Below are 230686 nucleotides of genomic sequence, written 5' to 3'. Positions count from 1 at the left end.
CTTGCAGTTTTGGCCACAGGTATTATACTGACATGGTATATAACTCTTCAGGCAGATATCACTGCCAGTGTAAAATCTGTTTGCTCACTTGAAGCTCAGCTTAATACACTGAAGCAGGATAATGATGAAGCGTATAACAAGGCAATAAGCAGCCTTGATTTGGAGGAGATTAAACGTATAGCAATAGGTGAGTATGGAATGACCTATGCTACGGAGGGGCAGATTATCACATATTCCGACGGCGGCGGAAATGATTATGTAAGACAGATAGCCCCGATACCGAGCGGAAATTAATGATATGAGAAAAAGAAGTAATGCACAAAAATTTACAATAGGAATGAAAAAGAAGCTGGCAGTGCTGTTCTTAGTGGTACTGACAGCTTTTGTTGGTTTGAGTATAAGACTCATACTTATAAACAGGGATAACGGTGAAGCATATGAAAAACAGGTTCTGTCCCAGCAAAAGTATGATTCGAGCATCATACCGTACAGAAGAGGAGAAATCCTTGATGCAAACGGGACTGTTCTTGCTTACAGCGAGAAGGTGTACAATGTGATTCTTGATGCGAAGCTTGTTTTGTCCGGAAAAGACAACAAGTACTTGGAACCCACAATAGCTGCTCTTGTCAGATGCTTTGGATTTGATGAAAATGAAATCCGAAACTATATAACGGAAAATCCCGATTCTCAGTATTACACACTTGCAAAGCAGTTAAGCTATGATGAAATCAGCGAATTTCAGGGACTTATTACCATAGGCGGTGAGAATTATGATGAAACTGTTCAGGGTGTCTGGTTTGAAGAAAACTATGTAAGAAAATACCCTAACGGTTCTATGGCATGTGATGTTGTGGGCTTTACAACAAGCGATAACAACGGTCTTTTCGGACTTGAAGAATACTACAATGATGTTTTAAGCGGTAGCAACGGAAGAATATACGGTTATCTTGATGAGGACTCAAACCTTGAGAGAACAACAATCCCTGCAACTGACGGAAACAGCATTGTTACCACAATAGACGGCAATCTCCAGTCCATAGTTGAAAAGTACCTTCAGGAGTTCAACGATACTTATAAGGATGCCTTTCGTGAGGGTAACGGAGCCAATAATATAGGCTGCGTGATAATGGATGTCAACAATGGCGATGTGCTTGCTATGGGGAGTTACCCCAAATTTGATCTTAACGATACTAAAAATCCCGAAAATCTCATCGGTATGCCAAGAGTGGATGAGAGGGGATTGAAAATAGCGGGTGAGAGCATCTATGACTCGGGCGTATATATTAATCAGGCGATGCTTGATGAGATGACAGATGAGGAAAAGCTTTGGAATTTCAACGCTCTATGGAGGAATTTTTGTATTTCCGATACATATGAGCCCGGTTCTGTTGCGAAGCCCTTTACGGTTGCGACAGGTATAGAATCAGGTTCTATAACCGGTAATGAGGTATATGACTGCGGCGGTTATCTTGAAATAGGTGGACACAGAATTTATTGCCATAACAGATACGGTGACGGAGCGGTTTCGGTTCAGAGAGGTATAGAGATATCCTGTAACGTAGCCATGATGAAAATAGGACAGGTTATAGGATCGGATACTTTTGCTCAGTTCCAGAAAAATTTCGGATTTGGACTTAAGACCAATATAGATCTTGCAGGTGAAGCCAGAACAGAGGGACTTACCTATAAAGCAGAGGATATGGGTTCTGCGGAGCTGGCAACAGGAACCTTCGGACAGGGCTTTAACGTGGATATGATAGAGATGATCACAGCTTTCAGTTCACTTGTTAACGGTGGAAAACTCTATGAGCCCCATGTTGTAAAAAAGATTCTTAACTCATCAGGCGCGACTGTCAAAAGTATTGAGCCCAGAGTACTCAGACAGACCATTTCCGAATCGACTTCGCAAAAGGTTATAGAATGCTGTAACCTGGTTGTCGCAGGAGAGGAAGGAACAGGTAAAACAGCAAGACCCGCCGGCTATATGATTGGCGGAAAAACAGGAACCGCTGAGACTGTTCCGCGTAAAAACCGTCAGTATGTGGTATCATTTATGGGATATGCTCCGGCAAATGATCCTCAGATAGCTATTTACGTTGTTGTAGACAGACCGAATGCTATGGATCAGGCAGATGCCAAGTTTGCTACAAGAGTTGTAAGAAAGGTACTTACAGAGGCTCTTCCTTATCTCAATGTACCAATGACGGAGCCTGTAACAGAAGAGGAACAGGCAGAGCTTGATGAACTGAGAGAAAAAGAGATCATGATGGCTGCAGCACAGAAGGCAGAGGTTGTGGTTGATGAAAACGGGGATCCCGTACTTGATGAAAACGGAAATCTTGTTTTGGCAGATGGTACTGCAGGGGAGGTATCCGGAGGCGATGCCGAAGGATCTTCTGAAGATACGGAAGAATCCGAAAACGGTGAAGAAGGGGATAGTATCTGGGAGAAAATCCCCGAGAACGAGAATAAGGAACCTGTATGGAAGTCATTTGAAATAGATGAGGAAACGGGGTATTATATTGACCCGGAGACGGGTGATCTTATCAGCCCCGAAGACGGACATACAATAGGCGGCGAAGGACTTCCTGATTACGAGCCTGATGAAGGAAGCGCCTACGAAAGTAACTGATATAAAAGAAGGAATAAAATGACAGCAAAAGAATTGATAGGAAAAAAAGTACTGATAATAGGAACCGGAATATCCGGTATCGGAAGCGCTAAGCTTCTGGGAAAGGCTGGGGCATTTCCGATAATTTTTGATGAAAATACAAAAATAACCGAAGAAACAGTAAAAGAAAAGCTTTCTGGCTACGAAGGAGAAGAACCACAGATTATAATAGGTGAGCTTGCGGATGATGTGATAAAAGAACTGGTACTGGTCGTGCCAAGCCCTGCAGTTCCTCTTGATTCTCCGCTTATTTTAAGACTTAAGGAGACGGGACTTCCTATATGGAGCGAAATTGAGCTTGCGTATAATTTTGCAAAAGGACAGATGGTTGCCATAACCGGAACAAACGGAAAGACAACTACTACCACGCTTGTCGGTGAGATAATGAAGGCGCATTTTGCGTCAACATATGTTGTTGGAAATATCGGCTATTCATACGCTGAGAGAGCTCTTGAAATGACTGATGATACGGTATCCATAGGTGAGATAAGCAGCTTCCAGCTTGAGGCTGTGGAGAATTTTCATGCAAAGGTATCGGCAATTCTGAATATTACACCCGATCACCTGAACAGGCACCACACCATGGAATGTTATGCTTCCATGAAGGAAAATATCACAAACAACCAGACAAAGAGTGATGTTTGTGTACTGAACTATGATAATGAATATACAAGGGATTTTGGTAGCAGATGTCCCGCAACGGTTGTTTTCTTCTCATCAAAGGAAAAACTTATCGACGGTTTTTATCTTGATGGAGAGGATATATGCCTTGCCAAAAACGGAGTTTCCGAAAAGATAATGAATGTTCACGAGATGAGTCTTGTAGGAACCTGCAATTATGAAAATGTGATGGCTGCAATTGCAATGGGGCTTGCAATGGAAGTTCCTATGGAGACGATCCTGAAGGTTGTGCGGGCGTTTAAAGCTGTTGAGCATCGCATAGAATTTGTAGCAACCAAAAACGGTGTTGATTATTATAATGATTCCAAGGGTACAAATCCCGATGCGGCTATACAGGGAATAAAAGCAATGTCCAAGCCCACATACCTCATTGGCGGAGGCTATGATAAGGGCAGTGAGTATGATGAATGGATTGAAGCATTTGACGGAAAAGTTAAAAAGCTTGTTCTTATAGGAGTAACAAAGCAGAAAATAGCTGATTGTGCCGAAAAACACGGCTTTCATGATTATATTTTCATGGACACCTACATGGATGCGCTTAAATATTGCAGCGATAATGCTGTATCGGGTGAGGCGGTTCTTCTTTCGCCTGCCTGCGCAAGCTGGGATATGTTCCCGAGCTATGAGGTAAGAGGAGAGCAGTTCAAGGATTACGTAAACAGTCTGTAAGGGGGAATTTTTATGGAGACTGCAAGAACCGTGAGAACAGCTGGACTGGTGAGGACATCAGGAACAGCAAGGACAACCGGTCGGGGGAGACCGGCTGACAGATCACGAACAGCCGGACGTGTTCGACCACCGGAAATGGCAAGTAGGGTACGGGAGTCATTTAGTGCTTCGACTGAGAGAATGGGACAGGCTGCAAGAAGCGGCGCTTTGACTCGAATGGGTGGTGCAAGGAATGGCGCTGTTGATGCTCGCAGAATGGATAATAACAAAACGAAATACCATGCAAAAAAAGAGACCTATGTCGATTACAGCATGGTATTTGTAGTGTTGTTTTTGCTCGTATTCGGACTTGTTATGCTTTATTCAACAAGTTCATATGACGGAAGATTAAAGTATGATGATTCGGCATATTACCTGAAACATCAGCTGCTACCGACAGGACTCGGTATCGGGCTTATGATGGTTGTTTCAAGAATTCCGTATCATTTTTACAAAAAGGTTTCGACGCTTGCATATGTATTTGCCATTACTATGATCCTTCTTGTAAAATCGCCTCTTGGAATGGAAATCAATAACGCAAGAAGATGGATAAAAATATTTGGTGTTTCGATACAGCCTGCAGAAGCCGCAAAGCTTGCAATGATAGTTGTTCTGGCATCATTTATAAGTAAACTGGGTAAAGGTATCCTTAATCCCAGGGCATTCTGGGTTGTTATGGGAATTCCTATTCCGGTGTGCCTGCTTGTATGGCGCGTTACAAAGAATCTGAGTACGGCAATTATTATCTTCGGTATTGCTTTTCTTATGCTTTTTGTTGCAACACCGGGCTACAGAAAATTTATCGCAATAGTTGCTGCCGGATTTGCTGCGGCTGCGGGAGTGGTTGCGCTGGTCGTAAGGGCGGGCTATCACAGTGAGATGAACTTCAGATTCGGACGTATTCTGGCCTGGCTCGATCCTGAGGCTTACGTTAATGATAAAGGATATCAGACACTTCAGTCCCTTTATGCGATAGGCTCCGGAGGCCTTTTTGGCAAGGGACTCGGAGAAAGTATGCAGAAGCTTGGATTTATTCCCGAAGCTCAAAATGACATGATCTTTTCAATTATCTGCGAAGAGCTTGGCATTGTTGGTGCTATAGCAGTTATGATCATGTTTATAATACTTATCTACAGAATGATGGTAATTGCGCAGAATGCTCCGGATATGTATGGTGCACTTCTTGTAATAGGAGTACTTGCACACATTTCACTCCAGGTTATTCTGAACATAGCCGTTGTTACAAATACTATTCCGAATACGGGAATCACGCTTCCTTTCATAAGTTATGGCGGTACAGCGGTACTGTTCCTTTTGACTGAGATAGGAATTGTGTTTAATGTTGCCAGACATATAGAAATGTAAAGGGCCGGTTTGATGGCGAAAAAAAGGAAAAGAATACAAAGAGAGAGAACACATGCTCCTCGAATGAGCTTTGGGGAGCTGTTTTTTCTGCATAAGAGTCTTTTTATAATCGGTGCGATACTACTGATATTATTTATAGGGATCATGTCAGCTTTAGCATATGTTTCGCATAATTATTCGATAACCAATGTTTATGTTGACGGAAACATACATTACACCGATGAAGAGATCATGAATATGGTAATGACGGATAAACTTGACAAGAATTCGCTCTACCTGTCCATGAAATACCGGAATAAAGAAATTACAGGTATTCCTTTTATTGAGAAAATGGACGTTGAGATCATGGCTCCCGACACAGTAAGGATTAATGTCTATGAAAAGGCTATAGCCGGATATGTTAAATATCTGGACAGATACATATATTTTGACAGGGATGGTATCGTTGTTGAGACTTCAACTGAACCATCGGATGATGTTCCTCTTGTGCTCGGCTTAAATTTTGAGTATATTGTTCTTCATGAGAAACTTCCTGTTGAAAATGAAAATGTTTTTTCAGAGATTCTTGATATTACTCAATTACTCAGAAAATATGACCTGAATGCAGATAAAATCTTTTTTGACAGCGATTATCACTTGTATGTTTATTTCGAAAATGTAGAAGTTAGTCTTGGAACTAATGACAACATAGATGAAAAAGTGATACAATTACAATATATTTTACCGAATCTCCAAGGCAAAACAGGCATCCTGGAAATGTCAGAATATGACGCAAATACTCAGAACATTACATTTGAAGAGAAAAATTAAAATTCTAGGTTGTAAATTATATAAAATAATTATAAAATGGCTTGTAGGAGTTTTAGGTTATGAAGGAGGAGCACTATCTTGCTTGAACTAAAGTCAAATGAGGCTGAATCCGGCGCCAAAATCATAGTTGTTGGGGTAGGTGGCGCAGGAAATAATGCTGTAAATAGAATGGTAGAAGAAAGTATTTCCGGTGTAGAGTTCATCGGAATTAATACGGATAAACAGGCTCTACAGCTCTGTAAAGCACCCAAGCTTTTACAGATCGGTGAGAAGCTGACAAAGGGACTTGGCGCTGGAGCTAAGCCTGAAATCGGTCAGAAGGCAGCCGAGGAGAGCCAGGAAGAGATCACAAACGCACTTAAGGGTGCCGATATGGTCTTTGTTACTTGCGGAATGGGTGGTGGTACCGGAACCGGTGCAGCTCCCGTTGTTGCCAAGATTGCCAAGGATATGGGTATTCTTACTGTAGGTGTTGTAACAAAGCCTTTTGCTTTTGAGGCTCGTGTTCGTATGCAGAATGCACTTGCAGGTATTAATACGATTAAAAATAACGTTGATACACTTATCGTTATTCCTAATGATAAGCTTCTTCAGATTGTCGACAGACGTACAACAATGCCTGATGCGCTTAAGAAGGCAGATGAAGTACTTCAGCAGGCTGTACAGGGTATTACTGATCTTATCAATGTTCCTGCAGTTATCAATCTTGACTTTGCTGATGTACAGACAGTCATGAAGGAAAAAGGTATCGCTCACATCGGTATCGGATCCGGTAAGGGTGATGATAAGGCAGCAGATGCTGTTAAGATGGCTGTTGAGTCTCCTCTTCTTGAGACTAAGATTGACGGTGCATCCAATGTTATCATCAATGTATCCGGTGATATTTCTCTTATGGATGCTTCAACTGCTTCTGACTACATCAGAAATCTTGCAGGTGATGATGTTAATATCATCTTCGGTGCTATGTATGATGAGTCCATGGCAGATACCTGTAACATCACAGTTATCGCTACAGGTATTGATGATAAGAATAATGTTATGCCGGCAGCTAAGCCTGTTGCTCAGCCTGTACGTCAGCCTCAGCCGCAGCCTACTGCAGCTCAGGTAACACCTCAGATTCAGGTACAGCCTCAGAACCAGATTTCTCCTGAGCCTACGATTGATACACTCACATCACGTGGTGCACAGCCTGTTCAGCCTGCAAGACCGGTAGCTCCTCAGCCTGCACCCAGACCGCAGTCAGGTCTTAATCGTGCTCCCGAAGTTAGAAGTTCTGTAGAAGCTAAGAGTCTTAAGATTCCGGATTTCTTACAGAAGAAATAATTGGATTTATGAAATGATATTTTAGAGAGTAGTCACTAGATGGCTACTCTTTTTTATCGTATAAGAAATTACTTCATAATTCTTATAAAAAAACGATCCGCTATGGATATAAAGAATCCTTTCAGGTTGCGAGATTTGGCATTTTTTTGTAGAAAATTTCGTTTAGTGATGTTACAATAATTTGTGTGGGCCTATATTTTTGACCCTAAATGTTGATTTTGGATGTGCATGATGCACAGAAAGGTTAATGTTATGAAGTGTCCTTTTTGCGGTAAAGACAACACTCGTGTAATTGATTCAAGACCTGCTGATGACAACACATCAATAAGACGCAGACGTGTTTGCGACTCCTGCGGTAAGAGGTTTACAACCTATGAGAAGGTTGAGACTATTCCTCTCATTGTGATCAAGAAGGATAATAATCGCGAACCGTATAACCGTGCAAAGATTGAGGCTGGGGTTCTGAGAGCATGTCACAAGAGACCTGTCAGTGCGCAGCAGATTACAAGTATTGTTGATGCTGTTGAGACTGAGGTGTTCAATCTTGAACAGAAGGAAATACCTAGCCGCATTATCGGTGAATTGTGTATGGAGAAGATGAAAAATCTTGATCCTGTAGCATATGTCAGATTTGCTTCTGTATACCGTGAATTTAAGGACGTTAATACATTCATGGATGAACTGAAGATTGTTCTTGAAAAAGAAGAAGAGGGTGTAATTACCGATTCAACCGATAAAACAACTCCTCTTTTGAAAAGAGAGTAAACATTTTCTGTTGACATAGGTTACTTCATTCCTTATAGTTTTTTAAGTAGTATGACTTCCTGAACGCCAAAGTGAAAATGCGTTCAGGAATCTATAACAACTTAATAACGGAAGGAAGGATTGTAACATGATAAAGAGAAGTATTGGAAGGAAAAGCCTTTCTACACTTTTGGTTGTGTTAACAACACTGACTCTTACATTGAGCGGCTGCTCAAGTAAAAAGGCAGAGGAATCTACGACAGATACCACAAATGTGACCGAAAATGCTAGTCAGGATAAGGACGGCAAAGCGGAAAATGCGGAGAGTACTGTCTCGGCAGATGATCTTTCTGAGATTACTATCGGTATTCCGCAAGATATTGATGGTATGGACCCGCACATGACTCAGGCGGCGGGAACCAGAGAGGTATTGTTCAATATTTATGAGGGACTCGTAAAACCTGATCAGGATGGTAATCTTCAGCCTGCTTTAGCCAGTGACTACACAATTTCTGATGATGGAAAGGTTTATACTTTCACTTTGAGACAGGGTGTTAAGTTCCATGATGGACAGACAGTTACGGCAGAGGATGTTAAGTATTCTATAGAACGTAATGCCGGTACTGATGGAACTGATCCGTTGATATCGGCTTTTTCTAATATAGAAAGTGTTGAGATTAAGGACGAGTCAACGGTCGTTATGACTCTCAAGGATGCTAATACAGAGTTTTTGGCATATATGACAGTTGCTATTATACCTGCAGCCAATGAGAATCCGGAGGGGAATCCTGTAGGTACAGGCCCTTACAAGTTTGTATCACGTTCACCACAGGAAAACATTATTCTCACCAGATTTGATGAATATTGGGGCGAGCCTGCATTCATTAAGGATATAACTCTTAAGATTGAGGCTAATGCAGATTCAATAGTTATGGATCTTGAAGGCGGTTCAATCGATATGATTGCACGCGTACCGTCAGCACAGGTAGCACAGCTTTCTGATAAATTTGATGTCTATGAAGGCACAATGAATCTTGTTCAGGCTTTGTATTTAAACAATGCCAAGGCTCCTTTTGACAATGAACAGGTTCGTCAGGCACTTTGCTATGCCGTTGACCCTCAGACAATAATGGATTTTGTTTCAGATGGTAAGGGTACTGAGGTTGGTAGTAGTATGTATCCTTCATTCGGTAAGTATTTTGACGCAAGTCTGAATGATACCTACAATCAGGATATCGATAAGGCTAAGGAACTACTCGCTGAAGCAGGATATCCAAATGGTTTTGATTTTACCATTACAGTTCCATCTAACTATGCCCAGCATGTAGATACTGCTCAGGTTCTTGTAGAGGAATTTAAAGAGATCGGTGTAAATGCTACAATACAGGAAGTTGAATGGAATTCATGGCTTGAGGATGTTTATACAAATCGTAACTTTGAGTCAACTGTTGTAGGTGTTGATGCATCAACTCTTACAGCATACGCACTCCTTAGCAGATTTAAGTCAGATGCGAAAAACAACTTCATTAACTACAGTAATGCTGATTACGATGCTGCATTGACAGCAGCAGTTGAAGCTGTTGATGACGCAGAAAAGACCAAGTATTATAAAGAATGTGAGAAGATTCTTTCAGAGACAGCAGCAAATGTATATATTCAGGATCTTCCGGAATTTGTGGTACTTAATAAAAACTATACAGGATACGTATTCTATCCACTTTATGCGCAGGACTTTGCAAAGATAAAGCCTGCAAAATAATACCTGATCAAGACGTTTTTTGAACTTCGTCAGTATTATTTATCTGTTCGGTAAAACTGATACAGAACTATATTATTTTATAAAGAGGAACACGCATATGAGATATATATTGAAAAAAGTTTTGAGCATGGCGCTTACTTTATTCGTTGTATCTTTGTGCGTGTTCCTTGCTTTTAGCTTGATCCCCGGAGATCCGGTCACAAGAATGTTCGGAACGGAGGCTACCCCCGAACTGATTGCACAGTACAGAGAAAAGATGGGGCTAAACGACCCTGTTCTTGTAAGATTTTTCCGCTGGTTCACAGCATTCTGGCAGGGGGATATGGGAACCTCCTATCACTACAAGATTCCTGTAGCAGGTATGCTTGCTGAAAAAATCCCAATCACTTTTACCCTTGCGGTAATGTCTTTTGTCATTATGGTTGTTGTATCGATTCCACTTGGGATTTATACGGCAAAATATGAAAATGGCCTGATTGACCACATTATTTCGGCAATCAATCAGATCATCATGGCGATACCGCCATTTTTCTCAGGAATATTATTGACTTTCTTTTTCGGAGTTATTTTGAAAATTTTTACTCCGGGAGGTTTTGTATCATATACGAAGGATGTACATGCATTTTTGAAATATTTGATCTTACCGGCATTTGCAATAGCACTTCCTAAGGCTGCAATGGCTACGAAGCTTCTTCGAGGCTCGGTCATTGAGGAAGCGGGAAAGGATTATACCAGAACGGCTTATAGCAGAGGTAATACTACAAATGCGGTATTGTATCTTCACGTTCTTAAAAATGCCATGATCCCTGTTATTACATTTATGGGAATGGCACTTGCCGATATGGTGGCAGGAAGTATTGTTATTGAGCAGGTTTTCGGTATACCCGGAATTAGCCGCATACTTCTGACTTCCATAAATAACCGGGATTATCCGGTTGTAGAAGCGATAATTATGGGTATTGCCATTATGGTTTTGGTGATCAATCTTCTTGTTGATATAGTCTACAGAATCATTGACCCCAGAATTGAGGTGAATGAATGATGAGCAGGTTTTTATCACTTTTCAAAAAAAATAAGGCCACCGGAAGAAGAAATACCTTTCTTATTATGGGAATAATACTGACCGGTTTTGTTCTGCTGATGGTGTTTGTAGGGATTTTTTATACTCCCTACAGCCCGACAAAGATGGATTCTTCTGCGAAACTCCAGGGCTTTTCTTTGAAACATCTTATGGGCACAGACAATATGGGTCGGGATGTATTTAGCAGAGTTCTGTATGGTAGCAGGATTACTCTGGCTATTGCCACGTTTACTATTCTTATCGGGGCAGGAGCTGGAACTGTAATCGGCGCATTGACAGGCTACTTTGGCGGACTTGCCGATGAAATTACCATGAGAATTATTGATGCTATGCTTGCATTTCCGAGTATTTTACTTTCGCTTGTATTTGTAAGTCTTTTTGGAACAGGAACCTATCAGGTTGCTGTGGCTCTCGGAATTTCCTTTATTCCCAGCTTTGCAAGAATAGTTAGAAGTGAATTTTTAAGATGCAGAAACATGGATTATGTCGAAGTTGCCAGATTGCAGGGAGTGTCTCCCTTCAGAATCATCTTTGTGCATATTATGCCAAATACGGTGGGAGTGCTGCTATCGTCAGTAATGATAGGCTTTAATAATGCGGTTCTTGCAGAGGCAGGACTTAGCTTCCTTGGCATAGGCGCACAGCCTCCCTATGCAAGTCTCGGAAATATGCTTTCAGATGCGCAGGGATATCTTTTCAACAGCCCGGGTTATGTAATGAGCATTGGACTTGTGATAGTAGTTATGGTACTGGGTTTTTCATTTCTTGGCGAAGGGATAAAGAGAATCTGATGGAAAACAACGTAATCTTGGATGTAACAGATCTTCATATAGAATTTCATGATCATGATCAGCCCGAAACAGTAGTTGAGGATTTTGATCTGATGCTGGAGGCCGGAGAAATTGTGGGTATTGTAGGAGAGTCAGGCTCCGGCAAAAGCATGAGTGCTCTTGCTATTGCAGGTCTTTTAAAGAGACATGCGCTTACAAAGAAGGGCAGGATCATGTTTGACGGAACGGATCTTCTTACCTGTGACAGAGATATTTTGCGCTCTTATCAGGGAGATGAGATATCAATGATTTTTCAGGAACCCATGACATCACTTAATCCTGTGAAGAAGATAGGATGGCAGGTTGAAGAATCACTGAGAATCCATCACAAGGAGATTGACAGAAAGGAAAGAAAAAGGCGCGCTATAGCGATGCTTGATGCGGTTGGGATGAATGAACCCGAAAAAGTGTACAATAAATATCCCCATGAGCTTTCAGGCGGAATGCGGCAGAGAGTCATGATTGCAGCAGCAATGATAGGAGAACCGAGAATCCTTATAGCAGATGAACCGACAACAGCACTTGATGTGACAATACAGGCGCAGATAGTTGAGCTTCTGCGCAAATTGAACAGAGAAAAGGGAACAGCTATTATTTTTATATCCCATGATCTGTCACTAATAAGGCAGCTTTGCTCAAGGGTCATTGTTATGCAGAAGGGGAATATTGTGGAGACGGGAAACGTTGAAGATATTTTCAAGAGACCCGCCATGACATATACGAGAAAACTGATAGCAGCGATTCCTCAGATTGATCTTAATTGATGGGATATTTATATGGGACAGGAAAAGGTAATTCAGATTAAAAATCTGCAAGTATACTATAAAAAACATAATAAAACACCTTTTGGTAAAAAGCGCAAACAACATGTAATAAAGGGAATCGACCTTGATGTGTTTGAAGGTGAGATACTTGGTCTGGCAGGTGAGTCGGGATGCGGTAAATCAACACTTGCCAAAGCTATAGTGGGAATGAACAAAGATATCGAGGGTGAACTGATACAAAAATATTCAGATGCCCAGATGGTATTTCAGGACCCATATTCATCGCTCAACCCTAAAAAGAAAATCGGATGGCTTTTGGAAGAGCCACTTAGGGCTGATAAAACCAAGAAGTGGACAAGCGAAGAACGTAAGAAGAGAGCAGAGCAGATAATGAAGGCTATTGGTCTTCCTACGGAAATGATGGAAAGATACCCATCCCAGCTTTCCGGAGGACAAAGACAGCGTGTCAGCATAGGTGTAGCACTGATGAGATCCCCCAAAGTGCTTATAGCCGATGAGCCTGTTTCCGCACTTGATGTGACAATTCAGGCGCAGATCCTGGAACTTCTTCAGGACCTTCACAGAGAAATGGGGATAACCATTCTTTTTATATCACATGATCTTAGAGTTATATATCAGATATGTGATCATGTGGCTGTAATGCATGGGGGCATTATTGAGGAATATGGTGTTCCGCGGGAGGTTTATAAAAATCCGAAGAGCGAATATACGATGGAACTGCTAAAAAGTGCAGGGATTAGATAAAAAATTTCAAATAAGCTCTAAAGCTTTTGGAATAATATGCCGATATAATGCATTGAATGGTGCGCAGGAATTGATTTAACGGGTATTTTCGTGTAAGATATCAATGTATGAAAAAGGAGGGGGCATATGAGAATCGATGGCTTTGATGATTCTTATTTGAACAGATTATATCCGAATAGCTTTCTTTCTACTGATAATGTTCAGACGGTGCTTACTGATAAAGGCAGCACACATGATTCTGACAGCAAAACAGGAAAAGAGTCCGCTTGGGATGCAGTTGTAAAAACACCCAGGAAGAATGCAGATATTGGAAATGTGAAAGTCTCATTGGGGAATAGAGATGATTCACTTGTAGGTCTTTCCAATCTCGGAGGGATCCAGTCCAGTGTAATGCGCAAGGCAGTATCAGATATGCAGAAGGATTCAATACTGCATGAGTATCAGTATTTTGTAGGAAGCGGAGCAATAAATAATCGTTCGGAATCTGATTCTACAAGAATAGTAATGAATGATGAGGATGGACTTGTTATTCAAAGATGACAAATAATAGGGCAGAGGCTTTTTGATGGAGCTTCTGCTCTTTTTTTTGCTTTTAGTATGTACCACAGACAGCAGATTTGTGGTATAGTTTCATCTATGAAACATTTACTTTATCCGAGTGAGACCTCGGAATCAACTTATTTAATTCCGTTTGAAAAATTATATGATAAAGGTTACAGAGGCATTATCTTTGATATAGACAATACCCTGGTTCCTCATGGGGCGCCTGCGGATAACAGAGCAGTAGAGCTTTTTGACAGACTTCATGAGATTGGCTATGATACTGTTCTTTTATCGAATAATAAAGAGCCGAGAGTCAGTCCTTTTGCCAACGCTGTAGAGTCAAAGTATATTTATAAAGCGGACAAGCCTTTTCTGAAGGGCTATATCAAAGCAATGGAGCTTATGGGGACGGGACCGGATGATACACTTTTTGTTGGCGATCAGATTTTTACTGATGTCTGGGGAGCTAACAGGGCAGGAATTCACACAATTCTTGTAGATCAGATAGACAAAAAGGAAGAGATACAGATTATTTTAAAGAGAAGACTTGAGGCTGTTGTTCTGTTTTTTTATAGAAGACATGTAAATAAGGAAAGCAGAAAGAACAACTGATTTTGGTCGGAGGCTTGTATGAAAAAAGAGATTAAGGGAACAACAAGGGTCTGCGGACTCATAGGCAATCCTGTTCATCACACACTTTCACCAGCTATTCATAACACTTTGAACGATGTAACAGGTACAGATATGGTTTATGTTCCTTTTGAAGTTCGTGAGAATGATGTTGAGAGTGCGGTAAAGGGCGCTGCTGCACTGGATATTCTCGGACTTAACGTTACAGTTCCTCACAAAAGTGCCGTAATGCCATTTCTTGAGGATATAGATCCTGTTGCGGAGCGGATAGGCGCTGTTAATACGCTTGTGAGAACCAAGGATGGAACAGGTTTTAAGGGCTATAATACAGACTATCTCGGTATTCTGAGATCCCTCAAAGATGCAAAGGTGAGTCTTAAGGGAGAGTCGGTAATAATCCTCGGCGCAGGAGGCGCCGGAAGACCGGCGGCATTTCTTGCTGCAAAGGAAGACGCAAAAGAAGTGCTGATTTTAAACAGGACCTTTGAAAAGGCAGAAAAGCTCTGCAAGGAAGTAAATTCATTTGCGGGCTTTGATATAGCAACACCCATGGAACTTAAGGAGTATAAAAAGCTTCCTTCCGACAGAAAGTATATCTGTTTTCAGATGACAAAAGTGGGACTTTTTCCCGAAACAGAGAAAGCGGTTATAGAGGATCCTGATTTTTATAAAAAGTTGAAGATAGGATTTGATGCAGTATACAGACCGCTTAATACAAAGTTTTTAAAACTGTGTGCCGAGGCGGGTGCGAAGTGCATTTCAGGATTGAAAATGCTTTTGTACCAGGGAGTAGAAGCCTATGAGATGTGGAACGATATTAAGGCCGACGACTCTGCCTGTGCTATGCTGTACGGGAAGCTTTTTAGGGAACTTTTGGAGGATAGAAACATTATCCTTACAGGTTTTATGGGGAGCGGGAAAAGCTCTGTTGCCAAGGCTCTTTGTGAGCTTCTTGGCTATGAACTTGTGGATACCGATCTTGAGATTGAGAGAGAACAGAAAAAAGAGGTAAAGGATATTTTTGCTGAATCCGGAGAACAGGCTTTTCGTGATATGGAAACAGAATATCTTGAAAGGTTGTCTGAAAGTGACAGAACCGGAATTGTACTTTCGGTTGGCGGAGGACTTCCCATAAGAGAAAAAAACAGGGAACTGTTAAGAAAAACCGGTACTGTTGTTTTTTTGAAGGCAAGACCGGAAACTGTTTACGAAAGAGTAAAGGATGACGATTCCAGACCTCTGCTTAAGGCTGATAATGTTCTGGAGAAGATAAAAAGCCTTCAGGATGAGAGAAGAGATATTTACAAAGCTGCGTGTGATTTAGAAATAGATACGGACGGCAAGAGTGTTGACAGAATTTCTACTGAGATAATAGAAGCTATGCTGTGATCTTTTATCATTAAACGATACGAAGCATGATCCGAAAGCGGTAATTACAATCTGCCTACATGAATCATGTGAAAATATGTATTTACAATTGAGGGTATGATTATGAAGATACTGGTTATAAACGGACCAAACCTTAATTTTCTCGGAATAAGGGAAAAAAACATTTATGGAAATGAGGATTATAACTATCTTTTAAAGATAATAGAAGAAAAGGCTAAGGCCGATAACATCGATGTTACAGTATGGCAATCGAATCACGAGGGTGCCATTATAGACAAGCTGCAGGAAACATACAGTGACGGCACAGAGGGAATCGTGATCAATCCCGGGGCATATACCCATTACAGTTATGCGATACATGATGCCTTAAAAAGTCTGGAAAATATCCTGAAAGTTGAGGTCCATATTTCCAATATAAAGGAGCGCGAGAGCTTCAGAGCCAATTCGGTTACTGCACCTGCCTGTGACAAGCAGATATACGGACACGGACTTCAGGGTTATCTTGAGGCAATTGATTATTGTGTTCAGAACATAAAAGTAAATAAATGATTAAAAAAATTAAGTATTGAAAAAAAACAGACCTTAGTATATTATAATGTAGTTGTTTGATTTGTATATATTAGGAGGATTTTTATGATTTCTGCAAGTGATTTCAGAAACGGTATGACCATCGAAATTGATGGTAATGTATGTCAGATAATAGAATTCCAGCATGTTAAGCCCGGTAAAGGCGCAGCATTTGTAAGAACAAAGCTTAAGGATATCATCAACGGTGGTGTTAAGGAAACAACCTTCCGTCCTACTGAGAAGTTCCCTGCAGCTCGTATCGATCGTAAGGATATGCAGTATCTTTATGCTGATGGAGATCTTTTCAACTTCATGGATAATGAATCATATGAGCAGATCTCTCTTACAAAGGAGCAGGTTGGCGATGCTATGAAATATGTTAAGGAGAATGAGACCGTTCAGGTTAACTCATACAATGGCAACGTATTTGCTATTGAGCCTCCGCTTTTCGTAGAACTTGCTATTTCTGAGACAGAGCCCGGCTTCAAGGGTGATACAGCTACAGGTGCTACAAAGCCTGCTACTGTTGAGACAGGTGCTGTTGTGCAGGTTCCGCTTTTCGTTAACGAAGGCGATGTTATCAAGATTGACACCAGATCAGGAGAATACCTCTCCAGAGTTTAATTACCGTTTTTTCTGAAAATTGTATTTATAGACTTGTAAGGCAATGAAAGTATTATTATCTTTCATTGCCTTTTTTGCGTTTTTGGAAAAGGAGATTAAATTTGGAAAAAGAATTATTTTATAACGAAGTAGTGAAGAAAGTTGAAGCATATTACGGAGACAGTGCAATTGTTACAACACATGAGATTGTGAAGAATAACGGACTTGTAAAAAGAGGACTGTGTGTGAAGAACACAAAGAGCAATTGTGCGCCTACACTTTATCTTGATGATTTCTATGTGAAATATAAGGAGGGCAGGGACTTTAATGATATTTCCGAAGAAGTCATTGAAACTTTTGATAAATATATTGTAAACAGACAGGTTGATATGTCATTTTTTAAAGATTATGGTTCCATATCTGATAAGATTTGTTTTAAAATAGTAAATAAGGAAAGAAATGAAGAAAAACTGAAAAACGTTCCTCACAGATTGGTGGAAGATCTGGCGGTAATATATTTTGTAGCACTTAATGCTATGGGAATTGACGGAAGTGTTCAGATACGTAATGAATTCCTTGAATTATGGGATGCTACCGAGGAGGATCTGTTTGAGGCGGCACTTGATAATACACCGAGGATTTTTCCTGCAAATATAATTCCAATGGGCGATTTCTTAAGTGCAAAGTCCGGAGATGATATTTTCAGGGATGTTTTTTCTTCAAATAATCTGCTTATAGCGACAAATGACAAGTATTTGGGTGGTGCCTCGGTAATGCTGTATCCCGGACTTTTGAAGGAAGTAGGAGATAAGTTCGGAGCTAATTTTTACATACTTCCATCATCTGTGCATGAGCTGATCCTCCTTAGTGAGACTTTTGAAGGCAATGAAGCAGATAATCTTATAGAAATGGTAAAATGTGTAAATTCCACATGTGTTCCGTCTGAGGATGTATTGGCTGACAGTCTGTACTATTTTGACCGAAGTGGTGAAAATAATGTGAAAAAGGTTGAACAGGTCAAAGATACTATGTTATGATAGTCGGGTACGTAATAAATCTGTAACAATTTGCACCCGTAGTCTAATGGATAGAACGGAGGCCTCCGACGCCTTTAATGCAGGTTCGATTCCTGTCGGGTGCATCTTTTGTCACAGAAAGGAAATAGAATAATGAATTTTAAAGGAATGAATTTCAATAAAAAGAATAATGAACCGGAGAATCCGTTCGCGGCTCAGGATAAAAGAACTTTTTGGGAATTTATAACCGATAATAAAAAGATTGTGATGCCGATTATCCTTGTTGTTGCAGTTGCACTGACTGTGGTGATCGCACTTAATGCCAATAACAGAACAATTTCTACAGATACGCAGGACGGTCAGGTTACTGTTGATGAAAACGGAAGCTATATAGTTCCTGAGGTCGATCTTGAGAAAAATGCATATGAAGCTATAAATGACCTGATGAGTAAGTATTTTACAGCATATGCTTCAGGGGATATGGAAACTATAAAGTCCATTTATACCGGACTTGAATCAACAGAAGAACTTAGACTTAAGGAAGTATCCAAGTATATCAATCAGATTCCTACAGTTGATGTTTACACAAAACCCGGCCCTGTTGACGGAAGCTATGTTGCATATGCATACACTGAAGTGCTCTTTCAGGGCTATGACACACCTCTTCCCGGAATGCAGACTATGTATGTTTGCACTGATGAAAATGGAAATCTTTACATTAACGGGGATGTTGTGGATGACAAGATAACCGAATATATCAGCAATATTTCCCTTCAGGCAGATGTGGTTGATCTGAATAATTCGGTTGCTGCAAATTATAACGATATTATTGCAGGAAATGAGGGACTGGCTCAGTTTCTGTCTGATATGAGCGCTAGTATCCAGGTTTCGGTAGGTGAAGCACTTGCGGCTATTGAGTCCGGTGAAACTGTGGTTCCGGATGCGACTGCTGAAAATCCGGAAGCTGCAGAGGGTGAGAATGGAGAACAGCCTGCCGAGGGCGAAGTTACCGAGCAGCCCGCTGAGGGTGAAGCTACCGAGCAATCTGCAGAGGGTGAAAATGGAGAACAGCCTGCAGAAGAAGCTCAGACAGCTGTTGTTACCAAGATTAAGGCAACGGATGTTGTAAATATCAGAAGCTCAGATTCCGAAACTGCCGATAAGATTGGTAAGACAGAGATAGATCAGGTATTTACCAGAATTGCAGCTCTGGAAAATGGTTGGAGTAAGATTGAATATAATGGTGGTGAAGCATTTGTAAAGAGTGAATATTTCACCGAGGTTACTGAGGATCAGGCAGCTGCAGGCGATACTGAGAATGCTGAACAGCCTGCAACAGAAGAGACTACAGAGCAAAAGGCTGAAGAGAAGACCGAAGAGAAAAAGGAAGAGACTACAGAGAATGAGTCTAATTCAGGAAAAGTCAGTGTTTATGACACCGGTAAGATGCAGGTATCTGATGCTGTCAGACTTCGTAAGGGACAGAGCACTGATTCAGAGATTGTTGATAACATCTACAAAGGCGATTTTGTAAATGTTAAGGAGCAATATGCCAGCGGATGGGCTAAGGTCGAATATAACGGTAAGACAGGATACATTAAATCTGAGTTCCTTACAAAAGAATGAGATTTCTAATAAACGCGCAGCTGTGAAAATGCTGCGCGTTTTTAGCACTAGTACAACATGATTGAAACTAAAGAAAGAAGGAATTATATATGTTTGATAAGAGAAAAGTCGGAATAATGGGAACCGGGGAAATTGCAGGAACGATGGCAAGGACTATTCAGGGAATGCGGGGTGTGGTATGTCATGCGGTTGCTTCAAGAACGATAGAGAAGGCTGAAAATTTTGCTAAGGAATTCAAGATAAAGAATTACTATGGATCATATGAGGAACTCTGTAAGGACCCCAAGGTGGAACTGATTTATGTCGCAACTCCTCATTCTGCTCATTTTGAAAATGTTAAACTTGCTCTTGAGAACGGAAAAAATGTCCTTTGCGAGAAATCATTTACACTTAATGAAGCTCAGGCTAAGGAATTGTTTGCAATAGCTGAAAAGAATAATGTTTTTCTTACTGAAGCTATGTGGACAAGATTTCTTCCTCTTGCAGCTAAGCTAAAGGAAGTGGTTGCCGGTAACATTATCGGAGATATATCCATGGTCATGGCTGATTTAAGCTACAATATAGCATGGAAACAGAGAATACAGGATCCTTCACTCGGAGGAGGAGCACTTCTTGATCTGGGTGTTTACGGACTGAATTTTGCATCTCTTGTTCTTGGAGATGATGTTACGGATATTCAGACTCAGGCGGTTCTAAATGACAAAGGAATTGATTTACAGGACACGGTATGCCTTAAATACCGAAGCGGGCAGATGGCAGTAGTAACATGCTCAGCTACGGCATTTGGGCCCTGTAAGGGTATAATTTACGGTGCTAACGGTCATATAGAGGTTCAGGATATCAACAATTTTGCAGATATATGTGTTTATAACAATGCGGGTGAGAAGATAGCATATTATAAGCAGGAAAAGCAGATTACGGGATACGAATATGAGGTTACTGCTGCGTTTAAGGCAATAGGTGAAGGTTGGAAGGAAAGCCCTGAAATGACCCATATTCAGACGTTGAAAATATTGGATATTATGGATTTTGTAAGGAAACAGACAGGCGTTAAATTCCCGCAGGAAGAAAGCGAAAATGCAGAACCGGAGCAGGCTGAAAACGCAGAGGAATGATTTTTAATAGTTTAAAGCAATAAAGTGCTTGACGTTTTAATGTCATTGTGAAATAATACTTTTCGGACAGTGGTGTCTGCGCAATGGAGCGTAAAGACCTATGAAGCTTTACGCTCTTTTTTTGTACACTTTTTCAGAGCAGAGCCTAAGGTTTGATACGCCAGATTTTTAAATCATAGGAGGATATTAAAATGTCATACGTTGATGAAGTCTACAATTATGTTGTTGAGAAGAATCCCGCTCAGCCGGAATTCCATCAGGCTGTAAAGGAAGTACTTGATTCTCTCAGAGTTGTTATTGATGCACATGAGGATGAGTACAGAAAGGATGCACTTCTTGAGAGACTGTGCACTCCTGAGAGACAGATTCTTTTCAGAGTACCGTGGGTAGACGATAAGGGTCAGGTTCAGGTTAACAATGGTTTCCGTATTCAGTTCAATTCTGCTATCGGACCTTACAAGGGAGGACTTCGTTTCCATCCTTCAGTAAATCTTGGTATTATCAAGTTCCTTGGTTTTGAGCAGATCTTCAAGAACTCACTTACAGGTCTTCCGATCGGCGGCGGTAAGGGTGGTTCAGACTTTGATCCTAAGGGCAAGTCAGACAGAGAAATCATGGCATTCTGCCAGAGCTTCATGACAGAGCTTTTCAGACACATCGGTGCTGATACAGACGTTCCTGCAGGTGATATCGGTGTTGGCGGACGTGAGATCGGATATATGTATGGTCAGTATAAGAGAATCCGTGACACTTACGAAGGTGTTCTTACAGGAAAAGGCCTTACATATGGTGGATCACTTGCTCGTACACAGGCTACAGGTTATGGTCTTCTCTACCTTACAGAGGAGCTCTTAAAGTGCAACGGTTCTGATATTAAGGGCAAGACAGTAGTTGTTTCAGGTGCAGGTAACGTTGCTATCTATGCAATCGAGAAGGCTCAGCAGCTTGGCGCTAAGGTTGTTACATGTTCTGATTCTACAGGTTGGATTTATGATGCAGAGGGCATCGATGTAGAGCTTCTTAAGGAGGTTAAGGAAGTTAAGAGAGCACGTCTTACTGAGTATGCAGCTGCAAGAAAGTCAGCTGAGTATCACGAAGGCAGAGGCGTATGGAGCATCAAGTGTGATGTTGCACTTCCTTGCGCAACTCAGAACGAGCTTCATCTTGAGGATGCTAAGCAGCTTGTTGCTAATGGCTGTATCGCTGTATGTGAGGGTGCTAACATGCCTACAACAATCGAGGCTACAGAGTACTTACAGCAGAACAAGGTTATGTTCGTAGGTGGTAAGGCTGCAAACGCAGGTGGTGTTGCTACATCAGCTCTTGAGATGAGCCAGAACTCTGAGAGACTTAGCTGGTCATTTGAAGAAGTAGATGCTAAGCTTAAGAACATCATGGTTAACATCTATCACAACATTGACGATGCTGCTAAGAAGTATGGCCAGGAAGGCAACTACGTAGCAGGTGCTAATATCGCAGGCTTCCTTAAGGTTGCTGAAGCTATGAAGGCTCAGGGTATTGTCTGATCTGAAATATAAATAGACTGATAGAGCTTCCGAAGACAAAATGTTTTCGGAAGCTCTTTTACCTTACAGAAAACTACACTGTAATTCATATAATACAAAAAAACCACCGCAAAAGTGCGGTGGTTTAATAATATCTTTATTATGCTTTTTGTAAGCCTTGCAACATCTCAATTGCAGTCCTGCGCTCCTCTGATACCGGAGAATTAACAGGATGATCATATTTTCCGAGAAGCCTGCATCTCATTTCTTCCGGGTGATTATACAACTGGTCCATGATACGATCAAAAGCTTTTTTCCATTCCATACTCTTTCTCCTTGCTAATCTGAAGGTCCCCACCATCCAGATTCTGAATCCATCTCACGTCTTTCTCCCCCCAGATTAAGACATCAATATTTTCAGATGCAAGGTTAATATTAAAGCATAGAAGCAGGCTATTCAAGAAACAAAACCTTAAGAAAATCTTAAAATTTAATTACGTTATTTATGATAAATATTGAAATTATTTATTTTTTTCGCCTAATATAAAGCGGATAACAAAAACTGTCGCTATCATCAATATTACTGATATAGGCAGACAAATGAGCCAATTACGTACACGACCGGCAATGATGTACGAAATACAGGACACTACTGCAACAGTAAATGCGTAAGGAAGCTGCGTGGATACATGGTAGATGTGTTTACATTCAGCACCTGCACTTGCCATGATCGTAGTATCTGAAATCGGAGAGCAGTGGTCACCGCAAACTGCTCCGGCCATACATGCTGAAACCGAAATGATAAGAAGCTCATTATTAATGTTGGAGCTGAATACGTTGGCAACTATCGGGATGAGTATTCCAAATGTTCCCCAGGAAGTACCTGTTGCAAATGCAAGGAAAGCACCAATGATGAAAACAATAGCAGGAAGAAGACTCATGAATGTGTGGTTATCGGCAATCAGTTCAACAAGACCTGCAACATATGTAGCTGCTCCAAGAGAGTCAGTCATGGATTTAAGTGTCCATGCAAAGGTGAGAATAAGGATTGCGGGAACCATGCTCTTAAATCCTTCAGGAATAGCATTCATACACTCGCTAAAGGAAAGTACTCTTGTGGCCAGCATGAATATAATAGTGATAATAAGTGCAGCTACAGATCCGTAGACAAGACCTACAGATGCATCAGAACCAGCGAAAGCATCTACAAAATTTGTTCCATCAAAGAACCCACCGGTATAGATCATTCCGATAACACAGCATATTATCAAGGCTGCAATGGGAAGAACAAGATGGATAACCTTACCTTTAATGGAAACGGGAGGAGCAGGCTGATCTTCTGCACCGGTCATGCTGGCATGCTGAGATGAGTCATTGCCTTTTTTTGTTGAAAAACTGTTTAACTCTGCATTTCTCATGGGACCAAAATCAACCTTTGCAAAGGTGATTGTAAGCATCATCACAATAGTAAGTATTGCATAGAAATTATAAGGAATAGCCTTTACAAAAAGCGTAAGACCGTTTGCTCCGTCTACAAAGCCTGTAACAGCTGCTGCCCAGGAAGAAATAGGTGCTATGATACAAACAGGAGCAGCAGTTGCATCTATAAGGTATGCAAGTTTCTCTCTGGAAATTTTGTGCTTATCAGTTACGGGTCTCATTACTGAGCCTACTGTAAGGCAGTTGAAATAGTCATCAATGAAAATGAGACAGCCAAGTGCTATGGTAGCAAGCTGAGCACCGGTTTTTGTCTTAACATGTTTAATTGCCCATTTACCAAAAGCTGCAGATCCTCCTGCACGATTCATGAGCATGACCATACTGCCAAGTACAACGAGGAATATCAAAATACCAACATTCCAACTGTTGGAAAGTTGTCCTATCATGCCGTCAACAAATACATGCTGTATGGTGGCTGTAAAGCTGAAATTGGTGTATAGGAGACCTCCTACAAGAATTCCGATGAAAAGAGATGAATAGACTTCTTTGGTTATCAGTGCCAGAGCAATGGCTATGATAGCCGGGATTAGTGCCCAAAAACTATTTGTGAACATAAACTCCCCTCCTACTAATTTAGTATGTTTTTTAATATTATTTTGTTTGTTTTATTATAATATTTTCGCTATAAACCTGGCAACAATAGATTGGCGTTAAATAATTTAATCTGATAAAATTAGATTCAAAATATAACATGACCTGAATATATAATTGTAAAAATGCCCTCATAAACCTATAGTTTAAGTGGAATTATTTGAGTTAATATATATAATGTATATGTAGGGGGAGTTCTTTTTAATTTTCCAAAAACGAATTTATAACTAAACGATAGCACAGCAAAGTTCAAAGTGAGAGGATTATTTGTAAGGTGAGAGAAATGAGAGGGGTAAAATGTCTCATCGTAGCATTAGCATCTGCAAGCTTGTGTGCCTGTGGGCTTTCTACGAGTTCTGACAATAATGCATTTAGGCAGGAAGCATACTTGGATAATAATGCTGCTTTAGACAAAATAGCATCACTGGAACCGAAGTTGTCCCCGAATGTCGGTGAAGAGGTTGCGGACAGGTTGTTTTATAAGACACCTGTACTGGGGACAGAGGATAAGACGTTTGTTTCCTTGGATGGTACAGAAACTGATAAGTCTGATGACTCAAAAGAAATCGATGGCAATAGTGCAAAAAATGGTGATTTTGAGGTGGCTTCAACAAATGATAGTAATAAAGCAGAGGCTCCTGAAAATATTGAAGGAAAAGCTTCAAAAGACGAAATCACAGACGATACGGGTAGTGCTGTAGCCGAAGACTCTAAAGGAGAAATAGCAGAAGATACAAACAATGCTGTGGTCGAAACCTCTGATGGAGAAATAGGTGAAGACACAGACAGAGATATATCTGTAACCACTGACAAAGACATGGTTGAAATCACAGATACAGACGAAGTAGCAGAGCAGACTTTGAGTGATGACATAACCGAAACGACAGCAACCGATAACGGAATGCTCATTGTTTCATATGATCTTCAAATGCTGGAGAACATGAGCTATACCGAGGAGCAGATGCAGCAGATAAGTGCTTTTTATGAAGGTTCGGTATTCGCAGGAGATTCCGTCCTTTTGGGATTTAGGAATTACTCCGGAAAAAGTACTGATCCCATGCTAAAACAGCTACAATTTCTTGCAGCGGGATCGCTGTCCCTGCATAATTCCTTCTGGCCTGTAAGTGATAAAAGTGTGCACCCTTTATATCAGGGAGTACAGAGGCCTGTATGGGAATCAATTCAGCTTATGGGTGCAAGGAAAGCTTTTCTGTTCTTTGGGATAAATGATGTGAGCTCAAATATGGATGACTCTGTAGCTCTTTATCCACAGCTTGTAGATAAGATAAAAGAATTGTCTCCGGGCGTTGAAATCAATATATTAAGTGCAACCTACACACTTAAGGATAAAGGAAAAGGAAAACTAAACAACACCAATATAGCTACATTTAATTCAAGAGTCCGTGAGCTTGCCGCACAAAATGGCTGGGGATATCTGGATATAGCAAATGTACTTTCAGACGGAGAAGGTAATCTTAAAGAAGAGTTCTGTAGTGATGGTTTTTTACATGAATCTTATAAAGCCTATGACGTCTGGAAATTGGTTCTTATACGTTATGCGGCAGAACGACTGGGGATCGGTTAAAATAAAATATCTGGTGACATTAGCACTAACATAATCAGAGGGGAGGAATATTTCGGTATATCGAAATGAGATTGGAAGTATGAAAAAAAACAAGATTATATTATTTGGGGCACTAATAACAGCAATGATGCTCGGAATAGCCGGCTGTGGAAGCAGTGCGCAGAAGGGTGACGCCATACAGACATCCGGCAATGAGCAGAATGACAACGGACAAGGAACAGAACAGGCCGGACAAACTGATGCAGGTGAACAGAAGGCAGCTTTGAGTCCGGATGAAATTTATGCAAAGATAAAAGCTGCATATACTCTGCCTGATATGTATGAAGCTGATGCTGACTGGCTCATGAATTATTACGGAATAGATGCCGGAATGCTTTCGGGGTATGTCTTTGCAGAAGCAGATGAAGTCCATGCGGACAGAGTGATCATTTTAAATGTGGCAGATGAAAGTAATGTGGCAGAAGTTGAAGGGAAACTCAGTGCTGTTTTGGAGCAGCTGTCTTCTCCTGAAATGCTTGATTATCTGCCTGATCAGGCTGATATTATCACGAGTGCTTCCATTAAGAAGGATGGCAATACCCTTTATCTTGTGATTTCACCTGATGCTGAGGGAATAGAGGAAATAATTAAGAAGGGTCTTTTGGGGGAATAAACAGTAGTGGTATTCAGTAGTCTTACTTTTTTGTTCTTTTTTTTACCGGCATTTTTGATCTTATATTTTGCATTTCCCGGCAGGACGAAAAATTTCGTCCTGCTTGCTTTTAGTCTTTTGTTTTACGCATGGGGAGAGCCTATATACATTCTGCTTATGCTATTGTCATCCTTTGTGGATTATACTGACGGCATTCTTCAGGAAAAATATGGGACATCTGTTTTTAGGAAAAGAGTTTTTCTTGTGACAGCACTTTTGATAAATTTTTCTCTCCTGGGATTTTTTAAATATGCTGATTTTGTTGTGGGCATCTGGAATTACCTTACTCCGTTTGACCGTGGACTTCCGGGGATTGCTCTTCCGGTTGGAATTAGCTTTTATACTTTCCAGACTGCAAGCTATTCCATAGATGTCTATAAAGGCAGGGTAAAAGTTGAGCATAATTACCTTGACTATCTTACGTATGTCTCTATGTTCCCACAACTGATCGCGGGACCTATCGTACGCTTTAGTACAGTTCAGGACGAACTTCATAAAAGAGAAATAAAAGAAGACAAATTTATATCAGGTATGAAAAGGTTTATTCTGGGTCTTCTTCGAAAGGTATTGATAGCAAATCAGATAGGGGCTCTTTGGGATACCATTAGGGTAGCTGAAGATATTTCAATTGTAACAGCCTGGCTTGGCCTTTTGTGCTTTACCCTTCAGTTATACTATGATTTTAGCGCATATAGTGATATGGCTATAGGACTTGGGCGTATGCTTGGTTTTCATTTTCCTGAAAACTTTGTGTATCCTTTAAGTGCCACATCCATTACTGATTTTTGGCACAGATGGCATATTTCACTTTCTACCTGGTTCAAGGATTATGTATATATTCCTCTTGGCGGAAATCGCGTAGGGACTGTAAAGCATCTAAGAAACATCTTTGTTGTATGGTTCCTTACAGGATTGTGGCACGGAGCGTCATGGAATTTTGTACTATGGGGACTTTATCACGGGACTCTTCTTACTCTTGAAAAATATATTTGGGGAAAGTGGCTTTCTAAAATTCCCCAAATTTTACAGCACCTGTATGCGGTTATAATTGTAGTTTTTGGTTTTGGAATATTCACTTTTGACGATCTTTACGAAATGGGGCGCTATTTTGTAAAGCTTGTGGGAATTCCGGGTAATGCTTTTTATGGTCAGGAATTTTTGTGGTATACAGGTAATTATCTTATTGTGCTTATTGTAGCGATAGTATTCGCATTTCCTGTTTATCCACGCCTTAGAAAACAACTTTCAGGTGAAAGCATTGCCTGTCAGGCAGTAAGGGTTGCTTTCGGGGCTGTGATGACAGGCCTGTTTTTGCTTGCGGTATCGAGCCTTGTCAGAGATACCTATAATCCATTTCTGTACTTTAGATTCTGATATCGATTGATGAAAATAAGTATAAATACAGACTAAAAAACATGGCTGAGATTATTGATACAGTTCCAAATAGGAAATAAGGACGAATGAATTATTATGGGAAATAAAGAATTGAAAAGTAAGAGACAGGATGATGAAGAAAAAATAAGGCTTACTGACAGGATTCTCGTATATATTATATGCGGGATTATGTTTTTATTCATTATTGCTTTTTTTGCGTTTGAGAAAAAGGACTTTTCGGTAAATGAAAACAGAACACTGGCAAAGCTGCCGGTATTAAAATTTGAGAACGTCAAAAGCGGAAGCTTCACGGAAGGGCTTGAAAACTATGCGGCAGATCATTTTCCGCTTAGGGATACGCTTATGACGCTTATGGCTGAAGCTCAAAGATTAAGTGGTAGAAAAGAGATAAACGGTGTATATCTTGCGAAGGATGGTTCACTTATAGAAGAGTATGATACTCCGAAAAATACACAAAAACAGATCGAGCAGTTTTCAAAGCTTGCAGAGAATGTACAAAATGCAAAATGCAGACTGATGCTTGTACCGACTGCCATAGAAATAAATTACGATACTTTACCGGATCATGTTCCTGCTGATAAGAGAAATGCTCAACATAGGACAATTGAAGAAATATATACATCTATGCCGGATTCACTTTTAACAATCGATGCAGAAACGGCTTTGAAGATGGTTAATTTTGACAAAAGGCTATATTATAGGACAGATCATCATTGGACAACCTATGGCGCGTATGTGGGATATGAGGCATATTGTAAGGCTGCAGGACTTGATACCATACCGCTTTCGGATTACACACTTACGGATGTATCAACAGATTTTAAAGGAACTATTTTTTCAAAACTGAATGATGAATATTTTGGTACTGATACTATAACCTCAGCAGCACATCCTGATTGGAAAATTTCAGTTGAATATTCGGATACGGGAGAAGTAACGGATACCCCATATAATGAGGAATATCTTGCGCAGAAGGATAAGTACTCGTATTTCCTGAATAATATACATCCAATGGTGACAATAACAAATGAAGCGGTGGAAAGCGGAGGACTTGCTATTGTAAAGGACAGTTATGCAAACAGTATGGTGCCTTTCCTGATCGGCCATTACCACACAATATATATTTTTGATACGAGGTACTACAAAGGTGGTCCTTCAAAATTTATAAATGAGCATTCGGAAATCACGGATGTCCTGATTCTCTACAACATGAATACAATAGACAACGATACGGGAATTGGCGGGATTTTTTAACGGTATGGCATTTGTGAAATATTAAGTGAAAATAGTGGGAAACATTCGGAAATATGTCTAAAAAACCGGGCGAGTATGATTGATACTCGTCCGGAGTTTTTTTAAAAAATGATTATTATTCCTTTGCAGCTTCCTTAAGAGCAGCTACGATTTCGGATTCTGTGGACATGGACATTATCTTTTCTGTAAGGGCATCAGCCTCAGCCTTTGACCACTTGGAGATGATGCAGCGGGCAGTGAGAACAAGAACCGGATTAACGCTGTACTCATCAAGTCCGAAGGACATAAGTAGCGGGATCATGAGAGGATCTGCAGCAGCTTCGCCGCACATGCCTACAGGAATACCGGCTTTTTTGCCGCATTCGATAATATATCTTATTGAGCGCAGAACTGACGGCTGGAAGGAGGAATAAAGGTAAGCAACCTTGGGATTTCCTCTGTCAACACTCATGGTGTACTGAGTAAGATCGTTTGTTCCTATTGAGAAGAAATCAGCTTCCTTCGCAAGCAGATCGGCAATAAGAGAAGCGGATGCTGTCTCTATCATGCAGCCAACTTCAATATCCTTATCAAAATCAATGCCTTCTGCCAAAAGCGCATCTTTGATTTCATTAACAAGTTTTTTGACACTTCTTACTTCATCGACAGTGGTTACGAGAGGAACCATTATCTTTACCTTACCGAAAGCACTTGCTCTGACAATTGCACGAAGCTGTGTCTTGTAAATCTCTTCGTTACCAAGACAATAGCGGACAGCTCTGTAGCCAAGGAAGGGATTTTCCTCTTTCTCAAGTCCGAGATAAGGGATATCCTTGTCACCGCCAATATCCAGGGTACGGATGATCACACAGCGTTCATCCATAGTCTGAACCGCTTCTTTGTAAGCTTCGAACTGTTCATCTTCGGAAGGAAGATGAGTATTATCCATAAAAAGAAATTCGGAGCGGAAAAGACCTATGCCTTCGCCGTCACATTCCATAGCTTTTTTTGCATCCTTAGGAGTTCCGATATTGCAGAAAAGCTCAAGCTTTGTGCCGTCTGCATTGACGGTTTCTTTTCCGATAAAGGTTTTTAACTCTGACTGCTTGCGTATAAACTCTTCACGCTTAAGCATGTACTTTGAGAGAATTTCACCATCGGGATTGATGAAAACATCGCCCTCTGTTCCGTCGATTATAGCAGTATCCTTATCCTTTACTTCATCAACAATTCCGGGAACGGAGAGGACAGCGGGGATTTCCAGGGCTCTAGCAAGGATAGCAGAGTGAGAGGTCTTTCCGCCTATTTCGGTGATGATGCCGGTTACGTTTTCTTTGACTATCTGAGAAGTCATTGAAGGCGTAAGGTCTTTGCAGACAAGGACTGTACCCGGAGCAACCTTGCTGATATCAACATCCTCGATTCCGAGAAGCTTTTTAAGAACACTTACCTTAACGTCAGCAATATCGGATGCTCTTTGACGCATCATATCATCATCCATTTTGGAAAACATGCCTATGAACATATCACATACAGCAGTGAGTGCAGCCTCTGCGCACTGACCGGAATCAATCATCTTGTCCATTTCACCTGACATGGCTGGATCGGAAATCATTACAGCGTGACCCTGAAGTATTTCGGCTTCTTTGGGGCCTATACGCTTTCTTACATCCTCTGCCATAGCGTTTGTCTCTTCAACAAAATCGGAAATTGCCTTATGAAAACGATCTTTTTCAGCAGCGGAATCCGTAATCTGTCTGGCCTCAAAAGAAAGGTCCTGTTCGACGATTCTGCAGATGCTTCCGATTCCGATTCCTCTTGATGCAGCTATTCCTTTGTACATTTAAAATCCTCCGTTTATATAGAAACAGCTCCCCGGCAAAAAATGCCGGAGAGCATACTTTTAATAAATAATAATCAATCACCCATACCGGACTCGATAAATTCAGAGAGCTCAGCAAGTGCTTTCTCTTCGTCAGGACCTTCGCACTGAAGCACTATGTCAGAACCGCATTTGATGCATGCACTCATAAGGAACATAACGCTCTTGCAGTCATAACTGTTTCCGTTGAACAGGATTTTTACATCGCTGTCAAAAGGAGTTGCCTTCTGTGAAAGGAGACTTGCGGGACGCATATGCATGCCCTGTTCGTTCTTTACTGTAATATTTTTAGATACCATTTTTTATTACCTCTTCTTTCTGAGCTTAACCCTGCATCCGTTTTTTTACCGGATGCAACCCTTTATACTTTATGTGTAGGAAGGGTTGCATGCTATGGGTTAAATTTATTTGTTTCTGTATTAAATTATTCGTTTACATTCTTTTTGAGAATGCCAAGCATTATTGCACCTGCAACAGATCCAACAAGAAGTGCTACGAGATACATTGCTACGTTACCAACAACAGGGAATACGAAGATTCCGCCGTGAGGAGCCATAAGTGTGCATTTAAATGCCATTGAAAGTGCACCTGCAAGTCCTGAGCCAATCATAAGTGAAGGAATTACGTGAAGCGGATCGGCTGCTGCGAAAGGAATAGCACCTTCTGTAATGAAGCAAAGACCCATGATGAAGTTAACGGGACCTGACTTTCTTTCACCTTCTGTGAACTTGTTCTTGAAGAATATGGTAGCAAGTGCGATAGCAATAGGAGGAACCATACCACCAACCATAACTGCTGCCATGATCATGTAGCCTGTTTCATTCTGGTTAGCAAGTGCTGCAGTACCGAATACATAAGCTGCCTTATTGAGAGGACCACCCATGTCGGTTGCCATCATTGCGCCAAGAAGGATTCCGAGAACGATGATTGAACCGCTGCTCATTCCTGTAAGAACTCCTGAAATCCATGCATTAAGTGCTCCAACAAGAGGGTTGATCGCACACATTACAAGACCTATTATCATGATACCGCAAAGAGGGTAGATGAGTACGGGTTTGATTCCTTCAAGAGCTGCCGGAAGACCGTCAGTGATCTTTCTGATAGCAAGTACGATATAACCCGCTGCGAAACCTGCAACAAGAGCTCCGAGGAAAGCGGAAGGAATACCACCGCCGGGAGATGCAAATGTAGCACCTGTAGAAGCAAGAGCACCACCTACGAAACCAACTGCAAGACCGGGACGATCTGCAATACTCTGAGCTATAAAGCCTGCCAAGATAGGAAGCATGAATCCGAATGCTGTTCCGCCGATTGTCTTGAACCATGCAGCAACAGGAGTATTGGTACCAAAGTTGCTGGGATCAATTGAATAGTCGTCAAGAAGGAAAGCAATCGCAATCAGGATACCACCGCCAATAACGAATGGAAGCATGTGTGATACACCGTTCATAAGGTGTTTATATGCTTTTCTTCCGGCACTTTCGTTATCCATTGAAGAACTGCTCTTGGAAATAGCGCCTGTGTGCTGATAAACAGGAACATCTCCCGATGCGGCACGTGCCAAAAGATCACTTGAATGATGGATTGCATCGGCTGTGGAAGCCTTGATGACCTTCTTGCCATTGAAACGGCCCATTTCAACGTTTTTATCAGCTGCGATAATGATGACGTCAGCAGCTGCGATTTCAGCATCTGTAAGAACGTTCTTGGCACCGCCGGAACCATCTGTCTCAACCTTGATTGAGTGACCCTGTTCCTTAGCACACTGCTCAAGAGCTTCAGCTGCCATATATGTATGAGCAATACCTGTAGGGCAGGCTGTTACACCGAGAATCTTAAGACCTGCTTTTGCCGGAGCAGGAGCGGAGCTTTCTTTTTCTGCTGACTTCTTGTCGCGAGCATCCTCCTGTTTGTCGATGAGGTCAATGAATTCCTCGGGAGTCTTGGCTTCGATAAGTGACTTTGTGAAAGCCTGATCCATGAGCATTGTCATAAGCTTTGACAATACTTCGAGATGAGTGTCGGCTGCGCCGTCAGGAGCGGCTATCATAAACAGAAGCTTACTGGGCTGATTGTCGAGTGACTTGTAATCAACACCGGAAGGAACGGTGATGGCAACAAGACCGGCCTTCTTAACGGCTGCTGTCTTTGCGTGCGGAACGGCTATCCCCATACCTACCGCTGTAGAGCCTTTTGCTTCTCTTGCCTCAATAGCTGCTTTGAAATCAGCCTTGTTATTAAGGTTACCAACTTTGTCATGAAGTGCTACCATCAAATCAATTGCAGCACCCTGATCTGCTGCGGTCTGATTTAAGCTAACCCCTTCTTTGCTTAAAAGATCTTTGATTTTCATGTTTCTCCCTTTCTATGCATACATGCATGATACTGGGTCTTCCCCAATACATTGTGTATATATTAACGAAACAACTAAAAGCGATTACTTGAGTGTTTCGTAAATACTGTTTATAAGCTCGCCTGTTGCGAGATCATCGGAAAATGCAGTAGCACTTCCTGCTGCGGTTCCCATATTTAATGCAACCTGGTAATCACCGGTTTTCATATAGCCTGCAACGAAGCCGGCTACCATTGAGTCTCCCGCACCTACAGAGTTTTTGACTGTTCCCTTGGGAACACCTACACGGAAACGGTTACCGTCTTCGGTTATGAGCATTGCACCGTCGCCCGCCATGGAAATAAGAACATTACGTGCGCCCATTTCCTGAAGCTTTTTCGCATGTGCTTCAATTTCGTCATCAGTCTTTAGCACGATATTGAACATCTCTCCAAGCTCATGGTTATTGGGTTTTATAAGGAAAGGATGATATTTAAGGACATTCATGAGAAGATCCTTGGTTGCATCGACAACAAAGGTAATGCCTTTGTCCTTAAGTCTGTCGAGGATGATCTCATATACATCACTCGGAAGAGTACTTGGTATGCTGCCTGCAAGAATGAGCATATCACCCTCTTTAAGTGAATCAAGCTTGGTTAAAAGGCTATTGTAGGCTTCATCGCTGATACTCGGACCTTGTGCATTGATTTCGGTTTCCTGCTCAGCTTTGATTTTTACGTTGATTCTTGAAATGCCCTCATCAAGCATTATAAAATCAGCAAGGATTCCTTTTCTCTTAACATCAGCGACAATTGCTTCACCCGTAAAGCCTGCTGCAAATCCGAGAGCGGTGTTCTCGATTCCGAGATTTTTAAGTATTGTTGAAACGTTGATGCCTTTTCCACCGAAGAAGCAGTCCTCGGAAACAGAGCGGTTTGTCATACCGGGATCAAGAGGTTTATCCATGCGGACTATGTAGTCGATTGCCGGATTAAATGTAACTGTGTAAATCATGTTTACCTCCTACAATATTGATTTTATTATTGTCTGATCTTTATATTTTTTATCAGGTTCCTCATCCGTGATGATGCAGCAGCTTCTCAGCTCTGAAAAAGTAACTGAGCTTACAACTCCGAATTTTGTATGATCTGCCAGGATGTAGGACAAATAGGTGTGCTTGATTGCCTCAGCTTTTACGAGTGCCTCATCCACATCGGGGGTAGTAAAGCCTGCCTGGACGGAAACACCGTTTGTTCCCATAAAGGCCTTGGTGAAATGAAATTTACTGAGCGCTTCCACACAATCGGGACCGATTACGGCTTCGGTTACCGGTTTAATTCTTCCGCCTATGATCATGGTGGAAAGATCTCTCTCAAGGAGTCTTTTTGCATGGACTATACCGTTTGTGATATATTTTGCCTTCTTATTGGTAATGTGATCTATCAGGTGAAGTGTAGTAGTTCCTGAATCGATGTAAACGAAATCATTATCCTGAATCAGTGAAGCTGCGTATTCGGAAATGATGTCTTTTTCCTCAGTGTTGCGCTGTGATTTCTCTGCAACGGAGGGCTCTGTTGTATTGACATCTCTGGAGCTTAAGGAAGTTGCACCACCAAAAACCTTGAGTATTCTGTGATCTGCGTGAAGAGCATTTAAATCTCTTCTGATGGTCGCAGCAGAAGTATTAAGAGCTTCAACCAGCTCCTGGACAGTAACCGCATTATGTTCTTCTATATAAGAAACGATAGCTGATCGTCTTTCTTCCGTTAACATATGATTTCTCCCCAAATGTAGTGATGATGAATTCGCTGATTATACGCACGCAAGTAATGCAAATGATCACCATCTGAGAAAAGAATATCATCATAAATAATCAAAGTCAATCACAGGTAATCAAATTAAGAAAAGAATAATAAACAAAAATAATCAAAATAAATTGTAAAAAATCACTTCACTTGTATTATGATGATGAAAGAGTCAAAAAAGTATATGAAGATGAGGTGAATTATAATGGAAATAAAAGCTGTTCTATTCGATCTTGACGGAACACTAATAGATACCGAAAAGTATTACCAGATTGTCTGGCCCAAAGCGGTTGAGCATTTTGGGTTTTCGATGACAAGGGAACAGGCGCTGCAGTTAAGAAGCCTTGGAAGACCTTTTGCACCGCAAAGATTCAGGGAATGGTATGGTGATGATTTCAATTATAGCGAAGTCCGGGAATACAGAAAAAAGCTGTTTGAAGAGATTGTGGCAAAAGAAGGAATAGAATTAAAGCCCGGCACAAAAGAAATACTTACATATCTTAGGGAACGCGGGATACTTATCTCTACCGCAACAGCAACCGATGAAGAGAGAACGGAGAGGTACTTAAAGAAAGTCGGGATTTTTGATTATTTCGATAAAATCTGCTGTGCAACAATGGTAAAGGAAGGAAAACCAAAGCCGGATATTTACATTTATGCAAGCAAGCAGGTGGGAGTACCTAAGGAGAGCTGCATAGCTGTCGAGGATGCGCCAAACGGAGTAAGAGCAGCCGCCGATTCCGGAATAAAGACTATCTATATTCCTGATCAAAACGATGACGAGGAGGAAGTAAAGGGGCTCTACTATAAAAAATTCAATTCTTTGTTTGAGCTTAAGGAATTTATCTGATCGCGATTTTTAAAAAGAATGATTTTGCATACGCATACATGGCGGAGTGCTTTTGGTTTACAAGAATTACAGAGTAATTCTTATAAATAAAAATATTATAGAAAATTAAGAAATCACAGCCCTAAACTTCCTTTACACCACAAAGCTAATGACATAAAATAGTAGTATATCCGTGATATCTGGCGATGGATTGCTCAAACAGTTCCACGATATTTAGTGGACGGAGTGATAAAAAACTGATTATACAAGGAGCGAGGGGTTCTTATGGATCAGGTACTTACAAATGAACAGATTGACATTTTAGGAGAAATTGCCAACATAAGTATGGGTAATTCTGCAACGACACTCAGTATGATGGTAAATAAGAAGGTTGATATTACAACGCCTAATGTGTCGGTAATCAAGAGGAGTGAATCACTGGATGACTATGAGAAAACCTGTATTTTTGTGCAGATACATTATGTAAAAGGACTTACAGGGAATAACGTTCTGATTCTTAAAGAAAATGACGTTAAGGTTATGACAGATCTTATGATGGGTGGCGACGGAACCAATACGAATTGCGAGATTTCGGATCTCCATTTATCTGCTGTTTCCGAAGCTATGAACCAGATGATGGGTGCAGCTGCCACATCTCTTTCGATGATGCTTGGAATACCTACAGATATCAGTACACCCGTTGTAAACAGGATCGATGTCGATAGCGTTAAGATTTTTGAGAAGAGTTTTGAAACGGGATATGATAATTTCGTAAAAATTGCTTTTAAAATGACTATTGCCGATCTCATAGATTCTATTATGGTGCAGCTCTATCCTGTTCAGTTTGCTCGCGAGATGTGCGATAAATTTATGGCAAAGGAATAATGATAAGCTCACATGAATAAAGCAGAAGTATTAGAAATCAGAAAACAATTCACACCCGACAGATGCACGATAGATCGCATTTGCGGGTGTTATGTTGATGGGGAGAAAAACAAAAAGCTTGTTTTTAAAAAGGCATTTGGAAGTATCCCCGAAGAAGAGATGTTCAAATATCTTGACATCTTTAAGCACACACTTTCAGGTGTTTTTGGAAAAAGTCTTATAAATCTGGAATTTCCCATCGATCAGGAACAAGAAGGCGGAACACAGGAATTTCTCCTTCGCCTTAGAGATTCTCATTTAGAGGATGATGCTCTTATTGATGAATTCTATGATAAGGTAATACCAAACTATTTTGCTGAAGAGAACTATTTAATAATCCTTGTTCATGCAATTTATGACATACCCGGAATGACACGTGACGGAATAGAGATGGAGGATGCATCAGAGAATATTTACGATTACATGCTCTGCAGTATTTGCCCCGTCAAGCTGTCAAAGGCAGGTCTTGGCTATAATGAAAAAACTAATGAAATAGAAGACAGATATCGCGACTGGGTTGTTGACGGACCCGCCAAAGGATTCCTGTTCCCTGCATTTATAGAGAGAAATGCCGATATTCATAATATGCTATATTTCACCAAGAAACAGGAAGATCTTCAGCCTGAATTCATAGAAGCACTTTTTGGCGGAAGAGCACCCATGTCAGCCCCCGATCAGAAAAATCTTTTCCAGGCACTTGTGGAGAATACTATCGGTGAGGAAGCAGACTATGATGTTATGAGGAATATTCATGAAAATCTGAACACCATGCTTGAGGATCACGAAGAGGATGAGGTTCACTTTGAACTTTCAAAAGAAGATGTAAAGCATCTGCTTAGTGACAGTGGTGTTCCGGAAGATAGAATGGATTATTTTGATCATAACTATCAGGAGATAGTGGGAGAAGTTGATCAGCCCCTTCTTGTCACAAACATAGCAAATACCAGAAAATTTGATATTGAGGCACCGAATGTGGTCATAAAGGTTAAACCCGACAGAGCAGATCTTGTGGAATCAAGGATCATAGACGGTCGTCAGTGCCTCGTTATAGAAGTGGATGACCATATAGAAGTAAACGGAGTAAATGTTCGTACATTTATTAAATAAGAACTTATACCGATAAACAGCTTTTGCTTTTATATCTAAAAAGACAGAAAAAAGCCGTATACGGCTTTAAAAGTTAACAAAATGTACATATAATGGAAAAACAGAACCGCTTCCCGGTTCTGTTTTTCCGTAAAAATATATTAAGGAAGGTGAATAAATGGTAAAGAAAATACTTGGGGAGTTGCATGAATTTAAACTTCCAAGCGTACTTACACCTGTTTGTATGGTCGGTGAGGTTATTGCAGAAATGATAATCCCGATTCTTATGGGCCGATTAGTCGATCTTGGAATAAACGGAGCTGATATGAATTACATAATCAGAACAGGCATGCTGATGATAGTGGTGGCCCTGTTTGGACTTGCTGCCGGTGTCGGAGGTGCTGTATACGGCTCAAGGGCTTCGACAGGTCTTGCAAGGAATCTTAGAAAGAAGATGTTTGATAATATACAGACATTTTCCTTTGCAAACATTGATAAGTTTTCATCTTCTGGACTTGTAACAAGACTGACAACTGATGTTACAAATATCCAGAACTCTTATCAGATGATCCTGAGAATGGCAATGAGAGCACCTGCTTCAATGATAATTGCGATGATAATGTCATTTGTGATCAGTCCGAAACTGGCAAGCATATATCTTATTGCGGTAATCTGCCTTGGAATAATAATCATAATTATTATGAACAATGCTACAAAGTATTTCCGCGAAGTTTTTGAGAAGTATGACAAGCTAAATGAGAGTGTTCAGGAAAATGTATCAGCAATAAGAGTTGTAAAAGCCTATGTTCGTGAGGAGTATGAGAACCACAAATTTAAAACAGCTGCTTTGAACATATATGAAATGTTCGTCAGAGCTGAGAAGGTCGTGACACTTAACGGACCTATCATGACAGGTACGGTTTATACCTGCATCCTTCTTATCAGCTGGATCGGTGCTCACATGATCGTGGCAGGAGAGCTTTCCACAGGTGCAATGATGAGTCTTCTCACATACTGCATGAATATCCTGATGAGTCTTATGATGCTTTCCATGATATTTGTTATGATCACAATGTCACAGGCAAGCGCAAAGCGTATCGTTGAAGTTATGGATGAAAAGACAAGCATCGGCAATCCCGTGAATCCTGTAATGGATGTTAAGGATGGAAGCATTTCTTTTGAGCATGTTATTTTTTCATATAATACAGACAGTGAAGAGCCTGTGCTTAAGGACATCAACCTTGAGATTAAATCAGGAGAGACTGTCGGAATTATCGGAGGAACCGGTTCAGCAAAGTCATCACTTGTTAATCTTATAAGCAGACTTTACGATGTAAACGAAGGCAGCGTTAAGGTAGGCGGAGTTGATGTTAGACAGTATGATCTGGATGCTCTTAGAAATCAGGTTTCAGTAGTACTTCAGAAGAATGTTCTTTTCAGTGGAACAATTTATGAAAACCTCAGATGGGGCGATAAGAATGCAACCGATGAGGAAGTAAGAAGGGCGTGTACACTTGCCTGCGCAGATGAATTCATTGAAAAAATGCCTGATGGCTACGATACATATATAGAGCAGGGCGGAACAAACGTATCCGGCGGACAAAGGCAGAGACTTTGTATCGCAAGAGCACTTCTTAAAAAGCCCAGAATTCTTATACTTGATGACTCTACAAGCGCTGTTGACACAGCTACCGATGCAAAGATCAGAAAAGCTTTTGCTGAAGAGATACCAAATACCACAAAGATTATTATTGCACAGAGAATATCGAGTGTTCAGGACTGTGACCGCATTATCGTAATGGACGATGGACGTGTTGACGGCTTTGATACACATGAAAATCTCATTAAGACCAATACGATTTACAGAGAGGTTTACGAATCTCAGGTAGGCAGCAGTGGTGATGCAGACTTTGATGAACTTAAGTAATTACTGAGGTTTTATAATAAGCAAAAAGTAGAAGAATTAATTCGATTAACAATATTTAGTCAGATATAAACATGAGTTTATAGATGTGGAGGATATTATAAATGGCAGAAGAAAAGGTTAAAGAGGTACGAGGCCCCGGAAACCGACATATGAGAGGCGGCCCAAAACCAAAGATAAAAAATCCCGGAAAACTTTTTACAAGACTAATGTCGTATGTTTTGAAAAACTACGCAATACATCTTTTTATCGTAGTGATCAGTATAATTCTTGCGGTTGTGGCAAGCGTTCAGGGAACATTGTTTACAAAGACGCTGATTGACAGTTACATCACACCTCTTATGGGGCAGGCAAATCCTGACTATGGTCCGTTGGCAAAAGCAATCGGTAATGTGATCATATTTTATGCAATAGGCGTTGTTGCTTCCTTTGTCCAGGCAAGACTTATGATCTATGTTGGTCAGGGAACACTCAGAAATCTCAGAATAGAGCTTTTTGAGCACATGGAGTCACTTCCGATAAAATACTTTGATACACATGCACATGGCGATATCATGTCAATCTACACAAACGATATTGATACCTTGAGACAGATGATCAGCATGAGCTTGCCACAGCTGTTAAACAGTGCCATCACTATCGTAAGCGTATTTGTATCCATGCTGGTGCTCAGTATACCGCTTACGATCGTGACTATAGCAATGGTAGGAGTTACACTTCTTGTTACTGCAAAGGCTACCAAGGCATCAGGTAAGAACTTCGTTGATCAGCAGAGAAACATCGGAACGCTGAACGGTTACATTGAGGAAATAATGACAGGACAGAAGGTAGTAAAAGTGTTCTGCCATGAAGATGAAGCTATTGCAAAATTCAATGAACTGAATGAGGAGCTTTATCAGAGTGCTTACAAGGCTAATGCAATTTCAAATACCCTGGCACCTATTAACGCACAGATCGGTAACCTCAGCTATGTTATCTGCGCTATCGTAGGTGGTGCCATAGCGCTTAACCAGTACTTTGGTTTTACGGTCGGCGGACTTGCAAGCTTCCTTACCTTTAACAAGAGCTTTTCAATGCCAATAAACCAGGTTTCCATGCAGTTTAACAGTATTATCATGGCGCTTGCGGGAGCTGAGAGAATTTTTGCTCTTCTCGATGAAAAGCCGGAGACTGATGACGGTTACGTTATGCTTGTAAATGCAAAAGAAGAGAACGGAGAGATTGTAGAATCCAAGGAGTTCACAGGTCACTGGGCATGGAAGCATTATCATAAGGCAGAGGGAACAACCACATATCAGCCTATGGAGGGTGATGTTACCTTTAATGATGTTGACTTTGGATATACGGATGAAAAGATTGTTCTTCACAATATTCTTCTTCATGCAAAACCGGGTCAGAAGATTGCACTTGTAGGATCAACAGGTGCAGGAAAGACAACTATCACAAACCTGATCAACCGATTCTATGATATTCAGGACGGTAAGATCAGATATGATAACATCAATGTAAACAAGATTAAAAAGGCTGACCTTAGAAGATCCCTCGGTATGGTGCTGCAGGACACTCATCTGTTTACAGGAACTGTTGCCGAGAATATCCGATATGGTAAGCTTGATGCAACAGATGAAGAGGTTAAGGCAGCAGCTAAGCTTGCAAATGCGCACAGCTTTATAAAGCGTCTACCTGAAGGCTATAACACCATGCTCACAGGAGACGGTGCAAACCTGTCACAGGGACAGCGTCAGCTCCTTGCAATTGCCCGAGCAGCAATAGCAAATCCGCCGGTTCTTATTCTTGATGAGGCTACAAGCTCGATTGATACCAGAACAGAGAAGATTGTTCAGGATGGTATGGACAAGCTGATGCATGGACGTACGACCTTTGTTATTGCTCACCGTCTTTCAACTGTTAAGAATTCGGATTGTATAGTAGTTTTAGAGCAGGGCAGAATAGTAGAGATGGGAACTCACGAAGAACTTCTTGAACTTAAACAGCGTTATTATCAGTTATATACAGGCAATAAGCCTGAGATGGTTTCGGCATAATGCTAAATCCAAATTTATAAATATTGATCATAAAACGAATCATGGCCACAAAGCTATGGTTCGTTTTTTTGCCCTAAGTGTGGAATTATGAAAAAATATTTTACAATTTTGTTAAAAACATGTAAAATTATTTCTTTGAGGGGAAAAGTTTTAAGAAAAGGGGAAATCATTATGAATCATTATTGTCACAGGTTGTTACTGTATGTAACAGCTATCTTTAGTCTGTGCATCTTTTTGTCTCCGCTTAGAGCAAAAGCATATGACAACACAATGTTTGTAGTTAATGCTACAGACACCACTCTTACCATTGACTGGAGTCAGGCAGCAAAGGATGAAAAGGACGAAACTATTGCAAATGGAGCCACATCCTTTAGCTACGAGTATTTCAAACTCAGCTATGGTGAAAATCCATGCGATATGAACTATGTAAGAAACGATGCACCGAAAACCGATATTCCGACATCACAGACACAGTACACAATCAAAAATCTTAAGCCGGGTACGGATTATTTTATTTCCGTGAGCTGGAAGAGTAAGTATTCAGGTCCCAATTACGGGGGAAATGGTTGGCACAATTTCCAGTTAAACAATGCCTACACAACAAAGACTGAGGATAAGACCGCAAAGCTTCTCGGAACAACAGGAACTACTGCTTCTGTGGATTTCAGGGAACTGCTTAGAGAGGTTGAAATCAATAGTCTTGCTGAGGGAAAATCTCCCAGCTCTTTTGATGTAACTGTAGGCTATGCCGATCAGGGAAGCGGTAAAGACGCTGCGATGAAAAAGGCAAAAGAAATTGCAGGAAAAAAATACTACAGACTTACAACAAATCAGGGAAGCTATACAATGAGAGGCTTAACGCCCGGACATTCCTATACATTTGTTGCTGCAGTCAGATTTAGCTACAGTGAAAAGAATGGTCAAAGCTATAAGTATAAAAACGATTTCAGATATTTTACCTTATCTGATATAAAAACAAAGAGTACGGATGATTCTCAAATTTATCCGAATGTACCGGCAAAAACCACTCTTGATAAGCGTAAGGATCCCGTTGTCGGAAACAAATATCTGTCAAATATTACCAGCTTCGGTGATTCGGTTGCTTTTGTAACCAAATCCGGAAAAGACTCGATCACAGTAGATTGGTCAGACCAGAAGGATGCATCTATGGTTATAAGAGCGGGACAGGGTGAATCTAAGATATGTCTGGTATGCGTGGAAGAAGCGCAGTATGATCCCTATAAGGACAGGGAGGATAACGGTCCAAACAAAAACTTTGGTCCAAATGCCAGAGAGGCAGTTAAAAGGATAGATTCAAAGAACAAGATAACCGTAGATCCCTCTCAGAAAAGCTATACCTTTACAGGTCTTAAGCCTGCTACACGTTACCTGGTTATGATGAAGTGTAGCTATAAGAAGACAAATTCAAGATGCGACCTGATATATCCTTTCAAGACCGGCATCATGACAGAAGGTGGGTTAACTGACAGTCAGGTACGTACTCAGGTTGAAAAGAATTTAGTAAAAGCATACATGTATGACGGAACAGTTACGAGAGATGGTAGTGAAGCATACCTTGACTGGTCAGGAGCTCTTGCAGGCTTCTATGGTCAGACTGCCTTTAACAACCATTATGCTCAGCTTACTCAGTCAGGTACCTATGGTCAGGGAGCAAAAATAGGTTATGCAGAACTTCCGAAAAACTACTCTGCAAACGATGTAAAGGCAAGCTATACAAAGGCTCTTGCTATGGCAGGAAACAGTGATTACACAGCACTCGTAGTAAATTATCCTTATACCAATACCAGAATATATGGTCTTAAGGCTGATTCTAAGTATGTATTTGCTATTAAATTTGATTCAATATGGTACAACTACGGAAACAGCAGTACCTACAAAGACGTTATTTATATAGACGAGACTGGTACCAATTTCCAGAAAGCTATAGCAACAAAGACAACATATGACGGACATAGTGTGAGCGGCAGTACAGGAAATAACTCCGGAAAATCAGGTGGATCTGGCAGCAATGGTAATAATTCAGGATATAACTATTCCGGAAACAATAATTCAGATAAAAACAGTCAGAAGGAACAGTCAAATGAAGGAGCAGGTAATAAGCAGGGTAGCACTAATAACGGCTCCGCAGCTCCTGCAATAGGTACACCCGGTAATACGACAGGGGACCCTGGCAAAGCTGATAAAAACTGGAAACTTGCCAATAAGAAAAAGAGCAATAAAGCCTGGATTTATTACGATAAGAACAAACTGTCTGCAAGAGCATTAAAGAAAAAGGCTCAGACAGTAACCTTCAGAATCGAAAACTCTAAGGGTAAGATAAAAGTGAAGGATCTTTCCGCAGACAATGGCAACACTTCAATTAAGATTAAGGGAAGAAATGTGACTGTTAAGTTTAAGAAGGGTGCACCGAAGGGAACCTACAAATTTAGCGTAACAGTAGGAGCTAAGGGCAAGATCAAAAAAACAACAGACACGATTAAAATAAAAGTAAAATAAAACAAAACTCCGGTCATCAGGAATTTCCAGATGACCGGAGTTACTTTATATACGCAAAGCATTTACTTTTTTAATAATTCTTTTGCAAAGTCCTGATAGTCAAGACAGGTGTTACACTTTGGTGCATATTCGATAAGGAGCTTTCTGGCTTCCTGAGCCTCCTTGGTCTTAACACATTCACGGATAACAGTTTTGAAAAGTTTTGTATCCATCTGCTTTGCAATCTGTTCTATATTTTCCCTGGTTTCACGCTCCAAATTGGATCTTCCGGAATATCTGACGAGAAGAAGACCTGCTATGGAGAGCTCTCTGTTCTGCCTGCGCTTTACGGACATTATGGTATCGTAGAGCTGCTGAATACCCTGCATTGCGTAAGAATCTGCAGTAACCGGGATGATTACCTTATCTGCAGCGATTAGGCAGTTATATAAAATAATGTTAAGTGACGGAGCAGTGTCTATCACAACATATTCATATCCTTCAAGATTATCAAGAGCATCCTTAAGTCTGTAGAATCCCTCGAGATCACCGTCAAGCATCTTCTCGGCTTTAACAAGGAGAGGGTCGGATGCGACAATATCTCCGTTTTCGGTATGCTGAATTGCTTCGGAAATCGGAAGCTTATCTGAATCGATAATAACATCGTAAAGTGTTGCTACATCTTCTATTTTTGCATCGTATGTGCTGCTGCTGTTTCCCTGAGGATCAGCATCGATCAGAAGTGTTTTTTTCTTTTTCCCCAGAATTCCGGCAAGATTGGTTGCCGTTGTACTTTTTCCAATACCGCCTTTTTGGTTGGCGACTACAAAAATTGTTGCCATTTATCCTCCTCCATAACTATATTAGAAATCAATACTGCCGTTGATCTCATCGTTAACAACATAGAAAACCTTGTGATCTTCAGGCTTAACATACACATCAACCTTGGAAATATCTGATTCGCTGATATTCTTTGAAAGGACATCAGCTCTTATCTGCTCCAAAATATCATCCATTCTGTGATCGGTGTTATTGTACTGAACAACAATGTTTTTCTGTGCTGTTGAAAAGCCTCCTGTAGCCTTAACAGCCCTCTCAACGCTACTTTTTCTTGCCATTTTAATTCCCCCTTTAGGATTATACTATTCATTATATAGATGTATTGTTTAAAAATATACTATATATTGTACCAAATTGTACGGGGGATTACTATTTTTTTATTTGTTCATAAAGAATCCTTGTTTGCGGAAGAAGTGTTAATAAGTGTGTTAATAGCAGATATAAATATAGTGGGATTGTCATTTGAGAAGAATACTCTGTCAGCCCCCGCACCACGAGCTTCAATAAAAGAGGTCTCATCAGATGCAACGGCGATGACGGGTATATGATTAAAGCCTGCACGATCCTTGATATAGTGTACGACCTGTTCGCCTGAGATTCTTTCAATATCAAGGTCAACAATTACCAGACGGATAATGTCATGGTACTGGCTAAGATATGTTAATGCAGTATCACCGCTATGTGTCATTATGATGGAATAATACTCACTTTGCATTTTTACAAAATAGGGAGCTCTTTGACTTGCTTCGGGACATGCAAGAAGAATGAGAGGCTTGTCATAGGTTTCTGTTTGTGGAACTACCCATGCGCTCACGCAGTTTTTTCCCATTAGCTTTGATTGATACAATGCATCGTCGGCCATTCTGAATACTTCACTCATGGGATGATCGCCGGTGTCAATAATGGCACCAATACTTAAAGAAAAGGTGGTGCCTGTTCCGAGATTAAGATCAGTGAGCATCATCTGCAAACTTCTGCATCGCATTTCTACTAAGTCGAGTCTTGCAAGTCCGGGCATGAAAACTATAAATTCATCACCGCCAAAACGACCGATAAAATCTGAATTGCGAAAGCTTTTTCTAAGTAGATCACCTATGTTTGAAAGGAGCTGATCCCCGATATTGTGTCCGAAATTATCATTAACCTGTTTGAAATTATCTACATCAATAATACACATACCGCAGGGTTCACCCGGGCGTCTTCTTTCAAAATAGGTGCTGATTGAGGACAAAAGAGCACCTTTGTTCATAAGATAAGTAAGTTTATCAATTGTACTTATTTTTGTCAGTTCCTCAAATGCAAGCCCCTCCTGAGAGCGCACTTCCAGAATGATATGAGCGCCAAGCATTGATAAAACGTAAGAAGCAAGTGCCAAGTAAATGCCTCTTTCGAAAATCTCCGGCGATTTATAAAAATACGAGCATATACAAAAAATTGTGACCAGTACAAATTCAAAAATGCCATATCTGTACATTCTTGCGATGTATACCGTCGGGAAAACAACAAGATACAGCGGAAACCACATGGCTGGCCAGCCGGGTTCTGATGTCATATCTCTGAAGATAAAGAGAATGAACAGAATGAAATAAAACGTAAGACACAAAACATTAGTCATGACTGAAGGCATGATTTTCTTTTTTTTTGTATAAAGATTGATCAGGAAGAAAACTCCAAGCAGAGGCAAAAGTAAATAATGCGCGAGGCTTATTTTAAAGCCGGGCACAAGAAGCTTTGCCACAACAATCATGACAATAAGGACCATTGAAATATACATACAGGATTTACGGAGCATATACCTGTTGTTTTCTTCGATGGCAGGTTTGCATTTTTGAAAATATTCGATAATCATTTTATTTTCTTTTCTCAGACTTCGAATATCAAAATTTGCTTTATTTGGCATATTTATTCCTCTAAGCCGTGTTTATTACTTCATAAGATTTCTGAGTGTTTGTATTTTTGCGTGCAAGAAGTAATAAATTATTTAAGTACGGGAAGTGATTCATCAATGAAAATATTTTCATCGTGTGTTACAACCTTCCACTCTGTTATTACAAAAGAAAGAGCATCGCTGCCTTCGTTTCCCGAAGGCTTTATTTTTACGTCAAGCGTCTGAATATCACTGAGGGGAATGCTTTTTCCAAGTTCCGAATCAGGTACTTTTTCAAAATCATTTTCAAAAAAGACGGGATCGTTTGCCGCAATAAATCCGTTTGCCTCATGGCATGCGCCATAATAGGCAAGGGACCTTTCGCTCATTTTTTTACTGAGGATATAATCAGCCCTTGAATTTACAAGGGTTAGTGCTGCGAAGGATATAAGACTGAGCACCAGAAATATCAACAGTATGGATGCAGCTCCTATATGGGTGCTGTAGACCGGTTTACGTTTCATATCTGGGATCCTCCATGGTTCCTATATAAAAATCAACAAATCTGTCCGAGATGATACGAGGATCATTCTTCGGTGGCAACTGATCGATTATTTCTCCGTTTTCCATCTTGAGTATTGTGATCTCACCAAGCAGGGCATTGCCCTTCATGCGACTTTTGTCCGCAGCAGTATCCGCGTAAACTTCCGAAGCGGGAAGCTCTGAGATACAGAGAAGAAGCTCGTATTTTGCATCATCAAGGGCACCTTCCTCGGTTGGGAAAGTGATGATTTCGAAATCCTCATCAAAAAACATAACCAGTGTTCCGACCTCGGGATTGTCTTCATAAGATACCAGTATTATTGAGTCATCATGGAAAAAATCGGATATCTCATGAAGGCTTCCGTAGTACCCGTAAAAGACTTCGGAAATATTCTGGGTCCAAAGAACAGAGTTGTTCATTTCAATTGATGCTTCGGAAAGGGTGTGAGCACGCACAAAAAGCTGGACGCAGATTGCCCCCGAAATTGAAAAGAACATGATCGCTATGATGAGCTCCATCAGGAAGAGACTCGTTTTGTTATGCATTGCTCTGTCCATGGATTAGTTTTGTCTCCTCAATAAATGTATGTTGATTCCTGACATAGTAAAGTTGGTTGCCTGTATCGTTACCTAACGCGGAACGAATTCCGATCGCTTTGCTGCTATAAAAACAAGGTCCTGCTCATCCGGCAGAGTGATGGTTATCTGTAGTAAATTCTTGCCTTTCGTAGAAATCTCCATATCCTGGATATCCATGATCTTCTGTCCGGATTCCGGAGGGAGATTTCCGGCATCAGCTCTTGCAAAAAGCTCCATCAGTGCACCTTCATATTCATAGAGATATGTGACATAGGCTACATCGCCTTCTATGGTATCAATTCTAAGTGCACCTGATTTATTAAAAATGTCTGTGCTGATATTTCCCTGCTTATCACATTGTCTTAATTTTTCTGTTATGTATGCATATGCTGTTCTTCTGTCATAATTCCCGGAGAGTGTGTCAACGCCTCTCCTGTAGATGCTTGAGCCGAGCGCAATAAGCATAAGCGCTCCCATTGCGAACAGAAAAAGGAGTGCTATGACAAAAAGCATATCCACAGTATGTCTTCCTTTGTAATCTCTTTTCATGGACTAAGTCTCGCTCTCTTTTTGCCAATGTAAAGAATGGTTAAATCCGGGTATATATTTGATGCAATAGGTCTGTAGTCAACAAAAAACATATTTTTGTCATAAATAAGACCATAATGCTCCTCCAAGTACTCCAGACTGGGAGGATATATTCCCTCTATGGAATAGCACTGTACAATGTCACGCTCAATTGCCGTATGGAGACTGCTTTCCTGTTTTTCTATAGTACTTTCACCTATCTGTGACACTCCTGTGTAAAAAATCACGAGAATAAAAACAATCACAGCGGTAGGTATGATAAAACCAAGCAGCCCTAATATGAAATTGTCTTTTTTCTTCAAAGATATTTCTTCCATATAGTTATCCTATTGATGACATTATTCCCATTAAAGGAAGTATTACTGACAACAGTATCAGCCCTACAATAAGTGAGAGTATGATAACAAGTGTCGGCTCAAGAATGGATATGAAGTTATACATTTTTCTCTGAGTTTCATCTGCGTATTTTCTGGCTATTTGCTGCATTACGGTATCCATCGAGCCTGATTGAAAACCTATAGCAACCATTCTGGAATAGAACCTGTTAAATATTCCGGATTCAAGGAGTGCTTCCGGAAAACTGTCCCCGGAAGCTATTAGTGAGCGGCAGGTATCAATTTTGGCCGCCATTTCATTATATTCAACAAGTTTGCTCACAAGACGCAGACCTTCGTAGGTGTCCATACCGCTGGACAGAGTCAGGACCATTCCGTTGGCGAATCTGGCAGTTGATATTTCATTGTAGATTTTTTTTATGGGCGGAATGTGCATTCCGATTGAACGGAAAGCTGTTCGGCCATTTTTTGTTTTTACAAAGAAAACGCATGCGCCGGCAAACAAAACCATCAGGAAAACAAAGAAGATGGAATAATTGTTAAGTGCATTTCCTATGGACATAAGCGATCTTGAAAAAGTGTTCATGCTTGTACCAAGCTGCGCAAATACCTGGCTGAAAATGGGGAGCACCTGAGTTATGAGCACCAGGATGACCACGATCATCATTCCGATCATGATGAGAGGATAGGAGATTGCACTGCTGATATTATTACGTATCGTATCCTCCTGCTCGTAGTAATCGGCAAGGGATTCCATTACCAAATCAAGATTTCCGGATTCTTCACCGATTGTGACCATATGTATTACGTAGCCCGGGAAAACTCCGGTCATTTGAAGAGCAATATGGAATTTTTCTCCTGAACTCAGAATCTGTGAAATGGTTCTGAGCGTTGAATCATCGCCTTCAAAAGTAAAATCCTGAAGCATGATCTCAATACCTTCAAGCGGTGCTATTCCTGCCTTAATAAGCAGAGCCATCTGTCTGCAAAAAACGGAAATCTCATAATCGGATAAAAGCTTTGCTGGCTTTTGCTTCATTTTCCCTTCTCCTTTGGTCAGTAAATGTATTTGGTCTGATAATTTTTGCCATCTCCGATAAAGCTGGCAAGCTTTTCGTTATCTGTGGTTGAGGCAAAGGTGGGATCCATCAGTGACCATTCTTTTCCGTCAAAGTGAATCATACCGTTGACCCATCCTATATCGGTTATATAGGTACTGATCCATGCGTGGTAGGCTGTGCCTGCATATCCGACCTCCATTCTGGTCGGGATTTTTTGTGAACGCAGCATTGCTGTCATGAGTACGGCGTAATCCAGGCATATTCCCTTACCTGTGGTCAGCACCTCATCTACATCCGGAATGTATCCGCTTTGTACGGTCTCTGCCTCCTCATAGTCGTAGGTGAGGCTGCTTATGAGTGCGTTGTAGATATTGGAAACAACCTCCAGATCGTCATTTGCTGTATAAGCCAGATATTCACTGTAGGCTATTGCCTGATTACCTTCATTGAAATCAACATATTGATTTGGATAAAGGAAGGGTAAAAATTTATCGTTTAGTGTAACATCGATTTTTTCTGAAAAAGCTGTTACATACTGAGTTGCGGCCAGGTTTTCGTACACACATACAAGATAAGTTCCGTCGCCTGCCTGAAGTGGGAAAACCTCATCCTTACCGCCGCCTGTTGCCAGGTTGTATGTGTAAACAATTTCATCCGGTCCTGTAATTCGAAGCTTTACCTTGCCGGAATCGCCAATGTAACGGATTACGAGATAACCGTCCGAAGCGTTTGTGGCATCCACTATGGCAAGATCGTTTTTGTGAATATCTTTTCCTCCGGCAAAAGGTCTAAGGCACATCGGAGTGTTATCGCGAAGTCCTTTTGGCAAAACCGTGGTATCGTAATTTTCTCTGTTGGCCATTGCTTTTGCTGCAAGCTCACGGTCAGGGTCAATGACAGGACCGCTTGGGAGCATGAAGAGAAGTATTGGCGTGGAAATAACAATCACCAGCATTGCAAGGATTAAGAGTATGTTTACCGTATAATAATCAGGTACTGTTTTTTCCGGTTTGTCATCCTTCTTGTTTTCGGTATCCTCTGTAAGAAAATCCGAATTCCTTCCTGTTCGTTTAAGGACTTCAAGAAGTACTCCTGTAGCATTGTCTTCACTTATATGAAATTGATTCTTCTTGTTATTAATGTATTCCATATTCAGACTCTTTGCAGGTTTCTAAGTTCCATCATGTGGCTTCTGGCAAGGGTAAGAATTTTTTCAACATGCTTTTTACTTATGTGAAGTGCATTTGAGATTTCTTTTTCCGAAAGACCGCTAAAATCATGGAGAAAGAAAATCTGTCTCTCTGAAAACGATAATGACAAAAGCTCTGCCGGATGTAGCAGAGTATAAAGGTCTGCTCTTGAATCCTGTACTGTCTTTTCATAACATACATCAAAGGCTATACGTCTTAGCCATGCGCTAAAAAGAGCAGGGTCCTTCAGCTTTATGATATTTTTTAGTGCTACTGAATAAATCTCAGTTACCGCTTCCAAAGCATCCCTGTCGTTATCAAGTATGTGTCTGCAATAGTTATAGGTATCATCAACCGTGAGGTTATAAAGCTGCGCAAAACATTCGGAATCATCGTTCCAAAGCCCAATGACGAGTTTTCGAATTTTTGCGGATTTTCTGTTTATAAACATCTGATCACCTGCCTCGTTTTTTATGTGCTTCATGAGAGCGTTGACGGAGCGGTTTCAAATTGTTTGTAGGCTCCCGTTATCAAAGTGTAGAAATGATCGGCGGATAAATCTTTACTTAAAACTGCGGAGTATGAGAGAACAATCGGAAGCTCCGGCGAGATAGTGTTATGATTTCTGACTCGTCTTTCCAGTTCACCGGTAAAAAGCTCCAATGTGTTGTCATCACATTCTTCTATTATGACCAGAAATTCGTTGCCGCTGTTTCTTCCTATCAGTCCGTACTGAGTTCCAACGGATTCAAGAATGGCGCAAAAATCCGAGATAATTCTGTCTCCGCCTGCTCGTCCGTTCTCTTTGTTTATTTCCTTGAGATTACTGATTACTAGAAGAACACATCCAAGGTCTGAGAGCTTTTCGGGCGAGTCATATTTTTGTGAGATTCTGTCAATACTGTATCTGTTTGGCAGGCCTGTAAGTCTGTCAAGATAGGAGAGATCATTTAATTCTCTTACAATATCCGAACTTTTTTTAAGTATGATAAAATCTGTCAAAATTGACGAAAAACCGATAATGAGACAGAGCCAGGTTACTATGAATGAAATAGTAAAAAAGACATTCTTTAAAATCTGACTCCGGAAATCCTGATTTATGATAAGGATAAAAAGATATATAAAAGTGAGCACAATAAGAACAGCCAAAAATATGGCCTTTGCCCTGCGTAGTTTTTGTACAAGCCTTGGTCTGTAGGTCATTAAAATCCCCCTTCAATGGCATAAAATGCACATTTTCTTACTTAATAATTATAAGGAGTGGTTATTTAAAAACTATGCATTAACCATAAACTTAAAATAAAGTTAGGGTAAATTATTCGGGAAATCAAACATATGAAAAATGTAATTTAGTATAATCTTATTGAGGTGATTACTATGATGATTTTATACATATTTATGCTGATTTTTATGATATTGACAACTCTTGGAATATATCTGTATCTTGATGAGTGCAGCCAGCTGAGAAGAAGACTTATTAAGCTTGGAGCACCCAAAAGAGAGGTAATGTCATTCCCCGGAAGATTCCATATCTTTTATTTAAAAGAGCTTTTGTATGAAAAAGAAACCGAACTTGCGGAAGAATGTTTTCTTACAGTTGAAAGAGATATATGAATAAAATCCCGAACAGTGCATGTTCAATGTCATTGAGTGCATGTTGTCCGGGATTTTTTATGGATTTTTACAATTTGATAAATTTTGCTTCTCTTTTTTCAAAGCGTGTGTAATATCTAAAACCGCAGGATTTTACCATATGAACTGCTGTGTCAAAACCCAGGGCTACATGCTCGGGTTTATGAGCATCGGACCCAAAGGTCAGAATTTGTCCACCGAGCTCATGGTATCGCAGGATGACAGCCTTTGAAGGATTGGGTTCCCCAAGAGACGGCTCTGAGTAGATGGACTTAGTATTTATATCAAGTCCTTTTCCTTTAGCTATAAGGGTTTTTAGTATCTCGTCAATGATGTCGGCATAATCTTCATATTTGTAATTCTTATTAAGATTCGGGGCATAACGGACAAGATAATCCAAATGCCCGAGTACATCAAAATCATCAAAAAGCTGTATGTTTTCAAGCGTTGACTCAAAGAACTCGGTAAAGGCTTCTTTTTCGGAACGTCCTTCATAAAAGGAAGAATAATAGGGGTCCTTACCATGACAGACGTGATTTGATCCGATCACGAAATCAAAGGGATACTTTTTTATATAGTCCAGATTTTGTGGAACAATCTGAGGCTGGAGTCCTACCTCAATGCCGAAAAATATATCGATAAGTCCTGTGTATTTGGCTTTATATTGCAGAAGTTCACTCATGTATTCATCGGTATTGACTTCAAAAATCCCCGGAGCAAGATCGGGAGTAGAAGGATAATCCATGTCCATGTGTTCCGTAATACAAATGGCAGGGAGCTTTTTTTGAAGTGCTTTTTCTATCATCATCTCCATGGGAGCTTCTGAGTCACCGGAGTGATGCGTGTGCATATGAAAATCCGCAGGTAATATTTTTGACATAAATAAATTCTCCATGATGTTAAGCTATATGTAATTTTGACCATTACATAATAGTATAAAAAACTAAAATATGCATTAAAAAGGTGGCAGCCGATGTTGTATCGACTGCCACCAAATTATTTATTATTATGTGAGTGCGAATTTTTATGATTTGAAGAAGGCCATTTCCTGATTGAGCTTTTCGGCGATTTCCTTCAGGGAATCTGCGGAAGATGCAAGAGTAGTAACCGTAGCGGAGAGCTCCTGCATTGATGCTCCCGTTTCTTCTGAGGAAGCGGCATTTTCTTCGGAAATAGCGGATAGTGCGCTCATAGTATCAACAACAGCATTCTTGGAGGAATCACAGGTATTTGCACCCTGAGAGATGAGACTTACACCACCTACTGTGCTTCCGATATCTTCAAGCATGCCGTTTACAGCATCGAGAGTCTCACCAAGTGCAACCTGCTGGTCTATGTTCCCCTGTTTTACATCGGCTGCCGCAGAAACGGCTGCGCTACTCTGCTCGAGTAGTATATCCATTTCTCTTCTGATATCATCTGCCATCTTCTTGGAATCATCTGCAAGCTTTCCGATTTCCTCGGCAACAACTGCAAAGCCTTTTCCTGCTTCGCCGGCTCTTGCTGCTTCAATAGAAGCATTGAGAGAAAGGAGGTTTGTCTGGGATGCAATGGATGAGATTCCTTCAACCTTGTCGTTGATACTTGCAACTGCCTCCTGAGTAGCGGAGATGGTATTTGAAATATCATCAATCTTATTGGTCATGTCAGCAGAGGATGCCTGAAGTGAAGCAAGGGATTTGCTTGAAATCTCCGATGCTTCCTTCATCTTCTGAGTTATATTTGAAAGGTTATCTGTAGAACTTTGTACATCCATAACAGCATCACCGATTCTTCCGACATTTTCGGAAGCACTCTGGATTTCATCTGCCTGCTGGGTAGCGCCGGAAGCGATTTCCTGTACTGCATTAGATACGTCTTCGGCTGTCTGAGAAATCTGGTTGGCAGTATCGGAGAGTTCTTCTGAGCTCATACCGACTGTAGCTGCAGATTCCTTTATATTTGTAACGATATGATCGAGTTTTTCGATAACATCATTGGTGCTGCGGACCATCTCACCGAATTCATCTTTTCTGTCTGCAAATTTATTAACCTTATGGAATCTTCCGTCAGACAGTTGAGAAAGTGATTCGTTTACTGCCTCAACGGGATTTGTGAATGAAAATGCCATCTTTATTGAAATAATGCAAGCTATGATAAGCATTACAACGCCTACAGCAATAACTATAAGGGCTGAGGATCTTGCTGCCGCATTAACCTTCTGTGTGTTTGTTGCAGCACAGATTGTCCAATCGGAAGCATCGTTCTTTACATAAGTAACGATAGCTCTGTACCCTTTTCCTGTATCGGCTTCATAATTACCGCTCCTTTGACCTGAAGTCATGAATACCGAATTTGCGCGGCTTTCTTCGTTTTCCTCAGTGATCTCATATTGTGAATGAGCTGCAACCTGACCTGTTCTGTCAACAATAAATGCATCCTCACTTTCTTTTGCAAGAATATCATGGAAGTCATTTAAATCATAATTTCTCTGAACAATACCAAGAACAGAACCGCTGTCAGTATCCTTTATGGGACAGGAAAAAGTGACCTGACGTACACCTGTGGCACTTGAAACAATTACATCTGAAATGTCGGTTTTTCCTGCCATTGCATTTTTAAAATAATCTCTTGAAGCAACATCAACAAGATTACCTTCTGTTCTAAGAACCTGCATGCCGTCTGCGCCTGTAAGAACAGTAAGCGAATTGTCGGCCATCATTGTATCCACATTTAACAGATATTGAAGCTCAACTTCCCTAAGACCTTCATCATCCTGTGCTTTCATAAAGGCAACTGTCGAAGGAGCCATTGCAACCGCCTGTATTGCTTTCAGATTATTATCAATAACTCCCTGCCACTCTGATTCAAGATATGAGGATTCCCAGCTCATGGAAGAGAGAGCATCAGTCATTGCCTTGTCGGTTGAAGTCTTGTAGCTTACCGCCGATGAGATAATAAGGGGAACTGCGCAAACAAGAAGCATAACAACAATCAGCTTTGTTTTAATACTGTTTCCCACATAGATATTACTTTTTGAAGCTTTAGAATTAGTGCCCATAACTACCTCCAATTATGAAAACTGAGAATTGCGATGTATTGAAAGATTTCATCACAAAATAACATTAAGATGTTACTTAAAATATAGTATATTATTGATTGTGCGTGTATTAAATAAGTATGAAAAAATTGTATAAAGTACATTAAGAGATGCTATGAAGTGATTATTTTATGTTTTTGGGCAAAGATTACTTGAAAAAAAGTGAGAAGTCAGATAAAATGTATTTGCTGTCAAATTTTTGACAATCATGTTGTAAAGAATTAGTAACAGCAAATAAATTATTTTTAATCATTTTAGGAGGACTTAAAATGGCAGTAAAGGTAGCAATTAATGGTTTTGGCCGTATCGGTCGTCTTGCATTCAGACAGATGTTTGAGCATGAGGGAACAGAGATCGTAGCAATCAACGATCTTACAGATCCTAAGATGCTTGCACACCTTCTTAAGTATGACTCTTCACAGGGTAAGTACAAATATGCTGATTCAGTTTCTTACGGTGATGATTCCATCACAGTTAACGGTAAGAAGATCACAATCTATAAGGAAGCTGATGCTAAGAATCTTCCTTGGGGTGAGATCGGTGTAGACGTTGTTCTTGAGTGCACAGGTTTCTACACATCAAAGGCTAAGGCACAGGCTCACATTGATGCCGGCGCTAAGAAGGTTGTTATTTCTGCACCTGCTGGAAATGATCTTCCTACAATCGTATATAACGTTAACCACGAGACACTTACAGCTGATGACAACATCATCTCAGCTGCATCTTGCACAACAAACTGCCTTGCACCTATGGCTAAGGCTCTTAACGATTTCGCACCTATCCAGTCCGGTATCATGGCAACAATCCATGCTTACACAGGTGATCAGATGATCCTTGACGGACCTCAGAGAAAGGGTGACCTTAGAAGAGCTCGTGCAGGCGCTGTTAACATCGTTCCTAACAGCACAGGTGCTGCAAAGGCTATCGGCCTTGTTATTCCTGAACTCAATGGCAAGCTCATCGGCGCTGCTCAGAGAGTACCGGTTCCGACAGGTTCAACAACACTTCTTTTCGCTGTAGTTAAGAGCAGCTCAGAAGTTACTGTAGATGCAATCAACGCAGCTATGAAGAATGCTTCAGATCCTGAGACATTTGGTTACAACGAAGATGAGATCGTATCTTCTGATATCGTTGGAATGACATTTGGTTCACTCTTCGATGCAACTCAGACAATGGTTAACAAGATTGGTGACGATCTTTATGAAGTTCAGGTTGTTTCATGGTATGACAACGAGAACTCATACACATCTCAGATGGTTCGTACAATCAAGTACTTCGAGAAGTTCGTTAAGTAATTATCGTTCGAGGTTATCTCGATTGCATGATGCGAACTTTCTTATGAATCATTTTCAAAGAGATCTATAGAGAGGTCCGGTCCTAATGGACCGGACCTTTTTCATTATTTTATTTATCCAGGAGGAAAAACAAATGGCACTTAATAAGAAATCTGTAGACGATTTCAACGCAAAGGGCAGAAGAGTACTTGTTCGTTGTGATTTCAACGTACCTCTTAAGAATGGCGAGATCACAGATGAAACACGTATCAACGCAGCTCTTCCTACAATCAAGAAGCTTATCGAGGATGGTGGTAAGGTTATCCTTTGCTCACACCTTGGTAAAGTAAAGAATGGCCCTAATGAAGGCGAGTCTCTTGCACCTGTTGCTAAGAGCCTTTCAGCTAAGCTTGGTAAGGATGTAAAGTTCGTTGCTGACTACAATGTAACAGGCGCTGATGCAACTGCTGCTGTAGCGGCTATGAACGAAGGTGATGTAGTACTTCTTCAGAATACACGTTTCCGTGGTAAGGAAGAGACAAAGCCTTCAGACGCCGGCGAAGCTTTCGCTAAGGAACTTGCAGATCTTTGCGACGATTATGTATGTGACGCTTTTGGTTCTGCACACAGAGCACACGCTTCTGTAGCTGTAGTTACAAAGTTTGTTCGTGAGAAGGGCGGAAACTGCGCAGTTGGTTATCTTATGCAGAAGGAAATCGACTTCCTCGGCAATGCTGTTGAGAACCCTGTTCGTCCTTTCGTAGCAATCCTTGGTGGTGCTAAGGTTGCTGATAAACTTAATGTTATCAATAACCTTCTTGAGAAGTGCGATACACTTATCATCGGTGGTGGTATGGCTTATACATTCCTTAAGGCTAAGGGATATGAAGTGGGTCTTTCACTCGTTGATAACGAGAAGATTGATTACTGTAAGGAAATGATGGAGAAGGCTGAGAAGAACGGCAAGAAGCTCCTTCTTCCCATTGATACTGTTGTATCAGCAGGTTTCCCGGATCCTATCGACAATCCTGATATTGAGACAGCTATCGTTGAGTCAAACGCAATCCCTTCTGATAAGGAAGGCCTTGATATCGGCGTTAAGACAAGAGAACTCTTCGCAGATGCTGTAAAGAGCGCAAAGACTGTTGTTTGGAACGGACCTATGGGCGTATTCGAGAACCCTGTACTTGCTGAAGGTACAAAGGCTGTTGCTAAGGCTCTTGCTGAGACAGATGCTACAACAATCATCGGTGGTGGTGATAGTGCAGCTGCTGTTAACCAGCTTGGCTTTGCTGATAAGATGAGCCACATTTCAACAGGTGGCGGTGCTTCCCTCGAGTTCCTTGAAGGTAAGGAGCTTCCCGGCGTAGTAGCTGCTGACGATAAAGATTGAACACTTAGCGATAAGTAATCACCTGGCGAGGTTTCTTCGAGCCAGGTGTACTACTTAGTTCGACCTGGCGATAGCGAGAGTCGAACTTCCTTATGAAAAAACCTAAAAGGAGACTTTTTTAAATGGCACGTAGAAGAATTATTGCCGGCAACTGGAAGATGAACATGACACCTTCTGAAGCTGTAAAGCTTGTTGCTGAGCTTAAAGATTTAGTTAAAAATGATGATGTAGACGTAGTATACTGCGTTCCTGCAATTGATATTGTTCCTGTAGTAGAGGCTGTTAAGGACACAAACGTTAATGTTGGTGCTGAAAACTTCTACATTGAGGACAAGGGTGCTTTCACAGGTGAGATTTCTGCACCCATGCTTGTAGATGCAGGTGTTAAGTATGTTATCATGGGACATTCTGAGAGAAGAGATATCTTCGGTGAGAATGATATCCTTATCAATGCTAAGGTTAAGAAGGCATTCGCTGCCGGCCTTACACCTATCCTTTGCTGCGGTGAGTCTCTTGCACTTCGTAAGGCAGGCACTTACAAGGAGTGGATTGAGAGACAGATCACATGGGATCTTAGTGGTGTAACAGCTGATCAGGTTAAAAAGCTTGTTATCGCTTACGAGCCTATCTGGGCTATCGGAACAGGCGAGACAGCTACAGCTGATCAGGCTGAAGAAGTTTGTGCTTTCATCCGTGAGCTTATTGCTAAGCTTTACGATCAGGCTACAGCAGATGAAGTTCGTATCCAGTACGGCGGATCAATGAATGCAGGTAATGCTGCTGAACTTCTTTCAAAGCCTAACATTGATGGCGGTCTTATCGGTGGCGCATCACTTAAGCCTGATTTTGGTAAGATTGTTAACGCATGATGCCAAGGAAGAAAATCGTAGCCGGAAACTGGAAGATGAATATGACTCCTGCAGAGACAGTTGCTTTTGTAAGTAAGCTTAGGCCTCTGGTCGACGATGCTGATGCAGACGTTGTTTTATGCGTACCTGCGATTGATATTGTTCCTGCTTTAACCTCAACCAGGGGAACATGTATCGAAATCGGTGCTCAGAATATGCATTATGAAGAAAATGGTGCATATACAGGAGAAATCTCAGCCGGAATGCTTTCTGAAGCGGGTGTTAAGTACGTTATCCTTGGTCACTCAGAACGCCGTGAGTATTTCCATGAAACAGATGAGGAGCTGAATAAGAAGCTCAAGAAGGCATTTGAACATGGTCTTACACCAATCCTTTGCTGTGGGGAAACACTTGAGCAAAGGAATAAGGGAATTACACTTGATTGGATAAGAATGCAGATAAAATCCGATCTTTTCGGAATTTCAGATGCGGATGTTGCGGAAATGATCATTGCATATGAACCTATTTGGGCTATCGGAACCGGAATGACCGCAACTTCCGATCAGGCTGAAGAGGTTTGTAAGGCTATCCGTGAGTGTATTGCAGAGATTTATGACGATTACACAGCTGAATGTGTTCGCATTCTGTATGGTGGATCGGTAAATGCAGGTAATGCTGCAGAATTATTTGCTCAGCCTGATATAGACGGTGGTCTGGTAGGAGGCGCATCACTTAAACCGGAATTTGGAAAGATTGTGCGCTACAAGTAAGAAAGTTTAAATAGTTTTTTTAGATCGAGTAGGCGGTTATTTTGCCTACTCGATTTTTGGGAGTGGAGAAAAGGGAAATGAAAAAAGATAGAATAGGTGGAATCATTAAAGGGATGCTTTTTGCGTTTGCTGCTGTAGCAGTATTTGCAGAAGGTTCTATGGATGCAAAGGCAGGAAACCTTGCTAATGCAGGGGATATTTCCAATGGTCAGGCTGTGCAGGGAACAATAACAGAGTCTGACAAAGAGATGTACTATAAATATACAGCTTCAGGTTCGGGGTATGTTAATTTTTCAGTAAGCCCGTCTGCACTTACTACAGACGAGCCCAGGTGGGAGATTGATCTGTATGACGCTGATGCTTCTGAAATTACAGATTGTCACGGAACAAAGCCTGTTACCAATAACGTTATGGTACATGCAGGTTCATCATACTTTGTAAAGATAACTAACTGGTCATCAGCGAGAGATGTCGCTTACACGATCAAGGCAAATTATGTACCTTATGAATATGTTGTTACTGAGCCTAATAATGGGGCTTCAAATGCTAAGCAGGTAGCATTTAACAGCGAATATCTTGGTGTGATCGATAACAGCCGTGATGAGGATTTCTTTAAGATAACTGCTCCTAAGGCAGGAGATGTTAACATTGATTTTAAGAGATATCAGATTACATCTACTGAGATGCCTGAATGGGATTTTACTTTATATGATTCATCAATGAACAGACTTTACAGCATCAATTCCAAGTTCCAGGATGATGTTCACAATACTGAAGGCGTTCATTATGTTCTTGATGCCAATAAATCTATTTACGTTAAAATAAACAAAAGTAACAGTAATGCAATAGGCGAGTTATACTCGTTTAAAGCATCTTTTTCACAGAACAAATTTGTAGAAAAAGAGTCAAATAATGACTTTAACAAAGCTACTAATATTCAGTTAAAGAAGTCATACCTTGGAGTTATGGGTGAAGATAATACAGGTGATTATTTCAGACTTAAGACAAAGGGTAGCGGAAAATACAAGGTAAATCTTAAGCTTGATAAAGCCGTAAAATACGGATACTCAATTAAGATATATGATTCTTCAAGAAATCTTGTGGCTTCAACACAGAAAAAAATATATAAAAACGGCTCTTTAAAATTCAGAGCTAAAAAGAAAAAGAAGTACTATGTAGTGGTAGAGCACGCTGACAAGGGCTTCTTAAGCGGTGGTATTTGTGTTGGTACCGTTTACAGATTAAAAGTCGGCAAATAATTACATGAAGAGAAGAGACTTTGCAGTCTCTTCTTTTTTATGATATATTTTAGTTGTTTTTGAAGACATTTTTTTAGGAGGAGATAATATGTTGGAAAAAGTTTTCAAATTAAGGGAACATAATACTACGGTAAAAACAGAAATAATTGCCGGTCTTACAACGTTCCTGTCAATGGCGTATATCCTCGCCGTTAATCCCAGTATTCTTGGAACTGTAATGAATCCCAGTGGTGTATTTGTTGCAACTGCAATAGCTTCAGCTGTTGCTACATTCTGTATGGCGTTCATGGCAAACTATCCGATTGCACTTTCTGCAGGTCTTGGACTCAATGCATATTTTGCTTATACGGTTTGTCTTGGTGAACTTGCATCAGAAGGTGAGAATGCTTTTAAAATCTGCTTAACAGCAGTATTTGTTGAAGGTATTATTTTCCTTCTTATGTCACTTGTAAAAATTCGTGAACAGATCATCAATAGTATTCCTCAGAACCTTAAGTTCGGTATTTCTGCAGGTATTGGTCTTTTCATTGCTTTTATCGGTCTTCGCGGAGCAAATGTTATCGTTCCCAGTGAGTCAACAACAGTAGCACTTGGTAGCTTTGCTGATGCTGACGTTGTTCTTTGCCTGATTGGAATTGTTATCATTGTTGTTCTTGAGCATTTCCATATTACCGGATCTGTACTCATTGGCATTATTTTAACCTGGGTTCTCGGAATGGGTGCTCAGGCATCAGGCTGGTATACAGCAACTAATGCATTCCCTGATTTCTCTGCAGGTCTTCAGCTTGGAGGAATTGCAGACACAGCATTTAAGTTCAACTTTGGATGGGTTGCATCACACTTTGTTCAGTTTATAGCAATCGTATTCAGCTTCTTATATGTTGATATCTTTGATACAGTTGGAACAGTAGTAGGTGTTGCTGATAAAGCAGATCTTCTTGATGAGAATGGAAATCTTCCCAAGGTTGGCAGCGTATTTATGTCAGATGCTATCGGAACAACAGTTGGTGCATGCCTTGGTACATCAACAGTAACAAGCTTTGTTGAGTCAAGTGCCGGTGTTGCTGCAGGCGGTCGTACAGGACTTACAGCTCTTACAACAGGTATTATGTTTGTAATATCACTTGTACTTAGCCCTGTTTTCCTTGCAATTCCTTCATTTGCAACTGCTCCTGCTCTTGTATATGTTGGTATGCTGATGGTTTCAAGTGCCAAGAACATTGAGTTCGATGGTGACATTGCTGATACACTTGGTGCTTATCTTGCACTTGTAATGATGCCTCTTTCATATTCAATCGCAACAGGCATCATGTTTGCAGTACTTGCATGGGTTCTCGTTAAAGTTTTGATTGGCAAGATCAAGGACGTTTCTCCTGTTATGTGGATTGTTTTTGCAATGTTTGCAGTAAGAATTGTTGCACTGATTACAAATTTCCAGTAATAGAATTTCAGATAAAAAACTGACTGTTACACTTGAAAACAAAAAAGGATGCTTACTACCGAAATAACCGGTAATGAGCATCCTTTTTTTATTTATCAGAATAAAATAGTGATTCGTAGGAAGATTGTCATGACAGCTCAGCTGCATTTATTATAGCCATGCGTTGCTCTGCCTGAAGATTCTGATTGGCATCCTCATCAAATGCACGATCAATATTTTCATCGGAGAGTTCTTCACGGTTTTCTTTTTTCATGGCTCTGACAATTCCCTCCTGAAATACCTTTTCATCGTTTGAGACGGAGTTTTTGTCGTTTTCATACAGGTCGCGAAGACCTTTTTCGTGATCATAGGCATACCTGCTGATGTTGCCCTCAATATATAACTCTCTTAGCTGAGAGTCGGTGTAAGTATCTAACTTCAGGTTATCCTTTTCCTTTTTTTCTGCCAGTTTATTAAATGAATTTTCCTTGGACGAAGTTACTTTTTTCTCTTTTTTGCTTTCAGCAGCCTTGATATTTTCCATCATTTTTTCTGCAGCTGAGGGCTTATTTTCCTGGGACTTTTTCATTTCGTCAAAAAGCTTTTTGGCAGCAGAGGAATCATCGGAAACTTTCTTTTCGGGAGCCTTTTTTTCGGGAGCAAGTTCCCGCACTTCACCAAGATCTTTGTTCTCTTTTAGCTTATCTTTAGCTATTCTGCTGGCTTGAGCGGTGTCGCCGTCCTTGGAAACAGCAACAACATCCTTGAAAACCTCTTTGATTTTTTCTTTTCTCGAAGAGTCGTTTTCGTTTTGTTCTTTTAATTTGTCTGTGGCCTTAGCAGAAGTGTCCGGCGAAATCTGTATTCTTTCAACACCACCGCTAATCATAGAAACGCTTAAATCTGCCATGGTATACCTTCTTTCTCCCCAGACCCAACAAATAATATGCATATATTCCTAGAGTCATTATAACACAAAATAAATTATCTGACAACTCATAAAAATATCTGAATATAATATTCGGGATAATTTTATATTGTGTGAAATATTATTTCTTACCAATAATTAGAAATTATATTGATTGCGAGTTATAAGTATCGTTTAGATTTTGTTAATGAATTAGTAATTGACAGAGATTACCCTACACACTAAAATAATAACGCATGATACGATAAATAAAACCAATAAGATTGATGGAGGTCACTTATATGTCCAGGAAAGCCACTATTACTCAGGAAGAGATTGTAAATGCGGCATTTAAGATTACCAAAAAGGAAGGCTTTGATCAGATTACTTCGAGGAGACTCGCAGCTGCTGCAGGGTGCTCGACACAGCCTATTTTCAGAATCTATGACAACATGGATGAACTGAAAAAGGATGTGGTTTTGAAGGCAGTTGAAGCATTTGAGGTGTTTTGCAGAAATATTGAAGCCAAACATGATACACCTTTCGTTGATCTTGGACTTAGTTATATAACCTTTGCTCAGAAAAATCCGAATCTTTTTAAGCTTCTGTTTATTTCAACTGATACCAATGAAGGTGTTAGTATGTATGATATTGTAAACGGAGCAGATGAAAATGTTGTTCGCGAGGTATCTAAGGCAAGGGATCAGGGAGTTCCTGACGCTGAACAGCTTTTCATGAAGATGTGGATATTTATTCATGGTGCCGGCTGTATGGCAGTGACAGGGGATTACGACCTTGAGGAAGCAGATTCTATTGCGATGCTTGAGTCAGCATATGAAGCATTCAGACTTTCCTGATATGCCTGATTTCATCGGAGATTTGTTTTTATAACGGTACTGGCAACCTACCGTACACTGCCGGATATAAACATGCGTTTATAGATGAGGAGCGATATAATTTAATGAAGCAGATTGCTGTAATCGGCTGCGGTGCGGCCGGAATGATGGCGGCTATTTCCGCAGCTAAGAGCGGAGCAGCCGTCACTATTTTTGAAAAAAATGAGAAACCCGGAAAAAAGATTTATATAACCGGTAAGGGCAGATGCAATGTTACAAATGCCTGCGATATATCAGAGTATTTTGACAAGATTCCGCATGGAGCCAAGTTTTTATACAGTGCTCTTTATGGCTATGATAACACTCAGGTAATGCAGCTCTTTGAGGAAAATGGCTGCAAACTGAAAACGGAGCGCGGTGACAGGGTATTTCCCGTGTCAGACCATTCATCTGACATAATCAGTACACTGGTCAGAATACTTAAGAAGAATAATGTAGAGATTAGATACCAGGATGAGGTCAGATGGATACAGGTTACCGAGGACGGACATGTTAAGGCAGTTGTTTCCGAAGACTCCGGAATAAGTGAATTTGATGCTGTTATTGTCTGCACAGGAGGACTTTCCTACGCATCTACAGGTTCTACCGGGGATGGCCTTAAATTTGCAAAGGAATTGGGACACAGAGTGACAAAGACGACCCCTTCCCTTGTGCCCTTCGAGGTAAAAGAGGAATGGTGCAGAGAGCTTCAGGGCTTATCCTTAAAGAATGTCAGTATTAAACTTGAACAGATTCCGGCGGACGGCCCAGGAAAGAAGAAAAAGTATGTATATGATGGCTTTGGAGAGATGCTCTTTACACATTTTGGAGTAAGCGGGCCCCTTATACTTACGTCAAGCTGCTACTATGAAGAGGCAGACAAAAAGGGTAATAAATACTCATACGTGATACATCTTGATCTGAAACCTGCTTTGTCGGAGGAACAGCTCGATAAACGTATCCAGCGTGAATTCGAGAATGGAAAAAACAGACAGTTTAAGAACAGCCTGAATTCGCTTTTTCCTTCAAAGATGGTGCCTGTGATGGTTGAGTTGTCAGGAATTGACCCCGAAAAGCAGATAAATGCAGTTACAAAAAAAGAGAGGCTTGAGTTCGTTTCACTGATAAAGAACATGAAGCTTAATGTTACGGGATTAAGAGGCTTCCCGGAGGCGATTATTACAAGGGGCGGCGTAGCTACCGGTGACATAAATCCTTCCACCATGGAGTCCAAAAAGGTAAAGGGACTGTATTTTGCCGGTGAAGTCATAGATGTAGATGCACAGACAGGAGGCTTTAATCTCCAGATAGCATGGTCTACAGGCCACTTGGCGGGTGAACATGCAGCAACGGATCAGTAAATTAAAGATTTTTATAGAGGAGGTGACAAATAATGGGAAGCAGTATTGCCATAGATGGTCCTGCAGGTGCAGGAAAAAGTACAATTGCAAAGATAGTATCCGCTAAACTTGGATTTATATACATTGACACAGGCGCAATGTATCGTGCGATGGCAGTTCATATGATAAGGAACGGAGTTTCGGGAGACGATAATGCCGAAATTGAGAAAAATATAGATACCGCCGATATTTCAATAGGACATGAGAACGGAGAACAGGTTGTTTACTTAAACGGTGAAAATGTGAATTCACAGCTGAGAACAGAACAGGTAAGTGCCATGGCCTCTGTTACGAGTGCTAATGCAAAGGTTCGCGAAAAGCTTGTGGAGCTTCAGAGAAAGCAGGCAAAGACTACAAATGTTGTTATGGACGGAAGAGATATAGGAACTGTGGTACTTCCCGATTCGGAACTCAAGATCTACCTTACGGCAGGCACCAGAGTACGTGCTGAACGAAGATACAAGGAACTTATAGAAAAAGGTGTGGACTGTAATCTTGACGAGATAGAAGAGGATATTAAAGAGAGAGATCACAGGGATATGACAAGGGAAAACTCACCCTTGAAAAAAGCCGATGATGCTATTGAGATAGACTCTTCATATATGACCATTGAAGAAGTAGCAGATAAAATCATTTCACTTTATAAAGGAAATTAAAAATATGGAAGTAATACTTGCCGAGCATGCAGGGTTCTGCTTTGGAGTTACAAGAGCTGTAGATGAGGTCTATGAGCAGATTAAGAAAAATGTGGGAAAGAAAATTTACACCTATGGCCCCATAATTCACAATGAAACTGTTGTTGCAGACCTTGAAAAGCAGGGAGTAAGCGTTGTTGAAGGCCCTGAGGACTTAAAAAAACTGAAAGAAGGCATATTAATTATAAGATCTCATGGGATTCGCAAGGAAATATATGATATAATTGAAAAGCAGGGGCTGGAAGCCATAGATGCTACCTGTCCGTTTGTAAAGAGGATACACAATATAGTTGCAAAGGAGAGCGCAGAGGGTAAGACAATAGTAGTTGTCGGAAGTGCAAAACACCCTGAAGTCGACGGTATTGTAAGCTATGCCACGGGACCCGTTTTCGTTGTCGAAACGCCTGAGGAAGCGACCAATCTTGATATTCCGGAGGGAACTGAGATCTGTATAGTTTCCCAAACAACATTTAACACAAATAAATTTCAAGAAACCGTTGATAAATTTTCTAATTCGCGCTACAATGTTACTGTTGTGAACACTATTTGTAGTGCAACGGAGGAAAGGCAAACGGAAGCAGACCGAATTGCCGGTCAGGTTGACGCTATGATAGTGATTGGCGGAGCGCACAGTTCTAATTCACGGAAACTGTATGAGATATGCAGTAAGAAATGTGCAAATACATATTTTATTCAAACACTGGATGACTTGCATTTAGAACTTCCTAAAGCGGTTAAACTAGTGGGAATAACCGCCGGGGGGTCCACCCCAAAGAACATTATCGAGGAGGTTCAGAATCATGTCAGAACAATCTTTTGAACAAATGCTCAATGAGTCGTTCAAAACAATTCATACGGGGGAGGTCGTTGAAGGCACTGTTATATCTGTGAAGCCTGATGAGATTATTCTTAACATTGGCTATAAATCAGATGGTGTACTTACAAAGAGCGAGTACAGCAATGATAACAGTATCGATCTGACTCAGGTGGTTAAGGAAGGTGACACAATGGATGTCAAAGTCCTTAAGACCAACGACGCAGACGGTCAGGTTATCCTGTCATACAAGCGCCTTGCCCTCGACAGAGGTAATAAGCGCATTGAAGAAGCTTATAACAACCAGGAAGTACTTACAGCTAAGGTTGTACAGGTACTTGATGGTGGTCTTACAGTAGTTGTAGATGAGGTTCGCATCTTTATCCCTGCAAGCCTTGTTTCCGACACATACGAGAAGGATCTTTCCAAGTACGAAGGACAGGAGATCCAGTTCGTAGTAACAGAATACAATCCGAAGCGCAGAAGATATATCGGTAACCGCAAGATGCTCATCACAGCTGAGAAGGCTGAGCAGGCTAAGAAGCTGTTTGAGACAATCGGTGTTGGAGACATCGTTGAAGGTGTTGTAAAGAATGTAACAGACTTTGGTGCATTCATCGATCTTGGCGGTGCAGACGGACTCCTTCACATCTCAGAGATGTCATGGGGCCGTGTTGAAAATCCTAAGAAGACATTTAAGGTTGGTGATACAGTTAAGGTTCAGATCAAGGGTATTGATGGCAGCAAGATTGCTCTTTCAAGAAAATTTGACGATGAGAACCCTTGGAAGGATGCTGATTCCAAATATGCTGTTGGTAACGAAGTAACCGGTAAGGTTGCAAGAATGACAGATTTTGGTGCATTCATTGAGCTTGAGCCCGGCATTGATGCACTTCTTCATGTATCTCAGATTGCAAGAGAGCACATTGAGAAGCCTTCAGATGTACTTAGCATCGGCCAGGAAGTAACTGCCAGAATCGTTGACTTCAACGAAGCAGATCGTAAGATCAGCCTTAGCATCAAGGCTCTTACTGCTCCTGATAAGGAAGAAGAGGAAGATGGTGATGTTGTATCAGTAGATATCGACAAGGCTATCGCAGAGCAGGAATAATAAAACAAGATATTATGAGCAGCCGTACATTTCATATGTACGGCTGTTTTTTTATTATATAGATAAAAATATATCTCATAATATTTACTTTATTTTGTTTATGTTTATTTTATTTTACATAAAAAGTGGGGTTGGTTATACTTAAATTACGATGATAACTGTATTATTAGGCTCTTTTATGGAGGTGTTTACAAATGGCAGCTGATTACGAGTGGTTTAAGGGCGAAGTATATAAGCTTACAAAAATCGATCTTAATGCATATAAAGAAAAACAGATGAAACGCAGAATAGATACGCTCATTGGTAAGACGGAGTGTAAAGGCTATGATCAGTATATGGATTTGATAAAAAAAGACCAGACTGCACGTGAGACGTTTATTACATATCTGACCATTAATGTATCTGAGTTTTTCAGAAATATCGATCAGTGGAACCTGATGGACAAGCAGATGGTTCCGGAGCTTATTAATAAATTTGGCAAGAACCTGAAGATCTGGAGTGCTGCATGTTCTACAGGTGATGAGCCATATACAATTGTAATGCTTCTGTCCAATCATATTCCGCTTAATCAGATCAGCGTAATGGCGTGGGATATTGACACGGTAGCGCTTGCAAAGGCAAGAGCGGGCGTATATGATGCTAAAGAAGTATCAGGTGTACCTGCTGACCTCAAAAAGAAGTACCTTACACAGGAAGGTGATAAATGGCGTGTTTGCGATGATATCAAAAAACGTGTAAACTTTAAACAGGCCGATCTTTTGAGAGAGCCTTATCCGAAGGACTATCACCTTATTGTTTGCCGTAATGTGCTTATTTACTTTACTGAAGAAGCAAAGGATGAAATCTTCAGAAAGTATTACAACGCACTTGCTCCCGGTGGGGTATTGTTTATTGGAAGCACTGAGCAGATTATAAATTATAAGGAGATAGGCTTTATCAGAAAGAGCTCGTTCTATTACGAGAAGCCTATGTGACAAAATATAATTAACAACCAGGAGAGGAACGTATGAAAAAAGTAAATCAGTTTTGGGGAAAAATAATGGTGGGATTAGTATGTATTATCGGATGCAGTCTGTTTATACCCGTAATGGGTGTAAAGGCTGCATCTTTACATGGAGAGAGTAACGAGGAAAAAATCTTCTATTTTTTCAGAGAAGAGATGAATTTCAACACTGCTGCAGATGCCGGGGTACTGGCAAATATCGAAAAAGAATCATCTTTCAGACCAGGAGCTGTAGGGGATAACGGATCAAGCTATGGTATCTGCCAGTGGCACAACGACAGAGCATCAAGGCTGAGGGGATGGTGTGGAAATAATGGATACAACTGGCAGGATCTGGAAGGTCAGCTGAACTATCTTGCATATGAACTTAAGACTTATTATCCAAATACTCTTGGCATTGTAAGGGGGGTTGATAATTCAGCCGGAGGAGCTTTTAGTGCCGGACATGACTGGTGCTACTATTTTGAAATACCGGCTGATAAAGAAAGAAAATCAAATGAGAGAGGTACACTTGCCAGAGATGTTTACTGGCCAAAGTACAAGGATATAACAAGTAAACTGAAAAAAGGTAAGACTTATGTAACCGAAGAGGGTGTTTTCAAAGCTACCGGTGACTTTGAGGTAATGTTTAAAGGGATGGCTGACAAAGGCGCTTCAGAACTGGAAATACCAAACAAGGTACTTATAGGAGAGGTTTCTGCAAAAGTTACTTCGATAGCACCTAATGCATGTAAGAAAAATAAAAATGTTGAAAATGTCACAATTGGCACAAATGTGACAAAAATAGGTAAAAATGCATTTTATGGATGCTCAAATTTGCAGGAAATATCCATTAAATCAAAAAAGATAAAGACCTTTTCCAAGAACTGCTTCAAAAAAATAGCTGATGATGCTGAGTTCTATGTGAAAGGATCTTCAAAAAAGAAGTATGCAAAAATGTTAAAGAAGGTAGCACCTAAGGATATTAAGGTTAAAAAGCTTTGATGAAAATGTTTTCTTATGAGGGTGGGGGAATATATGCATCATAATAATATTTATCTTATCTATTCACTTGGTATTTTTCTTATTGGAATGGGATTTTTTATAGCGGGGGAATTTAACAGACCTCCGAAGCCTGAACTAAAGGATCCGAGTCTGATCGGGCATGAGGATGAGAATACCGGAGAGGATTCTGAGCCGGGGATAGCTGAGATTTCCGGGGAGGATATACAGATGCCTGTTCCTGAGCCTGAGGAACCTACAATAGAGGATATAGCACTCGTAAATGAGGAAGAAGGTGAAGAAGAGGGAGAGGTCGTAGAAGAAGAAACTGAGGTGACAGAGGAAGAGCTTGAACCTCCGGCTTATGACGGACATGAGGAGGAGAGAATAGAGCTTATTAAGGAAAATTATGTCCTTCAGGAGGCATACGACAGTTCCCGCACCACAACATTCATTGGCTTTGCTTTCTGGGGAATGGCATTTGTATGCGCTATTCTTTACTTTAGAAGCTAAGACTGAAATAAAAGGGCTGACGCATTAGCGTCAGCCTTTCTTTATTATGCTCTTATGGGTTTCCAGGTTATTTCATAGATACTCTCCATAAGCTTTCGAAGTTCTTCCTTCATAGACTGGCAGGCGCTGTTTTCATCGGTATAGCGCATAAGTCCGATTTTCTCCTTGTGATCAAGGAAATAGACTTCCCAGAAATCTTTATTTTTAGTCATGCATACTCTGCCGTCATGTTCCCCACCGATTTTGTAGAGCTTGGATGGAACGAGGTGTTCTTTGAAAAATGTTTTTAACTCTTTTGTTGTCATACTTATCCTCCATTCAACGGCTTGTGCAGAGTATTTCTGTAAAACCATTTTACATAGTATTAAAAACTACATATAGAATAACACAAAACTATATGTATTTCAATTGTAATCAAATTTATACTTTTTTAAGAATGTTCAAAGACGAAATATAGTATGATTATAGTGTATAAGTATGTGAAAAATCGTTTACGAATGAGGAGTAGACGCATGGAAGAACTTGAGATCACCCGTATAACAGATGATGCTGCCGAATTGTTTGAAGGTATGCTTCCTGAATATGTAGTGGATCTTTTGAAAAACAAAAAAATAGTAACTTCCCTGGCGGCAGTGCTGAAAAACAAGGTGATAGGAGCATTGTCGGGCTTTGCGAAGGATGGATATTTCGAAATAATCTCAATATATGTTCATCCGCAGTACAGAAGAAATGGCGTAGGAAGAGCCTTGATAGAAGCAGTTAAGGAAATGCTTGAAGATACAGATCTTTTTATAAGTGCTGAGTACACAGCTATGGATGAAGACACAAATTCGCTTAGTGCATTTTTTGAAGCCTGTGACTTTGCAGAGGATAGGGATGAGTATCCGTTTTATTTGGAGGACCGCCTGAAACATCTAAAAGTAAGAACTAAGAGCCAATCCTGTACACAAACGGATATCAGAATGCTTTCCAAAATTACGGCTGATGATTTAAAAAGAGCAGGAAATGAAGATATTCCCGTTACCTTAAATACGATGACAGCTCAGAATATTTTGGCAGAGGAAAGCTTTATTGCCATTGATAATGGACTGATGGTTGCAGTTTCTCTGGCAGAGGAGCTTGGTGAAAAGCTGATAAGACTATATACCTTTGATGTAAATCCGAATAATATGGACAGACTGACAGAGCTTTTATCATATACAGAGGAAGCTCTTAAGGGAAAATATGAGCCTGACACAAAAGTTATACTGCTTGCATGTAACCCGCGGTATGAAGAACTATTTTATTCGATTCTTAAATATCCAGAGATAATATCGCACAGAATGGTGTACATGTTTTAGTACACCAAGTAATAAATAACCACACAAGCGTCATCAAGATTTTTAGACGAAGCAGATAAAATCATAGACAAACATAAAAGCAACTACACGGGAATCATGTCTTATGGGGGGATAAGCATGAGTGAAATTTTCAAACATAAAGATAAAAATAAAAACATAAATGATCCGTTCGATCAGGAAAATGTTATACAAACCGGCAATCTGCAGGAGAATTATGAGCTGAAAAAAAGACAGAAGAAAAATGTCCTTCAGTTTGAAGAACAGCAGATAAATGATGGGCAGCCTGAAGAATTGCAGTTAACTTATCTGCAACAGGACGGATGGCATTTAAGGGAACAGATATCGTCAAATGACGATGAAACTATGCCCTTTTTTATAACAAATGATAAGGAGTACCTTGAGCAGCTCCTCGAGAGATCCCATGAGGATAATCTGACAGTAAAATTGAAGAAAGAGGAGATGTTTGATGAGGGCAACTGGTCTGAGTATTCGTATGTTCGCGGAAAATTCAGACAGATTCTTTCTGCTGCCAAAAATGACAAAATTGCTCAAAAAGCTGAGGAAAAAGAAAAAGCAAAACTAAAGAAGCGATATGGCTTTGCTGACCTTTGCACCGTCAGGGAATACAATAGCCTAAAACAATATCTTGAAAACAGACAGGGGAATACTCAGGCGATGACAGAAGGGAAGGATGAAAGCAATGATCCTGCTCTTATGGCTTACGTAAATTCCATATTGTCAGTGGAAATTACGGAGAAAACCTTTACCGATGAATACCTGTCAAATCATATAGTGACACTCTGTGAATACTGCCAGAATATTCAAAAATACATGGATATTAAGGCAGCTTATCCCATGTTCTTTAATAATCTTCCCGAAGATAAAAAAATAATTTTGGAGAGCCGCGCCCGGGTAGGGAAAGAGCTTAGTGATTTGATTTTCATGCATATGAAAGCTCACGGCATTGAGATAAGGAAAGAAAAAGATAGGAGGCCGTCCGCTGATATTACAGAAAATGCCGATAAAGAAATGCAAATAGAAGCGGAAAATAAATATACCTACAACAGGGATGAATTCCTTGAAAATAAATACCCCATGGAGCACCTTAATTTATCGGAACTGTTCGTAAATGATAATGCATTCAGTTCTAAAAAAACAATAGCAAAAACTATTGAAAAAATAAGTGCAAAAGAGTGCCTTGGAGAGGAAAAAACCGGATTGGTACAGGGAAGCTTAGGGGAAATGCAAAGAATCCTGAAGGTGAGAGATGAATTTTGCGGAAAACTTCCGGGGCTGCGGGGAATGTACCTTACAGCGAAGACTACCGCAGAAAAAAGCAGGATTGCAGACAAAATAGCAAGAATAAACAGAAGAATAGCTTTTGCTACAGTATGTGCCGATCACTACAGAGAGTACATTGATTATATTCTTGGAGAAGCAAAGCATATTTCAAGAGAGACTGACGAGTTCATCAGAAAACAGACTGACAGGATAAGACATGCCAAGGCAGTAGAGGGAGACCGGATAGCTCTTAAAATGCAAAAGCAAAAAAGTCAGGGCGAGGATAAGCGTTCTGAAAAGACTGATACAGAAAAAGAGAATGAAGTTAATATTCTTGCAGGAATACTCGGAGTAAAAGGAATTTACGACAACGTCGACAAAAATGTTGCGACAGAAGGAAAGGGCATTATAAGAGAAGGCTATGTTCAGAATCTTCCTGATATTGAACAGAGCCAGGTCAGAAGAGGAATAAGGAAAATCAATAATATATTCGGATCAGCGAAAAAGAACGGAATGGATGTCATATATCCCGAAGGTGTTTTAAGAAAATTCAGCACTTTAAGGATAATGGATTTTCTGACAGGTCGTGATAACAGAGGAGATGAGGATCTTACTTACAACACTGAAATTAAGGATTATGAGGGTAAGAAGGCTGTTTACATATCTTCTGTAATATCGATAAATGAAAGATTGGCGTTTAGCAGGAATACGCAAACTGATCCAGTGGCTATGGGAATGGTCGACAAAAGCAGCAGGTTCCTTTTTCCTTATGATGTTGAATTTGCTGACAGAGTTATGAAAATTGATCCGGATACGATGCTTAATAAACTTATTGAGAAGGGCGCGGAACTTGATGAAGCTGAAAGGAAAGCTTTTAAACAGAGATACCGCAAATTACAGGAATTGTTTGTGAAGGATCTCGCAAGCGGATGGCGGTCGCGTTCATCCAAGGAGAACAGAAATAAAACAAGGCAGGAAGACATAAATGATGGTTATGCCGAAGTAGATGAATCCCTCACTAATTGATGAGAAAAAAGGAGGAATATATGGGCGGCAGAAAAGCGGATAATCCACAACCTAAAATATATATTGAAGATGACAATTTATCAACAAGAGCAAGGAGAGGAAGGCACATAAATGACAGGCGCAGTGCGTCCAGGAGCAATCCTCAGCAAATCATAGGTAATCAGAGCATTATAGGAAACCTGGACATTATAGATGAACGGGATCCTTTTAATGATGCCATGGTCGTGGAAGAAGATGATGTAGATAATTTTCTTTCCCAAATTAAAGATAGCTCTGAATCGGAAATGTCTGAAGATGATAAAAGCGAAGACAGTATTGTCATGGACAAAGACGAGGAAGATGAAAGAAAAAGTGATGTTGCGCAGATGGGTGACATTATTAAAGAGGGCGAGGAAGAACTTGATGAAAAAATAAGCAAGTTAAGCGAGGACGGTCTTAACAGTCAGGCAAATGATGCCAGGCAGGTAAAAAATGAAATACAACAGATAAACCAGGGAATGCAGCAGGTAAGAGAATGGAATTTTGCTACTATACCAAAGAAAAGACAAACTGCCAGCGGCTGGAGAAAATTCTGGACAAGGGCAACTACTTTCTTTGGTGCAGTGACCAAGGCTATTGTTAATATTATCTCGGCTCCGGTTGCATGGTATTTTCACTCTTCCTCAAAAAAAAGGCTTAGAAATGCAACTGCGGCTATGCAGCAGGCAAAGGATATTGAAACAATTCCCGGATGGGGTGGTGCGAAGTATTCCAGAAAAGAAAATGAAACCGCAGATGATTTTCTGGGCGATGCAAGAAGAGTTCCTGCAGTCTGGTCTTATTTAACTGGAGATGAGGCTACATATAAAGAAGGGGAAGAAACAAAGGCACGAGATCCCGAAGTATTGATCATGATACATCAGCCAAAAGCAGGCTCCGTAGAGCATCTTGAGAGTGGCAAAATGGGTCATGCCATGCTGGGGATAAATTACACAAGGTACAGTAAGATTACGGGGCGCTATGAGAGATATGGGCTAAAATATGGATTTTATCCTGCAGGAGGTATGATAAAAAATGGTACTGTTGCCATGGCTCTAAGAGGAACTATTCTTCCAGGGCAACTTATGGATGACAAAGAACATGCAGTTTCTGTGAGCAGAAGATATCCTGCAACAATGGAGCAAGTAGGCACGATTTTGAAGGAGTCAGAACGCTATGCAGAAGGAGGGTATGGCTATTATAGTCGTAACTGTACGACATTTGTAAGGGATATGACAGTTAAATTTGCAAAGATAGCTCCCGAAGGAGATTCGATTTTTAAGGAAGCTGAGGTGGGTTTTAGTGCGAGGGACAATATTGGAAAGTGGCTCGGATATGGAGCTGAAACTTATCTTACTGCAGGGCTTAGAAATGATCTTGCAAGGTATAGCACGAATGAGGATCAGACATATCAGAACTATGGAAATAAAAGAGTAACAGCGAATGATATGCAGAGTTTTGACAGGACCGATAAAGGATTAGCTGACAGAATGGCGCTAATCCCTTCCGAAACAGGTGAGAATCTTCGTTTTGAGTCTGGAAATAATGGACAGATAAGTTCATATGAATATACCGGCAAGGAAGGTGAAGACATTACACAGCTGGAAGATAAATTAAATGTAGTTATGCTTGCTGAAAGGATAAATACGGAGGCTAAATCATTAAGAAGAAATATATTTGATGCTGTTACGCATGAATTACTGATTTCAGGTCCTGAAGATTTACAATCTTTTGTATATGGTCTGAAAAACGGAGGGGAGGCTTATCAGGGACTGAACAAGCTTAAATCAACACTTATTGCTCGTCTTATTAAGGACGGTAAAGATATAGAAGTAGACAAGAAGCTCCATGAGGTTGTTGATGAAGATCATATAAAGGAAGCGCGCAGAGCTGTGGCAAAAACACTAAATGAGTTAGCGACGATTTATGATAAGTATCTTGGAAGGGATAAGAGGCTGGAAAATCCGATTATGAATATGATTTCTCTTTGTCAATTAGCAGTGGTCTATCTTGACAATGAGTATGCAAAATATGTCGAGAACAAAAACTTAAATAATAAGGAAGATGATTTACCTGAAAGTGCATATAAACGCCTTAATAAAGAAACAAAAACTGAGTATAAAGATAGTAATAATGAGGAGTTCAATTACAAAAATATGACTCCGTCTCGTTTTGAAGCATTCATGCAGATGAATGGATTTGATGCAGATAAGGCGATGGAGCAGTATCATGAAGGAACGCGACTTTATATAAGGGAAGGAAATAAGGAGAAACTAACATCAGCAGAAAAAAAGAAACTGGAGACGTTTAAAAGAGTTTTATCGGCGGCGGATTCGTTTATGAATTCTCACAGGTACATACTTGAAAAAGATATACTTGATAAACAGGATGTTATGTACATTATAAAGCTTATAAAAGGTGAAGAAGCAGCTAGACGTGTCAGCAGCGATATTGTGGCTTCTGATGTGTCTGCAGGAACTATATACAGAGAGGTTATGATTGGAAATATATTCGGAGGAATAAAAAAGGCATTTTTTGAGGATGCAAGTACAGGCTCACTTGCGGAACATTTAGAGACTATTAATAATGGAGAAGATAAGAATGGCGAAATAAGGAAAAAATGGCTTAAGGATTATGTCGAGAAATGTATCAAAAAAAATGAAGAGGGCTTCAGAAATTTTGCAGAAGTAATGTATGATATGAATAACCATAATGAAGATGTAACGTTAGATGCGGTTGCCCAGTATATTTTCCTGTATATCATAGCAGTAAGAAGGACAATAACTGATGATGAGACTCCTTTAAATCAGGGATTTCTTCAAACGACCGAGTTTTTTCACGACGCATTTACGATAGATATGGCAGATACTATAAAATCATTTTTCCATAAATAGATTCAAAGCAGACCCAAATGGAAGGAAAAAGTATGAAAATTGTTAATGTTTCAAAAGAAAATGCAAGTGAAATAAGTAATCTGATGCTGCCGTATATCTATGAAGAATACATAGGAAACGGTGATGAGACGGATATTGAGTATATTGTACTTGCTGCTGTTCTTGAAGAGTGCGAAGAAGGCTTTGAGGATGCGGTTTCTGCTAACGGTAAGCTGCCTGCAGCATCTGTTCTTGTCATTCAGCCTGAAGCAACGGGAGACCTTAATATTGTAAGCGTTTATACAATACCCTCTGCAAGGAACAGGGGATACGCTTCTATGCTTTTGGATAAGGCACTTGTTATTGCGAGAAGAATGTTTAAGTGGGAAGAAGATGACGACGATGAAGAACTTATTCTGCTTAAGACGCTGTACAGACTTCCTGATGATAAAAAGCTTACGTATGAAGAATATCTTATGAAAAATCACTTTACGGATTTTGTTCTTATTGAGTCGAAGGAAGAAAGTAGTATTGATGATGGGCTTTCTCTTGATGTGTGGAGTGCATCCTGTGAAGTGAAGTTTATAAGAGATAAGGTAGATATGCAAGTCTGAAGCGTTTAATAGAATGCATACCTGTATGGACTAGGAGGAACTGTTTTAGATGTATGAATACGATGAGTATTTTGATGAAGATTTAAAACTAAAACCTTATAACTCATCGGAAGAGGAGCTTTCGGATTATCTTAAGATCGTTGATATGATACTTGAGAATCTCTTGGAGCACAGGGGGATACAAAGTGAAAGCAGACTTTTCTCAAAGGGACTTGTTATAACCGAAGCGGAGCTTAAAGCTTATTATGGGCTCCCGCCGGCGCTGAGAGTATTGGATCAATGCGATCCGCTACTTTCGGTTTCTGTCAGAAAAGCTTTTGATTATATTGATAAAAGGACAGAAAATACGGGAAGGCTACTTCCATATCTTAGGATATCTGCCATAAGGATCAAATTTGAGTTAAATATGACGGAACTACTTGCGGTTTTGCTGTCACTTTATAGCTATACGGACAGAAGAAGTGAGAGAATACTGGGCTTTTTACAGGATGATATCACTAGAAAAGAGCCTACACTCGGACTTCTTCTTACAATAGTGAAGAGGTTAAATACCGGCTTTGATAAAACGAAAAATATATATAATCTTTTAAACGACAGATTTCTGAGATTATTTTTTAAGTCATCTGAAGAAGAGGGGGCAGGTTTTCCCTTTATTCTTAATGAAACAATGGCAGGACAGCTTCTTGGCGACGGTAAAGAGATAAACGGAATATCACCCGAAGCCTTTGTATATGAGGAAGAAACAGATATACCCCTGTTTTTTGAAAAGGAAAGTGATTTGATCAAGGGGATTCTCAGGTCTTATGAAAAAGGGCACTTCTATATTGAAAATGATGATCATGACACGGTAGAGCATATTCTCTTTAACTGCGCTTTTCAGACGGGGAAAAGACTGTTTGTCTTAAATTTAGAAAAAATACTAATGGAAGAGTCCCAAAAAGTGGACAGTATACTTACTTCGCTTGAAATATACATGAAGGTAGAACAGGCAGCTCTTGGAGTTTTGTGCCGTTTCTCAAAGAATGGCCCGGACAGTGAAAAAGAAAAGTCTTTGGAAAAAAATGCAAAGGAAAGACTGCTAAAGAGAATAACCGATGCTTTTTCACAGAACCTGGTATTTTTCTATGGAGAAGAGACAGAACCCTACGAGCTTTCCGTCATGTCTATACCTGCGATAAATATAGAATTTCCTTCAGCTAATAAGAGAATACTTATATGGAATTACTTTGTGGAAAAGGATAAGGAAATACAAATTTCCGAGGATGTATGTATTCCCGATTTTGCCGATTGCCATGAGCTGTCTTACGGAAAAATTAAACGTATATGTGCCCATGCAAAAGAAACAGCAAAGCTCTTGGGAAGCAGGATCATAACAAAGGATCTGCTTCTTGATTCCATGATGAAAATAAATAATGTAGATTTCTCATCCCTCGCCGGCAGGGTAAAGGCAGTTTATACATGGGATGACCTTACGATAGCGGATGATCAGGCAGATATACTTCGTGTTGCATGTAACAGGTATAAGGTGAAAAACCGTGTTTCGGAGAGCCTCGGGCTTAAAAAGAAAAATGCTTACGGGAATGGTGTAAGTATTCTTTTGTACGGGCCTCCAGGCACAGGAAAGACAATGGCTGCACAGGTAATTGCAAACGAACTGTCGCTTCCTCTTTACAGAATCGATATATCAAGGATTTTTTCAAAATATATAGGAGAGACGGAAAAAAATCTCTCGGAAATATTTAACGCCGCAAAGGGTGCAAATGTCATTCTGTTTTTTGACGAGGCTGATGCGCTGTTTTCAAAGAGAACAGAGATCAGGGATTCAAATGACAAATATTCAAATTCCGAAACGGCATACCTTCTGCAGAAAATTGAGGAGTATGATGGCATGTCTATACTAGCCACCAACTACTTCCAGAATTTTGATAATGCCTTCATAAGAAGAATTACATATGTGGCTCATCTTGACAGCCCTGACGAAGAACAGAGGTATCTTCTCTGGACGACGATACTGCCGGCTGAAGCAGAAATAGAAAAGGGAACGGATTTCAGATTTCTTGCAAATCAGTTTGAACTATCGGGCAGTAATATAAAGGCAATCCTGTACAGTGCGGCTTACATGGCAGGTGCCGAGAACAAACCGCTTGGAATGAGGCACATTGCAAGAGCAATGCAATATGAATTTAAAAAACTGGGAAGACTTACGAGCAGCGGTGAGCTGGGAATGCTTATGGGGTATTTATAACTTCAAGCTGATTGCAAAAACTGCAAAATAATCTGAGGGGAGATATATGTTTGAGATAAGAGATATTTTGGATGTTACGGATGATGAATATGAGGAGTTTCTTGGGCCTTGGATGGCTGAAAATATCGACCGGGATTACTTTCGGGCAATTGCCGCCCATAACCCTGACGATGACAGTATCGCCGGCGGCCTTGTATGGCGCTACATAAATCTTGAGAATGATGATGATACGGCTTCATCGTTGGAACTGCTAAAGGCCGATAATGCTGACTGCGTAGAAGAACTACTTTCAAATTATGATGAGAAGGCTGCTGAGAATAATGTAGTAAAAACGAGTTTTGAGTTTGATAATCTGGACAAATCCTTCTCCAAAGTTTTTAAAGACAAGGGATATAAAATCGAAAAGAGAGAGGGAAAAAAGCTAAGAGTCAGCCTTGAAGATATTTCCAAGGTTAAATCCCTCATAAAAGAACCGGGAAAATATAATATTATAGCTTTGCGCGACATAGATATGATGCAGTTTAGAAGAGCTATCACGAACTGCGTATTTTGTGGTGAGACCGGACTTGAAGAAGATCTGGCAATGCTTCCCAAAAAATGGTTTGAGGAGGATTTATCCGGCTGTATTTTTGAGAACGATGCCGTGGCAGGACTTTTTCTTGTAAGGCTTACAGGAAATAATGAATTAGTGCCGGAGCTCTTGTTTGCAGGGGGAGATGAAGCAGATAAGCAGAGGCTTGAAATGCTGCGTTTTACTGTTAATGAGGCTATAAAAAAATATGATATGGATACCAAAATTGTGATAACAAGGCGTGGCGACAACATAAAGAAAATCACAGATTATCTGTTTCCCGATAAAAAGGGCGATGAAATAATAGCCGGTGAAAGGGGAGGCAACTGACATAGATGGTTAATGCTTTAAATTTCAGCAATAATAGTGCTTTATATATCACTAATTTTATAGCATTTATAATTCTTATATGGATATATGTGATTGATGGTAATATGAGACGTAGCAAAAGGCTTGATGACATACGCTTTAAAATGCTTGGTGCTACCGTTTTGCTTATGATAGTCACAGATGTATTAACAAGATGCGGCCTGGATTATTCGGAACATCCGATAATCAGAGGTGTTTCCAGGCTGTTTTTGGATTTTTCCCCTACTATCCATCTGATAAACTGTTATTGCTGGCTTAAGTTTGTTGACGCAGTTGTAAATAACGATCCGAAGAGATTAAAAAAGCGATACAGACTTGCTTTTTTGCCGATTCTTTATGTGGCTGTACTTCTGGCTTTTTTTCATCTCATCATAAAGGATGAGAGTTTGCTTATCAAAGGGTTCTGGACTCTTGTATATTTGTCTGCTTATCTTGGAACGGCCATATTCATGATGAGGGAAGCTTACATTATGGCCCATGGTTACACTAAGGAATTAAAAAATCCGATTTTCTTACGACTTGATATTTTTATTGTTCTTTGGACCATAGGTTTTCTAAGCGGTGTAGGTAATCTTGATTCCATCTGCGAGGCAGTGGGACTTTATCTGACCTATATGTTTATAAAAAGAAGATATAGATATCTTGATAAAGACATGATGTTCTACAATGAGAATTTTGTCGGATATCTGGAAGATTATGAGAAGAAAGTTGGGATTCGCGGAGGATATGTAGTTATTCTGACATCTGATATGACGGATATTCTTAAGGAAGCATTGATCAGACGCGCACCGAAAAAAAGCATTATCGTAAGAACTGAGGATGACAGCTTTATTGTTTACACGGAAATAAAAATAAAATCTGCCATACAGGTTTTTATTATAACACTTCAGGATGAGGCAGTGAGAATGAATCCTGATATAAATATTGATGCACAATATTTGATACAAAAAGAAAATGAGAGCGTTGGTGGTATTACAGAAAGGCTTAAAAAGAGGTTGAAGGCTTATGAGAGGATCAGTCGTATGCAAGAAAATTGCACCGGTCGGGGAGGTGCTTGTTAAGGTTTTTCCGACGGAAATAATAGATTCTGTGGGTGAAGAGGATGCACATTTTTTTGGTGCTATTGATACGGCAACAAGAGCACTGCGAGGAGGTGGGGTGTTTTCTGTTTCTGACGAGATAGAGGGAGCAGCTCTGCTTCACTATATAAATGTTGCTGAATCATACAGAAACGAAGGTGTAGGTTCAAAGCTTCTGGATTATTCTTTAAAGAGTATGAAAAGTGCAGGAACAAAGTATGTCTTATACAGAGAAACAGCGGATAATCCGATAAATCTGATAATATCCTACAATTTTGCAACAGATAACGGTTTTATTCCGATTGTTGAAAACGAGAAAATACTGTCCTATAAAATGGAGACCATTCTTGGCGGGAAATTTGCCATGAAGATGATGGGGAAAAAGGACAGTCTGAATAATATAATCGGAATAGATGATCCGAAGGATAATAGGATTATCAAATTTAATGAAGATAACAGCGATGTTTTTTATAAATTGGAAAAGGGCAATTATGATCCTTGTTATTCAGGTTTCTATGTAAAGGATGACAAAATAGTGGGAGCTTTAAGGGGTGTGCTGCGTGATAAAACTGTGATACTTGGTGATGTATACTTGGAAACAGGATATGAATCGGATGATATATATACGTCCCTCCTGGAATATGTTTTGATCCTTTTGACACAGGATGTGAGAGTGGAAAACATAGTTATACAGGTCACAGGAGAAAAGAGGAGAAGCATTATTAATTCACTTTTAGGCGAACCTGATGCTGAAAGGAATGCAATCGAACTTGTAAGATATCTTTGAGTGTATTTGGTTTATAGATGGGAGTAGCATATGACTATTTCGAAAAATGAATTGATCAATAAAAATATTGAAAAAAAAGAAGAGCTTAAAAGCAATATTGAAAACGGAGAATTACTGACAAGACTCAGTAAAGCTTCCGCTCCTCCGCAGGGTGGTGCAGGTGGAAAAGGTGAAAAGTCAGATGAAAAAATCGCATCACAGATTAAGAAAAATCTCAGTATGCAGGAAGAAGAGACTGAGTTTAATCTTGAAGATAATATAATATTGCTCAAAAAGGAAGAATCGGAATCAGATATCGAGATCGATTCGGAGGATAGTATGTCTATCCACAAGATTCCTGTTAATACATCAAAGTTTTCGAAAAAACCTCCAATTAATCAATCGCAGCTGGTTGCAGGTGAGCAGGCGAATCTGATTAATGAGGCTGTAAAAAATGCGCTTAAAAATATTAGACATCATTTTGTTGATAACGGAACTTTCCGTTTAAGAAACAATGGACTTGTTGTGACAGAAAAATCTTCTGTTACAGCCAAACAGCTCCATGATGCTATTCGCGAGGCGGAAACTTTTTTTAAAAACTTTAACGAAGATCAGATGCCGGCGTATAGCACGATGATGGGGGTCATGCTTAGACTTTCTGAGGCTGCCAATTCTTACAGAGACGCTCATAGGGGGTGGAGAGGTACAAAGTATGGTGACAGGATCAAGGAGCTTTCTGTTTATATCAGGAATTCTATGGATCAATTGTTCTCCGTGATCGATGTTTCCGAAGGCCGTAAAGAAGAAAGACAAAAGCTCGCAAACGTAAATGTGGCAGCAATGAGTAAGGATGAAATAAAAGGTCATCAAAATGCTGTGGAAGAGCTTAATGACTACTATAAAGAGTGGGCACTTAACTATGCAAATAATGAGACATTGACTGACAGAGAAAAGATAAGGGCAAAATATTTGCTGTTCCTTCCCTATGAAAAAGATCTGGAGGTGTACAAGAGAACAGTAAGACGCGACAAATGGCTCGATGTAGTAAAACAGTATGAACACTATAAAATGCTGAATCGCGTATTTGAGAAGGCTGAGAAGAAAAACAGTGAGCTGAAACAGGATGATGTTTCAAAGGAAATAACAAGGCACGCACATGACAACCTTGAGAAGAAGGAAGAAAAAAATATCTCAATCGAAGGCGTGAACGAAGGGCTTTCTGCGGAACAGCTTAAGGGAATAGAAGAAATTGACAAATGGTTCATAAAGAATGCTTTTAATGGCGGACTTATGGGTAAAGCCATGTCATCCAGGAAGAACAACAATTCCGATATAATTACCAAACTTCTTGCTAAAACAAAGAGAGAGAGACTTTTTATTTATTACCTTATAGAGACAGGTGCAAGAAAAAATGCCGGATTTATAGATGTGATCAATTCGCAGACGGGTAGGTATATTCCAAAGCTTTCAAAGTTTACTGATCAGATGTATGCTTCCAAATTAAAGATTCTTACGCATATCAGAGATGGCGGCTACACTTACATGCATAAATTATGTGAGGCTATGCAGGTAAATTCAGTATATAAAGATTTCGTCAAAGATTGTCCAAGAACATTACTCGAGCTGAACAGACCCGTTGAGGAGGAAGAGGATGATAGCATTATTGGTGGAAAAGAGCAGAATTTGGAACCTGAGGAACTCATCAATAAAAATGTAGAAAAACGTAAAAAGCAGTTAGTAAAGACCTTCCAGGCAGTTCAGCAGGCAGAAAATGCTGCCAAGAGATTTAAGGAGGCAAGCGGGAAGACCCAGAAAGCTGCACGTAAGGCTGAATATGACAGCCTTATGAAAAATCTAAAAAAAGAGTTGCGTAAGCTCTCGGAAGCGGATGATGAAGTCGGAGAAGCCTGCGAAAAATATAATATCAAAGAAAAGATTGGCTTTAAGCCTCAGCTTACCGGATTTAATTCAATTGCGGATGCAAATGCATCAGGCGGATTGGGGCTTAAAGTAGCGCAAGTTGTTTCGAAAAACAGTGATTATGCACTCAAATGGTTTATTCCTGAAAAATGGCTTTATCTGGATAAATTCGTAGGTGCTGATGTTGGCGCCAATGTTTTTTCCTATTTTTCTAATCTTTTAGGCGGTCTTGCTGCTTTGTATTCACTCGCAAGCGGAACTGCCAATATGCATGCGGGAGATATTGGTGAGAAGGTTGTTAAGCTTATTAACTCGGTAGTAAGCGGAGGCCTTAGTGTAGGAAAAGCTATTGACACAGGTACGCAGAACCTTCAGTTTTTCAGAGAAGCTACAAAAGGAGCAAAGGCTGTAGGAAGTGAAGCACTGAAAACTGCAGGAATAGTTACTGCTTCTGTTGGTATAGCGCTTGGTACATATACTATGGCATCTGCAGGACTTGATGGCATTAATTCACTTAGAGCTTCATCATATCTTTCGAAAAAGAAAAAGAAAATATCCCTGATCAGAGATGACGAAAGTGAAGATCAGGATGTAATGCTGTTAGATAAAGAGGAACAAAAGAAAAAGGCAGAAGAAAAAGAAAAGGAAAAAGAAAGAGAAAAACAAATAAAATACGAACAGAATATGATAAAGCTTTCCCATAGAATAGCGGGTAAAAAAGCTACAGCAGGATTTATGGCTGCCGGCTCCGCTACAATTGGTCTTGTCAGCATATTTGTTCCGGGTATAGGGGCTGTTATTTGTGCAGTTGCTGGTATTGCAGCAGTAATTGCATCAAGTAGAGTTGAGAAAAATAAACTCGCAAGCCTCAGAACACAAATGTTTGATCTTTTCTTTGGAATGGATGAATTTGCAACACGTATAAAGAATATGCTTGCTGCAAAAGGAAAAAGGGTTTACGACGATGAACATTTTAAAGGAGATCTTCGCGGAAGAATTGCTTCGGCAGCAGGGTTTACAGACATTGGAACAGCCTGCAACAGTATAGCTAAAAAGTATGCTGAAATGGTTTGCTCAAAGCTCTTTGCCGATATTCCGAGATGGGAATCCGAAGATGAGAAAAATGGCTATATACAGCTGGTAAAAAGCTTTGGACTTCCTTACAATAAGGAAAAGAAGATTCCAAGCGTTGATGCATTGGCAAAGAAAATGTCAGGCAGATAAATACTAAGTGGGGATTAACACAAATTTTGGAGGTGAAATTGTGGATATTGAAAAAATAATGAATGAACGACATGAACTTCTTTTGAGAATGAGAGATGAACTTCAGAGTCAGTTTATTGCTGCCGAAATAAGGGAGCCGGAGCAGGAAAATATGCCTGCAATACTGAGCGTATTATTCGATGAACTTGGATTTGATGATGACGAAGCTTTCGGAGAATTCTTTTTTTACAACATCCCTTCCGAAGATGCGGACATTCAGCATTTTGCAGCAGTTATAACTATTGCTGATGATATACCTTCTGACCATCTGCCGGAATTATTTGAGGCTATGAGTTACATTAACAGGGAGCTTCCATGCGGATCATACAGTATTGACTCAGATAAAAAGTTTTTAACGTTCAGATTGACAGTACCGCTTAGCCTGAATATGACGGGGGATGAGCTTTACGAAGAGATGGATATCGTAATCGGAAACGCAATGGCACTTGTAGACACCCATATGGATATTCTTTTAAAAATCCTTTCCGGGGAAAAGGATATAGATTATGTAAAAGAGTCATTAAACAAAACGTTTTGATGAACAAATTCTTTTGATACACCACAATATATGGTACAATAACAAATAGATTTTACATAACAATTTTATGAAAAAAGTTTTGGGGGGATTTTCATAATGGCAAGCAAGCAGGTGTATCCTTTTGAACGTAATCGCTATTATCCGGGGAAGATGCTGACCACTGCTGATTTTCAGGCTGAGCAGAGCTACCACATTAACAAGATGCGGTTTATGAACAGCCTCTTATATGGCGCAGGTATTGTGTGCGGGTGCGGCGTAGTCAATCTTGACAGTGACTTGTCGATACTTGTTGAGAGTGGTGTGGCAATTGACGGCGACGGACGGGAAATAATAATCGATTCCACATTGGTAAAGAAGCTTTCTGCGATTGAGGGGTTTGATGATCTTACATCAAACACTGCTTGTCTTTGCGTCCGTTTCAAGGAAAAAGATATACATTCAGTATATGCTGTATCCCATAAAGAATCCGATCAGGAATATGAATATAACAGAATAAGTGAGGGGTATGAATTATTCCTTGTCGACAAAAATGAATATGATGATTCGGAAGAAGTGGAGTCCGAGTTCCTTCAAAAGGAAAAACTGTTTAAGGAGTCAGATTTTGAAGGATATATTGTGCTGCCCACTATTGCCAGCAAGGGACGTAATGTAAAGGCTCAGCTTGTTATCCGCAAGCTTTCATCTGCAGATGTAAAGTTGTCCTACAGAGGAATCCTTGATATCCCCAACTTTTCAGCGCCAGACGGTTCACAGCAGATTGATATTGCAGTTGATGAGATCAGACTTCCGGAGGGAAAAATATATATTGCTGATTTTTGGATGAAGGTGCAGGATCAGCCCGGTGAAGATGCCAATGTCATACTTCGAAGCGGATCTGCTGCTGCATTTAAAGATGATAAGGCGATTTCGGTTGAAGGTAGTTTCTCATTGAGAGTAAGAATGTCTGATGAAATGCCTGCTTCTATTATAAGAAGAGAGAACGGGAAGCTTTCATTGGAGATGAGGAATGTATCGCATATTTCCTCCATAAAGCTTGCAGAAATAGACCTTTTGAGAAACGACAGTGCTTACGTTATAGATAAGGTTCGTGAGGTAAAAAAGAATCCATATATAGAGCTTCCCTCCCAGGAAAAGCAAAAAAATGATTTTTTGGAATTTTTCCATAAGGATGCGGAAATTTCAGCGTTAGCAAAGGCAGACATAAAGCCTGTACCGACACAGCCTGTTATGGATTATGCAGCTTCCGGGCTTAAGGATATTGCGACAGGTGTTCTTGAAATTCCTCTTGGAAGAGAGGCAAGAACCGGCGATATCAGATATTCCGGAGAGATAACTCATGGACTTGGAGCAGGTAATGTATATGTGTCCATCGGCTATGAGTATCTGTCACAGGATCAGGCTATAGGCGCAAGTGCGAAGAGTACGGTTTACGGTAACCCCGAGCTGTTCTCAAGACAAAACCAGCAGCTTGTAGATGCCGAGACTGCCGTGAGAGTTCTGAATGACAAAGGAAGCTTTGTGGTTGCGGCAAAACTTTTACATGACGTTGATTTCCTTGTTCTGACATACAGATGGGTTGCAATAAAATTCCCTACAGGTGAAGAACTTAAGGCAGCAGATTATTACGGTAAATCAATCACTGCCAAGACACCTACTGTAGTTATGAGGCCCAGAGAAAATTATTACTTCGGAATAGAGTATCACAATATGGAAGCCTGCAGCATCACCTATGAACTGACAGCATCCGGAAGTGGAGAAATCACTACAGACGGTGTATATACAGCACCTGCGAAGGAAGGTGTATATGAGATTCGTATTTACTGCTCAGATATGCCGATGGTATGCACCTATGCGTATGCGATAGTAAAAACAACTGCACAGGATGACGATCCGGGAGTTATAGAGGAGAAGGAAAAGGAACCTTTGGTTAAGCTTCCGAACGTTAATCTTTGAGGGGAACAGGCATGATTTATGAATCCGGTAAAATGCGACTTTTGCCTGTTGCGACTAAGAGCATTGGGCAAGTCAATGACTGCTATATATGCAGGGATCTTGCTTCATCCGGGGGGATTCTGTATACGGTAATCGTGGTGCACGACCATGAGCTTGTTAGAAACATCCTGGAGCTTTTTAAATTCTCCAATAGAAAAGGAGAAGAGGTCCTCATTGATGCTTTTGCTGCTGGGGACAAACATGTTATGGTTTTTCCTTTTCATAATGAAAGACCGTTATTTGATTTTTATGAGGGGGAGAGTCTGACTCTTTCACAGTGTGAGGATATCTGTATAAGTGCAATCCTTGCATGTATCACGTCCGATCTCCCATATCCAATTTTATATTTACTTTTATCAGGGAATATGCTCAATCTGGCCAGTGATGGTTCGGTCTTTTTGGGGTACGAAATGGATCTGTCAAAACTCGATATGAGTATAACAGAGAAGGAGTGTACAAATCTTTGTGCAAAAATCCTGTTAGAACTTTTAGAGCCCAAGTCCGGTCAGAAGGCTACAAGCTATTATCTTCTTGAGAAAAAGGTTGCAAACGGAAGCTATCAGAAATTTCCGGATCTATACAGGGATGTGACAATAGCTGCCGTTACAAAGAAGAAGATTACGCCCTTTTTTGTTTTAAAATTGTGGCTTAAAAGAAATGCTGATACGTTTTTCGGCATATTGTTCTGGATAAGTCTGATACTTGGAATAATCGCAGTAAGCATTATTTTGTCACGCTTTTTCCTTGGCGGGAATTCCTGGTTCAGGCTGCTTTTTAATACCTTTAAGAATATTGGAACAGAGAGTTTGGTACAGTAAGAAAGAGGCTTAATATGAACCAGCCAGGTATGAGAATAAGAATTACCGTAATTCTATATATACTCAGCTTTACCATTTCATTATTTATCTTTTCCGCTATTATGGATGACTTAGCGATAAATTTTGAATACACTTCGTACGCTTCCTGTGCGACTTTGGATAACAATATTTTTTATGCACAAAATACCAGAAACGGTGGAGTTATCCTAAAACTTGATACAAGCGGAAAAGTAAAGAAGATATTCCGCAGCCTTTTGTACGGAGAAGAAAGAGTTCTTGCTGTTTCAGCTTATGATGGCAGGTTATATGCTGTACTCTCCAATTATTCAAATGAGTTTGACCACGATAATACCGATGGATATGTGCCAAAAGCATACTACAGAATTTTGTGTATGGATGAAGATTTTTCAGTTGTAGCCGATACTTCGAAATTCGCCATTGATGAAGGAGTCATATTCAATGATTTAAGCGTTGATAAAACAGGAATGATCATTACCGCAATAACCACTAATGGTAAATCGGTATGGGTATACCATATAGGTAACGATCAGCTTAGAGAGGATTTTAGTAAAGAAGAAAAGCCTACTGTGGTTGAAGCTATATGGACCAAGAATGCCAAAGCAGGCAGATTTTATTCAGATGCACTTTATACGGACAATCAGCTTTATGTAAGAACTGATGCTGATGGGCCTGCAGGTGTTTTGAGCGTAGATTCTTATATAAAGGAAATAGTTGGCAATATAAAGCTTAGCGCAGGTCAGGTATTTACATTGTATTCCGGCTACATAATCAGATATGTGACGTTTCTTCTGATATGGTTTGTGCTTTTGTTTTTTATTATAAAAGTGCTGTTTAGCAGAAACAGAACGTTTTACTTTCTTCTAATAGCGGAAGGTGTTCTTTTTTGTATCACTCTTGTGGGAACAATGGCAATTGTCCGTAACTTTTATGATGCAAGAGTATTGGAACATTCAAGATTTGCGGTAACTTCTCTTTTCGGACTTGCGGATGAAATAGGACTTAATAATGACGAAGACTACACTGATAAAGATATATACGCTACCGAAAGATACCAGGAAATAAAAGACGATATCTGCGAATTTGTACGAAGAGACGGAAACACTGATGTATTTTACGATGTGTTTTTATATAACCTTTCAGACGGAATGGTTTGTGTAAGTTCAAGCGGAAGGAACAGACAGGCTTTTACAGATATATTTGGCTCAGGCCTTTCAGAGCTTTCTGAAGAAATATACAGAGGCAGAAGTTATTCAAAAACCGACATTGTTGTAGAAGGGCAGGATTACAGAGCCGTAGCCATAAAGAGCGGTGACAGTACACCAAGATATGCACTGATGGCTATTATAAATGTTGCTACTTTTGACAAAACTGTTTTCATAAAGAATCAAGGATTTTTCCTTTTGTTTTTGACAATTTTTGCATTGGGAAGTGCCCTTGTTATATTTGTTTGGAGACTATATTTAAGAGACATTACTGTACTTGAGTACGCGCTTTCCAGTGCTGCAGGCGGTGGGAGATTTCCCGAAAGACCTGCAAATGTTGGTATAGATGTCAAGGAAATGTGGGATTCTGTTACAGAAATAAACAAAAAGCTTGAAGAAAACGAGTATATAAAAATCAGAATCCTTGAGGCCTACTACAGATTTGCACCTAAAAATGTGGAGAGAGCACTTTTTAAAAACTCAATTTTAGAGGTACAAAACGGTAGCTCATCTGCAATTAAAGGAACAGTTGCTGTTATAGGAATCGATATAGGAGGCTATGCTCCGGGCAAGCTTGATTCTGTTCTGGAAAGTATAGGTGAATATCAAAAAGAAAATGACTGTATGATAGTAGGAAAATCTCCGGACCTCTCGCTTATAGAGATGTTCTTTATGGAGACTGACAGTAGCATAGTAAAGTTCATGATCGATCTCTACATACAGAATATGAAAAACCGTGATTTGGCTGTTCTTAGTACAGTTCTTTGTTATGACGACTGTAATTTCTGTGTAATGGGAGGTTCAGAGGAAGCAACTATTTACCTTCATTCAGAAAATCAGCAGGTTGAGAAACGGATTGTGGAATTTGTACGTAATTTAAAAATCGGACTTGTAATAACCGAAAAAGTCAGAGATAGGGAAAATGTAGAGAGTCCGATCAGATTTATGGGTTATTCAAAATATGAACAGGACGGATCACCCATGGAGCTGTATGAAGTTCTGGATGCATATCCTGCAAATTTAAGAGCTAAAAGACTTAGTACACTTGAGAGATTTGACGATGCTCTAAAGTGCTACATGGATAAAGATTTCTATATAGCAAGAACAAAGTTTTCGGATATTTTAAAGGAAACACCGGATGATAATCTTGCAAGATGGTACGTATTCGAGAGTGAAAAATATCTGAATGAGGTTGCAGAAGGAGATAAGTATAAGTTTTTACATTTATAAAATCCGACTTAAGGTAAAGTACGGTCAGGTTTTATTATAGAAGAACTAAGGAGGTCTTATGATTGGGGGAGACGGTCTTCTTAACGTACTGATACAGACTATCAGATCCAGGATGACTGGGCTTGTAACAAAGTTCAGACTGTATACTAACTGGAACTTTATAAAGACTAAGATTGTTGCCAGACTGAGGGATTTCTTCGCTGCACTTCTTGGGGTAAAACCGAGAAATAAGCATGACTATTACACCATCGGAAGATGGATGATTTCCAAAAGGCTTGTATATGCATTTGTTATCATCATCGGTGTTATAAGTATCTGGTACATAACCACAGAAAGCACTCTGTTTAAGCGATTTGCAGAGGATGGAATAAAAACCTACAACTATGATTCTTTCAGACTTCGTATGGCTAAGGGACACGTAAAGATAAAGGGAAAGAGTGGATATCTGGCATACGATGGAAATGTACAATCCGGATTTGTTGAAGGGGAAGGTACTCTTTTTAATAAAGAAGGAACGGTTATTTATACCGGTAATTTTTCTGAGAACAAATACGAGGGAGAAGGCACTCAGAACTATAACAGTGGTGTTATGCATTACAGAGGCGGCTTTCATGAGAACATCTATGAAGGAAAAGGAACTCTTTACAGAGAAGACGGGACCACAGAATATGTCGGCGACTTTTCCCAGGGAATGAAAAACGGTACCGGTGTTCTTTATGACAGAGCTGAGAATGAATTATATACTGGAACCTTTTCAAGTGATTCGATAGTTTACAGTGAGCTTTTAGGCAAGACTGCAAGTGAAGTTGCTGAATGCTACAAAGGGAAGGGAGAGCTTTTCACAGCGTCCAATGAATCGGTGTATGTGATGCAGGGAATAAATGCACTTTACCATGCTGAGATGGAAGCTGAAGCTCTTGATGAAAGCGAAGTAATTGATTCGGTATATGTGCTTTCGGATATTTTTAATTACGGAAATATCAAGGCAAAGACCCTGGGAGAACTTGAGGAATTATTCGGGGATCCTGTATATGAAGGCAATACCGGTGTTATTTTTCCGGAAGCTGTAGCAATTAACCGTATCAATTCGGAAAGGTCAATTCTTCAGGGAAATGTCAAAATGGATACAGAACAGCCCTTTACGGATGTGACAGAGGTTAACAGCTTTGATCACGATTATGCTATATATGTTTATTCCTTTAAAAAAGGAGACAATATTTATTCATTTGTAACTAACGGAATAAATGATGGTTTTGAATTTTATTATATAACGGGTACAGAGGGTGAAGGTGCGTGAGCTTCATGAAAAACTGAATATAGGTATACGGATGTGGCTGGCGGTAGTTACAGTGTGTACTTTTATGACATCTATGTGCCCGTCTTCGACAGCACTTGTCGCACATGCGGAAATTCCGACAAAAAAGGTCCTTACACTAAAGGCATGCAGGAATCTTGCGATTCAGAATTCGACAGATTATGAAAGTGCGGAGATGGCGATTGAGTCTAAGAAGGCAGCTTATGAGAGTGCCGTTAAAGCGATAAATCTTAAGAAATTATCCATGGCGCAGTTTAGATGGTCACCGCTTTTAAGCTTTAAATTTCCGACTTCTCCTGATTTTTCAGAGGCTTCGGAATTTACTTATAAGCCTATATCCATTCAGTATGAGATTCAGATAGCAGAGCATAAGCTTCAGGATAAAACCTATGAAATAGCGGAGAAGGTAAATAATCTCTTTGTTGAAATAGTAGTACTTCAGGAGTCGCTTGCTTTTAATGAGAGGAGACTTGAGGTATTAAAGACCGGTCTTGCAAGAAATGAAAAAAAGCTATTGATAGGACAGGCTAACAAAAGTGATGTTGAAAAGCTTCAGAAAAAGGTAGAAACGGTAACAGGAAAGATTGCTGCTGATAAAAGAAACTATGAAGCGAATCTGAAAAAATTATCGAACATGCTCGGTCTTGATGTTACTACAGGCTACAGCTTTGAAAAACCTTTTGTAGAAGCGACCCTGGAGAGATCAAAGCTGGATGCACTCATTGAATATACTGAGGACAGGGATGAGACATATTATGAAGCATGCATAGCTGAGGCAACTGCAAGAGCTGAATTGATGATAAATAAAGGTCTTATGGCCAATAAGTATGGCGGAGATTACAACCTTATAGCGGGTTATGTAAATGCTGCCATCAATGGTGACAAAATAAATAAAAAGACATTCATGGCTTCTTACAAGTCTTTTATAAAAAAGATTGACAGCTACTGGGAAGGTTCGAAAAGGATTATCTTTTTCAAGATTCCAAGGCTCTGGTTTAAGGGAGACATGGATGGCAGCAGATATATTGATGATGATCCATATGTTCTGTATCAGAATACTTTAGATTATGCTACTGCTCTGAATGAAAAGAAAGCAGCAAAAGAGGAACTTGATCAGAGCGTTATTGATACTTTTAACAATTATGTATCGGTTAAAAACTCATATAAGCAATATTTAAAGGATGTTGATAATGCTGAGAAGAATCTTAAGAAGGATGAAATAAAGAACAGAATGGGAGAGCTGACCTTTGATGAATATGATTCTGAGATGGAAAGCTATGAAGAACTGCAAAATAGCATGTTTGACGCTATGAAGCTTTATACCACGACGCTTTACTCTTTTGACAGACTGACCTGCGGCGGAATAAGCGGATTGCTATCCGGAACGGATGCCGACTTAAAAACTGCGGTAGTCGGAGAAAGCTATGTTGAAAAAAATGAGCTTCAGGGTGCCTATTATACCTTAAGGTCAATAATCCAAAAACAGGAATTTGAACTTTCACTGATGATTCCTGAGGACTTTGACATAGATATTACTGACTATGAGCTATGGGTTGATAACATACTTATAGGTGAGAGGACACCTAAGGATAAAAAATTAAGGCATCTTACACTTACGGTAGATAACGTATCGCAGGCAAAGATAAGACTTTATAACGGTGATACATTTGTAGATGACTGTATTATTGATCCGTCGACTGAATCAGGGCCGCTCACTATTACAAGCGGATTTGATATTAAGAAAGTAGAATCGGATCAGCTGGGTACTTATGAAGTTAATATAAGTGAAACAACCGGAATAGTAGAGCTTTCATTTAAAATGATTGATTCGGATATTAAGAGCTTCAAGGTTCTTACGGAAGATGGAAAGCCTCTTGGCGGAGATACACCTGTTGATATTAAGAAATCACTTAAATATATTTCCATCATACAAGAGTCACTTTCAGATCTTACGATAGAGTTTTATGATGCGGGTGGAGCCTTGATCAATAAGGGAAGATTGGTAGAAGCAAGTTCTACGGTTATAAAAAAGGAAGATGAATGATGAAAGGTAAGAATGAATTACCGATTAAGTTCATAAAGAGATTTACGGTATTTGCTGTTTCTATAAGTCTGGTTGCTGCGGCACTTTCGCATACAGCTACCACAAAGGCAGTCTTTGATCCTGAAAAAGGGACTACTTATCAGGAATTTTCTTCAAAGACAAAAGTGGATGATTCAGTACTGTTTATAGGTACATATATCATCCACAAGGATGCCTTAAACGACCAGCTTTATGACAGAGCAAAGGAATCGGGAAGTGCTTCGGGACAAAGCGAAGTGTACTATAAATCAGAACTTTCCGATGGTAAATGGTTTAATGTCGGTGATATAGAGAACGGGGTAAAAGGCATTTCTTCAGAGGGTAAGCCCGAGAGCATTGATACCATAAATCCGTTATACGTTACCTACTATGTGGGGGCTGACGGAATAATGAAGGATGCAAAAACACTTGCGGCAATTAATCCCTTTGATGTTCCAAATCCTTATGACCTGGCATCCCTTGAAGAACTTGATCCCATAAGAAATCAGTTTACTATGTCACAGTCGGCTAAAAGTATTACACAGGATGATTTCCTTGATGGAAAAGGCTCCATGGATTCAGGAAATATCAGAAGTGATGTTTATTACTATCAGATACTCAGTACATTTTTTAATCTGGATTTAAGGGATGAACAGACTAATAAGTGTGATGAACAGCTAAAAGGACTTAATAACAGCTATATTGCTTTAAAGGCAGCAGGAAAAGAGGATGAGGCCAGCCTGGTATTCGGACTTATGGAAAAGGTTGATGCCACAAGAAGAGCACTGATAATGGAGAGACTAGCGGAGCTTGACAGTAACCTCCTCAACACTCTTTATACTCTTGCAAGCGGAAGCTACTATACACCTTACGGAAAATTTAAGGATTCAAGCGTTGAGACCAATGCTGCATCACAGCCTGAATACACAAGAGAATTAGAGGACTCTTTAAAGCATAATTTTACCGGAAATAATAGTGCGTTACCGTTTATCAACATTCTTTTCGAAAGACTGGGGATAATATCTAATCCCAACGGATGGTGGACTGTTCTTGACAAATATGAAAAGGAAAAGAAGAAGAGAGCAGAAGAAGCTAATAAAGGTAATGATGATTATAAATATGATGAATTAACACCCTCAGAGTATCCTTTCAGTGCAGACTCAGCAATACTTGATGCCATAGGAACCGCAATGTCCAACTGCAGTGACAGCTATACCAAGCATCTTTCCAAAGCACTTGTGGATTCTGATGATATTCTTGGACATGCTATTTATGAGTATAGCAGCCAGATTATTGAACAGACTTCGGGAAGCTCAGTGGGCGGTCCCGTAGAATACTTAAAATATGCGACCAATATTCGAGACAACATAATCGGAGATAAAAACGGAGAGCTCTCACTTTTAAAGGGAAGCCTTATAGGTCTTGCTTCTGATAAATATGCGGGATCGGCTACAGCAGGAGTTAACTCTGAATATGCGACGCTTTCCTCAGTAGGATTGAAAAAGAGTTCATTGGAGGATCAGAAATCCGGTGAAGAAGGTGACAGGTCGATGCTTCAATATCTGATAGAGGCAATGAGGCAAAGAGATTCTGCATCAAATGCTCTGGAATTTGTAAATGAAAGAATCAGCTGGTCGGAAAAGCTTCTTTCCGGAATACCGTCTGATGATTACAAGACATATTCAACTTCTTCTGTTCAGGCACATATCGTATGGCTTAAAGATGAGGCGCAGAAGATAAAAAATTCTGATGAATCATTAAAGTCCAAATCAGATGAACTTAAGGAAAAGAAAGCAGAACTGCAGAAAAAGAGAGATGAGTGTCTTGATAACAATGATCTTGCAGGAGCAGCAGCATATGATGCAAAGATTGCTGCGGTAGATAATGATATTGCAGATGAAGCAGAAAAAGTTGCCAAAGAACTGGCTGCAGGAGAAAGCTCTGACAAGGGCAAAGGTACAGGAAGCGGAGCAGGAACAGGTTTGGGAACTGGCCAGGGAGCAGGAAGCGGAGCAGGTACAGGCACAGGAACCGGGGCAGGAAGCGGAGCAGGTACAGGTGCAGGTACAGGTGCAGGTACAGGTGCAGGAAGCGGAGCAGGTACAGGCACAGGAGCCGGAGCAGGAGCAGGAACAGGAAGCGGTGCAGGAACAGGTTCAGGCACTGACGCAGGTAAGAATACGCCTAAGCTTTTGCCTGAGGAAAAACTTGTAAATAAACTTGCTGAAAAGCTTAAGGATAATCCTGACAAAGATATATCGGGAGCTTTGGGCGTACTTGCTGATATAGGTGCTACAGATGTGCTTGATAAGCTTCTTTCAAAATTAAAGGAAGAAGGTGCAGACGCTGATAAGATAAAAGAGATTGAAGATGCTAAAAACAAAGCTGAAGAAACAGTAAGCGGTGCGTCCGGGAATGAAGGTGCCAAAGGTAGCGAAAGCGCCAAAGGCAATGAAAGCACAAAAGATAATGAAAATGGCATAGATCCGAGTGCAACTCTTAATGACAAAATAGAGCAAAGCGCAAAGATTAAGCTTGATAAAGATCACAATGCCGATGTGTCTGCAGAAGTGGATATGCTAAAGGATGCAGGAACAGCAGCTGATCTTAATTCCATTCTTGATAAAGCAAAAGAGGTCGGAGCATCCAAGGATACTATAGATATGATACAAAAGGCCCGTGATGAAATGCTTGAGAAAGAAGCGGAGGAGGATGCCAATAAAGACGCTGCAGACAAGGGGGCCGGATCTTCTGATAAGGCAGATAGCAAACAGGCAGTAGATCCTACGGCTTCGCTTACGGAGGAACTCATAGACAAGGCTCTTGAAAAGCTTGCAGATAATGCTGATGCAGATCTTTCGGGAATAGCTGAGGCCCTTGCGGGACTTGGTGCTGAAGAAGCTCTTGATGCACTTCTTGAGAAGGCAGCAGGTAGCGGCGCATCAACAAGCACTCTCTCAGGTATCAAGGATGCCAAGGAGTCTATGAAAGAGAATATCACCTCCGTGGACGCAGATGCTCTTTTAGCTCAGCTGGAGGAAACTGTCGGAGGAAGTATTGATGATATGAAAGCCGATGATCTTGCTGTTGCCTGTGCTGTGGCATCAACTCTTGCCAGGATGGGAATAAATCCTGCAAAGGACGTAACAAAGACCATAGTGGCAAAGATGATTTCAGACGGCAATAAGAATATGTACAGGCAGTATACAGCTGATAAATCCATCGAATATATAGCAATGGACACTATTTCAAACTGCACAGACTTTAGATATTTCTATGATGACAATAAGTCTACAGCAACAATGACAAAAGGTGCAGTCATATATATTTTTAAACGCGGAAGTGATGAAATGCGCAAGCAGAGTATGTCTGCAGAGCCTGAAAAAATGGCTAATAAGATTGAATATAGTGGTACGGTTTATATATCAGAGGATGACGCACTAAGCTATTTTAAATGCTGTGCCGAATACATTTACGGTACTGATTACGCAATCTGTCTGAATACAACAAAGAAGACAAGGATTGACGGATACGTTGATGAGCTTCAGGAATTCTTTAAGAAATAAAAGAACAGAAAGGAAAATATGGCAGATTACCCTATTATTTCTGACGTAAGTTCATACATAGTAAGGACACTTCGCGAAAAGATGTGTCCTGAGCCCATTCCATCACCTAATAATATAGAGATTTCATCTCCGGCATCTCAGGATGTTGATTATCTTGTAGGGGTGTATCTCTATGACATACGTGAAGAGATGGAGGTGTCTTCTCCAAGATATGTTCAGAGGGGAAAGGCAGAAATATCAAGACCGCCAAGACCATATGCACTATATTATATGGTCTTCATAAACGGATCCGGACAAATGGGTCTTAAAGATCCGGATATGCAAAAAATAGTTGGGAAAATAGCGCAGATCGTGAATGACAACAATTCCGTCAGACCCAACGAACTCCAATCATGGCTCGAAACTCAGGAACCTCCGATAGTACTGTCTCAAGCGAAGATAAGTCTGGAGGAAAAGGTAAGGGTGTGGCAGGCAATCAATAAGCCCTATCAGCTTAGCCTGTTTTATAAGGCGGGCCCGGTATACCTGTCAAGCGCAGAAGTTGTTAATACACCGCGCGTTACTGATGCGAGCTTTGAAATTGGAATTACCGGCGAAGAAAGGGGGTAAAGCTATTAAGTGACTAAGGTGATTACAGCAAAACTTACACTTGCGGTGCGGCTACTCGATACCACAACCGGTAGAGAGATAACCGAGACGGATTTGCACTTTATGATTGATGGGGAAAGAGTTATACCCATGAAAAAAGAGAGTGCAGTGTTTGTTTTCGTAAACCTTTGCAAAGAAGACTTTCTTATGCAGATCAATGTTTACGGATACGACGAAATGACAATGCAGGTGAAAACAAATGAGCTGGATCATAGGTTTCCTATGTTAGATGTTTTCCTGATGCCGTCAGAGAAAAATCGATTAGGTGGCGATGTACTAAAGATTACCGGAAACCTTTCAGGACTGGAATATATCGAGGCGATAAGCTTAAGTCGTCCGATAGGAATCTTCCACAGCGAGGCGAGTAAGAGGGATGTATATAAAATGAACCTTCTTCCCCTTGTGCCGGGAGGAGGTGTAAGGCTCGACCTTATGAAATATGCAATATTTAATGAAGCAGAAGGGCGCTACGACTGCTTTGAGGTCAAAGGGCGTGACACCGAAAACAGTTTCATTTTGACAGAAAAATTGCAAAATGAACACAGACCTAATGACAAAATCTACCGGTTAATTTACGGAAGAGCCGGTCCTGGAGACAGATTTACTCTCAAGGTGAGAGATGAAGGTGAATCTTTACCGTATCTTATTCGTTTTGGGATTGATGGTAAAGAGTATTTCAGGAAACTTGATTTTCATCTTGAAGCAGGGGAGATAAATCTTCTTAAAGGCTCCGACAAAGAAAAATCTTTAGATTGGAAGGATGGAGAAAAAGATGAGTGAGCTTGTAACAATGTCCGGTACATGCGTATGTTCCATGGGAACGGCGCCTGCACCGATTAAAGTAACAAGTCAGGCAAAGGTTCTTGCAGGCGGAAAGCCCTGCGCAACAATTGCCGATTCAGCTCCGCTCTCTAATGTAGGCCCATTCGGTATGTGCACATCACTTGCAAATCCCCAGGTCGCTGCAGCAACTGCAGCAGCATTGGGAGTCCTGACACCGCAGCCATGTGTACCGGCTCCTGCGGGAAGCTTTATTCCCACAAAGCCCAAGATCATTATTGGCGGCAAACCGTGTCTGACAAATGACTGCAAACTGATATGTTCATACGCAGGCCAGATTTCCATCGTTAATCCGGCTCAGGTAAAAGCGACCGCACAGTAAATCAAAAAGAGAGGTAAAGTATATGGCAGAGTATTTTTCACCAGGCGTATACGTTGAAGAATATGATAATTCTCCCCGCAGTATCGAAGGCGTTGGTACATCTACAGCTGGCTTTATCGGACTTGCGGAGAAAGGCCCTATTGTTGGAGCACCTGTTCTCATTACGAACATGAAGAGTTTTAAACAGAACTTTGGTGGCTATCTTACTGAATTTGGTTACGGAGAATATCGTTTTCTTGCTAACAGTGTTGAACAGTTTTTTGAAAACGGCGGAACAAAATGCTTTGTAATGCGTGTTGCTCCAAAGGATGCAAAAGAGGCAACTGCAAAGAAGGGTATCCTTACAGTAACTGCTTCAAGCCCCGGAGCATGGGGAAATAAGGTGCAGATAGCAGTATCAACAAGTAAGAGAAAGAAACTTCAGCTTACTGAGAAAACAGAGACTGCTTACATTGCAAGATCAATCGAAGGTTTCAGAGAAGGAGATATTGTCGAGTTCGAGGGTACATATACCAAGATCAAGACAATCTTCGACAGGGAAGTAACCTTTGAAGACGAGCTTCCGGATACAGTAATAGATCCGGGACTTGTACCAAAATCAGTTTTATATCTTGTTACCATTGATATGACTGTACGTTACTCAGATGAAACGGAAAACTATCAGGATCTTTCACTTAACATTGAATCACCGAGATATATCGGATCAAGACTTGATTCAAGTGAAATAATCAAGATTGAAGTTGCACTCCCGAAGGAAACAGGAAATCCTGTTGAAGCTATTCTGGGAGAAGGCCAGACTGATGGAATCTTCTATCTTGAAGGCGGTGCCGACGGTTCTGTATCGAAGGTTGATGCAGGCACTTTCATCGGAGAGGACAACGGCCCCGGCAAACGTTCAGGACTGCAGTCATTTGTTGATAATAATCTCATCAGTATGCTTGCAATTCCCGGTGTCACAATTCCGGAAGTAATAGTGTCACTGGTCGGACATTGCGAGAAGCTGGGCAGCCGCTTTGCGGTACTTGATATGCCAAGGGACAGCTACAAAGTGCAGGATCTTTTAAACTACAGACAGATAGTGGATTCAACCTATTGTGCTATGTATCATCCCTGGATAAAGGCTTACGACAGATCATCCAACAAGCCGGATTTCTTCCCTCCGTCAGGTGCGGTAATGGGCGTATTCGCAAGAACAGATATAGATCGTGGTGTACACAAGGCACCTGCTAACGAGGTAGTATTCTGCACAGGTCTTTCTGTTAACTACACCAAGGAAGAACAGGATTTCCTTAATCCTGAGGGCGTAAACCTTATCAGATCACTTCCCGGACAGGGTATCCGTATTTGGGGCGCAAGAACTGCTTCCAGCAACAGCTCCTTTAAATATGTCAATGTCAGAAGACTGTTCATCTATGTGGAAGAGAGTATCAAGAAAAATACAAACTGGGTTGTATTTGAGCCTAATGATTCTACTCTTTGGCAGAGAGTCAATCTTACTATTTCCAATTTCCTTGACGGACTTTGGAGAAATGGAATGCTGGCAGGTGAATCAGCTGCAGAGAGCTTTTTCGTAGACATCGGACCATCTACCATGAGTAAGGATGACATCATGAACGGAAGACTTATTTGTAACATTGGTATAGCACCATCCCGTCCTGCTGAATTCGTCATCTTCAGGGTAACACAGCATACCGCTGAAGCCGGTGGTGGCGCAGAAGAATAATAGCAATCGGGAATGATAATTGAAAGGAGTCTTAGATTATGGCTACTGCTTATGAAAATGGTAAAGGATCTGCCTATCCATTAACTAAAATGAATTTCATCGTGACAGTAGATTCTATCTCAGGAACGGCAGCCTTTTCAGAGGTTACGGGAGTTGAGGCATCAGTAGATGTAATTGAGTTTCGTCAGGGAAATTCAGGTTCACTTGCACCCGTAAAACTTCCGGGACTTGTAAAGCATGGTAATGTTACTCTTAAGATGGGTTATATTCTTTCGAGTGCATTTAAAACCTGGGTTATGGATTGTGTAAGTGAGACCAGAGGATTACCTCCGCGTCATAACGTTATTATCGAGCTTATCGATATTAACGGAGGAGCACCTACAGCAACAGTGACATCAGCTACAGGTACGGTTCAGTGGACACTGACCAATGCATGGGTAACAAAGTACAATGCACCTGATCTTGATGCAAAGAACAGTGATGTTGCAATTGAAACTGTTGAGATTGCTTACGAGGAGCTTGTAATACCTAACTAATTAAGGCCTATTTACCTTTAGGGCACAGGAGCCTACGCTCCTGTGTCCAATAAAGCAAATATGCCATATGAAATACCGCAATGGGGATATGCGGATATTTTTCGGATTTTGTTTTACTATTTTTTTTACAGGAGGATGATATGGAAACAGTTTATGATTTTACATTACCGAAAGGGTATATGGATTCACACGGGGAGCTTCATAAAAAGGGCAAAATGAGACTGGCTACTGCAGGCGATGAGATATCCGCCACAAGGGACCCCAGAGTTTTGGCCAATCCGTCATTTCTGACAATTGTAATCCTTAGTAAGGTAATAACAGAGATAGAAGGCCTTGAATCGGTTACGGCAACTACCGTAGAGCAGTTTTTTACTGCCGATCTGGCATTTTTACAGGACATGTATCAGAGAATAAACGATGTTGAAGCGCCCACAATGAAGTGCGTTTGTCCTGACTGCGGCAAAACCTTTGAGGTTCCTCTAAATTTTACACGGGAGGGCTAAGACTTTATCCAAAGGATGAACTCTACAGAGAGATGAGTTTTATTTCCTACTACTTTCACTGGGGACAGGATGAGGTCATGAACCTGGAGCATTCTGAGAGGCGAAGGTGGTGCAGTGAAATATCAGAGATAAATAAGAGTCTTAATCCCTCTAAAAAGAAAAAAGAAAAAAGTATTTTAGACATGAAACCAACGAGGTAAGAATATGCCAGGGACTTACAAAGGTATAATTGATACTGTTGCACCGGCAGTAATGAGTGAAGGTGGAGCAAATGTAAAAAATGATGCTCTTCACAATCCTGTTACAGCATTTAATTTTGTACTTGAGGTGGAGGCAATTTATTATGTTCCGCTCAAGTCTGTGAAGGCTTTTACAAAGGAAAATGAATATGAGTATATACGAGAGGGCGGTGTAAACGATTATGTTCATTTGAAAAGAAAACCGATTTCAAAGCCGTTTACTTTTCAGGTGGAAAGATATGTCGGAACAGATACGGTAAACGACCCGCTTGCAAACGGAACAGAGTTCATTCTGCCGCTTGTACTCTATATCTATAAGCATAAAGCAAAACAGGGATACGCATCGTCGGCACCATCCGATCCTTCAAGAATTTATATCTTTACCGGATGTACGGTTATAAGTAAGGAATACGGAGCGCTGGATGCGGAGAGGAGCGGCCTTCTTACGGAAACCTCTACTATTGCCTATAGAGAGCTTATCGTGGTTCCGAAGTTATAAGGCAATACGAATAAATAATTATCTAAGGGAGCTAGGCTATGCTGAAGATTTTATCACCGATTGAAATCAAGGCAAAAACTTCATATATACGTAATCCTGAAGCATTCTATTACAGAATTATCGGTAGTTATTCTCTTTTGGAGAGCGGTATTTCAAAGGAGGATCTGCTTCACATTTCAACAACACCTCCGGAGATATATGTATCCGAAGGTGAAGGAATGACTAGTATTTTAAACAGATCCGAAAGTAATACGACCAATCTTCAGAAGGTGGAGGTCTTAAATAACGTTCTTAACCGTATAGTTGCATCGGCTGACGTTAATCTTACCTATCAGGACAGAGTTTTTATTACGGACGCCTTATACAAGCTTGGAATAAGAGATGACAGGAAGTTTATGAATGCCTTTTACCGTATGGCAAGAGAAACCAAAAACCTTAACAAGCTTATAAATCTGTATATTGAAGGTGGTCATAATTTAAGAGAACTTGTTGAAAAGTATGAGAGCACTATAGAGAAGGAAAAAAAGTCCGAGTTTGTAAGTTATGAGAAGGAGAGGGAAAACACTCTTTTTTCAAGAATAATGGACAGACTTCATACGGGAGATATTTACAAGGCTGTTTCGAGCTTCAATAAGAGCGTTAATGAAAATGAGATTAACAGAACGGAGTACAGCCTTTCCGATCAGACTTACACCGCGCAGCACATCCTTTTGGGCGGACTTAGACAGAATGCGAAAGTAACGGAAGAAAACCTCGTATTTTTTAACAGTGATATTTATGAGCAAAATGAGAGCTATGATGAATCAGATATTTCAAATGTAAAAAATGACATTACAGCAGCGGTACTTCTTGATGTTTTGAAAAATATCTATCATACGGGCTTTGAAAAAATAAGCAGAAGGCAGGAATCATATTTTGAATTTGAGGATACCTTCTATAAAGCAGCCGATCAGACCTTTGTAAGACTTTTGGATAATACGCAGATAAATTCTTACACAGCTGAAAACAAAGAGGAGCTTGCAATCCTCGGAGACAGACTTGAAACTGCGGAGATTGAAATTCTTGAGAAGGTGGGAAAAGGGACAATAACCACGAGAGAGCTCAAAAAGCTGTCGGATGTGATTAACTCCGTGATTGTTCAAAATGACAGAAGTGTATTGGATTACTCTACATATCTCCAGATACTTGGCAGAGAAATTCTCTCATCACAGGAACGCATGCAGCAAAGTATGACAGGCCCGGGGCAGGGAACAATACTTGAGCTCACACAGAATTTCAACAAGGTATTGGAAGAGGATAATACCAGACAGATAAATGAATTCGTAGATTCGCTTAATATAAAAAATGAAGCGCAGAGAAATGAATATATAAATTATATTGAGAATATAATAAAAATTTATCTGCCGGACGAAGGCGCAAAAACCGGTTCCGAAGGAGAAAACAAAGAGCAGCCTTTTGTATCGGAAAAGGATATATATGAGGGCCTTCGGGAAATAGTATATAAATATGAAAAACCGGGCGAAGAAGAGGAAATGCCGGCAGACCTTGAAATCCTAAAAAGAGAGGAACAGACAGGATTAGAAGCTAAGGCAAAGGAAATAAAAGAGTTTGCGGGCCTGATACAAGATGAAAACGAAAGAAAGAAAGCAGAGTACGACAAATATATTGAGTACATAAAAAAAGCAGGGGAAGCTGACAGGGGCAAGGTATCTCAAAAAAGAGAACATGAGGCCTTTGGTGAAGAACCGATATCCCTTGAAATAGTAAAGTCTTTTACTTCCTCTGAGAAAAGGAAGTATATAGATGAAATAACAAAGAGTTTCATTTCTTTGGATAAGACAAAGAAGTCTACCGAAGAAAAAGAGACACCTCCAAAGAAAAAAGAACTTACAAAGCTTATATTTCCCGATGCGGAAACGACAGAGCTTACTTCAGCAGAACTGACAAATATTGTAAATCAGATTGACGAACTTAATATATCTGAAAACAGAAAGGAAGCCTTTGTCAGGTATATAGTGAGTTTAAAGAACACTAAGACAAAAGAGGCTCTTATTAGCAGAATTGAATTATTAAAAAAGGAACTGGCTTTAGGGCTTCCTTATTCAGAGACGGAGAAATCATATCTTTCCTTTGAGGATAGGATTAGAATAACGGATTATGTAAATGCACTTAACCTTCAAGATGAAAACAGAAAAGAAGAATATATAAGCTATCTTGAGGCCATAAGGAAAAGAGACATTATAAGGCAGGAGCAGGGTACACCTGAAAGCCTGAGCGTCGAAGAAAAGCAGGAAATTCTGCATATCTCTGATTCAGAAATGGAGACACCGGAGGAGGAAAACCGCAGAATTACTGAAGCTGTCAATGCCATATATGCACAGAACGAACAGCGAAGAGTCGAGTACATGAAGGCTCTCGAAAGAGTAAAGAAAGAGACGGCAAAGGCTGAAAAAGAAGACAGGATTGAAAAAACAAAAAAGGATGCCATTCTCGCTCTGAAAAATCCCGAGGAACTAAAAAGAAAGCTGGAGGAAAATACTAAGGCCGAAAAGGAAAGACAAGCTGTTATCATGAACGAGATGCTGAGTCTTTTTCCGAAGGAAACAGCAGAAGTTTACAAGCTTATAAATGAGTATTTTAACGGAAATGAATCTCTTGTCGAAAACAACATTTTAAGACCGGCTTCTCTTGGTGAACTGATCTATGATATAGACGAAGCTACAGGTGAAAGTGAAGTGTCCGAAAATATGGACAGTCAAAAGGCAGGGGAAGAATCAGAGCTTGTTAATACACTAAAGAAAATTAAAAAAGATGAACAGGATAAACTGCAGCAGGAAAGCCAAAAAAAGCAGACACTTATTTATAATGAATTACAGGAGCTTTTCCCAAATCAGGAGGGCACTATAAACAGCATTATAAATGAATACTATGGCGGTGATGTAAATATCCCTGAGGGTGTTCATGCAAGAGCCGCTTCTCAATTAGAACTGATAAGGGATCTGCAGGAGGCTGAAAGTTCGGGTGATGGCGAAGGTCAAATATCGGAAAGCCGTTCCCCGGAGGTTTTGGAGTTTTTGGAAGCAGTAAAAAAGGAAAGGGCAAACGGTGGTCAGAGCACTGCGGCTACAGAAAGCTTCGACAGGCCTGTTGAGAAGGTCTTTAGGCAAACCGAGACACTCTCTGCGGAAGAGATAAATGAGCAGCTTTCCGAACTGAAGAACAATATTTCAAGACAGGTAAAAAGTGAGATCAGAAACGAGACCGTGTCGGAGAATAATGTGACTAACAGGCGACAGGTTGTGACCACGGAGACCTCAAGCAGCAGTATCAGCAGCTCGGATATTCAGAAAATGATAGAAAACGGTGTAAAACGGGAGATGAATACCATTAGCAATCAGGTTATAAATAAGCTTGAGAGACAGATGCGCAACGAGAAGGTTCGCAGAGGATATTTATAGAACAAAATCAGCGCTTTTTCCGAATAAAGCTACATAAGCGGGAAAGGAGGAAACTTTGGCAAGTATTCTAAATACACTCGGTAGCGAAACAATAAGTATGATGTCTACCGGTAGAACAGACAAGGCAGTACTGTATGTTTATCTTGTAGATCTTTTTGATGATAAAGATGATGACAAAGACATCTCACAGGAAATTGAAGATATATCAAGGCTGGAAAAGGGACTTATGAAAAAAGCATCACAAAAGCTTTCGGCGCTGGGTAAGCTTAAAGGCGCAGCAGCAGGAAGAGCATCGGATGCGCTTAACAGTGTTATCCCCGGTAACAACAGCAGTCAGTATATAGGCGATATTGATAAAGATTACACCAATTTTGTCAAGTTCTATGTTCAGTACAATCCTGCTACGATTAGTATGTCGACAATGACAGGAAGACAGGAAAAAAAGGCTAATGACGGTGGAATTGATAATGTCAGGGTTTTTGATTTTGCCGGTAAGACGAAGCTTTCTTTTGATCTTATATTTGATGATTGTGATAACATGGATGCTTTTGGAATGAATGAGATTGCAAATCTAAATGTTACCTCCGGAGTAAATAAACTTGCAAACATCTATGCCAACGGGGCGACGGGATTTAGTGTCAGAAAGAGGATGGATGCCATAATGTCTCTTCTTTCAACGATTTCTACCCAGCAGGTTGTGTTCTTTTGGGGAAAAACGTGCTTTAGAGGATTGCTTACCGATGTAAACAACAAATTCACCATGTTTAACGGGAAGGGCAATCCGATAAGGGGCGAGATGCACATTGAGATTACCCAGGATGCAGGTCAGAGCGAACGGTTCGGTTATGATGAGAAGTACTGGGATGAAGCCTTTCAGAGGTGCTTTAAGAATTCATCGGAAGGCTTTTTGGCTTCATCTGCAGGTTCAACCGTTTCGGATAAACTCAAGAATAACAGTATTATTAATTTGGGGATTTAAGTTATATGTCTATATTTGATTCGATAAAATCAACGGCCGGGGTTACTGAGAAGGCTGTCATAATTATCGGTGATTCTTCCGAGGTAGAAGTTAAGGAAGTTGCTGCACCGAAGCCCTCAGCAGGGATCGGGAGAGGATTTTCACTGGCCTCCCTTACGGATGCAAAATTTGATAGTAGTCTTGTAGCTGGGTTTCTCGCAGATGCCGGGTTAAAGTCAGATGATAAGAAACAGTTTGAGGCCGTAGGCAGTGTTAAAAAGTTTAAATTTGAAGTTCAGTTTAATCCTGCTGAAATAACGATTAGCGGTTATGGTGGTGAGAATATGCCGATGCAGACCTATGGACCATCGAGGAACCAGGATGAACCGCCGCATGAACCGCCGCCGGGGCCTCCTCCAAAGATTGGATCTCGAATGGCTGCAACGGATACCCGCATAACCATGAATTTTAAAGTTGTATTTGATAAAACACCTATAAATAATATGATCAGCAAAAATATGGGTGTAAAAGCGGTTAAAGCTGTTGCAGGACTCGGCCCCGGTTCCGTACAGGACGAGGTTGAGGCACTGCATGCCGTTGCGAGAGATGATAATAAGAGACTCGCCATGTTCGTTTGGGGAGATATGATATATGAAGGGGTTATAAATTCAATTAATTCCGAATATGTCATGTTCAAGGAAAACGGAGAACCTATAAGGGCTAACGTGAACATAGGAATGCTGCTGTATGGCACGCATGATCTGGGAAAGAATATTGAGGTTTGGAAGAAGGAATACAATATAGATTTTTATTCCATAAAAGGAAGTACATCCAAAATGTTTCACATTGATTTATAAAGAAGGATATTTATGGCAGCTGTTGACCTTAAGCAATTATATAAAAAGTACGAGGGCTTTTATTATCCGAAAGCCAGAGTATATTTAGGCGGGGCTAACCCGGAAGAAAACAAAAAATTAAATATCGCGATCATGGATTACAGGGTGGAGCTGACCAGCGATCTTAAGGCGAGCATCGCATCCTTTTCCATTCGCAATTCTTATGATCCCGCCTCAGGAGCATTCAGAACAAAGGATTTAAAAAAGTTCATTGCTCTTGGAACCGACGTAAAAATACTTATGGGACACAGCGCAAGTATTACCGAGGTCTTCAAGGGATATGTGGCAAGAGTTGATTTTATTCATGATTCAGAGATTACCGGAGGCTCCATAATCCGCATAACAGCCATGGATATTAAGGGCATTATGATGGCAAACAACAGCTCTAAGAGACTTAAGGCGAATTATTACTGCGATGCGGTCAAGGAAATTCTTGATATGAAACCTTATATGGCGCTTGTCAATAACGGGATTATAGATAATATTTCCGTATCTGATACTCCTGACAAGCCTCAGGGCGGCGGCATGGGAGAGACACCCGATATCAGGATAGAGATGGTTGCGGAGAGTGATTACGACTTCATTTTGAAAGCCGCAAGAAAATTCAATTACGAGTTTTTCTCAATCGGCGGAAATGTTGTTTTCAGAAAAGCAAAGGCCAATACGCAGGAGCTTGCGGAAATAAGACCTTCAAACATGATCATGTCCTATGAGATCAGCTATGACATTACGGGGATTGTAGGAGAGGTTGCTGTAAGAACACTGGATATCGGGAAGGCTTCGAAGATTGAATCAAAGAAAAAGAATACCGGAAAGATATCTATAGGAAGTAAAGCAAAGCCAATTGTTTCAGGGCAGTCATTTGTCTATATCGATTCATCAATAGAGTCGAAAACAGATGCCGATAACAGGGCATCGTATATTCTGGAGGATATGTCCTACAGGCTGGGGCACCTTAGAATGACTCTGTGCGGAATGCCGGAGCTTGTGCCGGGAAGATTTGTTACTTTGAAGGGATTCGGTGAAGCGGCTTCCAACAAATTTTACATCACAGATGTAATACACGAATACGAATTTGAGGGTAAATATCTTACCACGATAGAGGGAAAAGCCTCGACGTTATAGGAGGAAGTAAATGCCTTTTTTTGATATTGTTGATGATGTTGCCAGACATCAGATGGAAAAGACAGATATGTGGGACAATCGTATAAACGGCGTAATGGTCTGTACGGTTGTAAAGAATTACGACAAAGAAAAACAGGGATTTGTTCAGGTCAATATTACCACAAGGGATTATTCAGAAAACCGGCTCGTATGGGCGAGAATGGCCCTTCAATATGGGGGCGATAAATGGGGCAGCTATTTTATACCCGAAGTCGGAGATCAGGTTATTGTGGCATTTGAACAGGGATGCATAGAGAGAGCTTTTATCATAGGCGCTGTTCCCAAAAACAATTCGGCCTTTATGAAAGGTGCCTTTGATGAGAATAATAAAGTAAAGAGAATAAAGTCAAAAAACGGAAATACCATTGACATTATAGATAACAAAGAGGGTGAAGGTGACAATGACAAGATAACCCTGACAACAGCCAAGGGGCTGCATAAGGTTGAACTTGATAATGAAAAAAAGAAAATACTTGTTTCTGACAAGGACGGAGAAAACAAAATTGAAATAAAAACAGAAAACGGTCAGATGGAGATAGTCGCCAAGCAAAAGCTGACCATAAAGGTCGGAGACAATATAAAAGTCATCATGAACGGATCAAACGGAACAGTATCCGTTGAATCAACAAAGCTTAAGATAGATGCTTCCGACACCGTTGAAATAAAATCAAATAACAGAGTGAATGTTGAAGGCGGTAATGTAGCGGTTTCCGGAAATTCAATGCTAAAGTTAAAGAGTTCGGGACCTGTTTCCGTAGAGGGAACACCTATAAAGCTTGGATAAAAAGGGGGAGAAAATGGAGCAATCCTTTTTAGGAACGGGAGTAGCCTTCCCGCCGGAAATAGATCCGGCAACAGGAAGGTTTAAAATGAGCAGCGGCTCTCAGAGTGTAAAAGAATCAATATATCTTATTCTGATGACACAGGTTACGGAAAGACTTACGAGACCTGATTTCGGAACACAGACAGCCTCTTATGTTTTTATGAATGTAAATCTCACAGAACTTACAATCATGAGAAGAGAGCTTACTGATTCAATACTACGGCAGGAACCGAGAGTCAGAGACGTTGTGGTTGATGCTGACATGAAGGCTCAGCAGGGGTATATCCTGATCAACATTGATTACACACTGGCACAGAATAATCAGCGTGGGAATCTGGTATTTCCTTTTTATCTTAACGCTGAACCGGAGCCTGATACTGATGAAGAGTATTATGAGCCCGATATTATTGATACTTAATCATAAATTTCAAGAGGAACTAAATGGAAAGTGCATTCAGACCTCAGAGTGCTGAGGACATAGAAAACAGAATAGAAGAACTCAGAAAATCATATACACCTGAGTGGAAGTTTGACAGGGATAATCCTGATGCCGGTTCTGTCATAGCCCAGATTTTTGCGAGACAGACAGAAGAGAATAACCGCTTAATGAGTCAGATGCCCGAAAGATATCATATGGAATTCGTAAATCTTCTGGATTCATCACTTAAGCCTGCGCAGCCATCTGCCAGTATTGTAATTTTCAATATGGAAGGAGGGACGGTACCGGGGGCAAGAGTTCCGAAAGGAACAAGATTATCTGCCTCTTCCGACAAAACAGAATCAGGTTCTGTTATCTTTGAGACAGAAAGAAACCTGTACGTCACAAATGCAAAAATAAAAGCGGCATTTATGACGGATGCGGAAAGAGGTACATTTACACCTGTTTTTGGAGATTTCAATATTCCTGAGATAGTCACAGGTACACTTGACAGTATACGCGGTGAAGAGGAAAGAATGGCACTGCTGAATGAGTCTGCAGAAGAACTGGCGGAAGCTGAAGAGGTATCTTCTGCAATCCCTCCGTTTACTCTTTTCGGAGAAAAAGAAGATATCGGAAGAAGCATACTGATAATCTATGAGGAAAGACTATTTGACGGTGCGGGTGAATCCGTATATATCAGATTTACAGATGCGGATGATCTGATACAAAGGGTGCAGTCAGGAGATCTGGTTTTTAAATATTTTGCGGATAACGGCTTTAATACCTTTGATGAGGTTACACTTTTAGAAGATAATTGTACTTTTCTTCTTGTTAAGAGCAGAGAATGCAGAAAGACAAGTATAGGTGAAAGAAAATATTCGGTAGTCATTCTTGAATCGCAAAAGACCATGACGGATTCTCTCGGAGTATCAGATGTGCTTATTTCCGCAGGCGGTGATTCAAGGGCACCTGAATATGTCGGAGACGGAATAAAGGAACTTGAGAAAAGGAAGTTTGCGCCGTTTTCCGATGAACTCGCAGTTTATAATGAGTGTTATATTGGACACTCACCCTGTTTTTCAAAAAAGGGTTCAAAGATAACCATAACCTTTAAGGCTTCATACAAAGAGGCTTTTCACCGTATAACTCCGGAGCAGGAGGAAGCGGAGCTTGCAATTATCAAATTAAAGCCTAAAAAGCTTCCCTTTGATATTCCTACCGAAGCAAAGGTAGAAGAAATCATAATTGAATATTTTAACGGCATAGGCTGGAAGAAACTGGTCTGCGACGCAGAATACGACGGAATGTTTAAGAGCTGTGAGCCCGGGGATTACAAGCTGAGCTTTATCTGCCCCGACGATTGGGAAATATCGGAATCAGGACCTTACAGCGGAAGATGTCTCAGAATGAGAATTGTTAAGGCAACTAACTGTTATATGCGACCTGCGATTCACATGTATCCTGAGATAACTGACCTTAAGATTTCTTATTCCTACGAGGGGAAGTTTGTAAGACCTAAAAGGCTTGAGAGAATTGCAGGTACAAAGAAAACAGATATCACAGCTCACCTTGCTCTGAATAAATCTTTTACAGTACTGTCCGGAAATGATTATCATGAAGACGCACTGTATATAGGTATCGATAAAAAACTGACCGAAGGCCCGATAAGTTTATATTTTCAGCTATCGGACAATAACAATCAGAGCGGAGTAAGATGCAGACTTGAGTATAGCGGACCATCAGGCTTTTCGGAGATGAGAATAACCGACCTTACCGAGGACTTTACGAGATCCGGCGCGGTTATGTTTATGCCTTCCCAGGATATGACCGAAAGTGTTCTGGAAGGTAACAGGTTGTACTGGCTTAAACTTGTAAGATCGGTCAGAGAGGAAAATGAAAAACTTGATGCCTTTCTTCCCAAAATAGTAATGATGTGTATGAATGCGGTCATAGTGTCCAATATACAGACCAGTGATGAGCAGGATTACTATATAGAAGAGGTGCTTCCAAATGCAAGTATTTCGCTTGGTGTGGACAATATTCTGGATGCCTTTGTCTGGGTAAACGAAAAAGGCTATACCAGACGTGAAGAAATGGAAGAACTTCTTAATATGCATCCCGAAAGGGTGAGAGCCGAGTACGATTTCCTTGGAAGAATATCGGCCTTTTACGTACTTTGGGATGAGGTGGACAGCTTTAATGCTGCTCCTCACAAGAGATGCTACCGCATAGACAGAATGTCGGGAAAAATTATTTTCTCTGACGGAACAAAATGTGATATTCCAAGGGTTACGGATGATATAGCCTTCAAGGCAAGGATTCGCTCAACCGACGGATATGAGGGAAATCTTGCTGAAGGTGAGATTTCAACCTTCCTGGGACAGGAAGCTTACATTGATACTGTGTACAATCCTATAAGAGCTCACGGAGGAAGTAACCTTGAAACGATAGACCACGCGCTTTTGCGATGCGCAGGTATTTTACATTCAAGATACAAGCTGGTTTCGGAAACTGACTATTACAGATTCTGCATGGATTATTCTGATAGCATAGATAAGGCAAAAATTGTAGTGGGTCAGACGATAGACGGGCAGGAGCTTCCCGAGGATATTTCGGTTGTTCTTCTTATGAAAGATTATGCGGACGGTGCATTTTCATTTCATAGAGTATCGGCAGCTTTGCAGAGAGAAATGCTCAAATTCTGTGAGGTAACCATATCGGAAAAACATCTCCACATTGTTGAGCCGGTATTTGTGGATGTCTCGGTAAATGTATGGGCTAAAACAATGAATATGGATGATGCCTTCGAAGTCCAAAGCGAAGTAAAGACAGTTTTAAATGACTATCTTGATCCGGTCGGAAATGCAAAGGAAAACGGCTGGGATATCGGAACACTTCCGAAAGAATCCCAGATTTTAATGAGACTTGGAATTCTCAGAAATAAAGCAATTATTCAGAGGATTACCATGATAGGTCATTATATTGATGCGGACGGCGAACATGAGATGGATACAAAAGATATTAAGATAACTCCTTTCATGGTTGTCAGAAGCGGAAAACATACAGTAAATATTACAAATAAGTAAGGATGTATTAAAAATGCTCAGAGTCGAAGAATTAAAAGCCAGAACATATGAAGAGAGAATGGAGGATGTATTACTCGAACTCCCTATAAGATCTTCTGAGTGGACCAATTACAATGCCTCAGACCCCGGAATTACCATTCTTGAGAATCTGACTGCTTTTTCAGCTCTGCAGGGCGCCGAGATTGTGACCCTGAGCTACAGAGCAAAGATGGCGCTTCTTAAGATGGCCGGTTTTTTACCCAAAAGAGGTAAATGCGCAAGAGTTCTCCTTTCAGCCGATGATCTGGAGGAGCCTATGGTAATACCTGCCGGTGAGCGGTTTCACCTTGGCAGTCTTTGCTTTGAAAATCTGAAGGAAGGCGTTATAGGTCAATCAAAGATTGCAGGTATTTTTACGGATGATGGCAAGGAGGTAAAGGATTACAGCTATATTCTGGATAAAGATATATCTGTTCCGGCCAAGCTTTTTGGAGAGACACCCAAAAAAGGAAACAGCATCTATTTTATTGTTGAAGGCGATCCGTCAGATTATAAGGAAATATTACTCTATATTAGTATAATGGCTAATTCTGCAAGAAATATTACTGAAGACAGAACAGAGCACATTTTCGCGGATATAGTATGGGAATGCTTCACTGATGACGGATTTGAGAAATTAAAGGTAAGGGATTTTACCGGAGCATTTATAAACAGTGGTGAGATCAGACTCTCAATGCCAAAGGGAAAACCACGGATTTATGAGAATACTCCCCGAAAAGGGTATTGCATAAGGGCCACACTTGGAAGGGCTGAGTACGATATAGTGCCAAAGATCACAAGTGTTTCAGGCTTTTTGTTCGAGGTATGGCAGAAGGATACAAAGAGCTTTAGCCAGAGCTTTAGCAGAAATGACAACATAACGGTTAAATCCCCTATAGGAGAGGATGTATATTATCTTGTTTTCGGAAAGGAAAACAAAGGACCATCCTACAGAAGATATGAGCTTGTTACAGGCACAGACCTTAAGGGGAGATACTGCCTTTATACACAGAACAAGGATGGAAGTATTACCTTTTCCTTTTCTGAGGAGAATTTCGGATATGCTCCCATTAAAACCAAGGAGAGTGTGAGAGTTATAATTTACAACGAAGAGATTATGCGTCGTTACAATGTGGGTAAGGTTATAGGATATGATGACCAGGAAATAGAAATACCCTGTACAAATATTGTGCATGAAACCTTTTTCCTTATAGCACGCAGAAAAGAGAAAGACGGATATATCTATGATTTTGTAAGACCTGAGAAAAAGGCCGACGGCTCCCTGTATTATCATCTGCTTGAGGGAGAGGGAAGAATTATTATCGAAGACCCGGGTGACTATATAGATGCCGATCTTTTTATGGGAAGTGTGTCCACAACAGACGGCAGTATCGGAAATATCGGAGCCGGAAATGTCATGAAGATGGAAAGTGATACAAAGCTTCCCGGGTTCTATAATCCCGCAGGCGGGACCGGTGGGTGCTTCAGAGAAAACTTCGATGAAGTGAGGGAAAGATTTGTACAGGACATGCTGATCCCCTACAGAGCTGTAACAGCAGAGAACTATGAGTACATTGTAAAGAGCACTCCCGGACTTTGTATAAGAAAAGCAAAAGCCGTGATGGATGAGAGCAGGAATATGGTCAGGGTAACTGTTCTTCCGGATTCGGATGAAAAATTCCCGAAGCTTTCTTCAATTTACATAAAAAAAATAACCGAAAGGCTGGAGGAAAGAAGACTCATAACCAGTCAGTTTGAGATTGTAAAGCCGAGCTTTGTGGCGATTTCCGTGAAGTGCACCGCTTATGTGAAAAGACATTACAAGGATTGTCTTAAACAGATAGAGGATAGGATAAGGACGAAGATTGATTACATAAATTCCGACCACAATTTCGGAGACAAACTTAAGTTTGAGGATGTTTTTTATGCGATAGATAACCTTGACTGTATTGAATATGTATATAACCTATCGCTTCATTCGGAGAACAGCACTCTTGCGCAGATGAAGGAGTATGACATCTATCCGAGATTTGACTGCTTATGTTATCCCGGGGAAATCAATGTTGAGATAGTTACATCAGAAAAATAAAAGAGGAATCGGGAAATTTTTATGGCGAACGATATTTGGTATTCGATTAAAGAAAACAGATTAAAACAGGGGTGCATCGAAGGCTTTACATTTAACGGTGATAATACGCTCTATTTTGATCAGAACAGCATGGACCATTTTGCCTTTCTTAAGCCGATAGACGGAGTGGAACAAGGCTCAAAATGGGGGAGAATGAATTGCAATCTTCTTTCGTCAGAGGAAATTGTATGTTATATTTATATTGTGGCAACTGATGAGCTTAATATAGTTACCGGGGAGGGACAAAGCATTCAGATTGATGAATTTCTCTATGACACCGAGGTTAAGTTCTATAAGAAAATAGCGCTTATGTCAAAGCTTGGTGCAAAGAGATTTATCAATACGGGAGATATATTGTTGTATGATCTTGAAGGCAGATTTTTGTTTATTGCATTTGAGATACTTGGTAATGGAAAGGCATCTATCGGTAACATCAGAGTAGGTGTGAGGGGTGACAATTTCATGGGGGCTTTCCCTGCTGTCTATCAGGACAGAAACAGTTTTTTGCATAGATATCTTTCTATTTTTTCCAGTATTTACAATGATATAAGCGAGCAGAATGACAAATTGTATGAAATACTTGACCTTGATAAATGCTCCGTTGAAATGCTTGAAATGTACGGCTCCTGGTTCGGAATTGACTTAAAGGGTGGTTTTTTACCTGAGGATGTTCTAAGAAACATAGTGAAGGAAGCATATAACCTTAACAGGATGAAGGGAACGAAATGGGTTCTCGAAAGACTTCTGACTATTATGCTCGGAGATGATGCTGTACTTTATGAAAACAGACTTCAGGATGGCGGAATATTTAATGTGACTATTCTAATCAACAGAAAGCTTACTGAAGAATTAAGGCATCAGATTATGTTTATTCTGGATCAGTTCAGACCGATAAGAACCAGAATACGACTACTCCAGATGGAAAGAGAGGCAGTAGTAGATGGCAACAGCTACCTTGATCTGAACGCAGCAATACCTTCCGAGAAGCATCTTGTACTTGATGAAGAAGCCATGTATGACGGGACTATTACTCTGATCTGACATTATTACATGACGGTAGGAAATAAGAACATGACAGTAGATGAGAAAATGACGGGAGATTTGATTACGCTGACAATTCACGGAAGGGTTGAAACGTTGAACTCGGATGAATTTCAGAACGTAATTCTTAAAACCTTTCAAAAGAGTAAAAATATAATACTTAATATGAATGATGTACCCTACATATCAAGTGCGGGACTCAGGGCATTGCTTATTGGTACTAAAACTGCGACCTCAAAAGGTGGGAAGCTTATTATCACGGACTGTTCACCCGGAGTCAAAGAGGTATTCAGGGTTACGGGTTTTGATGGGATATTTAACATACAATGATTTCATTTAACCATGTAAAAAAAGAATATGTTGCAGGCGGGCAGATCACCAATGTCTACGAGAATTTCAATGAAATAATCGAAGACGGTGAGTTTGTTGTGCTTACAGGTGAGAGCGGAAGCGGTAAATCCACTCTTATAAAAATGATCCTTAAGGAGGTTGAACCTCAGAGCGGAACCATATTAGTTGACGGTAAGGATATTTCCAAGATAAGTACAAAGCAGATACCATTTTACCGGAGAGGAATTGGGGTTCTTTTTCAGGACTTCAGACTGATCCAGAGTGAAACGGTTTATGATAATCTGGTAACTGCAATTCTGGCTACCGGTGGCTCCAGAAAAGAAGCCGGTAAAAAAATTGTTAATGTACTTACAATGCTTGGGATTGACAGACTTCACAAGAGATATCCGAAGGAACTCTCGGGGGGAGAGCAACAGAAGGTATGTCTTGCCAGGGCAATCATAAATAATCCGAGACTCCTTCTTGTGGATGAGCCGACAGGCAATCTTGATCCGACTTCTTCGGAAGAGCTGAACAGACTTCTTGAGGTAATTAACAGACAGGGGGTAACGGTGGTCATGGCTACGCATGACATAGACGCCGCTAAAAGGCCCGGGAGGCGAAGAATAAATTTAGATATGAAAAAATAAGGGGGACATCATAAATGACAAACAGGCAAAAAATCTCTTTAATTGCAGCCTGTATTTCTTACGCGTTGACAGTTGCAGGATTTTTCTTTTTTAATACAACTGTTGTGTTACTTATGCTGATTATTTTTGCCATAAGTATGTGTGCGTTTGCTTATTCATGCTTCAAGATACGCAATGACTATACCGGAGCTGAACATCTTCAGCAGGAAATCGGTATTCTTACTGCTGAGAAGACACAGCTTAAAAATGATTATGAGACATTGATCAAGGAAAAAGATGAGGAGCTTGAAAAACGCCAGCTTACGATAGGGAGACTTGGTGATGATCTTGCTCTTGCGCAGATGTCTGTTAAAGAAGCAAAGGATGAGCTTGAAGAGTTTAAAGGAAACTCAGTTAAGGAAGGAGGAGAGTTTGACAGTCTTCTTCCGCCGGATGATGATGATACTGCCAATGTGGATATTATAGAAATTGCTAAAGCGGCGATAAATGAGCTTTCGGAGGCTGCAAAAAAAGTCGGTCTCAGAATAACTATATCAAGTGCATCCGAAAAGCTTATGGTACATGCTTCAAAAAAGAGACTGCTTATTATGTTTAGAAACATAATAGATAATTCCATTAAGTACATGCAGACTCAGGGAAATCTGGTAATAACTATTTCCACTATTGATAACGATATATTTATAGTACTGAAGGATACGGGAAAAGGACTTCCTGAAAATGAGACAAAGCATATATTTGAATTGAATTTCCAGGGGTCAAACAGAATCAGCGGAAACGGACTGGGGCTTACACAGGCAAAGGCCATTGTGGAACATTACGGGGGCACAATATATGCCAGAAGTCCTGAAGGCAACGGTATGGGAATTTATATACAGCTTCCGACAAACTGATTATTACTTAGACTAAAATTTTTTGCGTGAGGGTGGTATGAAAAACAATCAGAGAATTTTTCTTTTTTTATTTGCATTCTTTCTTGTTATAGGATTGGGCTCACTTATTATGCTATCTATGAGAGGTGATCTTAAGAAAAGGAACAGAGATTCCTACGGCGCAACTACCGCAGCTCTTGTTGATACTGTAGTAGGAGAAGATGTTCAGGAAAAAAATATAGAACCTAATATAACCAGGAATGAACAGGTTCTTGATGATGAAGAAGAAACACTTAATGAGGATGCTTCACAAACGGACGAAACGATAGAGGCTGAGGAAACTAAAGAACCTGAAAAAACTGAAGAGCCTGTAGTTGAAGAAACACCTGAAGAGCCAGAGCCAGAGAAGACTAAGACCAAAGCCGGGGTGAGATATTTTATGTATACTGTGGCTACGGAAAAAAATGCCCTGAGACTTAGAGGGGAGCCTTCGGAAAGTGCTCCTATTTTGAAGAAACTTAATAAATCAACCTCCGGCTATGTATTAAAACCCGGAAGTAAATGGTGCAAGATTATTACTGTGAATGGTTTGGAGGGATATCTTTCAACACAGTATTTGTCCCTTGAGGAGGTTCCTGAGAGTTACTTTCCTGCAGGATATGCAGAAAGGGTTGAGGCACCGGATGAAGAACTTCCTTACTGAGGCATCGAGGGGAAAATGCCATGACTTTCAATCTTGATGACAGACTTGGAAAAATGGTCAAAAAGGCCGAAAAGGAAAAAAAGTCTCCTGCCTTAGGCGAAGAAGAGGAAGAGACTTATTTATATGATGTAAGAAAGCCTGCTGAATTTATCAACAAAGGTGAAAACGATGTGTTTGATATTACAAAGCAGACAGGAATAGATACAAAAGAGAGTGTATTTGACAAGGAAGCGGTATTTAGGACTAAATAAATTATGTGGTTACAGATGAGGGGGGCTTTATGGGAAGCTACAAAGATACCACAAACAATAAACCATTTAGCGATTATCGTGAATACATGCAGTACATTTTTGACTGCGTTAACAGCTGCCTCGATGAATATATTTCAGAGATGAAGGTGACATTTGCAAACGGTGAAGGCGGTTATAAGAATGTACTTTACCCTGATATTGAGCTGGCAGGAGAGACCTGTAAGAACAGTCTGACTGCTTCATACAAAGAGCGATTTGAGGGGACTGCTGTAAAGAATGCTACAAAGAAAAGTGCTGACGTATCCGGGGATGAAGAGCATAAGAAGAGGGAACAGACATCATCTGCTGATAATACTGACGAAGATGATGAGGTTCTCTTAAGACTTCTTGCAAATTTGTCTGCTGAAGGTTCCAAAGAAAAGAAGGAAGAACAGGCTCCCGTATCTATATGGGATGAGGTTAAAGAAGACGCAGCACTTCCTGTTTTAAAAAGAATGCAGATCATAGATGAGAGAGCGGAGCTTACCTTGAAGGAAGGAATAGCTCTTCCTTTTTATGAATTATGCAAGAGATTGAATTTTGAACCGTTCACAAAGTTCTGCTTTGCCTGTGGCATACTATCGTCAACACAGACTGATTATGCCGGGGTATTTCACATAGTAAATGAAAATGTATCACTTTCGTCGCCCACGATAGAATCGGCAGCAAAGGTTTTCTTCGGGTCGGAATTTTCCATTACAAGAGCATATGGTGATATGAGTGCATGCCTTGAGCAGCTCCTTCCGGTGCTTCCACTCCAGGTTATGAACAGCATGCCTTTTTCAACGGTTGTATCTCCGGATAAGAGGATTATTGATTATCTGTTTGGAAGAAATCCTCTTCTTCTTGATGAGAATTACAATCGTTTTATTAATATGCTCACCGATGATAAGCCGCTTGATCCCGTATTGGCAAACGAAGGAATACTAAATGCCATGAAAATTTCATATTCCGACGGCATCAGGTTTTTCTATTATTATGGCGATGAAGGAAGCGGAAGAAGATTTTTCGTAAAACAGTTTTGTAATGAAAACGGACTTAAAGCGATTACGATTAACTGTAAAAAGCTGTTTAATTATGATTATTCATTTGTGGACAGGGCACTCTGGTCGGTTACAAGAGAATGCATTCTGGCAAAAGCCTGCTGCTGTCTCACGGAACTGTACTTCAGGGATGAAGCCAGGGAAAAATTTTTCGGGTATATGGATCTTGCTCTGGCAAGACTTACTGAGAGAAACATTCTTGTATTTGCAATGAGTAAGCTGTTTATTGATTTCAGAGAAGTTACAAGAGTGCAGTATACAGATCTTGAGCTGCCAACACCCAGTACGGGTGAGCGGCAGACCTGCTGGGAATACTTTTCAAAGGATTATACGCTTGCTGAGGATATAGATCTTCTGGAGATGGCAACCAAATTTCTCTTTACTCCGGGCAAGATTCATGATGCACTCGTTAAAGCAAAGGCTCTTTCAAACATGGCAAATGAGACTGCTATATCACGTGACTCTTTGTTTAAAGGCTGCTATGCGCAGATGAGCTCCGAGCTTACGCAAAAGGCAACCAAGATTGAAACAAAATTCACCTTCAAAGATATTGTCATGAATGCGACTCAAAAGGAAACTTTGCTTCATGCTATTGATCAGATGAATTTCAGAAAGCAGGTTTACGAGAATTGGAATTATACAACAAAGTATCCGTACGGACGAGGCCTGTCCATACTTTTATTCGGTGCACCGGGAACAGGAAAAACCATGTGTGCCCAGGTTATAGCCCGTGAACTGAATCTGGAATTATATCGTGTGGATCTTTCCAAGGTTATTGATAAATATGTGGGTGAAACCGAGAAATCAATTTCCATGATATTCAGGGAAGCTAAAAAATGTAATGTCGTTCTTTTCTTTGATGAATGTGATACGTTGTTTGCAAAGAGGTCCGATGACGGTGGAAGTAATCAGTCCTCAAATAATAATAAAACAGCCCTTCTTCTGCAGGAGGTTGAGGCCTATGATGGTGTATCGGTACTGGCAACCAACTATAAGCACAACATAGACCCGGCATTTTTCAGAAGAATGAAATATATTGTTGAATTCCAGTTCCCCGATCCTGATACAAGAGAGAGACTATGGAGAACAACAATACCGAAGGATACACCGCTCTCTGAGGATGTGGATATAAGATTCCTCGCTGAAAAGTTTGAGTTTGTAGGCGGTAATATAAAGAACTGTGTACTTAATGCTGCGTTCCTTGCGGCTGCAGATCCGGATTCGGACGGACAGGTGCACATGAAGCATTATCTCAATGCCGTAAAGTATGAATTCGTAAAAGTAGGAAAAGTATTTACAAAATCAGATTTTGAACCCTACGCAGAGGACGTAGGCCTGGCATAAGGACAAATGTTACATCCTTAGGCCAAAGAGGGGGAGTTTTTTTATGATCGGAAAACAATTCAAAAGCCTGAAAAACGGCGCAAAGAGAGTCTTTATCGGGCTTGTGGTTATATGCCTTGTTTCTACAAGTACCGGTATAGGTTCCATGTTTGCTTCTGCAGATGAGTATGAAGAACATTTGCATAATATATCCGCAACCGATAACGGTGACGGTACACATACCATTACCTGTGGGGTTGAGGGCTGCAGGGATTATCCCAAAACCGAAGCACATACGTATAACAGTGAAAATGTATGTCTTGTGTGCGGAAGCGTAATGGATGTTACACAAGCTGATGAATACAGTGACTCTTTATTATCGGATAACAATGAAGAGTTTCAGAATAGAAGAATCAATCCTTTTGACGAAGAAGGAAATGAGGATGCCTTAGATCCCGAAAATGAGGAATTTGAGAGAGGCATGGATCCCCGAAATAATGAAGAGGATCCTTTTGATCCAAATTCGGAGGAAAACACCAATACTGAGGGTCTGATTCCTGATCCTTCTGATACAGAAGAGGAAGCCGATGAGCCAAGTACAGATATCAATTCTCTGTATCCACTCGGTGAAGATGCACCAATAATATCCCTTCCTGATGCTTTGGCAGCTGATTTGCTTAAGTTTACTGCAGCAGAAGGGGTGAGCATTAATTCGTCAGGCGATATAGACTATGCAGAATCCTCATTTGGATTTACGTCAGATCCTTTCAGCATCAGCTTCAACGACACGATGTTGACAGAAGGAACAGATTATACAACAGACGTGGATAAGCTATCCATACCTTCAATACCGGAAGTCGGAAGTGAATATACTATCACTTATACGGGCTCGGGAAACTTCACAGGAACTATTACTAAGAAGATAGTTGTAAGTGATGTGACGATGTACTACAACGGTGTGAAAGAAAAGGAGAGCAGTTATGCGGGTAAGGTAGAGCTTTCTGCTGACGGTTATGAGATTAGCCTTTCAGAGGATGGAAGCTACACAAGTTCTCTTATTTACACTGAAGCCGGAATGACATCTCCTACTGTTTATCTTCAGAATTCCACAACAGGAAAAAAGGTAAAGCTTATCGCCTCTGCGATTGAAATAGGAGACCATGCTTTTACCGAGTTCTTTGACGAACCTCTGGAGGTTGCAACAGGACTTATATATAACACTGAGCCTCAGCTGATCTTGAAAAACATTGCAGACCCGGCTGTCGGAACTACCGGTGTGGATTCTGTTAAGCGAATTACCGATTTGCAGAGCTTTTATTTTACGGATGCCGGAATAGATTTAAATGTTACATACGAAATAGAATATACTTCGGGCACGGATACAAAGAAACTTTCGAAGGATTTTACGACTTCAATAAGCCCCAGAGAATTGAGCGACGAAGATATCACAGTTTCGATTGATGAAAATGTTCTCTACTTAGGCAATATTAACTACGAAAAGGTTACGAACTACAGTGATATTATATCCGTTACTTATAAAAGACCTTCGGGAGATACTTATAAGCTTGAAGAGGGTAAGGACTATGATATCGAGGTCCCGGATATACCAAATCCCGCAGCTGCTTCCACAGATGACAGCTATAAGCTGAGAATAAAAGGTAAGGGAAACTTTACCGGAGTGTTGGAAAAAGATGTTGTGGTTCCGCCGTTGGAAGTTACCTACAACAATGAAGCAGTAAAAAAGGATCTCTACGTTCAATCTGTAGTAATAAATCCTGTTGATCTGAATTATACTATTTCAACAGATCCGGGTGCAGCTTTTAAAAATTTTGTCAACTATGATAAGAAGGGCAAAAACCAGGAAGTAGTACTGTACTTTAAAAACAAAGAGACAGGCAAAACTATCATGCAAAAACTGCAGGATGTTTCCATTATATATCCTGAGCTTTTATATGACGGAAAACCCACTATGAGTTCATACTACGAGGGTAGTGTAAACCTTCGTGCTGATGACTTTAAAGTGACAAGGGTTGAGGAAACAAACGGAACTATTACAAAAGTTCAAGCCGAATACTACATTCGAAAAGTCATAGGAACCAATCAGAGCTTTACAATCTATTTCATGGATGCTTCCGGAATCGACACTGTGACAGAGATTCCGATTAAGGTTACAGGACTTGATATTTACATAGGAACCGATATCGGAGTTCTTTATAACGGCGGAAGCTATAAGGAATGGTTTAATACAGATGTCGAGATAACTGCACCGGGCTACATGCTCAGTATCCATGGCAGAGATGATTACGCTAAATCACTAAAGATAACGAATGAGGGTAAAAACTCATTATCGGTTGATTTTAAAAACTCTACTACGGTAAAGAATTATCAACTAAACATCAACATTGATAAACAGGCGCCTACCGGAAAAATAGTAGTAGATAAATACACAAGTAAGAAATTCAGAAAAAAGGATGAAACAGCATTTTGTACCGCAAAAGAAAAGACAATCAAAATTTCTCTTGAGGATGAGCTTTCGGGAAAAGATTACATTAAGTATTACATAAGTGATAAATTTTATTCATCCTTAGCTGAACTGAAAACTGCCACAGCTAATGATACGACCGCATGGAAGACCTATTCTTCAAAAAACAAACCTGTAATTACGGTTGATAAAAAGAATTATATTTATGCATTACTGTATGATAAGGCAGGAAATGAAACACCTATTTCAACAGGCGCAATAATATATGATACAGAAAAACCTGTTGTGGTATCCGCACTTATTACAAAGGACAAGGAAGGAAAAAGAGTTGCAGCCCTTGGCGGTACCGATGAGCTTAGCGGAATAGATTATTTCATCCTGTTCTACCGTGAAAAGGATAAGGAAGATATTTCCAAGCAGTACGACGTACCTACAAAGGAAGACGTCATGAAAACCGGTATCAGGATCAAGGTAACAGACTCAAAGGACAATGCCTATATTGCTGCATACGTTTTAAATGATCTTGATAAAACAAAGGAGTATGACTTCTTTGTAATGGCTGTCGATAAGGTGGAAAATACAAGTGAAATATTCAAAGCAGAGGTAGATAAGAAAGTTACGGAAGAAATTAAGGAGGAAGCAAAAAAGGCTGAAGGTAAGGATAAATCAGAAGGTCTTACCCCCGCACCAAACGGTATAGCAGGTGGCGGCGGAGGTGATGCGGGAAAGGGCACAGGCGAAGGCGGTGCAGGATCAGGATCGGGCGCAGGTGCAGGTGCAGGTGCAGGAGCAGGATCCGGAGGAGACGGCTCTAAATCATCCGGAGGTCAAGGCAAGGAAAATGGCAAGGGAACAGATGATAAATCCTCATCATCAGGAACATCAGGATCTGCCAAAGATATAATCGCAGAGAAGGAAATAAGCAGAGAGCCATACATTCTCAATGCGACAGGCAGTACCAAAATCGGTCCTATTGAAACAAGCGGTTGGAAAAACATTTCTTCTGAGATTGTTAAAGCCGATATCGGATCAATAATTGAAATTGAGATGAGCGGTATGTCAACAATTCCTCAGACATATCTGCAAAATCTGGCGGGAAGAAAAGATCTTGTAACCAGATATGAGATGGCAGATGATGTGAAGTGGGAAATCAGGGGCGGTGACATCCATACAGATACCTTAAGGGATATGGATATGGGTGTTATACTTGGAAGTAAGAACATTCCGGCTACAGTATTAAGTGAGGTTGTTTCAGTTTACCCACACGTGGAGTTTTCAACGAAGTCATCGGGAGATTTAGGATTTGACGCTACAATTTCAATTCCTGTAGGAGAGTCATACAGTGGAATGAATGCAACCCTGTATTACTATAACGAAGAGACTAAGGAACTTGTGAAAGATGTAGATACTCTGGTTAGTGGAGACGGATATGCCAGATTCCCTCTATCCCATCTTTCAGATTATACCGTGGTTATAAGTCAGGGTAAGATTGTTGATGAGGTGGAAGCGGGAGAAGGAGTAGGAACAGGAACCTCTGACACGATTTCTGCAATCGATGAACCGATGCAGCAGGAAATAGTCGGCAGTAACAACGTCAGACTTAATGATGTGCTTAGTATTTCCGGTTCGGAAACTACCTGGTTATTTATAATCGCATTCATAAGTGCTGTACTTTGTATAGGAATACTGCTTGTTCCGGGCTTTAAGGAAACAAAATACTAAAAACAAGAGAGAGGCTGTCACACTAGTGGCAGCCTTTACGTACAGCCCCAAGATATCCATGCGGAAATGTTTGTTTTCGTCTGCGTTGTGATTTCCATAAATTCAAAAACAGATAAATGCCTCATTTCATGTTATTCAGAGCAATCGGCATTTATCTGTTTTTTTATTTTGGAAATCATCGCCTCGTCCGAGAACTGCACATTTCCCAATGGACACCTTTGGGGCTGTCTATGAAAATTTGGATCCAAATTAACATCCACTTTGAAGTTTTCCGTAACAACAGAATATGACAAAATGCACAAAAAGAGTGTGGCGAATTTGTGATTCATAGCATAAAAATCACAAAAAAATATATTTTGGCAAAAATTTACAATTATTTTATAATATTTTGAAATTTTTGTACGATAATAGATACATAAGAAATTTCTTTACATTAAAGAGATTTTGTTGAGGGGGAAAAACAAATGAATAATGTAAGGACTGTACTTTTTAAGCTGCACTTTATCACTTGTCTGGTAGTAATGGTTTTTATCAGCAAAGGGATTACGGTGCGGGCTCAAACTGTAAACACAGGTGAGGTAGTTGCGTATATGAACGCACTGAGAGGTGAGCTGGGTCTCCCTGCTTTTACCGTGAATGATTCGCTAAACCAGTCGGCAGCGATCAGAGCAGGTGAACTGAAGACGAAATTTGCTCATACAAGACCGGATGGTAGTGCGTGGTATACGGTGGGTTCAGGAATCAACGGAGAGAACCTTGCCAGAGCTGATAAGGAAGAAGAAAAGGGTACGCTCAATATTCTGGCTGCCTGGTATCTTAGTCCTTCTCACAGGGCAAATCTTCTAAGCGGTTCCACCCAAATAGGCATTGCCTGCTACGAGGACGAGAATGGTATCGCCTACATAGCCTGTGAATTCAACTGAATATTGAAGATGAAAAAGGGTTTCTCTCCAGATGATTGATCGATCATCTGAGCGAAACCTTTTTTTCTTGCACATACTTATGAGACTTTATATATGTTCTTATAGTTTTTTTCAACAAAGTCATAATATACGAAGTTCGATTTTTGCTTTTTGCTGATCTTTTTTCATAGACAGCCCAGCCCCAAGTTATCCGTTTGGAAATGCGCAGTTCTCGGACGAGGATGATGATTTTCAAGATGAAGAAATGAATAGCGCTCGACTGTTTCGAACAACGCTGAGAGGAGAGCGCTATTCATTTATGAGTCTTAGAAAATCACACCACAGACGAAAACAAACATTTCCGAATGGATATCTAGGGGCTGGGCGTAATTAAAGACAGCAGCACTTTCTTTAATGAGATATTTATAAAAATATTATAACTAAATAGCGTTTTTTATGACATAATTAACGTATTAACAAATGCTTTAAACAGTATTATTTAGGACGAAGTGGGGAGAAAAAGTATGAAAAAGAATGATTTTGCAAAGCGTCCGCCTATGGGCTGGAACAGCTACGATTACTATGACACGAAGGTTACAGAGGCGGAAATAAAGGCCAATGCTGATTACATGGCCGAGCATCTTAAGGAATTCGGCTATGAATACATAGTAGTGGATATTGAGTGGTATTCTAACGATGCCGGAAGCAGAAGACAGGATTATCAGTACATTCCTTTTGGGGATGATGAGATGGACGAATTCGGAAGGTTTCAACCCTCGCCGAACAGATTTCCCTCATCAGCTGATGGCTCAGGCTTTAAGAATCTTGCTGATTATGTTCATTCCAAGGGACTTAAATTCGGAATTCACATCATGAGAGGAATACCGAGGCAGGCTGCTCATGACAGATGCAAAATACACGGAACGGATTTTACCTGTGACATTGCAGCTGATGCATGGTCAATCTGTGGCTGGAATCCTGATATGTACGGAGTAAGAGCAAATGAAGCAGGACAGGCTTACTATGATGATCTGATTGCAATGTATGCTGACTGGGGTGTTGATTTCATTAAATGTGATGATATCTGCGACAGCTTTTTATATCCTGATCACGGGCGAATTAAGTTCAGTGGTTACGAAGAAACAAAGATGATCCACAGGGCTATAGAGAAGACCGGAAGATCTATAGTACTGTCACTTTCTCCGGGACCTGCTCATGTGGACAGGGCGTTTTTCTATGAAGAAAATGCCAATATGTGGAGAATTACAGACGATTTCTGGGATGATTACAGACTTTTAAAGGAAATGTTCTATAGATGTGAGTCCTGGAACAAGCGTACATCAAGGGGGAATTATCCTGATTGTGATATGCTTCCGATAGGAATGGTCGGTTACGGCTTTGGAGATGAGAGAAGATCTAATTTTACAAATGATGAAATAAAGACCATGATGAGCCTATGGTGCCTGTTCGGTTCACCGCTCATGATAGGCGGCGAATTGACAAAGCTTGAAGAAATCGATGTAAAGCATCTTACCAATAAGGCGCTTTTGAAGGTGATGGACGGACATCACTATGGCGAACAGGTCAGAAGAACAGACAGTGAGGCAGTCTGGAAAAACAAGGATGAAGATAAAACTGAAATTCATGTAGGTTTATTTAATCTCAGTGACGAAGAGAAGGAAATAGAATTAGATTTAAAGGATCTTTATGAGGATGAAATCCTTGAAAATGCTATAGATATGACAGATGTGTGGGAAGGAAAAGTCGAAGCCTTTTCATACAAAAACGGTGATGCAATAAGAAAGACTGTTCCTGCGCATGGTGTAACAGTTTACAGAATAGGTTGATTCCCCCAAAAGGCAATAGACCGGAATACTCCCGGTAAAATCGGCATTTACAGATGAGGTGTTTGATGATAAGAAAGGTACTTACATTTACGCTCAGTTTAATATTGTCAACTTCCCTTATCGGCTGCGGTAACGAAGGAAATCCGGCGTTAGCGGAGGAAAAAAACAAAGGGGAAGGCGGATTTGTTGTATCCGAGGAAATGCAAAGCTTATCGGAAGATTATTTTTCGGAGGAAAAAGAGGATGAGGGCTTTGATTTATCAGGGATAGATACCACGGATCATGTGGTGATCACGTACCTTACGATTGGAGATAAGCCAAAAGGAAAAGCAGAGGAGAGACTTCATCAGACCATCGCAGAGTTAAATGAAATCCTTGATGAAAAGGTTAATGCAGAGCTAAATATAGAATTTATCGAATGGGATAATTTTCTTGAAAACTATAATAATAAGCTTGCGCTTATGGACGGAAGCATTGACCTTGTGGGAACATCCACCGACTGGCTTGAAGGCTGGCAGAATGTTAAAAAGGGGTGCTTTCTTCCGCTTACGGAAAGCATGTTAAGGCGGTATGCCCCCAGAACTTATGAAACCGTCATTCCCGAGCATTGGGACATGTGTAAATTTAACGACACGATATACTTTATGCCGGAGGACAATTATACACAGTGGACCAACCACGGATTTATCTACAGAATGGATTTTGCAAAGGAAGCAGGCTTGAAGGATGGTGTAAAAAGCTGGGATGATCTGACGGATTATTTTAAATATGTAATAGATAACCATAAGGAATTAAAGGTGCCCTGGGATGCGGATGGCACGCAGTACATAACCATGACGGATGGGTGGCTTAGTTCACACACGGATTTTATTCCAATCTATGGGCTGTGCAATTCGAATATGTTTGGCGGAAGCATTGATGATCCGTACACAATTTATGCACCTATCATGAAAGATACCGATGCTTACGTTGAATATGCGGAGCTTATGAAAAAATGGGACAGAATGGGAGTGTGGCCTTCAAATGTACTGACAAACACCGAAAATGATAACCGCTCCGAATACAGAAAAGGAATTGTGGCAGCAGAGCAGCATCATACTCAGACCTTTGCAAATATCTGCTCGGATAATGAGGAAAACCAGCTTTATATTGACAATCCTGATGCGAAGTCCGGCTTTTTCCCGTTTGGAATTGAAAATAACAATCTTATTGCCACCACGATCACGCATGGAGCCATGGCAGTTTCGGCTGCTTCCGATAATCCGGAGAGAGCACTTATGGTATATGATCTTTTACGAAATGACGTTGCCTGCTATAAGCTTCTCTGCTATGGAATAGAGGGAGTATCCTATATCATCAATGAAGAAGGACTAAGGGGAAAACCTGAAGGCTTTGATCCTGAGTGTGATAACATAAATGGCACCACAAATTTCTGGTGGGGCAGAAACGATTCTATTGAAATACGTGATGCAGAGACTAACTGGGATGTTATAGATGAAATATATTCCATATATGAAAAGAAAAAAACGGATTATCCCTATAGTCAGTTTGTTCCGGATGATTCCGAGATTTTGGCCAAGGTTGAAAAATGCAACCAGATATACAATGACTATATGCAAGAGATTAGTTACGGAAAGTACAACGGAACAGCTGAAAGTATTGTTTCCTCAATGCAGGAGGATCTTGCACTTGAGGGGATAGATGATATAATATCCGAACTCCAGATGCAGATTAATTCACTTTACAAATAATGAATACACATACTCTGTTGTTAATTTGCAACAGAAGTATGTGTATTTTTTAACTTTTAGCTTAAAATGTGCTTAAATGCATGTTTTTTTATTGAAAATATTGTGCAAAACGCTTAGAATGTGATTATAAATATTTAATAAATACAGGGGGAAATGATATGGCTCAAACTAATATGTTGGCTATGATCCTTGCCGGAGGCAGGGGAAGCCGTCTTCATGAGCTCACAAATAAGGTTGCAAAACCTGCAGTGGCATATGGCGGAAAATATCGTATAATCGACTTCCCGCTTAGCAATTGCGCTAACAGCGGAATAGATATAGTAGGAGTTCTTACACAGTATGAATCAGTTCTTCTGAACAGCTATGTTGCAGCCGGCGGACGCTGGGGACTTGATACCAAGGACAGTGGCGTATTTGTTCTTACACCTAGAGAAAAGGCTGATTCAGGACTTGATGTCTATCGTGGAACAGCGGATGCTATTTCTCAGAATATCGATTTCATCGATGCTTATGATCCGGAGTATTTGCTTGTTCTTTCCGGAGATCACATTTACAAAATGAATTATGACAAGATGCTCGATTTCCATAAGGCAAACAAAGCTGATGCTACAATTGCCGTAAGAGGCGTGCCTATTAAGGAGGCAAGTCGTTTCGGTATCATGAATACTGATAAGGACAAGCGCATTGTCGAATTTGAAGAAAAACCGGCAAAGCCGAAGAGTAATCTTGCATCAATGGGTATCTATATCTTTAACTGGAAGACTATGCGTAAGATGCTTATCGAGGATATGAAGAATCCTGATTCAAGTCATGACTTTGGTAAGGATTTTATCCCGGTTATGCTTAATGAAGGTAGGGCTCTTTATGCTTATGAGTTCTCAGGCTACTGGAAGGATGTAGGAACAATCGATTCTCTTTGGGAGGCTAATATGGACCTTCTGGAGAACAAGACAGAGCTTGATCTCGACGATACCTCATGGAAGATTTATTCAGAGGATACAGGTATGACACCTGCTTATATTGCAGAGTCTGCAAAGATTGACAGAGCATATATCAATCAGGGTGCGGCAATTGGCGGAGAGGTTAAAAATTCCGTTATCTTTTCAAGTGTTAAGATTGCTCCCGGTGCAAAGGTAATTGATTCCGTTCTTATGCCCGGTGCAACTGTTCTGGAAGGCGCAACAGTGACAAGAGCGCTTGTTGCCGATAATGTTCGTATTGGCAAAAATGCCAAGGTTGGTGATAAGAACAGTGAAGAGATTTTACTTGTTTCCAAAAATGTTAAGGGGGAGGAGAAATAATGGCAGGTAAAGCATTTGGTGTGATCAACTCCGCCGCAAACTATATCAGGGTAGAAGGACTTCACGATTACAGACCTATCGGAGCTTTTGCTTTCCTCGGACGTTTTCGTGTAATCGATTTCCCGATTTCAAATATGTCTAACAGCGGATTTGACAGAATCCATGTATATTTGAACAGCAGACCCCGCTCCATAGTAGAGCATATCAGATCGGGACGTCATTACAACATCAACTCAAAACGAGGCAAGATTCAGCTGATGTTCACACAGAACAACGGCGCAAGCTCAATCTATAATACAGATATCAGTGCTTATCTTGAGAATATCGAGCAGATAGAGCGTATGCCTCAGGACTATGTTGTTATTGCTCCAAGCTATATGGTATATAAACAGAATTATCAGGAGCTTATCGATACACATATCGAGTCGGGCACAGATATTACTGTTCTCTACCACAAGGTAGATAATGCTAAGGAATACTTCAGAGGTTGCAATTGCATCACTCTTAATAAGCAGAAGGGCGTTCAGAGCATTGAGCGCAATATGGGAACTGCAAAGGATAAGAACATCAGCATGGACACCTATGTTATGTCCAAGGAGATGTTTGTTTACCTGATAAACAAAGCTAAGAGAGAGTCATCGGCTTATTCACTTGCGGATATCATAGCTCTTCACTGCAATGATCTGGATGTAAGAGGATATCAGCACAAAGGATATTTTGCAGCAATCACAAGCCTTGATGATTATTACAAGGCAAACATGGAGCTCCTTCAGTATCCTGTGGCAATGGACTTCTTTAAGACTGACTGGCCGTTTTATACCAGAACAACAGATGCTTGTCCTTCCAAGTACTTCAGTGGCTCTAAGGTAACCAATTCACTGGTTTCAAATGCCTGCCTTATTGAAGGTACTGTAGAGAACTCGATCATCGGACGTAATGTTCACATAGGTAAGGGAGCAGTGATCAAGAATTCTATTATTCTTGCATACTCCGATATTGCTGATGGCGTATATGTTGAAAACGCTGTTGTCGACAAGTGGGCAGATATCAAGAATGTGAAGAAGGTAGTATCCACATCCTCCACACCTGCATACGTAAGACGAAACGACATTTTATAAAAAACAAGACTCCTGACAATGGAATTAAGTTTCCGATGTCAGGAGTTTTTTTACACATTCGCCAATCTTTGTGATATGATGTTTTCCGTAATGTTAATAGGACAATCATTTATCCGGAGGTTTTCATGGGCGGTTTTTTTGGTGTTGCTTCGCGTGAAAGCGCAGTTTTTGATCTTTTCTACGGAACAGATTATCATTCTCATCTTGGCACACGTCGTGCCGGTCTCGCAGTGTATGACAGAAAAAGAGGTTTTGATCGTGCTATACACAATATCGAGAGATCATATTTCAGACCAAAATTTGAAGAAGATATGTTAAGAATGGAGGGAAATCTCGGGATAGGTTGTATTTCGGATTTCGAGCCTCAGCCACTTATTGTAAGATCACACCACGGCACATATGCGATCACAACTGTTGGCAAGATCAACAATATTGAGGAGATAACAAATAAGCTTTTTGCTGATAACAGATCCCACTTCCTTGAGATGAGCGGTGGAGACATTAATCCGACAGAGCTTGTAGCATCGATAATCAATCAGAAGGTTACGATTGTCGAGGGAATCAGATATGCACAGGAGATTATAAAGGGATCCTTAACTCTGCTCCTCATGACTACAGAAGGCATCTATGCTGCGAGAGACAGATTCGGAAGGACTCCTGTGGAGATAGGCCACAAGGATGATGGATATTGTGTCTGCTTCGAGAGCTTTTCATATTTAAACCTGGGCTATGATCCTTACAGAGAACTGGGACCCGGAGAGATAGCATATATAACACCGGAGAGTGTTGAGATAGTTGCTCCTGCCTTTGATGAAATGCGAATCTGTACGTTCCTGTGGATATATTACGGATTCCCTGCATCAACCTATGAAGGACTTAGTGTTGAAGATATCAGATATGGCTGTGGTAAAAAGCTTGCACAGCGTGACATGCAAAGGGGCCTGCATCCCGATATTGTAGCAGGCGTACCGGATTCAGGTGTGGCACATGCAATCGGTTACTCAAATGCATCGGGAATACCATATTCAAGACCTTTTGTAAAATATACACCAACCTGGCCAAGATCCTTTATGCCTACAATTCAGTCAAGACGTGATCTTATTGCCAAGATGAAGCTGATTCCGGTAAACAAGCTTATAAATAATAAGAGCCTTCTTCTTATTGATGACTCTATTGTACGAGGAACACAGCTTAGGGAAACCACAGAATTTTTATATAAGAGCGGTGCAAAAGAAGTTCACATAAGACCTGCATGCCCGCCTCTTATCTACGGCTGTAAATATCTCAACTTCTCAAGATCGAACTCTGAAATGGAGCTTATCACAAGAAGAGTTATCGAGAAACTTGAAGGTTATCCAAAGCCCGGTGAAGAAACTGTAAGAAAATATACAGATCCCGATTCTCCTCAGTACGATGCTATGCTTGAAGAAATCAGAAAGGAACTCAATTTCACATCACTTCATTATCACAGACTTGATGACATGGTTGAAGCTATTCCTATAGAACCCTGTAAGCTTTGCACTTATTGTTGGAGTGGTAAGGAGTAAATCTAGAATTAATATAAGTTTCAATATCTGTTTTTCACAAGAATACTTGGAATTTTTTGACTACTTTCACCAAAAAGCGCATAAATAGTGAAAAATCAGACGTTTTTTCTCGGAAAAGGCTTGTTTTATGGCTTTTCGGGTGCTAGTATAGTCAATGTAGTCAAATTTTCTTATATTTGGAGGAAAACATTATGAACAAGACAGAATTAGTAGAAGCAATCGCAAAGGAGACCGGCCTTTCAAAGAAGGATTCTGAGAAGGCTGTTAAGGCTTTTGTTGATGTTGTTTCAAAGCAGCTTAAGAAGAAGGATAAAGTTCAGCTTGTTGGCTTTGGTACATTCGAGACAACAAAGAGAGCAGCTAGAACAGGTAAGAACCCTCAGACAGGCGAAAGCATCAAGATCCCTGCTTCTGTAGCTCCTAAGTTCAAGGCTGGTAAGGCTCTTAAAGATCTTGTTAATAAGAAATAATTAAACATTTTGAAGGACCGGTAGTCATCACAGACTACCGGTTTTTCTGTTTTTTGCAGTAAAAATGACACATAAGCGTGTAACCACAATATATTGTACTATGGGGATTGTGGATGTATAATTGTTGTGATTTGTTGTTTTTACAACTAAAAAAAGTTTTTGGGAATTATTTAGGGGATTGTATGAAAAAAGGTTTTAAAAATGTTGTCTTGTTTTCTTTGATGATTATATTCATCCTGGTTGATGGGTATATGATTTTTCATAATCTGGGGAAGGGATATCTGATACAGACAGATGAAGCATATCATGCGACCAATGCATATGAGATGTTTAAGCAGGGAAACTGGATAATTAATACATATCGATATGCGGCTGATTACTTTAATTCCAAGCCGCCCATCTGTCTTGACGCCATGGTGCTGTCTTTTAAGACCTTCGGAGTGAGTGCCTTTGCAGCAAGATTTCCGTCGGCACTATCAGGAATCCTTACCTGTGTTTTGATCTCATTGTTCCTTTATAAAAATAAAGGTGCTTTTTCAGCAGCGGTTTTCCCGGCTTTATTTGGAGCAAGCGCATCTTTCTTTACATTCCATATGTACAGAGCAGCTGAAATGGATGCTATGTACAATCTGTTCTTTACCGCAGCGATGCTTTCTCTGTACATGATGGCAGAGAGGTATGATTTAATGTATGTCTATGCACTGTTCCTCGGACTTGCATTTATGTGTAAGGGACCGCATGCCGCACTCATTTTTATAATAGGTCTGCTTTATATTCCTAAAATCAGAAAAGCATTCCTGTCTGTTAAAAGAGTTGCTTTATCCGCAGTTCTTGCAGCAGTTATTCCTGTGTTGTGGATGATAAAAAGATTTGCATTTGATGGCTTTGAACTTTTAAATGCGCTCTTTGTGGGAGAGGTAGTAGACAGAGTATCGTCTAAGGACCAGGAATATCTTCTCCCCATAACTGATTTTCTTTCCTCACAAACAGTAATTATTTTTGCGGTACTTCTTGTGGCAGCAATTATTTTTGCCGTTACCAGTGACAGACAAAATGCGGAAAAGAAGAATCTTATCAAAGAGTTTTTCAGTGATAATTATCTCTTCATAATATGGGCTGTGGTACCGGTAACCTTTTTTGCTTTGACACAAAGTTACCTCACCTGGTATACCTACACATCACAGCTTGCAATGTGTATTCTCACATCCAATCTTTTTGCATTCTGTGTAGATAATGCAAAAAAGAGGAAAGTGCTTGTAAACGCGGTGGTTACTGTAGCAGCAGCTGCGCTTTGCCTGTTTTTTATAACCCCAATCGTTAAGGCTGTAAACCTTGCGGGAACGGGCGGACATCCTGTAGATGAATTTGTGGAAGACGTTCAGGAATTTGCAGCTATGTATGGAGATGCATACGCTGGTAAGAATGCGTACCTTATTTCCGATTTCAGAATAAACAAAAAGGTATCGGACCATTGGGAGCCTGAATATGTTGCACCTGCTGAGATGTATCTTGATGTGATTCCGGTAGACGGAACGGTTGATAATTTCTTAAGTGACCCTGATTCCATTTTGATAATTGATAAGGATTTATGGGATGACTATGCGGGGGTACTGACAGGACATGTCATACTACATGATAATTCTTATCTTATTTTCAGCAATGATATGTATTGATCATACTGTTTTACCATGTTTTTGCCAGTATTCTCATTTATAAAAAGAATATTATAAATTTCATACTTTATTGTTTTGCTACTGATTTATCGTTAAAATAGTAATAGATTTTTGTTTGTAATATATGATTTTTTTTAGTCAGAAATAAACTCTTATAGATGAGGAGGATGTGAGAATGGTTAAAGATGGTAAAGTGTACATTGCCAGGGCAGATAATGGGGACGAACTATGTCTTTTACCTAAGATGGCGAACAGACACGGACTGATTGCAGGAGCAACCGGGTCCGGTAAAACAGTTACATTAAAGGTTCTTACGGAATCCTTCTCGGATATGGGAGTACCGGTATTTCTTGCAGACGTAAAAGGCGATCTTGCGGGAATGATCAAGGAAGGCTCAGGAATGGAAGAGAGGATTGAGCGCTTTTCACTGGAAGGGACAGGCTATGAATATAAGAAGTATCCTGTAACCTTCTGGGATCTTTTCGGTGAGAAGGGCATTCAGCTTCGAACCACGGTTTCTGAGATGGGGCCTATTCTTCTTTCACGTATTCTTGGATTAAATGATCTTCAAAGTGACATCCTTACAATTGCATTTAAGATAGCGGATGACAACGGCTGGTTTCTGTTTGATACCAAGGATCTGAAAGCGCTCCTGAATGAGATTTCGAATAATAATAAAGTTTATGCTGAAGACTACGGCAAGATGAGTCCGCAGTCAATAAGCGCAATTTTAAGAAGCGTTGTTTCTCTTGAGACGCAGGGAGGCGAGATCTTTTTCGGAGAGCCTGCGCTTAATCTTAATGACTGGTTTACAACTGACACAAACGGAAGAGGAATGATAAATATCCTGGATTCCGAGAGCCTTATAAATAATGGTGTTCTTTATTCTACATTTCTTCTTTGGATGCTCTCCGAGCTCTTTGAGACGCTTCCCGAGGTAGGAGATATGGAGAAACCCAAGATGGTATTCTTCTTTGATGAAGCGCATCTCTTATTCAAAAATGCATCAAAAGCGCTTCTTGAAAAGATTGAGCAGGTTGTAAAGCTTATCAGGTCTAAAGGCGTCGGAGTTTATTTTGTAACTCAGAATCCCCGCGATATTCCTGACGGAGTTCTTGCGCAGCTTGGAAACAAGATTCAGCACGCGCTTCATGCCTACACACCTGCCGATCAGAAAGCGGTTAAAGCTGCAGCAGATTCTTTCCGTGAAAATCCTGAATTTAAGACCTATGATGCGATCATGGAGCTTGGAACAGGTGAAGCGGTGGTATCGTTCCTTGATGAAAAGGGTACGCCCGGAATTGTTCGCAGAGCTTTCATTCTTCCTCCTATGAGTAAGATTGGCGGAATTGATGATTATGAAAGAGAAAACGCCATTAAGGGAAGTCTTTATTACAGCAAATATGCAAATGCAATTGACTCTGATTCTGCCTATGAGATGCTTCAGAGAAAGGGTGTACTGGATGCCGAGGAAGCAGCAAAAGCCAAGGCTGAGGCAGAAGCTGAGAAGGCAAGGTTAAAGGAACTTGCGGCAGAGGAAAAGGCAAAGGAAAAAGAGGCACTGGCTGAGGCAAGAAGAGAAGAGAGAGAATTAAAGCAGGCTGAGAATGCCAAAAAGCGTGCTGCAAAATCCGTAGCATCAAGTGTCAGCGGAAGTATCGGACGTGAGGTAGGTAAGGCAGCAGGAATGGGCTTTGGGAAATTCGGCAAAACTATTGGTGGAAATCTTGGTGCCAGCCTCGGAAGAGGAATTATCGGAACCTTGTTTAAGCTGTGATCCGTAAAATAGATAACTTAATTGACATAATTTTATTACCGGAGAAGATTCATGTGGTTTTTAATACCGATAGCATTTTTAATTACGGCAACATTATTGTCGGTCAAATACAAAGAAAGCATATGTGATACCATTGCAATCTCAGGTGCGATTCAAATACTTACATTATATGTACTTGCGCTGTTTAGGGCTCTTAAACTTATATATGTAACCTCTGCGCTTATAATAGCGGCTTTCTTTTTCTTTATTCTTGCGGATTACATTTATAAGAAAAGCGGTCCAAAAAACAGGAAGATAATACATATAAACCGGAACAGAAAACTCGTAAAAAGAAGTCTTCGGGCCATATCAAAGCCCGAAGTTTTCATGTTTTTATTTATAATTGCCCTGGTTACATATTTTACAAGGGATCAGATATTTACCTGGTGGGATGACATAAATTTCTGGGCTTCTGATGCTAAACAGATTTTTTATCTTGGAGGTTTTCCGGGAAAATACGGAAATGTCTCACCTGAATTCGGAGACTATCCGCCTGTAACGTCGCTTTTTAAATGGCTTTTTCTTTCAATCAGTGCAGGAAAATATCGTGAGGGATTGCAGTTTGGAGGCTACTATGCTCTTAATGCCGTATTCCTTTTGCCTCTTGTGAAAAACGTCAAGGGCTTTAAGGCTGTACCCGCTACAATTCTGGTTCTTATGATTCCAGGTATTGTTAACGGCATTATTTTTTACGGAACACCTGCGGACATAACTATGGGTATTGTCTATGGTGCGCTTTTATATGCTATCTGGGACAGACAGGGACACAGGTACATTTTCTACTACGGAAGGATTGCTCTTTATACAGCTGTGCTCCTTCTGACAAAATCTGTTGGAATAGAGTGGGCTTTTTTTGCCATGATATTCTACTTTACTGTCAATAATGTAAGAAACTGGAGATATTTTGTAAGAGCGGCTGCATTTGCGGCGCTGTTCTACGGAAGCTGGCTGGTATTCTGCCTTATAAATCGCAGAGTTGCCAAGTCTACAGGCCTTGGGATAAAAATGGCAACAGGTGCATATTCCGTGCCTGCCAACGCCCTTGAAAAAGCAAAATTCTTTTTTCTCGGAATGTGGACCATGCCTATGCATGCAGACCACAACATAACTCTGGATCTTTCAATAGGTGTTATGCTCATAGCTATTTTTGTTGTACTGTTTATTGTACTTAAAAACCGGATGATTGAGGACGAAGAAAGAAAAGGTATAACAATATTTTTTATTTTTACCTGCATCTTAACCTATGCTATCATTTTTATAGCTCATATATCCCTGTTTCAGGCAGAGGACCAGTATCTTGATGCATTCGCTATGACCAATTCTGCATCGAGATACGGAGCGCCTTTTATGCTTGGCAGTATGTATCTTCTTATAGGAATTATACTTATCTGGGCAAACAACAAGATGATAAATACAAAGAACTTTTTTGTTGCGGTTCATAAGCAGGCGATTGTGTACGCTCTGGTAGCGGCATTTATTCTCCTTACTACTGACTATGTAGGAATCTATAAAGCACTTTGGGGATACCGCAAAACTCTTGATGAAAACATATCCTATAATGCGGGTATGCTTGACGATGGAGGACATCGCTTTATGGAAAGCGTCTATGGACACAGGAAGCTATGGGGGCATCGTGTTTTAAACTTTAGAAGCGGGGCTATGAATCATCGTGTTCACGATACTTATATCAGTAAGGAAGTATCTCCGGTTCCTGCAGTCTACGATACACTTACCGGTGGTGAAAGCACCGGGGATATCAAGGACATGATAATGAAAAGTCATGCAGAGTATGTTTTTGCGGAATCTATGCAAAACGGAGAAGAGACTGCCAAAGACATGAGAGCTGAGGATGAAAAGCTTAAGACTTCCTTTGACGGACTTATGTCAGACGGAGCAGAATTTGAATTTTGGAAGGTTTACAAAGTAGATACGGATAACAATGGTATTAAGCTGACACCTGTTTATCTGTACTAATGTATTTAATATGAACATTACTATACCTATAATAATTCCGGCTTACGAACCGGATGAAAAGTTAATCGGTCTTTTGAGAGACTTGAAAAATGCAGAGCTTTATCCGCTGATACTTGTGGATGACGGCTCTGATAGTAGTACTTACGGACATATTTTTAACGAGGCAAAAGCAGAATACGGAGCCATTGTAATACGGCATGCAGTGAACATGGGAAAGGGCCGAGCACTGAAGGATGCCTTTAACTACTGTCTGAACGAATACCCTGATATGACAGGCGTAATTACTGCTGATTCAGACGGGCAGCATACTGCGGTTGATATAAAAAGGGTAAAGGCTGACCTTTTAGAATATCCGGATGCACTTGTTCTTGGCTGCAGGAATTTTGACGAGAGCGGAATACCGGCAAGATCGGTTTTTGGAAACAAGACTACCAGCAGGGTAATGAGAATCCTCGCAGGTGTTAGTATCAGTGATACTCAGACCGGACTACGTGCAATCCCCCGGGAGTTCATGAAATATCTTTTAAATGAAAAGGGAGAGCGATTTGAGTTTGAAACTAATATGCTGCTTGCCACAAAGAATCTGAACATTTCGATAAGGGAAGTGGAAATACAGACTATTTACCTTGAAGAGAATAAATCAAGCCACTTCAGACCTATCAGAGATTCAGTGATGATATATGCTGTGTTTGGTAAGTTTCTTGTTTCATCCCTGTCATCCAGTGTTCTTGATATGGTGATGTTTGCGCTTTTCTGCAGGCTTTTCAGGCATATGCAGTCACTTCCCGTTGGATACATTATGCTTTCAACGGTTATTGCGAGAATAATATCCGCAGTATACAACTTTACCATCAACTATAAGGTGGTGTTCAAAGGAAGCGGAAACAAGCTTATTGCAAGCTTTAAGTACGCGGCACTTGCAGTCATAATAATGCTTCTTAGCGGATACGGAGTAACCTTTATTCACGGTTTTATACCGGAAACACCGGAGGTTCTTGTAAAGATTCCGGTGGACTGTATTCTCTTTTTACTAAGCTTCTTTGTTCAGCGTGAAATCGTATATAAGTAATTGGATGTTTTTGGTCAGTGCAAAATGGGGTACTGACTTCAGGAATAGGCAGAATGGAAAATAAAAGAAAAAAACCAAAACCAAAATCAAAATCATTTAATATGGGTTTGTTGGCACTTCTTGTTATATGTGTCATATATCTGATACTCTATCCGCAGTTCCTACCCGAGGAGAAATCAGGACTTACCTCAAGCTTTTCAACTGATAGCAGCAGTGCAGAAAAGGCAGAGAATGCGGCTACAGTAATCCAAAGTGACAATAAGGATGAGACTGCAAACGCTGCACAGGCTGCAATAGAGGCAATAAAAGAAAAGTCGGAAACAAAGAATAAGGAGTACACCTTTCGCAGCCAGAATAAGCTTTTTGAACATTATGAAAAGCATGGTATAGATATGGGCTTTGTGAACGAGAATGAGTATCTTGAGGCAGCCAATGCTCTTATAAACAATCCCGATGCCCTGCATAAAAATGAAGCAGACGATGGGGATGACATATACTACCTTGAAGCTACGGATGAGATAGCATTCGTTTCGACAGACGGATATATACGCACATATTTCATCTGCTCAGGTAAGGATTATTATGACAGACAGTAAATAGTGACCTGAATAGGTTGTGCATGATATAATTATGAAATAGGAAATTGCAGCGTATCTGTTCATAGTGAACAACTTCTGTATGCACGAGAGTGCACGTTTTGAGGAATGAATATGAAAAGCTATGATCTCGACCGATTGGTGAAGCTAACTACACTTATGTCGCGCCCGCTTGATCAGGATACATTGTTTGATGTAGCTCTTAAGGAATGTATGCTTATCGGCAACTGTGACGGCGGAACCATTTACACAATAGAAGGTAACAAGCTTTACTTTAGATATATTTACACAAAGTCCAAGGATATTGCCATGAATTACAAGAGCGGTTCAGTGGATATTCCGCCTGTACCCATGGAAGGCAGATATGCCTGTGCATATTCGGCAATGAAAAAGCTTCGCCTTAATATCAAAGATGTGTATATATCCAAGGAGTTTGATTTTACCGGTGCGCGAAAATATGACGAGATGAACAATTACCGAACATGCTCTATGCTTGTTGTACCAATGCTTGTAGGAGCAGGAGAGGTGATGGGCGTTTTACAGCTGATAAATGCCAAGGACCAGTACGGATTATGGATTCCTTTTACTCAGGAGCAGGAGGAACGAGTAAGCGCAGTCGGGTCTGTTGTTGCACTTTATCTGGAAAATCTAAAGCTTAAAGGTCTGCTAAAGCAGATATCCAATATGGAAGAAGAAGGTAAACAGGCTGGCGATGCCAAAACTGAAGGTGCCGGGATAAATAAAGACAAAAAAATCCCGACAGGAAACGGTACTGTAAATCCGGGGGCTGTAGAAGCTCCGAAGGGAAATGCTAAACCCGAGCCTCGTGCCGGCGGTTTTTGGACAAACAAGTATTAAGAGCTTTTAGGTCATTGATGATGAGGGAAATCATATGAATACAGGGCAGACAGATAAAAGTTTACTTTTTGATAAAACTCTCGATATCATGGAGGAACTCTATGATAAGATGAGTACTGCAGACGAAGAGGGAGGCTGGAATGATCACTTTGGATTGTTCCATCTTTTTGCTGACCTTGGAAGAACTCTTGTAGAGGCTGACAGATGCAGTTTCTGGAAATGGGATAAGATAAATCACAAGCTCATTACCAATGCTGCTGTTGGCGTTGACAAGATTATAATTGATGAAAACACGGGCCTTGTCGGCCGTGCTATCACTGAGAGAAAACCGGTTGTGACAAATGACCCTTACAACTGTCCGGACTTTAATTCTTCTGTTGATAAGGAGACCGGTTACGTCACAAAATCTATTTTGGTAATCCCATGTTTTAATTGCAAAGGTGAAATGATAGGCGCTTATCAGGCTATTAACAAGCTGACGGATGAGGGCTTTGATTTGGAGCGCGATGTCAGAAGGCTGTCACTTGCTGCGGTTGTTTGCGGGATTACTCTTGAAGCAGATTCCTTCCTTGATGATTCCCAGACAGATAAGCTTACAAAGCTTCGAAACAGAATGGGACTTCACAGCGATTATAAATCCAAGTACTTAAAGCTTATGCAAAGGCCGGAGGAGGATAAGGTATCAGTTTCCATAATCATGTGTGATATTGACCATTTCAAGAGAGTTAATGACACTTACGGTCACAATGCAGGCGATGCCGTACTTGAACATGTGGCTCGCAATTTGAAGGAAAGTGTCCGTGAATCCGACTCGGTATACAGATGGGGCGGTGAGGAATTTATTATCTTTTTGGCAAAAGCCAATCTAGATCAGGCAGCAAATGTTGCAGAGCGTATTCGAAAGAGAATAGAGGCTTCTGTATGCACATTTGAAGGAACGGATATAAAGATCACCATGAGCTTTGGCGTAAATGAAATGACACCCGATGTTCCGGTTGAAGAAAATATTAAGGTTGCGGATACAAGACTTTATATCGCCAAGGAGACGGGAAGAAATCAGGTAATTAAGGAAACTATCGAAGGCTATGAAAAGGTAGAGTCGTAATAGGTGCAGCTGTTTGCGAGAGCATTACCACATATGTAAAAAGTAAGAGGGGAAAAGCGTTGGATGGGGTATTCAGACTAACAGTTCTTGGTGCAAGGGGTTCAGTACCCGTAAGCGGAGAGCAGTTTAATATATTCGGTGGAGCTACTTCATGTTACATGATAGAAGTTGAAGATCATGTGCTTTTTTTGGATGCAGGAACCGGCATTATTGGAGCGCCGGAGGTAGCTGACAATAAGCACATAACCATTCTTTTGTCACATCCTCATCTGGATCATATCGTTGGGCTTCCTTTTTTTCCTGAGCTTTCAAAAAAGAATAAAAAGATTGATTTTTATGGGGCAGATATAAACGGACTTTCAATTTCAGAACAGATAGAAAGTGCTTTTTCAGAACCCTATTGGCCACTTACGATTGAGGAATATCCTTCGAATTTCAGTTATAAAAAACTGGAATTTCCAATGAGGCTTGAATCCGGAATAGAAATAGAAGGGATAAGCTTAAGACATCCCGGGGGAAGTATAGGCTTCAAAATTACATATAAGGACAAAAGCATAGTTTATTTTACGGACTATGAAATGATGGGGCTTGAAGAAAGGGCTGTCGATTTTGCAAGGAATGCAGAGCTTCTTCTCTGCGATGCGCAGTATACGGATGAGGAGTATGCAAACAAAAAGGGCTTTGGGCATTCCACGGTCTCCATGGCACAAAAGCTTGGGGAAGAGGCTAATGCAAAGACAACGCTCTTAATACATCACGATCCGCTTAGGACCGATGATGCGTTTCTTGAAATGGAGAAGAGCCTTACTGCGGATAATGTCAGATTTGCCAGGCAGGGAGAAGTAGTAGATTTTTTGAAATAAGTTTTTTAATTTTTCTTGGATATATCAGCTTTACTTGTTTTTAGAGCATTTCGTAAGTAATTATGGAATTTAGTGGAGCTTGTATTAATAACAGAGGTTTGAAAAAGTTTTAAGGGGAGAATCATAAAGTGATCAGAAAATCTTTTGGCAGCATTTTGCCATGCGGTGTTGCGTCATTACTATTAATCTCAAGCATTTTTTCATATGCGATCATTGATTCAAGGGCTGAGGAGACGAAATCCGATGCGGCAAGTACAATCCGTATGACTAAAACGGAGGGCACTGTGGCTGTTACGGATAGCGCAGGAAAAGGACTAAAGCTCTCTGATAACATGCGTCTTTTCACAGGTAATGAGATTGAGACCAAAGCTAAAAGCTATGCGTATTTCAGTCTTGACGATTCAAAAGCGATAAAACTGGATGCCGTAAGTGAAGCAGAGGTAAGAAAAAACGGCAAAAAAAATGAAGTGCTGCTAAAAAAAGGAGCGCTCTATTTTGATGTTGATAAGCCGCTTGAGCAGGATGAGGTAATGAATATCAAGACCTCAAGCATGATCATGGGTATTCGCGGAACCGGTGCAGAGGTAAGGGTAATTGATCCTTATGTTGCTGAAATAAATCTGCTAATGGGAGAAATAGCCGGATTTATTATTGATTCTAAGTCGGGAGATACAAAAGAATTTACATTAAAAGCCGGTGAAAAGCTTGTTATTACCGTTAAGGAAAATCCGGAGGACAATGGTAAAACTACTTTAAATACTGATGTATCAAAGCTTACGATAGAAGACATTAGTGCTTTTGCTCTTTTACAGGTGTTTGAAGGTGATAATACCGAAAAGGCATCAAATGAATCAGGACTGGATCTGACAAATCTGAACAAGGACGATATCCTTAATCAGCTTGAAAAGGATCAGAATGAACAGGGGCAGAACCTGGATAAAGTAAATGGGGAGGCTGAAAAGCAGGATAGTAACGTAAATCAGAAAAATGTATGGGATAAGGACAAAAAGCAGAGCGACGATGACGAACCTGCTAAAAAGAATAATGGCCAGGGTCAGACAAATGGCAGCCCTGTTACTACTGATTCTTCACAAGGGGCCGGTCTTACAGGAAATGATCAAAATGGTAATGGAGACGGTACGACTCAGACACAGGGAACAAACGGAAGTAATGGTAACGGACAGCAGAATCCCTCATCTGATGATAGCAGCAGTGATAACGGAAACGGAAATCAAAATTCGAATGATAATTCGGACAACAAAAAGAAATCCAAAGATGATGACAAGGATAAGGATAAAGATAAAGACAAGGACAAAGATAAGGACGATGACAAAAAGGAAGAAACAACTTATCCTGTATCGACCACAGGGACAACAAATGGCAGCTTTACTGTAAGCTCTGCAAATGCCAAGGCAGGAGATACGGTTAAAATTACGACTGCACCGGCAGAAGGCTACGAGGTTGATACTGTTACCGTAACAGCATCAGATGGACAGAAGATAGATGCAACCGGAGGCAACAATGTCTATACATTTACAATGCCGGAAAAGGCAGTATCTGTATCGGTTACCTTCAAAAAAATCGAAGAGGAAAAGAAGACCTACAAGATAAGTGTTCAAAGTGCAACAGGCGGAACAATATCTGCGACTGCATCTGAAGCAGAAGAAGGTAAAAGCGTAAGCTTTACCGCTACACCATCAGAAGGCTATGAGCTTGAAGGCGTATCGGTAAAAGCAGGAAGTGACAGCGTATCTGTTTCTGAAAGCAATGGAATCTATAGCTTTACAATGCCGGCAAAAGATGTAACCATAAGCGCAACTTTTAAGGAAACTCAAAAGGAAGCTGAAAAATTTAAGATAAGCGTTGCAAGTGTAACAGGCGGAAGCATTTCTGCAACAGCTTCTGAGGCAGAAGAGGGTGAAACAGTAAGCTTTATCGCAACGCCCGCTGAAGGCTATGAGCTTGAAAATGTATCGGTAACAGCTGAGGGCGGAGATAGCGTTTCCACATCAGAAAGTGAGGGATCATATTCCTTTAGCATGCCGGGAAAGAACGTAACAATCTCAGCTTCCTTTAAGGAAATACCGATTCCCGAATACAATGTCAACGTAGCAAATACTACCGGTGGATCAGTATCGGTTGACCCTAAAACCGCAAAAGAAGGCGATACAGTTAAAATTACCTGCACACCTGACAGCGGCTACGAGTTCGACAAGGTTACCGTTACAGACGCTGATGGCAACGTCACAGTATCAGGAAGCGGACAAAGCTGGCAATTTACAATGAGGACCAGCGACGCAACCGTATCAGCGACCTTTACTGAGATTCCGCAGCCGACGAAATATAGTATCAGTAAATCTATTGAACTCGCTGATGGCGGTTCTGTAAGTGTTCAATCATCAGCAGCAGAAGGTGAGACAGTTACTATTACAATTTCAACTAATCCCGGTTATATACTTGAATTTGCTATGGTAGGTAATTCGGAATATGGTGCTGATAGTGAAATGACTTTATCGGAGGGAACAAATACTTATACTATGCCGGGATATAATGTGACGGTATATGCAACTTTTAAGATGGATACTGAAACACCTCATAAGATAGATTATAGTGATATACATGGATCGATATCATTTATGGATGAAGAAGATAATGAATTGAATCCAGCAAGTGTAACTTATGGAACGCAAGTTCAATTTTATTGTGATTCACAATATGTGGATGCTAATAATTCTGATATGTACTATGTTTTAAAGAATATAACCGGTACAGGAGCTAGTGTTTCGCCTATATTGTATACTGGTGATTTTGGGACTGTTTGTGATGGTGGAAGTTTCCAAATGCAAAATAAGGATGTTACTCTAACCGCTGAATATGAAAAACAAATAGTTGTTCCACAAGAATTATCTATATCGGTTATTGACGGTAGCGGACAATCGGTTACAACGACAGGCAAGAGTTATACGTTAGCACCGGTTGATTCACTAAAGTGGATTGGAAATACAAGAGTTGCACTAGGTGAAGAAATGGTAATATCGGTGGATATTGAGCCTGCGATGACCATAACCGATATTAAACTAAAACTTGAGGGACAGGATGAACTGGTGAGTACGAAGGCTAATAATTTCTGCTTTAATATGCCAGAGAAGAGATTAGTAGGAATTTATGCTGTAGTACAGTAAATAGAAAGTTGAGACAATGATGAAACACAATAAACTAACAAAACTCCTTTCCATAAGTCTTATAACAACCTCCCTTATCCTGTCAGCCTGCGGAGGTAAGCAGGCTGACAGCTATGAAGGCACGAACAATGCCGCAGAGTCAGCAGCAGATGAGACCGAGGAAACACAGCAGAAAACGGTGGTTTCAAATGAAGCTCAAAATACTGAGATCGGAACTACCACATCAATTAGTGATGATAAGCAGATAGACCTTATGCTATCAGCACTTCCGGAAAGCACAACACCAAGTGGTTTGTGTACGGATGGGGAATCACTTTATGTGACCGATATTTTTTCCAAGAAGATTTGGAAGGTTACAGAAGAAAACGCAGAGGTCATAGCGGGTGACGATTCAGTGCAAGACATTTATGGCAATCCGATGGGCGGCTATAACGATGCTGAATCGGAAAAAGCACTTTTCAGACAGCCCTGGGCGATAGCTCCTTTCCTTGATGGATTTGCAGTTTCTGATACGGAAAATGATGCCCTCAGACTTGTAAGAGAGAGTAATGTCGAGACGATCAACGCCAGAGAAGCTGGAAAAGACCTTGATATGACATCTAAGTACAATTATCCCACAGGGCTTGCTGCAGACACAGACGGTAACCTCTATGTGTCCGATACCCATTCCGATAAGATAAGTGTTATCTCAGCTGAAGGTGAATGCTTCACCTTTATCAAAGGCATAAACAGCCCCATGGGACTATGCTGGAACAACGGCTTTTTATATGTGGCAGAAACAGGTGCGGAGCGCATCATCCGAATTGAAACAACTAATCCCTATGAGGAAAAAGGTAAAAATGACATCCAGCTTGTAGCAGGAAGCGGAGAAACGGGAAGTGATGATGGGGATGTTTTAAGTGCGACTTTTTCATCACCTAAGGGAATTACGGTTACACCTGATGGAAAAATCTATGTGGCAGATACAGTAAACGGAACAGTCCGTGTGATAAGCGGTAATGACGTGAGTACCCTTGAGGGCATAGACGATGAATCATCCGGGATTACTCTGACATCACCTGTAGGCCTTTGCTATTTAGGAAAAAAACTATATGTAGCTGACAGCTTTGGAAAGAGAATATTTACTGTTGAACTTGAATGATAATTTTGAGGATAGTGCTTTGCTATCCTCTTTTTATTTCATAGAAATTGCTCCGCATTCCTATAAAATAAAAAGCGCTCCGCTATGGATGCGCATATAAATATAATTAGATAATACAATATGGTAAAATAAAAATATAATGTTTGGGTAAATGGGGGATTCTTATGGAACGGAAAGTATTAGCAGCATGTGGAAATGATTGTGCAGCCTGTCCGAGATATATAGCGCATCCTTATGAGAAAACAGATGAAGAGCTCCACCATACGGCGCAGCTGTGGCTTAAGATAGGATACCGCGACCATGTTGTCACGAATGAAGAGATATCATGTACGGGATGCATAACGGAGAATTGGTGCAGGTATCATGTTGTAAAATGCTGCGAAGACAGAGGAATAAAGACCTGCGCAGAATGCAGTGAATATCCCTGCTCCAACATGAAAGAATGCTTTGAAGTTACAAAGTCATTTGAACCTATGTGTCGAAAGGTATGCACTGATAAAGAATATGAGCAATTGAAGAAAGCTTTTTTTGAAAAAGAAAAGAATCTTAGCAACTAAGATTATATTAAATAATATTTAGTGATAATTCTGTGATAAAACTTCTGATAATATACAATCAACAGCTAGGAAATAAAAAATAAAACAATTCAAATAATGAAGGAGATAAAAAAATGAGAGTTGTAGCAAATATTTTATGGATCATATGTGGTGGTTTACTTAGTGCACTTTCTTGGTTTTTTGTGGGATGTCTTTATTGCATAACGCTGATTGGAATACCTGTTGGAGTACAGTGTTTCAAGATGGCAGGCCTTGCTCTTAATCCTTTCGGGCAGGAAGTTGAATATAACGGTGGAGCATTTTCCTTTTTGGTTAATGTAATCTGGTTTGTGTGTGGTGGTTTTGAACTTGCACTTGGACATTTCATCGCAGGTGTAATTCTTTGCATAACAATTGTAGGAATACCTTTTGGAAAACAGTTCTTTAAACTGGCATCTCTTGCTCTTTGCCCCTTCGGAACCACAGTCCAGAGAGTTAACTTTGCTTAAAAATTATATAAACAATAATAAGAGCGCAAGCTTATTTATTAGACAAGAAGGAATCGAGAAATCGGTTCCTTTTTCTATTTATTCATCATCCATCTCAAGGATTTCATTAGCCTACATAATGAATGAGTTGATGTGCTGTAGAATGTTATTTTAGTTTTTTTATAAACAGCCCGAGGTGAAGCCATCCGTTCAGAAATGCGCAGTTCTCGAACGAGGATGTTGATTTTCAGAACGAAGAAAACAGCCCATGCCGATTTCTCTGAGCAACGTCGAAATGAGGCATGGGCTGTTTTATGAGTTATGGAAAATCACACCGCAGGCGAAAACAAGCATTTAAGAATGGATGACTTCACCTCCTGGCATAATCAAAACCTACACCCCATGTTTATGTAAATTTAAGAGATTACAGAGCTGATGCATTGTAAAATTAGTGTGTAAGAGTTCTTTGACAGATTGGCTTAGCGTTATTCTTTTTTATAAAAGGGAAAAAACATGCGTGAAAAAAAGAACAGAATCATAAGTGTGATAGTATCCTTTGTCGTGGCAGCACTCTTTAGTGCCATTGCAGCTTCCGGAATACTTAGTACGCCAGACGGAATAGCATCGGATGCTCTTTATCAATCGGAAAAAGCAGTGGACGGACAGATCGTTGTTATAGGCATTGACCAGAAAGCTCTTGATGATATAGGCCCATTTCCCTGGTCAAGAAATGTGATTGCTGATTGCGTAAGCTACCTCAACAGTGGTGAAAAAAAGCCTGCTGTCATAGGACTTGACGTGCTTTACGCAGGTGAAAGCAGTGACCCTGATGCAGATGCCTATTTTGCGGCATCAGCAGAGAACGGAGGAAATGTTGTCACAGCGGCAGCAGCTACCTATGGAAGCGAGCTCACTACCGAGGGTGAAGAATTTTACATGAATGAGAGAAGTGTCATCGCCTTTGATGAGCCATTTCCCGCACTTAAGGAAGCTTCAACGATGGGACATGTAAATACTATGGCTGATATGGACGGCGTTATAAGACATGCCCTTTTATATGTGGAAAATATGGATAAGGAAAGGATATATTCCTTTTCCAGAGTCATTTATGAGAAATACTGCGAAGCTGTAGGAGAGAGCAAAAATGAAATGCCAGGCACAAAGGATGGCTTTTTCTATATTCCCTTCAGCACTAGTAATGGAGGCTACTATGATTTTATTTCCGTGGCTGACCTTTATTACGGAGAGGTTGACCCGGAGATGTTTGCGGACAAGATAGTTTTGATTGGCCCTTATGCACAGGGACTTCAGGATGAATACCGAACCTCGATAAACCATGCCTCTGCAACCTATGGAGTTGAGATTCAGGCTAACCTAGTGGATGCCTTCAGGGCAGGTTTTTTCCCTGAGGAAGTAGCCAATTTCCTGCAGTTGATCATTTTGTTTATCGTCTGCTTTGTCATGGGAATGTTTTTCTATGACAGAAAGGTTATGCCATCCGTCATTGCATGGGCATGCGTCTGCATCGGGTATGTGGGGGGAGCCTACCTTATGTATCATGCAGGACAAAAGGTCCTTCATGTTCTCTGGATTCCGCTTTTTGTAAGCATTCTTTTTGTGGGGGCAGTAGCAATAAATTATATAAAAACCCAGCGTGAAAAAAGAATGGTGGAAAATACCTTTGGACATTATGTTGATCCCGCAATCATGAATCAGCTTCTCGAACAGGGAACCTCGGCTTTAGAGCTTGGAGGAAAAACATATGACATAGCAGTTCTTTTTGTGGATATAAGAGGCTTTACGACAATGAGTGAGGCTCTTGATCCGCCCACAGTTGTGGAAATAATAAATTCCTACCTCACACTTACCACAGAATGTATTATGAAAAACCATGGAACTCTGGATAAGTTTGTGGGTGACTGTACCATGGCATTCTGGAATGCGCCTCTTCCGCAGGAGGATCCGGTATACCTTGCGTGCTGTGCTGCCATGGATATGGTTGAAGGTTCAAAGGCGCTTGGAGAAAAGCTAATGGAGCGGTTTGGAAGAACGGTTTCCTTTGGAGTGGGAGTGAATTTTGGACCTGCTGTCGTAGGCAATATCGGCGCTCCGCTTCGTATGGACTACACGGCTATAGGAGATACCGTCAACACCGCAGCAAGGCTTGAAGCCAATGCTCCCGGAGGGAAAATACTCATTTCCAGAGCAGTAGCGGACATCCTTGGCGACAGAGCAAAGGTCACATCTCTGGGTGACACCATAAAACTGAAAGGAAAAGCAGAGGGCTTTGAAATCCTGACGCTGGATGAACTGATTCGCAATTAAAAAATCTAAACGATTTATAAAAATAAAGCATTCTTTATTTAGTAAAAATTTAGAACTGTATTTCGTCCATTCTGATAAAATAGTATATGTGAGAAAGTTAGGTAACTATAGTCACATTCTTTGTTTTGAGGAGGACATTATGGATAACAATCAATTCTCCCGTGCTAATCAGCGAGCGTTTGCGGTATGCCTGATAATTGTGGTAACTTGTGCGCTCGCCTTTATTGTTGAAGGAGTAAAAGATGGCTTTTCAGGAGGAAGAATCCTGGAACTGTGCGCTGTAGTTATCAGTATAGCGGTTATGGCTCTCGGACTTGGTAAATTCAGAGAAGACAAGATCGGATCTGCCATGATCATGGTTGGTGCTACAGTGACTTTTGTTATAGTAATGTTAGTTGAATCTCAGCTGTTCTATGTGATGTTTGGGTTACCGATTCTGGTATGCGGAATTATTTATATGAACAAGAGAATCATTATCGGTGGCAGCACGGTAATTTTGGTCATGTATGTGATATGTGCCATTCGTATTCTGTCATCTGGCACAAGGAGCGTTACCGAAATTGTTTTAACAGGTATGGCAACAGTCCTCCTTATAATGTCCGCATATTTTGCACAGAATCTGTTATACACATTCAATGCTGAGCATTTTGCCACAATTGAAGAACATACTCAGGTGCAGGAAGCTGCAAGTCATGACATGGGTAAAATAGCCCGCAGAATTTCCAAGCATTTTGATCAGGCTCAGGGAAGTATTCAGGAACTTGAAAGCATAATTGAAAATACCAGTGCCGGAATGAAGGATATAGCAGGCTCTACCGAGAGTACAGCCAATGCAGTTACAGATGAAGCACAAAAAGTTGCCGAGATCAAGGAACAGACTCAGGTTGCCGATGCACAACGTCAGCAGATGATAGAAGCTTCGCAGAGCACAAAGGAGACTGTTGCGGAGGTTGCAAAGACTATCGAAGTTTTGAGAGATAAGGCAAGAGGCGTTCGTTCAGCCAGCCAGATCACTGCGGAGTCCACCAAGGCAGTTCTTAACAAGGTTGAGGATGTACAGAAAATCCTTGGTTCCATCATGGCAATTTCAAAGCAGACCAACCTCCTTGCTCTCAATGCATCAATCGAGGCAGCAAGAGCCGGCGAAGCAGGAAAAGGCTTTGCGGTTGTTGCAGACGACATCAGACAGCTTTCCGAGCAGACAAACAATGCATCAAGTGAGATAACCAAGATTATCAGAGAGCTTACCGAAGATGCCAATAAGGCAATGGAGAGTATTGATAACACAGTTGAATCTGTTGAACTTCAGAACCAGGTTATCAGAGATACTGCTTCCTCCTTTGAAACAATCAATAATAATGTTGAAGATCTCATAGGTAAAATTGAGGATATAGGAAACAGCATGGAACTCATTAATAATTCCACAAATGAGATCAATGATAATATTTCCAACCTCTCAGCAACGAGTGAAGAGGTTGCAGCACTTTCAAATGACGGACTTAAGAATGCTCAGGATGCGGTGGATAAGTTTGAACACTTCAGAGCTTCGCTTGATGGAATTTACAAACAGGCACAACGCCTTAAGGAAATCAATTTTGACACGGATGATTCAGACGATGATTGATAAATAATAAGGAGGTCGTATTTTATGAGAGTATTATTTGCAGCAGGAAGAGTTCGTGAGGTTACCGACGTTGAAGTAGTTGGAATGGACGTAGGTGATGGTCAGATAATCGGAACGCAGGTAAATTTCATCCTGGCAAACGGAAATAAGATAGAGTTTATTTATAGTCAGGCTGTTTCGATTGAGGAATCCGGTCAGAGAGCAATTGAATTTGTTCAGGCTCTTTATAAGAACGGCTATGCAGACTTCTCACAGGAAGTTGTTGAGATGCTTTAAAAAGGATAAAAAATGGAAAAATATATAGTACCCAGGCGTATTTGCGATAAATCAATTGATGTTTTGCGCCTTGAGCCTGAGATAGCAAACTGGCTTAAAGAACATAAAATGGAAACAATCAGAGATTTCATACAGAACCAGGAAAGCATTCCGCCAAAGTACTGTGATGAGATTAAGGTAAAAATTAAGTATCTGGTATTGGCACTGGCTAAACGAGGGTACAAATAATCGATATAAAAGATTTCCAAAATAAAAAACAGATAAATGCCGATTGTTCTGAATAACAAGAAATGAAGCATTTATCTGTTTTTTTGAATTTATGGAAATCACAATGCAGTCGAAAATATGCTACGCTTATGCAAAAGCCATAAGGAAGACTGTGAGTATCAGACAAATTATGTATAAAACTATCATACCCGGATTAAGCAGTGCTTCCTTGCTGAATCTTTCCTGGATTGGAGCTCCTTCAGAGGTCTTAAGGAGTCTTTCATTTTTCAGGAACCTTATTAGTAATATCAAACCGATCACGGCAACAAGGTACTGTAAGAGAGAGTAACCTATCGTGAACATAGTGGACTCGGCAAGTGAAGTTGTTATAAGGATTGGTACAAAGGCTCCGAAGAAATTAAAGGTCACATGCATGATAATTGTGTATATAAGCTTTCTTGTGTAAACATACACATATCCGAGTAATATTCCTAACATGAAAGTATAGAAGAACTGAAACAGATTTGTATGTATTATTCCAAAAATGAAAGCCGAAACAATAATGGCATTCCACTCACCGTATCGTCTGCAATATCCTATTACAGCATATCTGTATAAAAGCTCCTCGAAAACAGGTGCGAGAATAACACTTAGAAGCAATACGGTGCCAAGTGGCATATCAGACAACATTGCTGAGAGGTAATCATCCATATTAGAACCCGTTGCCAGATTGATAAGGGCTGCCAGACCACTGCCGATGATTGATCCGAAAATGCCAAGAGGAAACATAAAAAGAATAAAATTGAAAAGCTCCTTATATGAAAGATTTTTCTTTTGTGCGCTTTCATAAGGGGTAGAGAAGCTTAGCCCCTTTAGAGGGACATCCTGATGCTTTGGCGAATTTAAAACAAGCATTGTAATAGGTACGGCAACGAAATAGCTCACTATCATGGAAAGCATTGTAGTAAGAGTGCTGTTTGACTGAATGTTCATAAGAGCATTTTGAACAGTATCCATGTCTATGCTCTGACCTGCGCTTAAAGCTGCCTGTGACGATTCATATGTTGCCATAAAAGCAGTTACAAACGTTACTAAGAAGGATATAACCCCTGACAGAAGGTTAGAAAAAACAATGTAAAATGAGATTGAAAGACCAAGATGTGAAAACTTCTTTTTTATTGACATAATATTGATTTCTCCTCTTTTTGAGTTTACGCAAAATCGTGCTTTCTTAACGTGATTATACGAAATAAAGTCATACGTGTAAAGAAAACATATCTGTGTTATCATATGGGTTATGAAAGAAAGAGATGAAAGCAGAGTAGGCATCAGACGCACGCTGCGAACTGATTACCGAAGAGAATTAAAGAAATTTATAAGTGAGGGAAAAGGGCATTACAGATGCAGATTCGCCGAGCTTGCATATGAGATGGGAGATATGTATCGAAAGGGTGTTGGTGGTCCTACTGACATATCCAGAGCCTATTATTATTATCTCCAGGCTGAGTATGCTGCAATGCTAAGACTTACGGTTCGTAGAAACAGTGAAGACGAAGCATTCCTGGCCAAGATCAGACTGGCACTTACACAGCTTCGAAGAAGACTGGGATATGGAAGTGAGAAGCTTTACTGCAGTACACACCCTTTTGTTTTATATCAGGCTCTTGAGGAAGGTCATGATCTTATGATTTCCTTCAGACACATGAAAAGCGGCCGCGTCAAGATCATCGGAGCAAGAATTCCCAAATCAGGTGACAATGAGTGTAAGAGATCCAGAATGCTTATAACATATGACAGGTTCCACTATTGTGAACTTAAGGATTTTGTCATAACCTATGCACAGAATGTCCGCGGGCTTTGGTATGCTGAGACAGAAGAGTGCATACGTATTGATTCCATCTCACTTTTTATGGATGAGCTTATGGGAAACAGATGCGATTTTTACTATCGTGGGAAACTTGTTGCATATATCTGCGCTGAGGACTATGTTGTTAGCTCAGGAAGACCGCGCTATATCAGATTTTGATCAGGAAACTTAATTATAAAAAAACTGAAAAAATACAGGAAAATCTATTGTATTATCGGAAAAGTGTGATAAAATCTATATATAGTTAATAAAAACAAGCTTTAATGTATGCGGGATGCATACTTATATAAATCGTTCTGCGGTTTATGATATTTATGAGGGAGTAAGAGCCGGTGCAATGCACCGGCTCTTCGTTATAATTATTATTACTATTTTTCTGCTATTATTATTCTTCCTCTGAAGCTTCGAGCACGCTTTCTATCTTATTTCTGAGCCAGACAAGATCCTGATCAAAAGCTTTAAGAAGAGCAGCTGAATATTTAGACTTTCTTATGGCATCAATGCGTCTTACGGCTGTAAGTGATTCCTTTAGCTCGGCTATTTTTTCAAGAGTTTCAGTCATCTCATCTGCAAGAGAAGCTGAGCCGCGGATGCATCCGTCAAGCACGCTTCCTATACGATTACCCTTATACATAATCTGCTCTGCGCTTTTTTTGATATCAGATCTGAACACCTCAAGGGCTTTTAGATAATCCTCCTGTGCCTGGTCATTTTTCTGCATTGCCACACGAAAATCCTGATTCAGTGTTGAAAGAGAACTGATCAGAATATTTGTGTAATTGGTACTTTGTCTGTAATATTCATTGCTGACGGAGGAGTAGATGTCAGCATATCTTGTGGCGTCACGATGAGCAGACTCAATGGTATTTACTGACGAGCGGACTGTTTTAAAGCCGTTTTCAAGGACACCCAGCTCAGCATCAAGGGCAGCGGAGATTTCATGAATCTTTCTTGAAAGGTTTCCGACCTCTGCTGCAACCTTTGTGGAAAAGGCCTGACTTTCTTCATTCATATGAGTTGCTTCTATAGTAGTATGAAGCGCCAAAAGATCAGCTTCCGAAGCCAGTGCTTCAAGCATATCCTTTCTTTTTGAAAGATTCTGAACCTGCTTGTGATACTGCTCCAGAGATGATAACGTGTATTCCACCGATTTTCTTAATATATGTGAAAAAGAAGAATAGCTTCTTATCTGGGTTACAAGCTCCTGATCAGGCAAATATTCCTCGGACAGCTTTGGAAGATTTATCTGTGGGATTTCAATGCTTTCTCCCAAAACATCATGATCCGGTAACTCGGGAAGGTTGTCAGTGGTATCCTTTATGGAAGAGAGAGCTTCACGGATTTTTTCCATAGTTTCGTTTAATACCCTGACATCATCGATATGACCGTCGGTTGCAGAGAGTATCTCTACCAGCATATCATCAAGATCGGTATAAGCCTTGTCCTGATCATTTGAGAATGAATCCAGATCATTTTCAATCTGATCCCTGCGTCCTTTTAATGCAGTGGGAATATCGCGAATAGGAGAGATGAGGTCGCTTAGCCTTTTTCTTTTTACGACCTCCTGTCTGCTGATGGTAGGAGCATACTCTTCCAATGGCAAGTAGTTATTATCCGGTTCATATTCATAATTCCTGCTAAAAAATGCCAAGATATCTGCCCCTCCCCATTATTTTATATGAAAATTATACCATATTCTTACGTATTAATTCTATTTATTCGGAGGCTCCTTATTACCTGTACGGCCATCATGAAAAAAACTATATACCACAAACACTTGTAATTTTGTTTCATTGTAAATACTAAATATGGTATAATTCCTGTATAGACAAAAGGGTCATGGAACTCACATGATAGCACTCGTCTAATTATATGAATGGGAGGATGTGCATGAAAAAAATCTACGTACTTGACACTAATGTCCTCATTCAGGCACCACATGCTTTGAAGTGCTTCGACGATAATGATGTCGTTCTGCCACTGGTGGTACTTGAAGAATTGGATACGCACAAGCGCGACGAAGGTGAGCGGGGTGCCAATGTCCGGGAAGTGATCCGCTTGATTGAAGAACTGCGGGAGAAAGGAGATCTTACCAAAGGAGTTGAACTGCAGGACGGCGCTATTCTCAGAATCGAGAAGAATTTTAAGGACGTCGAACTGCCAAAGGATATGACGGAGTACAAATCCGACAATCGTATTCTTAGAGTATGCAAGGGGCTTTCGGATACACGAAAGGAAAAGGTTATCCTCGTAACCAAGGATATACTGATGCGAATTAAAGCGCAGCTTCTTGGAATCCAGGCTCAGGATTTTACAACTGAACAGGTAGTATCACACACAGAACAGTACGCCGGACGCATAAGAGTTTATGCACCCGAGGAGATTTTTAAGGAGTTCAGAAGAAAAGGAGTTCCGGTCGATGCAGTTTACGTCTGCGACGGAGAAGGCAAAAAGATAAAGCCCACGCTTTATGAAAATGAGTTTGTGATCCTCCAAAGCGACCAGTCCACAAACAAGACTCAGATGGGCAGGGTCGATCATGGAACCATTAAAAAACTTGAATTTGAAAAAGCACAGCCATACGGAGTTACACCCAGAAATGCAGGTCAGTATTTCCTTCAGGAAGCACTGATGCAGCCGGCTGATAAGGCGCCTCTTGTAATAGTAAAGGGTATGGCAGGAACAGCTAAGACTTTTTACTCACTGGCAGTAGGCCTTGAGAAAATGGTGAATCGTCCTACAGGAGAATATAGACGAATACTTGTCTGCAGACCTAATTCTCAGTTTGATGATGATATAGGGTTCCTTCCGGGTGATGAGCAGGAGAAAATAGGACCTCTTATGAGGCCTATCATCGATAACCTTGAACAGCTCATCGATTCAAGTGAGGAGGAACGTTATCAGGATGAAAAGGAACTTCAGGATAAGACCGAGGAGATCTTTGAGAGAGGTATAGTTCAGACGGAAGCGCTTAATTTTATCAGAGGACGTTCCATTCTGAAGACTTATCTGATAATCGATGAAGCACAAAATATGACTCCTGCACAGGCAAAGGGAATCATTACAAGAGCCGGTAAGGACACCAAGATTATTCTGCTTGGTGATCCCAATCAGATAGACAGGCCTTTCCTTGATGAGAGAACAAACGGCTTGTCATATGCATCAGAGCATATGAAAGGTTCGGACCTTTGCTGGCAGATAACTCTTGTTGCCGAGGAGTGTGAGCGTAGTAAGCTTGCCATGGATGCTATCGGCAGAATGAGAGATAAGGTAGAAGTATAACAGGTTAACGTGTATATATTGTAGATAAACAGGTCACTGATTAAACAATGCAGTGACCTGTTTTCAAACTGAGAAAGGAGGCCTTTGTGTACAGAACAATTTTTCATATAGATGTAAACTCAGCCTTCCTTTCCTGGACGGCAGTAAAGAGATTAAAAGAGGACCCGACTGCGATCGATCTTAGGACCATTCCTTCGGTTGTGGGAGGAGATATAAAAACAAGACACGGTATCGTGACCGCGAAATCAATTCCCGCAAAAAAATATGGCATAAATACGGCGGAACCCATAACAAGTGCTCTTCAAAAGTGTCCAAAGCTTGTGGTGGTGCCTTCCGATTTTCAGACATACAGGGAGTATTCCCATGCCTTTATAGATATATTAAGGAGCTATTCCGAGATACTTGAACAGGTTTCAATAGATGAAGCTTATTTGGATGTGACTGATCTTTCAGGTATGAATGTGAGACAGCATCTTTTGGAAGTCTTTGAAGATTTTCTTACAGGAAAGGAGCCTGATGATCAGCTTAAAGCTTCCGGAGAAAATATATTCAGTCAGATAAGGTCTTTTGATGAGTTTGATCAGCCTTTTCCGATTTCCCTTGCTGCGGCTATAAGGTATGAGATTCGCACAAAGCTCGGATTTACAGTAAATGTTGGCATTTCAACCAATAAACTGCTCGCCAAGATGGCAAGTGATTTTACTAAACCCGACAAGACTCATACGCTTTATCCTGCACAGATACGTGAGAAGATGTGGCCCCTCGATATAGGTGATTTATACGGTTGTGGGAAAAAGAGTGCCGAGAAGCTGCGGGGAGTAGGCATAAGAACAATCGGTGATGCAGCCGAGATGGATCTTAATTTGCTAAAGTCGCAGCTCGGCGACAAAGCGGGTGATTATATAAAAAGAAGTGCAAACGGGATAGGTTCGGAAACTGTTCATCCCGAAAGAGAAGATGCCAAAAGCTATTCTAATGAAACAACTTTGACAAATGATATCACCTCCGATTCCTATGACAAGGAAATGCCACCGATTGTACGGCACCTTTCCGAAAAGGTATCAGGAAGACTAAAGCGCGATAAGGTATTTGGAGGAACAATTACCGTTCAGGTAAAAACTGCGGATTTTAAGCGCTTTTCAAGACAGATGAAATTGCAAGAGTCCACAGATGACGCAGATGTTATCTATGAAAATGCTATGTTTCTTTTGGGAAACTTACTGACAGGAGAAGAGGGACTTTTTGAGGATGAAATAGGGATAAGGCTAGTCGGAGTAGGTGTTGATAATCTGGATAACGGTGAATACCGACAGGTCAACCTGTTTGACTGGGCAACCACAGGACAGGCTGAAATTAAAAAGGAAAAAGAGCGTAGGGAAAAGAATGAGAGGCTTGGTGAAATGGAGCGCCTGATAAAAGGAAGATATGGTGATGATGCCATCAAAAAAGGAACTACCCTAGGCGAGTAATTCCTCTTTGAAGTCATGTTATCCTGCAGCCTTTGCAAAGGAAAAGAAGCAAGAGGGTTTGCATAAATATAAGATCAGAATTCAGCCACCTTCACCGTGTGTACTACAAATCTTCTTCCGCTACCTGCCTGACCTGAACAGGTGGAAAGGGTAAGGAGTGACGGATAATCGTCAAAACTTACATCCTGGGGAATTTCTATCAGAGAATTTTTCCTTATATAATCCAAATAAGCATCATAATCCTCATGGGTTTTTACTTCATTATAACTATATGAAGCGTTCGTAGTGGTATAGTATGCGAAAACCCTGTATTTTAAAATCTTATCTTTAGTATAGATATAAACAAAAGGATCTTCATCCAGGAGATGTTCATTTCCTGATTTATAAAGTGATTTAAGAGAACCGAACATGGATAAGTTTTTCATGTTATGGCCAAAAATCATATCGCTTAGTCCTGAAAAATTTTCATCGCTAAGAACATCCATAAATATGCAGCCGGCTTTATTTGCCTTACCGTCAAAGGTTTTATGAAGATACTGGTCAATGGATCTTTCTTTTACAATAGGATAATTGATTTTCGGGAAGGCAGGAAAATAAAGCCAACCGATAAAGTCCGGATTTATCTCGTAAAGAACATCATAATTTATATCAAGAACGGGATAAGAATCCTCCGTATCATCAGTAGTTTCATTGTCTGATGTTTTATCGTCGGATACTTTGACATATGTGTCTCGTATATTGTCATATTCGTTTACGGCTGCTGAATACTCGGATTGATCTTTATATATCATTATGCCTTCATATCCGATAACAGCTATAAGTATTAAAATGATAATCGTTTTAACGATAATAAATGGACTACGTTTTGAGTGACTATTTTCATTCATAATCTGATGTCTAAAATGCTCCTTTATATCATTATAAAAACTGTTTTAATCTGTAAAATATGCTTTTATTCTTCTGAAATTTCATTTTTATATACTGTTCCTTAAAAACATAGACAAATGTCTTTAAACCATTTTATTATATCGCATCTTTAGGTTGCCAATATCATAATAGTTAATAAAAATATAATACACTTTCGGGCTAAATAGATATACAATAATCGATATTTAACCCGAATAAATCAGATATAAAGCTGCAATCTACAAAAAGGATAAAGGATAATTTTTATGAGTAAAAAGAACTATTTGGCAATATGGGTTTTAATGTCGGTACTTCTTGTTCCGGGATTGTTTTCATTTAAGGCATCTGCCAGGGATAGCTTACCTGCAGGAGGATTGAGAAATCTTAAAGTAGAAGAGTTTGATCCTATAGTTATTGATGATAAGAATAGCACTGATAGTACAGGCGAAAATAGTAAGCTTCAAAGGAACAGTTCTCTTCTAAAAAATCTGAACCTTTCAAATGTGGACACGGGCGAACATTATAAATATCTTTCAGAGGATGAGAAGATATTGTATGAGGCTATGTACAGTATTATTTCATCAAAAAACTATGTACCTTATGCTGATCGAAATGCTATAGATAAGGATAAATACAAGGTTACATATTATAAGGGAAAGACTACTTTTGCCAATGCTTACGATATTTCTGATTTGGGAGACTCGATCAACAGGGCTGGGGAAGCACTCTATTTTGACCATCCTGGAAATGTTGAATTTTATATGTGCCATTCTGCTTTTGGAACTTTAAGCTATAGCACAGGTGTGTTTGAAGATTACCTGATAATTACCGCATATTATGATGATACTAAGTTTGAAGCAATTAACAAAAGTATTCAAAACTCATTAAATACCATTGTTGCCGACATAAAAAAGAATGGCTTGGAAAACAACAAATGGGCGGCTCTGACTGAGCTTAATGTTCATGATTATTATGCAAAAATGGTCACCTATGATCATGAGTGTGCCGGTAATGGAAATTCGTACCAGGCATATTTTGATCTTGCGCACACAGCTTATGGCTCACTTTGCGATAAGAATGCTGTTTGTGATGGTTATTCCACAGGCTATGAGATGATCATGGATAAGCTTGGCATAAATACCATGGTAATTGCAGGCTACGCAAATACACCTTCATCCAAAGGAGGACATGCATGGAATATCGTTAAGCTCGACGGAAACTGGTATGAGGTTGATACGACCTGGGCATCACCCTCAAGCAGCTCAGGCAATGTCATCCATGATTATTTTAACAGAACAACAGATGAGTATACTAAAGGAATAAGTAATGCCACGCATAAGAGAACAGAAAATGACGGATATGTAGGCTTTCGTATGCCGAAGGCCACAGGAACACATTATACTTACAAGTATTTAACTGAGACGAGTGAAGCCAATCTAAGTACTGACAGTAATTATGTTGCTTTGAAGGATATGACTCTTTCAAAGGATTCAATTGAAGCGGAAGTAGGACAGAGCTTTACTATAGTTCCGTCATTTACACCTTCAAATGCTACAAATAAGAACTATGCACTTTCCAGTAATAATACGGATGTTGCCAAGGTGTCAGGAAATACAGTCAGCTGCGAAGCGGCAGGCGAGGCTGTTATTACAGTGAAGTCCGAGGATGGTGGCATTACAAAGACTTGTAAGGTTACTGTAAAGACTCCTCCGAGTAAGGAAAGTGATAAGGATACACAGACAGAAGGAAATAGTAACAGCGGAAACACATCAAAAGATAACAGCTCTGAAAATAATTCATCAGATAATAATAAATCCAATGATGAAAATAAGCAGGGAGACAAAAATACAGAAGAAAAAACGTCTGAAGATAGTGCTTCAAAAGAAACTGTTACTTCTAAAAGTACAGGCAGCAGTGTGAGCATATCCATAGGCTCCGCCAAGGGTACCTATATTGTTAATGATATGGAAGATCCCGCGGTAACCTTTAAGACAGCGGCAAATAAGAAATCAACATCGCTTACAATACCTGAAACAATAAGCGATGAAAACGGATTTACTTACAAAGTAACAGAAATAGCATCGGGAATAAAAAAGAACAATGCTAAGCTTAAAAAACTTACAGTACCCGCAACTGTTAAGAAAATAGGGCGAGCTGCTTTTAAGAACTGTTCAGGACTTAAAACGATAAGAATTTACGGTAATAATCTGCAGACGGTACAAAGCGGTGCCTTTAGTAAGATAAATAAGGATTGCAAAATCACAATTGTTGCTTCCGACAGGAAAAAATACAACAAAATAGTGAAGATGCTTAAGAAGGCCGGAGCGAAAAATAGCACTTTTAAGTACAAAAAAGGGTAAGACGGAAACTATTTTTATATTATTTTTTGAAAAAGGCACTATATGAGATTTTGAAAGAAAATAATAAAAAAATCAATCATAAATGTAAATTTAATTGAAAAATTCATTGACAAATATGATGTAGATGTTATTATTGTTATAGGTAATTTAATTTTATTTATTGTTTCTGTGACTGGAGGAACGGACATGAAGAAGTTTAGACGTGTTATTGCTACTATGGTTGCAGTCGTTATTTCACTTAATGTGATGGCTTGCGGTGCTAAGCAGGCGGCGACAATTGATGACGTAGCTGCTCTCAGAGGTATTAACGAAGATACTGAGAACATTTATATCGATGATGAGGCTATTGCCCTTGCCGGTGAAGCTACAACAAGTCAGGGAGCCATGGCAGCAGCACAGGCGGCATTTGCTCTTGTAAATCAGAAACGTTCGGCAGCAGGACTTGGACAGCTTTCATGGAGTGATGCACTTACACAGGCAGCACTTGTAAGAGCACAGGAAATTGTTGGAACGTTTTCACACAGCAGACCTAACGGAACTGAGTGGTATACTGTAAACAGTAGTATCATGTATGGTGAGAATCTTGCTAAGCTTTACAACACAGGCGATGCTGTTGTTGATGCATGGATGGCATCACCTACCCATGCTGCAAATATTATGGAAGGCGGATTTAAGACAGTTGGTATCGCTGTATTCCAGGCCGATAACGGAAATTGGTATTGGGCACAGGAGTTTGGATACTAATTGTGTAAAGGGTCCTTTACCTGACGCTTTACGGACACATATAGATTGTGTAACATGTAGGCAGATTTGTATGAATCAGCTATCAGGATAATACTGATAGCTGATTTTTTGCTGTATTGTCTTCTGTTTATAAATAGTCAGTTGAGATAGAATAATATTACTTAAACTTCGCACGAAAAGAAGGGCTGAGCTTGCAGCCATCTGCCACCATCACCCTCAGACCATATACTCAGATGAACCGTCATCTGGCGAAATTCATAAGGCTCTTTGTTTTTTATCATGCGTGGGCAACATGTTTGAAAGATGTTTGCTTAAATCCACTTACATTCTTTAGACTTTTCGCTGCGATATTCTCTCGCTTGAATTTTCTAATGCTCACACAGATTTCTTTGATTGTGCATGCGTGATAAAAATCGCTCATTCTTCGCTAATTATCACGCATGCACTTGAAATCTGTTATGCGAGCATAAGAAAATTCAAAGCTCAGAATCACTTGCCAAAAAGTCTAAAGAACGTTAGTGGCTTTTGCAAACAGCCTTGAGTTTTGCACCACGCATGAAATAAAGAAAAAACAAAGAGCCTGATGAATGCTTTTCGCCAATTGACGGTGAAAATGAGTATATGGTCTGAGGGTGTGAGTGGCAGATGGCTGCAAGCTCAGCCCAGTTTCCACTGTGCGAAGTTTAAGTAATATTATTATGGATCCAAGGTACGAAAATACCTTGGATCTATTTGATTATATGTTCGATGATATTTTATGCTTATTTTAGCGTTATATCGACAAGCATAATGTATAATGTAAATAATTATAAGTTTTTGATTTCTAAGGAAAATCAATTATAAGGGGGTTCAAAATGAGTTCAATTTACAGTTTCTTAGCTGGCAAAATGAATACGATCATTCTGATTTGTGGAATACTGCTTTTGGGATTGCTTGTGGGAAATTATATTTTGGTTTTAGGTCACTACAATCAAATAAAATCCATTATGAATTGGAAAAACACAAAAAGTATGATAAACAAGAATACTCATGAAGTGGAAGATAAGGCTGATAGTGAAAAAGTTACGCCGGATTCTATCAGGGAATTGGAGACAGCTTTTAACAAAACATGCTCCTGGCATGAAGCATTTTCTCAATTAATTCCGCTGTTCCCGCTTTTTGGAATTCTTGGAACAGTTGCAGGTCTTATCATGCAACTTAGTACTGAGGATTTGAGTACAATTTTCTCATCGTTACATTTGGCACTGGGATCAACATTTTATGGCTTGGTTTTTGCCATTATTTTGAAGTTTTTAGATGCTGTTGGCCCGGCAAGAACAATAAATGAAACAGAAATAATCCTCGAAGATTATGATAAGAAGGTCAATAATGCGATAATGCTGGGAAATATATCTGAATAACTTATTTTTGAGGTATTAAGATATGAAGAGACGTAGAAACAAATCTAATATATTAATAGATTTAACTTCATTGCTGGATGTTGTTTTCATTGTGCTGCTGGTTGTCATGTGTCAGCTTCAAGATACAAAAAACACATATGCAGCTAAGGAAAAAAGTGTTCAGCAACAGGAAAATGATCTTAAAGAATTGAAAAAACTCTATAGTGATCAGATAGAATCGTTAGGCTCGGTATCGGATTATGTCTCATATATTACCGTTAATGCACAATATGATGAGGACCTGGTTACCAGACATATTACTATCCTGAATTCAGACAAACAGTCTGAAATTCCGGAAATATCGCAATTAAAGGGACTGAGGGTTGAAGACGGGTATGAAGAGCTAAGCGAATATCTTCGCACCTATGTTGCTGAGAATTCTGAAAGAGTTGTAGTTTTGTCATTTAATGAAAATGATGAAGATATTCTTTACAGGGATGAAAAGAGAATAAAGGATATCTTTACTCAGTTAAGCAGTGAATACCCCAATATAAGAGAAAAATAAAAGGGACAATTATGATACCTATATTTTTGATGATAATTGGCGCAATTATGATATTGGTATCCGTTTTTATGTGTCTGATGTACTTATTTGAACCCTTATATAAGAACTATCAGATAGTTATTAAACGGAAAGATGATTATGCTCATTATACAAGCCCCAGTAATTTTGCTTTATTACAAAAAGCCAGGAAAGGTTACTGGATTCAGACAGGGATATTATTCATTATTGGGTGCATACTGTTTTTTACAGGCGCCTATTTGAAATATGGAGAAAAGGGATTTGGTCTTTTATTTTCAACAGAATTAGAAGAAAGTGAAGACTCAGATTCAATTAATCAGGAATTGGCTGAAGGATTTGATTCTTCCGGGAATTACATATCCGATGACGGTTTAGTATATACGGATTATGTAATAGTAAAGGGAACAGACATATTATTTAAAGATAAATCTGTTTGTAATTTAGAAGAATTTGAAACAGAAGTAGAGAGACTTCCCGAGGGGAATACTATATATGTAATTGACGGTTATGCCTCAGCTCACACTTTTCATGAAGTTATGAGAATCCTGAGCGAGAAGGGATTTGAATATGAAACAGACGAATAAAAGACGGTTAGGACTTACAATCTTGTCAGTATTGTGCGCTTTTCTCATATGCGGATTTGGAAAAAAGTCGGTAGAACTGACAAAAGATAACTTGATTGATCTTGATAAGGCTATAGAAATATCTGTTTTAGGAGTGGAGGAGACAGGAAAAACAAAAGAAAAAGATACCGTAAAAGAAAAAACTACTGATAGTTCAAAAGAAAAAAGTGGTGAGGCTAAGAAAGCGAATGAAGTAGCAACGGCAAATAATGGCGGAAAGAAAAATGTAACCATTAAGGTTAGAATCCGGGATAGAGAAATATTTGTGAATGGTGAGGATACTGCTATTTCTGTGGATGAACTATCGAAAAAGATAAAGCAGATCTACACAGGTGGCGAAAAAGTCCGATTGATAGATGATTATGCTGAAGCTCATATATATCGCGAAGCTGATGAAATACTACGAGGATTGAGTTCTGAAATGGGGTTCAAATATGATGCAGATTAACCACTTACGAAAAAGATTTTGGACAATAACAGTATGTATCATGTTAGTCCTGATGAATATTATGTTATGTGGAGCATTGTTTGCAAAACCGGATGTAATACTTGATACGGAAAAAAATGCTCTATATCAATATACCTCTGCTGAAGCTATTATTTCTGCTTTTGAATCAGATCCTAAAAAGGCAAAGGAGAAATATAATGGAAATCCTTACCTGATTAGTGGAACCGTAATTTTTAAGAAAAATAATAATAAAGAAATCTCTTTAGGAATAAACAGGCAGACCAAAAGCGTTATTACATGTAAAACGACTGATAAAACAGCATTGGAAAATGTTAATGAAGGTGATCGGATAAGTCTTTTTGGTAAGCTAAATGTAGGATTTATCTATTATGGATTAAGCATGAACATAGATAGTGTTATGTGGGATGCGAATGCATCGTATTCCGATGATACTTTTATTATGTTAGACGGAACCATTGTTAATAAAACATCACTTGTAAAAAGAACATTTGCTGATACCGGTATAAATTTTTATATTCCATCAACATGGAAATCTGTCGAACATGATATTGAGACTGAAAAACTGGGCAATATGCCCGGATATCAATATACTCTTAATAAGATAGGGAAGAAAAGAGCAAAAGCAGAAAGCCTTTTTATTTGTTATTTTGATAAGAAGGCAATGGTTGATATCAATGATCAAAATGAAAATTATCTTATAGAAAAAGCAATAATAAAGGACATTCTTAAGAAGGACACTTTAAAAGTATTTCCATTAAAAATGGAAGCGACTTATTATAACGCAAACTACAAGTATTACAGGGATTCTTATAAACAGGCTCTTGGTGAAAAATATCAGGTCGAATTCATCTTCCAGGAGATAGATAAGGCTATTATTGTTTATATGTATGTTTATCAGGAGCCCGGTAATATTAGTGATGTAATGACTACTCTCAGGTTTGTGGAAAATACAAATAAAAAATGATATGATCATCTCCATATTAAGGATATCTTAAGGTTTCTCTCATACAATGTTCACAAGAGGTTGCTAAAAAAGAATAATAGCGCATATCTTTTAGCAGTATTGGATATATGTATTGTTCCGAACAAAGAATAGACTAATTATATGAATCACAAGAAAAAGGCAGGATTGAGATAAGATGCCCCAGATGTTCAAACAGATTCATAAAGAAAACATGATGAGATATGAGGAAATGATATGATGACAAATCCTTATGAAACCCTGGGAGTTCAGCCGGGTGCCTCAGATGAGGAAATAAAAAAAGCATATAGAAATCTTGCAAAGAAGTATCATCCGGACCTTCATCCAAATGATGAGGCAGCATCGGCAAAGATGAATGAGATAAATGCAGCATACGATATTCTTTCAAAGCCTCACAGCTCGGATACATGGCAACAAAGAACTGAAAACCGATCTTATGAGCAGCGGAGCACATATGACAAAGAAGCAGAATATGTGGACTTTGAAGAGTATTTGAAACAGAGGAACAGGCAGAGGGGATATGGTTACACGTATACCTGGAATTTTAGTAATATGCCGGTATATTCCTCCAGACCATCTATATTGGGCAGGATATTCAGATGGTTCATTATATACCAGATTTTTTCTATGTTATTGAAAATGGCATTTTTTCTTGGATGATAGAATTATATAAAAGGTACAAAAGACCATTTGACAGTTGGGTACTGTTAAATGGTCTTTTTAATTATGGGTCGTGACCCAGTTGAGCGCGCAAAGCGTGCGAAATATCAACCACCCGCTATGCGGGTGCGCGGTGTTTGTTATACAAAAAAATCACCTTTCCGTTATAATGTGGTTGTTCAAGCCTAAATTATAACGAAAGTAAAGGTGATTTTAATGGCAAACAAGTCATATAGCTTAGCACATACCAAATAGATGTGTAAGTACCATATTGTGTTTACATCTAAGTATAGGAGAAAAATTATTTATAATCAATACAAGACCAGCATACGAGATATATTGAAGCAGTTATGTGCATATAAAGGAGTAGAGATTATTGAAGGACATTTAATGCCAGACCATGTACATATGTTGGTCAGTATTCCTCCAAAGCTTAGTGTATCGCGGTTTATGGGGTATCTGAAAGGAAAGAGTGCGTTGCTGATTTTTGATCAGCACGCAAATCTAAAATATAAGTTTGGGAATAGACATTTCTGAGCTGAAGGATACTATGTTAGTACAGTAGGCCTCAATGAGTCAACAATAAAGAAGTACATTCAGGATCAAGAAAAACATAATATAGCAATGGATAAACTGAGTGTGAAAGAGTATGAGAATCCCTTCAAGGAGGAGCCGGTATTACAAGCACTCTTTCAAGGGCTGCGACGAGTCAAAGGCGTTAGGACTCGAACAAAGTGAAAGCCCAGCGCCTTATAGGGGCGAGCAAGCCACCCTTCAGATGGGTGGTGCTGAATTTTTATTATTTAGCAAAGGATATTTAGAAGAATGTCAGAAATAATAAAAAGTTTATATGTAGTTTATATTTATATGTTTTTTTCGAGAGTATCATAGTATTTAAATACATAATAAATTGCTTTTAGTATATAGGTAATATAGATAGCATGAACTAATATAATCTGATTTTTTATTAGGATGTAGCTTAACTAGGAGGTAAATGTATGCCTTTGGAATTGGCAGGTAATCTATTTTTTGTTCTTTTGGGAATTATAATTATTATATTATTAATTAGTCAGGCTTCAAAAAAATCAAAAATGCAGGAGATATCTAAAGAAGCAAGAATAAGGTCTGATGCTTTAGATAGGGGAATAGACATTTTCAATACAAAGAAAATATCATATCCAATAACTTCATATGCAGAATTGGCATTTTATATAGATGAAGAAAAAAAGCTGATATTGGTTTTTCAAGGTGAAACATTGATTGATGAACTTTCATTTTTTGATATATGTGGTATTGAAATAAAGGAGAATGGCAATACTACAAATGGAATTGGAAGAGCTATAGCTGGTGCAATTATTGCCGGAGGTACAGGTGCTGTAATTGGAGCTATAACAGCAGAAACTATTATAAACAGCTGTTCAATTGCTGTATATACAAATAACATAAAGAATCCGATACATGAATATCTGATTTTTGAAAATGAAAGAAGAACACTATCGTCGATGGAACAAGAACACATTTTTACTAATGAATTAGTTGCAACATTCAAGGTTATAATAGAGACAAATAAGGTTACATCTGTTATCAGTGGAATAAAACAATATGAATCAAGTATCAATACTAAAGAAATAACTACAGCAATCAAAGATTTATCTGAGCTAAAAAAACAAGGTGCTATAACAGAAAAAGAATTCGAACAAAAAAAGAAAGAGCTACTAGATAGAATTTGACAGTATTTGCAAATAAGTACTTACTTGTAAGTATCATATTTTGTGAAATTTTTTATATGGAATGATGTAAATTTTTAAAGGTATGGAGGCTATATGGTTCTTATCAGATATCCAAAACAACTCTAATAAACTCACTACATCAGCGCATGGTATAAATCATTTGTGTGGATTGACAGGATTAAGCCGAACAGTCAATAGATACGATAAGTATGGAATTATCTGGGAACCGAGATCCTAATATCAGTATCATTTTTACTATTTATTTAAATCTGCAACATTATATATTAATACTCCATCTTCCCATATTAGTAAGGGAGTACTCATATCCAATTCTGATAATGCATATGTAGTTGAATGCAATCCTACTATATCAAAGATGTTCTTTTGAGTATCACTTATAGATTCTGTTAATGTGTCCACATTGTTTTGCCATAGCTTCATGGCTTTAGAATCACCGTCTTGGGCAGACATACCCCAAGATGTAAATTGACTTTGGCTATTCCATATATTTATTACGACAGTAGTGCCATCTGGTGAAACTGAGTTAGAATAGTGCATCCCACTTTTGGAATAATTACTGTTTTCCGAAAAAATATTATCAACGGGCTTTAATATTTCTTTACGGGAATTTGGAGTATAAGTGATTAGCCATGATATTCCTACATCATCAGCATCCATCGTGAGGGCTATTTTTGTGTCATCTGTGAACCAAAATGTTTTTAAACACTGTTTTTGTTCTTTTATTTTATCGATATTAGGAGATGCATCTATTTTATTACCATAATTATTTAAAATATTATCTTTAAAAGGAATACCCAACTCCTCACTGAGATAATTTTTCATATATATACAGACTTTTTTCTTCTCGTATTATGTATGAATTTTGTGGAAAATAATATCCTTTAGAGAATTTTCCGTCTGCAAATTCATATGCAGCATATATGCTTTCACCATTGTAAGTCAATCAATAAAAGAGCATAGTATCAGTTTCTTTGACGAATTTTGCTTTTTCAAATTCTTTATTTGTGTATCTAAATCACCCCATGAAGCTACTCTGAAATGCACTTCTTTTGATGCAAATGTAGTAATTGGAAATGTGGTAATTACTAGAATAAATATTTAAGGAATCCACTTTTTCATAGAAATATACCCTGAAAATGTTTTGTTAATTTATGATTTGCATCCTAGATGTAATGAAGGTTTAGCTATTAAAGAATGCGAAAAAATCATATTCTTTTGACTTTCTTATTATATTTGAGGGAGATTCTTAATAAGGTAAAATAATAGGTCTCTGGTTTCTTTTTCAGATAATTCGTTTATTCTTTTTTGTAATAATTCGGCATCTTTTATTTCAACTAATTCAGAGTAAATACGAGAAATTGCAGTAGATGCGAGATTCTGCTCTTTATTTGTATTTGAAAATTTAAAATGTTCCTTGAAGTTGTTTATTATTTTTACTAAGTCGGTTTGTTTTGCATTAGAATAATCGATATTGTTTTTCTTAGCATAACGAACAAAACTTTTGTAGTTATTTCCTAATGAGCTCAATTTCATTACTTGAGTAACGGTGAAGCTTTTTTTATCAAAATGATGTATTTTATCAAAAGCAACAGCCGTTGAATAACCGCTTAGCGTTGATTTTGAGATTCCTAAAATAGAAGACAATTTACGAACACTATGAATGTTATCTTTATAATATTCACTATCAATTATTTCAGAAACAGCGTAGGCTTCCTCCCACATAGCTGTAGAGGTCTTTGAGCGCTCTTTTTGTATTTTTTCAATTATTTTCTTAATATCTTTATAGCTCATTTCTTTCTTATATATTTGCAATATTATTTAGTATATTTTCAAGGATGAAGTGGTTGAAATCATCTATAAGTCTAACATACGTAAAATATGAAATATATAAAATCAATATAAAACTATTATTGTAAAATTATTTTCTGACAAGTTGCTTATAATGTTTTATCGGTGGCGTTATTAAAAAAAGTATTCAAAGAGCACCGTTTTCTGGAATAAGACTATTTCGTAAATATCATGTCCGTCTTTATTTAAATGAAAAGCAATTTATAAACGAGGGTATTAGGAGCGGCCTATGCTACAGATATATGTTGAACTTACGGATGATAAAAAGGTAAGTGGGATAATTGAAAAATTTGCAAGTACAAGGATTTTAAACATAATGCAGTTTCATTTGGAAATGAATATGTATGATACGTTGGATAGTGTTTTGGGAATAAGTCCTAAGGATGCTGAGTTCTATAAATATATTATGGAAGATATTTCTCAGGAAAATGTTAGTGAGGAGGATGCGAATTCGCATTTGTTTCGCTTATCGAGCTTTTGTAGTCGGTGAAGATGCGTAGTCCTAGTATGTTACAGAACTATCAAATGTTTCTGCTGATAGCAGTGGATTGGGAGTTGCTAAAAGATATAGATCTGGAGTTGGTGGAGAGGTTTTTCTGCAAAGGATAGAAAGAAGATCGTGAATGCTCTGGAAGTCATAGCAGCGGAATATGGTTACTCTGTAGAAGATATTATTGATGATTACGTGAATTTGGAGCATTATGAAGAGAGTTGTTTTGAAGACTGGAATTTTTTACAGATGGATAATATGATATTTGATGAGTTAAAGAGTTCAATGTCAATAAGGATCTGGGGATGGTAGAATATAATGAGACTATTGGTATGAAGGTTCAGATTTTGAAGTTTCCAGGTGGTATTAACCGGGAGTGAGGATGTTATAGTTCACACCCAGTGTCAGTAACATAAGTATATATGTAACTAGCAAGTACTTTACCTGATAATGGAACATAATTTATCGTAATATAATGATAACAGGATCAATTATTGTAGAGAAGAAGTTATAGGAATTGGGGGATTGTATGAAAAAAGTTATTACTCGTTTTGCACAGTTCTTGTGCATTGTTTCCATGCTGTTTTTGATTGATATCGTTAGAGTAAAGGCATATTCGGGGGGATATGAAACAACGTTTGATACATCAAGATATATTGATGTACATTCTACTCAGGAAGTTGTTTCTGCACTGCTTGATGCAAGGTCGAAATTACAGGAGATAGTTGTAATAAGGGCTAATCCAAATCAGGTAAAGATTGAATCGGATCGACCGGGGTTCAGCGATCTCGATAGTTCTATTTACAATTTTTTTAATTATAGTTATGTAGGTGGAGTATATAATTCGTGGGATTATAGTGTTTATTCGGGGCCATCCTGCTCCGGAAAAATACAGGATCCTATGAATCCTTCATATTATTATTACAAAATTGATTTTGAATATTGTGATAATACAGCTGAACTTGCTTTAGCAGATAGCAAGCTTAGAGGAATTCTTTCAAAGGTTCAGAGCAAAAGTGATGTGGAAAAGATTATCTACTTATTTAACTGGATGAATCAGAATGTTCCTGAAGAAAAAGAGTCGGATGCCGGTTACGAACGTAATTGTAATGGAATTTATGGGTGCCTTTTTGGAGATGGAACAGGATATTGCTGCTCAACATATGCTTCTACAATTCAGCGTTATTGTGAGCTTGCAGGTATTAATGCTTACATTGTAGCCGGTAGTGATGTTGCAGATGAGATGTGCCATGCTTTCAATATTATGCAGATTGGTAAAAAGTGGTATGTCACAGATTATACTACGGGTGATCTTTTGGTCGGAACAAATAGTTTAAATAAGGAATATATTAAGATTTTAAAGAATCACGTTCCATCTTTGTCATTCAGTAAGACAGATTATGAGAAAACAATAAAGAAGGTAAAAGTTGGGGATTTCGTTATAAGTCATATGAATATTTATAGAATCACGTCAAAAAAGACTGCAGAGCTTATAGGTGTTCCCCGGTCATATATGCAAGTAGTAATTCCGGATTGCATAACCATAAAGGGAAAATCTTACATTGTTACAAGGATTGATAATGAAGCATTATTCAATGATAATGCATTAAGGAAAGTTACTATCGGAAAATCAGTAACTACTATAGGGGAGAATGCATTTGGAAATTGCTATAAGCTCTGTAATGTGATTTTTGAGGGTGATTCGGTAAAAACTATTCATAAGACTGCATTCAAAGGAATAAAGGATTCGGCTAAGTTTACAATAAAAGCTTCAAGTGCATCTAAATTTGGTTCTGTTGTAAAAAAGCTTAAAAAAGCGGTGACAGCAGGCAATGCTATATATAAGAGGAAAAAGTAGTTTGTTTTGAGAAGACAAATCTATACATTATATCAGTAAAAGGCTGGATTTTTGATGATCCAGCCTTTTTCATATGGTTAAAGAAGGACACTTTGAATGCATCAGTTTACATCGCAATGGCAACGGCGTGACGTTGCGCCATAGGATATTTTGGTGTATTATTATACAGTTACTTGCTGTGATAATTTACAGTAGTGAAGTGCGTTTAGCACTGTAAGAGGAGGATATTATGAAAAAGAAAATGCTGGCAGCTATTTTAGCTGCATCCATGATGGTGATGACTGTCACCGGCTGTGGAGACAATCGTAAGACTGCAGATGATGCAAATGAAGCTCAGAGCACAGATGCAGTCGAGGAGACAACTGAAGAGGCAAATGAAGCGGATTCTGTAGAAGAGGCTTCTGAGGAACCCGCAGAGGAAGCGGATGCCGAAGCTTCTGAGGAAGTGGCAGAGGAAGCAGATAGCGAGACAACAGAAGCTGCTACTGAGACAGAGAGTGATGGAGAGGAATATATAATTGGTATTTCTCAGTTCGCTGAGCATGGCTCACTTGATAACTGCCGCGAGGGATTCCTTCAGGGACTTGCAAATGAAGGCATTGTTGAAGGGGAGAACCTCACTGTTCATTTTCAGAATGCTCAGGCAGATACAGGCACTGCCAGCCAGATTTCAGATGCCTTCGTAGCTGATGGAGTAGATCTTATCTGCGGTATTGCAACACCCAGTGCTATGAGTGCTTACAATTCAGCACTTGGTACAACTGTACCCGTTATATATTCAGCAGTTTCAGATCCTGTTGCTGCCGAACTTGCCAAGGAAGACGGTACACCTGTTGGCAATATTACAGGAACTTCCGATGCCCTTGCTGTTACAGAGCAGCTTGAGATGATTCGTAAGATACTTCCCGATGCCAAGAAGATTGGTATCCTTTACACAACAAGCGAGACAAATTCTGAGAGCACAATTGCTCAGTATAAAGAGCATGCAGCTGAGTATGGTTTTGAAATCGTAGACAGCGGCATCAATACACTCGCTGATCTTGATATGGCTGCTGCAGACCTTGTAACCAAGGTTGACTGCATCAACAATCTTACTGATAATACTGTGGTTTCAGGTCTTCAGACAGTACTTAGCCATGCTAAGGAACAGAAGATTCCTGTGTTTGGTTCAGAGGTTGAACAGGTAAAGGTTGGCTGTGTTGCGGCTATGGGACTTGATTATGTTAAGCTCGGAATTCAGACAGGTGAGATGGCTGCTAAGGTCCTTAAGGGAGAAAGCAAGGCTTCAGATATGCCTTTTGAAGTAATTGATGAGCCCAGCCTTTATGTAAACACAAAGGCTGCTGAAGAAATTGAGTTGACTCTTGATGAGGAACTGGTTTCAAGTGCAGCTGAAAGCTTTGACAGTATTGCTGCTAATTAATTGGAGGAATTATGGCACTGATAGTAAGTGTATTGGAGCAGGGATTGTGCTATGCAATCATGGCTCTCGGAATGTATATCACATATAAAATACTTGATTTTCCTGATATGACGGTCGACGGAGGTTTTCCTTTCGGAATCTGCCTTGCCGTAGTCATGATAAGGGCGGGAGTGGCTCCAATCCTTACATTGCCTATATGTTTTGCTGCAGGTTGTATTGTGGGTGTCTGCACAGGTATTATCCATGTGGTTTTCAAGGTTCGCGATCTTTTGGCGGGTATAATTATGATGACAGGTTTATACTCGATTAATTTACGAATTGCCGGAAAAGCCAATCTTCCTATGTATGACTACTATACAATTTTCGACAATAAGTCCATGAATTCCCTTTTTGGCGCAGTTCCGGGACTTGATAAATTTCAGTCAGTTATAATTCTTCTTGTAATTACGATAGTCGTTAAGCTTATTCTGGATTGGTATTTAAAAACACGTTCCGGCCTTATGCTTCAGGCAGTTGGTGATAACGATGTTCTTGTTACATCAATGGGCGTCGACAGAGGCAAGGTTCGTATAACAGGCCTTGCGATAGCAAACGGACTTGTTGCGCTTTCCGGTGCGATATATGCACAGCAGCAGAGATATTTTGATGTATCAATGGGTACGGGAACTGCTGTTATAGGACTTGCAAGTGTTATAATCGGCACAGCTCTTTTGGGAAAGCTTAAATTTTTCAACATTACAACAAGCGTTGTCATCGGAGCCATTGTTTATAAAGCATGCGTGGCAATTGCCATTAAATGCGGCTTACAGTCAACCGACTTAAAGCTTATCACAGCTGTTCTTTTCCTGGTAATTTTGATTATCACAAGGGACAGGAAACGGAAAGTGGAGGCCTGATATGCTGGAACTTAAATCTATATACAAAAATTATAATCCCGGTAGTGTCAATGAGATGTGCCTCTTTGATGATTTTAACCTCACGGTTCCTGATGGACAGTTTGTTGCGGTTGTTGGAAGTAATGGTTCGGGAAAAACATCGATGCTGAATATTATCTGTGGCTCTATTCAGGCTGATAAAGGAGAGGTTCTGGTTAATGGCGTGAACATTGCCAATGAGCGTGATTATCAGAGACACAGAACTATTGGAAGAGTTTATCAGGATCCTTCCAAGGGAACCTGCCCCTCTATGAACATACTTGAAAATATGTCGATTGCCGATAACAAGGGCAAGATTTTTGGTCTTCAGCCGGGAGTTAATCACAAGCGTAAGGATTATTACAGAGAGCTGTTAAAAAGTCTCGGTCTCGGATTAGAGGATAAGCTTTATACAAAGGTTGGTTCATTATCAGGTGGACAGCGTCAGGCGGTAGCTCTTTTGATGAGTACGATGACTCCGCTTGAGTTTTTGATTCTTGATGAGCATACAGCAGCTCTGGATCCTAAGACTGCAGACATAATAATGGAACTTACTGAGAAAATAGTAAGAGAGAAAAAGGTGACCACTATCATGGTAACTCACAATCTTCGTTATGCCACGCAGTACGGCGACAGACTTCTCATGATGCATGAAGGATCAGTCATCCTTGATAAGTCCGGAGAGGATAAGAAAAAGATGAACCCGGAGCAGATAATGCATCTGTTTAATGAAATCAGTGTCGAATGTGGTAACTGAGTTTTTACATACATTAATAAAGAAAGCAGCAAATGCCGATTGCTTTGAGCAACTTCGAAATGAGGCATTTGCTGCTTTATAAGTTTTAGAAATCACACCGCAGATGAAAACAGGCATTTCCAAATGGATAGCTTCGCTGCTTACCTTTTATCACCTTCGGTGTATTTTTCGTCGCAGTATTTGCAACGATAAATTTCTTTTTCTTCATCTGCAAGATAGAAGATATGAGGTAATCCCTGCTCGATAGAGGTAATACAGCGGGGATTATGGCATTTTATGACATTTGAGATCTCATGAGGAAGGAAGAGTGCTCTCTTTTCAACAATTTCTCCTTCTTTTATTACATTAACCGTGATGCTGTGGTCTATGAAAGCCAGAACATCAAGATTAAGAGTATCTATATCACATTCAACTTTAAGAATGTCCTTCTTGCCCATTACATTACTCTTGGCATTTTTTATAATTGCAACAGTACAGTCAAGTTTATCAAGACCAAGGTGATGGTAAATCTGCATGCTGCGTCCGGCTTTTATATGGTCTAAGACGAAGCCTTCTTCAATTTTTCCTACGTTTAGCATATTGTATCCTTTCTGATAAGGTGAAGCTGACCATGATTACGTTTTTTAGTTAGAACACTCTTAGAAGTCCATGGTTCATATGTGCATCGGTTTTGTCCAAAAGAGTGAGTATAAGAGCCATTCTTACATAAAGACCATATTGAACCTGTTTGAAATAAGCGGCTCTTGGATCCTTATCCACTTCAACGGAAATTTCATTAACTCTGGGAAGTGGATGCAAAATATGCATATCCTTTTTTGCCATTGCCATTTTTTCTTCGTTCAAGATATAGAAATCGCGCAGACGGATGTAATCCTCTTCATTGAAAAAACGCTCCTTCTGAACTCGTGTCATGTAGAGCAGATCCAGTCTTGGCATTACATCTTCGAGTTTAATTACCTCTTCATAGGTTATACCGCTATCATTTAGAAGCTCTGTTATGTAGTCGGGAACACGAAGTTCATTTGGCGATATGAAAATAAAATGTATATCCTTATAACGGACTAAAGCATTTATTAAGGAATGAACGGTTCTGCCAAATTTGAGATCACCGCAAAGACCGATTGTGAAACCACCAAGAGAACCATATAAAGAACGAATGGTGAGAAGATCTGTAAGAGTCTGAGTAGGGTGGTGATGACCGCCATCACCGGCATTAATAACGGGAATAATAGAATTCGCTGCAGCTACCATAGGTGCGCCTTCTTTTGGGTGACGCATTGCACAGATATCAGCGAAACTGGAAATAACACGGATAGTATCGGCAACACTTTCGCCTTTTGAAACGGATGAACTTGAAGCATCGGCAAAACCGATTATCTGACCTCCGAGTCGAAGCATTGCTGTTTCAAAGCTGAGTCTTGTTCTGGTGCTCGGTTCATAAAAACAGGTTGCTAGTATGTTGCCATCACACTTGTGGGCATAACTGCTCATGTTTCGCTCGATATCACCTGCTGTATCAAAGAGCTGGTCCAATTCTTCAACTGAAAAATCGAGCGGACGCATCATGTGTCTTAGATTGTTCATCATAGATTCTGCACTCCCATATATAATTGATTATCATTTTTTCTTAATCAATTATATATGTTTGGAGCACTTTGTCTAGACAATATTTTTTAAAAAATAATCAGTAGGGAAGGAAAGTACTTACCATTGCAGATCCGTCTACAGGAACATGGTACATTACATTGTCGACTCCAAAAGGCTTAAAGTACAGGTATTTTGAAGTAAGGCTGAGTCCATGGTAAACGCCTTCAGCTATTACGGTATTTCCCGAACCATCAAGCCTCATAACGCGAAGTGTCTGGTTACCGGCTTCTGATGTGGCATAGAAAATGTTGTATTCATTCATGTTGTAAAAATCAACTCTTGAATTGGTGAGCACTTCGGTATTACCACTATTCATGTTTGAACGGCAAAGCCTGTAATGGTGGGCTGCATCGATGTAATACACGTAGTCACCCTGAATGATGGGCTGCCAGATATTTCCGTTTAAAACAATCCCGGATGCATTTTCGGAAAGAGTGTCCATGACATGAAGATTGTGATCAAGGTCAATACCGCTGTAGTATATTTTTCCGTTAATTGCGCAGGAGGGATCAAGAAGTTCGGTAGTAATGTGAGCCTGTTCCTTGGCATCAATTCTTATGCTGTTAAGCCCGGCCTCCTCACCGTAGTCAACGCGATAGTAGAGGTTACTTCCTACCAGCTGCACAGCTGAGATGTTTTCTCTGTCAAGAAGGGACTGGTTATCCCCGTCAGTATCACATCTGTACAAGCCGTAGAATGTTGAAACTCTTCCGAGACCTTTCAGATCACCTGACAGGTTAGTCTTTGAATAATCGAGATAGTAATAAATATATTTTCCGGCTCCGACGATATTTCTAACGCCCATGGAGGTCATTTCTTTTAAATCTGTTTCATCGGGATTCATAGAGTAAAGACAGTCATTTTCCAAAGGGTTTGCAAAATAGACTCTTCCGTCCATTTCCATAACGATCCCACCATTGTAAAGATTACCGGGAGTGTTACCAACCACGGTTTCATCGTTCATCGGAACACGCTTAGACAGTAAATATAACAAAATCAGAATTGTAGAAGCCACGACTATAGCTGAAAAAATAATGAGAGGAACTCTTTTTTGCATAAAAATCTTACCTCATTATAATTATGAAATAACAATGGGACTAATAGACTTTATTTTATAAATTATAGCACGATTTTTAGGTACAATGCCATTAACTTTCCGAAAATTCATGTCTAAAATGTGGTATATTATATACAAAAAAAGGGATTATGATACTTCTAATAATAAGGAGATGAATGGATGGATTTAAACGAACTTCGAGGGGATATTGACAAAATCGATTCGGAGCTGCTTGCGCTCTTTGAAAAGAGAATGGAGATCAGTGAGAAGGTTGCTGATTATAAAATAAAGATAGGGAAAAATGTCTTTGACAAGGAAAGAGAGTCGGAAAAGGTAAAATCCTTTCAATTGCTTGCTAAGGACGAAGAAAACAGGGAGGCGGCAGGTGAGCTTATCCAAAAGATTATGGAGATAAGCAGAAAACGTCAGTACAAAAGGCTGGATGAGAACGGAATAATCGATAAGGGAGCTTTGGAAGATCCGCTTACAGCCAGTGATAATAGTTCAAAACTAACTTCTTCCTTTGACGATTTAAATGACGGCGACAACTCATTGATACTTTACAGGAATGCATCCGATAAGCAGACATATCTTAGAGATACGCTCGTGGTTCTTTCAGACAGGAAACTTGCGGATGCACATTACAGTACTGAAGAGCAGGGGAAACTTATCCATTCATGTATGAATATGCTTATTGATGAGTCAGCAAGGAGAGGCTTTAGCGGCAATCTCTGGCACACCTTTCTTGCGCTTCTTTTGGTATCCGATGAAAACGCATACAGTATGTCGGATGAGAAGAGAGGAGATACAGGTGGCTCAATAAGAGAACTTGCACTTCATGACCTTAAGTGCTTTAAAAGATGGTTTGACATTGATTTTTCTGAAATGATCAAAAGGCTCTGCGTCCCCGAATTTTCGGTGCTGTTTGATTATAAAGTCGGGAGCTCTGAGAGCAAGGTGTTTAACACTAGGGTAAGAGACAGAATATGCGAGCTTGCAAAAGACCTTGCAGGTTGTGACAGTGCAGAGGATATGCTGTCTGAGCTTGCTCTTTTTTACAAACACTACGGAGTTGGAAAATTCGGACTTCATAAAGCATTCAGAGTAAGACACAAAGAGCCGCAGGCATTGATCGAACCTATCAGAAATATAAGGCATGTTCAGTTATCAGACCTTGTCGGATATGAGATTGCAAAGCAGAAGCTTGTTGAAAATACAGAGGCATTTGTCTCTGGGAAAAAAGCAAACAACTGTCTTTTGTACGGCGATGCCGGCACAGGCAAATCTTCTTGCATCAAGGCAATTGCCAATGAGTATTTTGACAAAGGTCTTAGAATAATTGAAATTTATAAGCATCAGTTCAAGGATTTGAACGATGTTATAGCTCAGATAAAGGGAAGAAATTACAAATTTATTATTTATATGGATGACCTTAGCTTTGAGGAATTTGAGACAGATTACAAATATCTTAAAGCCGTGATTGAAGGAGGCCTTGAGAAGAAACCGGAAAACGTGCTTATATACGCAACTTCCAACAGAAGGCATCTTATTCGTGAGAGCTTTAAGGATAAGCCGGCTGTTCTTGATGACGATCTTCACAGAAATGATACTGTACAGGAAAAACTGTCTCTTGCTAACAGATTTGGTGTAACTATTTATTTCGGGGCACCGGAGATGAAGGAATATGATGAGATTGTTCGTGTTCTTGCAAGACGTAACGGAATTGATATGGAAGGGGATGAACTGATCGCAGAAGCCAGGAAATGGGAGATGAATCACGGCGGTCTTTCAGGTCGTACAGCCCAGCAATTCATAGATTACCTGTTAGGAAAATAAAAAATATTCTATGCGTTTTTTAATGAGGAGGGAATATATGGCGACAGACATCTTTGCGGCAGTGGATCTGGGCTCGTACGAGCTTGAGATGAAAATCTACGAAATGTCGCAGAAAAAAGGCGTTAAACAGATAGATCATGTGCGTCACAGAATAGACCTGGGAACCGAAACCTATGCGACAGGTCAGATTTCTGCTGCTCATATGGATGAGCTTATAAGGATCCTTACTGACTACAATAAGATCATGGAGGGATATGGCGTAACACGTTATCAGGCTTACGGAACCAGTGCCCTTCGTGAGACAAAAGACAATGATACGGTATTGGAGCTCTTAAGACAACGAACGGGGATAGAAATAGATATCCTAAGTAACTCCGAACAACGCTTTTTGGACTACAAGTCTGTTGCCCTCAACAACGAACGCTTTTTTAAATTCCTTGAAAAACCTACAGCTATCGTGGATGTAGGAGGAGGAAGTATTCAGATATCACTATTTGACAACGATACCCTGGTTACTACTCAGCAGCTAAGACTTGGTGTGCTCAGACTGTATTCTACAATGCAGCAGATTCAACCCGGACACAGCAAATACCCTATGCTGGTTCAGGAACTGGTGGAATCGCAGCTTAATGTCTTTGCTAAGATGCATTTAAAGGACAGGAAGGTTGAAAATGTAATCCTGCTGGATGATTATGTATCACCTGTCCTGCAGAGAGTAAATCTCGGTATGGAAGAAAAGACCTATGCTTCCGCTAAACGGTTTGTGGATTATATAGGAACTCTTTCCGGAAAATCACTGACAGATACAGCTAAAAAACTTGGACTTGCGCAGGATAATATAATGCTGATGTATGTTTCGGGACTTCTTGTCAGCAATATACTTACTGTTCTTAAGGCAGAAACAATCTGGGCACCGGGGGGAACACTTTGCGACGGAATTGCTTTTGAGTATGCTGAAAGAAAAAAATACCTTAAGAGCTCGCATGATTTTGAGCAGGACATAGTTGCCTGTGCTCAGAATATTTCCAGGAGATATATGGGCAGCAAATCCAGAAGTGAAACGCTGCAGACCATAGCACTTAATATATTTGACAGCATGAAAAAAGTTCACGGTCTTGGTAAAAGAGAACGTCTTCTTTTACAGATATGCACAATACTGCATGACTGCGGAAAATATATCAGCATGGTAAACCTTGGTGATTGCTCATATAACATTATAATGTCGACTGAGATAATAGGACTTTCGCATTTGGAAAGATCGATAGTCGCCAATGTAGTCAGATTCAATCATGATGAATTTGAATATTTTAAGGATGGCGGGTATAGATTCCACGGAATCAATCACGATGCATATCTGACAATAGCTAAACTGACTGCGATACTTAGAATAGCCAACGGACTTGACCGCACACATAAACAGAAATTCAAGAATGTTCGTGTTACAACAAAGGACAAAGAACTCGAGATAATTGTTGATACTATGGCTGACGTTTCACTTGAAAAAGGTCTGTTTGGATCACGAGGAGGTTTTTTCGAGCAGGTATACGGAATAAAACCGATAATCAGACAGAAGCGTTTTTGATATGTTTAAACTACATGGCAGGTGTCAACATAGCATGCGGATGAGGGGTACTTATGTCAACAAAAAAGAAAAACCAAATCGAATCACAGCAAAATGATTTCTATAAAAATGAATATTATATTAACCGTGAACTAAGCTGGCTTCAGTTTAACAGCAGATGCCTTTCGGAGGCCAAGGATAAAGAAACACCTTTATTTGAAAAACTGAAATTCTTAAGCATTACCGCAAGTAATCTTGATGAGTTTTTTATGGTAAGGGTTGCTTCGCTGAAGGATATGATAAATGCAGGGTATAAGAAACCTGATATTGCAGGGCTTTCACCCAAAGAACAGCTCGATAAGGTAACAGATGCTGTCCATGATTTTCAAAATGAACAGTATAAAGTATACAACCGTATGCTTCTACCGGAAATGAGAGCAAACGGCCTTGAGATAGTAAGCGATTATAAGAAGCTTGATGAAGATGAGTCTGATTATATCGACCGCTATTTTGATGATTTTGTATATCCTGTTTTAACACCTATGGCTTATGACTCATCGAGACCTTTTCCGCTTATCAGAAATAAGACACTCAATATAGGTGCCCTTGTAAAAGGTAAAGATAATGACGAGATGGAATTTGCCATGGTTCAGGTTCCGTCCGTACTTCCGAGAATAATGGAAATTCCTGCTTCAACAGGCGTCAGGAAAATAATGCTGTTGGAACAGATAATAGAGAGGAATATCCATAAGCTGTTTTTGAATTATGATATTGTGTGCTGTTATCCGTTTAGAGTTGGACGAAATGCCGATCTATCAATTGATGAGGACGAGGCAGAAGACCTTCTTAAAGAAATTGAAAAGCAGCTAAAGAGGCGCCAGTGGGGACAGGCTATAAGACTTGAAATCGAAAAAGGCTTTGATAAACGTCTTCTGAAAATTCTTACCGATGAATTAAAGGTGGAACAGCGTGAGATATACACAATCGAAGGACCGCTTGATCTTACTTTTCTTATGAAAATGTATGGGATAGAGGGCTTTGACTATCTTAAGGAGCATGGTTATGACAGACCTGCACCTGTGGTTTCGCTGCCTGCTGACAGGGATATATTTGAATGTATCAGAGAGGGTGATATTTTGATGCATCATCCGTATGAAAGCTTTGATCCTGTTGTGAGATTTGTTGAAGCTGCCGCATCCGACCCTTCGGTTTTGGCTATTAAGCAGACTTTGTATCGTGTAAGCGGTAATTCACCTATTATTGCAGCTCTTGCAAAGGCGGCTGACAATGGAAAACAGGTATCTGTTCTTGTTGAGCTTAAAGCCCGTTTTGATGAGGAAAACAATATTGTATGGGCTAAGATGCTTGAGAAAGCCGGATGCCACGTTATCTATGGATTAAAAGGTCTTAAGACGCACAGTAAAATAACGCTTGTGGTCAGAAAAGAAGAGGATGGAATAAGACGCTATGTACATCTGGCTACAGGTAACTATAATGATTCCACCGCTAAGCTATATACTGATGTAGGTATGTTTACTTGTGCTGAGGCTTATGGTGAGGATGCTACTGCGGTATTCAATATGCTTTCCGGTTATTCCGAACCTGCAGTATGGAATAAGCTGACCCTGGCGCCTTTGTGGTTAAAGGATAGAATCCTGGATCTCATAAAACGTGAAGCAGATCATGCGAGAAACGGCGAACCTGCACACATAATTGCCAAGATGAATTCGATTTGTCATAAGGATGTAATCGCTGCACTCTATGAGGCATCAAGCGCAGGCGTAAAAATCGATCTGATAGTTCGTGGTATATGCTGTCTGAGAACAGGCATTCCGGGAGTGAGCGATAATATCAGTGTGCGTTCCATTGTCGGTAATTTCCTTGAACATAGCAGAATCTTTTACTTTGAAAATGGCGGAAGCCCTGAATATTATGCCTCAAGTGCTGATTGGATGCCAAGAAACCTTGAGCGAAGAGTTGAGATTATGTTCCCTGTTGAAAATCCTAAACTGCGTGCAAAGCTGTGGCATATTCTTGATGCAGAACTTAAGGACAACGTAAAGGCTCACATAATGGATAAAAACGGGGAATATGTAAAAGTAGTAAAGCGAGGTGCAGAACCTCTGAATTCCCAAAAGCTTTTTGGAAAAGAGGCTACAGAATTAAGCAAACCGAAAGATATTGCAGAGAGCAGAGTATTCGAACCCGAGTATCGCGACGATCACGGGCTTTAATACCATGTGTATAAGAAGTAAGAAGACTGTGCCCATTGACGCCTTCTTTTGCCTTGCAGATTATAGTTTTTAACTAAGCAACATAGTCGGGAAATATAAAAACAACTATGTTGGTACTTGAATTTACTCATGCAATAGTATGAGAGTACATAATGTTGTAGAAAACAGAGGTTATAACATGCGATACATACTTGCTTCAGGATCTCCAAGGCGTCGGGAACTCCTTGGAACCTTAGGCTTTGAATTTGAAATAATCCCGGCAACAGGGGAAGAAATAATAAAGAGTGAAGTGCCTTCGGAGGTTGTTGTATCTCTGTCAGGGCAAAAGGCTAAAGAGATTTTTCATAAAGTTTTAAGAGATAATAAAGATACCCTCGTTGTAATTGGTTCAGATACCGTTGTATCATATAGGGAGAAAATACTCGGTAAGCCAAAGGATAAAGCTGATGCTGAGCGTATGATAAATGACATTGCCGGAAACACACATGAAGTTTATACCGGTGTAACTGTTGTTTATGGAAATGCTGATGAGGAAAAGGTATTTTCTTTTTACGAATGTACAAAGGTCAGAGTTTATCCAATGACAAAAGAAGAGATAGAAGCCTATTTGGATACTGATGAGCCCTATGATAAGGCCGGGGCTTATGGTATACAGGGACTTTTTGGAAAATATGTCGAAGGCATAGAGGGAGATTACAACTGCGTAGTAGGACTTCCGATTGCGAGGCTCTACCGGGAGATGAAGAAACACAAGCTGGTTTAGGCGCATGCTTAGTTAAAAGACATCTATGGGCATGCGGGAAAGAGAGAATTTATGCACGAGTATGACGATGCAGTACTTAATTGCTTTTTGGAAAATCAGGGACAGTTGTTTTCTGAGAATGTGGCAGAAAGCCCTGAAGAAGCCGAGGCATTTCTGGAAGATTGCATGGCTGTAGTTGTGGAATCGCCTGAGGAAGTAGAAGAGTATTTTGAAGAGGCCGGACTCGATCCGGGAGACGGAGATGTCATGGAGGCTTCGGAAGTATTCGATGTGGGTGATGGAAGATACCTTATTGTCGAAGGATAAAACAGTACAGGTTTAATATTTTATTTCGAAAGTTTTTTCGTCATCCAAGACGGGAATTGTTGCCATGGTCATATCCATAACATCGATATAGGTACCACTTTTTATTTTTGTGATCCATGCGTCGATATCGGTACGGGTTCCCTGGGCTTCGGCTGTGACTGATCCGTCCCATTCGTTTTTTACGTAACCTGTGAGACGGTACATGTTTGCAGCATGAAAAGCAGTATAGCGAAATCCTACACCTTGCACATAGCCTTTGAATTTTACATGAACTCTGATAATTTCCATGACATTAGTTCCTTTATGTTTAAAATTATTAATGAATTTAAGTGGCTGCCGCACTAAAATCAGTGTGGCAGCCTTTCTTTACACCATTTTATATTGCATGGATTTCCAAATGCATTTATTTTTTTGCCTTTAAGAAATCATAAGACTATCGGTCTGATAATATAGGCACAAGTCCATCGTTGTCATTGTCTGTTTCGGTGATGACATCAGCGACGGCTTTTACTATATCAACTGCGTTTAACATAGCAACCCCAAGTCCTGCCGCTTCTATCATGGAAATGTCATTTTCCTCATCACCCGCAGCGATGGTGTTTTCATGAGGAATTCCAAGATGCTTGGCAAGTCTTATAACAGCGCTGCCTTTTCCTGCCTCTGAATTAAAAATCTCAAGATAGTAAGGGTTTGAATACAAAAGAGTGAGTCTGTCACCGGCTATCTTTTCAACTTCTGCCTTAAAACGGTCGATTTTTGCTCTGTCATGCAGCTCAATACCGATTATTTTACAGGGAACATCGGGAAGAGCAGAACATATATCATCAGTGATTATGTAAGGTGTATGAATTACTCTTCTGTAGTAAGATAGCTGTTCATCTTCGGCAGGGCTTATAAGATATTCATCACTATAGGTGTGACAATGTATTCCGTGTTCTTTTGCAAGCGAAAAAATCTGCGGAACCAGGTCAAAGGGTACACCGGTTCTGTAAACATCTTTTTTGGCATCACAATCATAAATTTGTGAGCCGTTATAAGCTATAAGATAACTACCGGGGAAAAATAGATTGTTTTCAACCTGTACGGATTTTACACTGTCAAGTGAACGACCGGAGCTTATTGCAAAATGATTACCTGCTTCAGTAAACTTTATCAGTGCATCCATAGTAGCGGGAGTAACCTTTTTTTCTTTGGTTAATAGTGTGCCATCCAAATCTGTGAAGAATATCTTGCTCATTAAACTACTTCCATCAACTCAATCTTGAAGTTGAGTTCTTTTCCTGCCATTTCGTGGTTTGCGTCAAGTGTGATAGTGCTATCTGTTTTTTCCGTTACGACAACCGGAATAGGTCTTCCAAACATGTCCTGAAGGTATACCTGTTGACCTACGGTGAGGTCTTCGGAGCCGGGGAGCTCTGAAATCTCTGTAGTCATTATTGCATTGGGATTTCTTTCACCGTAAGCTTCGGAAGGCTCAAGGTGAATCTCGATAGTTTCGCCAACCTCCATATTAGCTACAGCTGCATCAAAACCGTAAATCATCATGCCTGAACCGCATACGAATTCAAGAGGCTCACCTCTGTCGTAGGAAGAATCGAACTGGGTTCCGTCATTGAAAGTTCCGACATAATGAGTACGGCATGTTTTTCCGACATTTTTACCTTCAATAGCAGGAGCTGAATGACAACCATGGCATCCGCCACATCCACCGCCACAGCCTTCTTCTTCATCACCCATGCAACCGCAGCTGTCTGCTTCATCAAAGCTGTCATCTCCATGACCGCCGCAAGAATGACCGCCATCATGATGACCGCAAGAATGACCATCCTCATGATCACCGCAAGTATGTCCTTCACCATGGTGATCGCAATTTACACCTGTACTTTCAAGCTCACCCTTGAGATAAGCTTCAACGACTTCGTCGGTATTTCCCAAAGCACCTGCGCATACTTCAATGCCGTTATCGTTTAGTGCTGTCATTGCACCGCCGCCAATACCTCCACAGATAAGTACATCTATTTCTTCACTACTAAGAAGACCTGCAAGAGCACCATGTCCCTGACCATCGGAGCTTATTACTTCAGATGATGTTACTTTTCCGTCTTCAACTTCATATATTTTAAACTGTTCAGAATGTCCAAAATGCTGGAAGACTTCTCCATTGCTGTAAGTTACTGCTATTTTCATGTTTGAATCCTTTCTTGTGATGTGTGATCGAATGCTGTTAAGAAAATCATCTCTTTTTAGAAAAATGATTATTCGTGTAATAGCACGGGTCTTTGTAACAATTAAAAGATAGTAACATATTTATAGAAGATATTCAAACTTTCGTAATACCAAAGATTTTAAATGAGTAAATCTAAATTGAACAGGAATCTTTCCTTGGTTATAATGAAATAGATTATTAGAAAAAATGTAACTGTTAAGTTGGAATTTATATCATTATGGATTCTTGAATGCATTTATATTTTTGCGTTTAAGAAGTCATGATTTTTTGAATACAAATATGAAAACAATAGATTTACATACACATTCAACTGCATCCGACGGAACTTACTCGCCAACAGAACTTGTGGATTATGCTGCGGAGAAAGGCTTGTCTGCTATTGCTCTTACTGATCACGATACTGTATGGGGTTTGACTGAAGCCATGGAACGCGCAGAACAATATCCTGAGCTTGAGGTCATTCCCGGAATTGAATATTCAACAACAAGAAACGGGAAGGATGTTCATATAGTTGGCCTTTACATAGATTATACCGATAAAAAATATCAGGAAAGTCTCAAAGGCTTTATCGATTCGAGAGTAAACAGAAACCGTAAAATGTGTGAAAAACTCACTCAGGCCGGAATGCCTGTAACCTTTGAAGAACTGGTAGAAATGAATCCGGGCGCAGTTATTACAAGAGCACATTTTGCCAAATTTTTGCATGCAAAAGGATATGTGACAAGTGTGAAGGAGGCTTTTGACAGATTTCTTGGTGATCATTGCCCCTGTTATGTCCCTAGAGAAAAAATAACTCCTCAGATGGCAATAGAGCAGATATTATCAGCAAAAGGAATACCTGTCCTTGCCCATCCGGTTTTATATGGACTTGGTAAAGATGCCATGGATGAACTTGTTCGTGAACTTAAGGAAGCCGGTCTTGTTGCAATTGAAGCACTTTACGGAACATACACATCTCAGGATGAGCGCGACATAAAAGCTCTTGCTGTAAAATATGACCTTTTGCTAAGTGGCGGATCTGATTTTCATGGCTTAAATAAACCGCATATAGATATCGGAGTCGGAACGGGAAAAATGTTAATTCCATATGAAATATTAGAAAAATTGAAAGAATACAAATACAGATAATATCAAATACTTTACAAAAACTGTGGACTTACCTAAGGAATATTTTGCAAACGGTACCTGTAAGTCACAATTCGGAGCAACCAAATGAATATTAAAACTATAGCGAAACAGGCAGGTGTCAGCACAGCTACTGTATCAAATGTAATAAACGGTAACTATGGCAAAGTGTCTGCCGAGACCAGAAGAAAAATAGAGGACATCATCAAAGAGACAGGATATAAGCCAAATGTAATGGCAAGGTCTTTAGTAAAAAAGGAGAGCAGGCTGATTGGCGTAGTCGTGCCTTATATGGGAAAAGATGATACGTTCTTTGATAATCCATACACAGCACAGATTATCGCTTCACTGGAACAATATATTAGAAGCAGGGATTATTATATGATGCTTAGATGTGTCGGAGATCCCAAAGAAATAGTTACGATCTTTTCCTCCTGGAATGTTGACGGAGCTTTTTTTCTTGGAATTGTTAAAGAAGAAGTTCATGAGATAAAGAAAAGTATCGACATTCCGATGGTTTTTCTGGATACATATGCACCCGATGAGAAGATTGTAAATGTGGGAATTGAGGACTATAGGGGCGGCTATCTGTCTGCAAGATATCTTATAGGAAAAGGACATAAAAAAATCGCTCTTGTTACACCTCAGATTACAGATGAAGGTGTTATACGAGAGCGATATAACGGCTTTTTAAAGGCCTGCGAAGAAGCGGGTGTGGAATTTACAAAAAAAGATATTTTTAATACTGATACATATTACAAAAATGCTATTCAGGTTGGGCAGGATATAGCATTTGGAGGAGGCGGATATACAGCAATCGCATGCATGTCAGACCTTGTAGCCTTTGGTGTGACAGAGGGACTAAAACAGTGCGGAATGAAAGTCCCTGCAGATATTTCCGTTATAGGTTTTGATAACCTTAAAGACTGCGAACTTTTAACTCCCAAGCTTACATCTATTGCCCAGGATATCGAACTGAAAGCACAGCGTGCCGGCGATCATCTGTTTAAAATGATTGGCGGAGCTGATTTTGCTTTTGATGAAAAGCTTCCGATAAGAGTTGTTGAGAGGCAATCAGTACGTAATTTAATTGAGTAACTGTATAGAATAGAATACTTTTTCCAAATAACTTATTAAATGTTTTTGGCTGTTCTTTTCAATAAATCACTAATGCCCGTAATTATTCTGATTATTAATCATCCACATCGAAGTTTTCCAGTATGCTTTTCTTTTTTTGCGGTTTAACATCGCCATGCTTAACGAGCAGCATAGTTATAAATGCTGCACAGGAGAAAAAGAATGCATACGGAAAAAGAGTTCTGTAGGAAACATGCTCAAGTAAAAAGCCCGAGAATATAGGAGTAAATACCTGCGCAGCCATTGAAAAGGTATAGTATAATCCTGTATATTTTCCTATAACTTCACTTCTTCCCATTTCAACAACCATGGGGTATGAGTTTACGTTGATAGCAGCCCAGCCGATGCCAATTATCGCGAAATATATGTTCATGACAGGACTATAGGAGTTCATAAGAGCAGCCGCTATATAACACAAACTCATAAGCGATATTCCGATAAGGATTGTAAGCTTTCTTCCTATTTTTGATGAAATCATACCAATTGGGAGATAAGCTAAAACCGCAGCGACGGTAGCGACCATAAGGCAATCGGCATAAGCTCCGTTATGAAGATCCCATACTTCGGTGACATATCTTGAAAAAGCAGTAGTTACGGCATTATAGGCAGCAAACCACAAAAATACCGATAACAAAAGAAAGGACAGACTTTTTAAAACATTTTTTGTGTATCCATTATCTTGCTGGGTACTTTTAGATGTACCCGGATTTGATGTTTTTGAATTATCATCATTTCCGATAAGTCCGCCTTCTCCGTCAAAATCATCCACACCTTCTCTGACAATCGGCATGAGTTTTTTCTCCGGAACAGTGATGAAAAGAATAAGAATTGTAATGATCATAAAGCAGACGATTGAAAGCATTAGAGGAATGTAATTTGTATCTGCTTCATTTGCAGCTGATTTTAGCAATACCTTAATCATGATAAGAGTATAAACAGCGCCAAGAGTCCCCATCAGATTAATAATGGCATTTGCTTTACTTCTGTGTTTTGCCGGGGTAAGCTCCGGCATAAGAGCAACAGCAGGAGAGCGGTATGTTCCCATGGAAACAAGGAGCATGAAAAGCACAGCTATGAAAAGTAAAAGATTTGTGCTTATTTTTGCAATATAGATGAGAATTGCAAAAAGGGTTACGGATACCGCAGTACCAATCAGTATAAACGGCATACGTTTACCAATCTTAGTATTAGTTTTATCCGAAAGCAGTCCGAAAATCGGCAACAAGAAAAGCGCCAGAATATTGTCAAGAGCCATAATTGCGCCGGTCCAGGTCTCACCTAGTCCAAAATGATAGGTCAAAATTCTTGGGATTTCGTTGTCGTAGAATTGCCAGAAAGCACAGATTGACATAAAAGCCAATCCAATAAGGATAGTACGCTTATAATTTAGCTTCATAATGATTCCCCCCTGTGATACAAAACTTTATATCAAGATTGTAGCATGTTCATTATCTTATAGGATACTGAATTTCATCAGAAATTCGCTATCTGATATGGACCGGACCTTCGCTAAGTGTACGGCGTGTCTGCCGAAGGCATAAAAAGAGCCCGCTAAGTATATGCAGGCGTTGTGGTTAATCGTAACTCAGAATCGAGTAACTATAGACGCATATATACTTATCGGGCTTTAATGTTTTTATAATTTTTTGCCGGTCAGAAGCTCATATGCTTCTTCATATTTGGCAATGGTTTTATCGATTACATCGGAAGGAAGATTGTAATCACTATCCGGATTAGCCTTGAGCCAGTCTCTTACAAACTGCTTATCAAAAGAGGGCTGTGACTTACCGGGTTCGTATCCTTCTACGGGCCAGAAGCGGCTGCTGTCGGGAGTGAGCATCTCGTCTGCGAGAACAACCTCACCGTCTTCGTTTAGACCAAACTCAAATTTTGTATCAGCAATGATGATTCCGCGAGTGAGAGCGTAGTCTGCACACTTTTTATAAAGAGCAATGGTATAATCACGAAGCTTCTCAGCATATTCCTGACCATGTCCGGGGAAATCTCTTTCAAGTACTTCCACAGAGCGTTCAAAATCGATGTTTTCATCGTGATCACCGATTTCTGCTTTTGTAGAAGGAGTGTAGATGGGTTCAGGAAGTTTGTCACATTCCTTAAGTCCTTCAGGCAATTTAATTCCGCATACAGTTCCGTTTTCTTTGTAGCTGTTCCAACCACTTCCGGTTATATAACCGCGAACGATGCACTCAATGGGAAGCATTGTAAGCTTTTTGCAGAGCATACTATTACCGGTAAACTCAGGTTTTCTGAAAAACTCAGGCATATCAGCTGTATCGGTGCTGATCATGTGGTTGTTTACGATATCTTTTGTGTAGTCAAACCAAAACTTTGACATCTGGGTGAGAACAGTACCTTTTTTCTCAACCTTGTTCTTAAGAATTACGTCAAAAGCAGAGATTCTGTCGGTTGCAACCATAATAAGTGCATCACCTACATCATAAATCTCACGTACTTTTCCTTCTTTTACCGGACTAAATTCCTGCATAATTATCCTCCCTTTGGCTCGTAGCATGATTAACGTCATTTGCCTGTTTTACAGGCAGCTTCTTTATTGTTTTAAAAAGCTCTATATAAAGCTGTTTTGCAGCCATATATCAAAATGTTACCATTGAAGATCAATCGTCATTATCTTCATCTTCATTTGTACTGTAAACTGTACGTTTTCTTGCCATTGCGTCACTCTCAAGGTACTCATCATAAGTAGAGCGCTTGTCGATAAGTGAGCCGTCAGGCAGGATTTCCATTATTCTGTTTGCTGTTGTCTGTACAACCTGATGATCACGGCAGGCAAATAATTCAACTCCGGGGAATTTGATCATACCCTGGTTAAGTGCCGTGATTGATTCCATATCAAGGTGGTTGGTAGGTTCATCGAAGATGAGACAGTTTGCACCGCTAATCATCATCTTACTGAGCATACATCTTACCTTCTCACCACCGGAAAGAACCTTTACCTTCTTTACACCGTCCTCACCTGCAAAAAGCATACGGCCGAGGAATCCTCGTACATAGGTAACATCCTTGATTTCGGAATAACCTGTAAGCCATTCGGTGATAGTGTAATCATTGTCGAACTCTTTTGAGTTATCCTTGGGGAAGTAAGCCTGTGATGTTGTTACACCCCATTTATATGTTCCTTCGTCAGGCTCAAGCTCTCCTGTAAGAATCTGGAAGAGAGTAGTTTTTGCAAGTTCATTGCCGCCGACAAAAGCAATTTTGTCATCATGCTGAACAACGAAAGACACTTTATCAAGTACTTTTTCGCCGTTTATAGTCTTGCTGATGCCGTCAACAGTAAGTACTTCATTACCGATTTCCCTGTCAGGTCTGAAATCAATGTAAGGATACTTTCTGGAAGAGGGCTTGATTGTATCAAGCTCAATTTTCTCAAGGGCCTTTTTACGAGAAGTAGCCTGCTTGGATTTACTTGCGTTAGCAGAGAATCTTGCAATGAACTCCTTGAGTTCCTTAATCTGTTCTTCCTTTTTCTTATTGGCTTCTTTCATTTGACGAATCATAAGCTGTGAAGATTCGTACCAGAAATCATAGTTTCCTGCGTAGAGCTGCATTTTACCGTAATCGATATCTGCGATATGTGTACACACCTTATTAAGGAAGTAACGGTCGTGAGATACAACAATGACAGTATTTTCAAAGTTGATGAGGAATTCTTCAAGCCATGCAATGGCATCCATATCAAGATGGTTGGTAGGCTCGTCGAGAAGCAGGATATCGGGATTTCCGAAAAGTGCTCTTGCAAGAAGTACTTTAACCTTCTGATTACCGTCAAGTTCCTTCATCAGTTTGTAGTGTAGTTCCGTTTCTATTCCAAGTCCGTTGAGAAGGCTCTCAGCATCTGACTCTGCTTCCCAACCGTTCATTTCGGCGAACTCACCTTCAAGCTCACTTGCACGGATACCGTCTTCATCTGTGAAATCCTCTTTAGCGTAGATGGCATCCTTTTCCTTCATTATCTCATACAGACGGGCATTACCCATGATAACTGTATCAAGTACAGTGAAATCATCATATTTAAAGTGATCCTGCTCCAGGAAAGAAAGACGCTGGCCTGGAGTAATTACTACATCTCCGTTTGTTGTCTCAAGTTTTCCTGAAAGAATTTTTAGGAAAGTAGATTTTCCTGCACCGTTGGCACCGATTATTCCGTAGCAGTTGCCCTCGGTGAACTTTATGTTTACATCTTCGAACAGAGCTTTTTTACCAACTCTTAATGTGACATTGTTTGCACTTATCATGCCCGATATTTCCTCCGAATGTGTTTCTTCTATAAATATGTAACCAATTTGGTATTATATTTGATACATATAAAAAAAGCAATTGAATAATTCTTAATTAATCCTTATGTATAAATTCACGATATATCTGCTAAAGTATACGGATACTATGTATTAAATTCCGGTTTTTTTTGGCAATTTTTGCTGAAAAAACCGGAATTTATGTTGAAAAAGTCTTGACATTTTATATTTTTTTACTTGTAAAAATCCTTATTAGATATTAAAATATCCTAGGCGTTTTAAATAAGGTGCGCAGGAAGTCAGGTAAGAAAAATTGAAGATTCTGCTTATAGTGGTTTTTATTTTGGTTATTCTATATCTTTTGGCGATTATGCCACGTATGATTGGAAGACCTTCTTCTGATAAGCTTCTTGTTCAAAATTTATACGCTCACAGAGGATTGCATGATAATAATAGCACTACACCAGAGAATTCCATGGCTGCGTTTAAAAAGGCAGTGGATGCAGGGTACGGAATAGAATTGGATGTCCAGCTTACTAAGGACGGAATTCCTGTTATTTTCCATGATTTTACTTTGGCAAGAGTTGCCAGATATAATGAAGAATGCATCCCTGACAATGCGGTTCGAAATGAAGACGGCAGCATGGGCGTAGCCGGCAAGGTGATTGATTATACCTATGAAGAACTGCAACAGTTTCATCTTCTTGATTCGAATGAAAAGATACCGGGGTTTGAGGATTTTCTCAAAATGGTAGACGGGAAGGTCCCGCTCATTGTCGAACTTAAGATAGAACTGTTTGACACAAGTGTATGTCCTACAGTAGACAGACTGCTTCGTAACTATAACGGAGTATATTGTATCGAGTCCTTTAATCCGCTTGGGCTTTGGTGGTATAGGAAAAAACACAAGGATGTTTTCAGAGGCCAGCTTTCCGAGGAGTTTTTCAGAGAGCCGGATATACTTTGGCATACACCTTTTTACTATATGCTTGCTTTTTTGATTTTTAATTTTCTGACGAAGCCTGATTTTGTCGCATATAATCATAAATATGCGCGAAATCTTTCCAGAACGATCTGTCATGTTTTATATAAAAATACAGCAGCAGCCTGGACTATTAAGAGTCAGGAAGAACTTGACAAAAATCGCAAGCTCTTTGATATCTTTATATTTGAAGGTTTTATTCCTTCATAACTGTGATAATTACTATGTTTCGTCATAGTTAATTATAAAATAGTAACTTAAATGGAAAGGGTTTTACCGAATCGAATAATCGGTAAGAAAGGTAGTGAAATGGCGAAAAAATACGTTTACATGTTCAGCGAAGGCGACATGACCATGAGAAACCTTCTTGGCGGTAAGGGTGCTAACCTCGCTGAGATGACATCAATCGGTCTTCCTGTACCTCAGGGCTTCACAATTTCTACAGAAGCTTGCACACAGTACTATGAGGATGGTCGTAAGATCAACGACGAGATCATGGCTCAGGCTATGGAAGGTGTTAAGAAGATGGAAGAGATCAACGGCAAGAAGTTCGGTGATCTTCAGAATCCTCTTCTTGTATCAGTTCGTTCAGGTGCTCGTGCATCAATGCCTGGTATGATGGATACAATTCTTAACCTTGGTCTTAACGACGAGGTTGTTGCTGCAATGATCAAGGGCAATCCTGATCCTGCATTCGAGCGTTTCGTATATGATTCATATCGTCGTTTCATCCAGATGTTCTCTGACGTTGTTATGGAAGTAGGTAAGAAGTACTTCGAGCAGCTCATCGATAAGATGAAAGAGCAGAAGGGTGTTAAGTTTGACGTAGACCTTACAGCAGCTGATCTTAAGGAGCTTGCTGAGCAGTTCAAGGCTGAGTACAAGAACCAGCTTGGTTCTGATTTCCCTTCAGATCCTGTAGAGCAGCTTAAGCTTGCTATCGAGGCTGTATTCCGTTCATGGGATAACCCTCGTGCTAACGTTTACCGTCGTGACAACGATATCCCTTATTCTTGGGGAACAGCTGTTAACGTAATGCCTATGGTATTCGGTAACCTTAATAACGAGTCTGGTACAGGTGTTGCATTCACACGTGACCCTGCTACAGGTGAGAATAAACTTATGGGTGAGTTCCTTATCAATGCTCAGGGTGAGGACGTTGTTGCAGGTGTTCGTACACCTATGCCGATCGCTCAGATGGAGAAGGAATTCCCTGAAGCATACGCTGAGTTCATCAAGGTTTGTGATACTCTTGAGAACCACTATCACGATATGCAGGATATGGAGTTCACAGTTGAGAACAAGAAGCTTTACATGCTTCAGTGCCGTAACGGTAAGAGAACAGCTCCTGCTGCTCTTAAGATTGCTTGTGACCTTGTTGATGAGGGACACAAGACTCCTGAAGAAGCTGTAGCAATGATCGATCCTCGTAACCTTGATACACTTCTTCATCCTCAGTTCGATGCTGCTGCTCTTAAGGCTGCTACTCCTATGGGTAAGGGTCTTGGTGCATCACCCGGTGCTGCTTGCGGTAAGGTTGTATTTACAGCTGATGACGCTGTAGCATGGGCAGAGAGAGGTGAGAAGGTTATCCTTGTTCGTCTTGAGACATCACCTGAAGATATTACAGGTATGAAGGCTGCTCAGGGTATCCTTACAGTTCGTGGTGGTATGACATCACATGCTGCCGTTGTTGCTCGTGGTATGGGTGAGTGCTGCGTTTCAGGATGTGGCGACATCAACATGGACGAGGAGAACAAGAAGTTCACACTTGCTGGAAAAGAGTTCCACGAAGGAGATTATATCTCAATCGATGGTACAACCGGTAACATCTATGATGGCGTTATCAAGACTGTAGACGCTCAGATTGCTGGCGAATTCGGACGTATCATGGCTTGGGCTGATGAGTTCAGAAAGCTTAAGGTTCGTACAAACGCTGATACACCTGCTGATGCTAAGAAGGCTCGTGAGCTTGGTGCTGAGGGTATCGGACTTTGCCGTACAGAGCACATGTTCTTCGAGGAAGACAGAATTGCTGCATTCCGTGAAATGATCTGCTCTGATACAGTAGAAGAGAGAGAAGCTGCACTTGAGAAGATCCTTCCTTATCAGCAGAATGACTTCAAGCAGCTCTATGAGGCACTTGAGGGATGTCCTGTAACAATCAGATTCCTTGATCCTCCGCTTCACGAGTTCGTTCCCACAACAGAGGACGAGATTAAGAAGCTTGCAGATGCACAGGGCAAGAGCGTAGAAGACATCAAAGCTATCATCGCTTCTCTTCACGAGTTCAACCCTATGATGGGTCACAGAGGATGCCGTCTTGCAGTTACATATCCTGAAATTGCTAAGATGCAGACAAAGGCTGTTATCCGTGCTGCACTTGAGGTTCAGAAGGCTCATGCTGATTGGAATGTTAAGCCTGAGATCATGATTCCTCTTGTATGTGAAGTTAAAGAGCTTAAGTTCGTTAAGAAGGTAGTTGTTGAGACAGCTGATGCTGAAATCGCAGCTGCAGGCGCTAAGCTTGAGTATGAGGTTGGTACAATGATCGAGATCCCGAGAGCTGCTCTTACAGCTGACGAGATCGCTGCAGAGGCAGATTTCTTCTGCTTCGGTACAAACGACCTTACACAGATGACATTCGGATTCTCTCGTGATGACGCTGGTAAGTTCCTTAACGCTTACTATGATGAGAAGATCTTCGAGAACGATCCTTTCGCTAAGCTTGATCAGACAGGTGTTGGTAAGCTTATGGATATGTCACTTAAGCTTGGTAAGCCCGTTAATCCTAACCTTCATGTTGGTATCTGCGGAGAGCACGGTGGAGATCCTTCATCAGTTGAGTTCTGCCACAAGATTGGCCTTGATTATGTTTCATGCTCACCTTTCCGTGTACCTGTTGCTAGACTTGCAGCAGCTCAGGCAGCTATCGCTAACAAGTAATATACAGAACAACGAAAGACCTTGTAATAAAGGCATTTACAGTGTAGAGAGTCGAAAGGCTCTCTACATTTTTTTTGTCGTATGCCTTTAATATGGGTACAAACGGTGTGTTTGAGGCCGAACATATCAGTAACTCGGTAAGCGGTTTGGCTTGCTTATTGACGGTGCTGATTGTTATGAATAAGATTATAAATAAGAGCGATGTGAAACCTGTTTAAAGGAGGTAAGCGCCTTTGGATATCAAAGACATCCGCTACTTTATGGAGTGCTACGAGACTAGAAGCATAAATAAAGCTGCCAAGGATTTGTTTATTACCCCTCAGGGTTTGGGAAAAATTCTGGACAAGCTTGAGCAGGAAATGCAGATTCAGCTTTTTGAAAGGACCAAGCAGGGGCTTGTTCCTACAGAGGCTGGTGTGTTTTTCTATGAAAAGAGCTTGAAACTATTGGCTGAGACTCAGGAATTAGAACAGGGCTTGGAGACGATCCGAAAGAAGAATGACATCTTTAATGTGGGGTATTCCTGCGGACTTATCAGGCTTCTTCCAATGAATAAGATTGAGCAGTTTCAACAGGCTATTGGCGCTACAAAGTTGTCCTTGGAAGAGAGCTCCAACCCTGATATCAAGGCAAAGCTGATAAATGGGCAGTTCGATGTGGCTCTGGTAATTGGGCGTGTGGCAGCCACAGGTTTCATTGAAAAGGAAATCGACAGTAAGAGTATGTGTGCTGTAGTTTATAAGGGACATCAGCTTTTTAAGCGGGATAGCCTTAAGATAGCGGACTTAAAGAATGAGCAACTGATAAGTCTTAATGAAAAATACCAGTCTTACACTAACCTTTTAAATTCCTGCGAACGAGAGGGATTTTACCCAGACGTGCGCATTAAAACTATGGAAGCTGCCATGATATATGAATTTGTTCGTGAAGGGCATGGAATAGGGATAGATGTTGATATTCATAACAGGGAATCTATTTCTAAGGACATTAGATTGATTCCAATTGAGGATGGAATTTCCTGGAACGTTTATGTGGCATATTCCAAGGAAAACACGAAAGAAAAGCATTTACGATATTTTTTAGACACAATAATAAGTTAATAAGTATGATAGATGTGACATCTGGTGGGTACAAACTATTTGTTTATACCCACCAATTTTTTGTTGATAGAAAGCATTCGGCGTAGGATGTTAAAATATTATCAATTTAATATTGAGTTTTTAACGAATAAGGAGGAACTCGGTTAATGGAAAGAAAATATCCACATCTTACAAGCCCGATTACAGTTGCAGGCGTAACATTCAGAAACAGAATGTTCTCAGCACCTATGGGTGGAACTGACATTACAAACGATGGTTGTATTGGACCAAAGTCTACAGCATTTTATGAACTTCGTTCAAAAGGCGGTGCTGGTGCTGTTACAGTATCAGAATGCATGGTTCACGAATCAGATGGAAGTCATGCTTACAGGCTTAATCCTACAATCTTAAATTCACTTGCATGTGCAACATACACAGCTGACGCCATCAGACGTCACGGTGGAATGCCATCTCTTGAGCTTTCACACTCAGGTATGTTCGCAGGCACATATATGACAGATAAGACAAAGCAGAAGACTATGAAGCAGTGGGGACCTATGGACACAGTCAGACCTGATGGCGTTGAAGTTCAGGGTATGACAAAGGACATGATTGATGAAATAGTAAAATCTTACGGCGATGTTGCTGCTATGGCAAAGCGTGCCGGCTTTGAGATGATTATGGTTCATGGTGGTCATGGCTGGCTTATCAACCAGTTCCTTTCACCACTTTTCAACCAGAGAACTGATGAGTACGGTGGAAGTCTGGAGAATCGTTGCAGACTTGCAAAGGAGATTATTACATCAATCCGTGAGGCAGTAGGTCCACGTTTCCCAATAGAATTAAGAATGTCAGGTTCTGAGTTTTGTGAGGGTGGTTACGGTATCGAAGAGGGCATCGAAATAGCAAAGCAGCTTGAGGATTATGTTGATATTCTTCATGTTTCAGCCGGTACATACCAGAAGACATTTGGAATCACGCATCCTTCTATGTTTGAGGAACACGGACGTAACGTAGTTCTTGCAGCAGAGATTAAGAAGCACGTTAAGGTTCCTGTAGCTACACTTGGTGGCCTTAATGATCCCGCGCAGATGGAAGAAATTATTGCATCAGGCAAGGCTGATATTGTATACATGGGACGTGCACTTCTTGCAGATCCATATCTTCCGCAGAAGATTACAGAGAATCGTGACGACGAAATCGTTCGTTGCTTAAGATGCTTTACATGTATGGCAGAGCGTGCAGCTACATCTACACGTCGTTGTACAGTAAATCCACTTATAGGTCGTGAAATTGAAGGAGATGAGGTTCTGCCGGCACCGGTTAAGAAGAAGGTTCTTGTTGCAGGTGGTGGTCCCGGCGGACTTTACGCAGCATACACAGCAGCTCGTCGCGGACACCGGGTTATCCTTTGCGAGAAGGAAGCTGAGCTTGGCGGAATCCTTAAGAGTGAGCAGGCTATTCCGTTTAAGTATGAGATGTATCAGCTCACAGGCACATACGAGAAACTTGCAAGAAAGGCTGGTGTTGAGATTCGTCTTAACACAGAGGTTACTAAGGAGTACGCAGAGAAGGAAAATGCAGATGCATTAATCATTGCAGTTGGTTCTACACCACTTGTTCCTCCAATCCCGGGGCTTGATGGAGATAACGTAGTTGTTGTAAACAATTACTATAAGGAAATGTCTAAGGTTGGAGACAACGTAGTAGTTATGGGCGGAGGACTTGCAGGCTGTGAATGTGCTGTTCATCTTGGACAGGAAGGCAAGAAGGTTTCTATCATCGAGATGAGAGACGCTCTTGCGCCGGATGCTAACGTACGTCATCGTCCGCTTCTGCTCAAGGAAATCGACAAGTATGTTGATGTTCATACAGGTCTCAAGGCTGTAAAAGTTACTGCTGAGGGTGTTCTTTGTGAAGATAAGGATGGTAAGGAAGTAATGGTTGAAGGCGCAAGCGTAATCTGTGCACTTGGCCAGCGTTCACGCAGCGATGTTGCTGATGATCTTCGTGATGCAGCTCCATTTGTACGCGTAATCGGTGATGCCGCAAAGGTTTCAACAATCACAAACGCAGTATACTGGGGATATCACGCAGCACTTGATATCTAATATAAAAGTTTTCAAAATATCGATAAAAAGTTCAAAATAGTTTTTGAAACAATTGATAAATGAAGCAAATATGCAGGATGCTCCTTAATCTATCGGGAAATGACACCTATGGGGGTTCAGAATCAGGCACCAATAAAAGGTGATATCTGGCAACTGAACTTTAATTTTTTACACTTATTTAAGATTGCGGAATAACGAAATATAGTAAAATAAAAAAGGGACGTAAACACCGATGGTTATGCAATTTATTTGAGCTTTATGACAACTTACATAAATCATGAACAAGCAATTAGATGCAGCTCACACTGTTTGAGGAGGGATTATGATTCCATTAAATATAATTAAGCGATCCGATATAATAGCATGTACAATTTGCATCGATGCACCCTGCAGCACTGCATGTAAGCATATGGATCCAGCAGGGGCACTTAAAAGCATCTGGTTTGATAACGAGGATGTGGCTGCGCTTAAACTTCCTAAAGATAATCTATGTCTTAGCTGCGATGCGCCATGCGAAAAATACTGTGTAAGGAGTGGGAGTGTTACAATTAAAACGATAATGACAAAGCTTCATGATGAAGTCAGACCAAAAGTAGAGATTGACCTTCCGGAGGATGAAGGCAGACTCTCTTGTGATCTGTGCGGGATACCTCTTGAAAATCCGTTTCTGTTATCGTCATCTGTCGTGGCATCAACATATGACATGTGTGCAAGGGCTTTTGAGGCAGGATGGGCAGGTGCATGTTTTAAGACAATATGTACGCTGGACATACACGAAGCTTCTCCGAGATTTTCAGCAATTAAAGGAGATAATGGGAGTATTATCGGCTTTAAGAATATAGAGCAGCTTTCTGATCACAGTGTGGCAGAGAACATGGAGATTTTCAGAAGATTAAAGGAAAAGTATCCGTCTAAGTTTATTCTTGCCTCTATCATGGGACAGGATGAAAAAGAATGGGAAGAGCTTTCCGGACTTTGTGAAGAAAATGGTGCAGATGCCATTGAACTTAATTTCTCGTGTCCAAATATGCAGGAAGATGGTCTTGGGAGTGATATTGGGCAAATTCCGGAACTGGTGGAGAGATATACAAGAGCAGCAAAACGTGGCACTTCAATACCGGTTCTTGCAAAGCTTACTCCAAATGTTGCAGTCATGAGTCCTGCAGCAGAAGCCGCAAAAAGAGGCGGGGCCGATGGAATTGCAGCAATTAATACCATAAAGAGCGTGGTAGGAGTAAATCCCTATACTTACGTATCAGCACCAGCTGTCAGGGGGCAGTCGGCAATAGGGGGATATAGCGGAAACGCTGTAAAACCCATAGCTTTAAGATTTATATCCGAACTTGGACAGAATGAAAAACTAAAAGGGGTTCATATTACGGGAATGGGTGGAATAGAGACCTGGAGAGATGCACTGGAATTCATTCTCATGGGAGCAGGCTCTATACAGATAACAACGGCTGTCATGCAGTATGGATATCGCATAATAGATGATTTGAAAGCCGGAATGAATTATTATCTGGCTCAATGTGGGATAAAGAATATCAGGGACATAGTTGGCGCCGGCCTTTCATCTGTCAGTGATACTACGGATGTGCTTGAAAGGGATACGATTCTTTTTCCGATATTTGACACCGCAAAATGCATCGGATGCGGAAGATGCTACATTTCATGTCAGGATGGAGGGCATCAGGCCATAAGGTTTGAGAACAGGATTCCAAAACTTGATGGCAGTAAATGTGTGGGATGTCATTTATGCCATCTTGTGTGTCCCATGGGAGCCATAGGCAAGGCATCAAAGAGAATCAAAAGGAAGTTTTCAAATGTCAATGATGCAAGTGAATGATCAGATAAATTCAGCTTTTATGGAATATGTCAGCCAATATGATATGGGCGATGTAATGATAAGCAGCAAGGTATTTCACACCATGCGGGTTGCAAAACTTTGCATGCGGATAGCTAAGAGCCTCAACCTTAGTGCCCGTTTTTCTTTTTTAGAGATTTTTATATGGTATCTGACTTTTTTGATATAGTATCATTGAATAGCAGATATAATAATTTTATTGATGGGTATAAGTCATAATATAGTAATAGGGTGCTAAAAGTATGTATGGAGGTTAACAAACAGCATGAAAAAATGGACACGAGTAAAATATCATCCCAATCTGCCATTATATGAAGGTGGAACAAAGGTTACTGCTTCTGCAGAGCATATAGAGATTTCTAAAAATGCTGCTAAAGAAGGTATGGTTTTATTAAAAAATGATAATGAAGCATTACCGCTAAAAAGAGGACAGAGAATTGCGTTATTCGGAAAGGCATCTATTGATTATGTTAAAGGTGGTGGCGGAAGCGGTGACGTAACTGTTCCTTATGTGACAAATCTGGCTGAGGGATTTACAAAGCTTCAAGGGCAGGTCGCACTTTTTGAGGATTCGATTTCTTTTTATGATGAGTACGTAAAAGCAAAATATAAGGAAGGTATTCTTCCGGGACTTATTGCTGAGCCCGAGGTTCCTTCTGAATTGTTTACAAAGGCGAGAGCTTTTACCGATACAGCGGTTGTATCATTCAGCAGATATTCAGGTGAAGGATGGGACAGAAAGAGTGACAAGGTCATAGACCGCAAACTTAAAGATGTTGATCAGAATCTTATTGATGTTACTGACAAGCTTTTTGAGCGTGGAGATTTCTATTTATCCAATGCAGAAAAGAAACTTCTTGATGATGTCAGAAAGTCTTTTGATAAGACAATTATTGTTCTGAATATTGGCGGAATGTTTGATGTTTCCTGGATAAAGGATAGTGAGGATATATGTGCGGCACTTATATCATGGCAGGGTGGTATGGAAGGTGGCTTGGCAACAGCTGAACTGCTTTGCGGCCTCGGAAATCCAAGTGGAAAGCTTTCCGATACTTTTGCAAAAGACCTGGCAGATTATCCCGGAACTGAGCATTTCCATGACTCTGACGATTATGTAGAGTATGAAGAAGACATTTACGTAGGATACAGGTATTTTGAGACAATAAAGGATGCTGCAAAAAAAGTAGTATATCCCTTTGGATATGGCCTTTCTTATACAAAATTCAGTTTGAATCGGCTAAAAGTCAGTGATGAAGATGGAAAAATATCTGTTAAAGTCAATGTTACCAATATAGGTAGTGTTCCCGGGAAAGAAGTGGTTCAGGTATATTTTTCTGCTCCGCAGGGAAAATTGGGAAAACCTGAAAGACAGCTTATAGGCTTTAAAAAGACTGACGAATTGTTACCGGGGCAGACACAGAAAGTTGTTATTGAGTTTATGGCTGATGAAATGGCTTCCTATGATGACTTGGGAAAAATAAAAAAATCAGCATATGTTCTTGAAAAAGGGAAATATAAGTTCTATGTGGGAACTGATGTAAGAAATGCAAAAAAGGCTGATACAGACTATACTCTTGATGATAACAGAATTGTTTGTCAGCTCACTGAGAAAATGGCTCCCTGTGCATTGACTAAGAGACTTCTTGCAGACGGATCCTATGAAATGCTTCAGCAGAGGGATTCTTCAAAATACAACATGAATGTCCTTAAGGATATGCCATGTGAGGAACCTTTTCTTCCAACTCCCAGAGTTAGACCTGAAGGACCAAGGTGCTGCTTTAAGCCATCTGAGAAACCTCAGCTTATAGATGTCTTTGAAGGTAAAATTTCGCTTGATGAGTTTGTAAACGTTCTTTCAGATGAGGATGTAGCATGGCTTGTTGGAGGTCAGCCTAATGTTGGTGTTGCGAATACATTTGGTTATGGCAATAACAATGAATATGGAATACCCAATGTAATGACAGCAGATGGTCCTGCCGGTCTTCGTATTCAGCCTCAGGTTGGTGTTAAAACTACTGCGTTTCCCTGTGCAACTCTTCTTGCATGTACATGGAATCCTGAAGTGACAGAAAAAGTAGGTATCGCCGGAGGAGAGGAAGTAAAAGAAAATAATATAGGTGCATGGTTGACACCTGCAATAAATATTCATAGATCACCCCTTTGCGGAAGAAACTTTGAGTATTATTCTGAGGATCCGTATCTTGCAGGAAAAATGGCTGCAGGTATGGTAAGAGGAATTCAAAGCAATAATGTAGCTGCTACAGCAAAACACTTTGCGTTGAACAATAAAGAAACAAACCGCAAGGATAGCGATTCGAGGGCATCAGAGAGAGCTATTCGTGAAATATATCTAAAGGCTTTTGAGATTGTCGTAAAGGAAGCGCACCCTTGGAGCATCATGACTTCCTATAATATTATAAATGGAAGGCGTGCATCAGAAAATGAAGACCTCCTGAACGGAATTCTCAGAGGTGAATGGGGATTTGACGGAATGGTTACAACGGACTGGTGGACTTTTGGTGAGAATTATAAGGAATGTAAAGCAGGGAATGACATGAAAATGGGCTGTGGATATCCGGACAGAATAATGGCTGCTCTTGGAAAAGGTGCAATTACAAGAGAGGAATTGAACACAGCTGCAAAGAACATTTTGACGCTTATAATGAGAATAGATTAACAAAACAAATTAAAAGGCCCCGGAGTATCATTCGGATACTTCGGGGCGAATTATTAACATAAGGGTATTTTATGGCTGTTCTTTTACTACCATTTTTCCACCATTTTTAATGCTGTCCTGCTGGAGCAGTTCGATTGCGGAAGCTGCAATTTCATAATACATTTCTGCATTATCGCGTAGTTCTGCCATTTTTTTCATATTATTCTCGCAAAATTTTTTTGCATCAGCTATATCAGTTTGAGAGAAAACTTTACTTCCACAGTATAATGTTCCTGTGGTTGGATCAAAGTGGGAATCTTTCTTTTTTTGTTCGCCACTCATTCCCATCACTCCTGCAAGTGAACGGATTAAATCTTCACGATTACCAGCCATAAGCAGCCTCCATATAGTAAAAATCATCTTAATTAAGGACTACGAATATATTTTCGCACAGAGGCTTTTTTTTGACTATAAACTACTTATAATAAAAGTATAAAAAACTTAGGAAAAGATGAGGAGAAATCGTTGGATATAGCGGTATTTAGTGATATTCACGGAAACAGTTCCGCACTACAGGCATGCGTGGACTATTGTATGGGTAAAGGCATAACAAATTATATATTACTGGGAGATTTCATTTCAGATTGTCCCGGTGTTGAGAAGACAATGGAACTTATTTATGTTTTGCAGAAGTATTTTACCTGTTACATAGTCAGAGGAAACCGTGAAGAGTATATGCTTAATTATAGAAAAAACGGTGAAGAAGGATGGGGGAGAGGTTCCGGAAGCGGATCACTTCTTTTTACATACGAACGGCTGACGGGTAAAGATTTAGACTTTTTTGAAAAACTCCCTATATACGGTATATGGAATCCAAAGGGAGCTCATGGTTTTGAATATTGCCATGGTTCACCTACAGAAGTAGCAGAGCTTTTACTTGGAGAGAAGAGAAACACAAAAAGAACGCTGAATAAAATGAAAACAGATATGCTTTTGCATGGACATACACATATTCAGGAGAGCTTTTTATACAGGGGAAAAAGAGCTGTTAATCCCGGAACTCTCGGGCTTCCGAGAAACAAGAACTGCTATGCTGAATTTGCTATTATACACAGTTCAAAAAGTGGCTGGGAAGAAGAACTTGTCCAGGTTAAGTATGACAGACATGAAATCATAAAAATGTTTCAAACAACCGGTCTTACTGAATATGCACCGGCCTGGGCAGCGATAACAATGCACACTATAAGGACTGGAATTGATCTTAGCGAAGCAGTGCTGTTACAGGCAATGAGACTTTGTGAAGCCGAAAGAGGAATCGTAAGATGGCCCAATATTCCCGAGAAGTTTTGGGCAGAAGCACTCAAACAGAATTATATTGATTTATCTGGGAAGGATATTCCGAGACCAAGAAACAACGAGTGACTTAATTAAATAATATGCCAATGGGTATTGCATTTTTTTATCTGTGTGGTAATATAATTTTTAGTGATTAGCACTCAAAACTAATGAGTGCTAACAATATCAGAGTCAATTATAGAATTGAAATATAAAGGAGGCTATTATAATGAAGTTAGAACCACTTGCAGACAGAGTCGTACTTAAGGCACTTGAAGCTGAGGAGACTACTAAATCAGGAATCGTACTTCCCGGTGCTGAGAAGGAGAAGCCACAGCAGGCAGAGGTTATTGCTGTAGGTCCCGGCGGTATCGTAGACGGTAAGGAAGTTAAGATGCAGGTTAAGCAGGGCGATAATGTTATCTATTCAAAATATGCCGGAACAGAAGTTAAACTGGATGACGTAACCTACATCATTGTTAAGCAGAATGATATTCTTGCAATAATCAAGTAATGGTTTGACCGTTAAGCAGATTATCATCAATAATCCAATAACAGTTTGACCGTTAAGCAGATTATCATCAATAATCCAATAACAGTTTGATCGTTAAGCAGATTATTATCAATAATCCAATAACAGTTTGACCGTTAAGCAGATTATCATCAATAATCCAATAACAGTTTGATCGTTAAGCAGATTATTATCTATAACCCAATAAGAGTTTCATCGATGCCTTCTCCTTGGGGAGAAGGTGCCCGAAGGGCGGATGAGGGGAAACAATAATAAACGGAGGCAATTTAAAATGGCAAAGACAATTAAGTACGGCGCTGACGCTCGCACAGCTATGGTAGAAGGCGTTAATAAGCTTGCAGATACAGTTAGAGTAACAATCGGACCTAAGGGTAGAAACGTAGTTCTTGATAAGAGCTACGGTGCACCTACAATTACAAACGACGGTGTTACAATCGCAAAAGAAATCGAACTTGAAGATGCTTATGAGAACATGGGTGCTCAGCTTGTTAAAGAAGTTGCTACAAAGACAAATGATGTAGCAGGTGATGGTACAACAACAGCTACAGTTCTTGCACAGGCTATGATCAATGAAGGTGTTAAGAACCTTGCAGCAGGTGCTAACCCGATCGTTCTCAGAAAAGGTATGAAGAAAGCTACAGATGCAGCTGTTGCATCTATCAGTAAAATGGCTACAAAGGTTAAGGGCAAGGATCAGATAATGAGAGTTGCTGCTGTTTCATCAGGTGATGATGAAGTTGGACAGATGATTGCTGATGCTATGGAAAAGGTTTCAAACGATGGCGTTATAACAATCGAAGAATCCAAGACAATGCTTACAGAACTCGACCTTGTAGAAGGTATGCAGTTTGATCGTGGATATATTTCCGCATACATGGCTACAGATATGGATAAGATGGAAGCAAATCTTGATGATCCTTATATCCTTATCACAGATAAGAAGATTTCTAACATTCAGGATATCCTTCCTCTTCTTGAGGAAATCGTTAAGACAGGTGCTAAGCTCCTTATTATTGCTGAGGATGTTGATGGTGAAGCACTTACAACTCTTATTGTTAACAAGCTTCGTGGTACATTCAATGTAGTAGCTGTTAAGGCACCCGGTTACGGTGACAGAAGAAAGGCTATGCTTGAAGATATCGCAATTCTTACAGGCGGTAAAGTAATCAGCTCTGATCTTGGTCTTGAGCTTAAGGATACAACTATGGCTGATCTTGGACGTGCTAAGAGCATCAAAGTTGAAAAGGAAAAGACAACTATTGTTGACGGCCTTGGTGAAAAGAAGGAAATTGAAGCTAGAATCGCTCAGATAAAGAAGCAGATTGAGGATACAACTTCTGATTTTGATAAAGAAAAGCTTCAGGAGAGACTTGCTAAGCTTGCCGGTGGTGTTGCAGTTATCAGAGTAGGTGCTGCTACAGAGACAGAAATGAAGGAAGCTAAGTATCGTATGGAAGATGCTCTTAATGCTACAAGAGCTGCTGTAGAGGAAGGCATCATCTTTGGTGGTGGAAGTGCTTACATTCATGCTTCTAAGGAAGTTGAGAAACTTGCTGATACACTTGAAGGTGATGAGAAGACAGGTGCTAAGGTTGTTCTTAAGGCTCTTGAGGCTCCTCTTTTCCACATTGCTAACAATGCAGGTCTTGACGGATCAGTAATTGTAAACAAGGTAAAAGAATCCAAGCAGGGAATCGGCTTCAATGCATATTCAGAAGAATATGTAGATATGGTTCAGGATGGTATTATCGATCCTGCTAAGGTTACAAGAAGTGCACTTCAGAATGCAACATCTGTTGCATCAAGCTTCCTTACAACAGAAGCAGCTGTTGCTACTGTTAAGGAACCTGTACCTCCGATGCCTGCAGGAAACCCCGGCATGGGAATGATGTAATAATTTAAAAATCTTTTACTTTAGCGGTAAGTGCCTTATAATACTACCGCTTAAAGGAAATAACAAACCGGCCACAATTGTTAGCTTCATTAGTTTAACAATTGATGGTCGGTTTTTTATGATTATATTACGCTTTTGATACTATTTTCATAAAATGATATTTCGCTATTAAAATAGCAGTGTATAAAAAAAGTATTAAATATTCATCCGACATAAAATATTGTTCGGCTTAGGAGATATAATTAAATAGTACAAGATTTATTATGGGGGATGGGTAAAAAATGGCAGAGACTAAAGATCAGACCATTAAATACACGTATTCAAATGTTAATTCTACAATGGATTCCATGAGAAAAATGTTCGATATAGTGCGACTTGTAGACGCACAGGAATGTCGTGAAGTCAGTGTGACTGAGAACGGTGAACTGCTCTTTGGAAAAGATTGTTATGCTGTGTGGGATTCTGACCATAGATGTGCCAATTGCACAAGCTATCAGGCTTGCCATACTCACAGAAAAAAGAATCGTACAGAGTTTTTTAATGGCAAAATATTCCAGATTCAATCTATCCCCGTTTCTCTGATGCTTCCTGATGAAACTACTTATGCATGCAATATGGAGCTTATATCTTTTTCTGATAATAATCAGGGAGCAGAAAGTGTAAATAAAGAAAAAAATAGTTGGGAGACCAGTGGATATCTGTCAACTCATGATACATTGACGGGTGTATTAAACTGGGGCGGATTCTGTAAAAATGCAAGAAGACTCATAAGTGACAATAAGGACAAGAAGTATTTTTTAATTACCCTTGATGTTGCAAATTTCAGATTGGTAAACACTCTTTTTGGTAATAGTACCGGAGATGAAGTTCTTATAGGAATATCAGATATTTTAAAAGAAATGTGTAAATCACAAGAAGGTACTTTTGGAAGAACCGGGGGTGTGAATTTTGCAGTATGCATTGAAACAAAGATTGATGTGGAGGAGTGGACAAGCACAATTGCATCAAGAATTGCAGGGTTAATTGAGTCCCAGGCATTCAGTCTGACAACGCATTTTGGGATTTATAAGGTTGAAGACATAAATCTTCCGATTACTATTTTATATGACAGAGCATTTTTAGCTCTCGAATCTATAATGTCAAATGAAAAAAAGATATATGCTTACTACCAAAATAAAATGTTGGAAAAAGCATTACATGAACAAAGAATTATTTCAGACTTTAAGAAAAATCTAAGGAGTAAGCAATTCATAATATATTTGCAGCCACAGGTAAACAGTGAGGGAGATACAGAGGGCGCAGAGTGTCTGGTAAGGTGGATTCTTCCTGATGGAAGTGTTATTACTCCTGCGGATTTTGTGGATATATTGGAGCAATCCAGCCTGATTGGAACGCTTGATGAATATGTTTGGGAGCTTGCGGTTAAGCAGCTTGCGGAATGGAAGGGCACTTGGTTTGATAACTTTTACCTTTCTGTAAATGTATCACCAAAGGACTTTTACTATCTGGATGTAGCATCTGTTTTTCCTGCCCTTTGTAAAAAATATGATGTTAATCCTTCAAAGCTTCACATAGAAATAACGGAAACTGCTGTTGCAGATGAAATGAGAAACAATATGGAAACATTCGAAAAACTTCAGCAGGCAGGCTTTTGTGTGGAAATAGATGATTTTGGAAAAGGATCATCATCACTTGGTTTGTTAAAGGATTTAAAAGCTGATGTACTGAAGATTGATATGCGTTTTATACAGAATAGTATATGTAACGCCAGAAGCAATGTCATTTTAAAGTCAGTTATTGATATGGCAAAAAATCTTGAAATGGAAGTGATAAGCGAAGGAATTGAAACAAAAAATCAGTTAATTAATCTGAAAACTTTGGGGTGCGATGTCTTTCAGGGTTTTTATTTTTCAAAGCCGATACCGGTTGATGACTTTGAAAGATTTGTTATGGACAAAGCTTTAGCTTAAATTTCCGGATTGAAAATGTGTATAAAAACCGTCAAAATCTATAATATAGTTTTTGATGGTTTTTTTGTGTTTTTTTGAAGATATTTATATATATATTTCGTTATATATAATGAGAGATGAAAAATCTGAAGGGAGGTGGAAAAAATAAAGGCTAAAGAAAACTTAATACGCTGGATGAGTGAGTACAAGAATCTTGTTTTTTCCATCTGTCTTAGAATGACCGGTGACTACTTCACTGCAGAGGATATAGCGCAGGAAACTTTTCTCTCAGCATATATGCACATGGATAGCTTTGATGGAAATAATGAAAAAGCCTGGCTCTGCAGAATTGCTGCAAACAAATGTACAGATTATTTAAGAAGTGCAGCTGCGAGAACAGTACCTACACAAGAGAGTGAAATGCCTGTTTCGGAAATGGGTATGCTTTCGGGAATAAGCCATAAATCCAATAATCCGGCGGAAATTTATGAATCAGAAGAAGTAATGAACAGTTTTACCAAATGCTGTGAAGAACTTCCTGAAGGGTACAATGATGTGGCACTCCAACATTTTGTTAACGGTAGAACAGCAAGAGAAATTGCCGAGGAAAATGGTGACAACGTAAAAACAATTCAGACAAGAATCTATAGAGCAAAAGAAATGCTAAAAAAATCATATGGAAAGGAGTGGCTTGAAGCATGAATGATGATTTTAAATACTTAAGCGATGAAGAGCTAAACAGTCTCATTGAATCAACAGAACAGTCAGGACTGCTTGAAGCACCGATAAGTTTTGAAAATGAGGTATTAAAGAGACTGGAAAATAATTTAGGTAATAATGTAATATCCATTGAGGAAAAGAAGAAAGAGTATTCCAAATTCAAATTTCAGGTTTGCATGGCCATGGCTGCTGCGATTTTATTTTTAATAGTATCTCCGGTTCTATCTGTAAATGATGGAATAAGAACATTGAGAGAACAGGCAACAGCCATTCAGAACGGCAAACAGACAAATTATATTTCTGATTTCCTTGGGAATCATGTACTTAGTGAGAAAATAGGAAATGGCCATATATGGCTTGATAAGGAGGATTGATATGAGAACGCAGAAGAGAGGTTTTTTTAATTTTTTGTTTGCATTTATGCCCGGAGCAGCAGAGATGTATATGGGGTTTATGAAAATGGGAATAAGTCTTATGGCTGCATTTTTAGGGACCATTGGAATAATTGGTTTATTGGAATTAAGTGATTTATTTATGATGATACCGATTGTTTTATGGTTTTACAGTTTTTTTCATGCCAGAAACATTGCAACCTGCAGACTTGAGGTTTTTGTCGGAATAAGAGATGATTACTTTTGGAATGAACTTATGGATGGTCGAGGTATTGATCTAAAATCAGAAAAAGCAAAGAAAATAGGTGCGTGTATGCTAATTTTTGCGGGCGTGGTAATGCTTTGGAATATGATATCCAGACCTATAGCTGATGCACTTAATTATCTTGCTAACTATACAGGCTGGTTCGTATATGAAGCAATAAAGAATATGCTTTATGCACTTCCGAGAGTATTGTTTGCTGTTGCGATTATTTTTATTGGTATAAAACTTATTAACGGAAAGAAGAAGACTCTTTATACGAGCGACGAAACATATGGTTCTGATTATTCAGGCTCGGACACTAATGTGTTAACCACAGGTACGATTGTTAATAATACAGATAATATTTCAGCACCCGCAACATTTGAAACTCCTACACCGGAAGATGAGAAGAGCGAAAAAAATGCCTGAGGAAGTAGCTATTTACACAGTGATTAGCGGTTTTCGAATGATATGATTATAAATAAGGTGGATTGCATATAAAATGCAATCCACCTTTTATAAGCTTATTATCAGAAATCAACCTCTGTGTCATAATAGCAGCACTTAAGCAGCTTTTCCATTTCCTCCTGACTTGGCTGACGAGGATTGGAACCGGTACATGCATCCAGAAGAGCATTAGCAGCAATATCGTGCAATCTCTCAAGGAATACATCTTCAGGAACAAATCCAACCTCTGCCGGAAGACCATCAGCACCATAATGATTGATGCTGTGAGGAATATTAAGATCATCATTCATCTTACGCAGATATTTAATAAGGAGATCAACCTTTTCATCATCATTTGATCCACCGAGATGCATATAATCGGCAATGACGCCATAACGCTTCTTGGCAACAGGATCCTTGGCATTGAATGCTACAACTTTGGGAAGATACATAGCATTAGCAGCACCGTGAATAATATGTGCACCGAGATCTGCAAAAACAGCTCCGGTTTTGTGAGCCATTGAATGAACGATACCAAGGAGAGCATTGGAAAATGCCATTCCTGCAAGACACTGAGCGTTATGCATAGCATCTCTTGCTCCCATATCTTCATTGTAGGACTTTACAAGATTATCCATGATCATTTCGATAGCATGGATAGCAAGTGGATCAGTATAGTCGCAGTTAGCTGTGGAAACATAAGCCTCAACAGCATGTGTCATAGCGTCCATACCGGTGTGAGCAACGAGCTTCTTCGGCATTGTATGTGCAAGCTCGGGATCAACGATAGCTACATCAGGAGTAATCTCAAAGTCGGCTATAGGATATTTGATACCCTTATCATAATTGGTAATAATTGAAAAAGCAGTAACTTCAGTAGCTGTGCCGGAAGTAGAAGAAATAGCACAGAATTTTGCTTTTGTACGGAGCTTGGGAAGTCCAAATACCTTACACATATCTTCGAAAGTAGTTTCAGGATATTCATATTTAATCCACATAGCTTTAGCTGCATCTATAGGAGAACCACCGCCGATAGCAACAATCCAGTCGGGCTGGAATTTCTGCATAGCTTCAGCACCCTTCATAACCGTTTCAACGGAAGGATCGGGCTCAATGCCTTCAAACAACTCGACTTCCATACCTGCTTCTTTCAGATAATCTTCAACTTTCTGAAGAAATCCACCCCTTTTCATGGATCCGCCACCTGTGCAGATCATAGCCTTTTTGCCCTCAAAAGTCTTCAGCGCTTCAAGTGCGCCTTTTCCATGATAGATGTCTCTGGGCAATGTAAAACGTGCCATACAAAATACCTCCTTAAATTAAAACTTGTTAAAAAAATAACGTAACCCATAGATTATTATAAAGCCTTTAATGACAGAAAAAAAGCCTTGACTTTTATAAAAAAACTGAGAACTATATTTGATTTTATGAATTGAAAATAAAATTATCGGAGATGAAACTATGCTGAAAGAATATAAAATAGCAGAATTGACAGATTGGCTTACCGGTCTGAAAAAGAACCTTTCTTCATGCACTGCTTGATAACTATCAGATACAGTATCCATGAGAAAATTCCTGTTGTAAGCCAGGCAAGTGCATCACCTGCAACGGCTATTGCATAGCTATGAAGCTGCATTGAGACAAAAGCTGTAATTAGTCTTGAAGCAAGTTCCATAAACCCAAGAGTCAGGGCTGTCTTTCCATATCCGCATGCCTGCATTGCATTTCTGTATATAAAGATCATGCATAGCGGAATGTAGAATAAGGCAGCTTCTGTTATATATATTCTGCAGTAGGGCATATATTCGGATATATCAACACTACTGTCAAAGAACAATCTGACAATAAAAGGCATAAGGACCACGCTAAGAATTCCGGTAATAATTGAATATAATACAGAAATTTTCATGGCGTCTTTTGTTCCCTGATGAACTCTTTTCAAATCACCAAAACCATAGTTCTGACCAACATATGCAGCTGTTGCCTGGCCGATGGAAGGCATGCCCGCAGTCATGAGATTTACCACCTTTCCTGCCGCGGTAAATCCGCCGATAGCAACTGATTGATAAATATTTATGGAAGCCTGCATAACCATTGTTCCGGAAGATGTTATTCCGAATTGTAAGGCCATTGGAATTCCGATATTAAGCTGAAGAGCAGCAAAATGTGTGTCGAGCTTCCAGCATCCTTTTCTGGGGCGAAGAAGATCTACATTTTTATAAATATAAATAGCACATAAGATAACAGATATTCCCTGGGAAAGATCTGTTGCAAGTGCTGCACCGAAAGTACCGAGATGAAAAACTATTATAAATATCAGATCCAGTAAAATATTAAGGAAGGCTGAAAAAATCAAAAAGTAAAGTGGTGTTTTACTGTTTCCTATAGCTCTAAGTGAAGATGCCAGCAAATTGTAACCGATAAGTGCGATACTTCCTGCACAAATCGTAATTATATATGAGTAGGCATCAGAATAAATGTCATTCGGAGTATTCATAATATGAAGAAGAGAGGGCATGACAACAATGGCAATAGCAGTCACTACAATAGTGCTGATAATACCGAGCAAAATTGCATTTATAAAAGCTTTTCTGGTTCCTTCTTCGTCTCCTGCACCAAACTTATGGCTTATAAGTACGGTGTAACCCGTGGTCAGACCATTGGCAAGTCCCATGATCATGAACATAATCGTTCCGGTTGAACCAACGGCGGCAAGTGCTTTGGCACCTACGAATCTTCCGACTATAACCGTGTCTACCATGTTATAAAATTGTTGAAATATAAAACCGAGAAAAATCGGAATCACAAACTTTAATAATATCTGTAGAGGCTTTCCCTCTGTCATTTTTCCATTCATAAATAAACCTCGAAGAATAAGATAAATCAATTGCTGAATTGATTTACATGATTGTATGCGATTGATTTTCTATTTTCAATATAGATTTTATTAAAAACTTGAAAAGTTTAGATAATCATAATATAATTTAGAATATAATAAAATAGTTCAGCATAAAATAAAAGAATAAATGTCTGTGATTAACTTATAAGCTGAACTATATGAAACTAATAATCCTATCAGGGAAGGTTAATATGAGTAAGGAAAAAGAATTAAAATTTAACGAGCCATGGATTCTTCAGAGAGCAGATCCCTACGTTGTAAAAGCAGATGATGGTTTTTATTATTTTACGGCATCGGTTCCTGCATATGACAGAATTGTGTTAAGAAGATCAAAAACTCTGGGCGGACTTGTCGGTGCTGAGGAACACACAATCTGGACAAAGCATAAGACAGGAATAATGGGAGAACACATTTGGGCACCTGAACTTCATTATGTAATGGGCAAATGGTATATCTACTTTGCAGCAGGCTCTGCGGAAGATAAGTGGATGATCAGACCCTATGTCCTCGAGTGTCAGGGCGAAGACCCTATAGAAAGTACCTGGGTTGAAAAGGGAAAAATGAAAAGAGCAGAAGGAGATGAATTTTCTTTCAAAGCCTTTTCGCTTGATGCGACAGTGTTTGAACACAAAGACAACTGGTATTACATTTGGGCTGAAAAGGTTGGTGTAGGCAAACAAATCTCCAATCTTTACATTGCGAAAATGAAGACTCCTTATGAACTTGAAACGGTGCAGGTTCTTCTTACAACACCGGATTATGATTGGGAGAGAGTAGGATTTTGGGTCAACGAAGGGCCGGCTATCCTGAAGAGAAACGGGAAGATTTTTATGACTTATTCAGCAAGTGAAACAGGAATTTCTTATTGCATTGGAATGCTCACGGCTGATGAAAATGCTGATCTTCTGGATCCAAGATCCTGGTCAAAGGAGCGTTATCCTGTATTAAAGAGCGATGCACAGGCTATAGTTTACGGACCGGGACACAATTCTTTTACAGTGGATGAAGAAGGCAATGACATTATGGTTTATCATGCCAGGACAGAGACAGAGATAATCGGAGATCCCTTATACAATCCCAATCGTCATGCGATGCTGATGAAGATTAAGTATGATGACAGGGGATATCCGGTATTTTCATGCAGATAAAGGCCCAAAGCACTTGTAAGGAGTAATGATGAATATAAAGAAAATTACAAACGATGTAGCTAAAGCAGTTTGTGTATGTGCAGCTATGGGCATGATGTCAGGTTGCGCGGAACCGGGCGTAATTAACGATGGCAAAGCTGATGATATCAGAGACGTAAATACAGAAAGTGCTGCGAATACTTCAGATTCGCAGGGAGATAAAGACGTGAGCAATAATGAACTAAACGAAAGTGATATCAAAAAAGGTGTCTATAAAAATGCTGTTAGCTGTCATGATCCGCAAATTATTCTGGCAGACGGAACATACTATATGACGGGGAGTCATCAGATTCTTGCTAAATCTGATGACCTTAAGAACTGGAGCTATATAGGAAACGGAAATAATGTATTCGACAATTTGTTTTCCGGGAATCTCCCTGCTTTTTCATATGTAGGAAAAAATGAGGAGGGTGGATATTCTGTTTGGGCCGCTAACACATTTTATAATGAGACAATGAAGAAATATGTTATGTATTTTTGTACTACTTCTTCTTATATAAAATCTAATTTATGCATGGCTGTTGCTGATGAACCCGGTGGGAAGTATTCATATACAGATACAATTCTTTACTCCGGCTTTTCAAATTCTCATGCAGCAGAGACAGACATATATGATGTACTGGGGGATGATGCGGATATCTCCGAATATCTGAAATATGGTGGTTATGATAATGAAAGATGGCCAAACTGCATAGATCCGGCAGTATTTACGGATGAGAATAATAAAATGTGGATGGTTTACGGATCATGGTCAGGCGGAATCTTTTTGCTTGAGCTGGATCCGGCAACAGGTAAAACAATTCACCCTATAGCCGAAGCAGCAGAAGGCGGGGAAGATGCACCAGATCCCTACTATGGTTATAAGCTTGTAGGTGGTGGACATCATGCTATTGAAGGACCTTTCCTTACATATTCAAAGGAATCCGGATACTATTATCTTTTCCTTTCCTACGGAGGTCTTACCAGTAATGGAGGGTATCAGATCAGACAGTTCAGAAGTGAGAATCCTACAGGTCCTTATGTAGATGCCGCAGGAAACAGACTGGGTAACGAAGAGAACTATATGAGTTATGGGCTCAAAATGATGGGAAATTATACACTTCCGAGCCTTTCGGTTACTTATATGGCACCTGGCGGACAATCTGTATTCCAGGATGAAAACGGTGAATACTATATTGTGTATCATCAGAGATTTGACGATGGACAGGAATTTCATGAACCCAGAATACATAAGCTTTTTATGACAAAGGACGGATGGTTTACTGCTGCTCCTTTTGAATACACGGGTGATGAAAGTACCACTTCGACGTGTGATAGCACCAATATATCTAAAGACCTGCTTGAAGGAACTTTTTATATTCTGAATCATGAGCTTGAAGTGAATGAGTTTGTAAATAAACCGGTCAAGTGCAACTTTTTGGATGGAAATATTTCGTCCGGGGAAAGTGAAACTATTGATGGTGCCTCTTACGAACTTGAGGAAGGAACGCCGTACATCACGATTACCTTAAACGGGCAGGATTATGAAGGCTGCGCATTCACTATGACTGACGAGGCAGGAAACAATACTTTGTGTATATCTGCAAAAGGCAGCGATAACAAGACAATTTGGGCTGTAAGATATGTGAAGTGATATGCTCCGGCCAAAAGCATTAATACGGAATTTTTTATAAACCGTGAGCACAAAATAGCAATTTTGTAAATAGAAGATAGCAATATTTGATAAGTTTGTTTAATTATACAAAAAGTATTTTATGTTTTTATTAAAATCGACAAAAATGTAAAATTGTTTACAAAAGACTAAAATAATTATTGACGATGTAAAGTGGTTTGTTTAAAATCACTATATAAGTTAGTCACTTAGACAAGTTTTTAGGAGGATTTAACATGAGAAGGAAATTTTTAGGTATTGCAATGGCAACAGTTATGGGGCTTAGTACAGTGACAGGTTGTGCTACAACAACTGTTGAAGAAGCAGGGGAGGCTGAGACAACAGCAGAAGAGAAAACAGGAGATACTACAGAAACTACTGAAGCAGGTGAAACTGCAGATGCTGCAGAAGCTGAGAGTACAGATGGATCATCATCCGATTCACTTACCGGAAACGGTGATAAGACACTTCACGTATTCCTTTACATGCAGGAGCATGAAAAGAAAATTTATGAGGATCTTGTAAAACAGTTTGTAGACGAACATAAGGATGAAGTAAAGGAAGTTGTATTTGAGGTAACAACACAGGATGAATACAATCAGAAAATGATTGCTAACATGACAGCTAACGATATGCCTGATGTATTTTATGTAGGACCTGCAGCTGTTCGCTCTTATGTAGACAATGGCTATGTTCTTCCTCTTGATGATTATATCGATGCTGACACTATGAAGAGTGTGTGGGGAACAACACAGGAAATATATCGTTATGATGGAACTAATGTAGGAAGTGGTTCACTTTATGCACTTCCAAAGGATCTTTCCTGCTTCGCATTTGCTTACAACAAAGATCTTTTTGATGCAGCAGGGCTTGAATATCCTGATCCGGAGAAACCGTATACTTACGATGAATTCATAGAAGTTTGCGAAAAACTTACAATTGATAAGGACGGCGATGGTGAAATTGATCAGTGGGGCGTTGCAAATGCTGACCAGTTTGGTATGACACCTTTCCTTTACTCCAATGGTGTTAAGTTCCTTAACGATGATATGACAAAAGTTAATGTTGCTAATAACGAGCCGCTTAAGGAAGCACTTACATTCTACACAGATCTTACTAAGAATGGTCTTACTCCTTCAGTAGAGCAGGATACAGCACTTGGCGGATACCAGAGATGGCTTGATGGACAGGTTGCATTTTATGCATGTGGTACATGGGATGTGGCTGCATTCATGGATGATGCTACATTCCCTTATAAGTGGGATCTTTGCGGATGGCCTGTAGGACCTTCAGGTGATGGCAGATCACATACATGGATGGGATCAGTTGGATATTGTGTATCAGCAACGACAGAGAACCCTGACCTTGCAACTGCTCTTATTTCAAAGCTTTCAACAGATGTGGATGGACAGAAGGCTGTTTCAGGTATTACAACAGGCGAATCAATCCAGCTTCCTAATATTACAGAGCTCGCATATGGTGAATTCAAGGATGCTGTAAACAGCGGCAAGGTTCCTTATGCTTCAAATGTAGATGTTATTTTCGGATACTTCGATGGCAACGACCACTACGAAGCAGCTCTTCAGGAAACAGATTATACATACAATGCTGAGTGGTTCACACCTTTCTGGTCAGGCGTATTTAACATCAAGAATGGTGATATTTCCGTTGAGGATTATTTAAATCAGGTTGAACCTGAAATGCAGGAAGCACTTGACGAAGCAATTGAGCTTCAGAATTCAGCAACAAACTAACAGTAATATTCTTTTATACCTGGAAAAATAGAGCTGAAAATGATTCTTCCTCCCCCTTTTAAGGGGGAGGAAATCAGCTGAAAATAATGATGAGGGTTAGCACAATCAAAAGTTCCATAGGGCAAGACGGAACTTTAGTATTAAGGAGTACATAATGGCATCAAATAAAGTTAAAGTTCGGATGTCTGCGATGGCAAAGAGAGAAGAGAGATGGGCATGGCTGTTTATTGCAGCACCTTTTGTGGGATTTATGCTTTTTATGGCATACCCCATTGTATTTGCTCTGGTTGCCAGCACAAGCAAATGGACAGGCATAAACTCATTACTGGGAAACATAGTTGGCCTTAGAAACTACATTAAAATAATTAATGATTTAAAATTCTGGAAGGCAATGGGAACAACAATAATTTACATGATAGGTATTCCCATAGGCATGATTCTTGGAATATTGGTAGCAATGGGACTTAACCGTAAAATTCCGGGCAAGAGAGTACTTACTACAATGTACTATGTTCCGGTTGTATCATCACTTGTTGCGGTTTCAATCCTTTGGGCATGGGTATTCAACTATGATTATGGCCTTCTTAACGGAATATACAAAGCACTGACCGGTTTGCATGGTCCCAACTGGCTTGGTGATGAGACTATGGTTAAGGTTTCACTAATTATATTCATGGTTTGGAAGGGGCTTGGAGGAACAGTAATCCTTTACCTTGCAGGCCTTCAGAATATCCCCAGAGACTATTACGAAGCGGCCATGATCGATGGCGCCAATGGATGGGAAAAATTCAAAAACATCACATTGCCTCTTTTATCACCTGTAACATTCTACATTCTGATAACCTCACTAATAGGTGGCTTCCAGGTTTTTGTAGAGGTGCAGGTAATGACACCTTCAGGTGGACCAAACTACAGCGCAGCAACAGTTGTATTCTATTTGTATGAGAAAGCGTTTACAAACGGGCAGCTTGGTTATGGAAGCGCAGTAGCAGTAATACTTGCAATAATAATATTCATTATCACGGCCATTAACTTCTGGGGTCAGGATAAATGGGTTAAAACAATAGAGTAAGGAGGTGTGACAGATGGAATTAGCATTGAAGACTAAATCAAATATGACTCAAAGCTCACAGAGAAGAGCAAAGTCAAATGCAAAAGATTACCAGACAGACCGCGTCACATCTTCTAAAGAGAAGATGATCAACATTGTCGTCTTTGTTTTACTCTTTGCATTTGCAATAACAATGGTGTTTCCGCTTATTTATATGGTGGCAACCTCATTTATGACAAAGAATCAGATACTTTCAGGCTCACTTACATTATTCCCGAACCCGATACTAATAGGAAAGTATAGCCAGGTTCTTAGCAAAGGACAATTTATAAGCGGCATTATAAATACTATTTCAGTTGAGATTCCCGTTCTTTTGATTGGAGGATTTACATCATCACTTGCTGCATTTGCCTTTGCAAAAATGAATTTCAGAGGTAAGAATGCATTGTTTCTTGCTTTGCTTGCAACAATCATGATTCCCTTCGCTGTAGTAATGATTCCGCAGTATGTACTATTTACAAAGCTTGGATGGACAAATTCACTTGCTCCTCTTATTATTCCGGGATGCTTTGGAAATGTCGGTATGATTTTCTTCCTTAGACAGAATCTTTACAGCATACCCTCAGAACTTATGGATGCAGCAAAAATCGATGGCTGTAATTACTTTGAGATTTATTACAAAATATTCCTCCCGCTTATGAAGGGGGCACTTGGAACACAGCTTATGCTCTGGTTTATGGGTATTTGGAATGACTATCTTGCTCCAACAATTTTCCTTAGAAGTGAGAAACATTGGACTCTTCAGGTAGTTATCAGATCCTTTAATTCATATTATGCAATCCAGAGCGATTATGCACTTATAATGGCAGCATCAGTAATAGCGATGCTTCCGACATTGGTTCTGTTCTTCATGTTCCAGAGAGTTATTATTGAATCAATCGCTATAAGCGGAATTAAATAATTAAGTAATATTACTTACGATATAAAAAAACGACAATCATACGGGTTGTCGTTTTTTTATATGTTTTTAATAAAATCTTTAATTTCTCATAATTCATAAGATGTTGAAAAAAAGTTACAATTAATTTGGAAGCAATTAATTGTAATTACAGATAATTGTAAGGTTTTTGAGGTGCCAAATATTGACTGATATAAGCAATTCATCACAAACGGTACCTGTTAAGTCAAAGTAAGGGGGATTATATGAGGGAAAAAAGAATATCTGTAAGAAGAGAGATACTGTTACTTGCGAGTGCACCTGCAATTTTGATCACAATCGCCATGCTTATTACAGGAATTTTATTTATGCGCAGTGGCATGGAGAGTGAAATACTCAAAGGATTGCTTTCATCGGCTAATACTTATAAAGACATAGCAGTCGGACTTACAGATAGAAATCAGGGAGATAGTGCCATTGAAACAGACTTAAAGCAAAGGACCGGATATGATTTTACATGGTTTGAAAATGATACAAGAAAAAATTCATCTCTTGGAAATTCTGTAATAGGAACAAAGGCTGCGGATACCGTAATATCAGAAGTTTTAAATAAAGGGAATACTTTTACATCTACCAAAACAATGGTTGCCGGAACAGAGTACTTTGTTGCATATGTGCCTGTTAAGGATGATTCGGGAAAAGTTTCCGCAATGGCATTTACCGGAGTGTCCAGACAATCAGTTGAAGAACAAATAACAAAGTCGATTATTTATATGCTTTTGATAAGTGCTGCATTACTTATTATTGGTGTGATCGTGATACTAAAAGCTGCATCAGGTATATCAGGAGCGATTATTGCCATGAATGATTGCGTTGAGCATCTGGCAAAAGGTGTATTCAAAAAGGCGGATAAATATCTTGAAAGAAGAGATGAAATAGGAATAGCACTGAATAATACCAATGAACTTATAGATAAACTCGAATCAATAGTTTCCGATATCAGAGAATCAGCAAGTACTGTCAATACATCCTCGGGTGATCTTTCAGATATGGTAAACAGAATAACTCAGACAACAGAGGATGTATCAACTGCAGTCCAGGAAATTGCACAGGGAGCAACACAACAGGCGGGTGAGGTTCTGACCGCCGCTGAGAATGTTGGAAAGATTGGTGAAGCAGTAGGAAATGTTCAGACTTCCACAGAGGAACTTGATAATCTTGCGGCAAAAATGAAAGAGGCTTCCGAGGTTTCAGGTGGTTCACTGTCATCATTACAGGCATCATCTGAGGAAATGACTGCCAAGATTGATGAAATATCTGAAACAATTCAAAGAACACAGGATGCTGTTAACAGTATATCTGCAAAAGTTGAGGGTATAACAGCGATTGCAACACAGACAAACCTTTTGTCCCTTAATGCGTCTATTGAGGCAGCAAGAGCAGGAGAGGCAGGAAGAGGTTTTTCTGTTGTGGCTGAAGAAATCGGTAAGCTGGCAGAAGATTCCAAGGTCATGGCTGATAACATAAAAAAAGAAATGAGTGTACTTCTTGAAGATTCAGAAGCAGCAGTGCTCGCAGCGGATCATGTAAAACAGGGAAATCTCGACCAGCAGGATGCTCTTGGTAAAACAATAGAGTCCATAAACGGGATGCTGGAAGATATTAAACTAACTGTAAGCGGAGTTGCAACAATCAGTAAAGGTGCAAAGCAATGTGCAACTTCTAAAGATGTTGTGGCAGATACAATGGATACTCTGTCAGCAATATCACAGCAAAATGCTGCCTCATCACAAGAAACAGGTGCATCTATGCAGGAACTTTCAAACACAGTACTTACACTTGCAACTGAAGCAAGCGATCTGAAAAATATTTCCGAAAAATTAAGCAGGGACATGGAATTTTTCAAATAATTACTTTGTTCAGGAAGCTATGACTTCTTGCGTGCGTAATCGGAAATGCCCGCAAGACCCTTGCTTTACAGGGCCATTTTTTCTTCCGGAAAATATCTGTCCATGCCCGGCTTTAGAATTTCTGAAGAAATTTATGAATCTATATATTTTTTAAAAATGGGAAATACAATAATTATGGGAAAAACAAAGAAATTGATTGCCTTCATGGGCGGTATGCTTGATGAAGAAAAGAACAGTAATTTCATACATGAAGTGGAAAAAGAATGCTTGAAACAAGGGTATCTCATGCTTGCTTTTGGTTTTTCCGAGACAACAAATTTTAAGCAGG

Annotated in this window: 192 protein-coding genes, 1 tRNA gene and 3 pseudogenes (2 of these 196 cut by a window edge); 157 read left to right on the top strand and 39 right to left on the bottom strand. The window is 40.0% G+C overall.

The genetic code is table 11. From position 1 onward, the window contains the following. The 22 genes from BV60_RS0112480 to gdhA form a co-directional block, all read left to right on the top strand. A protein-coding gene (locus BV60_RS0112480; RefSeq protein ID WP_029322250.1) for a hypothetical protein crosses the window boundary here: on the top strand, positions 1 to 294 show its 3' portion. The gene continues 150 nt to the left of window position 1, outside the view; only the last 294 of its 444 coding nucleotides appear in the window; the start codon falls outside the window, past its left edge; it ends in the stop codon at positions 292 to 294. Between the two features lie 4 nt (positions 295 to 298). Then, positions 299 to 2632 (top strand): peptidoglycan D,D-transpeptidase FtsI family protein, encoded by a 2334-nt coding sequence (locus tag BV60_RS0112475; protein WP_029322249.1) that lies wholly within the window; start codon positions 299 to 301, stop codon positions 2630 to 2632. A gap of 18 nt (positions 2633 to 2650) precedes the next feature. Continuing rightward, positions 2651 to 4021: a UDP-N-acetylmuramoyl-L-alanine--D-glutamate ligase gene (gene murD, locus BV60_RS0112470; RefSeq protein WP_029322247.1), complete on the top strand. Its 1371-nt coding sequence runs from the start codon at positions 2651 to 2653 to the stop codon at positions 4019 to 4021. 255 nt (positions 4022 to 4276) lie between these two features. After that, complete coding sequence (locus BV60_RS0112465; protein WP_029322245.1) at positions 4277 to 5425, top strand: peptidoglycan glycosyltransferase FtsW; 1149 nt, start codon at positions 4277 to 4279, stop codon at positions 5423 to 5425. A 63-nt stretch (positions 5426 to 5488) separates the two neighbouring features. Further along, positions 5489 to 6235, top strand: coding sequence for a cell division protein FtsQ/DivIB (locus BV60_RS0112460; RefSeq protein ID WP_035777682.1), 747 nt, complete (start codon positions 5489 to 5491; stop codon positions 6233 to 6235). A gap of 78 nt (positions 6236 to 6313) precedes the next feature. Further along, positions 6314 to 7558, top strand: a complete 1245-nt coding sequence (ftsZ, locus tag BV60_RS0112455; RefSeq protein WP_029322242.1) for a cell division protein FtsZ — start codon at positions 6314 to 6316, stop codon at positions 7556 to 7558. A gap of 252 nt (positions 7559 to 7810) precedes the next feature. Next, a complete protein-coding gene (gene nrdR, locus BV60_RS0112450; RefSeq protein ID WP_029322240.1) occupies positions 7811 to 8323 on the top strand; it encodes a transcriptional regulator NrdR in 513 nt (170 codons plus the stop codon). A 127-nt stretch (positions 8324 to 8450) separates the two neighbouring features. Next, the gene (locus BV60_RS0112445) at positions 8451 to 10061 is read left to right on the top strand and encodes an ABC transporter substrate-binding protein (RefSeq protein ID WP_029322238.1); all 1611 of its coding nucleotides are present in this window, start codon (positions 8451 to 8453) and stop codon (positions 10059 to 10061) included. A 97-nt stretch (positions 10062 to 10158) separates the two neighbouring features. Then, a complete protein-coding gene (locus tag BV60_RS0112440; protein WP_029322236.1) occupies positions 10159 to 11103 on the top strand; it encodes an ABC transporter permease in 945 nt (314 codons plus the stop codon). 65 nt (positions 11104 to 11168) lie between these two features. After that, complete coding sequence (locus tag BV60_RS0112435) at positions 11169 to 11933, top strand: ABC transporter permease (RefSeq protein WP_029322234.1); 765 nt, start codon at positions 11169 to 11171, stop codon at positions 11931 to 11933. After that, positions 11933 to 12736, top strand: coding sequence for an ABC transporter ATP-binding protein (locus BV60_RS0112430; protein ID WP_051656701.1), 804 nt, complete (start codon positions 11933 to 11935; stop codon positions 12734 to 12736). Before BV60_RS0112435 ends, BV60_RS0112430 begins: the two co-directional genes overlap by 1 nt. Before the next feature lie 12 nt (positions 12737 to 12748). Beyond that, the gene (locus BV60_RS0112425) at positions 12749 to 13501 is read left to right on the top strand and encodes an ABC transporter ATP-binding protein (protein WP_029322231.1); all 753 of its coding nucleotides are present in this window, start codon (positions 12749 to 12751) and stop codon (positions 13499 to 13501) included. Positions 13502 to 13627: 126 nt separating this feature from the next. Continuing rightward, positions 13628 to 14041, top strand: a complete 414-nt coding sequence (locus BV60_RS0112420) for a hypothetical protein (RefSeq protein WP_029322229.1) — start codon at positions 13628 to 13630, stop codon at positions 14039 to 14041. Between the two features lie 96 nt (positions 14042 to 14137). Next, positions 14138 to 14656 (top strand): YqeG family HAD IIIA-type phosphatase, encoded by a 519-nt coding sequence (locus tag BV60_RS0112415; RefSeq protein ID WP_029322227.1) that lies wholly within the window; start codon positions 14138 to 14140, stop codon positions 14654 to 14656. An 18-nt stretch (positions 14657 to 14674) separates the two neighbouring features. Next, positions 14675 to 16063, top strand: coding sequence for a shikimate dehydrogenase (gene aroE / locus BV60_RS22745; RefSeq protein ID WP_081846671.1), 1389 nt, complete (start codon positions 14675 to 14677; stop codon positions 16061 to 16063). Positions 16064 to 16165: 102 nt separating this feature from the next. Then, entirely contained in the window at positions 16166 to 16612 is a 447-nt protein-coding gene (locus tag BV60_RS0112405; protein WP_029322224.1) for a type II 3-dehydroquinate dehydratase, read from the top strand. Between the two features lie 84 nt (positions 16613 to 16696). Next, positions 16697 to 17254: an elongation factor P gene (gene efp, locus BV60_RS0112400; RefSeq protein ID WP_029322222.1), complete on the top strand. Its 558-nt coding sequence runs from the start codon at positions 16697 to 16699 to the stop codon at positions 17252 to 17254. 101 nt (positions 17255 to 17355) lie between these two features. Continuing rightward, complete coding sequence (locus BV60_RS0112395) at positions 17356 to 18270, top strand: DUF5688 family protein (protein ID WP_029322219.1); 915 nt, start codon at positions 17356 to 17358, stop codon at positions 18268 to 18270. Between the two features lie 32 nt (positions 18271 to 18302). After that, positions 18303 to 18374: transfer RNA gene (locus BV60_RS0112390), tRNA-Arg, on the top strand. A 28-nt stretch (positions 18375 to 18402) separates the two neighbouring features. Further along, positions 18403 to 19875: an SH3 domain-containing protein gene (locus tag BV60_RS22740; RefSeq protein ID WP_029322217.1), complete on the top strand. Its 1473-nt coding sequence runs from the start codon at positions 18403 to 18405 to the stop codon at positions 19873 to 19875. An 89-nt stretch (positions 19876 to 19964) separates the two neighbouring features. Further along, positions 19965 to 20990, top strand: a complete 1026-nt coding sequence (locus BV60_RS0112380) for a Gfo/Idh/MocA family protein (RefSeq protein WP_051656700.1) — start codon at positions 19965 to 19967, stop codon at positions 20988 to 20990. 191 nt (positions 20991 to 21181) lie between these two features. Then, complete coding sequence (gene gdhA / locus BV60_RS0112375; RefSeq protein WP_029322214.1) at positions 21182 to 22516, top strand: NADP-specific glutamate dehydrogenase; 1335 nt, start codon at positions 21182 to 21184, stop codon at positions 22514 to 22516. A gap of 139 nt (positions 22517 to 22655) precedes the next feature. Here gdhA and BV60_RS23190 read toward each other — a convergent pair whose 3' ends face one another. Both BV60_RS23190 and BV60_RS0112365 read right to left on the bottom strand, forming a co-directional pair. Further along, positions 22656 to 22820: a hypothetical protein gene (locus BV60_RS23190; RefSeq protein ID WP_156036078.1), complete on the bottom strand. Its 165-nt coding sequence runs from the start codon at positions 22818 to 22820 to the stop codon at positions 22656 to 22658. Between the two features lie 196 nt (positions 22821 to 23016). Continuing rightward, positions 23017 to 24549 (bottom strand): Na+/H+ antiporter NhaC family protein, encoded by a 1533-nt coding sequence (locus tag BV60_RS0112365; RefSeq protein WP_035777264.1) that lies wholly within the window; start codon positions 24547 to 24549, stop codon positions 23017 to 23019. A gap of 320 nt (positions 24550 to 24869) precedes the next feature. Between BV60_RS0112365 and BV60_RS22050 the strand changes: the two genes are divergently transcribed. The 4 genes from BV60_RS22050 to BV60_RS0112345 all read left to right on the top strand — a co-directional run bounded on the left by BV60_RS22050 (position 24870) and on the right by BV60_RS0112345 (position 29511). Beyond that, positions 24870 to 26171, top strand: a complete 1302-nt coding sequence (locus tag BV60_RS22050) for a GDSL-type esterase/lipase family protein (protein WP_081846670.1) — start codon at positions 24870 to 24872, stop codon at positions 26169 to 26171. A 79-nt stretch (positions 26172 to 26250) separates the two neighbouring features. Then, positions 26251 to 26823, top strand: a complete 573-nt coding sequence (locus BV60_RS0112355; protein WP_029322209.1) for a DUF4358 domain-containing protein — start codon at positions 26251 to 26253, stop codon at positions 26821 to 26823. A gap of 117 nt (positions 26824 to 26940) precedes the next feature. Next, positions 26941 to 28236, top strand: a complete 1296-nt coding sequence (locus BV60_RS0112350; protein ID WP_330376280.1) for an MBOAT family O-acyltransferase — start codon at positions 26941 to 26943, stop codon at positions 28234 to 28236. 96 nt (positions 28237 to 28332) lie between these two features. Beyond that, complete coding sequence (locus tag BV60_RS0112345; RefSeq protein ID WP_029322205.1) at positions 28333 to 29511, top strand: DHHW family protein; 1179 nt, start codon at positions 28333 to 28335, stop codon at positions 29509 to 29511. A gap of 115 nt (positions 29512 to 29626) precedes the next feature. Here the strand turns inward: BV60_RS0112345 and ptsP are convergent, their stop codons facing one another. The 5 genes from ptsP to BV60_RS0112320 all read right to left on the bottom strand — a co-directional run bounded on the left by ptsP (position 29627) and on the right by BV60_RS0112320 (position 35477). Next, complete coding sequence (gene ptsP, locus BV60_RS0112340) at positions 29627 to 31333, bottom strand: phosphoenolpyruvate--protein phosphotransferase (RefSeq protein WP_029322203.1); 1707 nt, start codon at positions 31331 to 31333, stop codon at positions 29627 to 29629. A 74-nt stretch (positions 31334 to 31407) separates the two neighbouring features. Continuing rightward, positions 31408 to 31671: an HPr family phosphocarrier protein gene (locus BV60_RS0112335; protein WP_026511508.1), complete on the bottom strand. Its 264-nt coding sequence runs from the start codon at positions 31669 to 31671 to the stop codon at positions 31408 to 31410. Positions 31672 to 31796: 125 nt separating this feature from the next. Next, positions 31797 to 33725 carry a PTS fructose transporter subunit IIABC gene (locus tag BV60_RS0112330; protein ID WP_029322201.1) on the bottom strand — a complete coding sequence of 643 codons (1929 nt, stop codon included), beginning with the start codon at positions 33723 to 33725 and terminating at the stop codon, positions 31797 to 31799. Between the two features lie 84 nt (positions 33726 to 33809). After that, positions 33810 to 34718 (bottom strand): 1-phosphofructokinase, encoded by a 909-nt coding sequence (pfkB, locus tag BV60_RS0112325; RefSeq protein ID WP_029322199.1) that lies wholly within the window; start codon positions 34716 to 34718, stop codon positions 33810 to 33812. A gap of 9 nt (positions 34719 to 34727) precedes the next feature. Next, a complete protein-coding gene (locus BV60_RS0112320) occupies positions 34728 to 35477 on the bottom strand; it encodes a DeoR/GlpR family DNA-binding transcription regulator (RefSeq protein WP_029322196.1) in 750 nt (249 codons plus the stop codon). A 237-nt stretch (positions 35478 to 35714) separates the two neighbouring features. Here BV60_RS0112320 and BV60_RS0112315 point away from each other — a divergent pair, with 237 nt between their 5' ends. The 6 genes from BV60_RS0112315 to BV60_RS0112290 all read left to right on the top strand — a co-directional run bounded on the left by BV60_RS0112315 (position 35715) and on the right by BV60_RS0112290 (position 44834). Next, positions 35715 to 36359 carry an HAD family hydrolase gene (locus BV60_RS0112315; protein ID WP_029322194.1) on the top strand — a complete coding sequence of 215 codons (645 nt, stop codon included), beginning with the start codon at positions 35715 to 35717 and terminating at the stop codon, positions 36357 to 36359. A 264-nt stretch (positions 36360 to 36623) separates the two neighbouring features. Next, positions 36624 to 37223: a flagellar motor switch phosphatase FliY gene (gene fliY, locus BV60_RS23185; protein WP_029322192.1), complete on the top strand. Its 600-nt coding sequence runs from the start codon at positions 36624 to 36626 to the stop codon at positions 37221 to 37223. A 12-nt stretch (positions 37224 to 37235) separates the two neighbouring features. Further along, complete coding sequence (locus BV60_RS23180) at positions 37236 to 38369, top strand: DUF4317 domain-containing protein (RefSeq protein WP_029322190.1); 1134 nt, start codon at positions 37236 to 37238, stop codon at positions 38367 to 38369. Positions 38370 to 38526: 157 nt separating this feature from the next. Continuing rightward, complete coding sequence (locus tag BV60_RS0112300; RefSeq protein WP_029322188.1) at positions 38527 to 40275, top strand: ABC transporter ATP-binding protein; 1749 nt, start codon at positions 38527 to 38529, stop codon at positions 40273 to 40275. A gap of 101 nt (positions 40276 to 40376) precedes the next feature. Continuing rightward, a complete protein-coding gene (locus BV60_RS0112295) occupies positions 40377 to 42317 on the top strand; it encodes an ABC transporter ATP-binding protein (RefSeq protein ID WP_029322186.1) in 1941 nt (646 codons plus the stop codon). A 171-nt stretch (positions 42318 to 42488) separates the two neighbouring features. Next, positions 42489 to 44834, top strand: a complete 2346-nt coding sequence (locus tag BV60_RS0112290) for a fibronectin type III domain-containing protein (protein ID WP_029322185.1) — start codon at positions 42489 to 42491, stop codon at positions 44832 to 44834. A 62-nt stretch (positions 44835 to 44896) separates the two neighbouring features. On the opposite strand, the gene BV60_RS0112285 is transcribed toward BV60_RS0112290, so the two are convergent. The 11 genes from BV60_RS0112285 to BV60_RS0112235 all read right to left on the bottom strand — a co-directional run bounded on the left by BV60_RS0112285 (position 44897) and on the right by BV60_RS0112235 (position 53019). Next, positions 44897 to 45655 carry a ParA family protein gene (locus BV60_RS0112285; protein ID WP_029322184.1) on the bottom strand — a complete coding sequence of 253 codons (759 nt, stop codon included), beginning with the start codon at positions 45653 to 45655 and terminating at the stop codon, positions 44897 to 44899. A gap of 21 nt (positions 45656 to 45676) precedes the next feature. Beyond that, positions 45677 to 45931 (bottom strand): DUF6465 family protein, encoded by a 255-nt coding sequence (locus BV60_RS0112280; protein WP_029322182.1) that lies wholly within the window; start codon positions 45929 to 45931, stop codon positions 45677 to 45679. 107 nt (positions 45932 to 46038) lie between these two features. Further along, entirely contained in the window at positions 46039 to 47553 is a 1515-nt protein-coding gene (locus tag BV60_RS22045; RefSeq protein WP_029322181.1) for a diguanylate cyclase, read from the bottom strand. Positions 47554 to 47630: 77 nt separating this feature from the next. Continuing rightward, positions 47631 to 48044, bottom strand: a complete 414-nt coding sequence (locus BV60_RS22040; protein WP_051656698.1) for a hypothetical protein — start codon at positions 48042 to 48044, stop codon at positions 47631 to 47633. Then, positions 48034 to 48621: a hypothetical protein gene (locus BV60_RS0112265; RefSeq protein WP_029322177.1), complete on the bottom strand. Its 588-nt coding sequence runs from the start codon at positions 48619 to 48621 to the stop codon at positions 48034 to 48036. The genes BV60_RS22040 and BV60_RS0112265 overlap by 11 nt, the downstream gene beginning before the upstream one ends. 72 nt (positions 48622 to 48693) lie before the next feature. Next, a complete protein-coding gene (locus BV60_RS0112260; RefSeq protein ID WP_029322175.1) occupies positions 48694 to 49191 on the bottom strand; it encodes a DUF4860 domain-containing protein in 498 nt (165 codons plus the stop codon). Further along, a complete protein-coding gene (locus BV60_RS0112255) occupies positions 49188 to 49547 on the bottom strand; it encodes a hypothetical protein (protein WP_029322172.1) in 360 nt (119 codons plus the stop codon). Before BV60_RS0112255 ends, BV60_RS0112260 begins: the two co-directional genes overlap by 4 nt. Positions 49548 to 49551: 4 nt before the next feature. Continuing rightward, a complete protein-coding gene (locus tag BV60_RS0112250) occupies positions 49552 to 50604 on the bottom strand; it encodes a type II secretion system F family protein (RefSeq protein WP_029322170.1) in 1053 nt (350 codons plus the stop codon). Positions 50605 to 50621: 17 nt separating this feature from the next. After that, positions 50622 to 51776 carry a transglutaminase-like domain-containing protein gene (locus BV60_RS0112245; RefSeq protein ID WP_051656697.1) on the bottom strand — a complete coding sequence of 385 codons (1155 nt, stop codon included), beginning with the start codon at positions 51774 to 51776 and terminating at the stop codon, positions 50622 to 50624. Positions 51777 to 51778: 2 nt separating this feature from the next. Next, positions 51779 to 52300: an RNA polymerase sigma factor gene (locus tag BV60_RS0112240; RefSeq protein ID WP_029322167.1), complete on the bottom strand. Its 522-nt coding sequence runs from the start codon at positions 52298 to 52300 to the stop codon at positions 51779 to 51781. Beyond that, positions 52297 to 53019 carry a GGDEF domain-containing protein gene (locus tag BV60_RS0112235; protein ID WP_029322165.1) on the bottom strand — a complete coding sequence of 241 codons (723 nt, stop codon included), beginning with the start codon at positions 53017 to 53019 and terminating at the stop codon, positions 52297 to 52299. Before BV60_RS0112235 ends, BV60_RS0112240 begins: the two co-directional genes overlap by 4 nt. A 174-nt stretch (positions 53020 to 53193) precedes the next feature. On the opposite strand from BV60_RS0112235, the gene BV60_RS0112230 reads away from it, so the two are divergent. Beyond that, on the top strand, positions 53194 to 53430 hold the full coding sequence (locus BV60_RS0112230; RefSeq protein ID WP_029322163.1) for a hypothetical protein: 237 nt from the start codon (positions 53194 to 53196) through the stop codon (positions 53428 to 53430). Positions 53431 to 53497: 67 nt separating this feature from the next. On the opposite strand, the gene BV60_RS0112225 is transcribed toward BV60_RS0112230, so the two are convergent. Then, the gene (locus BV60_RS0112225; protein ID WP_029322161.1) at positions 53498 to 54328 is read right to left on the bottom strand and encodes a histidinol-phosphatase HisJ family protein; all 831 of its coding nucleotides are present in this window, start codon (positions 54326 to 54328) and stop codon (positions 53498 to 53500) included. A 144-nt stretch (positions 54329 to 54472) separates the two neighbouring features. Next, the gene (locus tag BV60_RS0112220) at positions 54473 to 56488 is read right to left on the bottom strand and encodes a methyl-accepting chemotaxis protein (protein ID WP_029322159.1); all 2016 of its coding nucleotides are present in this window, start codon (positions 56486 to 56488) and stop codon (positions 54473 to 54475) included. A gap of 308 nt (positions 56489 to 56796) precedes the next feature. Between BV60_RS0112220 and gap the strand changes: the two genes are divergently transcribed. From gap to BV60_RS0112190, 6 genes are all read left to right on the top strand, one after another. Next, positions 56797 to 57822, top strand: coding sequence for a type I glyceraldehyde-3-phosphate dehydrogenase (gene gap / locus BV60_RS0112215; protein ID WP_029322157.1), 1026 nt, complete (start codon positions 56797 to 56799; stop codon positions 57820 to 57822). A gap of 133 nt (positions 57823 to 57955) precedes the next feature. Then, complete coding sequence (locus BV60_RS0112210) at positions 57956 to 59194, top strand: phosphoglycerate kinase (protein WP_029322156.1); 1239 nt, start codon at positions 57956 to 57958, stop codon at positions 59192 to 59194. A 122-nt stretch (positions 59195 to 59316) separates the two neighbouring features. Next, positions 59317 to 60063 (top strand): triose-phosphate isomerase, encoded by a 747-nt coding sequence (gene tpiA / locus BV60_RS0112205; protein ID WP_029322154.1) that lies wholly within the window; start codon positions 59317 to 59319, stop codon positions 60061 to 60063. Beyond that, positions 60063 to 60812: a triose-phosphate isomerase gene (gene tpiA, locus BV60_RS0112200; RefSeq protein WP_029322152.1), complete on the top strand. Its 750-nt coding sequence runs from the start codon at positions 60063 to 60065 to the stop codon at positions 60810 to 60812. The genes tpiA (BV60_RS0112205) and tpiA (BV60_RS0112200) overlap by 1 nt, the downstream gene beginning before the upstream one ends. 77 nt (positions 60813 to 60889) lie before the next feature. Continuing rightward, positions 60890 to 62071 (top strand): hypothetical protein, encoded by a 1182-nt coding sequence (locus tag BV60_RS0112195; protein WP_029322151.1) that lies wholly within the window; start codon positions 60890 to 60892, stop codon positions 62069 to 62071. Positions 62072 to 62162: 91 nt separating this feature from the next. After that, positions 62163 to 63512 (top strand): NCS2 family permease, encoded by a 1350-nt coding sequence (locus BV60_RS0112190; RefSeq protein WP_029322149.1) that lies wholly within the window; start codon positions 62163 to 62165, stop codon positions 63510 to 63512. A gap of 127 nt (positions 63513 to 63639) precedes the next feature. Here the strand turns inward: BV60_RS0112190 and BV60_RS0112185 are convergent, their stop codons facing one another. Next, positions 63640 to 64401, bottom strand: coding sequence for a hypothetical protein (locus BV60_RS0112185; protein ID WP_029322147.1), 762 nt, complete (start codon positions 64399 to 64401; stop codon positions 63640 to 63642). Between the two features lie 299 nt (positions 64402 to 64700). Between BV60_RS0112185 and BV60_RS0112180 the strand changes: the two genes are divergently transcribed. The 8 genes from BV60_RS0112180 to BV60_RS0112145 all read left to right on the top strand — a co-directional run bounded on the left by BV60_RS0112180 (position 64701) and on the right by BV60_RS0112145 (position 71790). Next, positions 64701 to 65255: a TetR/AcrR family transcriptional regulator gene (locus BV60_RS0112180; RefSeq protein WP_029322144.1), complete on the top strand. Its 555-nt coding sequence runs from the start codon at positions 64701 to 64703 to the stop codon at positions 65253 to 65255. A gap of 104 nt (positions 65256 to 65359) precedes the next feature. Next, on the top strand, positions 65360 to 66634 hold the full coding sequence (locus tag BV60_RS0112175) for an NAD(P)/FAD-dependent oxidoreductase (RefSeq protein WP_029322143.1): 1275 nt from the start codon (positions 65360 to 65362) through the stop codon (positions 66632 to 66634). Positions 66635 to 66666: 32 nt separating this feature from the next. Then, positions 66667 to 67329 carry a (d)CMP kinase gene (gene cmk, locus BV60_RS0112170; RefSeq protein WP_029322141.1) on the top strand — a complete coding sequence of 221 codons (663 nt, stop codon included), beginning with the start codon at positions 66667 to 66669 and terminating at the stop codon, positions 67327 to 67329. A gap of 4 nt (positions 67330 to 67333) precedes the next feature. Further along, positions 67334 to 68188: a 4-hydroxy-3-methylbut-2-enyl diphosphate reductase gene (gene ispH / locus BV60_RS0112165; protein ID WP_029322139.1), complete on the top strand. Its 855-nt coding sequence runs from the start codon at positions 67334 to 67336 to the stop codon at positions 68186 to 68188. Continuing rightward, positions 68169 to 69293: a 30S ribosomal protein S1 gene (rpsA, locus tag BV60_RS0112160; protein ID WP_029322138.1), complete on the top strand. Its 1125-nt coding sequence runs from the start codon at positions 68169 to 68171 to the stop codon at positions 69291 to 69293. Before ispH ends, rpsA begins: the two co-directional genes overlap by 20 nt. Positions 69294 to 69487: 194 nt before the next feature. Further along, positions 69488 to 70267: a CheR family methyltransferase gene (locus BV60_RS0112155; protein WP_029322136.1), complete on the top strand. Its 780-nt coding sequence runs from the start codon at positions 69488 to 69490 to the stop codon at positions 70265 to 70267. A 32-nt stretch (positions 70268 to 70299) separates the two neighbouring features. Then, positions 70300 to 71280, top strand: a complete 981-nt coding sequence (locus BV60_RS0112150) for a phage tail tip lysozyme (RefSeq protein WP_029322134.1) — start codon at positions 70300 to 70302, stop codon at positions 71278 to 71280. A 33-nt stretch (positions 71281 to 71313) separates the two neighbouring features. After that, complete coding sequence (locus BV60_RS0112145) at positions 71314 to 71790, top strand: hypothetical protein (RefSeq protein WP_029322132.1); 477 nt, start codon at positions 71314 to 71316, stop codon at positions 71788 to 71790. 44 nt (positions 71791 to 71834) lie between these two features. Here the strand turns inward: BV60_RS0112145 and BV60_RS0112140 are convergent, their stop codons facing one another. Further along, positions 71835 to 72095, bottom strand: coding sequence for a hypothetical protein (locus BV60_RS0112140; protein WP_029322130.1), 261 nt, complete (start codon positions 72093 to 72095; stop codon positions 71835 to 71837). A gap of 207 nt (positions 72096 to 72302) precedes the next feature. Between BV60_RS0112140 and BV60_RS0112135 the strand changes: the two genes are divergently transcribed. The 63 genes and pseudogenes from BV60_RS0112135 to BV60_RS0111830 all read left to right on the top strand — a co-directional run bounded on the left by BV60_RS0112135 (position 72303) and on the right by BV60_RS0111830 (position 157304). Continuing rightward, on the top strand, positions 72303 to 73130 hold the full coding sequence (locus BV60_RS0112135; protein WP_029322128.1) for a GNAT family N-acetyltransferase: 828 nt from the start codon (positions 72303 to 72305) through the stop codon (positions 73128 to 73130). A gap of 117 nt (positions 73131 to 73247) precedes the next feature. Next, positions 73248 to 75437: a hypothetical protein gene (locus tag BV60_RS0112130; protein WP_029322127.1), complete on the top strand. Its 2190-nt coding sequence runs from the start codon at positions 73248 to 73250 to the stop codon at positions 75435 to 75437. A 20-nt stretch (positions 75438 to 75457) separates the two neighbouring features. Further along, positions 75458 to 78349, top strand: a complete 2892-nt coding sequence (locus tag BV60_RS0112125; protein WP_029322126.1) for a hypothetical protein — start codon at positions 75458 to 75460, stop codon at positions 78347 to 78349. 32 nt (positions 78350 to 78381) lie between these two features. Then, positions 78382 to 78942, top strand: a complete 561-nt coding sequence (locus tag BV60_RS0112120; protein ID WP_197029557.1) for a GNAT family N-acetyltransferase — start codon at positions 78382 to 78384, stop codon at positions 78940 to 78942. 49 nt (positions 78943 to 78991) lie between these two features. After that, positions 78992 to 81187, top strand: coding sequence for an ATP-binding protein (locus BV60_RS23830; RefSeq protein ID WP_029322122.1), 2196 nt, complete (start codon positions 78992 to 78994; stop codon positions 81185 to 81187). A 46-nt stretch (positions 81188 to 81233) separates the two neighbouring features. After that, complete coding sequence (locus tag BV60_RS0112110) at positions 81234 to 82088, top strand: hypothetical protein (RefSeq protein WP_029322120.1); 855 nt, start codon at positions 81234 to 81236, stop codon at positions 82086 to 82088. Positions 82089 to 82093: 5 nt separating this feature from the next. Beyond that, positions 82094 to 83188: a hypothetical protein gene (locus tag BV60_RS0112105; RefSeq protein ID WP_029322118.1), complete on the top strand. Its 1095-nt coding sequence runs from the start codon at positions 82094 to 82096 to the stop codon at positions 83186 to 83188. Then, positions 83133 to 83993 carry a GNAT family N-acetyltransferase gene (locus tag BV60_RS0112100; protein WP_029322116.1) on the top strand — a complete coding sequence of 287 codons (861 nt, stop codon included), beginning with the start codon at positions 83133 to 83135 and terminating at the stop codon, positions 83991 to 83993. Before BV60_RS0112105 ends, BV60_RS0112100 begins: the two co-directional genes overlap by 56 nt. Before the next feature lie 30 nt (positions 83994 to 84023). Beyond that, positions 84024 to 87116 (top strand): hypothetical protein, encoded by a 3093-nt coding sequence (locus BV60_RS0112095; protein WP_029322114.1) that lies wholly within the window; start codon positions 84024 to 84026, stop codon positions 87114 to 87116. Positions 87117 to 87156: 40 nt separating this feature from the next. Next, positions 87157 to 87693 carry a hypothetical protein gene (locus BV60_RS0112090; RefSeq protein ID WP_029322113.1) on the top strand — a complete coding sequence of 179 codons (537 nt, stop codon included), beginning with the start codon at positions 87157 to 87159 and terminating at the stop codon, positions 87691 to 87693. Positions 87694 to 87789: 96 nt separating this feature from the next. Continuing rightward, a complete protein-coding gene (locus BV60_RS0112085) occupies positions 87790 to 89646 on the top strand; it encodes a hypothetical protein (RefSeq protein WP_029322111.1) in 1857 nt (618 codons plus the stop codon). An 11-nt stretch (positions 89647 to 89657) separates the two neighbouring features. Next, complete coding sequence (locus tag BV60_RS0112080) at positions 89658 to 90503, top strand: hypothetical protein (RefSeq protein ID WP_029322109.1); 846 nt, start codon at positions 89658 to 89660, stop codon at positions 90501 to 90503. A 29-nt stretch (positions 90504 to 90532) separates the two neighbouring features. Further along, positions 90533 to 92956, top strand: a complete 2424-nt coding sequence (locus BV60_RS0112075; protein ID WP_197029556.1) for a hypothetical protein — start codon at positions 90533 to 90535, stop codon at positions 92954 to 92956. Positions 92957 to 93014: 58 nt separating this feature from the next. Continuing rightward, on the top strand, positions 93015 to 94253 hold the full coding sequence (locus BV60_RS0112070) for a hypothetical protein (RefSeq protein ID WP_029322104.1): 1239 nt from the start codon (positions 93015 to 93017) through the stop codon (positions 94251 to 94253). Further along, a complete protein-coding gene (locus BV60_RS0112065) occupies positions 94246 to 96315 on the top strand; it encodes a TolC family protein (RefSeq protein WP_029322102.1) in 2070 nt (689 codons plus the stop codon). Before BV60_RS0112070 ends, BV60_RS0112065 begins: the two co-directional genes overlap by 8 nt. Next, complete coding sequence (locus tag BV60_RS21125; protein ID WP_156036075.1) at positions 96312 to 99899, top strand: hypothetical protein; 3588 nt, start codon at positions 96312 to 96314, stop codon at positions 99897 to 99899. Before BV60_RS0112065 ends, BV60_RS21125 begins: the two co-directional genes overlap by 4 nt. A gap of 18 nt (positions 99900 to 99917) precedes the next feature. After that, the gene (locus tag BV60_RS0112055) at positions 99918 to 100508 is read left to right on the top strand and encodes a DUF4255 domain-containing protein (RefSeq protein ID WP_029322100.1); all 591 of its coding nucleotides are present in this window, start codon (positions 99918 to 99920) and stop codon (positions 100506 to 100508) included. Positions 100509 to 100517: 9 nt separating this feature from the next. After that, positions 100518 to 101327, top strand: coding sequence for a hypothetical protein (locus BV60_RS0112050; protein ID WP_029322098.1), 810 nt, complete (start codon positions 100518 to 100520; stop codon positions 101325 to 101327). Further along, positions 101308 to 101709 (top strand): DUF4280 domain-containing protein, encoded by a 402-nt coding sequence (locus BV60_RS0112045; RefSeq protein WP_242840977.1) that lies wholly within the window; start codon positions 101308 to 101310, stop codon positions 101707 to 101709. The genes BV60_RS0112050 and BV60_RS0112045 overlap by 20 nt, the downstream gene beginning before the upstream one ends. Positions 101710 to 101731: 22 nt before the next feature. Further along, a complete protein-coding gene (locus tag BV60_RS0112040) occupies positions 101732 to 103432 on the top strand; it encodes a phage tail sheath family protein (protein WP_029322096.1) in 1701 nt (566 codons plus the stop codon). A gap of 38 nt (positions 103433 to 103470) precedes the next feature. After that, positions 103471 to 103968: a phage tail protein gene (locus tag BV60_RS0112035; RefSeq protein WP_029322095.1), complete on the top strand. Its 498-nt coding sequence runs from the start codon at positions 103471 to 103473 to the stop codon at positions 103966 to 103968. A gap of 140 nt (positions 103969 to 104108) precedes the next feature. Further along, complete coding sequence (locus BV60_RS0112030; protein WP_029322094.1) at positions 104109 to 104471, top strand: hypothetical protein; 363 nt, start codon at positions 104109 to 104111, stop codon at positions 104469 to 104471. 11 nt (positions 104472 to 104482) lie between these two features. Then, positions 104483 to 104671, top strand: a pseudogene (locus BV60_RS24520) (DUF6760 family protein); the annotation flags it as partial. Positions 104672 to 104675: 4 nt separating this feature from the next. Then, the gene (locus tag BV60_RS0112025; protein WP_029322093.1) at positions 104676 to 105209 is read left to right on the top strand and encodes a hypothetical protein; all 534 of its coding nucleotides are present in this window, start codon (positions 104676 to 104678) and stop codon (positions 105207 to 105209) included. 38 nt (positions 105210 to 105247) lie between these two features. After that, positions 105248 to 108667: a hypothetical protein gene (locus BV60_RS0112020; protein ID WP_029322092.1), complete on the top strand. Its 3420-nt coding sequence runs from the start codon at positions 105248 to 105250 to the stop codon at positions 108665 to 108667. A gap of 55 nt (positions 108668 to 108722) precedes the next feature. Then, positions 108723 to 109646, top strand: a complete 924-nt coding sequence (locus BV60_RS0112015; RefSeq protein WP_029322091.1) for a CIS tube protein — start codon at positions 108723 to 108725, stop codon at positions 109644 to 109646. A 5-nt stretch (positions 109647 to 109651) separates the two neighbouring features. Continuing rightward, entirely contained in the window at positions 109652 to 110482 is an 831-nt protein-coding gene (locus tag BV60_RS0112010) for a CIS tube protein (protein ID WP_029322090.1), read from the top strand. Between the two features lie 12 nt (positions 110483 to 110494). Further along, positions 110495 to 111646 carry a phage late control D family protein gene (locus BV60_RS0112005; RefSeq protein ID WP_029322089.1) on the top strand — a complete coding sequence of 384 codons (1152 nt, stop codon included), beginning with the start codon at positions 110495 to 110497 and terminating at the stop codon, positions 111644 to 111646. A 10-nt stretch (positions 111647 to 111656) separates the two neighbouring features. Then, positions 111657 to 112469, top strand: a complete 813-nt coding sequence (locus BV60_RS0112000) for a phage baseplate assembly protein V (protein ID WP_029322088.1) — start codon at positions 111657 to 111659, stop codon at positions 112467 to 112469. Positions 112470 to 112482: 13 nt separating this feature from the next. Beyond that, positions 112483 to 112926: a GPW/gp25 family protein gene (locus BV60_RS0111995; protein WP_051656696.1), complete on the top strand. Its 444-nt coding sequence runs from the start codon at positions 112483 to 112485 to the stop codon at positions 112924 to 112926. A gap of 23 nt (positions 112927 to 112949) precedes the next feature. Then, the gene (locus BV60_RS21120) at positions 112950 to 116015 is read left to right on the top strand and encodes a hypothetical protein (RefSeq protein ID WP_035777259.1); all 3066 of its coding nucleotides are present in this window, start codon (positions 112950 to 112952) and stop codon (positions 116013 to 116015) included. A 13-nt stretch (positions 116016 to 116028) separates the two neighbouring features. Next, positions 116029 to 118122 (top strand): baseplate J/gp47 family protein, encoded by a 2094-nt coding sequence (locus tag BV60_RS0111985; RefSeq protein WP_029322086.1) that lies wholly within the window; start codon positions 116029 to 116031, stop codon positions 118120 to 118122. A gap of 21 nt (positions 118123 to 118143) precedes the next feature. After that, a complete protein-coding gene (locus BV60_RS0111980; protein WP_029322085.1) occupies positions 118144 to 119202 on the top strand; it encodes a phage tail protein in 1059 nt (352 codons plus the stop codon). A gap of 9 nt (positions 119203 to 119211) precedes the next feature. Continuing rightward, entirely contained in the window at positions 119212 to 119532 is a 321-nt protein-coding gene (locus BV60_RS0111975) for an STAS domain-containing protein (RefSeq protein ID WP_081846667.1), read from the top strand. Further along, complete coding sequence (locus BV60_RS0111970; RefSeq protein WP_156036072.1) at positions 119529 to 120182, top strand: cell division ATP-binding protein FtsE; 654 nt, start codon at positions 119529 to 119531, stop codon at positions 120180 to 120182. The genes BV60_RS0111975 and BV60_RS0111970 overlap by 4 nt, the downstream gene beginning before the upstream one ends. A 14-nt stretch (positions 120183 to 120196) precedes the next feature. Beyond that, positions 120197 to 121072, top strand: coding sequence for a sensor histidine kinase (locus BV60_RS0111965; protein ID WP_029322082.1), 876 nt, complete (start codon positions 120197 to 120199; stop codon positions 121070 to 121072). 37 nt (positions 121073 to 121109) lie between these two features. Next, positions 121110 to 121754 carry an SH3 domain-containing protein gene (locus BV60_RS0111960; protein ID WP_029322081.1) on the top strand — a complete coding sequence of 215 codons (645 nt, stop codon included), beginning with the start codon at positions 121110 to 121112 and terminating at the stop codon, positions 121752 to 121754. Positions 121755 to 121774: 20 nt separating this feature from the next. Beyond that, entirely contained in the window at positions 121775 to 122005 is a 231-nt protein-coding gene (locus BV60_RS0111955; protein WP_029322079.1) for a hypothetical protein, read from the top strand. A gap of 29 nt (positions 122006 to 122034) precedes the next feature. Beyond that, a complete protein-coding gene (locus tag BV60_RS23825) occupies positions 122035 to 124431 on the top strand; it encodes an ATP-binding protein (protein WP_029322077.1) in 2397 nt (798 codons plus the stop codon). 43 nt (positions 124432 to 124474) lie between these two features. Then, a complete protein-coding gene (locus tag BV60_RS0111945) occupies positions 124475 to 128614 on the top strand; it encodes a hypothetical protein (RefSeq protein WP_029322075.1) in 4140 nt (1379 codons plus the stop codon). Positions 128615 to 129078: 464 nt separating this feature from the next. Continuing rightward, on the top strand, positions 129079 to 129537 hold the full coding sequence (locus BV60_RS22030; RefSeq protein WP_051656695.1) for a CAP domain-containing protein: 459 nt from the start codon (positions 129079 to 129081) through the stop codon (positions 129535 to 129537). A 503-nt stretch (positions 129538 to 130040) separates the two neighbouring features. Continuing rightward, complete coding sequence (locus tag BV60_RS0111935; RefSeq protein ID WP_029322071.1) at positions 130041 to 131363, top strand: glycoside hydrolase family 27 protein; 1323 nt, start codon at positions 130041 to 130043, stop codon at positions 131361 to 131363. Between the two features lie 65 nt (positions 131364 to 131428). Continuing rightward, on the top strand, positions 131429 to 133114 hold the full coding sequence (locus BV60_RS0111930) for an extracellular solute-binding protein (RefSeq protein ID WP_051656694.1): 1686 nt from the start codon (positions 131429 to 131431) through the stop codon (positions 133112 to 133114). Between the two features lie 158 nt (positions 133115 to 133272). Continuing rightward, positions 133273 to 134415 (top strand): glucose-1-phosphate adenylyltransferase, encoded by a 1143-nt coding sequence (locus tag BV60_RS0111925; protein ID WP_029322067.1) that lies wholly within the window; start codon positions 133273 to 133275, stop codon positions 134413 to 134415. Continuing rightward, positions 134415 to 135533 carry a glucose-1-phosphate adenylyltransferase subunit GlgD gene (gene glgD / locus BV60_RS0111920; RefSeq protein WP_029322065.1) on the top strand — a complete coding sequence of 373 codons (1119 nt, stop codon included), beginning with the start codon at positions 134415 to 134417 and terminating at the stop codon, positions 135531 to 135533. Before BV60_RS0111925 ends, glgD begins: the two co-directional genes overlap by 1 nt. Before the next feature lie 125 nt (positions 135534 to 135658). Then, positions 135659 to 137080, top strand: coding sequence for an amidophosphoribosyltransferase (locus tag BV60_RS0111915; RefSeq protein ID WP_029322063.1), 1422 nt, complete (start codon positions 135659 to 135661; stop codon positions 137078 to 137080). 191 nt (positions 137081 to 137271) lie between these two features. After that, on the top strand, positions 137272 to 137550 hold the full coding sequence (locus BV60_RS0111910) for an HU family DNA-binding protein (RefSeq protein WP_022761419.1): 279 nt from the start codon (positions 137272 to 137274) through the stop codon (positions 137548 to 137550). A gap of 182 nt (positions 137551 to 137732) precedes the next feature. After that, positions 137733 to 139223, top strand: a complete 1491-nt coding sequence (locus tag BV60_RS0111905) for an ArnT family glycosyltransferase (RefSeq protein ID WP_029322061.1) — start codon at positions 137733 to 137735, stop codon at positions 139221 to 139223. 175 nt (positions 139224 to 139398) lie between these two features. Beyond that, positions 139399 to 141000, top strand: coding sequence for a helicase HerA-like domain-containing protein (locus tag BV60_RS0111900; protein ID WP_029322059.1), 1602 nt, complete (start codon positions 139399 to 139401; stop codon positions 140998 to 141000). A gap of 51 nt (positions 141001 to 141051) precedes the next feature. After that, on the top strand, positions 141052 to 143013 hold the full coding sequence (locus BV60_RS0111895; protein WP_029322058.1) for a hypothetical protein: 1962 nt from the start codon (positions 141052 to 141054) through the stop codon (positions 143011 to 143013). 10 nt (positions 143014 to 143023) lie between these two features. Beyond that, a complete protein-coding gene (locus BV60_RS0111890; RefSeq protein ID WP_029322056.1) occupies positions 143024 to 144082 on the top strand; it encodes a glycosyltransferase in 1059 nt (352 codons plus the stop codon). 53 nt (positions 144083 to 144135) lie between these two features. Continuing rightward, the gene (locus BV60_RS22025; RefSeq protein ID WP_051656693.1) at positions 144136 to 144678 is read left to right on the top strand and encodes a hypothetical protein; all 543 of its coding nucleotides are present in this window, start codon (positions 144136 to 144138) and stop codon (positions 144676 to 144678) included. A 114-nt stretch (positions 144679 to 144792) separates the two neighbouring features. Beyond that, the gene (locus BV60_RS0111880) at positions 144793 to 145536 is read left to right on the top strand and encodes a GAF domain-containing protein (RefSeq protein WP_029322052.1); all 744 of its coding nucleotides are present in this window, start codon (positions 144793 to 144795) and stop codon (positions 145534 to 145536) included. 34 nt (positions 145537 to 145570) lie between these two features. After that, positions 145571 to 146641: a sensor domain-containing diguanylate cyclase gene (locus tag BV60_RS22020; RefSeq protein ID WP_051656692.1), complete on the top strand. Its 1071-nt coding sequence runs from the start codon at positions 145571 to 145573 to the stop codon at positions 146639 to 146641. Between the two features lie 59 nt (positions 146642 to 146700). Continuing rightward, positions 146701 to 147504 carry an MBL fold metallo-hydrolase gene (locus BV60_RS0111870; protein ID WP_029322047.1) on the top strand — a complete coding sequence of 268 codons (804 nt, stop codon included), beginning with the start codon at positions 146701 to 146703 and terminating at the stop codon, positions 147502 to 147504. A 128-nt stretch (positions 147505 to 147632) separates the two neighbouring features. Beyond that, positions 147633 to 150686 carry an InlB B-repeat-containing protein gene (locus BV60_RS0111865; RefSeq protein WP_029322046.1) on the top strand — a complete coding sequence of 1018 codons (3054 nt, stop codon included), beginning with the start codon at positions 147633 to 147635 and terminating at the stop codon, positions 150684 to 150686. A 16-nt stretch (positions 150687 to 150702) separates the two neighbouring features. Continuing rightward, positions 150703 to 151827, top strand: coding sequence for an NHL repeat-containing protein (locus BV60_RS0111860; protein ID WP_081846664.1), 1125 nt, complete (start codon positions 150703 to 150705; stop codon positions 151825 to 151827). A gap of 164 nt (positions 151828 to 151991) precedes the next feature. Beyond that, the gene (locus tag BV60_RS0111855; RefSeq protein WP_029322043.1) at positions 151992 to 152384 is read left to right on the top strand and encodes a DUF3795 domain-containing protein; all 393 of its coding nucleotides are present in this window, start codon (positions 151992 to 151994) and stop codon (positions 152382 to 152384) included. 113 nt (positions 152385 to 152497) lie between these two features. Then, positions 152498 to 152872, top strand: coding sequence for a YccF domain-containing protein (locus tag BV60_RS0111850; RefSeq protein WP_029322041.1), 375 nt, complete (start codon positions 152498 to 152500; stop codon positions 152870 to 152872). Positions 152873 to 153364: 492 nt separating this feature from the next. After that, on the top strand, positions 153365 to 155176 hold the full coding sequence (locus BV60_RS0111845) for a CHASE2 domain-containing protein (RefSeq protein WP_051656691.1): 1812 nt from the start codon (positions 153365 to 153367) through the stop codon (positions 155174 to 155176). 139 nt (positions 155177 to 155315) lie between these two features. Next, positions 155316 to 156800, top strand: a complete 1485-nt coding sequence (locus BV60_RS0111840; RefSeq protein WP_029322038.1) for a methyl-accepting chemotaxis protein — start codon at positions 155316 to 155318, stop codon at positions 156798 to 156800. A 24-nt stretch (positions 156801 to 156824) separates the two neighbouring features. After that, complete coding sequence (locus tag BV60_RS0111835) at positions 156825 to 157076, top strand: hypothetical protein (protein WP_029322037.1); 252 nt, start codon at positions 156825 to 156827, stop codon at positions 157074 to 157076. A 12-nt stretch (positions 157077 to 157088) separates the two neighbouring features. Further along, positions 157089 to 157304: a hypothetical protein gene (locus BV60_RS0111830; protein ID WP_029322035.1), complete on the top strand. Its 216-nt coding sequence runs from the start codon at positions 157089 to 157091 to the stop codon at positions 157302 to 157304. A gap of 126 nt (positions 157305 to 157430) precedes the next feature. Here the strand turns inward: BV60_RS0111830 and BV60_RS0111825 are convergent, their stop codons facing one another. Continuing rightward, positions 157431 to 158468 (bottom strand): CPBP family intramembrane glutamic endopeptidase, encoded by a 1038-nt coding sequence (locus BV60_RS0111825; protein ID WP_029322033.1) that lies wholly within the window; start codon positions 158466 to 158468, stop codon positions 157431 to 157433. Positions 158469 to 158580: 112 nt separating this feature from the next. On the opposite strand from BV60_RS0111825, the gene BV60_RS0111820 reads away from it, so the two are divergent. Beyond that, on the top strand, positions 158581 to 159309 hold the full coding sequence (locus BV60_RS0111820; protein ID WP_029322032.1) for an SEL1-like repeat protein: 729 nt from the start codon (positions 158581 to 158583) through the stop codon (positions 159307 to 159309). A gap of 226 nt (positions 159310 to 159535) precedes the next feature. On the opposite strand, the gene BV60_RS0111815 is transcribed toward BV60_RS0111820, so the two are convergent. Then, positions 159536 to 160801 (bottom strand): hypothetical protein, encoded by a 1266-nt coding sequence (locus BV60_RS0111815; protein WP_029322030.1) that lies wholly within the window; start codon positions 160799 to 160801, stop codon positions 159536 to 159538. A gap of 239 nt (positions 160802 to 161040) precedes the next feature. Between BV60_RS0111815 and BV60_RS0111810 the strand changes: the two genes are divergently transcribed. Beyond that, a complete protein-coding gene (locus tag BV60_RS0111810; protein ID WP_029322029.1) occupies positions 161041 to 162432 on the top strand; it encodes a PhoH family protein in 1392 nt (463 codons plus the stop codon). Between the two features lie 86 nt (positions 162433 to 162518). Further along, positions 162519 to 163901, top strand: a complete 1383-nt coding sequence (locus BV60_RS0111805; protein ID WP_029322027.1) for a DNA polymerase Y family protein — start codon at positions 162519 to 162521, stop codon at positions 163899 to 163901. 74 nt (positions 163902 to 163975) lie between these two features. Here the strand turns inward: BV60_RS0111805 and BV60_RS21115 are convergent, their stop codons facing one another. Beyond that, the gene (locus BV60_RS21115) at positions 163976 to 164788 is read right to left on the bottom strand and encodes a class B sortase (protein ID WP_029322026.1); all 813 of its coding nucleotides are present in this window, start codon (positions 164786 to 164788) and stop codon (positions 163976 to 163978) included. A gap of 285 nt (positions 164789 to 165073) precedes the next feature. On the opposite strand from BV60_RS21115, the gene BV60_RS0111795 reads away from it, so the two are divergent. The 10 genes and pseudogenes from BV60_RS0111795 (at position 165074) to BV60_RS0111750 (ending at position 174337) form a co-directional block, all read left to right on the top strand. Continuing rightward, positions 165074 to 167167 carry a leucine-rich repeat protein gene (locus BV60_RS0111795; RefSeq protein ID WP_029322024.1) on the top strand — a complete coding sequence of 698 codons (2094 nt, stop codon included), beginning with the start codon at positions 165074 to 165076 and terminating at the stop codon, positions 167165 to 167167. 186 nt (positions 167168 to 167353) lie between these two features. Further along, entirely contained in the window at positions 167354 to 167911 is a 558-nt protein-coding gene (locus tag BV60_RS0111790) for a CAP domain-containing protein (RefSeq protein ID WP_051656690.1), read from the top strand. Positions 167912 to 168765: 854 nt separating this feature from the next. Next, positions 168766 to 169311 (top strand): MotA/TolQ/ExbB proton channel family protein, encoded by a 546-nt coding sequence (locus tag BV60_RS0111785; protein ID WP_029322021.1) that lies wholly within the window; start codon positions 168766 to 168768, stop codon positions 169309 to 169311. 22 nt (positions 169312 to 169333) lie between these two features. Further along, entirely contained in the window at positions 169334 to 169855 is a 522-nt protein-coding gene (locus BV60_RS0111780; RefSeq protein ID WP_029322019.1) for a hypothetical protein, read from the top strand. Between the two features lie 11 nt (positions 169856 to 169866). Further along, positions 169867 to 170457, top strand: coding sequence for a hypothetical protein (locus BV60_RS0111775; protein WP_029322017.1), 591 nt, complete (start codon positions 169867 to 169869; stop codon positions 170455 to 170457). Next, positions 170441 to 170944 carry a hypothetical protein gene (locus BV60_RS0111770; RefSeq protein WP_029322015.1) on the top strand — a complete coding sequence of 168 codons (504 nt, stop codon included), beginning with the start codon at positions 170441 to 170443 and terminating at the stop codon, positions 170942 to 170944. Before BV60_RS0111775 ends, BV60_RS0111770 begins: the two co-directional genes overlap by 17 nt. Beyond that, positions 170931 to 171929 (top strand): OB-fold protein, encoded by a 999-nt coding sequence (locus tag BV60_RS0111765; RefSeq protein WP_029322013.1) that lies wholly within the window; start codon positions 170931 to 170933, stop codon positions 171927 to 171929. Before BV60_RS0111770 ends, BV60_RS0111765 begins: the two co-directional genes overlap by 14 nt. A 234-nt stretch (positions 171930 to 172163) precedes the next feature. After that, complete coding sequence (locus BV60_RS24220; RefSeq protein WP_029322011.1) at positions 172164 to 172607, top strand: J domain-containing protein; 444 nt, start codon at positions 172164 to 172166, stop codon at positions 172605 to 172607. 255 nt (positions 172608 to 172862) lie between these two features. Beyond that, positions 172863 to 173345: pseudogene (gene tnpA / locus BV60_RS21105) on the top strand (IS200/IS605 family transposase). 260 nt (positions 173346 to 173605) lie between these two features. Next, the gene (locus tag BV60_RS0111750) at positions 173606 to 174337 is read left to right on the top strand and encodes an SHOCT domain-containing protein (protein ID WP_029322009.1); all 732 of its coding nucleotides are present in this window, start codon (positions 173606 to 173608) and stop codon (positions 174335 to 174337) included. A gap of 255 nt (positions 174338 to 174592) precedes the next feature. Here the strand turns inward: BV60_RS0111750 and BV60_RS0111745 are convergent, their stop codons facing one another. Together BV60_RS0111745 and BV60_RS0111740 are read right to left on the bottom strand one after the other, a co-directional pair. Then, positions 174593 to 175180 (bottom strand): hypothetical protein, encoded by a 588-nt coding sequence (locus BV60_RS0111745; protein WP_029322007.1) that lies wholly within the window; start codon positions 175178 to 175180, stop codon positions 174593 to 174595. A 405-nt stretch (positions 175181 to 175585) separates the two neighbouring features. Beyond that, a complete protein-coding gene (locus BV60_RS0111740; protein WP_029322005.1) occupies positions 175586 to 176149 on the bottom strand; it encodes a hypothetical protein in 564 nt (187 codons plus the stop codon). A gap of 286 nt (positions 176150 to 176435) precedes the next feature. Between BV60_RS0111740 and BV60_RS0111735 the strand changes: the two genes are divergently transcribed. From BV60_RS0111735 to BV60_RS0111710, 6 genes are all read left to right on the top strand, one after another. After that, complete coding sequence (locus BV60_RS0111735) at positions 176436 to 176696, top strand: hypothetical protein (protein WP_029322003.1); 261 nt, start codon at positions 176436 to 176438, stop codon at positions 176694 to 176696. A gap of 129 nt (positions 176697 to 176825) precedes the next feature. Next, positions 176826 to 177008, top strand: coding sequence for a hypothetical protein (locus BV60_RS0111730; protein ID WP_029322001.1), 183 nt, complete (start codon positions 176826 to 176828; stop codon positions 177006 to 177008). 217 nt (positions 177009 to 177225) lie between these two features. Continuing rightward, on the top strand, positions 177226 to 178554 hold the full coding sequence (locus BV60_RS0111725; RefSeq protein WP_029321998.1) for a leucine-rich repeat protein: 1329 nt from the start codon (positions 177226 to 177228) through the stop codon (positions 178552 to 178554). A 229-nt stretch (positions 178555 to 178783) separates the two neighbouring features. Beyond that, positions 178784 to 179977, top strand: a complete 1194-nt coding sequence (locus BV60_RS0111720; RefSeq protein WP_029321996.1) for an ABC transporter substrate-binding protein — start codon at positions 178784 to 178786, stop codon at positions 179975 to 179977. An 11-nt stretch (positions 179978 to 179988) separates the two neighbouring features. Further along, positions 179989 to 180873 (top strand): ABC transporter permease, encoded by an 885-nt coding sequence (locus BV60_RS0111715; protein ID WP_029321994.1) that lies wholly within the window; start codon positions 179989 to 179991, stop codon positions 180871 to 180873. Between the two features lies 1 nt (position 180874). Continuing rightward, complete coding sequence (locus tag BV60_RS0111710; protein WP_029321992.1) at positions 180875 to 181648, top strand: ABC transporter ATP-binding protein; 774 nt, start codon at positions 180875 to 180877, stop codon at positions 181646 to 181648. 140 nt (positions 181649 to 181788) lie between these two features. Here the strand turns inward: BV60_RS0111710 and BV60_RS0111705 are convergent, their stop codons facing one another. The 3 genes from BV60_RS0111705 to BV60_RS0111695 all read right to left on the bottom strand — a co-directional run bounded on the left by BV60_RS0111705 (position 181789) and on the right by BV60_RS0111695 (position 184352). Continuing rightward, entirely contained in the window at positions 181789 to 182226 is a 438-nt protein-coding gene (locus BV60_RS0111705) for an aspartate carbamoyltransferase regulatory subunit (protein WP_029321990.1), read from the bottom strand. A gap of 49 nt (positions 182227 to 182275) precedes the next feature. Further along, a complete protein-coding gene (gene pyrB, locus BV60_RS0111700; RefSeq protein WP_035777657.1) occupies positions 182276 to 183232 on the bottom strand; it encodes an aspartate carbamoyltransferase in 957 nt (318 codons plus the stop codon). A gap of 100 nt (positions 183233 to 183332) precedes the next feature. Next, positions 183333 to 184352 (bottom strand): DUF5050 domain-containing protein, encoded by a 1020-nt coding sequence (locus BV60_RS0111695; protein ID WP_029321986.1) that lies wholly within the window; start codon positions 184350 to 184352, stop codon positions 183333 to 183335. 180 nt (positions 184353 to 184532) lie between these two features. Here BV60_RS0111695 and BV60_RS24380 point away from each other — a divergent pair. From BV60_RS24380 to BV60_RS0111670, 6 genes and pseudogenes are all read left to right on the top strand, one after another. Beyond that, a pseudogene (locus tag BV60_RS24380) lies at positions 184533 to 184772 on the top strand (chorismate mutase); the annotation flags it as partial. A gap of 132 nt (positions 184773 to 184904) precedes the next feature. Next, the gene (locus tag BV60_RS0111690; RefSeq protein ID WP_029321984.1) at positions 184905 to 186188 is read left to right on the top strand and encodes an ATP-binding protein; all 1284 of its coding nucleotides are present in this window, start codon (positions 184905 to 184907) and stop codon (positions 186186 to 186188) included. Between the two features lie 37 nt (positions 186189 to 186225). Beyond that, positions 186226 to 187770, top strand: a complete 1545-nt coding sequence (locus BV60_RS0111685) for a Ppx/GppA phosphatase family protein (RefSeq protein ID WP_029321982.1) — start codon at positions 186226 to 186228, stop codon at positions 187768 to 187770. Between the two features lie 53 nt (positions 187771 to 187823). Continuing rightward, a complete protein-coding gene (locus BV60_RS0111680; protein WP_029321981.1) occupies positions 187824 to 189983 on the top strand; it encodes an RNA degradosome polyphosphate kinase in 2160 nt (719 codons plus the stop codon). 178 nt (positions 189984 to 190161) lie between these two features. Next, on the top strand, positions 190162 to 190746 hold the full coding sequence (locus tag BV60_RS0111675) for a Maf family protein (protein ID WP_029321979.1): 585 nt from the start codon (positions 190162 to 190164) through the stop codon (positions 190744 to 190746). Between the two features lie 51 nt (positions 190747 to 190797). Further along, positions 190798 to 191052: a hypothetical protein gene (locus BV60_RS0111670; RefSeq protein ID WP_026492761.1), complete on the top strand. Its 255-nt coding sequence runs from the start codon at positions 190798 to 190800 to the stop codon at positions 191050 to 191052. A gap of 12 nt (positions 191053 to 191064) precedes the next feature. Here the strand turns inward: BV60_RS0111670 and BV60_RS0111665 are convergent, their stop codons facing one another. From BV60_RS0111665 to BV60_RS0111655, 3 genes are all read right to left on the bottom strand, one after another. Continuing rightward, a complete protein-coding gene (locus tag BV60_RS0111665) occupies positions 191065 to 191340 on the bottom strand; it encodes an acylphosphatase (protein WP_029321976.1) in 276 nt (91 codons plus the stop codon). Positions 191341 to 191485: 145 nt separating this feature from the next. Further along, positions 191486 to 192289 (bottom strand): Cof-type HAD-IIB family hydrolase, encoded by an 804-nt coding sequence (locus BV60_RS0111660; RefSeq protein ID WP_029321975.1) that lies wholly within the window; start codon positions 192287 to 192289, stop codon positions 191486 to 191488. After that, positions 192289 to 193239 (bottom strand): NifB/NifX family molybdenum-iron cluster-binding protein, encoded by a 951-nt coding sequence (locus BV60_RS0111655; RefSeq protein WP_029321973.1) that lies wholly within the window; start codon positions 193237 to 193239, stop codon positions 192289 to 192291. The genes BV60_RS0111660 and BV60_RS0111655 overlap by 1 nt, the downstream gene beginning before the upstream one ends. Positions 193240 to 193558: 319 nt before the next feature. On the opposite strand from BV60_RS0111655, the gene BV60_RS0111650 reads away from it, so the two are divergent. Together BV60_RS0111650 and BV60_RS0111645 are read left to right on the top strand one after the other, a co-directional pair. Further along, entirely contained in the window at positions 193559 to 194407 is an 849-nt protein-coding gene (locus BV60_RS0111650) for a PHP domain-containing protein (RefSeq protein WP_029321970.1), read from the top strand. 84 nt (positions 194408 to 194491) lie between these two features. Further along, entirely contained in the window at positions 194492 to 195502 is a 1011-nt protein-coding gene (locus tag BV60_RS0111645; protein WP_029321969.1) for a LacI family DNA-binding transcriptional regulator, read from the top strand. A gap of 94 nt (positions 195503 to 195596) precedes the next feature. Here BV60_RS0111645 and BV60_RS0111640 read toward each other — a convergent pair whose 3' ends face one another. The 3 genes from BV60_RS0111640 to BV60_RS0111625 all read right to left on the bottom strand — a co-directional run bounded on the left by BV60_RS0111640 (position 195597) and on the right by BV60_RS0111625 (position 199818). Beyond that, positions 195597 to 196937, bottom strand: a complete 1341-nt coding sequence (locus BV60_RS0111640; protein ID WP_029321967.1) for an MFS transporter — start codon at positions 196935 to 196937, stop codon at positions 195597 to 195599. A 240-nt stretch (positions 196938 to 197177) separates the two neighbouring features. Continuing rightward, positions 197178 to 198047 carry a phosphoribosylaminoimidazolesuccinocarboxamide synthase gene (locus BV60_RS0111635; protein WP_029321965.1) on the bottom strand — a complete coding sequence of 290 codons (870 nt, stop codon included), beginning with the start codon at positions 198045 to 198047 and terminating at the stop codon, positions 197178 to 197180. Between the two features lie 130 nt (positions 198048 to 198177). Beyond that, the gene (locus tag BV60_RS0111625; protein ID WP_029321962.1) at positions 198178 to 199818 is read right to left on the bottom strand and encodes an ABC-F family ATP-binding cassette domain-containing protein; all 1641 of its coding nucleotides are present in this window, start codon (positions 199816 to 199818) and stop codon (positions 198178 to 198180) included. Between the two features lie 313 nt (positions 199819 to 200131). Here BV60_RS0111625 and BV60_RS0111620 point away from each other — a divergent pair, with 313 nt between their 5' ends. The 6 genes from BV60_RS0111620 (at position 200132) to BV60_RS0111590 (ending at position 211477) form a co-directional block, all read left to right on the top strand. After that, positions 200132 to 201010 (top strand): glycerophosphodiester phosphodiesterase family protein, encoded by an 879-nt coding sequence (locus BV60_RS0111620; protein WP_029321960.1) that lies wholly within the window; start codon positions 200132 to 200134, stop codon positions 201008 to 201010. A 99-nt stretch (positions 201011 to 201109) separates the two neighbouring features. Continuing rightward, positions 201110 to 203746, top strand: coding sequence for a pyruvate, phosphate dikinase (gene ppdK, locus BV60_RS0111615; RefSeq protein ID WP_029321958.1), 2637 nt, complete (start codon positions 201110 to 201112; stop codon positions 203744 to 203746). A 233-nt stretch (positions 203747 to 203979) separates the two neighbouring features. Continuing rightward, on the top strand, positions 203980 to 204846 hold the full coding sequence (locus BV60_RS0111610; protein ID WP_029321956.1) for a LysR family transcriptional regulator: 867 nt from the start codon (positions 203980 to 203982) through the stop codon (positions 204844 to 204846). 146 nt (positions 204847 to 204992) lie between these two features. Continuing rightward, positions 204993 to 206936 carry an oxidoreductase gene (locus tag BV60_RS0111605; RefSeq protein WP_029321954.1) on the top strand — a complete coding sequence of 648 codons (1944 nt, stop codon included), beginning with the start codon at positions 204993 to 204995 and terminating at the stop codon, positions 206934 to 206936. Positions 206937 to 207258: 322 nt separating this feature from the next. Further along, positions 207259 to 208782, top strand: a complete 1524-nt coding sequence (preA, locus tag BV60_RS0111600) for an NAD-dependent dihydropyrimidine dehydrogenase subunit PreA (RefSeq protein WP_051656689.1) — start codon at positions 207259 to 207261, stop codon at positions 208780 to 208782. A gap of 283 nt (positions 208783 to 209065) precedes the next feature. Then, positions 209066 to 211477, top strand: coding sequence for a glycoside hydrolase family 3 protein (locus tag BV60_RS0111590; protein ID WP_029321949.1), 2412 nt, complete (start codon positions 209066 to 209068; stop codon positions 211475 to 211477). Positions 211478 to 211546: 69 nt separating this feature from the next. Here the strand turns inward: BV60_RS0111590 and BV60_RS0111585 are convergent, their stop codons facing one another. Then, complete coding sequence (locus tag BV60_RS0111585; protein WP_029321947.1) at positions 211547 to 211849, bottom strand: hypothetical protein; 303 nt, start codon at positions 211847 to 211849, stop codon at positions 211547 to 211549. Positions 211850 to 211981: 132 nt separating this feature from the next. Between BV60_RS0111585 and BV60_RS0111580 the strand changes: the two genes are divergently transcribed. From BV60_RS0111580 to BV60_RS0111550, 7 genes are all read left to right on the top strand, one after another. Next, complete coding sequence (locus tag BV60_RS0111580) at positions 211982 to 212878, top strand: metallophosphoesterase family protein (protein ID WP_051656688.1); 897 nt, start codon at positions 211982 to 211984, stop codon at positions 212876 to 212878. Between the two features lie 142 nt (positions 212879 to 213020). Then, a complete protein-coding gene (locus tag BV60_RS0111575; RefSeq protein WP_026661033.1) occupies positions 213021 to 213305 on the top strand; it encodes a co-chaperone GroES in 285 nt (94 codons plus the stop codon). Between the two features lie 289 nt (positions 213306 to 213594). Continuing rightward, entirely contained in the window at positions 213595 to 215217 is a 1623-nt protein-coding gene (gene groL, locus BV60_RS0111570) for a chaperonin GroEL (protein WP_029321944.1), read from the top strand. Positions 215218 to 215498: 281 nt separating this feature from the next. After that, positions 215499 to 217187, top strand: coding sequence for a GGDEF domain-containing phosphodiesterase (locus BV60_RS0111565; RefSeq protein ID WP_029321943.1), 1689 nt, complete (start codon positions 215499 to 215501; stop codon positions 217185 to 217187). A 174-nt stretch (positions 217188 to 217361) separates the two neighbouring features. Then, positions 217362 to 217868, top strand: a complete 507-nt coding sequence (locus tag BV60_RS0111560) for an RNA polymerase sigma factor (protein WP_081846786.1) — start codon at positions 217362 to 217364, stop codon at positions 217866 to 217868. After that, positions 217865 to 218260 (top strand): hypothetical protein, encoded by a 396-nt coding sequence (locus BV60_RS0111555; RefSeq protein WP_029321940.1) that lies wholly within the window; start codon positions 217865 to 217867, stop codon positions 218258 to 218260. Before BV60_RS0111560 ends, BV60_RS0111555 begins: the two co-directional genes overlap by 4 nt. Position 218261: 1 nt before the next feature. After that, positions 218262 to 218951, top strand: a complete 690-nt coding sequence (locus tag BV60_RS0111550; RefSeq protein ID WP_051656687.1) for a hypothetical protein — start codon at positions 218262 to 218264, stop codon at positions 218949 to 218951. Between the two features lie 101 nt (positions 218952 to 219052). On the opposite strand, the gene BV60_RS0111545 is transcribed toward BV60_RS0111550, so the two are convergent. Then, a complete protein-coding gene (locus BV60_RS0111545; protein WP_029321936.1) occupies positions 219053 to 220270 on the bottom strand; it encodes an iron-containing alcohol dehydrogenase in 1218 nt (405 codons plus the stop codon). 200 nt (positions 220271 to 220470) lie between these two features. Further along, on the bottom strand, positions 220471 to 221826 hold the full coding sequence (locus BV60_RS0111540) for an MATE family efflux transporter (RefSeq protein WP_029321934.1): 1356 nt from the start codon (positions 221824 to 221826) through the stop codon (positions 220471 to 220473). 233 nt (positions 221827 to 222059) lie between these two features. On the opposite strand from BV60_RS0111540, the gene BV60_RS0111535 reads away from it, so the two are divergent. The 7 genes from BV60_RS0111535 to BV60_RS0111505 all read left to right on the top strand — a co-directional run. Next, positions 222060 to 223016 (top strand): glycoside hydrolase family 43 protein, encoded by a 957-nt coding sequence (locus BV60_RS0111535; protein ID WP_029321933.1) that lies wholly within the window; start codon positions 222060 to 222062, stop codon positions 223014 to 223016. Between the two features lie 28 nt (positions 223017 to 223044). After that, complete coding sequence (locus tag BV60_RS0111530; RefSeq protein WP_051656686.1) at positions 223045 to 224688, top strand: glycoside hydrolase family 43 protein; 1644 nt, start codon at positions 223045 to 223047, stop codon at positions 224686 to 224688. Positions 224689 to 224942: 254 nt separating this feature from the next. Beyond that, positions 224943 to 226460, top strand: a complete 1518-nt coding sequence (locus BV60_RS0111525; RefSeq protein ID WP_029321929.1) for an ABC transporter substrate-binding protein — start codon at positions 224943 to 224945, stop codon at positions 226458 to 226460. 154 nt (positions 226461 to 226614) lie between these two features. Further along, a complete protein-coding gene (locus BV60_RS0111520) occupies positions 226615 to 227532 on the top strand; it encodes a carbohydrate ABC transporter permease (protein WP_029321927.1) in 918 nt (305 codons plus the stop codon). A gap of 13 nt (positions 227533 to 227545) precedes the next feature. Next, positions 227546 to 228472 (top strand): carbohydrate ABC transporter permease, encoded by a 927-nt coding sequence (locus BV60_RS0111515; protein ID WP_242840976.1) that lies wholly within the window; start codon positions 227546 to 227548, stop codon positions 228470 to 228472. Positions 228473 to 228714: 242 nt separating this feature from the next. Further along, positions 228715 to 230358, top strand: a complete 1644-nt coding sequence (locus tag BV60_RS0111510; RefSeq protein WP_051656685.1) for a methyl-accepting chemotaxis protein — start codon at positions 228715 to 228717, stop codon at positions 230356 to 230358. 174 nt (positions 230359 to 230532) lie between these two features. Beyond that, a protein-coding gene (locus BV60_RS0111505; RefSeq protein WP_197029553.1) for a diguanylate cyclase domain-containing protein crosses the window boundary here: on the top strand, positions 230533 to 230686 show its 5' end (the start). 1754 nt of this gene lie beyond the right edge of the window; the window shows 154 of its 1908 coding nt (coding positions 1-154); its start codon is at positions 230533 to 230535; its stop codon lies beyond the right edge, outside the window.

This window comes from Butyrivibrio sp. AE3004 (assembly GCF_000703165.1).
Taxonomy (GTDB): Bacteria; Bacillota; Clostridia; order Lachnospirales; family Lachnospiraceae; genus Butyrivibrio.
The sequence above is the reverse complement of the archived record's forward strand: the minus strand, read 5'-3'. Positions and strand labels throughout refer to the sequence as shown.

What these genes read in the sequence shown, in the direction of transcription:
- BV60_RS0112475 (WP_029322249.1), top strand. Translation starts at nt 299, where the DNA reads ATGAGAAAAAGAAGTAATGCACAAAAATTTACAATAGGAATGAAAAAG.
- murD (WP_029322247.1), top strand. Translation starts at nt 2,651, where the DNA reads ATGACAGCAAAAGAATTGATAGGAAAAAAAGTACTGATAATAGGAACC.
- BV60_RS0112465 (WP_029322245.1), top strand. Translation starts at nt 4,277, where the DNA reads ATGGATAATAACAAAACGAAATACCATGCAAAAAAAGAGACCTATGTC.
- BV60_RS0112460 (WP_035777682.1), top strand. Translation starts at nt 5,489, where the DNA reads ATGAGCTTTGGGGAGCTGTTTTTTCTGCATAAGAGTCTTTTTATAATC.
- nrdR (WP_029322240.1), top strand. Translation starts at nt 7,811, where the DNA reads ATGAAGTGTCCTTTTTGCGGTAAAGACAACACTCGTGTAATTGATTCA.
- BV60_RS0112445 (WP_029322238.1), top strand. Translation starts at nt 8,451, where the DNA reads ATGATAAAGAGAAGTATTGGAAGGAAAAGCCTTTCTACACTTTTGGTT.
- BV60_RS0112440 (WP_029322236.1), top strand. Translation starts at nt 10,159, where the DNA reads ATGAGATATATATTGAAAAAAGTTTTGAGCATGGCGCTTACTTTATTC.
- BV60_RS0112435 (WP_029322234.1), top strand. Translation starts at nt 11,169, where the DNA reads ATGGGAATAATACTGACCGGTTTTGTTCTGCTGATGGTGTTTGTAGGG.
- BV60_RS0112430 (WP_051656701.1), top strand. Translation starts at nt 11,933, where the DNA reads ATGGAAAACAACGTAATCTTGGATGTAACAGATCTTCATATAGAATTT.
- BV60_RS0112425 (WP_029322231.1), top strand. Translation starts at nt 12,749, where the DNA reads ATGGGACAGGAAAAGGTAATTCAGATTAAAAATCTGCAAGTATACTAT.
- BV60_RS0112420 (WP_029322229.1), top strand. Translation starts at nt 13,628, where the DNA reads ATGAGAATCGATGGCTTTGATGATTCTTATTTGAACAGATTATATCCG.
- BV60_RS0112415 (WP_029322227.1), top strand. Translation starts at nt 14,138, where the DNA reads ATGAAACATTTACTTTATCCGAGTGAGACCTCGGAATCAACTTATTTA.
- aroE (WP_081846671.1), top strand. Translation starts at nt 14,675, where the DNA reads ATGAAAAAAGAGATTAAGGGAACAACAAGGGTCTGCGGACTCATAGGC.
- BV60_RS0112405 (WP_029322224.1), top strand. Translation starts at nt 16,166, where the DNA reads ATGAAGATACTGGTTATAAACGGACCAAACCTTAATTTTCTCGGAATA.
- efp (WP_029322222.1), top strand. Translation starts at nt 16,697, where the DNA reads ATGATTTCTGCAAGTGATTTCAGAAACGGTATGACCATCGAAATTGAT.
- BV60_RS22740 (WP_029322217.1), top strand. Translation starts at nt 18,403, where the DNA reads ATGAATTTTAAAGGAATGAATTTCAATAAAAAGAATAATGAACCGGAG.
- BV60_RS0112380 (WP_051656700.1), top strand. Translation starts at nt 19,965, where the DNA reads ATGTTTGATAAGAGAAAAGTCGGAATAATGGGAACCGGGGAAATTGCA.
- gdhA (WP_029322214.1), top strand. Translation starts at nt 21,182, where the DNA reads ATGTCATACGTTGATGAAGTCTACAATTATGTTGTTGAGAAGAATCCC.
- BV60_RS23190 (WP_156036078.1), bottom strand. Translation starts at nt 22,820, where the DNA reads ATGGAATGGAAAAAAGCTTTTGATCGTATCATGGACCAGTTGTATAAT.
- BV60_RS0112365 (WP_035777264.1), bottom strand. Translation starts at nt 24,549, where the DNA reads ATGTTCACAAATAGTTTTTGGGCACTAATCCCGGCTATCATAGCCATT.
- BV60_RS22050 (WP_081846670.1), top strand. Translation starts at nt 24,870, where the DNA reads ATGAGAGGGGTAAAATGTCTCATCGTAGCATTAGCATCTGCAAGCTTG.
- BV60_RS0112355 (WP_029322209.1), top strand. Translation starts at nt 26,251, where the DNA reads ATGAAAAAAAACAAGATTATATTATTTGGGGCACTAATAACAGCAATG.
- BV60_RS0112345 (WP_029322205.1), top strand. Translation starts at nt 28,333, where the DNA reads ATGGGAAATAAAGAATTGAAAAGTAAGAGACAGGATGATGAAGAAAAA.
- ptsP (WP_029322203.1), bottom strand. Translation starts at nt 31,333, where the DNA reads ATGTACAAAGGAATAGCTGCATCAAGAGGAATCGGAATCGGAAGCATC.
- BV60_RS0112335 (WP_026511508.1), bottom strand. Translation starts at nt 31,671, where the DNA reads ATGGTATCTAAAAATATTACAGTAAAGAACGAACAGGGCATGCATATG.
- BV60_RS0112330 (WP_029322201.1), bottom strand. Translation starts at nt 33,725, where the DNA reads ATGAAAATCAAAGATCTTTTAAGCAAAGAAGGGGTTAGCTTAAATCAG.
- pfkB (WP_029322199.1), bottom strand. Translation starts at nt 34,718, where the DNA reads ATGATTTACACAGTTACATTTAATCCGGCAATCGACTACATAGTCCGC.
- BV60_RS0112320 (WP_029322196.1), bottom strand. Translation starts at nt 35,477, where the DNA reads ATGTTAACGGAAGAAAGACGATCAGCTATCGTTTCTTATATAGAAGAA.
- BV60_RS0112315 (WP_029322194.1), top strand. Translation starts at nt 35,715, where the DNA reads ATGGAAATAAAAGCTGTTCTATTCGATCTTGACGGAACACTAATAGAT.
- fliY (WP_029322192.1), top strand. Translation starts at nt 36,624, where the DNA reads ATGGATCAGGTACTTACAAATGAACAGATTGACATTTTAGGAGAAATT.
- BV60_RS23180 (WP_029322190.1), top strand. Translation starts at nt 37,236, where the DNA reads ATGAATAAAGCAGAAGTATTAGAAATCAGAAAACAATTCACACCCGAC.
- BV60_RS0112300 (WP_029322188.1), top strand. Translation starts at nt 38,527, where the DNA reads ATGGTAAAGAAAATACTTGGGGAGTTGCATGAATTTAAACTTCCAAGC.
- BV60_RS0112295 (WP_029322186.1), top strand. Translation starts at nt 40,377, where the DNA reads ATGGCAGAAGAAAAGGTTAAAGAGGTACGAGGCCCCGGAAACCGACAT.
- BV60_RS0112290 (WP_029322185.1), top strand. Translation starts at nt 42,489, where the DNA reads ATGAATCATTATTGTCACAGGTTGTTACTGTATGTAACAGCTATCTTT.
- BV60_RS0112285 (WP_029322184.1), bottom strand. Translation starts at nt 45,655, where the DNA reads ATGGCAACAATTTTTGTAGTCGCCAACCAAAAAGGCGGTATTGGAAAA.
- BV60_RS0112280 (WP_029322182.1), bottom strand. Translation starts at nt 45,931, where the DNA reads ATGGCAAGAAAAAGTAGCGTTGAGAGGGCTGTTAAGGCTACAGGAGGC.
- BV60_RS22045 (WP_029322181.1), bottom strand. Translation starts at nt 47,553, where the DNA reads ATGCCAAATAAAGCAAATTTTGATATTCGAAGTCTGAGAAAAGAAAAT.
- BV60_RS22040 (WP_051656698.1), bottom strand. Translation starts at nt 48,044, where the DNA reads ATGAAACGTAAACCGGTCTACAGCACCCATATAGGAGCTGCATCCATA.
- BV60_RS0112265 (WP_029322177.1), bottom strand. Translation starts at nt 48,621, where the DNA reads ATGGACAGAGCAATGCATAACAAAACGAGTCTCTTCCTGATGGAGCTC.
- BV60_RS0112260 (WP_029322175.1), bottom strand. Translation starts at nt 49,191, where the DNA reads ATGAAAAGAGATTACAAAGGAAGACATACTGTGGATATGCTTTTTGTC.
- BV60_RS0112255 (WP_029322172.1), bottom strand. Translation starts at nt 49,547, where the DNA reads ATGGAAGAAATATCTTTGAAGAAAAAAGACAATTTCATATTAGGGCTG.
- BV60_RS0112250 (WP_029322170.1), bottom strand. Translation starts at nt 50,604, where the DNA reads ATGAAGCAAAAGCCAGCAAAGCTTTTATCCGATTATGAGATTTCCGTT.
- BV60_RS0112245 (WP_051656697.1), bottom strand. Translation starts at nt 51,776, where the DNA reads ATGGAATACATTAATAACAAGAAGAATCAATTTCATATAAGTGAAGAC.
- BV60_RS0112240 (WP_029322167.1), bottom strand. Translation starts at nt 52,300, where the DNA reads ATGAAGCACATAAAAAACGAGGCAGGTGATCAGATGTTTATAAACAGA.
- BV60_RS0112235 (WP_029322165.1), bottom strand. Translation starts at nt 53,019, where the DNA reads ATGACCTACAGACCAAGGCTTGTACAAAAACTACGCAGGGCAAAGGCC.
- BV60_RS0112230 (WP_029322163.1), top strand. Translation starts at nt 53,194, where the DNA reads ATGATGATTTTATACATATTTATGCTGATTTTTATGATATTGACAACT.
- BV60_RS0112225 (WP_029322161.1), bottom strand. Translation starts at nt 54,328, where the DNA reads ATGTCAAAAATATTACCTGCGGATTTTCATATGCACACGCATCACTCC.
- BV60_RS0112220 (WP_029322159.1), bottom strand. Translation starts at nt 56,488, where the DNA reads ATGGGCACTAATTCTAAAGCTTCAAAAAGTAATATCTATGTGGGAAAC.
- gap (WP_029322157.1), top strand. Translation starts at nt 56,797, where the DNA reads ATGGCAGTAAAGGTAGCAATTAATGGTTTTGGCCGTATCGGTCGTCTT.
- BV60_RS0112210 (WP_029322156.1), top strand. Translation starts at nt 57,956, where the DNA reads ATGGCACTTAATAAGAAATCTGTAGACGATTTCAACGCAAAGGGCAGA.
- tpiA (WP_029322154.1), top strand. Translation starts at nt 59,317, where the DNA reads ATGGCACGTAGAAGAATTATTGCCGGCAACTGGAAGATGAACATGACA.
- tpiA (WP_029322152.1), top strand. Translation starts at nt 60,063, where the DNA reads ATGCCAAGGAAGAAAATCGTAGCCGGAAACTGGAAGATGAATATGACT.
- BV60_RS0112195 (WP_029322151.1), top strand. Translation starts at nt 60,890, where the DNA reads ATGAAAAAAGATAGAATAGGTGGAATCATTAAAGGGATGCTTTTTGCG.
- BV60_RS0112185 (WP_029322147.1), bottom strand. Translation starts at nt 64,401, where the DNA reads ATGGCAGATTTAAGCGTTTCTATGATTAGCGGTGGTGTTGAAAGAATA.
- BV60_RS0112180 (WP_029322144.1), top strand. Translation starts at nt 64,701, where the DNA reads ATGTCCAGGAAAGCCACTATTACTCAGGAAGAGATTGTAAATGCGGCA.
- BV60_RS0112175 (WP_029322143.1), top strand. Translation starts at nt 65,360, where the DNA reads ATGAAGCAGATTGCTGTAATCGGCTGCGGTGCGGCCGGAATGATGGCG.
- cmk (WP_029322141.1), top strand. Translation starts at nt 66,667, where the DNA reads ATGGGAAGCAGTATTGCCATAGATGGTCCTGCAGGTGCAGGAAAAAGT.
- ispH (WP_029322139.1), top strand. Translation starts at nt 67,334, where the DNA reads ATGGAAGTAATACTTGCCGAGCATGCAGGGTTCTGCTTTGGAGTTACA.
- rpsA (WP_029322138.1), top strand. Translation starts at nt 68,169, where the DNA reads ATGTCAGAACAATCTTTTGAACAAATGCTCAATGAGTCGTTCAAAACA.
- BV60_RS0112155 (WP_029322136.1), top strand. Translation starts at nt 69,488, where the DNA reads ATGGCAGCTGATTACGAGTGGTTTAAGGGCGAAGTATATAAGCTTACA.
- BV60_RS0112150 (WP_029322134.1), top strand. Translation starts at nt 70,300, where the DNA reads ATGAAAAAAGTAAATCAGTTTTGGGGAAAAATAATGGTGGGATTAGTA.
- BV60_RS0112145 (WP_029322132.1), top strand. Translation starts at nt 71,314, where the DNA reads ATGCATCATAATAATATTTATCTTATCTATTCACTTGGTATTTTTCTT.
- BV60_RS0112140 (WP_029322130.1), bottom strand. Translation starts at nt 72,095, where the DNA reads ATGACAACAAAAGAGTTAAAAACATTTTTCAAAGAACACCTCGTTCCA.
- BV60_RS0112135 (WP_029322128.1), top strand. Translation starts at nt 72,303, where the DNA reads ATGGAAGAACTTGAGATCACCCGTATAACAGATGATGCTGCCGAATTG.
- BV60_RS0112130 (WP_029322127.1), top strand. Translation starts at nt 73,248, where the DNA reads ATGAGTGAAATTTTCAAACATAAAGATAAAAATAAAAACATAAATGAT.
- BV60_RS0112125 (WP_029322126.1), top strand. Translation starts at nt 75,458, where the DNA reads ATGGGCGGCAGAAAAGCGGATAATCCACAACCTAAAATATATATTGAA.
- BV60_RS0112120 (WP_197029557.1), top strand. Translation starts at nt 78,382, where the DNA reads ATGAAAATTGTTAATGTTTCAAAAGAAAATGCAAGTGAAATAAGTAAT.
- BV60_RS23830 (WP_029322122.1), top strand. Translation starts at nt 78,992, where the DNA reads ATGTATGAATACGATGAGTATTTTGATGAAGATTTAAAACTAAAACCT.
- BV60_RS0112110 (WP_029322120.1), top strand. Translation starts at nt 81,234, where the DNA reads ATGTTTGAGATAAGAGATATTTTGGATGTTACGGATGATGAATATGAG.
- BV60_RS0112105 (WP_029322118.1), top strand. Translation starts at nt 82,094, where the DNA reads ATGGTTAATGCTTTAAATTTCAGCAATAATAGTGCTTTATATATCACT.
- BV60_RS0112100 (WP_029322116.1), top strand. Translation starts at nt 83,133, where the DNA reads ATGAGAGGATCAGTCGTATGCAAGAAAATTGCACCGGTCGGGGAGGTG.
- BV60_RS0112095 (WP_029322114.1), top strand. Translation starts at nt 84,024, where the DNA reads ATGACTATTTCGAAAAATGAATTGATCAATAAAAATATTGAAAAAAAA.
- BV60_RS0112085 (WP_029322111.1), top strand. Translation starts at nt 87,790, where the DNA reads ATGGCAAGCAAGCAGGTGTATCCTTTTGAACGTAATCGCTATTATCCG.
- BV60_RS0112080 (WP_029322109.1), top strand. Translation starts at nt 89,658, where the DNA reads ATGATTTATGAATCCGGTAAAATGCGACTTTTGCCTGTTGCGACTAAG.
- BV60_RS0112075 (WP_197029556.1), top strand. Translation starts at nt 90,533, where the DNA reads ATGAGAATAAGAATTACCGTAATTCTATATATACTCAGCTTTACCATT.
- BV60_RS0112070 (WP_029322104.1), top strand. Translation starts at nt 93,015, where the DNA reads ATGATTGGGGGAGACGGTCTTCTTAACGTACTGATACAGACTATCAGA.
- BV60_RS21125 (WP_156036075.1), top strand. Translation starts at nt 96,312, where the DNA reads ATGATGAAAGGTAAGAATGAATTACCGATTAAGTTCATAAAGAGATTT.
- BV60_RS0112055 (WP_029322100.1), top strand. Translation starts at nt 99,918, where the DNA reads ATGGCAGATTACCCTATTATTTCTGACGTAAGTTCATACATAGTAAGG.
- BV60_RS0112045 (WP_242840977.1), top strand. Translation starts at nt 101,308, where the DNA reads ATGGAGAAAAAGATGAGTGAGCTTGTAACAATGTCCGGTACATGCGTA.
- BV60_RS0112040 (WP_029322096.1), top strand. Translation starts at nt 101,732, where the DNA reads ATGGCAGAGTATTTTTCACCAGGCGTATACGTTGAAGAATATGATAAT.
- BV60_RS0112035 (WP_029322095.1), top strand. Translation starts at nt 103,471, where the DNA reads ATGGCTACTGCTTATGAAAATGGTAAAGGATCTGCCTATCCATTAACT.
- BV60_RS0112030 (WP_029322094.1), top strand. Translation starts at nt 104,109, where the DNA reads ATGGAAACAGTTTATGATTTTACATTACCGAAAGGGTATATGGATTCA.
- BV60_RS0112025 (WP_029322093.1), top strand. Translation starts at nt 104,676, where the DNA reads ATGCCAGGGACTTACAAAGGTATAATTGATACTGTTGCACCGGCAGTA.
- BV60_RS0112020 (WP_029322092.1), top strand. Translation starts at nt 105,248, where the DNA reads ATGCTGAAGATTTTATCACCGATTGAAATCAAGGCAAAAACTTCATAT.
- BV60_RS0112010 (WP_029322090.1), top strand. Translation starts at nt 109,652, where the DNA reads ATGTCTATATTTGATTCGATAAAATCAACGGCCGGGGTTACTGAGAAG.
- BV60_RS0112005 (WP_029322089.1), top strand. Translation starts at nt 110,495, where the DNA reads ATGGCAGCTGTTGACCTTAAGCAATTATATAAAAAGTACGAGGGCTTT.
- BV60_RS0112000 (WP_029322088.1), top strand. Translation starts at nt 111,657, where the DNA reads ATGCCTTTTTTTGATATTGTTGATGATGTTGCCAGACATCAGATGGAA.
- BV60_RS0111995 (WP_051656696.1), top strand. Translation starts at nt 112,483, where the DNA reads ATGGAGCAATCCTTTTTAGGAACGGGAGTAGCCTTCCCGCCGGAAATA.
- BV60_RS21120 (WP_035777259.1), top strand. Translation starts at nt 112,950, where the DNA reads ATGGAAAGTGCATTCAGACCTCAGAGTGCTGAGGACATAGAAAACAGA.
- BV60_RS0111985 (WP_029322086.1), top strand. Translation starts at nt 116,029, where the DNA reads ATGCTCAGAGTCGAAGAATTAAAAGCCAGAACATATGAAGAGAGAATG.
- BV60_RS0111980 (WP_029322085.1), top strand. Translation starts at nt 118,144, where the DNA reads ATGGCGAACGATATTTGGTATTCGATTAAAGAAAACAGATTAAAACAG.
- BV60_RS0111975 (WP_081846667.1), top strand. Translation starts at nt 119,212, where the DNA reads ATGACGGTAGGAAATAAGAACATGACAGTAGATGAGAAAATGACGGGA.
- BV60_RS0111970 (WP_156036072.1), top strand. Translation starts at nt 119,529, where the DNA reads ATGATTTCATTTAACCATGTAAAAAAAGAATATGTTGCAGGCGGGCAG.
- BV60_RS0111965 (WP_029322082.1), top strand. Translation starts at nt 120,197, where the DNA reads ATGACAAACAGGCAAAAAATCTCTTTAATTGCAGCCTGTATTTCTTAC.
- BV60_RS0111960 (WP_029322081.1), top strand. Translation starts at nt 121,110, where the DNA reads ATGAAAAACAATCAGAGAATTTTTCTTTTTTTATTTGCATTCTTTCTT.
- BV60_RS0111955 (WP_029322079.1), top strand. Translation starts at nt 121,775, where the DNA reads ATGACTTTCAATCTTGATGACAGACTTGGAAAAATGGTCAAAAAGGCC.
- BV60_RS23825 (WP_029322077.1), top strand. Translation starts at nt 122,035, where the DNA reads ATGGGAAGCTACAAAGATACCACAAACAATAAACCATTTAGCGATTAT.
- BV60_RS0111945 (WP_029322075.1), top strand. Translation starts at nt 124,475, where the DNA reads ATGATCGGAAAACAATTCAAAAGCCTGAAAAACGGCGCAAAGAGAGTC.
- BV60_RS22030 (WP_051656695.1), top strand. Translation starts at nt 129,079, where the DNA reads ATGAATAATGTAAGGACTGTACTTTTTAAGCTGCACTTTATCACTTGT.
- BV60_RS0111935 (WP_029322071.1), top strand. Translation starts at nt 130,041, where the DNA reads ATGAAAAAGAATGATTTTGCAAAGCGTCCGCCTATGGGCTGGAACAGC.
- BV60_RS0111930 (WP_051656694.1), top strand. Translation starts at nt 131,429, where the DNA reads ATGATAAGAAAGGTACTTACATTTACGCTCAGTTTAATATTGTCAACT.
- BV60_RS0111925 (WP_029322067.1), top strand. Translation starts at nt 133,273, where the DNA reads ATGGCTCAAACTAATATGTTGGCTATGATCCTTGCCGGAGGCAGGGGA.
- glgD (WP_029322065.1), top strand. Translation starts at nt 134,415, where the DNA reads ATGGCAGGTAAAGCATTTGGTGTGATCAACTCCGCCGCAAACTATATC.
- BV60_RS0111915 (WP_029322063.1), top strand. Translation starts at nt 135,659, where the DNA reads ATGGGCGGTTTTTTTGGTGTTGCTTCGCGTGAAAGCGCAGTTTTTGAT.
- BV60_RS0111910 (WP_022761419.1), top strand. Translation starts at nt 137,272, where the DNA reads ATGAACAAGACAGAATTAGTAGAAGCAATCGCAAAGGAGACCGGCCTT.
- BV60_RS0111905 (WP_029322061.1), top strand. Translation starts at nt 137,733, where the DNA reads ATGAAAAAAGGTTTTAAAAATGTTGTCTTGTTTTCTTTGATGATTATA.
- BV60_RS0111900 (WP_029322059.1), top strand. Translation starts at nt 139,399, where the DNA reads ATGGTTAAAGATGGTAAAGTGTACATTGCCAGGGCAGATAATGGGGAC.
- BV60_RS0111895 (WP_029322058.1), top strand. Translation starts at nt 141,052, where the DNA reads ATGTGGTTTTTAATACCGATAGCATTTTTAATTACGGCAACATTATTG.
- BV60_RS0111890 (WP_029322056.1), top strand. Translation starts at nt 143,024, where the DNA reads ATGAACATTACTATACCTATAATAATTCCGGCTTACGAACCGGATGAA.
- BV60_RS22025 (WP_051656693.1), top strand. Translation starts at nt 144,136, where the DNA reads ATGGAAAATAAAAGAAAAAAACCAAAACCAAAATCAAAATCATTTAAT.
- BV60_RS0111880 (WP_029322052.1), top strand. Translation starts at nt 144,793, where the DNA reads ATGAAAAGCTATGATCTCGACCGATTGGTGAAGCTAACTACACTTATG.
- BV60_RS22020 (WP_051656692.1), top strand. Translation starts at nt 145,571, where the DNA reads ATGAATACAGGGCAGACAGATAAAAGTTTACTTTTTGATAAAACTCTC.
- BV60_RS0111860 (WP_081846664.1), top strand. Translation starts at nt 150,703, where the DNA reads ATGATGAAACACAATAAACTAACAAAACTCCTTTCCATAAGTCTTATA.
- BV60_RS0111855 (WP_029322043.1), top strand. Translation starts at nt 151,992, where the DNA reads ATGGAACGGAAAGTATTAGCAGCATGTGGAAATGATTGTGCAGCCTGT.
- BV60_RS0111850 (WP_029322041.1), top strand. Translation starts at nt 152,498, where the DNA reads ATGAGAGTTGTAGCAAATATTTTATGGATCATATGTGGTGGTTTACTT.
- BV60_RS0111845 (WP_051656691.1), top strand. Translation starts at nt 153,365, where the DNA reads ATGCGTGAAAAAAAGAACAGAATCATAAGTGTGATAGTATCCTTTGTC.
- BV60_RS0111840 (WP_029322038.1), top strand. Translation starts at nt 155,316, where the DNA reads ATGGATAACAATCAATTCTCCCGTGCTAATCAGCGAGCGTTTGCGGTA.
- BV60_RS0111835 (WP_029322037.1), top strand. Translation starts at nt 156,825, where the DNA reads ATGAGAGTATTATTTGCAGCAGGAAGAGTTCGTGAGGTTACCGACGTT.
- BV60_RS0111830 (WP_029322035.1), top strand. Translation starts at nt 157,089, where the DNA reads ATGGAAAAATATATAGTACCCAGGCGTATTTGCGATAAATCAATTGAT.
- BV60_RS0111825 (WP_029322033.1), bottom strand. Translation starts at nt 158,468, where the DNA reads ATGTCAATAAAAAAGAAGTTTTCACATCTTGGTCTTTCAATCTCATTT.
- BV60_RS0111820 (WP_029322032.1), top strand. Translation starts at nt 158,581, where the DNA reads ATGAAAGAAAGAGATGAAAGCAGAGTAGGCATCAGACGCACGCTGCGA.
- BV60_RS0111810 (WP_029322029.1), top strand. Translation starts at nt 161,041, where the DNA reads ATGAAAAAAATCTACGTACTTGACACTAATGTCCTCATTCAGGCACCA.
- BV60_RS21115 (WP_029322026.1), bottom strand. Translation starts at nt 164,788, where the DNA reads ATGAATGAAAATAGTCACTCAAAACGTAGTCCATTTATTATCGTTAAA.
- BV60_RS0111795 (WP_029322024.1), top strand. Translation starts at nt 165,074, where the DNA reads ATGAGTAAAAAGAACTATTTGGCAATATGGGTTTTAATGTCGGTACTT.
- BV60_RS0111790 (WP_051656690.1), top strand. Translation starts at nt 167,354, where the DNA reads ATGAAGAAGTTTAGACGTGTTATTGCTACTATGGTTGCAGTCGTTATT.
- BV60_RS0111785 (WP_029322021.1), top strand. Translation starts at nt 168,766, where the DNA reads ATGAGTTCAATTTACAGTTTCTTAGCTGGCAAAATGAATACGATCATT.
- BV60_RS0111780 (WP_029322019.1), top strand. Translation starts at nt 169,334, where the DNA reads ATGAAGAGACGTAGAAACAAATCTAATATATTAATAGATTTAACTTCA.
- BV60_RS0111775 (WP_029322017.1), top strand. Translation starts at nt 169,867, where the DNA reads ATGATACCTATATTTTTGATGATAATTGGCGCAATTATGATATTGGTA.
- BV60_RS0111770 (WP_029322015.1), top strand. Translation starts at nt 170,441, where the DNA reads ATGAAACAGACGAATAAAAGACGGTTAGGACTTACAATCTTGTCAGTA.
- BV60_RS0111765 (WP_029322013.1), top strand. Translation starts at nt 170,931, where the DNA reads ATGATGCAGATTAACCACTTACGAAAAAGATTTTGGACAATAACAGTA.
- BV60_RS24220 (WP_029322011.1), top strand. Translation starts at nt 172,164, where the DNA reads ATGATGACAAATCCTTATGAAACCCTGGGAGTTCAGCCGGGTGCCTCA.
- BV60_RS0111750 (WP_029322009.1), top strand. Translation starts at nt 173,606, where the DNA reads ATGCCTTTGGAATTGGCAGGTAATCTATTTTTTGTTCTTTTGGGAATT.
- BV60_RS0111745 (WP_029322007.1), bottom strand. Translation starts at nt 175,180, where the DNA reads ATGAAAAATTATCTCAGTGAGGAGTTGGGTATTCCTTTTAAAGATAAT.
- BV60_RS0111740 (WP_029322005.1), bottom strand. Translation starts at nt 176,149, where the DNA reads ATGAGCTATAAAGATATTAAGAAAATAATTGAAAAAATACAAAAAGAG.
- BV60_RS0111735 (WP_029322003.1), top strand. Translation starts at nt 176,436, where the DNA reads ATGCTACAGATATATGTTGAACTTACGGATGATAAAAAGGTAAGTGGG.
- BV60_RS0111725 (WP_029321998.1), top strand. Translation starts at nt 177,226, where the DNA reads ATGAAAAAAGTTATTACTCGTTTTGCACAGTTCTTGTGCATTGTTTCC.
- BV60_RS0111720 (WP_029321996.1), top strand. Translation starts at nt 178,784, where the DNA reads ATGAAAAAGAAAATGCTGGCAGCTATTTTAGCTGCATCCATGATGGTG.
- BV60_RS0111715 (WP_029321994.1), top strand. Translation starts at nt 179,989, where the DNA reads ATGGCACTGATAGTAAGTGTATTGGAGCAGGGATTGTGCTATGCAATC.
- BV60_RS0111710 (WP_029321992.1), top strand. Translation starts at nt 180,875, where the DNA reads ATGCTGGAACTTAAATCTATATACAAAAATTATAATCCCGGTAGTGTC.
- BV60_RS0111705 (WP_029321990.1), bottom strand. Translation starts at nt 182,226, where the DNA reads ATGCTAAACGTAGGAAAAATTGAAGAAGGCTTCGTCTTAGACCATATA.
- pyrB (WP_035777657.1), bottom strand. Translation starts at nt 183,232, where the DNA reads ATGAACAATCTAAGACACATGATGCGTCCGCTCGATTTTTCAGTTGAA.
- BV60_RS0111695 (WP_029321986.1), bottom strand. Translation starts at nt 184,352, where the DNA reads ATGCAAAAAAGAGTTCCTCTCATTATTTTTTCAGCTATAGTCGTGGCT.
- BV60_RS0111685 (WP_029321982.1), top strand. Translation starts at nt 186,226, where the DNA reads ATGGCGACAGACATCTTTGCGGCAGTGGATCTGGGCTCGTACGAGCTT.
- BV60_RS0111680 (WP_029321981.1), top strand. Translation starts at nt 187,824, where the DNA reads ATGTCAACAAAAAAGAAAAACCAAATCGAATCACAGCAAAATGATTTC.
- BV60_RS0111675 (WP_029321979.1), top strand. Translation starts at nt 190,162, where the DNA reads ATGCGATACATACTTGCTTCAGGATCTCCAAGGCGTCGGGAACTCCTT.
- BV60_RS0111670 (WP_026492761.1), top strand. Translation starts at nt 190,798, where the DNA reads ATGCACGAGTATGACGATGCAGTACTTAATTGCTTTTTGGAAAATCAG.
- BV60_RS0111665 (WP_029321976.1), bottom strand. Translation starts at nt 191,340, where the DNA reads ATGGAAATTATCAGAGTTCATGTAAAATTCAAAGGCTATGTGCAAGGT.
- BV60_RS0111660 (WP_029321975.1), bottom strand. Translation starts at nt 192,289, where the DNA reads ATGAGCAAGATATTCTTCACAGATTTGGATGGCACACTATTAACCAAA.
- BV60_RS0111655 (WP_029321973.1), bottom strand. Translation starts at nt 193,239, where the DNA reads ATGAAAATAGCAGTAACTTACAGCAATGGAGAAGTCTTCCAGCATTTT.
- BV60_RS0111650 (WP_029321970.1), top strand. Translation starts at nt 193,559, where the DNA reads ATGAAAACAATAGATTTACATACACATTCAACTGCATCCGACGGAACT.
- BV60_RS0111645 (WP_029321969.1), top strand. Translation starts at nt 194,492, where the DNA reads ATGAATATTAAAACTATAGCGAAACAGGCAGGTGTCAGCACAGCTACT.
- BV60_RS0111640 (WP_029321967.1), bottom strand. Translation starts at nt 196,937, where the DNA reads ATGAAGCTAAATTATAAGCGTACTATCCTTATTGGATTGGCTTTTATG.
- BV60_RS0111635 (WP_029321965.1), bottom strand. Translation starts at nt 198,047, where the DNA reads ATGCAGGAATTTAGTCCGGTAAAAGAAGGAAAAGTACGTGAGATTTAT.
- BV60_RS0111625 (WP_029321962.1), bottom strand. Translation starts at nt 199,818, where the DNA reads ATGATAAGTGCAAACAATGTCACATTAAGAGTTGGTAAAAAAGCTCTG.
- ppdK (WP_029321958.1), top strand. Translation starts at nt 201,110, where the DNA reads ATGGCGAAAAAATACGTTTACATGTTCAGCGAAGGCGACATGACCATG.
- BV60_RS0111605 (WP_029321954.1), top strand. Translation starts at nt 204,993, where the DNA reads ATGGAAAGAAAATATCCACATCTTACAAGCCCGATTACAGTTGCAGGC.
- preA (WP_051656689.1), top strand. Translation starts at nt 207,259, where the DNA reads ATGATTCCATTAAATATAATTAAGCGATCCGATATAATAGCATGTACA.
- BV60_RS0111590 (WP_029321949.1), top strand. Translation starts at nt 209,066, where the DNA reads ATGAAAAAATGGACACGAGTAAAATATCATCCCAATCTGCCATTATAT.
- BV60_RS0111585 (WP_029321947.1), bottom strand. Translation starts at nt 211,849, where the DNA reads ATGGCTGGTAATCGTGAAGATTTAATCCGTTCACTTGCAGGAGTGATG.
- BV60_RS0111575 (WP_026661033.1), top strand. Translation starts at nt 213,021, where the DNA reads ATGAAGTTAGAACCACTTGCAGACAGAGTCGTACTTAAGGCACTTGAA.
- groL (WP_029321944.1), top strand. Translation starts at nt 213,595, where the DNA reads ATGGCAAAGACAATTAAGTACGGCGCTGACGCTCGCACAGCTATGGTA.
- BV60_RS0111565 (WP_029321943.1), top strand. Translation starts at nt 215,499, where the DNA reads ATGGCAGAGACTAAAGATCAGACCATTAAATACACGTATTCAAATGTT.
- BV60_RS0111560 (WP_081846786.1), top strand. Translation starts at nt 217,362, where the DNA reads ATGAGTGAGTACAAGAATCTTGTTTTTTCCATCTGTCTTAGAATGACC.
- BV60_RS0111555 (WP_029321940.1), top strand. Translation starts at nt 217,865, where the DNA reads ATGAATGATGATTTTAAATACTTAAGCGATGAAGAGCTAAACAGTCTC.
- BV60_RS0111550 (WP_051656687.1), top strand. Translation starts at nt 218,262, where the DNA reads ATGAGAACGCAGAAGAGAGGTTTTTTTAATTTTTTGTTTGCATTTATG.
- BV60_RS0111545 (WP_029321936.1), bottom strand. Translation starts at nt 220,270, where the DNA reads ATGGCACGTTTTACATTGCCCAGAGACATCTATCATGGAAAAGGCGCA.
- BV60_RS0111540 (WP_029321934.1), bottom strand. Translation starts at nt 221,826, where the DNA reads ATGAATGGAAAAATGACAGAGGGAAAGCCTCTACAGATATTATTAAAG.
- BV60_RS0111535 (WP_029321933.1), top strand. Translation starts at nt 222,060, where the DNA reads ATGAGTAAGGAAAAAGAATTAAAATTTAACGAGCCATGGATTCTTCAG.
- BV60_RS0111530 (WP_051656686.1), top strand. Translation starts at nt 223,045, where the DNA reads ATGAATATAAAGAAAATTACAAACGATGTAGCTAAAGCAGTTTGTGTA.
- BV60_RS0111525 (WP_029321929.1), top strand. Translation starts at nt 224,943, where the DNA reads ATGAGAAGGAAATTTTTAGGTATTGCAATGGCAACAGTTATGGGGCTT.
- BV60_RS0111520 (WP_029321927.1), top strand. Translation starts at nt 226,615, where the DNA reads ATGGCATCAAATAAAGTTAAAGTTCGGATGTCTGCGATGGCAAAGAGA.
- BV60_RS0111515 (WP_242840976.1), top strand. Translation starts at nt 227,546, where the DNA reads ATGGAATTAGCATTGAAGACTAAATCAAATATGACTCAAAGCTCACAG.
- BV60_RS0111510 (WP_051656685.1), top strand. Translation starts at nt 228,715, where the DNA reads ATGAGGGAAAAAAGAATATCTGTAAGAAGAGAGATACTGTTACTTGCG.